The 230686-nt window shown below is 69.8% G+C and carries 190 protein-coding genes, 1 tRNA gene, 6 pseudogenes and 1 riboswitch (2 of these 198 running past the window's edge); of the genes and pseudogenes, 70 read left to right on the top strand and 127 right to left on the bottom strand.

Annotation, left to right across the window (positions count from 1 at the left end; translation table 11 throughout):
* Positions 1–88, top strand: a pseudogene (locus AB0L71_RS07355) (ATP-binding protein) (its annotated part extends 29 nt beyond the left edge of the window); the annotation flags it as partial.
* A gap of 94 nt (positions 89–182) precedes the next feature.
* Here the strand turns inward: AB0L71_RS07355 and AB0L71_RS07350 are convergent.
* From AB0L71_RS07350 to AB0L71_RS07340, 3 genes are all read right to left on the bottom strand, one after another.
* Positions 183–386, bottom strand: coding sequence for an acyl-CoA carboxylase subunit epsilon (locus AB0L71_RS07350; RefSeq protein ID WP_365239074.1), 204 nt, complete (start codon positions 384–386; stop codon positions 183–185).
* 65 nt (positions 387–451) lie between these two features.
* Complete coding sequence (locus AB0L71_RS07345; protein WP_365239071.1) at positions 452–2035, bottom strand: acyl-CoA carboxylase subunit beta; 1584 nt, start codon at positions 2033–2035, stop codon at positions 452–454.
* Positions 2036–2363: 328 nt separating this feature from the next.
* Positions 2364–6239: an endo-alpha-N-acetylgalactosaminidase family protein gene (locus AB0L71_RS07340; protein WP_365239069.1), complete on the bottom strand. Its 3876-nt coding sequence runs from the start codon at positions 6237–6239 to the stop codon at positions 2364–2366.
* A 395-nt stretch (positions 6240–6634) separates the two neighbouring features.
* On the opposite strand from AB0L71_RS07340, the gene AB0L71_RS07335 reads away from it, so the two are divergent.
* Positions 6635–8089 carry a hydrolase gene (locus AB0L71_RS07335; protein ID WP_365239067.1) on the top strand — a complete coding sequence of 485 codons (1455 nt, stop codon included), beginning with the start codon at positions 6635–6637 and terminating at the stop codon, positions 8087–8089.
* Positions 8090–8159: 70 nt separating this feature from the next.
* On the opposite strand, the gene galE is transcribed toward AB0L71_RS07335, so the two are convergent.
* A complete protein-coding gene (galE, locus tag AB0L71_RS07330; protein ID WP_365239064.1) occupies positions 8160–9152 on the bottom strand; it encodes a UDP-glucose 4-epimerase GalE in 993 nt (330 codons plus the stop codon).
* A 233-nt stretch (positions 9153–9385) separates the two neighbouring features.
* Positions 9386–9910 (bottom strand): hypothetical protein, encoded by a 525-nt coding sequence (locus AB0L71_RS07325; RefSeq protein ID WP_365239061.1) that lies wholly within the window; start codon positions 9908–9910, stop codon positions 9386–9388.
* A 213-nt stretch (positions 9911–10123) separates the two neighbouring features.
* On the opposite strand from AB0L71_RS07325, the gene AB0L71_RS07320 reads away from it, so the two are divergent.
* A complete protein-coding gene (locus AB0L71_RS07320) occupies positions 10124–10747 on the top strand; it encodes a YceI family protein (protein WP_365239059.1) in 624 nt (207 codons plus the stop codon).
* Between the two features lie 165 nt (positions 10748–10912).
* On the opposite strand, the gene AB0L71_RS07315 is transcribed toward AB0L71_RS07320, so the two are convergent.
* The 9 genes from AB0L71_RS07315 to AB0L71_RS07275 form a co-directional block, all read right to left on the bottom strand.
* Positions 10913–13591, bottom strand: a complete 2679-nt coding sequence (locus tag AB0L71_RS07315; RefSeq protein ID WP_365239121.1) for a SpoIIE family protein phosphatase — start codon at positions 13589–13591, stop codon at positions 10913–10915.
* 218 nt (positions 13592–13809) lie between these two features.
* Positions 13810–15168 (bottom strand): hypothetical protein, encoded by a 1359-nt coding sequence (locus AB0L71_RS07310; RefSeq protein WP_365239056.1) that lies wholly within the window; start codon positions 15166–15168, stop codon positions 13810–13812.
* 96 nt (positions 15169–15264) lie between these two features.
* Positions 15265–16872 carry a citramalate synthase gene (gene cimA / locus AB0L71_RS07305; RefSeq protein ID WP_365239054.1) on the bottom strand — a complete coding sequence of 536 codons (1608 nt, stop codon included), beginning with the start codon at positions 16870–16872 and terminating at the stop codon, positions 15265–15267.
* Positions 16873–17150: 278 nt separating this feature from the next.
* On the bottom strand, positions 17151–18485 hold the full coding sequence (locus AB0L71_RS07300; protein ID WP_365239052.1) for an MFS transporter: 1335 nt from the start codon (positions 18483–18485) through the stop codon (positions 17151–17153).
* 134 nt (positions 18486–18619) lie between these two features.
* Positions 18620–19708, bottom strand: coding sequence for a branched-chain amino acid aminotransferase (locus tag AB0L71_RS07295; RefSeq protein WP_365239049.1), 1089 nt, complete (start codon positions 19706–19708; stop codon positions 18620–18622).
* 236 nt (positions 19709–19944) lie between these two features.
* Positions 19945–20985 (bottom strand): 3-isopropylmalate dehydrogenase, encoded by a 1041-nt coding sequence (locus AB0L71_RS07290; protein ID WP_365239046.1) that lies wholly within the window; start codon positions 20983–20985, stop codon positions 19945–19947.
* A 195-nt stretch (positions 20986–21180) separates the two neighbouring features.
* Entirely contained in the window at positions 21181–21309 is a 129-nt protein-coding gene (locus AB0L71_RS07285; protein ID WP_365239043.1) for a hypothetical protein, read from the bottom strand.
* A gap of 551 nt (positions 21310–21860) precedes the next feature.
* Positions 21861–23492 carry an L-glutamate gamma-semialdehyde dehydrogenase gene (gene pruA, locus AB0L71_RS07280; protein ID WP_365239041.1) on the bottom strand — a complete coding sequence of 544 codons (1632 nt, stop codon included), beginning with the start codon at positions 23490–23492 and terminating at the stop codon, positions 21861–21863.
* Between the two features lie 47 nt (positions 23493–23539).
* Positions 23540–24466, bottom strand: coding sequence for a proline dehydrogenase family protein (locus AB0L71_RS07275; protein ID WP_365239038.1), 927 nt, complete (start codon positions 24464–24466; stop codon positions 23540–23542).
* 179 nt (positions 24467–24645) lie between these two features.
* Here AB0L71_RS07275 and AB0L71_RS07270 point away from each other — a divergent pair, with 179 nt between their 5' ends.
* On the top strand, positions 24646–25785 hold the full coding sequence (locus AB0L71_RS07270) for a helix-turn-helix domain-containing protein (protein ID WP_365239035.1): 1140 nt from the start codon (positions 24646–24648) through the stop codon (positions 25783–25785).
* Positions 25786–25840: 55 nt separating this feature from the next.
* On the opposite strand, the gene AB0L71_RS07265 is transcribed toward AB0L71_RS07270, so the two are convergent.
* The 9 genes from AB0L71_RS07265 to AB0L71_RS07225 form a co-directional block, all read right to left on the bottom strand.
* Positions 25841–26359 carry a hypothetical protein gene (locus tag AB0L71_RS07265; protein WP_365239033.1) on the bottom strand — a complete coding sequence of 173 codons (519 nt, stop codon included), beginning with the start codon at positions 26357–26359 and terminating at the stop codon, positions 25841–25843.
* Positions 26356–27078, bottom strand: coding sequence for a hypothetical protein (locus tag AB0L71_RS07260; protein ID WP_365239030.1), 723 nt, complete (start codon positions 27076–27078; stop codon positions 26356–26358). The genes AB0L71_RS07265 and AB0L71_RS07260 overlap by 4 nt, the downstream gene beginning before the upstream one ends.
* Positions 27079–27152: 74 nt before the next feature.
* A complete protein-coding gene (locus tag AB0L71_RS07255) occupies positions 27153–29642 on the bottom strand; it encodes a Tox-REase-5 domain-containing protein (RefSeq protein ID WP_365239027.1) in 2490 nt (829 codons plus the stop codon).
* 328 nt (positions 29643–29970) lie between these two features.
* Positions 29971–31563, bottom strand: a complete 1593-nt coding sequence (serA, locus tag AB0L71_RS07250) for a phosphoglycerate dehydrogenase (protein WP_365239024.1) — start codon at positions 31561–31563, stop codon at positions 29971–29973.
* 274 nt (positions 31564–31837) lie between these two features.
* Entirely contained in the window at positions 31838–32839 is a 1002-nt protein-coding gene (gene ilvC / locus AB0L71_RS07245) for a ketol-acid reductoisomerase (RefSeq protein ID WP_365239022.1), read from the bottom strand.
* 113 nt (positions 32840–32952) lie between these two features.
* Positions 32953–33480, bottom strand: coding sequence for an acetolactate synthase small subunit (gene ilvN / locus AB0L71_RS07240; RefSeq protein WP_365239019.1), 528 nt, complete (start codon positions 33478–33480; stop codon positions 32953–32955).
* 22 nt (positions 33481–33502) lie between these two features.
* A complete protein-coding gene (locus AB0L71_RS07235) occupies positions 33503–35359 on the bottom strand; it encodes an acetolactate synthase large subunit (protein WP_365239016.1) in 1857 nt (618 codons plus the stop codon).
* A gap of 217 nt (positions 35360–35576) precedes the next feature.
* A complete protein-coding gene (locus tag AB0L71_RS07230; protein WP_365239013.1) occupies positions 35577–38414 on the bottom strand; it encodes an EAL domain-containing protein in 2838 nt (945 codons plus the stop codon).
* Between the two features lie 371 nt (positions 38415–38785).
* Entirely contained in the window at positions 38786–39736 is a 951-nt protein-coding gene (locus AB0L71_RS07225; protein WP_365239011.1) for a 2-hydroxyacid dehydrogenase, read from the bottom strand.
* Between the two features lie 132 nt (positions 39737–39868).
* Here AB0L71_RS07225 and AB0L71_RS07220 point away from each other — a divergent pair, with 132 nt between their 5' ends.
* From AB0L71_RS07220 to AB0L71_RS07210, 3 genes are all read left to right on the top strand, one after another.
* Positions 39869–40861: an aldo/keto reductase gene (locus AB0L71_RS07220; protein WP_365239008.1), complete on the top strand. Its 993-nt coding sequence runs from the start codon at positions 39869–39871 to the stop codon at positions 40859–40861.
* A gap of 189 nt (positions 40862–41050) precedes the next feature.
* Positions 41051–42223, top strand: a complete 1173-nt coding sequence (locus tag AB0L71_RS07215; protein ID WP_365239006.1) for a PQQ-dependent sugar dehydrogenase — start codon at positions 41051–41053, stop codon at positions 42221–42223.
* Between the two features lie 30 nt (positions 42224–42253).
* Entirely contained in the window at positions 42254–42658 is a 405-nt protein-coding gene (locus AB0L71_RS07210; protein ID WP_365239003.1) for a DUF6191 domain-containing protein, read from the top strand.
* A 73-nt stretch (positions 42659–42731) separates the two neighbouring features.
* Here the strand turns inward: AB0L71_RS07210 and AB0L71_RS07205 are convergent, their stop codons facing one another.
* Positions 42732–43361: a hypothetical protein gene (locus AB0L71_RS07205; protein WP_365239000.1), complete on the bottom strand. Its 630-nt coding sequence runs from the start codon at positions 43359–43361 to the stop codon at positions 42732–42734.
* A 309-nt stretch (positions 43362–43670) separates the two neighbouring features.
* Here AB0L71_RS07205 and AB0L71_RS07200 point away from each other — a divergent pair, with 309 nt between their 5' ends.
* Positions 43671–44831: a DUF2776 family protein gene (locus AB0L71_RS07200; protein ID WP_365238997.1), complete on the top strand. Its 1161-nt coding sequence runs from the start codon at positions 43671–43673 to the stop codon at positions 44829–44831.
* A 42-nt stretch (positions 44832–44873) separates the two neighbouring features.
* Entirely contained in the window at positions 44874–46025 is a 1152-nt protein-coding gene (locus tag AB0L71_RS07195) for an SMI1/KNR4 family protein (RefSeq protein ID WP_365238995.1), read from the top strand.
* Between the two features lie 125 nt (positions 46026–46150).
* Here the strand turns inward: AB0L71_RS07195 and AB0L71_RS07190 are convergent.
* Positions 46151–46357: pseudogene (locus AB0L71_RS07190) on the bottom strand (RimJ/RimL family protein N-acetyltransferase); the annotation flags it as partial.
* A gap of 197 nt (positions 46358–46554) precedes the next feature.
* Here AB0L71_RS07190 and AB0L71_RS07185 point away from each other — a divergent pair.
* Entirely contained in the window at positions 46555–48435 is a 1881-nt protein-coding gene (locus tag AB0L71_RS07185) for a protein kinase (RefSeq protein WP_365238993.1), read from the top strand.
* 109 nt (positions 48436–48544) lie between these two features.
* On the opposite strand, the gene gatB is transcribed toward AB0L71_RS07185, so the two are convergent.
* From gatB to AB0L71_RS07140, 9 genes are all read right to left on the bottom strand, one after another.
* A complete protein-coding gene (gatB, locus tag AB0L71_RS07180; protein ID WP_365238991.1) occupies positions 48545–50053 on the bottom strand; it encodes an Asp-tRNA(Asn)/Glu-tRNA(Gln) amidotransferase subunit GatB in 1509 nt (502 codons plus the stop codon).
* 15 nt (positions 50054–50068) lie between these two features.
* Positions 50069–50308: a hypothetical protein gene (locus AB0L71_RS07175; protein WP_365238989.1), complete on the bottom strand. Its 240-nt coding sequence runs from the start codon at positions 50306–50308 to the stop codon at positions 50069–50071.
* Complete coding sequence (gene gatA, locus AB0L71_RS07170; protein ID WP_365238988.1) at positions 50305–51804, bottom strand: Asp-tRNA(Asn)/Glu-tRNA(Gln) amidotransferase subunit GatA; 1500 nt, start codon at positions 51802–51804, stop codon at positions 50305–50307. The genes AB0L71_RS07175 and gatA overlap by 4 nt, the downstream gene beginning before the upstream one ends.
* A 5-nt stretch (positions 51805–51809) precedes the next feature.
* Complete coding sequence (gatC, locus tag AB0L71_RS07165; protein ID WP_010984178.1) at positions 51810–52106, bottom strand: Asp-tRNA(Asn)/Glu-tRNA(Gln) amidotransferase subunit GatC; 297 nt, start codon at positions 52104–52106, stop codon at positions 51810–51812.
* A 273-nt stretch (positions 52107–52379) separates the two neighbouring features.
* Positions 52380–54506 (bottom strand): bifunctional diguanylate cyclase/phosphodiesterase, encoded by a 2127-nt coding sequence (locus tag AB0L71_RS07160; protein WP_365238985.1) that lies wholly within the window; start codon positions 54504–54506, stop codon positions 52380–52382.
* Positions 54507–54834: 328 nt separating this feature from the next.
* Complete coding sequence (ligA, locus tag AB0L71_RS07155) at positions 54835–57024, bottom strand: NAD-dependent DNA ligase LigA (protein WP_365238982.1); 2190 nt, start codon at positions 57022–57024, stop codon at positions 54835–54837.
* A gap of 30 nt (positions 57025–57054) precedes the next feature.
* Positions 57055–58080, bottom strand: a complete 1026-nt coding sequence (locus tag AB0L71_RS07150; RefSeq protein WP_365238980.1) for a methionine synthase — start codon at positions 58078–58080, stop codon at positions 57055–57057.
* Between the two features lie 106 nt (positions 58081–58186).
* Positions 58187–58876, bottom strand: coding sequence for an SDR family oxidoreductase (locus AB0L71_RS07145; RefSeq protein ID WP_365238977.1), 690 nt, complete (start codon positions 58874–58876; stop codon positions 58187–58189).
* A gap of 27 nt (positions 58877–58903) precedes the next feature.
* Entirely contained in the window at positions 58904–59443 is a 540-nt protein-coding gene (locus AB0L71_RS07140; RefSeq protein WP_365238975.1) for a TIGR00730 family Rossman fold protein, read from the bottom strand.
* 119 nt (positions 59444–59562) lie between these two features.
* Between AB0L71_RS07140 and AB0L71_RS07135 the strand changes: the two genes are divergently transcribed.
* On the top strand, positions 59563–59898 hold the full coding sequence (locus AB0L71_RS07135; protein WP_365238973.1) for a DUF427 domain-containing protein: 336 nt from the start codon (positions 59563–59565) through the stop codon (positions 59896–59898).
* A gap of 89 nt (positions 59899–59987) precedes the next feature.
* On the opposite strand, the gene AB0L71_RS07130 is transcribed toward AB0L71_RS07135, so the two are convergent.
* Entirely contained in the window at positions 59988–60239 is a 252-nt protein-coding gene (locus tag AB0L71_RS07130; RefSeq protein ID WP_365238970.1) for an ATP-binding protein, read from the bottom strand.
* A gap of 134 nt (positions 60240–60373) precedes the next feature.
* Between AB0L71_RS07130 and AB0L71_RS07125 the strand changes: the two genes are divergently transcribed.
* Together AB0L71_RS07125 and AB0L71_RS07120 are read left to right on the top strand one after the other, a co-directional pair.
* Positions 60374–60757, top strand: coding sequence for a DUF397 domain-containing protein (locus tag AB0L71_RS07125; protein ID WP_365238967.1), 384 nt, complete (start codon positions 60374–60376; stop codon positions 60755–60757).
* An 11-nt stretch (positions 60758–60768) separates the two neighbouring features.
* Positions 60769–60972, top strand: coding sequence for a DUF397 domain-containing protein (locus AB0L71_RS07120; RefSeq protein ID WP_365238964.1), 204 nt, complete (start codon positions 60769–60771; stop codon positions 60970–60972).
* 116 nt (positions 60973–61088) lie between these two features.
* Here the strand turns inward: AB0L71_RS07120 and mnmA are convergent, their stop codons facing one another.
* Positions 61089–62216 carry a tRNA 2-thiouridine(34) synthase MnmA gene (mnmA, locus tag AB0L71_RS07115; RefSeq protein WP_365238962.1) on the bottom strand — a complete coding sequence of 376 codons (1128 nt, stop codon included), beginning with the start codon at positions 62214–62216 and terminating at the stop codon, positions 61089–61091.
* Positions 62217–62277: 61 nt separating this feature from the next.
* On the opposite strand from mnmA, the gene AB0L71_RS07110 reads away from it, so the two are divergent.
* On the top strand, positions 62278–62970 hold the full coding sequence (locus tag AB0L71_RS07110; protein ID WP_365238959.1) for an N-acetylmuramoyl-L-alanine amidase: 693 nt from the start codon (positions 62278–62280) through the stop codon (positions 62968–62970).
* A 66-nt stretch (positions 62971–63036) separates the two neighbouring features.
* Here AB0L71_RS07110 and AB0L71_RS07105 read toward each other — a convergent pair whose 3' ends face one another.
* The 12 genes and pseudogenes from AB0L71_RS07105 to AB0L71_RS07050 form a co-directional block, all read right to left on the bottom strand.
* Positions 63037–64206 (bottom strand): cysteine desulfurase family protein, encoded by a 1170-nt coding sequence (locus tag AB0L71_RS07105; protein WP_365238956.1) that lies wholly within the window; start codon positions 64204–64206, stop codon positions 63037–63039.
* Between the two features lie 133 nt (positions 64207–64339).
* Positions 64340–65158, bottom strand: coding sequence for a thioesterase family protein (locus AB0L71_RS07100; protein ID WP_365238954.1), 819 nt, complete (start codon positions 65156–65158; stop codon positions 64340–64342).
* Between the two features lie 272 nt (positions 65159–65430).
* Positions 65431–66297 (bottom strand): thioesterase family protein, encoded by an 867-nt coding sequence (locus AB0L71_RS07095; protein WP_365238952.1) that lies wholly within the window; start codon positions 66295–66297, stop codon positions 65431–65433.
* A 105-nt stretch (positions 66298–66402) separates the two neighbouring features.
* Complete coding sequence (locus AB0L71_RS07090; RefSeq protein WP_365238949.1) at positions 66403–67074, bottom strand: trimeric intracellular cation channel family protein; 672 nt, start codon at positions 67072–67074, stop codon at positions 66403–66405.
* Positions 67075–67092: 18 nt separating this feature from the next.
* Positions 67093–68337, bottom strand: a complete 1245-nt coding sequence (locus AB0L71_RS07085) for a dipeptide ABC transporter ATP-binding protein (protein WP_365238947.1) — start codon at positions 68335–68337, stop codon at positions 67093–67095.
* The gene (locus AB0L71_RS07080; RefSeq protein ID WP_365238944.1) at positions 68334–69443 is read right to left on the bottom strand and encodes an ABC transporter ATP-binding protein; all 1110 of its coding nucleotides are present in this window, start codon (positions 69441–69443) and stop codon (positions 68334–68336) included. The genes AB0L71_RS07085 and AB0L71_RS07080 overlap by 4 nt, the downstream gene beginning before the upstream one ends.
* Positions 69440–70441, bottom strand: coding sequence for an ABC transporter permease (locus tag AB0L71_RS07075; protein WP_365238942.1), 1002 nt, complete (start codon positions 70439–70441; stop codon positions 69440–69442). Before AB0L71_RS07075 ends, AB0L71_RS07080 begins: the two co-directional genes overlap by 4 nt.
* 123 nt (positions 70442–70564) lie before the next feature.
* Positions 70565–72328, bottom strand: coding sequence for an ABC transporter substrate-binding protein (locus AB0L71_RS07070; RefSeq protein WP_365238939.1), 1764 nt, complete (start codon positions 72326–72328; stop codon positions 70565–70567).
* Between the two features lie 104 nt (positions 72329–72432).
* On the bottom strand, positions 72433–73425 hold the full coding sequence (locus AB0L71_RS07065) for an ABC transporter permease (protein ID WP_365238937.1): 993 nt from the start codon (positions 73423–73425) through the stop codon (positions 72433–72435).
* A 391-nt stretch (positions 73426–73816) separates the two neighbouring features.
* On the bottom strand, positions 73817–74593 hold the full coding sequence (locus AB0L71_RS07060) for an enhanced serine sensitivity protein SseB C-terminal domain-containing protein (protein ID WP_365238934.1): 777 nt from the start codon (positions 74591–74593) through the stop codon (positions 73817–73819).
* A 173-nt stretch (positions 74594–74766) separates the two neighbouring features.
* The gene (locus tag AB0L71_RS07055; RefSeq protein WP_365238931.1) at positions 74767–75537 is read right to left on the bottom strand and encodes an enhanced serine sensitivity protein SseB; all 771 of its coding nucleotides are present in this window, start codon (positions 75535–75537) and stop codon (positions 74767–74769) included.
* Positions 75538–75635: 98 nt separating this feature from the next.
* A pseudogene (locus AB0L71_RS07050) lies at positions 75636–76301 on the bottom strand (AAA family ATPase); the annotation flags it as partial.
* 151 nt (positions 76302–76452) lie between these two features.
* Positions 76453–76548: riboswitch (glycine riboswitch) on the top strand.
* Between the two features lie 141 nt (positions 76549–76689).
* Between AB0L71_RS07050 and gcvT the strand changes: the two are divergent.
* From gcvT to AB0L71_RS07020, 6 genes are all read left to right on the top strand, one after another.
* A complete protein-coding gene (gene gcvT, locus AB0L71_RS07045; protein ID WP_365238928.1) occupies positions 76690–77814 on the top strand; it encodes a glycine cleavage system aminomethyltransferase GcvT in 1125 nt (374 codons plus the stop codon).
* 91 nt (positions 77815–77905) lie between these two features.
* The gene (gene gcvH / locus AB0L71_RS07040) at positions 77906–78283 is read left to right on the top strand and encodes a glycine cleavage system protein GcvH (protein WP_365238926.1); all 378 of its coding nucleotides are present in this window, start codon (positions 77906–77908) and stop codon (positions 78281–78283) included.
* Positions 78284–78303: 20 nt separating this feature from the next.
* Positions 78304–79563, top strand: coding sequence for a serine hydroxymethyltransferase (glyA, locus tag AB0L71_RS07035; protein ID WP_365238924.1), 1260 nt, complete (start codon positions 78304–78306; stop codon positions 79561–79563).
* Between the two features lie 207 nt (positions 79564–79770).
* Positions 79771–81153: an L-serine ammonia-lyase gene (locus tag AB0L71_RS07030; protein WP_365238922.1), complete on the top strand. Its 1383-nt coding sequence runs from the start codon at positions 79771–79773 to the stop codon at positions 81151–81153.
* 253 nt (positions 81154–81406) lie between these two features.
* Positions 81407–82021 carry a type IV toxin-antitoxin system AbiEi family antitoxin domain-containing protein gene (locus AB0L71_RS07025; protein WP_365238919.1) on the top strand — a complete coding sequence of 205 codons (615 nt, stop codon included), beginning with the start codon at positions 81407–81409 and terminating at the stop codon, positions 82019–82021.
* Positions 82021–82920, top strand: a complete 900-nt coding sequence (locus tag AB0L71_RS07020; RefSeq protein ID WP_365238917.1) for a nucleotidyl transferase AbiEii/AbiGii toxin family protein — start codon at positions 82021–82023, stop codon at positions 82918–82920. Before AB0L71_RS07025 ends, AB0L71_RS07020 begins: the two co-directional genes overlap by 1 nt.
* A gap of 514 nt (positions 82921–83434) precedes the next feature.
* Here AB0L71_RS07020 and AB0L71_RS07015 read toward each other — a convergent pair.
* From AB0L71_RS07015 to AB0L71_RS06995, 5 genes are all read right to left on the bottom strand, one after another.
* The gene (locus tag AB0L71_RS07015) at positions 83435–83989 is read right to left on the bottom strand and encodes a hypothetical protein (protein ID WP_365238914.1); all 555 of its coding nucleotides are present in this window, start codon (positions 83987–83989) and stop codon (positions 83435–83437) included.
* A 518-nt stretch (positions 83990–84507) separates the two neighbouring features.
* Positions 84508–85680 carry an acyl-CoA dehydrogenase family protein gene (locus tag AB0L71_RS07010; RefSeq protein ID WP_365238912.1) on the bottom strand — a complete coding sequence of 391 codons (1173 nt, stop codon included), beginning with the start codon at positions 85678–85680 and terminating at the stop codon, positions 84508–84510.
* Positions 85681–85738: 58 nt separating this feature from the next.
* Positions 85739–86590, bottom strand: a complete 852-nt coding sequence (locus tag AB0L71_RS07005; protein ID WP_365238909.1) for an alpha/beta hydrolase — start codon at positions 86588–86590, stop codon at positions 85739–85741.
* 53 nt (positions 86591–86643) lie between these two features.
* A complete protein-coding gene (locus AB0L71_RS07000) occupies positions 86644–87138 on the bottom strand; it encodes a flavin reductase family protein (RefSeq protein ID WP_365238906.1) in 495 nt (164 codons plus the stop codon).
* A 66-nt stretch (positions 87139–87204) separates the two neighbouring features.
* Positions 87205–88128 (bottom strand): VOC family protein, encoded by a 924-nt coding sequence (locus AB0L71_RS06995; protein ID WP_365238904.1) that lies wholly within the window; start codon positions 88126–88128, stop codon positions 87205–87207.
* Positions 88129–88294: 166 nt separating this feature from the next.
* Between AB0L71_RS06995 and AB0L71_RS06990 the strand changes: the two genes are divergently transcribed.
* Together AB0L71_RS06990 and AB0L71_RS06985 are read left to right on the top strand one after the other, a co-directional pair.
* Complete coding sequence (locus AB0L71_RS06990) at positions 88295–88936, top strand: TetR/AcrR family transcriptional regulator (RefSeq protein ID WP_365238902.1); 642 nt, start codon at positions 88295–88297, stop codon at positions 88934–88936.
* A 399-nt stretch (positions 88937–89335) separates the two neighbouring features.
* Positions 89336–89458, top strand: coding sequence for a hypothetical protein (locus AB0L71_RS06985; RefSeq protein ID WP_365238899.1), 123 nt, complete (start codon positions 89336–89338; stop codon positions 89456–89458).
* A 29-nt stretch (positions 89459–89487) separates the two neighbouring features.
* Here AB0L71_RS06985 and AB0L71_RS06980 read toward each other — a convergent pair whose 3' ends face one another.
* The gene (locus AB0L71_RS06980) at positions 89488–90252 is read right to left on the bottom strand and encodes an IclR family transcriptional regulator (RefSeq protein ID WP_365239118.1); all 765 of its coding nucleotides are present in this window, start codon (positions 90250–90252) and stop codon (positions 89488–89490) included.
* Between the two features lie 186 nt (positions 90253–90438).
* On the opposite strand from AB0L71_RS06980, the gene AB0L71_RS06975 reads away from it, so the two are divergent.
* The 3 genes from AB0L71_RS06975 to dmpG are packed head-to-tail and all read left to right on the top strand — an operon-like array spanning position 90439 to position 93205.
* Positions 90439–91248 (top strand): fumarylacetoacetate hydrolase family protein, encoded by an 810-nt coding sequence (locus AB0L71_RS06975; RefSeq protein WP_365238897.1) that lies wholly within the window; start codon positions 90439–90441, stop codon positions 91246–91248.
* Positions 91245–92192, top strand: a complete 948-nt coding sequence (locus tag AB0L71_RS06970) for an acetaldehyde dehydrogenase (acetylating) (protein ID WP_365238894.1) — start codon at positions 91245–91247, stop codon at positions 92190–92192. Before AB0L71_RS06975 ends, AB0L71_RS06970 begins: the two co-directional genes overlap by 4 nt.
* On the top strand, positions 92189–93205 hold the full coding sequence (gene dmpG, locus AB0L71_RS06965; RefSeq protein WP_365238892.1) for a 4-hydroxy-2-oxovalerate aldolase: 1017 nt from the start codon (positions 92189–92191) through the stop codon (positions 93203–93205). The genes AB0L71_RS06970 and dmpG overlap by 4 nt, the downstream gene beginning before the upstream one ends.
* 54 nt (positions 93206–93259) lie before the next feature.
* Here dmpG and AB0L71_RS06960 read toward each other — a convergent pair whose 3' ends face one another.
* Positions 93260–93475, bottom strand: coding sequence for an EF-hand domain-containing protein (locus AB0L71_RS06960; protein ID WP_365238889.1), 216 nt, complete (start codon positions 93473–93475; stop codon positions 93260–93262).
* A 204-nt stretch (positions 93476–93679) separates the two neighbouring features.
* On the opposite strand from AB0L71_RS06960, the gene AB0L71_RS06955 reads away from it, so the two are divergent.
* On the top strand, positions 93680–94318 hold the full coding sequence (locus AB0L71_RS06955) for a GNAT family N-acetyltransferase (protein WP_365238886.1): 639 nt from the start codon (positions 93680–93682) through the stop codon (positions 94316–94318).
* A gap of 28 nt (positions 94319–94346) precedes the next feature.
* Here the strand turns inward: AB0L71_RS06955 and AB0L71_RS06950 are convergent, their stop codons facing one another.
* The 8 genes from AB0L71_RS06950 to AB0L71_RS06915 all read right to left on the bottom strand — a co-directional run bounded on the left by AB0L71_RS06950 (position 94347) and on the right by AB0L71_RS06915 (position 102764).
* Complete coding sequence (locus AB0L71_RS06950; protein ID WP_365238883.1) at positions 94347–95540, bottom strand: PQQ-binding-like beta-propeller repeat protein; 1194 nt, start codon at positions 95538–95540, stop codon at positions 94347–94349.
* A 464-nt stretch (positions 95541–96004) separates the two neighbouring features.
* Positions 96005–96520: an ATP-binding protein gene (locus tag AB0L71_RS06945; RefSeq protein WP_365238881.1), complete on the bottom strand. Its 516-nt coding sequence runs from the start codon at positions 96518–96520 to the stop codon at positions 96005–96007.
* 251 nt (positions 96521–96771) lie between these two features.
* Complete coding sequence (locus AB0L71_RS06940) at positions 96772–97539, bottom strand: enoyl-CoA hydratase-related protein (RefSeq protein WP_365238879.1); 768 nt, start codon at positions 97537–97539, stop codon at positions 96772–96774.
* 93 nt (positions 97540–97632) lie between these two features.
* Complete coding sequence (locus tag AB0L71_RS06935; RefSeq protein WP_365238877.1) at positions 97633–98877, bottom strand: Ig-like domain-containing protein; 1245 nt, start codon at positions 98875–98877, stop codon at positions 97633–97635.
* A gap of 219 nt (positions 98878–99096) precedes the next feature.
* A complete protein-coding gene (locus AB0L71_RS06930; protein WP_365238874.1) occupies positions 99097–99747 on the bottom strand; it encodes a response regulator transcription factor in 651 nt (216 codons plus the stop codon).
* 18 nt (positions 99748–99765) lie between these two features.
* Positions 99766–101055, bottom strand: a complete 1290-nt coding sequence (locus AB0L71_RS06925) for a sensor histidine kinase (protein WP_365238871.1) — start codon at positions 101053–101055, stop codon at positions 99766–99768.
* Between the two features lie 22 nt (positions 101056–101077).
* Positions 101078–101854: an ABC transporter permease gene (locus tag AB0L71_RS06920; protein ID WP_365238869.1), complete on the bottom strand. Its 777-nt coding sequence runs from the start codon at positions 101852–101854 to the stop codon at positions 101078–101080.
* 1 nt (position 101855) lies between these two features.
* Positions 101856–102764, bottom strand: coding sequence for an ABC transporter ATP-binding protein (locus AB0L71_RS06915; RefSeq protein ID WP_365238866.1), 909 nt, complete (start codon positions 102762–102764; stop codon positions 101856–101858).
* Positions 102765–102950: 186 nt separating this feature from the next.
* Here AB0L71_RS06915 and AB0L71_RS06910 point away from each other — a divergent pair, with 186 nt between their 5' ends.
* The 5 genes from AB0L71_RS06910 to AB0L71_RS06890 all read left to right on the top strand — a co-directional run bounded on the left by AB0L71_RS06910 (position 102951) and on the right by AB0L71_RS06890 (position 111919).
* Positions 102951–104831, top strand: coding sequence for an ABC transporter ATP-binding protein (locus tag AB0L71_RS06910; protein WP_365238864.1), 1881 nt, complete (start codon positions 102951–102953; stop codon positions 104829–104831).
* Complete coding sequence (locus AB0L71_RS06905) at positions 104828–106699, top strand: ABC transporter ATP-binding protein (RefSeq protein ID WP_365238861.1); 1872 nt, start codon at positions 104828–104830, stop codon at positions 106697–106699. Before AB0L71_RS06910 ends, AB0L71_RS06905 begins: the two co-directional genes overlap by 4 nt.
* Before the next feature lie 235 nt (positions 106700–106934).
* Positions 106935–108059, top strand: a complete 1125-nt coding sequence (locus AB0L71_RS06900) for a hypothetical protein (protein WP_365238858.1) — start codon at positions 106935–106937, stop codon at positions 108057–108059.
* Between the two features lie 159 nt (positions 108060–108218).
* Positions 108219–109241, top strand: coding sequence for an alcohol dehydrogenase (locus AB0L71_RS06895; RefSeq protein WP_365238855.1), 1023 nt, complete (start codon positions 108219–108221; stop codon positions 109239–109241).
* 647 nt (positions 109242–109888) lie between these two features.
* On the top strand, positions 109889–111919 hold the full coding sequence (locus AB0L71_RS06890; protein WP_365238852.1) for a M4 family metallopeptidase: 2031 nt from the start codon (positions 109889–109891) through the stop codon (positions 111917–111919).
* A gap of 101 nt (positions 111920–112020) precedes the next feature.
* On the opposite strand, the gene glgP is transcribed toward AB0L71_RS06890, so the two are convergent.
* Positions 112021–114633, bottom strand: a complete 2613-nt coding sequence (gene glgP / locus AB0L71_RS06885; protein ID WP_365238849.1) for an alpha-glucan family phosphorylase — start codon at positions 114631–114633, stop codon at positions 112021–112023.
* A 426-nt stretch (positions 114634–115059) separates the two neighbouring features.
* Here glgP and AB0L71_RS06880 point away from each other — a divergent pair, with 426 nt between their 5' ends.
* From AB0L71_RS06880 to glgB, 4 genes are all read left to right on the top strand, one after another.
* On the top strand, positions 115060–117105 hold the full coding sequence (locus tag AB0L71_RS06880) for an alpha-1,4-glucan--maltose-1-phosphate maltosyltransferase (RefSeq protein ID WP_365238847.1): 2046 nt from the start codon (positions 115060–115062) through the stop codon (positions 117103–117105).
* On the top strand, positions 117102–118808 hold the full coding sequence (gene treS / locus AB0L71_RS06875) for a maltose alpha-D-glucosyltransferase (RefSeq protein WP_365238844.1): 1707 nt from the start codon (positions 117102–117104) through the stop codon (positions 118806–118808). Before AB0L71_RS06880 ends, treS begins: the two co-directional genes overlap by 4 nt.
* A 252-nt stretch (positions 118809–119060) precedes the next feature.
* A complete protein-coding gene (locus AB0L71_RS06870) occupies positions 119061–120461 on the top strand; it encodes a maltokinase (RefSeq protein WP_365238842.1) in 1401 nt (466 codons plus the stop codon).
* Positions 120462–120589: 128 nt separating this feature from the next.
* Positions 120590–122935, top strand: coding sequence for a 1,4-alpha-glucan branching enzyme (glgB, locus tag AB0L71_RS06865; RefSeq protein WP_365239115.1), 2346 nt, complete (start codon positions 120590–120592; stop codon positions 122933–122935).
* Positions 122936–123039: 104 nt separating this feature from the next.
* Here the strand turns inward: glgB and AB0L71_RS06860 are convergent, their stop codons facing one another.
* The 3 genes from AB0L71_RS06860 to AB0L71_RS06850 form a co-directional block, all read right to left on the bottom strand.
* Entirely contained in the window at positions 123040–124377 is a 1338-nt protein-coding gene (locus AB0L71_RS06860; protein WP_365238840.1) for an MFS transporter, read from the bottom strand.
* Positions 124374–125048, bottom strand: a complete 675-nt coding sequence (locus AB0L71_RS06855) for a winged helix-turn-helix domain-containing protein (protein WP_365238837.1) — start codon at positions 125046–125048, stop codon at positions 124374–124376. The genes AB0L71_RS06860 and AB0L71_RS06855 overlap by 4 nt, the downstream gene beginning before the upstream one ends.
* A 199-nt stretch (positions 125049–125247) precedes the next feature.
* Positions 125248–125874, bottom strand: coding sequence for a helix-turn-helix domain-containing protein (locus tag AB0L71_RS06850; protein ID WP_365238835.1), 627 nt, complete (start codon positions 125872–125874; stop codon positions 125248–125250).
* A 190-nt stretch (positions 125875–126064) separates the two neighbouring features.
* On the opposite strand from AB0L71_RS06850, the gene AB0L71_RS06845 reads away from it, so the two are divergent.
* Positions 126065–127198, top strand: a complete 1134-nt coding sequence (locus AB0L71_RS06845; protein ID WP_365238832.1) for an NAD(P)/FAD-dependent oxidoreductase — start codon at positions 126065–126067, stop codon at positions 127196–127198.
* 209 nt (positions 127199–127407) lie between these two features.
* On the top strand, positions 127408–128370 hold the full coding sequence (locus AB0L71_RS06840; protein WP_365238830.1) for a TIGR04222 domain-containing membrane protein: 963 nt from the start codon (positions 127408–127410) through the stop codon (positions 128368–128370).
* Positions 128371–128425: 55 nt separating this feature from the next.
* Here the strand turns inward: AB0L71_RS06840 and AB0L71_RS06835 are convergent, their stop codons facing one another.
* Together AB0L71_RS06835 and AB0L71_RS06830 are read right to left on the bottom strand one after the other, a co-directional pair.
* Positions 128426–128656: a hypothetical protein gene (locus tag AB0L71_RS06835; protein ID WP_365238828.1), complete on the bottom strand. Its 231-nt coding sequence runs from the start codon at positions 128654–128656 to the stop codon at positions 128426–128428.
* Positions 128657–128750: 94 nt separating this feature from the next.
* A complete protein-coding gene (locus AB0L71_RS06830) occupies positions 128751–129983 on the bottom strand; it encodes a helix-turn-helix transcriptional regulator (RefSeq protein ID WP_365238825.1) in 1233 nt (410 codons plus the stop codon).
* 425 nt (positions 129984–130408) lie between these two features.
* On the opposite strand from AB0L71_RS06830, the gene AB0L71_RS06825 reads away from it, so the two are divergent.
* Positions 130409–131473: a MarR family transcriptional regulator gene (locus AB0L71_RS06825; RefSeq protein ID WP_365238823.1), complete on the top strand. Its 1065-nt coding sequence runs from the start codon at positions 130409–130411 to the stop codon at positions 131471–131473.
* A 46-nt stretch (positions 131474–131519) separates the two neighbouring features.
* On the opposite strand, the gene AB0L71_RS06820 is transcribed toward AB0L71_RS06825, so the two are convergent.
* The 3 genes from AB0L71_RS06820 to AB0L71_RS06810 form a co-directional block, all read right to left on the bottom strand.
* Positions 131520–131864 (bottom strand): thioredoxin domain-containing protein, encoded by a 345-nt coding sequence (locus AB0L71_RS06820; RefSeq protein WP_365238820.1) that lies wholly within the window; start codon positions 131862–131864, stop codon positions 131520–131522.
* 3 nt (positions 131865–131867) lie between these two features.
* Positions 131868–132272, bottom strand: a complete 405-nt coding sequence (locus AB0L71_RS06815; RefSeq protein WP_365238818.1) for a MerR family transcriptional regulator — start codon at positions 132270–132272, stop codon at positions 131868–131870.
* A 101-nt stretch (positions 132273–132373) separates the two neighbouring features.
* Positions 132374–133744 (bottom strand): cation:dicarboxylase symporter family transporter, encoded by a 1371-nt coding sequence (locus AB0L71_RS06810; RefSeq protein ID WP_365238816.1) that lies wholly within the window; start codon positions 133742–133744, stop codon positions 132374–132376.
* Between the two features lie 155 nt (positions 133745–133899).
* Here AB0L71_RS06810 and AB0L71_RS06805 point away from each other — a divergent pair, with 155 nt between their 5' ends.
* The 5 genes from AB0L71_RS06805 (at position 133900) to AB0L71_RS06785 (ending at position 138776) form a co-directional block, all read left to right on the top strand.
* On the top strand, positions 133900–135597 hold the full coding sequence (locus AB0L71_RS06805) for an ATP-binding protein (RefSeq protein ID WP_365238813.1): 1698 nt from the start codon (positions 133900–133902) through the stop codon (positions 135595–135597).
* Positions 135594–136268, top strand: a complete 675-nt coding sequence (locus tag AB0L71_RS06800; protein ID WP_365238812.1) for a response regulator — start codon at positions 135594–135596, stop codon at positions 136266–136268. The genes AB0L71_RS06805 and AB0L71_RS06800 overlap by 4 nt, the downstream gene beginning before the upstream one ends.
* A gap of 184 nt (positions 136269–136452) precedes the next feature.
* Entirely contained in the window at positions 136453–137091 is a 639-nt protein-coding gene (locus tag AB0L71_RS06795) for a helix-turn-helix transcriptional regulator (RefSeq protein ID WP_365239113.1), read from the top strand.
* 229 nt (positions 137092–137320) lie between these two features.
* Positions 137321–137878, top strand: a complete 558-nt coding sequence (locus AB0L71_RS06790) for an SMI1/KNR4 family protein (RefSeq protein ID WP_365238810.1) — start codon at positions 137321–137323, stop codon at positions 137876–137878.
* A gap of 262 nt (positions 137879–138140) precedes the next feature.
* On the top strand, positions 138141–138776 hold the full coding sequence (locus AB0L71_RS06785; protein WP_365238808.1) for a maleylpyruvate isomerase N-terminal domain-containing protein: 636 nt from the start codon (positions 138141–138143) through the stop codon (positions 138774–138776).
* 197 nt (positions 138777–138973) lie between these two features.
* On the opposite strand, the gene AB0L71_RS06780 is transcribed toward AB0L71_RS06785, so the two are convergent.
* Positions 138974–139999, bottom strand: a complete 1026-nt coding sequence (locus tag AB0L71_RS06780; protein ID WP_365238806.1) for an ATP-dependent 6-phosphofructokinase — start codon at positions 139997–139999, stop codon at positions 138974–138976.
* A gap of 299 nt (positions 140000–140298) precedes the next feature.
* Here AB0L71_RS06780 and pta point away from each other — a divergent pair, with 299 nt between their 5' ends.
* From pta to pyk, 3 genes are all read left to right on the top strand, one after another.
* The gene (gene pta, locus AB0L71_RS06775) at positions 140299–142380 is read left to right on the top strand and encodes a phosphate acetyltransferase (protein WP_365238803.1); all 2082 of its coding nucleotides are present in this window, start codon (positions 140299–140301) and stop codon (positions 142378–142380) included.
* A complete protein-coding gene (locus AB0L71_RS06770; RefSeq protein ID WP_365238800.1) occupies positions 142377–143639 on the top strand; it encodes an acetate kinase in 1263 nt (420 codons plus the stop codon). Before pta ends, AB0L71_RS06770 begins: the two co-directional genes overlap by 4 nt.
* A gap of 74 nt (positions 143640–143713) precedes the next feature.
* On the top strand, positions 143714–145144 hold the full coding sequence (gene pyk / locus AB0L71_RS06765) for a pyruvate kinase (protein ID WP_365238798.1): 1431 nt from the start codon (positions 143714–143716) through the stop codon (positions 145142–145144).
* Between the two features lie 110 nt (positions 145145–145254).
* On the opposite strand, the gene AB0L71_RS06760 is transcribed toward pyk, so the two are convergent.
* From AB0L71_RS06760 to AB0L71_RS06740, 5 genes are all read right to left on the bottom strand, one after another.
* Positions 145255–145776 carry a hypothetical protein gene (locus AB0L71_RS06760; RefSeq protein WP_365238796.1) on the bottom strand — a complete coding sequence of 174 codons (522 nt, stop codon included), beginning with the start codon at positions 145774–145776 and terminating at the stop codon, positions 145255–145257.
* 274 nt (positions 145777–146050) lie between these two features.
* On the bottom strand, positions 146051–147316 hold the full coding sequence (locus tag AB0L71_RS06755; RefSeq protein ID WP_365238793.1) for a hypothetical protein: 1266 nt from the start codon (positions 147314–147316) through the stop codon (positions 146051–146053).
* Positions 147306–147863: a DUF6114 domain-containing protein gene (locus AB0L71_RS06750; RefSeq protein ID WP_365238791.1), complete on the bottom strand. Its 558-nt coding sequence runs from the start codon at positions 147861–147863 to the stop codon at positions 147306–147308. Before AB0L71_RS06750 ends, AB0L71_RS06755 begins: the two co-directional genes overlap by 11 nt.
* A gap of 93 nt (positions 147864–147956) precedes the next feature.
* Positions 147957–148616 carry a DUF6230 family protein gene (locus AB0L71_RS06745; protein ID WP_365238789.1) on the bottom strand — a complete coding sequence of 220 codons (660 nt, stop codon included), beginning with the start codon at positions 148614–148616 and terminating at the stop codon, positions 147957–147959.
* 599 nt (positions 148617–149215) lie between these two features.
* Positions 149216–150190, bottom strand: a complete 975-nt coding sequence (locus AB0L71_RS06740) for a tetratricopeptide repeat protein (RefSeq protein ID WP_365238786.1) — start codon at positions 150188–150190, stop codon at positions 149216–149218.
* Positions 150191–150505: 315 nt separating this feature from the next.
* Here AB0L71_RS06740 and AB0L71_RS06735 point away from each other — a divergent pair, with 315 nt between their 5' ends.
* Positions 150506–151135: a TetR/AcrR family transcriptional regulator gene (locus AB0L71_RS06735; protein WP_365238784.1), complete on the top strand. Its 630-nt coding sequence runs from the start codon at positions 150506–150508 to the stop codon at positions 151133–151135.
* 35 nt (positions 151136–151170) lie between these two features.
* Here the strand turns inward: AB0L71_RS06735 and AB0L71_RS06730 are convergent, their stop codons facing one another.
* The 4 genes from AB0L71_RS06730 to AB0L71_RS06715 form a co-directional block, all read right to left on the bottom strand.
* Positions 151171–152871, bottom strand: coding sequence for a methylmalonyl-CoA mutase family protein (locus tag AB0L71_RS06730; RefSeq protein ID WP_365238782.1), 1701 nt, complete (start codon positions 152869–152871; stop codon positions 151171–151173).
* Between the two features lie 106 nt (positions 152872–152977).
* Complete coding sequence (locus AB0L71_RS06725; protein WP_365238779.1) at positions 152978–153310, bottom strand: DUF3817 domain-containing protein; 333 nt, start codon at positions 153308–153310, stop codon at positions 152978–152980.
* A gap of 79 nt (positions 153311–153389) precedes the next feature.
* On the bottom strand, positions 153390–153896 hold the full coding sequence (locus tag AB0L71_RS06720; protein WP_365238777.1) for a MarR family transcriptional regulator: 507 nt from the start codon (positions 153894–153896) through the stop codon (positions 153390–153392).
* Between the two features lie 10 nt (positions 153897–153906).
* Entirely contained in the window at positions 153907–155277 is a 1371-nt protein-coding gene (locus AB0L71_RS06715; protein ID WP_365238775.1) for an MFS transporter, read from the bottom strand.
* Between the two features lie 46 nt (positions 155278–155323).
* On the opposite strand from AB0L71_RS06715, the gene AB0L71_RS06710 reads away from it, so the two are divergent.
* A complete protein-coding gene (locus AB0L71_RS06710) occupies positions 155324–156322 on the top strand; it encodes a DUF5937 family protein (protein ID WP_365238773.1) in 999 nt (332 codons plus the stop codon).
* Between the two features lie 114 nt (positions 156323–156436).
* Here AB0L71_RS06710 and AB0L71_RS06705 read toward each other — a convergent pair whose 3' ends face one another.
* Both AB0L71_RS06705 and AB0L71_RS06700 read right to left on the bottom strand, forming a co-directional pair.
* On the bottom strand, positions 156437–156736 hold the full coding sequence (locus AB0L71_RS06705) for an MTH1187 family thiamine-binding protein (protein ID WP_365238771.1): 300 nt from the start codon (positions 156734–156736) through the stop codon (positions 156437–156439).
* Positions 156733–157083 (bottom strand): DUF3817 domain-containing protein, encoded by a 351-nt coding sequence (locus AB0L71_RS06700; RefSeq protein ID WP_365238768.1) that lies wholly within the window; start codon positions 157081–157083, stop codon positions 156733–156735. Before AB0L71_RS06700 ends, AB0L71_RS06705 begins: the two co-directional genes overlap by 4 nt.
* Before the next feature lie 219 nt (positions 157084–157302).
* Here AB0L71_RS06700 and AB0L71_RS06695 point away from each other — a divergent pair, with 219 nt between their 5' ends.
* The 5 genes from AB0L71_RS06695 (at position 157303) to AB0L71_RS06675 (ending at position 162010) form a co-directional block, all read left to right on the top strand.
* Positions 157303–157935: an AIM24 family protein gene (locus AB0L71_RS06695; RefSeq protein WP_365239111.1), complete on the top strand. Its 633-nt coding sequence runs from the start codon at positions 157303–157305 to the stop codon at positions 157933–157935.
* Positions 157935–158585 (top strand): AIM24 family protein, encoded by a 651-nt coding sequence (locus AB0L71_RS06690; RefSeq protein WP_365238765.1) that lies wholly within the window; start codon positions 157935–157937, stop codon positions 158583–158585. The genes AB0L71_RS06695 and AB0L71_RS06690 overlap by 1 nt, the downstream gene beginning before the upstream one ends.
* Complete coding sequence (locus AB0L71_RS06685; RefSeq protein WP_365238763.1) at positions 158582–159346, top strand: AIM24 family protein; 765 nt, start codon at positions 158582–158584, stop codon at positions 159344–159346. The genes AB0L71_RS06690 and AB0L71_RS06685 overlap by 4 nt, the downstream gene beginning before the upstream one ends.
* Before the next feature lie 126 nt (positions 159347–159472).
* Positions 159473–159949, top strand: coding sequence for a MarR family transcriptional regulator (locus AB0L71_RS06680; RefSeq protein WP_365238761.1), 477 nt, complete (start codon positions 159473–159475; stop codon positions 159947–159949).
* Positions 159950–160513: 564 nt separating this feature from the next.
* Positions 160514–162010 carry an IMP dehydrogenase gene (locus AB0L71_RS06675; protein WP_365238758.1) on the top strand — a complete coding sequence of 499 codons (1497 nt, stop codon included), beginning with the start codon at positions 160514–160516 and terminating at the stop codon, positions 162008–162010.
* An 84-nt stretch (positions 162011–162094) separates the two neighbouring features.
* On the opposite strand, the gene AB0L71_RS06670 is transcribed toward AB0L71_RS06675, so the two are convergent.
* The gene (locus AB0L71_RS06670) at positions 162095–162475 is read right to left on the bottom strand and encodes a MerR family transcriptional regulator (protein ID WP_365238755.1); all 381 of its coding nucleotides are present in this window, start codon (positions 162473–162475) and stop codon (positions 162095–162097) included.
* Between the two features lie 72 nt (positions 162476–162547).
* Between AB0L71_RS06670 and AB0L71_RS06665 the strand changes: the two genes are divergently transcribed.
* A complete protein-coding gene (locus AB0L71_RS06665) occupies positions 162548–163357 on the top strand; it encodes an alpha/beta fold hydrolase (protein ID WP_365238753.1) in 810 nt (269 codons plus the stop codon).
* A gap of 38 nt (positions 163358–163395) precedes the next feature.
* On the opposite strand, the gene AB0L71_RS06660 is transcribed toward AB0L71_RS06665, so the two are convergent.
* From AB0L71_RS06660 to AB0L71_RS06645, 4 genes are all read right to left on the bottom strand, one after another.
* Complete coding sequence (locus tag AB0L71_RS06660; RefSeq protein WP_365238751.1) at positions 163396–165705, bottom strand: serine/threonine-protein kinase; 2310 nt, start codon at positions 165703–165705, stop codon at positions 163396–163398.
* A gap of 31 nt (positions 165706–165736) precedes the next feature.
* The gene (locus AB0L71_RS06655; RefSeq protein WP_365238748.1) at positions 165737–168220 is read right to left on the bottom strand and encodes a protein kinase; all 2484 of its coding nucleotides are present in this window, start codon (positions 168218–168220) and stop codon (positions 165737–165739) included.
* Positions 168221–168458: 238 nt separating this feature from the next.
* Positions 168459–169415 carry a methylmalonyl Co-A mutase-associated GTPase MeaB gene (meaB, locus tag AB0L71_RS06650; protein ID WP_365238746.1) on the bottom strand — a complete coding sequence of 319 codons (957 nt, stop codon included), beginning with the start codon at positions 169413–169415 and terminating at the stop codon, positions 168459–168461.
* A 66-nt stretch (positions 169416–169481) separates the two neighbouring features.
* On the bottom strand, positions 169482–170681 hold the full coding sequence (locus AB0L71_RS06645) for an acetyl-CoA C-acetyltransferase (protein WP_365238743.1): 1200 nt from the start codon (positions 170679–170681) through the stop codon (positions 169482–169484).
* Positions 170682–170816: 135 nt separating this feature from the next.
* On the opposite strand from AB0L71_RS06645, the gene mce reads away from it, so the two are divergent.
* From mce to AB0L71_RS06610, 7 genes are all read left to right on the top strand, one after another.
* Positions 170817–171245 carry a methylmalonyl-CoA epimerase gene (gene mce, locus AB0L71_RS06640; RefSeq protein WP_365238740.1) on the top strand — a complete coding sequence of 143 codons (429 nt, stop codon included), beginning with the start codon at positions 170817–170819 and terminating at the stop codon, positions 171243–171245.
* Between the two features lie 203 nt (positions 171246–171448).
* Entirely contained in the window at positions 171449–175294 is a 3846-nt protein-coding gene (scy, locus tag AB0L71_RS06635) for a polarized growth protein Scy (protein ID WP_365238737.1), read from the top strand.
* Positions 175295–175478: 184 nt separating this feature from the next.
* On the top strand, positions 175479–176417 hold the full coding sequence (locus AB0L71_RS06630; protein ID WP_365238734.1) for a cellulose-binding protein: 939 nt from the start codon (positions 175479–175481) through the stop codon (positions 176415–176417).
* Between the two features lie 87 nt (positions 176418–176504).
* A complete protein-coding gene (locus AB0L71_RS06625) occupies positions 176505–177566 on the top strand; it encodes an ATP-binding cassette domain-containing protein (RefSeq protein WP_365238730.1) in 1062 nt (353 codons plus the stop codon).
* A gap of 5 nt (positions 177567–177571) precedes the next feature.
* Positions 177572–178351 carry an ABC transporter permease gene (locus AB0L71_RS06620; RefSeq protein ID WP_365238727.1) on the top strand — a complete coding sequence of 260 codons (780 nt, stop codon included), beginning with the start codon at positions 177572–177574 and terminating at the stop codon, positions 178349–178351.
* A gap of 149 nt (positions 178352–178500) precedes the next feature.
* On the top strand, positions 178501–179637 hold the full coding sequence (locus AB0L71_RS06615) for an ATP-binding cassette domain-containing protein (RefSeq protein ID WP_365238724.1): 1137 nt from the start codon (positions 178501–178503) through the stop codon (positions 179635–179637).
* Complete coding sequence (locus AB0L71_RS06610; RefSeq protein WP_365238721.1) at positions 179634–180506, top strand: ABC transporter permease subunit; 873 nt, start codon at positions 179634–179636, stop codon at positions 180504–180506. The genes AB0L71_RS06615 and AB0L71_RS06610 overlap by 4 nt, the downstream gene beginning before the upstream one ends.
* 56 nt (positions 180507–180562) lie before the next feature.
* Here AB0L71_RS06610 and AB0L71_RS06605 read toward each other — a convergent pair whose 3' ends face one another.
* Entirely contained in the window at positions 180563–180892 is a 330-nt protein-coding gene (locus tag AB0L71_RS06605; RefSeq protein WP_365238718.1) for an ATP/GTP-binding protein, read from the bottom strand.
* A 207-nt stretch (positions 180893–181099) separates the two neighbouring features.
* Here AB0L71_RS06605 and AB0L71_RS06600 point away from each other — a divergent pair, with 207 nt between their 5' ends.
* A complete protein-coding gene (locus tag AB0L71_RS06600) occupies positions 181100–182143 on the top strand; it encodes an LLM class flavin-dependent oxidoreductase (protein WP_365238716.1) in 1044 nt (347 codons plus the stop codon).
* Positions 182144–182217: 74 nt separating this feature from the next.
* On the opposite strand, the gene AB0L71_RS06595 is transcribed toward AB0L71_RS06600, so the two are convergent.
* Positions 182218–182610 (bottom strand): SCO5389 family protein, encoded by a 393-nt coding sequence (locus AB0L71_RS06595; protein ID WP_365238713.1) that lies wholly within the window; start codon positions 182608–182610, stop codon positions 182218–182220.
* 268 nt (positions 182611–182878) lie between these two features.
* Here AB0L71_RS06595 and nucS point away from each other — a divergent pair, with 268 nt between their 5' ends.
* A complete protein-coding gene (gene nucS / locus AB0L71_RS06590; RefSeq protein ID WP_365238711.1) occupies positions 182879–183550 on the top strand; it encodes an endonuclease NucS in 672 nt (223 codons plus the stop codon).
* A 54-nt stretch (positions 183551–183604) separates the two neighbouring features.
* Here the strand turns inward: nucS and AB0L71_RS06585 are convergent, their stop codons facing one another.
* From AB0L71_RS06585 to AB0L71_RS06570, 4 genes are all read right to left on the bottom strand, one after another.
* Positions 183605–186121 carry an ATP-binding protein gene (locus AB0L71_RS06585; RefSeq protein WP_365238709.1) on the bottom strand — a complete coding sequence of 839 codons (2517 nt, stop codon included), beginning with the start codon at positions 186119–186121 and terminating at the stop codon, positions 183605–183607.
* A gap of 257 nt (positions 186122–186378) precedes the next feature.
* The gene (locus AB0L71_RS06580; protein WP_072486732.1) at positions 186379–186702 is read right to left on the bottom strand and encodes an STAS domain-containing protein; all 324 of its coding nucleotides are present in this window, start codon (positions 186700–186702) and stop codon (positions 186379–186381) included.
* A 235-nt stretch (positions 186703–186937) separates the two neighbouring features.
* The gene (locus tag AB0L71_RS06575; protein ID WP_365238705.1) at positions 186938–187786 is read right to left on the bottom strand and encodes a 3-hydroxyacyl-CoA dehydrogenase family protein; all 849 of its coding nucleotides are present in this window, start codon (positions 187784–187786) and stop codon (positions 186938–186940) included.
* A gap of 161 nt (positions 187787–187947) precedes the next feature.
* On the bottom strand, positions 187948–188133 hold the full coding sequence (locus tag AB0L71_RS06570; protein WP_365238703.1) for a hypothetical protein: 186 nt from the start codon (positions 188131–188133) through the stop codon (positions 187948–187950).
* Between the two features lie 12 nt (positions 188134–188145).
* On the opposite strand from AB0L71_RS06570, the gene AB0L71_RS06565 reads away from it, so the two are divergent.
* Positions 188146–188718: a cob(I)yrinic acid a,c-diamide adenosyltransferase gene (locus AB0L71_RS06565; protein WP_365238700.1), complete on the top strand. Its 573-nt coding sequence runs from the start codon at positions 188146–188148 to the stop codon at positions 188716–188718.
* Positions 188719–188814: 96 nt separating this feature from the next.
* Here AB0L71_RS06565 and AB0L71_RS06560 read toward each other — a convergent pair.
* A pseudogene (locus tag AB0L71_RS06560) lies at positions 188815–189377 on the bottom strand (hypothetical protein).
* 515 nt (positions 189378–189892) lie between these two features.
* On the opposite strand from AB0L71_RS06560, the gene AB0L71_RS06555 reads away from it, so the two are divergent.
* A complete protein-coding gene (locus AB0L71_RS06555; RefSeq protein ID WP_365238698.1) occupies positions 189893–191773 on the top strand; it encodes a glycoside hydrolase family 18 chitinase in 1881 nt (626 codons plus the stop codon).
* Positions 191774–192006: 233 nt separating this feature from the next.
* Here AB0L71_RS06555 and AB0L71_RS06550 read toward each other — a convergent pair whose 3' ends face one another.
* The 25 genes from AB0L71_RS06550 to AB0L71_RS06430 form a co-directional block, all read right to left on the bottom strand.
* A complete protein-coding gene (locus tag AB0L71_RS06550) occupies positions 192007–192453 on the bottom strand; it encodes a DUF2550 domain-containing protein (protein WP_365239109.1) in 447 nt (148 codons plus the stop codon).
* 135 nt (positions 192454–192588) lie between these two features.
* Positions 192589–192963: a F0F1 ATP synthase subunit epsilon gene (locus AB0L71_RS06545; RefSeq protein WP_365238696.1), complete on the bottom strand. Its 375-nt coding sequence runs from the start codon at positions 192961–192963 to the stop codon at positions 192589–192591.
* 110 nt (positions 192964–193073) lie between these two features.
* The gene (gene atpD / locus AB0L71_RS06540) at positions 193074–194516 is read right to left on the bottom strand and encodes a F0F1 ATP synthase subunit beta (protein WP_365238693.1); all 1443 of its coding nucleotides are present in this window, start codon (positions 194514–194516) and stop codon (positions 193074–193076) included.
* Positions 194516–195430: a F0F1 ATP synthase subunit gamma gene (locus AB0L71_RS06535; protein WP_365238691.1), complete on the bottom strand. Its 915-nt coding sequence runs from the start codon at positions 195428–195430 to the stop codon at positions 194516–194518. The genes atpD and AB0L71_RS06535 overlap by 1 nt, the downstream gene beginning before the upstream one ends.
* A 3-nt stretch (positions 195431–195433) precedes the next feature.
* Positions 195434–197005: a F0F1 ATP synthase subunit alpha gene (atpA, locus tag AB0L71_RS06530; protein WP_365238689.1), complete on the bottom strand. Its 1572-nt coding sequence runs from the start codon at positions 197003–197005 to the stop codon at positions 195434–195436.
* A 133-nt stretch (positions 197006–197138) separates the two neighbouring features.
* Positions 197139–197954 carry a F0F1 ATP synthase subunit delta gene (locus AB0L71_RS06525; protein ID WP_365238686.1) on the bottom strand — a complete coding sequence of 272 codons (816 nt, stop codon included), beginning with the start codon at positions 197952–197954 and terminating at the stop codon, positions 197139–197141.
* Positions 197951–198493, bottom strand: a complete 543-nt coding sequence (locus tag AB0L71_RS06520) for a F0F1 ATP synthase subunit B (protein WP_365238683.1) — start codon at positions 198491–198493, stop codon at positions 197951–197953. The genes AB0L71_RS06525 and AB0L71_RS06520 overlap by 4 nt, the downstream gene beginning before the upstream one ends.
* 42 nt (positions 198494–198535) lie before the next feature.
* Positions 198536–198766: an ATP synthase F0 subunit C gene (gene atpE / locus AB0L71_RS06515; protein WP_024884520.1), complete on the bottom strand. Its 231-nt coding sequence runs from the start codon at positions 198764–198766 to the stop codon at positions 198536–198538.
* A 73-nt stretch (positions 198767–198839) separates the two neighbouring features.
* Positions 198840–199676, bottom strand: a complete 837-nt coding sequence (gene atpB / locus AB0L71_RS06510; RefSeq protein ID WP_365239106.1) for a F0F1 ATP synthase subunit A — start codon at positions 199674–199676, stop codon at positions 198840–198842.
* 210 nt (positions 199677–199886) lie between these two features.
* Positions 199887–200324 (bottom strand): hypothetical protein, encoded by a 438-nt coding sequence (locus AB0L71_RS06505; RefSeq protein ID WP_365238680.1) that lies wholly within the window; start codon positions 200322–200324, stop codon positions 199887–199889.
* Between the two features lie 261 nt (positions 200325–200585).
* Positions 200586–201992 (bottom strand): MraY family glycosyltransferase, encoded by a 1407-nt coding sequence (locus AB0L71_RS06500; RefSeq protein WP_365238677.1) that lies wholly within the window; start codon positions 201990–201992, stop codon positions 200586–200588.
* Positions 201993–202084: 92 nt separating this feature from the next.
* Positions 202085–203353 (bottom strand): serine hydroxymethyltransferase, encoded by a 1269-nt coding sequence (locus AB0L71_RS06495; protein ID WP_365238674.1) that lies wholly within the window; start codon positions 203351–203353, stop codon positions 202085–202087.
* A gap of 147 nt (positions 203354–203500) precedes the next feature.
* Positions 203501–204142, bottom strand: a complete 642-nt coding sequence (locus AB0L71_RS06490; protein ID WP_365238671.1) for a protein-tyrosine-phosphatase — start codon at positions 204140–204142, stop codon at positions 203501–203503.
* The gene (locus AB0L71_RS06485; RefSeq protein WP_365238668.1) at positions 204139–204786 is read right to left on the bottom strand and encodes an L-threonylcarbamoyladenylate synthase; all 648 of its coding nucleotides are present in this window, start codon (positions 204784–204786) and stop codon (positions 204139–204141) included. Before AB0L71_RS06485 ends, AB0L71_RS06490 begins: the two co-directional genes overlap by 4 nt.
* Positions 204787–204847: 61 nt before the next feature.
* Positions 204848–205693, bottom strand: coding sequence for a peptide chain release factor N(5)-glutamine methyltransferase (gene prmC / locus AB0L71_RS06480; protein ID WP_365238666.1), 846 nt, complete (start codon positions 205691–205693; stop codon positions 204848–204850).
* A gap of 42 nt (positions 205694–205735) precedes the next feature.
* A complete protein-coding gene (gene prfA / locus AB0L71_RS06475; protein ID WP_365238663.1) occupies positions 205736–206812 on the bottom strand; it encodes a peptide chain release factor 1 in 1077 nt (358 codons plus the stop codon).
* Between the two features lie 153 nt (positions 206813–206965).
* The gene (gene rpmE, locus AB0L71_RS06470; RefSeq protein WP_365238660.1) at positions 206966–207190 is read right to left on the bottom strand and encodes a 50S ribosomal protein L31; all 225 of its coding nucleotides are present in this window, start codon (positions 207188–207190) and stop codon (positions 206966–206968) included.
* Positions 207191–207334: 144 nt separating this feature from the next.
* The gene (locus AB0L71_RS06465; protein WP_365238657.1) at positions 207335–208438 is read right to left on the bottom strand and encodes an LCP family protein; all 1104 of its coding nucleotides are present in this window, start codon (positions 208436–208438) and stop codon (positions 207335–207337) included.
* A 401-nt stretch (positions 208439–208839) separates the two neighbouring features.
* Entirely contained in the window at positions 208840–210846 is a 2007-nt protein-coding gene (rho, locus tag AB0L71_RS06460; protein WP_365238654.1) for a transcription termination factor Rho, read from the bottom strand.
* Positions 210847–211232: 386 nt separating this feature from the next.
* Positions 211233–212150 carry a homoserine kinase gene (thrB, locus tag AB0L71_RS06455; protein WP_365238651.1) on the bottom strand — a complete coding sequence of 306 codons (918 nt, stop codon included), beginning with the start codon at positions 212148–212150 and terminating at the stop codon, positions 211233–211235.
* Positions 212151–212544: 394 nt separating this feature from the next.
* Positions 212545–213615, bottom strand: coding sequence for a threonine synthase (gene thrC / locus AB0L71_RS06450; RefSeq protein ID WP_365238648.1), 1071 nt, complete (start codon positions 213613–213615; stop codon positions 212545–212547).
* Positions 213616–213621: 6 nt separating this feature from the next.
* Positions 213622–214971, bottom strand: coding sequence for a homoserine dehydrogenase (locus AB0L71_RS06445; protein WP_365238645.1), 1350 nt, complete (start codon positions 214969–214971; stop codon positions 213622–213624).
* Between the two features lie 95 nt (positions 214972–215066).
* On the bottom strand, positions 215067–216458 hold the full coding sequence (gene lysA / locus AB0L71_RS06440) for a diaminopimelate decarboxylase (protein ID WP_365238642.1): 1392 nt from the start codon (positions 216456–216458) through the stop codon (positions 215067–215069).
* Between the two features lie 26 nt (positions 216459–216484).
* Positions 216485–217480 carry an ArgS-related anticodon-binding protein NrtL gene (gene nrtL / locus AB0L71_RS06435; RefSeq protein WP_365238639.1) on the bottom strand — a complete coding sequence of 332 codons (996 nt, stop codon included), beginning with the start codon at positions 217478–217480 and terminating at the stop codon, positions 216485–216487.
* Between the two features lie 55 nt (positions 217481–217535).
* Positions 217536–217949: a response regulator gene (locus AB0L71_RS06430; protein WP_365238637.1), complete on the bottom strand. Its 414-nt coding sequence runs from the start codon at positions 217947–217949 to the stop codon at positions 217536–217538.
* 256 nt (positions 217950–218205) lie between these two features.
* On the opposite strand from AB0L71_RS06430, the gene AB0L71_RS06425 reads away from it, so the two are divergent.
* A tRNA-Arg gene (locus AB0L71_RS06425) sits at positions 218206–218277 on the top strand.
* 818 nt (positions 218278–219095) lie between these two features.
* Positions 219096–220027 (top strand): annotated as a pseudogene (locus tag AB0L71_RS06420) (IS5 family transposase).
* 126 nt (positions 220028–220153) lie between these two features.
* Here AB0L71_RS06420 and AB0L71_RS06415 read toward each other — a convergent pair.
* The gene (locus AB0L71_RS06415) at positions 220154–220663 is read right to left on the bottom strand and encodes a hypothetical protein (RefSeq protein WP_365238634.1); all 510 of its coding nucleotides are present in this window, start codon (positions 220661–220663) and stop codon (positions 220154–220156) included.
* 452 nt (positions 220664–221115) lie between these two features.
* On the opposite strand from AB0L71_RS06415, the gene AB0L71_RS06410 reads away from it, so the two are divergent.
* Both AB0L71_RS06410 and AB0L71_RS06405 read left to right on the top strand, forming a co-directional pair.
* Complete coding sequence (locus tag AB0L71_RS06410) at positions 221116–224691, top strand: ALF repeat-containing protein (RefSeq protein ID WP_365238631.1); 3576 nt, start codon at positions 221116–221118, stop codon at positions 224689–224691.
* 89 nt (positions 224692–224780) lie between these two features.
* Positions 224781–225101 (top strand): hypothetical protein, encoded by a 321-nt coding sequence (locus AB0L71_RS06405; protein WP_365238628.1) that lies wholly within the window; start codon positions 224781–224783, stop codon positions 225099–225101.
* A gap of 380 nt (positions 225102–225481) precedes the next feature.
* On the opposite strand, the pseudogene AB0L71_RS06400 reads toward AB0L71_RS06405, so the two are convergent.
* The 3 genes and pseudogenes from AB0L71_RS06400 to fes all read right to left on the bottom strand — a co-directional run.
* A pseudogene (locus AB0L71_RS06400) lies at positions 225482–225730 on the bottom strand (undecaprenyl/decaprenyl-phosphate alpha-N-acetylglucosaminyl 1-phosphate transferase); the annotation flags it as partial.
* A gap of 334 nt (positions 225731–226064) precedes the next feature.
* The gene (locus AB0L71_RS06395) at positions 226065–226427 is read right to left on the bottom strand and encodes a DUF6083 domain-containing protein (protein ID WP_365239104.1); all 363 of its coding nucleotides are present in this window, start codon (positions 226425–226427) and stop codon (positions 226065–226067) included.
* A gap of 406 nt (positions 226428–226833) precedes the next feature.
* Complete coding sequence (gene fes, locus AB0L71_RS06390) at positions 226834–228126, bottom strand: enterochelin esterase (protein ID WP_365238626.1); 1293 nt, start codon at positions 228124–228126, stop codon at positions 226834–226836.
* Between the two features lie 1084 nt (positions 228127–229210).
* Between fes and AB0L71_RS06385 the strand changes: the two genes are divergently transcribed.
* On the top strand, positions 229211–229870 hold the full coding sequence (locus AB0L71_RS06385; protein WP_365238623.1) for an MSMEG_1061 family FMN-dependent PPOX-type flavoprotein: 660 nt from the start codon (positions 229211–229213) through the stop codon (positions 229868–229870).
* 178 nt (positions 229871–230048) lie between these two features.
* Here the strand turns inward: AB0L71_RS06385 and AB0L71_RS06380 are convergent, their stop codons facing one another.
* Together AB0L71_RS06380 and AB0L71_RS06375 are read right to left on the bottom strand one after the other, a co-directional pair.
* A complete protein-coding gene (locus AB0L71_RS06380) occupies positions 230049–230234 on the bottom strand; it encodes a DUF397 domain-containing protein (protein WP_365238620.1) in 186 nt (61 codons plus the stop codon).
* On the bottom strand, positions 230231–230686 hold the 3' portion of the coding sequence (locus AB0L71_RS06375) for a helix-turn-helix transcriptional regulator (RefSeq protein ID WP_365239101.1). The gene runs 417 nt beyond the window's last position; the window shows 456 of its 873 coding nt (coding positions 418–873); its start codon lies off the right edge, out of view — the gene reads right to left on this strand; it ends in the stop codon at positions 230231–230233. Before AB0L71_RS06375 ends, AB0L71_RS06380 begins: the two co-directional genes overlap by 4 nt.

Below are 230686 nucleotides of genomic sequence, written 5' to 3'. Positions count from 1 at the left end.
CCTCACCACGGACGCACGCCACCGCGCGGACGCCAAGAGCGCACTCATCACGCTCGTGGAACACGCGCTGATGGCACGGCTGCGCTAGGGCGTTCCGCCCCCAGGGCCGCATACGCGCAGGGCCCGCACTCCGACGAGGAGTGCGGGCCCTGCGCGTATGTCCTCGGGCGGGCGGTGAAGCCTCAGCCCTGCCAGGAGTGCGGGGCGCGGAAGCCCGGGGTGCGCTCCAGGCGGCGCCAGCCGGCGATGCTGCGGCGGCGGTGTGCGGGGGTCGCTGCGGGCGGGGTGGCGGCGCGGGCGAGCAGGACCGCCGTTATGGCGGCCAGCTCCTCGGGATCGGCCAGCCCCTTCTCGACGCGCAGCACGGAATCGGTGGCAGTGCTCATGGGCGGTTTCTCCGTCTTCTCGGCAGGTCTTCGCGGGCTCGGCAGGGTCGCTGCGGGGCTGCGGACTACTGCGGGGGGTTGCCGTGCTTGCGCGACGGCAGGTCGGCGTGCTTGGTGCGGAGCATGGCGAGCGAGGCGATCAGAACCTCGCGGGTCTCGGCAGGGTCGATGACGTCGTCGACCAGGCCGCGCTCGGCGGCGTAGTACGGGTGCATCAGTTCGGCCTTGTACTCCTTGACCATGCGGGTCCGCATGGCCTCCGGGTCCTCGGCGTCGGCGATCTGCCGGCGGAAGATGACGTTGGCGGCACCTTCGGCGCCCATCACGGCGATCTCGTTGGTCGGCCAGGCATACGTCAGATCCGCACCGATGGACTGGCTGTCCATCACGATGTACGCGCCGCCGTAGGCCTTGCGCAGGATCAGCGAGATCCTCGGCACCGTGGCGTTGCAGTAGGCGTAGAGCAGCTTCGCACCGTGCCGGATGATTCCACCGTGCTCCTGGTCCACGCCGGGCAGGAAGCCGGGTACGTCCAGGAGAGTGACGATGGGGATGTTGAACGCATCACACATCTGGACGAACCGGGCCGCCTTCTCCGACGCCTCGATGTCCAGGACACCGGCGAGGGACTGCGGCTGGTTGGCGACGATGCCGACGACCTGGCCGTCGAGCCGGGCCAGGGCGCAGACGATGTTGCGGGCCCAGCGCTCGTGGATCTCCAGGTAGTCGCCGTCGTCGACGAGCTCCTCGATGACCTTGTGCATGTCGTACGGGCGGTTGCCGTCGGCCGGCACCAGGTCCAGCAGGACGTCGCCGCGCCGGTCGGCCGGGTCGTCGCTCACCACGACGGGCGGGTTCTCCCGGTTGTTGGACGGCAGCATCCCGAGCAGGTAGCGGACCTCCGCGATGCAGGTCTCCTCGTCGTCGTACGCGAAGTGCGCGACGCCCGAGGTCTCGGCGTGCACATCGGCGCCGCCGAGGCCGTTCTGGGTGATCTCCTCACCGGTGACCGCCTTCACGACGTCCGGTCCGGTGATGAACATCTGGGAGGTCTCGCGGACCATGAACACGAAGTCGGTGAGCGCCGGGGAGTAGGCCGCGCCGCCCGCGCACGGGCCGAGCATCACGCTGATCTGCGGGATGACACCGGAGGCCCGGGTGTTGCGCTGGAAGATCCCGCCGTAGCCGGCGAGTGCGCTGACGCCCTCCTGGATACGGGCGCCGGCTCCGTCGTTCAGCGAGACCAGCGGGGCACCGGCCGCGATGGCCATGTCCATGATCTTGTGGATCTTGGTGGCGTGGGCCTCGCCCAGTGCGCCGCCGAAGATCCGGAAGTCGTGTGCGTAGACGAAGACCGTGCGGCCGTCGACCGTGCCCCAGCCGGTGATGACACCGTCGGTGTACGGCTTCTTGGTCTCCAGGCCGAAGCCGGTGGCCCGGTGCCGGCGAAGCTGCTCGACCTCCCTGAACGAACCCGGGTCGACCAGCAACTCGATGCGCTCACGCGCCGTCAGCTTGCCCTTGGCGTGCTGTGCCTCGGTCGCCCGGTCACTCGGTCCGCGCCGCGCCTGCTCGCGCAGCGCCAGCAGTTCGGCCACACGGCCACGGGTGTCGCTCGGCTCTCCCGAGGTTTCGTCCACAACGGTCATGTACCGACACTACGAACCCCGGCAAGTAAATCCTGCCGTCGACTCCGTACAGTCTCCTGCCCTGTTTCCTGGTGGAGCCTGACAGAACCAGGGGGACATGCAGGCGAAGTGCCAGCACTTACCGGTCCGTATTTGTTCGGTCCCGACAAAGCGGGGCTGTGGCCCACAGCACCTGCACATCAGCCTCGCAGTGTGCTCCGGTCGGGCGGTCACCTCCGCGACCGGCCTCTCGACCGCGCTCTCGACCGGGGTCGGCGGAACGGGGCACGGGGTGACTGTCCGCGACAATACCCCGGCCCCGTCCCACCGCGTTCCGCACCCTGCGGGCTCAGCCGCCGCAGTGGAAGCGCGCGTCCCCCCAGTCCGCGTGATCGTTTCCGTTGCCGTCGCCGCCGTCACCGACCACCAGGTCGACGTACCTGGCCCCGGTGAGGTCCACGGTGAGCGACCAGGCCGCGTCCGCCGCCTTCAGCACCGGCGACTTCACCTGCTCGGTGCCGTCGGCCGTGACGCTGAACTGCACGCTGCCGCGCGAGGCCTGTACGTCGTCCACTCCGACCTCGGCGGTGAAGGAGGTGCACCTGCCCCCCAGGTAGTAGCGGATCCTCGCCGGGGCGTGGCTGCCCAGGCCCTTGGTGTAGGTGGTGCCGCCGATCTTCAGCGGGGTGCCGTCGCCGCTGCCCTGCTCACCGTTGGACTGGTCACGTTCGACGGGGCCCCAGCCGTTCTCGGCGGATGTCCAGTCGAGGTCGCTGGCCCAGCTGTCCGTGGTGGGCGCGGGCGGCAGGGTCCGTACCGAGGTCTGCGCACCGAGCGTCCGCCGCGCCCCGCCGACCGTGTACGTGATCTGCGAGCTCAGCTCGTAGGTCCGGTACTCCGCATCGGCGGGCGGGGTGACCTGCCACGTGCCGGTGGCCCGGGCCCCGGAGGCGACCGAGTCGAAGGTGACGGTTCCCACCGGCTCCGCCTGCCAGCCGTCCGGCACGGTCAGGCCCATCGCGGCCCCGGTCGCCGCGTCGGCCTCGTGGTTGGTGAAGTGCACCTCGACGGTGTTGGCCGTGCCCGGCTCCAGGACCTCGGCGGCCGGGTCGACGGTGAGCGTGCCGCAGGCGGCACGCTCGTCCTCCGGGGCCGGGCCGAGGTCGGTCACCGTGAACGAGTCGAGGACGAAGTCGGCTCCGTCGGGTGCGTCCCCCCGCTTGCGCAGTCCGGTCCAGGTGTCGCCGCAGCCCGCGGTGACGGTCTCGCTGAAGTGGCCTGTGGTGCGCTGCTGCCCGAGGGGGGTGGACCGGGTCTCGACCGCGTCGGGCTCGCCGTCGGCGGTGATCCGGTCGTAGCCGTCGACCCACTCGTAGGCGCCGGCGTGGCTGGACTGGTAGTCGTACGCGATCTCGTACCGGTGGCCGTCGGTCATCGGCACGGTCCAGGGTGCGGTGCGGTAGACGAGTCCGCTGTTCTCCTCGTGGGCCTTGAGGGACTCCTGGCCGCCGATCACGTCGTCGATCAGCTTTCCGTTCCAGCCGGCCCGGGTGTACGGGGCGTGCAGCTGGGAGAGGACGGTGCGGGGGTCGGTGGAGCCGCCCGCGTCGCCCTTGAGGAAGGGCCCCCAGCCCTGGGCGACGTCCTCGAAGTCCTCGTACACCACGGTGTTCTCCTTGGTCGCCGGGGCGTTGGCGACGATCCGTACGTCGTCGGCGCGGACGCTCGCCGAGCTGCCCTCGACCGCCTCGATACGGAGGGTGGCGCGGCCGTTCGCGGGGGCGGTGAAGTTCACCGCGGCGCGTTGGAAGTACGTGCCGTGCCAGTCGGACGCGGCGACCTGGTCCTTGGCGGTGGAGCGGTCCACGGCGACGGACGCCCCGCCGATGGAGAGGGTCGTGTGCCGGGACTTCCCGGGCTGGACCTCGATGAGCGCGGAGGCCGTGTACCGCTTGCCGGGCCGGAGTCCGTCGATGCGCTGGGCGAGTGCCGCCGTGCCGGTGCCGGAGAGCCGGGCGCTGTTGCGGCCCCGGTCGTCGGTGTCCCGGGCCACGGTTCCGGTCTTCGACCAGGCGTCGAGCCCGTCGTCGTTGAATCCGGGGTCGTCGACGAGGGTGCCCTCGCCCCACCGGGGGTCGGCGGCCTCGGGCGCCTGGTCGGGGTAGAGGACGTACGGGCGGCCGGCCTCGGCCGTCAGTGTGATCCTTCCGTCGACGGGCTTGACCGTGCCGGTCCTGACCCGACCGTTGTCGGTGAGTGCGTAGACGCTGTACCTGCCGTTCGACGGCACCTCCCAACTGCTCGTGCCGCCGGACCTGCTGTAGTGGTACAGCTTCTTGCCGCCGTCCCACGGCAGCAGGTAGTCGGTGCCGCTGAGCACCTTGCGGCCGTGGTCGTAGAAGGTCCGCCGGTTGTCCTCGACCGTGCCCCGCAGCCCTCCGGTGAAGGTGATGTCGTTGCCGTCCCAGCGGGTGATCTTCTGCTGCTGGAGGTACTTGGCGGGCAGGTCGCGCTGCCAGATGTTGTCGTAGAAGGCGTTCCAGTCGGTCTCACCGGTCCAGCCCTCGAACTCGGAGACGGCGGTCTGACCGAGGACCGGGTCGTTGTTCCAGGTGTCCCGTTCGCTGTTGCGGATGAAGCGGATGATCTTCGAGTTGAGTCCCTTGTTGGTGGCGCCGCCGTAGTCGAGGTCGTTGGCCCAGTGCGACCAGAGCGTGCCCCGCTCGAACTTGTCGGACCACTCGCTGCCGACGTTCCAGCCCTGCTGCTGCACGGTCCGCAGGGTCTTGTCGGCGATCCAGCCGTGCGTGTAGTAGACGTCGATGTAGAGGAAGCTCAGGTTGCCGTCGGTCTCGTCGCGCAACTGCTGGAAGCGCTCGGCCAGGTCGCCGCTGTTGAGGTCGCGGCGCTGGTTGATGTAGTAGCTCTGGCCCAGCCAGTTCCAGCCGGGGCTGTTCTTGTCGACGAGTTGCTCGTCGAAGGCCTTGGCGTCCGGGTACGCCTCGGTGGCGTTGACGTGGACGCCGAAGGTGGCGCCCCACTTCTTGCCGTCCTTGAGGAGTTCGTTGAGGTCCTTGAGCCCGCCGGCGCGCTCGTTGTAGTTGCCGCCGTAGTCGGGGTGCGCGGAGTCGTGGCCCTCGGAGGCGTACCCCTTGAGCAGCGCGAGCTGGCCGAGCCCGTCGGTGGACAGCGAGATCCGCTTGACGTCGTCCAGCGTGCGCAGGAAGGGGTGGGTGGCCTGGCTGGCGAAGTTGAACGGGATGTGGGTGATGACCCGGTCCGGGGTGTCGTCACTGCCGGGGGCCTTGACCCCGATGGTCCGGAACGCGACGGCGCCGTCCTGCCAGTCGACCTTCGCGTCACCGTTGGCGTCGGGGGTGACGACGACCTTCGCCCAGGGGAGGTCGTCGCCGCTCTCCGGCTGCGGCGCACCGTCGCCACGGTAGGTCCACTGCCCGGACCAGACGCCGACCCGGACACTGCCGTCATCGGCCTTGCGGGCCTGGTGCCAGAACCGGGCATCGTCGCCGCCGGTGGCCCCGGAGGGCTTGTCGTACGAGGAGTTGGACTCGATTGCGGCGGCGAGCGAGCCGGTGTTGACGAGGGCGTACGAGGCGCCGACCGGTGCGCTGTCGGCGGCGGTGTCCGCGGTGACCTCCGCGAACACGTCGGCGGTCTTCGTCGAGTCGTTGTCCAGCCGGGTGAAGGCGGTGGCGGCGCCGGTGTCCGTGGAGCCGACGGAGACCAGGTCGTGGCCGGGGATGTCGAGGGTGCCGACACGGAACGCCTCGGTGTCGCGGACGGCCGTCACCCGGAAGGTGGTGGCGCGGCCGGAGACGGAGAGCGAGGCGTCGATCTCGATGCCGGGCAGGTCGGTGAAGGCCAGCGTGTAGCGGGCGGTGGAGGCGGTGATCTCGGGGGCACCCTTGAGCTTCACGGGGTGCGCGGTGCCGTTGAGGGTGACGGTGGTGACCGGCTGCGTGCTGCCGAGCAGTTGGGCACCGCTGGCGCGGTCGGTGTACGCCAGGACGCGCGGGAAGTCGTCGGCGACCGCGACCGCGAGCTGCGCGGACCGGATGACGGCGGCGTCCGCCGGCACGGCCACCGACTCGACTGCAGCGGCTGAGGGGGCGACGGCTGAGGCGGGGAGCGCGGTCCCCACCAGTGCCAGAACGGCGACTGAGGCGGCGGCGACAGCGCCCGCCGAAGTGAATCTTCGCGACATGTGCCCTGGGTAGTCCTCGTGACGGGACACCGTCAACGACGCGCGGGCTCCGGGGACGCGCCAGTCCAACAACCGCGTTGCGTAAGTCCAAGTGGACGCTTTGCGCCCGTGCGCTCCTCGGCCGATACCTCCGTACGGCCCCGCCCGCCCTCTACGCCTCCCGCTGCCTGGACCGCCTTCGTCGATGCCACCACGTGAGGAACTTCCTTACCCTCTGGGGCCATTGAGAAGCGGCTGCGACCGCCCGGAGCTCTCCGGGGGATCTGTTCGGCAACAGACTTGCCATGTACCGTTCAACGGACTGCTGTGTGCGAGAAAGCTCAACTCAACTCTACGCGCGCAGAGTCGGCAGCCGCACCGCCTCTCCCCCCACTCCCCCACGGAGGTACCGCAGGATGCTCGGACTCAGGAAAGCGAGCGGCCTCACCGCCGCACTCGCCGCTTTCGGACTGCTCGCCGCAGGCGCCGCCGCCCAGGCGAACGCCGCGCCGGCCGCCGTATCGGCCACCACGGCGACCACCCCGCACCGTGTTCTGTTCGACAACGCCCATGCCGAGACGGCCGGCAACGCGGACTGGATCATCTCGACCAGCCAGCCCGATCCGCTGGGCCAGAACTCCTCCCCGTCCGTCGAGAAGGACTGGACCGGCGCGCTGTCCGCATGGGGCGTCGCCCTCCAGCAGACCGGCGACTACAGCCTCAAGACGCTGCCCTCGGGATCCAGTCTCGCCTACGGCGGCTCGACGACGACCGACCTGTCGAACTTCGACACCCTGGTCCTCCCCGAACCCAACACGCTGTTCACCACGGCCGAGAAGACGGCCATCATGAACTTCGTGCAGAACGGCGGCGGCCTGTTCATGATCTCCGACCACACCGGAGCGGACCGCAACAACGACGGCGAGGACGCGGTCGAGATCCTCAACGACCTGATGTCGAACAACACCGTCGACTCCACCGACCCGTTCGGTTTCTCGATCGACACACTGAGCATCAGCTCCGACTATCCGGCGGCCGTCAGCGACAGCACCGACCCCGTCCTGCACGGCTCGTTCGGCACGGTCACCAAGAGCCTCATCGCCTCCGGAACCACCGCGACGCTCCACCCTGCCGCCAACTCCACTGTCAAGGGCCTGCTCTACCGCACCGGCTACTCCGGCAACACCGGGGCCTTCTTCGCGACCAGCACCTTCGGCAGCGGCCGCGTCGCCTTCTGGGGCGACAGCTCACCCATCGACGACGGCACCGGCCAGTCGGGCAACACCCTCTACGACGGCTGGAACGACTCCGGCGCCACCAACGCGGCCCTCGCCCTCAACGCCACCGAATGGCTCTCCGGTGCGACCGGCGGCGGGGACGGCGGTGGCGGCACGGACCCCTCCTGCACCGCCGCCCAACTCCTCGGCAACAACGGCTTCGAGTCCGGCGCCACCACCTGGAGCGCAACCAGTGACGTGATCACCAACGACACCGGCGAGTCTCCCCGTACCGGCTCGTACTACGCGTGGCTCGGCGGATACGGCAGCGCCACCACCGACACGCTCGCCCAGTCCGTCACCCTCCCGTCCGGCTGCTCCGCGACCCTGAGCTTCTACCTGCACATCGACACCGCGGAGACCGGCACCACCGCGTACGACACCCTCAAGGTCCAGGTCCTCAACAGCTCCGGGACCGCCCTCGGCACCCTCGCCACCTACTCCAACCTGAACGCGGCCTCCGGGTACACCCTGCGCACCTTCGACCTCGGCGACTACGCCGGGCAGACGGTCACCGTGAAGTTCACCGGAACCGAGGGATCCAAGCTCCAGACCTCGTTCGTCATCGACGACACGGCGGTCGACGTGAGCTGATGCGGCACCGGTGGAGCCGGCCGGCGTCCACCGCGGCGGCCGGGCCCCTCGGCCCGGCCGCGTCCCGGACCTACCGGGTGAGCCGCTGGTCGCGGATCTCGGCCCAGCGCAGCGAGTCGCGAATGCCCTCGGCGACGCTGAACCGCGGGCTCCAGTCGAGCAGTTGCCCGGCCCGGTCGCCGCGAGTGAAGGCGCCGACCACGTCGCCCGGGCGCGGGCCGGTCTCGATCACCGCGACCGGCGAGGGGACCACGCTGTTGAAGGCGGCGACCAGCTCGGTGACGGTGGTGCCCGTGCCGGTACCGAGATTGATCACCGTGGAGCGGGCGCCGTCCAGCGCGGTCTCGAACCGCTGGAGCGCAGCCACATGCGCGGTGGCCAGGTCCCAGACGTGCACGTAGTCACGGATGCCCGAGCCGTCCCGGGTGGCCCAGTCGGTGCCGGTGATCCGGAACGGCACCCCCTCGTCGCTCGCCTCGATCAGTTTGCCGAGCGCATGACTGGGCCGGCGCAGCTGGAGGCCGGTGCGCAGCTCGGGGTCGGCACCGATCGGGTTGAAGTAGCGCAGGGAGAGGATCCGGATCGCCTGGGTTTCGGCGATGTCGGCGAACATGCCCTCGCAGACGGCCTTGGTGCGCGCGTACGGGCTCTGCGGGGAGATCGCCGACTCCTCGTCCACGCTCAAGTCCTCACCCGGCTCGTAGATCGAGGCGGAGGAACTGAAGATCATCCTCTGGCAGCCGTTGCGGAGCAGGTGGCCGACGAAGTCCAGGCTCTTGGCGACGTTCGCCCGGTAGTAGCCGACCGGGTCGCCGACCGAGTCCGGCACCACGATGAGCGCGGCGCAGTGCACGACCGCCTCGATCCCGGGGTGCTCGGTGAAGATCCGGTCCACCAGTGCGCCATCGGCGATGTCGCCCTCGTAGAAGATGCGCCCCTCGGTGAACTCCCGACGCCCCGTCACCAGGCTGTCCAGGATCACCGGAGTGATCCCCGCGTCCAGACAGGCGGAGGCGACGGTGCTGCCGATGTACCCGGCTCCACCCGAGATCAGTACCTTCATGTCCGAGATCAACTCCTTGTTCTCCCCACGCCGATGGCCTCCGTCCGCCGCCCCGGCCGACTCGCGCGGCGAGCCTACTGGTCGCGAGCGATGCGGTCCTCGGAGGGCCGTGAGCGGGACGCGTCTCTCCCCCGCGGGATCACAACAGAAGACCTCCGCCGCACCTCGCGAGAGCGCCCCCGTTCCGGTGGGAAAGGAACGGGGGCGCTCGTGCGGATGGCTACGGCGTGCCGTCAGCAGCCGCCGCAGTTGTAGTAGGTCACGTCCCAGTGGTTGCCCTCGTCCGCGTAGATGTTGCCGGAGCCCGACTGGTACTGGGCGGCGCCGTCGCCGCGCAGGCCGATGTAGGTGAAGGCTCCGTGAACGTAGTTCGTCAGGCAGGTGGTCTTGCCGAAGTCGAGCTTGTACCCGTTCCAGTGCGAGTACGTGCCGCTGGCGTGCCCGGTCTCGGTGCCCCCGGTGATGTTCAGCGCGCAGCCCGTGGCGCTCTTGAGGGTCTGGGCGCCCTGGGCGGTGGCCAGGTTGAGCTGCTCGAACGAGGTGCAGGTGGAGACGTTGCGGTCGGAGCAGCCGCCGGAGGACGACCAGGTGATTCCGGAGGAGCTGAAGCGGGCGGTGGCCTGGGCGTGGGTGAGCTTCGTGACGGCGTGGGCCTGCGTGGCACCACTGCCGAGGACGCCGATTCCGGGGGCGAAGAGGACGCCGAGGACAAGGGCGAGGGCGGTCAGGACGGGGCGCAGCGTCATACGGGACACCATGGGGGGATTCCTCCTGCTCATGACAAACAAAGGCAGAGAGATAGTGCCCGAGTTCCCCACCGTTCCGCCAGAAGGCAGGGCCGACGTCGACGGGGAGGCGAGTCTCCACATCGCGCTGAAGTTGAACTTTTAACAAGACGGGGCTACAGTCATTCTCGTTGAAGGTTAAACAACACCGTCGACCGCCATCCGGTCACGTCCCGAGGAGGAGCCATGGCTCTGTTCAGCCGCAAGAACGACACCACCCCGTCCGCCCCCGCCGCCGCTCCCGCCGTGGACCCGGCCCTGGCCGCCCTCACCGGCGACTACACGATCGACCCGGCGCACAGCAGCATCGGCTTCACCGTGCGGCACGCCATGGTCACCAAGGTGCACGGCGCCTTCCGTGAGCACGAGGGCCACCTGAAGCTCGACGGCAGCACCCCCGCCAACTCGACCGCCACGATCGACGTGAAGATCGCCAGCATCGGCACGGGCATCGCCGACCGCGACGGCCACCTGCTCAGCGGCGACTTCTTCGACGCCGAGAAGTTCCCCCTCATGACCTTCCGCTCCACGCAGGCCGAGCAGCTCGGCGGCGACCTGTACCGCATCACCGGCGACCTCACCATCAAGGACGTCACGCGCCCGCTCGCCATCGACCTGGAGTTCAACGGCTCCGCCACCGACGTCTACGGCAACGAGCGGGTCGGCTTCGAGGGCAGCGCGGACATCCTGCGCTCCGACTGGGGCCTGACCTGGAACGCCGCGCTGGAGACCGGCGGTGTGATGGTCAGCGACAAGGTCCGGCTCACCTTCGACATCTCCGCGATCAAGGCCGCCGCACCGCAGGCCTGACGTGCCCGCCGCCTCGGGCCGGGACCTGAGCGCGCCCGCCTTCCTCCTCTCCGCCGGGGACGGAAGGCGGGCGCTCGGCGGTTCAGGGGTCCGCGCACGGCCGGGTCCGACCGGGCCGCGCCCCTCGCGCTCAGACTTCCTTGCTGAAGTGGCACATCGCCGCGGCTACTGGCCTTCCTCCTCGTTCCCCTCGTTCCCCGCGTTCCCCTTGTCCTCCTCGTTCTCCTCGTCCGCCTCCTTCCCCTCCGACTCGCCGACCGTCTGCTCCGACCAGATCACCTTGCCCGTATCGGTGTAGCGGGTGCCCCAGCGCTCGGCGAACTGCGCGACGAGGAACAGGCCGCGACCGCCCTCGTCCGTCGTCGCCGCGTAGCGCAGATGCGGCGAGGTGTTGCTGGTGTCGGACACCTCGCAGATCAGGTTGCGGTCGTACAGCAGGCGGACCTCGATCGGACCGGCGCCGTAGCGCACCGCATTGGTGACCAGCTCGCTCAGAATCAGCTCGGTGGTGAACGCCTCCTCGTCCAGGCCGCGTTCCGAGAGCCACTGGGCGACGTTCTTGCGGACCTCGGCGACGGCCGCCGGGTCAGTGTCCACGTCCCAGTGCGCGACCTGTTCGGGGGCGAGGGTGCGGGTGCGTGCCACGAGGAGCACGACGTCGTCGATCGGCTGCCCGTTCAGCATCACGTCGAGCACGTCGTCGCAGGTCTCCTCCGGCGTCCGGTCGCGACCGGCGAGAGTGTCGCGCAGCAGCTCCAGGCCGGTGCCGATGTCCCGGTCGCGACGCTCGACGAGGCCGTCCGTGTAAAGAACCAGACGGCTCCCTTCGGGTACGTGGAACTCGGCCGCCTCGAAGGGCATGCCGCCGACCCCGAGGGGCAGGCCGGCCGGGATGTCGGGGACCTCCACGGCGCCGTCCGGGAGGACCAGCAGGGGCCCGAGATGGCCGGCGCGGGCCACGGAACAGTTCCCGGAGACCGTGTCGTAGATCAGGTACAGACAGGCCGCCCCGGTGATTTCGGCCGCGTCGACCGCCTCGTCCTCGTCGATCCGGCTGACCATCACGTCGAGATGCCCGAGGAGCTCGTCGGGCGCGAAGTCCAGCGCGGAGAAGTTGTGGATGCTGGTGCGCAGCCGCCCCATGGTGGCGGCGGCGTGCAGTCCGTGGCCGACCACGTCCCCGACGACCAGCGCGATCCGGGCACCGGACAGCGGGATCACGTCGAACCAGTCGCCGCCCACCTCGGCCCGCGCCGGCAGATAGCGGTGGGCGAGTTCGAGGGCGTTCTGCTCGGGCAGGTCGCGGGGCAGCAGACTCCGTTGCAGCGTCACCGCCAGCTCGTGCTCGCGCGTGTAGCGGCGGGCGTTGTCCACACTGACGGCCGCCCGAGCCGCCAGCTCCTCGGCGAAGGACTGGTCGTCGTCGTCGAACGGCTGGGGAGTGGGCCCGCGCCAGAAGTTGACCAGACCGAGGACGACACCCCGTGCGTGCAGCGGCACGGACAGCACCGAGTGAAATCCGTAGCCGATGATCTCCGCCGCCTTCTTGAGCTCCCGATGCCGCCAGCCCAGCTGCGCCATCAGATCGCTGCCGATCCCGGTCTCGCTGATGTTCACCCGCAGAACCCCGGTCCTGTCGGGAACGGGGCCGACCAGCGAGCCGGGCGGATACAGCGCTTGGTACGGGTCCACGGTGGCGGTCGCGGTGCGGTGCATGTGCGGCTGCTCCACCGTCTCCGGATCCTTCTCCGGATCCGTGCCGTCGGCCAGGTCGACCGTCGTGACGTCGGCGAACCCGGGCGTCGCCACATCCGCCAGTTCCTGGGCCGTCCGGGTCACGTCGAGGGTGGTTCCGATCCGAGCGCCGGCCTCGTAGAGGAGCAGCAGACGTTCGTGGACCAGTTCGGCCCGGCCGGTGACCTTGCGGAGCTCGGTGGTGTCGCGCAGCGTGGCCACGGTGCCGGGCGGCCCGCCGTGCTCGCCCGTCGGCCGGAGGTTGACGGCCAGCAAGCGGTTGCCGACACGCAGCACCTCGTCCGTGACGGTACGGCCGGAGGCGAGCAGCTCCGCGGCCTCGGGAGCGAGCCCGAGGTCCGTCACCGCGCGGCCCTCGGCCTCCGGCGGGAGGGCGAGCAGCCTGCGGGCCTCGTCGTTGGCCATCATCAGCCGGTGGTCGGGCCCGAGGATGAGGACGGCCTCGCGGACCGCGTGCAGGACCGCGTCGTGGTGTTCGTACATGCGGGTCATCTCTGCGGGCCCGAGACCGTGCGTCTGGCGGCGCAGCCGTCTGCTCACCAGCGCCGCGCCGCCCGTGGTGAGTGCGGCGGCAGCCACCGCGACGGCGATGCTGAGCGGAATGGACCGGTTCGCCACGCTGCTGACCGACCGGTCGGTCAGACCGACGGACACCACGCCGGCGACCGAGCCGTCGGGCCGGGTGATGGGGGTCACCGAGTTGACGGAGATCCCCAGACTGCCGGAGACGGTCCGGGTGACGCTCTTGCCGCTCAGCGCCTCCTTGTACGGGACGGTGGACTGCGTGCCGATCAGCTTGTGGAGGGGGTGGGTGTACAGAGTGCCCTGGGGGCCGGCCACGATGACGTAATCGACCTGTGTCTCCCGACGGATCTGCTCCGCGCGCGTTTGCAGGACGGCGGTGGGGTCCTTGCTGTCCAGCGCGGCCACGATCCCCGGCGCGTGGGCGAAGGTCTCGGCCACGCCCGAGGTACGCAGTCGGGCTTCACGCATGCTGTCCTGGCGGCTTTGCAGCACCAGGGCGACGGTGGCGCCCGCGATGAGCAGGAGGATCAGCGCGAGCACGAAGCAGAAGACCTGCCCGGCCACGGTGCGCAGCGTGAAGAGGGACAACAGTTCGCGGCCCGGGGAGCGACGGGGCACGTTCTGTCCGGGTGGTGCAGGAGTCGCCGGGCCCGAGCGTCCTCCACCCCGCCGATGTGGCCGCCGGGCGAAGCGTCGTAGCCGCGCCTGAAATCGGCCGATACCAGACATAACTCCAGGTCTAGCATGAATCGCGGGAGCCCGAAGGTTCGCCGGTCAGTGGCTCAGAACCCTCCTCCGTCAAAGCCGCCGCCCCCGAAGCCCCCACCGTCGAAGCCGGAGGAATCGAAGTCGGAACCGGAGAAGTCCCCGCCACTTCCGTCGCCACCGGGTCCGAAGTCGCCTCCGCCGTACTCGGCCGCGTATGCCGGGCTCGACAGTGCCGAGCCGAGCAGCGTGCCGACCAGCAGGCCGGGGAGCAGTCCGCCGCCGAAGTAGCCGCCCGCCCATGGGCCGTACGCGGGACCCGCCTCCCAGTACGGGCGGCGTCGGCCCTCCCCCGCGTCGACCGTGCGACTCAGCGGCTTCTCCCCCTCGCGCAGCCGGATCTCGTCCGCCGCGCAGACCGGGACCTCGCGGGCCGTGCCACCGGACGGGGACCAACGCAGCTCGGTCACCGCAGGGCCGTGCCGCGGGTCGAAGAAGCACGGCGGGCGGCGGGCGGGCAGTTCACCGCCCGTGCGACGGGCCTCCAGGACGGCCAGTGCGTAGCGCCCGTCCTCCAGGGCCTGGGTGACCCCGCGCACCTCGGACGGGTGTCTGGCCCTGGCCATACGGGATTTCGCGGTCTCGTAGGAGTCGAGCGCCCGCTCGTAGTCGGCGCGCATGTGGTCGTCCGCGCCCGGCTCGGCGGGGTGGAAGTCGAGCCGGTCCAGGGTCTCGCCATAGGCGGTGATGTCCTCGTCCACGACGACCCTCAGTTGGTTGAGCGCTGCCCGCTCCTCGGCCTCCCTGCGCTTCCGATTGCGCCGCAGGAGTGCGCAGGCCGTGCCGGCGCCCAGCACCAGGAACGCGCCGACCGTGACCAGCCCGACGACGGACGACGATCCCCCGGCGGCGGAACCGTCCCAGGAGGCGGGCGCGCTGCCCCTGGCCTGCTCGACGGCCCGGTCGACGAAGAGGTTCAGCTGGGTCACGGCGTCGGGGTCCGCACCGGGGGTCTTCACGGCGGCGGTAAGGTTCCGGACCGCCCGGGTGGACATCACCTGCGGGTCGGCGCCCGCGGCGAACCCGTTTCCGAGGCGGACGGCGTAGACGCCGGTGATTCCGGTGTCCGAGCGCAGGGTGGCCAGCAGGCCCTGCTCGGGGAAGGCCGGGGTGCGCGGCAGCACCGCCACGAACACGGGCTTGTCGGCGTCCTTGATCTTCCTGGTCAGGGCGGCAGCCTGCGCAGGCGGGAGCTGGTCCGCGGCAGCAGGGTCGACGTACACCGGGTCCTTGCGCAGGGCCTGCGCGACGTCGTCGACGGTCGAGGCGCGGACTGCCGCAGGCGCAGCGGGCGCAGCCGGCGCCAAAAAGAGGACGACCGCCGGTAGAAGCAGCAGGACGACGGCCGACACGATGAGGAACATTCTGTTCCGCATATCTCGACGCTACCCCTGGCGGGCGGCTTCCGCGCCGCCGCCCGCCAGGGCCGGCCTTGCATCCGCGGGCCGGCCGACCACCGAGGACGGGCCGCGCTACTCCGTCGGCTCGATCCCGGCGCGCAGCAGCCCGTACGTGTAGGCGTCCTCCAGCGCCTGCCAGGACGCCGCGATGACGTTCTCCGCGACGCCGACCGTCGCCCACTCGCCGCTGCCGTCCCCCGTGGTGATGAGGACTCGGGTGGTGGACTCGGTGCCGGTGCGGCCTTCGAGGATGCGGACCTTGTAGTCGACCAGTTCCAGCTTGGCGAGCTGCGGGTAGATCCGCTCCAGGGCGACGCGCAGCGCCCGGTCGAGTGCGTTGACCGGGCCGTTGCCCTCGGCGGTGGCGACGATGCGCTCGCCCTTGGCCCAGAGCTTCACGGTCGCTTCGTTGGCGTGCGTGCCGTCGGGGCGGTCCTCGACGATGGCGCGCCAGGACTCGGTGCGGAAGTAGCGGCGGGCCCGGCCCTCGGCCTCGGCGCGCAGCAACAGCTCGAAGGAGGCGTCGGCGGCCTCGTACGTGTAGCCCTTGAGCTCGCGCTCCTTGACGCGCTCGACGACCCGGCCGACGAGTTCGCGGTTGCCGCCGAGGTCGATGCCGAGCTCCTTGCTCTTGAGCTCGATGGAGGCGCGGCCCGCCATGTCCGAGACCAGCATCCGCATGGTGTTGCCGACCAGGGCGGGGTCGATGTGCTGGTACAGGTCCGGGTCGACCTTGATCGCGGAGGCGTGCAGTCCGGCCTTGTGGGCGAAGGCGGAGACACCTACATAGGGCTGGTGCGTGGAGGGCGTCAGATTGACGACCTCGGCGATCGCGTGCGAGGTGCGGGTCATGTCGGCGAGTGCGCCCTCGGGCAGGACCTTCTTGCCGTACTTCAGTTCCAGGGCGGCGACGACGGGGAAGAGGTTGGCGTTGCCGACCCGCTCGCCGTAGCCGTTGGCGGTGCACTGGACGTGGGTGGCGCCCGCGTCGACGGCGGCGAGGGTGTTGGCGACGGCGCAGCCGGTGTCGTCCTGGGCGTGGATACCGAGCCGGGCACCGGTCTCGGCGAGAACGGTGGAGACGATGTCCTGGACCTGGGCGGGGAGCATGCCGCCGTTGGTGTCGCAGAGGATCACGACGTCGGCACCGGCCTCGGCGGCGGCGCGGACGACGGCCTTGGCGTACTCCGGGTTGGCGCGGTAGCCGTCGAAGAAGTGCTCGCAGTCCACGAAGACCCGGCGGCCCTGCTCGCGCAGATGGGAGACGGTGTCGCGGACCATCTCCAGGTTCTCGTCGAGCGTCGTGCGCAGCGCGAGCTCCACATGACGGTCGTGGGACTTGGCGACCAGCGTGATCACGGAGGCCCCGGAGTCCAGCAGCGCCTTGACCTGGGGGTCCTCAGCCGCCTTGGCACCGGCCCGGCGGGTCGCGCCGAAGGCGACCAGCTCGGCGTTCTTGAACTCGATCTCCTGCCGGGCACGGGCGAAGAACTCGGTGTCGCGGGGATTGGCGCCGGGCCAGCCACCCTCGATGAAGCCCACGCCGAAGTTGTCCAGGTGCCGCGCGATGGTCAGCTTGTCCGCAACCGTCAGGTTGATGCCTTCACGCTGGGCCCCGTCGCGCAGTGTGGTGTCGAAGACATGGAAACTGTCGTCGCTGGCCTTGGCCTTGGTGGTCATGCTGATCTGACTCCTGTCGGATGAGTGGATCCGGGCGAAATGGCTCCACTTGCCCCCATCATCCCGCGTACCTCGCCCCGGCCGAGGTGGGGACCGGAAAACGAAAAAACCTCTCGCCGGTGCGAGAGGTCTGCGCGCGGGTCTGGAGCACGGTGACTGTGCCGTACGGGGTGGTACGGGACGCTCACTGCGGACCGGCGCGCCTGCTGCCAATAATCATGACGAACGAGGACACGGGGGCAGTCTTGCACAAGGCCACCCCCGTGCCATGGCCCGTCTCAGGATGCGGGCGTGATGCTCGTCGCTCCGGAGGGCCGGGCCTGCCCGGCCCTCCGGCCGTCCGCACCGACCCTGCCCAGGTCGATGTCGCGGGTCTCGCGCATGGTCAGGTAGACGATCAAGGAGACCGCGGCGCAGCCCGCCACGTACCAGTAGAAGCCGGACTCGACGCCCGCCTTCTTGAACCAGAGCGCCACGTATTCGGCGGTGCCGCCGAAGAGCGCGTTGGCGAGGGCGTACGGGAGAGCGACGCCCAGGGCGCGGATACGGGTCGGGAAGAGCTCGGCCTTCACACAGGCGTTGATCGACGTGTATCCGGTGACGACGACCAGGGCGAGGAGCGCCAGGCCGAACGCGGGCCAGAAGGTGCCCGCGTGCGTGAGCATCGTCATGATCGGCACGGTCAGGAAGGTGGAGCCGAGGGCGAAAGTGATCAGCAGCGGACGGCGGCCGATCCGGTCGGAGAGCAGTCCGGCCGCCGGCTGGATGCACAGGAAGACGAACAGGGCGCAGAAGCTGACGAGCGAGGCGGTGGACTTCTCCATACCGGCGCTCCGGGAGAGGAACTTGGTGAGATAGGTCGTGTACGTGTAGTACGCGACGGTCCCGCCCATGGTCAGCGCCATCACCAGGAACGCCTCGCGCTTGTGCTGCCACAGCGCCTTCAGCGTGCCGCGGTCCTCCTGTTCGGCGGCGCCGGACTCCGCGTACACCTCGGTCTCCAGCATGGAGCGGCGCAGATGGAAGACGATCCCGGCACCGAGCGCGCCGACGAGGAACGGGATGCGCCAGCCCCAGCTGTGCAGGGCCGCGTCGGACATGGTGCGCTGCAGGACGATCTGGAGACCGAGGCCGATGAGCTGTCCCGCGGTCATGGACACGTACTGGAAGCTGGAGGCGAAGCCGCGCCGGTGGGGCGCGGACGCCTCGGTCAGATAGGTGGCACTGGCGGCGTACTCGCCCCCGACGCTGAGGCCCTGGAGCAGCCGGGCCACCAGCAGGACGGCGACCCCGCCGTACCCCGCGACGTCGTACGTCGGCGCGATGGCGATGAGGACCGCGGAGGCTGACATGAGGGTGACGGTGAGGGTGAGTGCGGCCTTGCGTCCTTGCCGGTCACCGATCCGGCCGAGCATCCAGCCACCGACCGGTCTCATGAAGAAGCCGACGGCGAAGATGCCCATGGTGTTCATGAGGTTGGCGGTCTCGTTGCCTTCAGGGAAGAACGAATCCGCGAAGTAGACCGCGAAGGTCGCGTACACGAACCAGTCGAACCACTCGACCATGTTGCCGGCGGAGCCGACCCAGATCTTCTTCCACTGCTCTCGTCCCATGGTCCGTCACCGTGCCGGAACAGCAGGCGACGGACCAAGGGCGCAACGGGCCACGACCACGCGTACGTGCGTACGGTCTCGTCGGGCAGACCCCGCCCGTGCGACGTCCTGCGGGCGGACGGGCGGGAAACGGCCTAGCCGAGGGGGTGCATCCAGCCGTGGGTGTCCTCGGCGACGCCGCGCTGGATGTCCAGCAGGCGGTCGCGCAGCTTCAGCGTGACTTCACCGGGCGCTCCCTCGCCCTGGGTCCACTCGCCGCCCGCGTGCTTGACGGTGCCGACGGGCGTGATGACGGCGGCGGTGCCGCAGGCGAAGACCTCCGTGAGGGTGCCGTTCTCGGTGTCGGCCCGCCACTGGTCGATGGAGACGCGGCCCTCCTCGGACTCGTACCCCAGGTCGCGGGCGACCGTGAGCAGCGAGTCACGGGTGACGCCGGCGAGCAGGGAACCGGTCAGGGTGGGCGTGACGATCTTGTTCCCGTACACGAAGTACAGGTTCATCCCGCCGAGCTCCTCGACCCACTTGTGCTCGACCGCGTCGAGGTAGGCGACCTGGTCACAGCCCTTCGCCGAGGCCTCCGCCTGGGCGAGGAGGGACGCGGCGTAGTTGCCGCCGGTCTTGGCGTCACCCATGCCGCCGGGCACGGCGCGGACGCGGTCCTCGGAGAGCCAGATGGAGACCGGCTTGACGCCACCGGCGAAGTAGGCACCGGCGGGCGAGGCGATGACGACGAAGAGATACTCGTTGGCGGGCTTCACACCGAGGCCGACCTCGGTCGCGATCATGAACGGACGCAGGTAGAGCGATTCCTCACCGCCGTGCGCCGGAACCCATGCCTTGTCCTGCTGCACCAGCACGTCGCACGCCTCGATGAAGGTCTCGACAGGCACCTCCGGCATGGCGAGCCGACGCGCCGAGGCCTGGAACCGCTTGGCGTTCGCCTCGGGCCGGAAGGTGGCGACGCTGCCGTCGGGGCTGCGGTAGGCCTTGAGTCCCTCGAAGATCTCCTGCGCGTAGTGCAGGACGGTGGTCGCCGGGTCGAGGGACAGCGGGCCGTAGGGAACGAGCTGACCGTCGTGCCAGCCGCGGCCCTCGGTCCACCGGATCGTCACCATGTGGTCGGTGAAGTAGCGGCCGAATCCCGGCTTGGCCAGGATCGCCTCGCGCTCCGCGTCGGACAGCGGAGTCGAGGTGGGCTTGAGCTCGATCGTGGGCGTCGTCATGTGCGTGTCCTTCACCGGTTGTATGGGGTGGACCGCGCTCACGCCGCTCCTGTCAGGTACGTACGAGGACGTTCTGGCTTCAACGCGGGCCACGGCCCCGTTCGATTATCTCTCCCGGGTGACCGTGCACGAAATGACGCGAATGCGGTCCATTGGTCGATGGTGGCACCCGGGACCGCAGAGGAGAAGCCGCCGGGTGCTGTTGCGCCCGGCGGCTTCGATAGGGAGTCGTCGGGTCAGCTCGCTACACGTACCGCGAGCGCGTCGCCGATTTCTTCGGTCGTACGCGTCGAGCCGTCGCGCTCCGCGAGGTCGGCGGAGACGGCATCCTCGATGCGCGTGGCCTCGGAGTCGTAGCCGAGGTGACGCAGCAGGAGGGCGACGGAGAGGACGGTGGCGGTCGGGTCGGCCTTGCCCTGGCCCGCGATGTCGGGGGCAGAGCCGTGGACCGGCTCGAACATGGAGGGGTACTCGCCGCTCGGGTTGATGTTGCCCGAGGCGGCGACGCCGATGCCGCCGGAGACGGCCGCGGCGAGGTCGGTGATGATGTCGCCGAAGAGGTTGTCGGTGACGATCACGTCGAAACGCTCGGGCTGCGTGACGAGGAAGATCGTCGCAGCGTCCACGTGCAGATAGTCGGTGGCGACGTCCGGGAACTCGGCCGCGACCTTGTTGAAGGTGTTGGTCCACAGGTGCCCGGCATGGGTCAGCACGTTGTTCTTGTGGACCAGCGTCAGCTTCTTGCGCGGGCGGGCCTGGGCGCGGGCGAAGGCGTCACGGACGACGCGCTCGACACCGAAGGCCGTGTTGACCGACACCTCGGTGGCGACCTCCTGCGGGGTACCGGTGCGGATCGAGCCGCCGTTGCCGGTGTACGGGCCCTCGGTGCCCTCGCGGACCACGATGAAGTCGATCTCCGGCTGGCCCTTGAGCGGCGTGGCGACACCCGGGAGGAGCTTCGACGGCCGCAGGTTGACGTAGTGGTCGAAGAGGAACCGGAGCTTCAGCAGGAAGCCCCGCTCCAGGACGCCGGACGGCACGGAGGGGTCACCGATCGCACCGAGCAGGATCGCGTCGTGCTGCTTGAGCGCCTGGACGTCCGCGTCGGTGAGGGTCTCACCGGTCGCGTGGTAACGCTTCGCGCCGAAGTCGAACTCCTGAGTCTCCAGCTTCACATCCTGCGGGAGAACAGCGTTGAGGACCTTGAGGCCCTGAGCCACGACCTCCTGGCCGATACCGTCACCAGGGATCACTGCGAGATTGATGCTGCGAGACATATTCGCACCCTACTGCGCGTCCCATCCCGTGACACATGACGTCCACCATCCGGACATGCGGGGCGCTGTACCCGCACCGGCCCGGACGACGGCCGCCGTACTCACCGAGCCGGGCAGGCGCTTCGTCCACTTCGACATCAGCCACGGTCGGACAGGCCGGGCACGACCCGGAGAGCCGCAGTCGGGTGACCAGCCTCAGTGGCCCGTGGCGCCACCGTTGTCCCTGCGGTCGAGGGCGCGCTGCAGAGCGGCGGCGGCGTTCCGGCGCTCCGACTCGGTCGGGCGGTGGGTGCGGCGGACGCGGCGGACAGTCGTCTCGGTCATGGTGGATCGACTCCTTGAGATCGCGAGGATTTCGAGATCGAAGAACGTGAAGGTGATGTCGAGATCGGGATTTCGAGGCGCCGGAAGGGGCGGGGAGCGGGCGCCGCAGGGGTTGCCTGCACGGGGCGCGTACTCACGACCGCCAGTCGCTTGATCGAGCGAGACGTTCGGCTTCTACAAAGTTAGGGCAGCCCGGCCGTTCTGTCTCCACAATTACTCGGACTTCCTACTATCTGAGACGGACGTGTACGGGCGCCCGCTCCGGGTTCCGCCACCACGGCCCGGACACCACGTCGTCATGCCTGATCAGAGGGGGTGGGACGACAGGCACGGCGTCTGGGACGGCACGTGTCCGCGGACCGTGACCTCGGTCATATCCGGCACTCCACTCCGCGACGCCCCCGACTCACCTGCCGACGACGTGGCGCCCCCTGTGCAAGAAGCGGCCGCTGCGCAGGGAGCGCATAGAAAAACCGCCTCCCGGCCGGTAGGGGGACCGGCCGGGAGGCGGACATCGGGGTGGGGCGCCGGCAGGGCGGCGCCCCTGGGCGTCAGCCCTGGTGGGGGTAGGTGTACTCGGTCGGCGGGACCAGCGTCTCCTTGATGGCGCGGGTCAGGACCCAGCGCTGCAGGTTCTGCGGGGCGCCGGCCTTGTCGTTCGTACCCGAGGCACGGCCGCCACCGAAGGGCTGCTGGCCGACGACGGCACCGGTCGACTTGTCGTTGATGTAGAAGTTGCCCGCGGCGTACCGCAGCTTCTCCATCGTGTACGCGGCCGCGGCGCGGTCGTTCGCGATGACGGAACCGGTCAGCGCGTAGTCGGAGACCGACTCCATCTGCTCCAGCATCGCGTCGTACTTGTCGTCCTCGTAGACGTGCACGGCGAGGATCGGGCCGAAGTACTCGGTCGTGAAGACCTCGTTCGCCGGGTCGTCGCACTCGATGACGGTCGGGCGGACGAAGTAGCCCACCGAGTCGTCGTACGTGCCGCCCGCGACGATCGTGCAGGACGGGTCGGCCTGGGCGCGGTCGATCGCGGCCTTGTTCTTGGCGAACGAGCGCTCGTCGATGACGGCACCGATGAAGTTCGACAGGTCGGTGACATCACCCACGGTGATGGACTCGACCTCGGCCACGAACTTCTCCTTGAAACCGGAGTTCCAGATGGAGGCCGGGACGTACGCACGCGAGGAGGCCGAGCACTTCTGGCCCTGGTACTCGAAGGAGCCACGGGTCAGCGCGGTCTTCAGGACGGCCTGGTCGGCCGACGGGTGGGCGACGACGAAGTCCTTGCCGCCGGTCTCGCCGACGAGCCGCGGGTAGGTGCGGTAGTTGGCGATGTTGTTGCCGACCGTCTTCCACAGGTGCTGGAAGGTGGGGGTGGAACCGGTGAAGTGGATGCCGGCCAGGTCGGGGTGGTTCAGCGCCACCTCGGAGACGGCGATGCCGTCACCGGTCACCAGGTTGATGACACCCTTGGGCAGACCGGCCTCTTCGAGGAGCTGCATCAGCAGCACGGCGGAGTGGGTCTGCGTCGGGGACGGCTTCCACACCACGACGTTGCCCATGAGAGCGGGGGCGGTGGGCAGGTTGCCCGCGATGGCCGTGAAGTTGAACGGCGTGATCGCGTAGACGAAGCCCTCCAGCGGACGGTGGTCCATGCGGTTCCACACACCCGCCGAGTTGGCCGGGGGCTGCTCGGCCAGGATCTGGCGCGCGTAGTGCACGTTGAAGCGCCAGAAGTCGACGAGCTCGCAGGGGGTGTCGATCTCGGCCTGCTGGGCGGTCTTGGACTGGCCGAGCATCGTGGACGCGGCCATCGTCTCGCGCCACGGGCCGGACAGCAGCTCGGCGGCGCGCAGGATGATCGCGGCGCGGTCGTCGAAGGACATCGCGCGCCAGGCCGGGGCGGCGGCCAGTGCGGCGTCGATCGCGTCCTGGGCGTCGGCCTGCGTGGCGGCGGCGAACGTACCGATGACGGCCTTGTGGTTGTGCGGCTGGACGACGTCGAAGCGCTCGCCGCCACCCATCCGCTTCTCCCCGCCGATGGTCATCGGAAGGTCGATCGGGTTCTCGGCGAGCTCCTTGAGCTTCGCCTCCAGGCGGGCGCGCTCGGGGGAACCCGGGGCGTAGGAGTGGACCGGCTCGTTGACCGGCGCGGGGACCTGAGTGACAGCGTCCATGAGTGCCTTGTCTCCTTGTGTCGGGGGGTGGGGGTCAGCCGGGCAGGTCAGCCCTTGGTGAGGATGGAGCGGGCGAAGAACAGCAGGTTCGCCGGCTTCTCCGCGAGACGGCGCATGAAGTAGCCGTACCAGTCGGTGCCGTACGCCGTGTAGACGCGCATCCGGTGACCCTCGGCAGCGAGCCGGAGGTGCTCGTCGCTGCGGATGCCGTACAGCATCTGGAATTCGTACTCATCCAGTTTGCGCCCGGCCTTGCGGCCCAGCTCCTGGGCGATGGCGATCAGACGCGGGTCGTGGGACCCGATCATCGGGTAGCCCTCGCCCTCCATCAGGGTCTTCAGGATGCGGACGTACGCCTTGTCGATCTCGGCCTTGTCCTGGTAGGCGACGGAGGCGGGCTCCTTGTAGGCGCCCTTCACGATGCGGACGCGGCTGCCGGCGGCGGCCAGGCGGCGGGCGTCCTCCTCGGTGCGGAACAGGTACGCCTGGATCACGCAGCCGGTCTGCGGGAAGTCCTTCCGCAGTTCCTCGTGGATGGCGAACATCGAGTCGAGAGTGGTGTGGTCCTCGGCGTCCAGCGTGACCGTGGTGCCGATCGCGGCGGCGGCCTCGACGACCGGGCGGACGTTGGCGTACGCCAGGTCGTGGCCGCCCTCCAGGGACTGGCCGAACATGGAGAGCTTGACGGACATCTCGGCCTTGGTGCCCAGGCCCAGGTCCTTGAGGCGCTCGATGAGCTCCAGGTAGGCGTCGCGGGCGGCGGCGGCCTGCTCGGGGGTGGTGATGTCCTCGCCCACCACGTCGAGGGTCACTTCGAGACCCTTGTCGGCGGCGTCCTTGATGATCGGGACGACCTGGTCGACGGTCTCACCGGCGATGAACCGGTCGACGACCTGCTTGGTGCCAGGTGCGGCCGAGACGAAACGGCGCATCTTGTCGCTGCGGGACGCGGCGAGAATCACGGGACCCAGCACGGGGCACCTCCACGGAAAGTGACGAACGAAGGCTGCACCGGCGGAAAAGGGAAGTTCGGTACAGCACGGAGAACCACCGTGAAATCTAAGGATCTCCCCGTCGCTGTGCCATCGACAGCTGTCACGCATCCGCTCCCGGGATCTCAGACATATGTCTGAAAGGATGCGAGAATGGCCGGATGAAGGGTGACTACCAGGAGCTGGTCGACGAGATCTCCGGACTGCTCGGAGCCCTCGCGACGCTGGAGAACCGGGATTTCGGCCTGATCGCCTTCGGCGCCCACGACAGCGACGACGACACGGCGATGGACCCGGTCCGCACCCGCTCGATCCTGACCAGGCGTTCCACCCCCGCGGTCCGTGCCTGGTTCGAGGGCTTCGGCATCACCCGCGCCACCGGCCCGGTCCGCATACCGGCCGCGCCGGAGGTCGGAGTCATCCGCGACCGCATCTGTCTGCCGGTACGCCATCGGGGTGTCGTGCTCGGTTACGTCTGGCTGCTCGACGCCGACCCCGGGCCGACCGACGCGCAGCTCACGGCGGCCATGGAGGTGGCGGCACGGATCGGCGGACTGCTCTTCGACGAGGCACGGGCCGGCACGGATCTCTCCCGGGAGTTCGGTGCGGCGCTCACCGCCGGGCGGGGCTGGCAGCGCGACATGGCGGTGGCCGCGCTGCACGAGGTGCTGGGCAGGGACGCGGAGGGCCTGCACACGGTGGTGTGCGTGACGCCGTGGACCGGCGATCTGCCGTCGGCCCGTGCGGTGCCGGCGGCAGCGGCCCTGGCCTCGGTCCCGGCCCCGGGGGGCTCAGGCCCCTCGCTGGCGTCGCTGGTCCGGCTGCGTTCCACCGATGCCCTCGACCCGGCGCTCGGTGCGGCGACCCGGCTGCGTGCCACCGCGGGCCCGGACGCCACGGCCGGGGTCGCGGCGCCGCGTCGGGGCCTGGCGGACCTGGCCGGGGCGTGGCACGAGGCGTCGGCCGCGGCCCGGGCCGCGGCGGCCGAGCCCCGGTTCGGTCCGGTCACCGAGTGGTCGGCGATCGGGCCGTACCGGATGCTGGCCGCACTCCCCCCGAACGCGGCGGAGGACCCCGCGGTGAGGGCCCTGCTGGCCCCGTCGCACAAGGATCTGGCCCGCACCGCCGAGGTGTTCCTCGACTGCGCCGGCCAGGCATCCCGGACGGCCACCGCACTCGGCATCCACCGCCAGACGCTCTACTACCGGCTCTCCCGGGTCCAGCAGCTCACCGGCCTCGACCTCAACGACGGCGAGGACCGGCTGCTGCTGCACATGGCGCTCAAGGGCACCCGGCTCTGATCCCGGGCGCCGGTGCCGGGGCGCGGGGCAGTCCGGCCCGCACGGGAAGCCCGGCTCAGGGGCCGTCCGGGACGGTCACCGGCCGGCCGCTGACAAGCGCCGCCAGCACCAGCGGGGCATCGCCGTCGCTGTGCCCGACACTCACGCCGACCCAGCGGTCCGTATCCCCCACCGGGCCCCATACGGCCAGGTCCCCGTAGAGATCCTGGTCGAGCAGCGCGTCGAACAGCGGCTCGACGGGAACCCGCTCCTGCCTGCGGAGCAGCGGCACGTGGAGGGGCACCGCGCGGTGCGGGCCCCATCGGTGGTCCAGTTCCCCGACGAGGGCGGCGAGATGGGCCTCTGCCGCCTCCTCGGCGTCGTTCCACTCGGGGGCGTACACGCCGGTCAGCGGCTCCCCCTCCCAGAGCGGGATGACGCGGAACCCCTCGCCGCGGGTCGCGGTCCACTCCCCCGTCCCGGGATCGCCCTCGGCCGCGGTGGGCCCGCTCGTCGGCAGGGGCGACCCGAGCAGTCCGTCGATGTCGGCCAGGGCGCGGGCGGTGGTGAAGGTCTCCCCCGCGCGGGAGCTCACAGGACGGCCCGGTCCATCGGGCGGGGCAGCGGTTCGAGCGCCCCGGCGTCGCGGAGCTGCTCGTAGGCCGTCACCGCCTCGGCGACGGCGCCGGGGTCCGCGATGCGCAGGAGCACGCCTCCGCCCGGCAGTTCCTCCCGGGCCGCCTTCAGGCTGTCGGGGACGAGGGCCGCGCGGCGCGGCGAGAGGTATCCGACCCGGCCCACGAGGGGATCGCCGAGCGCGAATCCGGCCTCGTCCTCCAGCGCGTCGAGCACGTCGTCGTCACTCATGTCACCGAAGTCCGGCTCCCACACCCGGGCGAGGACGGCGAGGAGCCCGGCCTCCGGGACCTCGGCGCCGTCCGGCGCGTGGAGGGTCACGACGAGCGACTGGAGCAGGAACTCCGGCACCCCTCCCGCCGTTCCGCTGATCTCGGCCTGCCAGCCGGGCGCGCCGGTGCGGGTCAGCCGCAGCGCGGTGCCCGTGCGGTCGGACCAGTCCTCGGCCGCCTGTGCTGCGCGCAGGGCGCCGAGCAGTGCGCCCTCGTCCGCCGGCAGGCCGGTCTCCGGGTCCGAGCGGTGGACCTGCTGCCAGGTGTCCGCTCCGGCCGCGCCGCCCGGTGCCGTCGCCTCGGGGAGCAGTGCCGTGAGACCGTCCAGCGTCCGCTTCCAGCGTCCGGCGAGCGCTTCGACCGGCTCAGGCCGGGGGCCCCAGAAGGCCCGCACCACACGTCGCATGCACTTTCCTCCGTCGAGCTTTGTCCGTCGGGCCTGCGTGGCCCGCACACCGCCGGGCAACTGTGGGGTGCACGCTACTCGTCGAAGGCGCCCGGTTTCCTGACACTGTCGTTGGGCTTCGGCTTGGTGTAGATCACCTTGATCGGCAGGTTCTCGTCGCGGAACGCCTTGCGGGCCGCCTTCGCCACGTCCGGGTCGGAGAAGTGCCACTCCACGGGCCTGCCGCCGGCCGCCTCCACCTGGGCCTTGGCCTCGGTGACGAACTTGTCCTTGCCGGACTTGGTCAGCGCGCCCTGTTCGGTCTGGGAGAGATAGCTGCGGTAGCCGTTCTTGGCCTCCAGGAAGGTCTGCCTCCCGGAGTCCCAGCCGTCGTACTCCACGGCCGGCTTGCCTTCCGTGGGGTGCGGTACGACGTACTCCTGGCCCCGGTTGGTGCCGGTGATCTGCTCCTGGTAGCGCAGCCAGGACTCGTTCTTCCAGTTGGGTGCGGGGTTGCGGTCGCGGCTCGCCCAGTAGCCGTCGCCCAGGTCCGCGTCGCCGAGCGTGTGGTCCTTGAGGTCCTTGGCCCAGGACGGCGGGTTGTAGTTGCGCGGGTCGGAGGTGTCGTTGCGCTGCGGCTCGGGGTACTGCTTCTTCTCCAGCTCGGCCTTGCGGGCGCGCTCGGGCTCCTCCAGCCGCTTCTGCTCCAGGTGGGCCGCCCGTTCCTGGGCACGCGCCTCCGCGGCCTCGGCCTTGGCCGCCTCGTCGCACCCGCCGTCCGCGAGCACGACCCGGCCGACGGAACCGGCGGCGAGCACCCCGGTGCCGGAGCCGCCGACTCCCGCGGTTGTGCCGCCGTGACGCACCAGGAGCGGTCCGGACGCGATGACACAGCCGGTCCGGCGCGCCGCGTCCTCCGCCGCGTCGGCGGCTTCGTCGGCCTCCTTGGCGGCCTTGCGGACGCCGTCGAGGTCTCCGAGTTCGGCGGCCTTGCGCGCGCGGCGGGCCGCGCTTCCGGCGTCGTCGGCGGCCTTCGCCACCTTCTCGGCGATCTTGCCCAGCTTGCCGAGTTTGCCGACCTTGCCGACGACCTTCGCCACGTCGTAGCCGGGGATGAAGAAGGAACCGACGTTCCAGATGACATCGGTGACGGCCCGGGTCTTCTCGCCGTTGTTCCAGCGGTCGCGGACCTCGTCGCCGACGAAGATGTCGTCGCCCACCTTCACGACGGTGTTGACCGACGCCTTGCCCCAGTCCCACACGGCACCCAGGTAGTCGCCGTCGCCCCACTTGTCCCGGGCGCTCTCGGAGTCCTGCATCCACTGGCTGCCGAGCTGCTTGCCGTATTCGGCGATGCCGGACCACGTCTCCGGCTTGAACAGGTCGATGATCCCGGTGATGTCACCCCAGACCCCGTCGACGGCGAGACCCTTGACGACCTGGGTCGTGCGGTCCCAGGCGCAGCCGAAGAAGCCCCAGCCGCTGCAGTCCTCCTCGTCGGCCTTCGCGCCGTCGTCGCCCTGGTCGTCCGCGTCGGGCATGGGGGTGTCGTAGGCGGCCTCGGGCTCCTGGCTGTCCTCGGGGTAGGTGTCCACGCCGCTGCCCGGGCGGCTGCCGTCGGGGGCCCCGGTGCCACCGCCGGTACCCGTGCCGTCGGTACCCGTGCCGTCGGACGACCCCTCGGTGGCGTTCCCTCCGCTCGCGGTCCCGTTGCCGCCGGTCCCGTCGCCACCGCTCGCGTTCGGGCCGCCGTCGGTGCCGTCGCCGTCGGTGCCGTCGCCGTCGGTGCCGCCCGCCGAGCCGGCACCGCCCGTGACCGTCGAGCCTCCAGCCGCATCACCGGTGCTTCCCTCGTCGGCCCCTCCGTTCGCGGCGCCGCCGGCCGGTCCGTCGCCCGCCTCGACGCTGTCCGAGCCGTCACCGGACGCCGGGCACGAGTAGCCGCTCAGTGAGCAGACCGCCGAGTGGAGTTCCGCGGTGATCCGGCCTCCGAGACCGGTCAGCACCATGGCCGCGATCAGCGCGACGACGATCAGCACGAGGCCCAGGTACTCCAGGGCGGTCTGGCCCCGGTCCCGCCGCCAGGTGATCATGTGCGGGAGCGAGAACCTGCGCGGGCCGGCCCGTTCCCCCTCGGGTTTCCCACCCCGCTCGACCGGTGGCAGCAGGAACCACGCACGGCTCTGCGGCCGGGTGAGCAGGACCAGGATCCATACCGGCAGGAGCACCTGGGTGAAGCCGTGCGCCGATCCGTCCCCGATGTTGGCCACGCCGCCGAGGACCAGCCACACCTGGACGGCGATCAGGCCCCACCAGAGCCGTGTGCCACCCGTCTGCACATGTCGCGCCAACAGCAGGCCGAGGACTCCCGGCGCGGAGGCGTACAGCAGGATGCCGAGGACCCGGGCACCCATCGCGTCCACCGCGAAGGCCGATCCCGTCAGACCGAGCGCGCCCAGGAGTGTCGCGCCGAACAGCACGAGCAGCAGCACCCGCACCGTGTTGAGCGGCCGCGGCAGCCGGCGTCGCTCCGCGCTGAAGGGAGCCGGTCCCCCTGGAACCGGTATGCCACCGATCGCAGACATACGTGCCCCGCCCCCCGGTGCCAGTACGTGACATGACAGGCACTCAACCTAGGGGCGGGGCATCTCCCGCGTCATGGGTCTCAGGGCCCAATCCAGGTCCTACAGGGCGGCCCTGACGTATCGTCACCACGTTTCCCGAGCCAGGCCGGACCGGTAGCAGGAGCCGCAGCGGTAGCGGATGGGGGCGCGGGATCCGTACCGGAGACAGCCACGGTGTCGCACGCCCTTGTCAGCGCGGTACCTCCCCCTCCCCCGAAACGCACGCACCCGGCCCCGGACGCTCGTACGAAACGTGCGTCCGGGGCCGGGTGCGCGAGGCGGTGCCTCGTCAGTCGCTGAGGTTCACCGTACGGGCCGAAGCGGCACCGATCTCCGTGGAGATCTCCGCGAGCACCGACGCCGGGACGTCGTCGTCGACGGTGAGCACGACCAGGGCCTCGCCGCCCGCGTCGGTCCGCGAGACCTGCATGCCCGCGATGTTCAGACCGGCCTCGCCGAGGATCCGGCCGACGGTGCCGACGACACCCGGGCGGTCCTCGTAGCGGAGCACCACCATGTGGTCGGCCAGCGCCAGGTCCACGTCGTACTCGCCGACGGCCACGATCTTCTGGAGGTGCTTGGGGCCGGCCAGGGTGCCGGAGACCGAGACCTCCTCGCCGCCCGAGAGCGTCCCGCGTACGGTGACGACATTGCGGTGCTCCGGCGACTCGGAGCTGGTGGTGAGGCGGACCTCGACACCGCGTTCCTGTGCGAAGAGCGGGGCGTTCACATACGACACCGTCTCGTCGACGACGTCCTCGAAGACGCCCTTGAGCGCGGAGAGTTCGAGCACCTTGACATCGTGCTGGGTGATCTCGCCGTACACCTCGACGTCGAGGCGGACCGCGACCTCGCCCGCGAGCGCGGTGAAGATCCGGCCGAGCTTCTCGGCGAGCGGCAGGCCCGGACGCACGTCCTCGGCGATCACACCTCCCTGGACGTTGACCGCGTCCGGCACGAGCTCACCGGCGAGGGCGAGACGCACGGACTTGGCGACCGCGATACCCGCCTTCTCCTGGGCCTCGTCCGTGGAGGCGCCGAGGTGCGGGGTGCAGACGACCTGGTCGAACTCGAACAGCGGGGAGTCCGTGCAGGGCTCCTTCGCGTAGACGTCGAGCCCGGCGCCGGCGACCCGGCCCTCCTTGAGCGCGGAGGCCAGCGCGGCCTCGTCGACGATGCCACCGCGCGCGGCGTTGACGATGCGCACCGAGGGCTTCACCTTGTGCAGCGCCTCGTCGCCGATCAGGCCGATCGTCTCGGGGGTCTTGGGCAGGTGCACGGTGATGAAGTCGGCGGCTTCGAGCAGCTCGTCCAGGGCGAGGAGCTTGACGCCCATCTGGGCGGCGCGCGCGGGCTGCACATAGGGGTCGTACGCGACGATCTTCATCCCGAAGGCCGACATGCGCTGCGCGACCAGGACGCCGATGCGGCCGAGACCGACGACACCGAGGGTCTTCTCGCTCAGCTCGACGCCGGTGTACTTGGAGCGCTTCCACTCACCGTTCTTGAGGGCGGCGTTGGCCTGCGGGATGTTGCGCGCGGTGGCGATCAGGAGACCGCAGGCCAGCTCGGCGGCGGTCACGATGTTGGACGTCGGCGCGTTGACGACCATCACGCCGGCCTTGGTGGCGGCGGAGACGTCGACGTTGTCCAGACCGACACCGGCCCGGGCGACGACCTTCAGCTTCTTCGCGGCGGCCACGGCCTCGGCGTCGACCTTGGTCGCGGAGCGCACCAGGATGGCGTCGACGTCGGCGATCGCGGGAATGAGCTCGGCGCGGTCCGCGCCGTTGCAGTGCCGGATCTCGAAGTCCGGCCCCAGGGCGTCGACCGTGGCGGGCGACAGCTCTTCAGCGATGAGTACGACAGGTTTCGAGCTCACGTGAGTCCTCACAAGTCCAAAGCGGACGGCCGTCCCGACGGCCGCAGGCGGTGGAGGGGCTTGCCGCGTGGAAGACGCACGACACTGTGGGCCTGACGCGTGTATGTGTGGAGAAGTGTAGTCATGCGCCAGGACGCATTCTGCGCCCCGATGGAAGGATCACCCACACGGGGCTGGACGACTTGTACACACGTACGGCGCCGCCTCTTCCAGCGGTGGAACAGGGGATGCCGTCGGGGGCGGACCAACAGGCCCGCCCCCGACAGCGTACGACTTACGCGTCCTCGTCGTTGACCCAGCTCATGAGCTTGCGCAGCTCGCGGCCGGTGGTCTCCAGGAGGTGGTCGCTGTCCGCCTTCTTGTACTCGTTGTACTTGGGCAGACCGTTGTGGTACTCGGCCATCCAGTTCTTGGCGAAGGTGCCGTCCTGGATCTCGGCGAGAACCTTCTTCATCTCGGCCTTGGTGGCGTCCGTGATGATCCGCGGGCCGGTGACGTAGTCGCCCCACTCGGCGGTCTCCGAGATGGACCAGCGCATCTTCTCCAGGCCGCCCTCGTACATGAGGTCCACGATGAGCTTCAGCTCGTGCAGGCACTCGAAGTACGCGATCTCCGGCTGGTAGCCGGCCTCGGTCAGGGTCTCGAAACCGGCCTTGACCAGGGCGGCGGTGCCACCGCAGAGGACGGCCTGCTCACCGAACAGGTCGGTCTCGGTCTCCTCGGTGAAGGTCGTCTTGATGACGCCGGCGCGGGTGCCGCCGATGGCCTTCGCGTACGACAGGGCGAGGGCCAGTCCGTTGCCCGAGGGGTCCTGCTCGACGGCCACGATGCACGGGACGCCGCGGCCCTCCTCGTACTGGCGGCGGACCAGGTGGCCCGGACCCTTGGGGGCGACCATGCAGACGTCGACATCGGCCGGCGGCTTGATGAAGCCGAAGCGGATGTTCAGGCCGTGACCGAAGAACAGGGCGTCGCCGGCCTTGAGGTTGTCCTTGATGGACTCCTCGTAGACCTGGGCCTGGATCGGGTCCGGGACGAGGATCATGATGACGTCGGCCTCGGCGGCGGCCTCGGACGGGCTCACCACGCGCAGGCCCTGCTCCTCGGCCTTGGCCTTGGACTTGGAGCCCTCGTGCAGACCGACACGGACGTCGACACCCGAGTCACGCAGCGACAGCGCGTGGGCGTGGCCCTGGCTGCCGTAGCCGATGACCGCGACCTTGCGGCCCTGGATGATGGACAGGTCGGCATCGTCGTCGTAGAACAGCTCGGCCACTGGGTCTCTCCTTGGTGTGCAGGTGTTGCGTCCCACCGTACGGCGGGGTGCGTCAGATACGTTTTCGAGTCTCGCCATACGAGCGGCGAGCAGGCGGTGCCCGGCGTGTCGGATCAGGCCGAACGGTCGAGGGCGCGCAGCGAACGGTCGGTGATCGAGCGTGCGCCGCGCCCTATCGCGATGGTGCCGGACTGGACCAGCTCCTTGATGCCGTACTGCTCCAGCATCTTGAGCATGGCCTCCAGCTTGTCGGCGCCGCCGGTCGCCTCGATCGTGACGGCCTCCGGGGAGACGTCCACGGTCTTGGCGCGGAAGAGCTTGACGATTTCGACGATCTGGGAGCGGGTCTCGTTGTCGGCGCGGACCTTCACCAGGACGAGCTCACGCTGGATCGCAGCGGACGGCTCCAGTTCGACGATCTTCAGGACGTTGACCAGCTTGTTGAGCTGCTTGGTCACCTGCTCGAGCGGCAGGTCCTCGACACTGACGACGATGGTGATGCGCGAGATGTCGGGGTGTTCGGTGGTACCGACCGCGAGCGAGTCGATGTTGAAGCCGCGGCGGGAGAACAGCGCGGTGATCCGGGCGAGGACACCGGGCTTGTTCTCGACCAGGACGGAGAGCGTGTGCTTGGTGGACATGGAGTCGGTCTCTCTCTGTCTCTCAGTCGTCTTCGTTGTCGCCGAAGTCGGGGCGGACCCCGCGGGCGGCCATGACCTCGTCGTTGGAGGTGCCGGCGGCGACCATCGGCCACACCATGGCGTCCTCGTGGACGATGAAGTCGATCACGACGGGCCGGTCGTTGATGGAGTTGGCCTCCTCGATGACCTTGTCCAGATCGGCCGGGTCCTCGCAGCGGATCGCGTAGCAGCCCATGGCCTCGGACAGCTTGACGAAGTCCGGGACGCGGGTGCCCTTCGCCGGGATTCCCTCGGTGTCCGCACCGGACTGCAGCACGGTGTTGGAGTACCGCTGGTTGTAGAACAGGGTCTGCCACTGGCGGACCATCCCGAGGGCGCCGTTGTTGATGATGGCGACCTTGATCGGGATGTTGTTGAGCGCGCAGGTGGTCAGTTCCTGGTTGGTCATCTGGAAGCAGCCGTCGCCGTCGATGGCCCAGACGGTACGGTCCGGCGCGCCGGCCTTGGCTCCCATCGCGGCCGGAACCGCGTACCCCATCGTTCCGGCGCCGCCGGAATTCAGCCAGGTGGCGGGCTGCTCGTAGTTGATGAAGTGGGCGGCCCACATCTGGTGCTGGCCGACGCCCGCCGCGAAGATCGTGCCCTCGGGGGCGAGCTGACCGATGCGCTGGATGACCTGCTGCGGGGAGAGGCTGCCGTCCTCGGGCAGTTCGTAGCCGAGCGGGTACGTGTCGCGCCAGCGGTTGAGGTCCTTCCACCAGGCGCTGTAGTCGCCGACGTGCCCCTCGGTGTGCTCGGCCTGGACGGCCTGAACCAGGTCGGCCAGGACCTCGCGCGCGTCGCCCACGATCGGGACGTCGGCGGCGCGGTTCTTGCCGATCTCGGCCGGGTCGATGTCGGCGTGGACGATCTTGGCGTACGGGGCGAAGCTGTCCAGCTTGCCGGTGACGCGGTCGTCGAATCGGGCTCCGAGGGCGACGATCAGGTCGGCCTTCTGCAGCGCGGTGACGGCGGTGACCGCACCGTGCATGCCCGGCATTCCGACGTGCAGCGGGTGGCTGTCGGGGAATGCGCCGAGCGCCATCAGGGTGGTGGTGACGGGCGCTCCGGTGAGTTCCGCGAGGACCTTCAGTTCGGCGGTGGCCCCCGCCTTGATGACGCCGCCGCCGACGTAGAGCACCGGGCGCTTGGCCTGGGTGATCATCTTGGCGGCTTCGCGGATCTGCTTGGCGTGCGGCTTGGTGACCGGGCGGTAGCCGGGCAGGTCCTGGGTGGGCGGCCAGCTGAACGTGGTCTGCGCCTGCAGGGCGTCCTTGGCGATGTCGACGAGGACGGGGCCCGGACGGCCGGTGGAGGCGATGTGGAAGGCCTCAGCGATGGTGTGCGGGATGTCCTCGGCCCTGGTGACCAGGAAGTTGTGCTTGGTGACGGGCATCGTGATGCCGCAGATGTCGGCTTCCTGGAAGGCGTCGGTGCCGATGGCCTTGGAGGCGACCTGGCCGGTGATCGCGACCAGCGGGACGGAGTCCATGTTGGCGTCGGCGATCGGAGTGACCAGGTTCGTGGCACCCGGTCCGGAGGTGGCCATGCAGACGCCGACCTTGCCGGTGGCCTGCGCGTAGCCGGTGGCGGCATGCCCGGCCCCCTGCTCGTGGCGGACCAGCACGTGGCGGACCCGGGTGGAGTCCATCATCGGGTCGTACGCGGGAAGGATGGCACCGCCGGGAATGCCGAATACCGTGTCGGCCCCCACCTCCTCGAGGGAGCGGATGAGGGACTGCGCGCCCGTGACGTGCTCAACGGTGGCGGAGGACGATCCGCCGTTACGGGCCCGCGGCTGGGGATGGTGGGCCCCGGTGGCCTGCTCGGTCATCGGCATTCTCTTCTCGAAGCTGAGGTTCTTGCGGGTTTTTTACGAGGGTTTGCCTGGTACCAGTGCAACAAAAAACCCCTCGTGCCGTGAGGCAAGCGAGGGGAGCGCGCCGGGTGTGGTCTGCAGAGTGTCGAGGAGGGACTCTGCTTCAGCCGACGCGCTTTCCAAGTACGAGGATTCGGGTGCGCATGGCAATGACCCTCTCTCCGGCGCATGCGCCATGTCAAGTAGGTGGGACAGCCGTCTCAACATGTGAGCCGCCGAGCAGAGGGATCGAGCCACTGGACAGGGCCGGCTGGGCGGGGGTGCCGCCGGGGACCGGGAACGCGCCGTGGGCCAGGACGCGGCGCAGCCGGTACTCGTCGAGCGGCCCGGAGAAGGCCAGTCCCTGACCGTGGGTGCAGCCCATGGCGCGCAGCGCGAGGGCCTGCTCGGGTCCGTCGACCCCGTCGGCCACGGACTGCATGCCGAGGTCGCAGGCGATACGCAGCAGGCCGCTGGTGATCTTGTGCACCCGGGCGGACTCGGCGACTCCCTCCACGAGTCCGCGGTCGAGTTTCAGTACGTCGATCGGCAGCCGCCGCAGGGCGTTGATCGCGGCATGGCCGCTGCCGAAACCGTCGAGCGCGATCCGGACGCCGAGCCGGCGCAGTGCGACGAGACGCGGTTCGAGTTCGTCGACGGAGGTCCGCGGGTCGCTGTCGGCGACCTCGATCATCAGAGCGCCGGAGGGCAGCCCGTGCCGGGTGAGCAGCGCCTCGACCGAGTCGAACGGCGTCCCCTTTTCGAGGAGCCTGCGGGCCGGGAGCCGCACGGAGACCGAGACGGTGTGACCGGACCTGGACCGGTCGGCGGCCTGCTCGACGGCCTCCTCCAGGACCCAGCGGCCGAGTTCGGCGGTGCGGTCGCCGTCCTCGGAGATGCGGAGGAACTCGGCCGGGGTGAACAGGAGGCCCTGGGCGGAGCGCCAGCGGACCTGGGCGGCGACAGCGGCGACGGCGCCGCTGTCCAGATGCACCACGGGCTGGTGGAGCAGGGCGAACTCGCCGTCCCGCAGGGCTGTGCGCAGCCGGGTCGCGAGTTCGGAGCGGCGCACGACCTCGGCCTGCATCTGCGGGGCGTACAGCACGACGCGGTCCTTGCCGGCCGCCTTCGCCCGGTACATGGCGAGATCGGCGTTGCGCATGAGGTCGCTCGGGGTGATGCCGGGTTCGGCGAAGGCGACCCCGATGGAGGCCGCGACCCGGACCTCGCCGGCGCCGACGGGGTACGGCTGGGAGAGGGTGAGACGCAGCCGGTCGGCGATCTCGTGGATCCGGTACTCCTGGGCCGACTGGTCGCGGATGCCGTCGCCGAGGATGATGGCGGCGAATTCGTCACCGCCGAGGCGGGCGGCGGTGTCACCGGACCGTACGGACTCGTGGAGGCGGCGGGCCACCTGGACGAGGAGTTCGTCGCCGGCCTGGTGGCCGAGGCGGTCGTTGACCGCCTTGAAACCGTCGAGGTCGATGAAGAGCACGGCGGTACCGGGGTCGCCGGAACGACGGCCGCCGAGGGCCTGGCGTACCCGCTCGGTGAACAGGGCACGGTTGGGCAGGCCGGTGAGTGGATCGTGCTCGGCGTTGTGCCGCAACTGGGCCTGGAGCCGGACCCGTTCGGTCACATCACGGCTGTTGAGGATCAGCCCGCCCTGATGGCGGTTGACCGTGGATTCGACATTGAGCCAGTCGCCCCTGCCGGATCTGAAGCGGCACTCGATCCGGGTGGTGGGTTCGTCGGACGGCGAGGCGGCGAGGAACCGGCGCAGCTCATGGACCACCCGGCCCAGGTCGTCGGGGTGGATGATCGAGGCGAGCTCGGCACCGACCAGTTCCTCGGCCTCGCGTCCGTACACCCCCGCGGCTGCGGGGCTGACATAGCGCAGGACCCCGGTGGGGGCGGCGATCATGATGACGTCGCTGGAGCCCTGCACCAGGGAACGGAAGTGATTCTCCTTCTGTGCCAGCTCCTGGGTGAGGGCGATGTTGTCGACGAGCATGATGCCCTGCCGGACGACCAGGGCGAGCACCACCGTGCAGCCGGTGAGGACCACGACGCGGTCCACCCGGCGGCCCTCGATGACGTTGTACAGAATGCCGAGGGTGCACACGGCGGCGGCGAGATACGGCGTCAGCGCGGCCAGCGACCCCGCGATGGGCCGGCTGGTCGAACGCGGCGGACCCGGTGGCGGGAGGGATTCGTCCGCCGCACCGTTCGCACCCCAGGGCGCGTAGGCGAGGAGCAGCGAACCGGCGAACCAGCCCGCATCCAGCAACTGGCCCGAGTGGTAGCTCTGGCGCAGCAGCGGGGAGGCGAACAGGGTGTCGCACAGGACCGTCAGCGCGAGTGCGGCGACGGCGGTGTTCACCGCGGGGCGGTGGGCGCTGGACCGTCGGAAGTGCAGGGCCAGCACCATGGAGACCAGCACGATGTCGAGCAGCGGGTAGGCCAGCGCGAGCGCCGCCCGGGCCACGCTCGCCCCCTCGGCGTCCACCAGCTGCGCGGTGTGGGCGAGCGCGAGACTCCAGGAGAGCGTGAGGAGAGATCCGCCGATCAGCCAGGAATCCAGCACGAGACAGACCCATCCGGCCCGGGTGACGGGGCGTTTGGCGAGGACGAGCAGCCCGACGATGGCGGGTGGTGCGAAGCAGAGGTAGAAGGCGTCGGCGAGGGAGGAGCTGGGCATCTGGCGGCCGAGCACGACCTCGTACCAGCCCCAGACCGCGTTACCCGCCGCGGCCATGAGGGAGGAGAGCGAGAACAGCAGCCAGGCAGGCCGGAACCGGCCCTCGCCGGACCGCGCGTAGCGGAAGCAGGAGACGGCCGCGATCAGCGCGGCGGCACTGAGACCGAAATCTCCCATGACGAGCGCCAGTTGGGTGGATCCCCAGCCCAGGGCCGCCCCCACCGCGTACCCGGCACAGACGAGGCCGAGCAGGATCTGGGTGATCAGTGCGGATGCGCCACCGGCGGTCGGCCGCCGGGCGACGGACGCCCTGTTGGAACCTGCCGACGCGCTCACCGGAACGTTCCTCGCCCGGCGGTCTCGGGGCGTGGCTGCCGCCGGTGGTTCACGGGGCTCCGCTCCGGGTGTCCCGGCCGTGCCCCGGCGCCCGCCCTGCGGGCAGGGGTCGGAAAGCCCGGAACGGGACCCGGCCGCCGCCGGCCGCCTTGCCGGTCCGGTTCGTTCGACCACCTGCCGTGCATCGCCCGTCGCCCCCTCGCGTATCGCGTCCTCCCCGGCGCAGTCCCCTCCTCGGCGCAGCGCCCCTTGCGGGACGATACACCAAACCGGTCACACAGGGACATAGCTTATCTACGCTCAGTGACGACGCAGAGCGCTTCGGCGACAGTGCGCAGTCATATGGTCCCGAAGTGTGACCCGCGCTGCGGTCAGCCGGTGGTCCGTACAACGTTCTGCATCGGCTCCCCCGCGGCGAAACGGCTGAGCTGTCCGGCCACCAGACGTTTGGCGCGCGGCAGGAACGCCGACGTGCTGCCCCCGACATGCGGGGTGATCAGGACGTTCGGAGCATGCCAGAGGCGGTGGCCGGCGGGCAGCGGTTCCGGGTCGGTGACATCGAGGGCCGCGCGCAGTCGGCCGGACTCGAGCTCGCGCAGAAGCGCCGTGGTGTCGACGACCGGGCCCCGCGCGACGTTCACGAGCAGCGCCCCGTCCGGCATCGCGGCGAGGAAATCCGCGTCCACCAGCCCTTTCGTGGAAGGGTTCAGCGGGGTGGACAGGACGACGACATCGGCCTCGGGCAGGAGTGCGGGCAGGTCGTCGAGTGGGTGCACCGGTCCGCGTGCTGTGGTCCGTGCCGAGCGCGCGACGCGCGCCACCCGCGCGCACTCGAAGGGCGCGAGCCGGTCCTCGATGGCGGAACCGATCGACCCGTACCCCACGATCAGCACGGACTTGTCGGCGAGCGCGGGATAGAAGCCGGCCTTCCACTCCTCCTCGTCCTGGCCGCGGACGAACCCGGGGAAGCCCCGCAGCGATGCCAGGATCAGGGCCAGCGCGAGCTCCGCGGTGGACGCCTCGTGGACCCCTTGGGCATTGCACAGCCGTACCCCGGCGGGCAGCCGGTCCAGCACCGGCTCGACATGGTCGATGCCGGCGGTGAGCGTCTGCACGACCCGTACACGTGTCATGTCCATCAGTGGCCGGCTCACGATCGTTGCGGCCTTCATGTACGGCACGACATAGAAGGCGCAGTCGGCCGGGTCGGCCGGGTAGTCCTGCTCGCCGTCCCAGACGTGGTAGTCGAAACCCTCGGGAAGTCCGTCGAAACCCTCGGCGGGAAACGGCATCCATACAGCGGGCGTCCTGGTCGAAGTCATGGCCAGGAGGCTAACCCTCCGGAGGCTGCGCGAGGGGCGGTGGGCGGCAGAGGTTACTTTGGGGTCGGTGCGGTCCCGTGAGGGCGGGGCCGGGGTCCTGTCGTCACGGGACCTGAGGGAGGGTTCGGGGAGTTGGAGCGCAGGAGTCTCGGTGCGGCGGCGCTCGCCGTGGGTGCGGTCGGTCTTGGGTGCATGCCGATGAACTGGGCGTACAGCACGTCGCAGCAACGCGGTGACCGTGCGTCGCGTGCGCTGCACGCCGCGCTCGACGCGGGCGTCCAACTGCTCGACACGGCCGACATGTACGGCCCCTTCACCAATGAGCTGCTGGTGGGGCGGGCGCTGAAGGGGCGCCGTTCCGATGCCTTCGTCTCCACCAAGTGCGGTCTGCTGGTGGGCGATCAGCACATCGTCGCCAACGGCCGGCCCGGCTATGTGCGGCGGGCCTGCGATGCCTCGCTGCGGCGGCTGCAGACCGATGTGATCGATCTCTACCAGCTCCACCGGGCCGATCCCGAGGTGCCCGTCGAGGAGACCTGGGGCGCGATGGCCGAGCTGGTGACCGCGGGGAAGGTGCGAGCGCTGGGACTCTGTGCGGTCGGTGCGCGGGCTTCACGCCGTCCGGGTACCCGGATGTATGACGAGACGATCCGTCAGCTGGAACGGGTCCAGCAGGTCTTTCCGGTGAGCGCGGTCCAGGCGGAACTCTCGGTCTGGTCACGGGAGGCACTGGAGTCGTTGCTCCCGTGGTGTTCGGCGCGGGGCGTGGGCCTGGTGGCGGCGATGCCGCTGGGGAACGGCTATCTGACGGGCACGCTGACCCCGGGACAGGGCTTCGAGCCGGACGATCTGCGGGCCAGGCATCCGCGTTTCACGGCCGAGATGATGGCGGCGAACCAGCCGTTGGTGGCCGGGCTGCGCCGGATCGCCGAGCGGCACGGGGCGACCGCCGCGCAGGTGGCACTCGCCTGGGTGCTGCGGCAGGGGCCGCATGTGGTGCCGGTGCCGGGGACCAAGCGGGAGCGGTGGGCGGTGGAGAACGCGGGGGCGGCCGACCTGGTCCTGACCGCCCAGGACCTGATGGAGATCGCCCGGCTGCCCGCGGCACAGGGGTCGTGGGACTGAACTCCGGCCCCGCCTCCGTGATCACCGGTCGAGAAATGTGGCGGACATCCGCAACCCGGGGCGGGGCTGCGGTGTAAGAACAGGGGTCGGGTGGTCGTCGAAGGGACCGGTGTCGTGCGCGGTGTTCTGTTCGGATCTGTACAAGGCCCCGCGGATCGTCGCGGGCGGCGGGGCGTCCGCTCCGGAGCGGTGGCCGCTCTGGCCGCGGGCGCGCTGCTGCTGACCGCGGGATGTTCCCCGGGGGACGGCTCCGGCGGTACCCGGGGTGTGGGGCAGCTGCCGTCGCCGTCCCTGCCCACCCCCGCCTCCTCGGGCCCGTCGGCCTCGCCGTCCGCTTCGGTCTCCCTGCCGCCGGCGAAGGGCGCGGTGACGGTGGTCTCCACGCTCACCGAGGGCCTCGACTCCCCATGGGGGCTGGCGGAGCTGCCCGGCGGCGACCTGCTGGTCTCCTCCCGGGACCGGGGCACGATCACCCGGGTCGACGGGAAGAACGGCAAGAAGACCCTGCTGGGCACCGTGCCCGGGGTGGCGCCCGGCGGTGAGGGCGGGCTGCTGGGCATCGCGGTCTCCCCCACCTTCGGTTCGGACCACCTGGTGTACGCGTACTTCACCACCGCGTCCGACAACCGCATCGCGCGCATGCTGTACGACGAGGACGGCACGACGCCAGGACACCTGCTGGGCGCCCCGGACACGATTCTGCGGGGCATCCCGAAGGGCTCGATCCACAACGGCGGGCGGATCGCCTTCGGCCCGGACCACATGCTGTACGCGACCACAGGCGACACGGGGGACGGCGGTCTCGCCCAGGACAAGAAGTCGCTGGCCGGCAAGATCCTGCGGATGACCCCGGACGGCCTCCCGCTGCACGGGAATCCCGAGGCCGACTCCGTGGTGTATTCGTACGGTCACCGCAATGTCGAGGGGCTGGCCTGGGACGAGCACAAGCAACTGTGGGCGTCCGAATTCGGCCAGGACACCTGGGACGAGCTCAACCGGATCGTGCCGGGCGGGAACTACGGCTGGCCCGAGGCCGAGGGCAAGGCGGGGAAGCCGGGGTTCATCGACCCCGTCGCCCAGTGGAAGACCTCCGAGGCGTCCCCGAGCGGAATCGCGTTCGCCGAGGGTTCGATCTGGATGGCGGCCTTGCGCGGCGAACGGCTGTGGCGCGTTCCGCTGTCCGGCAAGGCCGACGGGGAACCTCTGGCCGCCCCGCAGTCGTTCCTCAAGGACAAGTACGGTCGGCTGCGCACGGTACTCGCCGCAGGCGGCGACCGGCTCTGGCTGGTCACGAGCAATACGGACACCCGCGGCACCCCCAAGCCGGGAGACGACCGGATCCTGGTGCTGAAGGTGCGGTAGCGGCGACAGCAGGTGAAGGGGCGTGCGGCGGTGTTCAACTTCTTCGAGGAACTCTTCGCGCCGGGCCGCAAGCACGCAGCCGAGGAGCAGAAGCGGCTGGAGCTGACCCGGGTGGACCTGGGTGTGGGCGACCCGGGGCGCGGACCGATCGACCTGGCCTCCGGAAAGGTGGTCGTCAGGGCGCCCGGCACCGGAGACGGTCCCGTTCCCGGGCAGGCCCCTGGAGCCGCGCCGGACCGGGTGGCGGCACCGGGGGCGGACCGCGCCGCGGCGCCGGAACCGGACGCGGTCGACGACGGCCTCGGGGAGATCCGGGGCGTCCCCGAGGACATCCCGGAGGAGCCTGCCGGGCCGGAGGCCGGGGACGCGTCCCCGAGCGGTCCGGAGGCCGGGCCGGACCCCTTTGCCGAGGCCGGGCCGGACGCCCGGCCCTGAGCAGGCCCGGGAGAGACGGGGGACGGAGGGGCGGGAAACGGCCCGGCGCGTCAGACGGTGTCCCGAGCCGGACTCACCCGCTGGTGGTCGGCAGAGCCACGATGAGGTCGAAGTACATGCCCACGGAGAGCAGCACGCCGAGGACGCCGAGCGCAATGCCGGCACTCGCCACGGCACGCACCCAGCCGGGCTGCGGGTCCGGAGACGGCGGGCCGAAGGCCGGGCGGACCAGGGCGAAGATGCCGACGAGGAGCGCGAGCAGTGCGAAGAGGCCGTTGACCAGCGCCGTGGCGTGCCAGGCGTCGCCGTAGATCTCGGAGATCTGCTGGGCCGCGGAGCTGCTGCTGGAGGTCTTGATCTGTCCGATCAGGGTCTCGCGCTCGGCGGCGACCTTGCCGGTCCAGGACCCGGTGAGCGCAACGACACCGAGGCCTGCGGCGGCCACGGCAGCGGCTGCGGAAGCCAGACCGGACGGCCTCCTACCGGAGTCCTCGGCGTCCGAGTCCGTGAGGTCGGAGTCCTCGGCGTCCAGGTCCGTGGGGTCGGACTCCTCGACGTCGCCGCCGGCCGCCACCTGCTCCCTTTCGGTATCGGCCTCTCCCGTGCCGGGGCCGTCCGCCACGTCCTTGGCGGGGTTCTCCTCGGCCTCGACTGCGGCGGGAGCGGTGGGGGTGGTGGGTTTCTTGGGCGTTCCGGTGTTCATGCACGGCACGCTAGACCGCCTGGATGAGAACCCTCTTAAGTACGGCAGTCACCGTGACGGGCTCGGGTGTGACGACAGCGCTGAGGGCTGTCCCGTTCCTCGCTGGTGGATCGGCCTCCGGTGCTGGATGCGTGGGATGTGACGCGTCACAAGATGGGAAGAAAAGCCCGCATATTGGCAGCATTCAGACGTTCCGGCAACACGGCGAAGTGCCGTGGCTGCATCGTGCGCCCGCCGGCGAACTCCGGTGGCAGCTCGACGGGGCCGGCATGAAGATGGTGTGAAACGCCATCCCCCTCAGGGGGTCTGATGAACTACAAGATCAGCGTCCTGTTCCGGGCCATACCCGTGCTCATGGGTGCCATATCGGCCGCACTGGGCGGATACGTACTGGCACACGCATCCGGGCCGAGCGCGCGCGTCGCAGGTCTGGTACTCATCTTCCTGGCGGCCATCTGCCTCTGTCTGTTCGCCACCGCGGCGACGATCATCAGGCAGCTCATCGGCCGTTACACCACCCTGGACCGTTTCCTCTACCCGGTCTTCGGCTTCGCCGTCAGCGGCGTCACCATGGGTTACGGGCTCTCGCTGCTCACCGAATCCCCACGACCGCCGCCCGATTTCATCGCGGGGCATGTGATCTTCGGCGTCGCCATGGTCTGCGTGTGCGTCTCGTGCGTGGCCACGGCCTCCACCCAATTCGTTCTGATCACCGAGAACTCGGCGCTGCCCGAGGGGTCGCCACCGCGCTCGCCGGCACCGTTCGGCCCCCTCGCCGTACGCATCCTGGTGACGCTTCCGGTCCTCGCGGCCCTGGCCACCTGGGCATGGGCCTTCACCCTGCTGGCAGGCGGGGGCGGTGGAATCGCGGCGGGGCGTTTCACCTCCGGACACGTGATGATCGGTCTGGCGCTCGTCTGCACCTGCCTGATCGGGCTGGTGGTCAGCATTCTGCGGCAGATCCAGAACACCTACACCCCGCAGGACCGCACCCTCTGGCCCGGTTCGGCTGCCGTCCTGGGGGCCATCGGCATCGTGTGGGGTCTGATCGTGATCTCCGTGCACACCCGGCCCACCCAACTGTCCGCCGCATTCGTGCTGATCGGGCTGGGGCTCATCTGCTGGAGCATCCTCAGCAAGGTGCTGCTGCTGGCACTTGTCTGGCGGCGGGAGGCGCCGCTGGCGAACCGGGTTCCGCTGATTCCGGTCGGTACCGCCCTGCTCTGTCTGTTCCTCGCGTCCTTCCTCTTCGAGTCGGCCGATTCCGCGGTGCTAGTCGCGGCCCGTGTCCTGATCGGTCTCGGCTGCATCTGCTTCTCGCTGTTCTCCATCGTCTCCATCCTGGAGGCCGGCACCAGTGGCGACGGAGACGACGGGAACGGTGGGACCACATCGACGACCGGGGCCGGGACGCAGGCGCCCGGAACCGGCAGCACCGGCTCCGCCGGCGGTGGACAGAAGTCCACATGAGCGACGATCAAGCTGTCAGTGTCCGACTCTAGGGTCGGCCCTATGACAGCAGACCTGGTCCAGGATTCATGGAACCGCATCGACGCGTGGCTGCGCGAGCACGCGCCTCACACGTTCGCCACGCTCCGACCGCCCGCGGGAGACAAGGAGATTGCGGCAGCACAAGAGGAACTGGGTGTCACGTTTCCTCCGGACCTGGTCGCTTCGCTGCTCCGGCACAACGGGGCCCTGGACGGACCAGAGGCTTTCCTGTTCAGCACGCACGACCGACTACTCGGAGTGAGTGGGATCCTCCGGGATACCGGGTTCATGCGCGCCATCGCCGAAGACCTTGACGAGGAGGAGGCCAAGAGCTACTGGCACCACGGCTACGTGAAGTTCGGTTCCTATGGGGCGACATCGGACGGTCTCATGATCGATTGCCGCACTGGGCGGGACTCCTTCGGTGCGATCGGACGCTTCTTCGACGAGACCGGCACCAGTTTCGGGCAGGCCGACTCACTGGGTGGCTATCTGGCAGAGCTGGCCGACCAGCTCGAGGTCGGCCAGGGCGCTGGTGCCGTTACGTTCAACGGTCGGCTGTTCTGGGAGTGCGCTATGCCGGCCCGCCCGGAGTGGGGCAGTGCCGACGAGTCTCTTCCCGCACCGGATGAGCAGCTACCGGAACTGGACCTTTCCTGCAGTCCCACCGACCTCCTGCACGTGAGCTATCTGGACGGATTTGAGGAACTCGGTGCACTGCTCGCGGTCTTGCCGCGTGAACAAGTGGCTGAGGCCGCTCGGAAGCAGCTGCGCAGACTGGCGGTCGAAACGGGCCTGAACAAGTACCCGGAGGTCAAGTCAGCCCTGGACGCGTTGGATCGGGGGGAAGCCCCACCACGGCCGGACCAGACCGACCCGCTGGCCCTGCGACTACGCAAGGTGCTTGTGCAGGCGAACACCCACCGAGACATCACTCGCAGGTGGGCCGCGGAGAAGATGGCCAGCGGGATCTGGGGCTCGCCTTACAGGTCCGTGTACGAGAGCGCGGGGATCCGGAGTCGTCTCACTGTCGACTGGCGTGCGGATCTGCATGCGGACCTGGGCAATCCGCCACTGCCACCGATACCTGACGATCGATTCTGGGGGACCCTGCGCAACCCCGCCATCGACTCCAGCTGGTACGCCGCTCAGTACACCCGAGATCAGGACTGATCCCTGGGGCGTCGGTTTCCGCGTGAGCGCTCCCTATGGCGAGTCTCGCCATAGGGAGCGCTCAGTCACACCAGTACCGTCCTGCCGAGGGTCGTGTGACGTACCACTGGCCCGAGGAGAGCTGGGAGCAGTCCCTCGTCGGCCGCCTGCTTCTCCGCGTACCGCCGCAGCAGGGCGCACGCCGATTCCAGGTCGGTGGCGAAGGAGGCGAACGGGACCCACGGATCGACGAGGTCACGGGCCCGGTCCATGGGCGCGAGGAACTCCTCCACGTGCCGGATCTCCAGCGGGCGCAGCTCCGCTCCGTCGCCCCCCAGGGGCACCGCGAACATCATGCTCCTTCTCGTATCGCCGTACGGAGAACGGGGGCAACCGTTCTCCTGACCAACAGGATCACCGTGCTGTGACAGATCCGGGCAGCAGCCCGCCCGCGCCGCCCCCGAATCGCCCCCGGTCCTGCGGACGTTGACCGGTGCGGCTCTCACCCGGCAACCTTAATGACCGTCAATTATCGTTTCTGGGGGAACAGTTGAACAGCGCTTCGCACCACATCGGACCGGACTCCGCACCGGACAGATACCGCCTGCTCAATTCGATCGGCCGCGGCGGGGAGGCCGTCCTCTACCGTGCGGAGATCGAGCTCGACGGGGCGCCCGAGACCGTCGTGGTGAAGGTCCTGGACTCGAAGACCACGATCACCATCGAGCAGTTCCAGCGGCTCAGCGCGAAATGGCAGGAGCAGGCGGAGCTGCTGAGGTTCGTGAACCGTCCCGGTGTGGTGGGTGTACGCGAGCACTTCGAAGGGTCTCCCATCCACGGCCGCGGCGATGCCTCGACCGCGCCGGGTCGCGCACTCGTCCTGGTCATGAACCATGTGGAGGGTCTCGATCTGCGTGACTGGCGGGCCGAGCGGACCCTCTCCACCCCTGCGGAACGCCGTGAGGCGCTGCGGGCGCTCGAACAGATCGCGGACGTCCTGGACTGGCTCCACTCGGGCCGGGCCACGCCTTCCGGCCGTACCGTCGTGCACGGCGACCTGTCTCCCGGCAATGTGATGGTCGACGAGCACGGCCAGGCCACTCTGGTCGACTTCGGGCTGAGCAAACTGACCGCGGACCACCAGACGGCCGAGGTCTGGTTCACTCCGGGATACGCCGCGCCGGAGGTCTTCGAGGGAAAGCGGACGCCGAACACCGACCGGTACGCGTTCGGTGCGATCGCTTACTTCCTGCTCAGCGGCCAGTCCCCGCCCGCCACCCCCGAGCAGCTTCGGGCGGCTCTGCTCGCGCTTCCGCAGGTCACGGCCGCCACCCCGGACCGGATCGAGCGCATCCTTCGGGTCTGCGCGGCCGAACCCGACCGGCGGCCGGAGAGTCTCTCGGCCTGGGTGAAGGACATCCGCTCGGCAGTCGTGTCGACGACGGTCAGCGGTCCGTCGGCCCGCGACGCCGCGCCGGGAGCCCCGGTGCGGGACGCGGTGCCGGGTGCCGTGCCGATGGCCGCGCCCCCGCCGCCGCTCCTGCCGCCCGGCACTCCGCCCGGTGGGTCGCCCGCGGCGGCGGACGCGGGCGCTCAGCCCGGGTTCCCGCCGCCGATCACGGCCTCCGGTGACCCTGGTGTGCCGTTGCCCACGACGGTGAACCCCGGGCCGGTGACCGCTTCGTACACGGCGTCGGGCCACGCGCCCGAGCAGTCGGTCGCCGGGCACGCATACGCGGCGCAGCCACCGCTGACCCCGCAGGGGCCGTCGCAGCCCCCTGCTCCGCAGAAGAAGAAGCGGAAGACGCTGAGGGTGGTGCTCCCGGTGGTGGCCGTGCTGCTCGCCGCCGCGCTGGGCGCCCTGGGCGCACAGGCCATGCTGAACAACGACGACACGAACACCGACGGAGCCCACGGAACCGGCTCCTCCGCCGCCTCCACCCCGTCGGACACCGACGCCGGGGCGTCCTCCGAGGAGCCGGGAGACGGCAGTGGCGCCTCCTCCCCGTCGGGGGACCAGACCACGCCCGGCACCGTCGAGGAGGCCTCGGAGGTCTCCCTGACCACGATGACTCCCGTGGCCGAACCCGACGCGTTCGAAGTGGGATCCACCACCCTGAACACCCAGGTGCACAACGACGCGTTCGTGGCATCGCCGAGCTGCAACACCGAGCCCTATATGGAGTTCAATCTCAACCGGGCCTGGACCGACTTCGATCTGACCGCCGGGATCGACGACAACTCGAACTACGAGTCGGGGCGGCTCACCATCAAGGTGGACGACAAGACCGCCTGGACCGGAGAACTCACCCTGGGCAAGCCGCAGAAGCTGACACTGCCCGTGCAGGGCGGTCTGCGACTGCGCATCCATGTCGATTCCAACTGCGACGGTGCGGTGCTCACACTCGGCACTCCCCTCCTGAAGCGGTGACGGACGTCAGCGGACTCGGACTCTCCGCATGACTGAAGGGGCGGCGCACCCGGATCACAGGTGCACCGCCCCTTCAGGGACGTACGGGAACCCCCAGCAGGGGGCGGGATCAGCCCTCGACGCCGAGCTTCTCCAGGATCAGCTCACGGACCCGGGCCGCGTCCGCCTGGCCGCGGGTGGCCTTCATGACCGCGCCGACGAGCGCACCGGCCGCCGCGATCTTGCCGCCGCGGATCTTGTCCGCGATGGCCGCGTTGCCCGCGATGGCCTCGTCCACGGCCGCGCCCAGAGCGCCCTCGTCGGAGACGACCTTCAGGCCGCGCTTCTCGACGACGGTGTCCGGGTCGCCCTCGCCCGCGAGGACCGCCTCGATGACCTGGCGGGCCAGCTTGTCGTTGAGGTCGCCCGAGGTGACGAGCTCGGCCACCCTGGCGACCTGCGCCGGGGTGATGGGCAGCTCGTCGAGGTCGCGGCCGGTCTCGTTGGCGTTGCGGGCCAGCTCGCCCATCCACCACTTGCGGGCCTGGTCCGAGGGGGCGCCCGCGTCGGTCGTGGCGACGATCAGGTCGACCGCGCCGGCGTTGAGGATGGACTGCATGTCGTGCTCGGAGACGCCCCACTCCTCCTTCAGCCGGTTGCGACGCACCCGTGGCATCTCGGGGAGGCCCTTGCGGAGCTCCTCGACCCATGCGCGGGCCGGGGCGACCGGCACCAGGTCGGGCTCGGGGAAGTAGCGGTAGTCCTCGGCGTTGTCCTTGATGCGGCCGGCCGTGGTCGAGCCGTCCTCCTCGTGGAAGTGCCGGGTCTCCTGCACGATCGTGCCGCCCGTGCTCAGCACCGCGGCGTGGCGCTGGATCTCGAAGCGGGCGGCGCGCTCGACGGAACGCAGCGAGTTCACGTTCTTCGTCTCGGAGCGCGTACCGAAGGTCTCGGTGCCGTTGGGGCGCAGCGACAGGTTGACGTCGCAGCGCATCTGGCCCATTTCCATCCGGGCGTCCGAAACGCCGAGCGCCTTGATGAGCTCGCGGAGCTCGGCGACGTACGCCTTGGCGACCTCGGGGGCGCGTGCGCCGGCGCCCTCGATCGGCTTGGTGACGATCTCGATGAGCGGGATGCCGGCGCGGTTGTAGTCGAGCAGGGAGTGGGACGCGCCCTGGATGCGGCCGGTGGCACCGCCGACGTGGGTCGACTTGCCGGTGTCCTCCTCCATGTGGGCGCGCTCGATCTGCACCCGGAAGACCTCGCCGTCCTCCAGCTGGACGTCCAGATAGCCGTTGTAGGCGATCGGCTCGTCGTACTGCGAGGTCTGGAAGTTCTTCGGCATGTCCGGATAGAAGTAGTTCTTCCGGGCGAAGCGGCACCACTCGGCGATCTCGCAGTTCAGCGCGAGACCGATCTTGATGGCGGACTCGACGCCGATCTCGTTGACGACCGGCAGTGCGCCGGGCAGACCGAGACAGACCGGGCAGGTCTGGGAGTTGGCGTCCTGCTTGAGTTCGGTCGAGCAGCCGCAGAACATCTTGGTCTTGGTGCCGAGCTCGACATGGACCTCCAGGCCCATGACGGGGTCGTAGGACGCGAGCGCGTCCTCGTACGACACCAGGTCGGTGACAGTCACGGTGAAACTTCCCTCTCAGCCCAGCAGGACGTCGTCGTCGCCGAGGCGCTTCAGCTCGCGCAGCAGCAGGGCGATACCGGTGGCGATGGCGGCGGCGGAGACAACGGCGTCGACCAGACGGAGCGTGTCGTGTTCGAAGCGGGCCTTCCTGACCTGCTTGACGATGCCGAGTGCCCCGTAGGCGGTGGTGCCGATGGACATGTACGTACCGGTCTTGGACTTCTTGAAGCCCTTGGCCTTGGTCAGTGCGCTCACAACGAGGGAGCCTCCTCCAGCAGCGGGTGTCCCCACTTTTCCACGAAGGCGGCCTCGACGGCGGCTCCGACCTTGTACAGCCGGTCGTCCTTCATGGCGGGGGCGATGATCTGCAGTCCGACCGGCAGGCCGTCCTCCGGGGCCAGGCCGCAGGGCAGCGACATGGCGGCGTTTCCGGCGAGGTTGGTCGGGATGGTGCACAGGTCCGCGAGGTACATCGCCATCGGGTCGTCGGCGCGCTCGCCGATCGGGAAGGCGGTGGTGGGCGTCGTCGGGGAGACGATGACGTCGACCTGCTCGAAGGCCTTCGCGAAGTCCTGGGTGATGAGGGTGCGGACCTTCTGCGCCGAGCCGTAGTACGCGTCGTAGTAGCCGGAGCTGAGCGCGTACGTGCCGAGGATGACGCGGCGCTTGACCTCGTCGCCGAAGCCGGCCTCGCGGGTGAGCGCGGTGACCTCCTCGGCGGACCTCGTGCCGTCGTCGCCGACCCGCAGGCCGTACCGCATGGCGTCGAAGCGGGCCAGGTTGGAGGAGCACTCGGACGGTGCGATCAGGTAGTACGCCGACAGCGCGAGGTCGAAGGACGGGCAGTCCAGCTCGACGATCGTGGCACCGAGCGACTTCAGCAGCTCGACCGACTCGTTGAAACGCTGGACGACACCGGCCTGGTAGCCCTCACCGGAGAACTGCTTGACGACGCCGACGCGCATGCCCTCGACGCTGCCGTTGCGGGCGGCCTCGACGACCGGCGGGACCGGGGCGTCGATGGACGTGGAGTCGAGCGGGTCGTGCCCGCCGATCACCTCGTGCAGCAGGGCCGCGTCCAGGACCGTACGGGCGCAGGGGCCGCCCTGGTCCAGGGAGCTGGAGAACGCCACCATGCCGTAGCGGGAGACGCCGCCGTAGGTGGGCTTGACGCCGACGGTGCCGGTCACGGCAGCGGGCTGGCGGACGGAACCGCCGGTGTCCGTGCCGATGGCGAGCGGGGCCTCGTACGCCGCGAGCGCTGCCGAGGAGCCACCGCCGGAGCCGCCCGGCACCCGGGTGAGGTCCCACGGGTTGCCGGTCGGGCCGTAGGCGCTGTTCTCGGTGGAGGACCCCATGGCGAACTCGTCCATGTTGGTCTTGCCGAGGATGACGACGTCGGCGGCCTTCAGCTTCCTGGTGACGGTCGCGTCGTACGGCGGGATCCAGCCTTCGAGGATCTTGGAACCGACCGTGGTCGGGACGCCCTCGGTGGTGAAGAGGTCCTTCAGCGCGAGCGGGACACCGGCCAGCGGGCCCAGCTTCTCACCGGCCGCCTTCTTCGCGTCGACGGCGCGGGCCTGCGCGAGCGCACCCTCACGGTCGACGTGGAGGAAGGCGTTGACCTTCTCGTCGACCGCTGCGATCCGGGCCAGGTGCGCCTCGGTGACCTCGACGGCCGTCAGCTCTCCGGCCGCGATCTTCGCGGCGATCTCGGAGGCGGTGAGCTTGATGATGCTGTTGTCCGTCATGGCTGTCAGTCCTCCCCCAGGATCTGCGGCACCTTGAAACGCTGCTGCTCCTGGGCCGGGGCGCCGGAGAGCGCCTGCTCGGGGGTGAGCGACGGACGGACCTCGTCCGCGCGCATGACGTTGGTCAGCGGCAGCGGGTGGGAGGTCGGCGGTACGTCTTGGTCGGCGACCTCGGAGACGCGGGCGACCGCGCCGATGATGTCGTCCAGCTGTCCGGCGAAGTGGTCGAGCTCTTCGGCCTTCAGCTCCAGACGCGCCAGCCGGGCGAGGTGGGCGACCTCCTCGCGCGTGATGCCAGGCATGCAGCGATCCTCAGGGGTTGGTGTGCGTGCGGTTTTAGCCCAATCCTATGGGGTCGCCCGCATGCGCTTCCGCCACCTGGTCGAACGCCCTGGTCAGCAGCCGGTCCGAGCCCTGCCCGTCCGGTCCGGACAGCGGGGGCACCGGACCCCGGTCCCGCCCGGCGGCGGGGGCCGCCCCACGAACCGGGATGACGGAGGGTCGTGATGCGGCCACCCGGAGGAGTCGACAGAGGGGGCTGTCCCCTCTGCCGGCTCACGTCGTCGCGGGCCGGTTCAGGTCGTAGCGGGCCGCGACTCGACCGGCCGCTGGGGCGGCCGCTGCTCCAGCGCGGGCGTGGTGCCGGCGGGGCCCGGCCGCTGCCATCCGTGCTCCCCGCGCGCCCGCAGCCAGGCCGTCGCCTCCAGCGGCGGCATCGCGGCGGCGACCAGCCAGCCCTGCACCGCGTCGCAGCGCAGGTCCCGCAGCCGTTCCCAGGTCTCGTCGTCCTCGACCCCTTCCGCGACCACCAGCAGGCCCAGCGAGTGGGCCAGGTCGATGGTGCAGCGGACGATCTCCGCGTCCTCGTTGTCGACGGCCAGCCGCGCCACGAACGACCGGTCGATCTTGAGCTCGCTGACCGGCAGTCGGCGCAGATGGACCAGCGAGGAGTACCCCGTACCGAAGTCGTCGAGGGACATCTTCACGCCGTGCCCGGTGAGTCCGGCGAGGGTGTCGGCGGCGCGCTGCGGGTCCTCCAGCAGCACATGCTCCGTTATCTCCAGCTGCAGCGCCCCGGCCGGTACGCCGTGCCGGGCCAGTCGGGCCGCGACACCTCCCGCGAACCCGGGGGTGTGGACGTCGCGCGGGGAGACGTTCACCGCGACCGGGACGCACAGTCCCTGCGCCCGCCACCGGGCGACCTGGGCCAGGGCCGTCTCCAGGACGTACTCGGTGAGGTGCGGCATCAGGCCGGACGACTCGGCGATGGCGATGAACTCGTCCGGCGGGACCCGGCCCCGCTCCGGATGCACCCAGCGCACCAGCGCCTCCAGGCCGGCCACCTTGCCGTCGAAGCGGACCTTCGGCTGGTAGTGGAGCTCCACCTCGCCGGCGTCCAGCGCGCGCCGCAGGTCGCCCAGGAGTCCGAGCCGGTCCGGGGTGTTGCTGTCCCGCTTCGACTCGTACACCTCGACGCCCGTGCGGTCGCGCTTGGCCTGGTACATCGCCACGTCCGCGCGCCGGAGCAGCCCTTCGGCGTCCAGCGCGTGGTCCGGGTAGACGGAGACGCCGGCGCTCGCCTCCAGCACCAGGGTCAGGCCGTCGAGGTCCAGCGGGGACGACAGCTCGGCGACCAGATGGCGGGCGACCCGCTGGGCGCTGGTGGTGGAGTCCGCGGTCGGCAGGAGCACGGCGAACTCGTCACCGCCGAGCCGTGCGGCCTCCGCTCCCCGCGGGAGTGCGAGCTTGAGGCGGTCCGCTATCTGCAGCAGCAGCCGGTCGCCCGCCAGATGTCCGAGGGTGTCGTTGACCGCACGGAAACGGTCGAGGTCGATCAGGACGAGAGCGGATCGGGCACCGATGGATTCGGCGTCCTCCAGAGCCGCCCAGGCGCGTTCCAGCAGCCACTGCCGGTTGGGCAGTCCGGTCAGCGGGTCGCGCAGCTGCTCCTCGGCCCGCGCCCGGGCGATCCAGAGAGTCGAGTCAAGGGCGAACAGCGGGACCGCGAACAGCGGCAGGAGTATGGGTTTGGCCGTCGCGACGACGCAGATCAACGGTGCGATGGCGAGCAGGGCGACCGCGAAGAGGCCCTGGCGCAGCAGGGCGGTCCGGGCGACGGTCGGCAGCCCGCCGCCCTGGGGGGCCCGCGCGTACCACAGCAGGACCCGGGTCACCAGGAGGTAGGTGGAGGCGGCCAGGAGGACCTCCGGGACGGCACCGAAGCTCCAGCAGGACGGATGCCAGGGCTCCTCGACGGTCTGCCCCTCGCCGAACGCGGCGAGCACCAGGGCCGCCGCGCCGATCCCCAGGATGTCCACCGCGCCGTGCACCAGCCCCTGCCGCCAGCAGTGTCTGCGGGCCGCCCCGACGAGCACGACGACCACCAGGCTGACCAGACCGGCGGGCACCCAGCCGTAGAGGAGCAGCACGGCGAGGGTGAGTGCCGCCCCGGAACCGGTACCGCCCCACCAGCGGTCGCGTCCGAGCGCGACCAGGTGACCGACGACCATCCCGGTGAGGAGGGCGAGGGACCAACCGACCGTGCCGTCGGGGAAGAGCGCGTGTCCCTCGCTCACGGTCCGGTAGAAACCGGTCGCGAGCTGGACGGCGGCGATGGCCACGATACCGGCGCCCATGGTGGGCGTGAGGCCGAAGAAACCCTGCAGCCGCGACACCGGTGCGGCGCTCTCGGTCGGTTCCATCCCGTCCCTCTCACAGCCGGCGGTGCCGATGTCACCCGATGGTTCGACCCCGTGCCGACACCACGCGAATCTCCACCCGTGGCCGGGCACGGCAGGTGCACCTCTCAACAGTAGGCCGCACAGGGCTTCCACGGGCAGCGCTCGGCAGCTCTTGCCCACATGCGGCCTGATCGCTCATCAGTATCTGCTATGCGCCGATCAGGCGAACCCACCACCCAACAGCATCTCTTGCCCCTCCCGCCTCGTACACCCCTTCTACACCTATTTGTTGCCCCTCCGACAGCCCCAGTCCCACAATTTTCGCGCCCCTTCGCAGCGGTCTGTCCCGTTACGCCGGTTCTTCGGCGGGTACGGCCGCTTCGCGTGCGGCGTCGGCCCCCTCTTCGAGCAGCACGGCGAAGCCGTCCTCGTCCAGCACGGGCACCTTCAACTGCATCGCCTTGTCGTACTTGGAGCCGGGGTTGTCGCCGACGACCACGAAGGAGGTCTTCTTCGAGACGGAGCCCGTGACCTTCGCTCCCCGGCTCTGGAGTGCCTCTTTCGCACCGTCCCTGGTGTGTCCGGTCAGCGTGCCGGTGACGACGACCGTGAGGCCTTCGAGCGGGCGCGGGCCCGCTTCCTCCCCCGCCCCCTCGTCCTCCATCCGGACCCCGGCCTCACGCCACTTGCGCAGGATCTCCCGGTGCCAGTCCTCGGCGAACCACTGCTTCACCGAGGCGGCGATGATGGGACCGACCCCTTCGGTGTCGGCGAGCTCCTGTTCGCTCGCCGCGTCGATCCGGTCGATGGAACGGAACTGACGGGCCAGCGCCTCGGCCGCGACCGGGCCGACATGACGGATGGAGAGCCCGGTGAGGATGCGGGCCAGCGGGGCCTCCTTCGCCGCGGCGATGGCGTCGAGCATGGCCAGGGCGTTCTTCTTCGGCTCGCCCTGCTGGTTGGCGAAGACCCAGGCGGTCTTCTCCTCGCCGGTCTTCGGGTCGCGCTTGGGCAGTCCGCTGTCCTGGTCCAGGACATGGGCCCGGATCGGCAACAGCTGATCGACGGTCAGCCCGAAGAGGTCGCCCTCGTCGCGCAGCGGCGGCTCGGCCGGCTCCAGCGGCCTGGTCAGGGCCGCGGCCGCGACATAGCCGAAGTGATCGATGTCGAGGCACTTGCGGCCCGCGAGATAGGCGAGGCGCTCCCGCAACTGGGCGGGGCAGGAGCGCGCGTTGGGGCAGCGGACATCGACGTCGGCCTCCTTCATGGGCCGCAGCTCCGTCCCGCATTCCGGGCAGTGCGACGGCATCACGAACGCCTGCTCGGTGCCGTCGCGCAGATCGACGACCGGGCCGAGGATCTCCGGGATCACGTCGCCCGCCTTGCGGAGCACCACGGTGTCCCCGATGAGGACGCCCTTCGCCTTCACCACGTTCTGGTTGTGGAGGGTGGCGAACTCGACCTCGGAGCCCGCCACCACGACCGGCTCGACCTGGGCGTACGGGGTGACCCGGCCGGTGCGCCCGACACCGACCCGGATGTTGACCAGCTTGGTGTTGACCTCCTCCGGCGGGTACTTCCAGGCGATCGCCCAGCGCGGGGCGCGCGAGGTGGAGCCGAGGCGCCCCTGGAGCGGGATCTCGTCGATCTTGACGACCACGCCGTCGATCTCGTGCTCCACGGAGTGGCGGTTCTCACCGAAGTACGCGATGAACTCCCGCACGGCACCGAGGGAGTCCACCACCCTGTTGTGCCTGGCGGTGGGCAGACCCCACTCGTGCAGCAGCTCGTAGGCGTGCGAGAGGCAGTCGATGTCGAAGCCCTCCCGGGCGCCGATGCCGTGCACCACCATGTGCAGCGGGCGGGTGGCGGTGACCTTCGGGTCCTTCTGGCGCAGTGAACCGGCTGCCGCGTTGCGCGGGTTGGCGAAGGGTTTGTCGTCGGCCTCGACGAGGCGGGCGTTGAGCTCCTCGAAGGCCTCCATCGGGAAGAAGACCTCGCCGCGGATCTCGACCAGCGCCGGAACCCGGTCGCCCTTCAGCCGGTGCGGGATCTCGGCGATCGTACGGATGTTGGGGGTGATGTCCTCGCCGGTGCGGCCGTCGCCGCGGGTCGCCGCCCGGGTCAGCCGCCCGTGCTCGTAGGTGAGGTTGACGGCCAGTCCGTCGACCTTCAGCTCACACAGGAAGTGGTGGTCGGTGGTGCCGATCTCCCGGGCGATCCGCTCGCCCCAGGCGGCCAGCTCCAGGTCGTCGAAGGCGTTGTCCAGCGAGAGCATCCGCTCGCGGTGCTCGACCGAGGTGAAGGCCGTCTGGTACGGGCCGGCGACCTTCTGCGTCGGCGAATCCGGCGTGCGCAGCTGGGGATACGTCTCCTCCAGCGCCTCCAGCGTGCGCATCAGCTGGTCGAACTCGGCGTCGCTGACGACCGGCTGGTCGTTCACGTAGTACCGGAAGCGGTGCTCCTCGATCTGCTCGGCGAGGAGTGCGTGCTGCTCCTGAGCCTGTGCGGGCACTGCCGTCTGCTGGTCGCCGGCCATGGTGTCGTCCTCCCGTTACCCGTTGCCCCGTTACTCAGGGTTGTCTGCGAGCGATCTCGCGGCCCGGGCGCAGTGGGCGAGCGCGGCACGGGCGTACGCGGGCGAGGCACCCGCGAGCCCGCACGACGGGGTGATCACCACGGACTCCGTCAGAGTCCCCGGGTTCAGCCCCAGCCTGCGCCAAAGCGTCCTGACACCCATGACGCTACCGCCCGGGTCGGACAATCGGCCCGAGGCGGGGTCGGTGCCCGGCACCACTCCGAGGAAGAGCTGGGTGCCGCCCTCGACCGCCTCCCCGATCGCGTCCTCCTCACGCTCGGTGAGCAGCGAGAAATCGACCGAGATGCCGTCGACCCCGGCGCGGCGAAGAAGCGCGAACGGTACGTCGGGGGCGCAGGAGTGCACGACGGTCGCCCCGTCCCCGGCCGCCGCCAGCACGTCGCGCAGGGCGCCCTCGACGATCTGACGGTCCACGGCCCGGTAGGTGCGGTAGCCGCTGGCCGTCCTGATCCGCCCCTGCAGTACGCCGGTCAGCGAGGGTTCGTCGAGCTGGAGGACCACCTCGGCTCCGGGCACCCTGCGCCGCACCTCGGCGAGATGGGTGCGCAGCCCCTCCGCCAGGGACTCCGCCAGGTCGCGGCAGGCCCCGAGGTCACCGAGCGCCGCCTCGCCGCCCCGACGTTCCAGTGCGGCGGCCAGCGTCCAGGGGCCCACGGCCTGGACCTTGAGCGGACCCTCGTACCCCTGGGTGAACTCCTCCAGCGCGTCGAGGTCCTCGCCGAGCCAGGACCTGGCGCGCCGGGTGTCGCGTCCGGGCCGGTCGCTGATCCGCCAGCCGCTGGGCTCGACATGGCCGTACAGGTCGACCAGCAGCCCGATGGTCCGCCCGATCATGTCGGCGCCGGGCCCGCGGGCCGGGAGTTCGGCCAGGTACGGCAGGCCCTCGCCTCCCGCGAAGGAGCCGGTGACGGTCTTGGCCGCCTCCCGTGCGTCGCCCCCGGGCATGGATCCGATTCCGGTGGCCGGGCACCGGCTGAACTCGCTCTTCTCGCTCACCCGGGAAGCCTATAAGGGCGGTCCGGCCCGCCCGGTCGGCGGCGGCCACGGGCTGGCGAGCGGGTCGGCGGACGGCCCCGGCCGGGGAGCGGCCGGGCAGAGGCGGTCAGCGCCCCGGGCGCACCGTGAGGTCGTTGACCTCCGCGTCACGCGGCAGGTCGAGGGCCATCAGGATCGTGGTGGCCACCGACTCGGGGTCGATCCAGCGCGCGGGGTCGTACTCCTTGCCCTCCTGCTGGTGGACCTTGGCCTGCATGGGGCTGGCGGTGCGCCCCGGGTAGACGGAGGTCACCCTGACCCCGTTGCCGTGCTCCTCCTGGCGCAGGGAGTCGGCGAGCGCCTTCAGACCGTGCTTGCTCGCGGCGTACGCGCCCCACTCGGCATGCGCGGCGAGGCCGGCGCCGGAGTTCACGAAGAGCACATGGCCCTGCGCGACCCGCAGTTGCGGCAGGAGGAGCCGGGTCAGCTCGGCGGGCGCGACCAGGTTGGTGTTGAGCTGGAAGTGCCACGCCTTGGGCGTGAGGTCACCGACATTGCCGAGTTCGACGACGCCCGCGATGTGCAGGAGCGAGTCGATCCGCTCCGGCATCGGCTGCTGGGCGAAGGCCCAGGAGAGCCGGTCCGGGTTGGAGAGGTCGCCGACGAGCGTACGGGCTCCGGGGTACCGTCCGGCGAGCTCCTTCGCCCGGCCGGCATCACGGGCCAGCAGCACGATCTCGTCACCGCGCTCCAGCAGACGACGGGCGACAGCTGCGCCGATACCGGAGCCGGCGCCGGTGATGACATGAGTGGACATCCCGCCATGATCTCACCCGTGACCACGTCACTGCAGGCCGGACCACTCCTCCAGGTAGGCCAGGGCGCCCACGCCGTCCTTCGCGAAGAACACCAGGTCGGCCAGCGGGACCGGCAGGAAACCCTCGTCCTCCATCCGCTGGAACTGCTGGCGCAGCCCGTCGTAGAAGCCTGCCGTGTTGAGCAGGACCACCGGCTTGTCGTGCTTGCCGTGCTTCTTCAGCTCCAGGATCTCGGTCGCCTCGTCGAGCGTCCCGGTGCCCCCCACCATGATCACGACTGCGTCGGCCTTCTCCAGGAGGAGAGCCTTGCGCTCGGCGAGATCACGCGCGATCACCATCTCGTCGGCGTTGGTACGGGCCTTCGCGGCCAGGAAGTCGACCGACACCCCCACCAGCCGCCCGCCCGCTTCCTGCACCCCGTCGGCGACGACCTTCATCAGGCCGCTCTCCGACCCGCCCCAGACCAGGGTGTGGCCGCCCCGGCCGAGCAGCTCGGCGAATTCGCGGGCGGGCACGGTGTAGCGGTCGTCGAGGTCGGCGGCGGAGAGGAAGACGCAGATGTTCATGGCGCAACCGTACGGGCCACCACTGACACACCGGGACGCCCGGTTCGAAAATCGGCCAGGCACCGGGACGTGCGCGCGGGCGGGGGAAGAAATCGGTGCGCGGGAGGGCTGAACCAGACATGACTTCCACACGAGGACACGTCATCACCGTGGAACCCGGTACCGAGCATGTGCGTGTGGTGCACGACGGGCAGGTGCTGGCCGAGAGCCGGCGCCCGCTCGTCCTGCGGGAGACCGGCTGTCCGGCCCGGTACTACCTGCCTCCCGAGGACGTCCGTACGGAGCTGCTCACGGCCTCGGACACCCACACCCACTGCCCGTTCAAGGGCGACGCCTCCTACTGGTCGCTGCCGGACGCCGCAGATCTCGTCTGGGCGTATCCGGACCCCAAGCCCGACGTCGCCGCGATCAAGGACCACTTCTGCTTCTACGACACCGAGAAGGTCTCTGACTGATTGTCACCTGACGTTGGGCCTGCGCCAGTTGCCGCCACCTCGCTCCGGGGTGCGTGTCAGGGCTGCCCAGCAGGACCGGTTTCCGGTGGTCAGGTGCCGAGAACCAGCTCGAACCAGACGGTCTTGCCGCCCGACCCCAACTCCCCTTTGCCTATGGCACATCCGCCCCACCGGTCGGCGAAGAGTTCGACGATGGCCAGCCCCCGTCCGGCTTCGGCCCCCGACCCGACGGCCTGCCTGTAGGGCTTGGGCAGGTCCGGGATGAGGTCCCAGACACTGACCCTCAGCACCGGGTGCCGCCACTGGAGCCGCACACCGGCCGGACCTTGTATGTGCCGCACGGAGTTGGTGGTCAGCTCGGCAACTGGCCAACTTCCGTACGCGGCTGGACTTGGTCGAGAAGGTGGCGTTGACTCCCACCCGGTCCAGAGATCTCATCCACTCCATCGCCAGGGAGCTGTAAGAGGTGCCTCACGTGTCCGGCCTGCATTGGGTGAAGTCATCATTCTCCGACGCAGGGGGGAACAACTGCCTGGAGCTTGCCTCGCCGGCCGATGAGGGTGGCGTCGCGCTGCGCGAGAGCGATAGCCCGGGAAACGTTCTGGTGACGGACCGAGACGCCATTCGAGCGCTGCTGCTCAGTATCAAGTCGCGTTGCGATCAGGGGCCCCAAGAGCCGTTGACACGCCCGGTCGCACAGCTCGATACCGTTCAGCTCGACACATCGTTCGGCGGTCATTTCATCGATGCGCCGACGCCGCTGGGGAACTATCGTTCTCTTCTTGACCTGATGGAGGAATCCGCCCTCCCTCCCGATGAGTCGCGTGATCTCATCCGGTCAATCGCCCGCGAGTTGTGAGGGGTCGTGACGTGTCCGAACGTGACTGGCAACGTTCGTCGTTCTGCGGAGGGGGCGGCAACAACTGCGTCGAAGTAGCCTCGTTGTCCGCCGAAGGCGGCATCGCGCTTCGCGAGAGCGAGAGCCCGGACGCCGTTCTGGTAGTGAGCCGGGATGCTCTGCGGGGGCTGCTGCTCCGCGTAAAGGCGAGCGATACCGGACAGCGCTACTCGTGAGGGACACGGCCGCTGAGTAAGCGCATGGACCTCAGTGGCGCCCGGCCGGTCCGTGGCCGCGATCCAGACCTGGTCGGGGCCGAGCAGTCGGCCCCGACCGTGTCGACCCCGTACCCTCAGCCCGCCGCGGCCCGCTCGCGCCGTACCGTCGTCGCGATCGTCGCCGAGCCGACCACGCGGGTGCCGTCGTACAGCACGACCGCCTGGCCGGGGGCCACGCCCCGCACCGGCTCGGTGAAGGTGACGTGCAGAGTGCCGTCCACCAGCTCCGCCGTCGCCTCGGTCTCGCCCCCGTGGGCGCGGAGCTGGGCGGTGTACGTACCGGGGCCGGACGGGGGCGTGCCGCACCAGCGGGGCCGGATGGCGGTGAGCGCGGTGACGTCGAGGGCCTCGACCGGGCCGACCGTCACCGTGTTGTTCACCGGGGAGATGTCCAGGACGTAGCGCGGCTTGCCGTCGGGGGCGGGGTGGCCGATGCGCAGGCCCTTGCGCTGGCCGATGGTGAAGCCGAAGGCGCCTTCGTGGGTGCCGACCTTCGTGCCCGACTCGTCGACGATGTCGCCCTCGGCGGTGCCGAGCCGGCTCGCCAGGAAGCCCTGGGTGTCGCCGTCGGCGATGAAGCAGATGTCGTGGCTGTCGGGCTTCTTCGCGACGGCGAGGCCCCGGCGCTCGGCCTCGGCCCGGATCTCGTCCTTGGTGGTGAGGGTGTCGCCGAGCGGGAACATCGCGTGGGCGAGCTGCTTCTCGTCCAGGACGCCGAGGACGTACGACTGGTCCTTGGCCATGTCGGAGGCGCGGTGGAGCTCCCGGCTGCCGTCCTCGTTCAGGACGACGGTGGCGTAGTGGCCGGTGCACACGGCGTCGAAGCCGAGCGCGAGGGCCTTGTCGAGCAGCGCGGCGAACTTGATCTTCTCGTTGCAGCGCAGGCACGGGTTGGGGGTGCGCCCGGCCTCGTACTCGGCGATGAAGTCGTCCACGACGTCCTCGCGGAAGCGTTCCGCCAGGTCCCAGACATAGAACGGGATGCCGATGACGTCCGCGGCACGGCGGGCGTCACGGGAGTCCTCGATCGTGCAACAGCCACGTGCTCCGGTCCGGAAGGACTGCGGATTGGCGGAGAGGGCGAGGTGCACACCGGTCACGTCGTGGCCCGCCTCGGCGGCGCGGGCCGCGGCGACGGCGGAGTCGACACCGCCGGACATCGCGGCAAGCACACGGAGGGGGCGCTGGGGAGTCTGAGTCATAGCCCCACCAGGGTACGTGGCCCCGGGAACCGAACGCGCTCGGATATGCGTTCTGGATCACATGGGGACCAAGGGGACGGCGGGCGCCAAGGGCTCCGCGGGGGCGAAGTCCGGGAGCGGCGTCAGCCGCCGCGGACTGTTGATCGGCGCTGCCGCCACGGCCGTGGGCACGGCGGTGCTGGCGCGGGAGAAGCTGGAGCGCGCCTGGTGGCGGCTGCCCGGGGTGGACAAGCCCCGGACGCCGGGCGCGGTGGACTACGCGCGGGCGGAGTGGATAGCGGCGTCCCCGGCGAACTGGAGGCAGGCCGACCGCCCCGCGGACTACCCGATCGACCGGGTCGTCATCCATGTCACCCAGGGCAGTTACCGAGGCGCGGTGAAGGTCTTCCAGGACCCGGGCCACCAGGCGGCTGCCCACTATGTGGTGCGCAAGGACGGCCATGTGGCGCAGATGATCCGTGAACTGGATGTGGCGTTCCACGCGGGGAACCGGTCGTACAACGAACGCAGCGTCGGCATCGAGCACGAGGGCTTCGTCGACCGTCCGCAGGACTTCACCGCGGCGATGTACGCGTCGTCGGCGCGGCTCACGGCGGAGATATGCGGGCGGTACGGAATACCGGTGGACCGCGAGCACATCGTCGGGCATGTGGAGGTGCCGGGTACGGACCACACCGATCCGGGGAAGCACTGGGACTGGGACCGGTATCTGAAGCTGGTCCGGGCGGCGGACGCGCATCCGCCCGCCGCGTGAGGCACCTGCCGGGCGTATCCGGCCCGCCGCGCCGCCCCGCCGTCCGTCCGCCCGTCCGGCCTGCTCTCAGGTGAGTCCCGCCGTGCGGGCCCGCTCCACCGCCGGGCCGATCGCGCGGGCGACCTCGTCGATGTCCTGCTGGGTGGAGGTGTGGCCGAGCGAGAAGCGCAGGGTGCCGCGGGCCAGGTCCGGGTCGGTGCCGGTGGCCAGCAGGACGTGGCTGGGCTGCGCGATCCCCGCGGTGCACGCGGAGCCGGTGGAGCATTCGATGCCCTGCGCGTCGAGCAGCAGGAGCAGGGAGTCGCCCTCGCAGCCCGGGAAGGTGAAGTGGGCGTTGGCGGGGAGCCGCCCGCCCGGGGCCGGGTCCCCGCCGAGAAGGGCGTCGGGGACGGCCGCGAGCACGGCCGCCACCAGCTCGTCGCGGAGGCCGCCGATCTCGCGGACGAAGTCCTCGCGTCCGTCGGCGGCCATCCGTCCCGCGACGGCGAAGGCGGCGATGGCGGGCACGTCGAGGGTGCCCGAGCGGACGTGCCGTTCCTGACCGCCGCCGTGGAGCACCGGCACGGGGGTGTACTCCCGGCCGAGCAGCAGCGCTCCGATGCCGCCCGGTCCGCCGATCTTGTGCCCGCTGACCGTCATCGCGGCCAGTCCGGACCGGGCGAAGTCGACGTCCAGCTGGCCGACCGCCTGGACCGCGTCGGCATGCATCGGCACATCGAACTCGCTTGCCACGTCGACCAGTTCGCGGATCGGCATGATCGTGCCGATCTCGTTGTTGGCCCACATCACGGTGACCAGCGCGACATCGTCGGGATCCCGGAGGATCGCCTCGCGCAGCACGTCCGGATGCACCCGTCCGTACGGGTCGACGGGGAGGTATTCGACGTTCGCGCCCTCGTGCTCGGCGAGCCAGTCGACGACGTCCAGCACCGCGTGGTGCTCGACGGGGCTGGCGAGCACCCGGGTGCGCCGGGGGTCGGCGGCGCGGCGGGCCCAGTACAGGCCCTTCACCGCGAGGTTGTCGGCCTCGGTGCCGCCGGAGGTGAAGACCACCTCGCTGGGGCGTGCGCCGAGGGCGTCGGCGAGGGTCTCTCTCGACTCCTCGACGGTGCGGCGGGCCCGGCGCCCGGCGGCGTGCAGTGAGGACGCGTTGCCGGTGACGGCGAGCTGGGCGGTCATCGCCGCGATCGCCTCCGGAAGCATCGGCGTGGTCGCGGCGTGGTCGAGGTAAGCCATGGTGGGTTCGATTCTACGAGCCCCCGACGGGGCGTATGCCGGGCGCATCGCGACCCGGACCCCGCGCACCGGGGTACGCCCCCCACAGCCGTCGGCGTGCGGCACACTCGGCCGACGAGGTTCCCGGCAGGCCCTACCGGTCGGAGCCCTGGCCGGGCGGCATCGGGCGGACGGTGAGGATCTGTTCGGCGTGACCGACCGGGCCGTCGATGTCGTGGAGAACGCTGCTGGTGAGCCCGTGTCCGGAAGGGCCGAAGGTCACCGTGGTGTCCAGCCCGGTCCAGGGCCCGCGGGGCCGGCGGTGGAGGTGGATCGTCAGGTCGAGGTTGGGGAACATCCACTCGGTGGGGTCCTGCTGCACGGCGACGCCATTGGCGGTGTCCACGAGGGTGATGTAGGAGGCGAGCGGGCTGCTGGGCTCCCCGGCGACCAGGTCGAGGCGGCTGGAGATCCAGGCCGTGCCGCGGCCCCTGCGGAGCGGCGTCATCCGCCGGGCGTCGATGGACGCGATGTAGCCGCCGCCCCACGCGTTGCTCATCACCCACGGCTCCAGGGTCTCGGGGGCGGGGAGGCGTTCATGGGGGCTGTCCGCCACGGCCGAGGTGTCGTAGGAAGCGGCGAGCCAGGCGCGGGCGCGCACGATCGCGCGGTCGTCGATGAGCAGGACGGCTTCGATGAGTTCGATGGTCCGGCCGGGGCGGATCGTGGCCACCTGGATCTCGCACTCGCCCAGCGGGATGCGTCCGAGGATGTCGAAGCTGATCCGGACCGGCGTCAGGGTGTTTTCGGGCCGCCCGGCCAGGTGCTGGTCCATCGCGTGGACGATGAGGCCGGCGACCGGGCTGAAGTGCTGCTCGTCGAGGTTCCACGCACCCCCTGCGTGGGCCGTGGGCTTGTAGCGGTGCTCACCCGTGCGCTCGTAGTAGCTCTCGCGCGCCGCATGGTCGGTCACGGGACGGTTCTCCTCGGCAGGTACAGGGAGTTGAGCGAAGAGGGAACGGCCGTGCCCATGCTCGTGATCAGGATCGTAGGGGGCCGGAGAGCGTGCGAAGCGCGTCCGTGACGCATCCCACAACGGGTCGGTGTGCGTTACACCGGAAATTCCGCGGCGCCGGGTCGCGCCGGAGACCTCGGGGCACCCGGAGCCGCGCCACCCACCGCCACGGCGTCCGCCCGCCGATGCCCGCGCCGCGCATCCGGGCACGTCATCGGCGGGCCACGGCCTCAGCCGCGCGGTGCGCGGGCGAGCTGCCGGGACTGGGCCACCAGCCGGTCCGCGCTGTCCCAGACGTCCGCGTCCTCCTCCAGGAAGCCGCCCGCGAGGTTGCGGGTGGTGATGGAGACGCGCAGCGGACCGGGGGCCGGGCGGCAGCGGATGTGGGCGGTGAGTTCGATCGTCGGGGTCCAGCCCTTGAGGCCCAGTTCGAACGAGGTGGGCGGCAGTGCGTCGACGGCGAGCAGCAGCGAGAGCGGGTCGGCGTCCCGGCCGTCCGCGAGGCCGAACCAGCCGCGCATCTCGCCCTTGCCGGAGGGGGCACCGACGGCCCAGCCGACCGTCGCCGGGTCGATCCTGATGTCGAGCCGTTCGGTGATGGCGGAGCCGCCGGCGAGCGGGACCGGGCCGTCGCTCGGTCCGAGGCAGCGCTCCAGCGGCGGGATGGCCGGCGGCCTCGCCGAGGTGCGGACCTCGTCGGACAGTCCGTCCAGGTCGCCGTAGGTGCCGACGACACGGATGCGCTCGATCTCGGTGCCGTCCGGCGCGAACTGGAAGAGGGACGCCTGGCCGGTGGAGAGGGTCCGGCCCACCCGGGCGACCTGGGTCCGGATCACCGCGGGGCCGGGGACGGAGGCGGTGAGGTAGTGCGCGGAGACCGAAAAGGGGTCCGGGTGCGGGAGCGCCTCGCCCAGCGCACGGCCGAGCATGGCCAGCAGATAACCGCCGTTGACGGCTTCGAGGATGGTCCATCCCGCGGAGAGCTCGGCGTCGTAGACGCCGTCCTCGCGAAGGGTGACCGCGGTGTCGCGATCGAACTCGCTGTCCCCGATGGTCACCCGCGCGCGCTGCGCTGCCTGCTCTGCTGTCTGTGCCATGAGTCGCACCGTACACCGATTGTATTACTGAGCGGTAGCTTTGCGGGTAGGGAGATGTGGAAGCGGGTCTTCCGTCGGTGCACCGGCCGGTTCACCCGAACCGCCTCAGGAGGCCGCCCGGCCCTCCTCGGCCGTCGCCGACCGGCGGTTGTAGGCACGCGGGGCCCGTAGGTGGTAGCGCATCGAGAGCAGCCTCAGCGCGAAGGCCAGGATCACCGCGGTGCCGCTGGTGAAGGCGTTGAGCGCGTGGAAGCGGATGCAGACCGCGACCACGGCGGCACCGACGATCGCGGGCACCGCGTACAGGTCGCGGTCCCAGCGCAGCAGCGAGGGCACCTCATTGGCCAGGACGTCGCGCAGCACACCGCCGCCGACGGCGGTGGCCAGCCCCAGGGCCGCCGAGGCCGTGAGGCCCAGTCCGTAGTCGTACGCCTTGACCGTGCCCGTCACGCAGAACAGCCCGAGCCCCGCCGCGTCGAAGACGTTGACGCCCACCTGGATCCGCTCGACCTGCGGGTGCAGGAAGAACACCAGGCCCGCGGCGAGGAGCGGGGTGGTGAAGTAGCCGAGATCCGTGAACGCCGCGGGCGGGACCGCCCCGATGACGATGTCACGGAACAGCCCTCCGCCCAGCGCTGTGACCTCGGCGAGTACCGCGATGCCGAAGACATCGAAGTTCTTGCGTACGGCGAGCAGAGCGCCGGAGATCGCGAAGACGAAGATCCCGACGATGTCGAGCGCATGCTGGACGGAGGGCGTGAACAGTTCGTTGAGCACCGGGCAATTGTGCCGGTACTACTCCTTCGGGCGGTCCTCCGGCGTATCGGACGAAGCGGCGCCGTCGTCCGCGGTGCTCCCGTCGGCCTCCGGCTGCCCCACCGCGTCGGTCTCCCGCTCCTCCTCCGCACCGGCCTCCGGCTTCCCCACCGCGACGATCTCGATCGCCTCGCGCGCCGCCGCCGTCACCGTCTCGCCTGGCGCCTGGTCGGGCGCGTTCTCCGGGTGGTGGCACGCCACCTGGTGCCCGGTCTTCAGCGCGACCAGCGGCGGTTCCTGCGTCTTGCAGGTCTCCGTCGCCTTCCAGCACCGGGTATGGAAGCGGCAGCCGCTGGGCGGCGAGATCGGCGACGGGACGTCGCCCTTCAGCAGGATGCGCTCGCTCTTGACCCCGCGACGACGCGGATCGGGCACCGGCACGGCCGACATGAGCGCCTTGGTGTACGGGTGCATCGGCGCCGAGTACAGCGACTTGCGGTCCGCCAACTCGACGATCTTTCCCAGGTACATCACCGCGATACGGTCCGAGACATGGCGGATGACCGAGAGGTCGTGCGCGATGATCACGTAGGTGAGCCCGAGCTCGTCCTGGAGGTCGTCGAGCAGGTTCACCACCTGTGCCTGGATCGACACGTCCAGCGCCGAGACCGGCTCGTCGGCGACGACCAGCTTCGGCCGCAGGGCAAGCGCACGGGCGATGCCGATGCGCTGACGCTGCCCGCCGGAGAACTCGTGCGGATACCGGTTGTAGTGCTCGGGGTTGAGGCCCACCAGCGAGAGCAGGTCCTGGACCGTTTTCTTGACCCCGCCCTCGGGCGTGACACCCTGGAGCTTGAAGGGCGCACTGACGATCGTGCCGACCGTGTGCCGCGGGTTCAGTGAGGAATACGGGTCCTGGAAGATCATCTGCACGTCGCGGCGCATCGGCCGCATCGCCGAGACGCCCAGGTGCGTGATGTCCTTGCCCTCGAACTCCACCGTGCCACTGGTCGGTTCGAGCAGCCGGGTGATCAGTCGGCCCATGGTCGACTTGCCGCAGCCGGACTCACCCACGACACCCAGGGTCTCCCCCGCGCGCACGTCGAAGGAGATGCCGTCGACAGCCTTCACCGCGGCGACCTGGCGCTGCAGCAGCCCCTTCTTGATGGGGAAGTGCTTGACCAGGTTGTCGACCTTGAGCAGCGGCTCGGGCGAGCTCGCCGGCTGCGTCGGGATCGCCGTCGCGGCGGCGCTCTTCTCGGTCTTCTCGCTCTTGTCGCTCACAGCTTCGGCGCAATCTCTTCGGTCCAGATCCGGGTCCGATCCTCCGGCGACATGTGGCAGGCCGCGAAGTGGTCGCCCTCGACCTGCTGCAGCTCCGGGCGCGTGGTCCGGGTGATGCCGCCCTTGGGCACATCCGCGTACGGGCAGCGCGGGTTGAAGGCGCAGCCAGACGGGATGTTGATCAGGCTGGGTGGGGAACCCTTGACCGGGACGAGCCGGTCGGTCTCCTCCTTGTCGATGCGCGGCATCGACGTGAGCAGACCCCAGGTGTACGGGTGCCGGGGCTCGTAGAAGACCTGCTCGGCGGTGCCGCGCTCGACGCAGCGACCGCCGTACATGACCAGGATGTCGTCGGCCATCTCGGCGACGACGCCCAGGTCGTGAGTGATCATGATGACCGCGGATCCGAACTCCTTCTGCAGATCGCGGATCAGGTCGAGGATCTGCGCCTGGACGGTGACGTCCAGGGCGGTCGTCGGCTCATCGGCGATGAGCAGTTCGGGGTTGTTGACCAGCGACATCGCGATCATCGCTCGCTGGCGCATACCGCCGGAGAACTCGTGCGGATAGGCGTCGACGCGCTTGGCGGGCTCCGGGATACCGACCCGGTCGAGCATCTCGACCGCGCGCGCACGGGCCGCCTTCTTGCTGACGTCGTGGTGGTTGCGGTACGCCTCGACGATCTGCGAACCCACCGTGTAGTACGGGTGCATCGCCGACAGCGGGTCCTGGAAGATCATGGACATCTGCCGGCCGCGCAGCTTGCGCACGTGTTCGTCGCCGGCGCCGATCAGCTCTTCGCCGTCCAGCCAGATCTCACCGCTGATGTCGGGGCGGCTGCGCGCGTGACCGGATCGGTGCAGGCCCATGATGGCCAGCGAGGTGACCGACTTGCCGGAGCCGGACTCGCCCACGATGCCGAGGGTCTTGCCCTTCTCCAGTTGGAAGGAGAGCCCGTCGACGGACTTGACGATGCCGTCGTCGGTCGGGAAGTGCACCTTCAGGTCGCGTACGGAGAGGAAGGCCTCGGGCCGTGTGCCGCCCTGCTCGGGAACACCGACCGGACCGGCCGGCTGCTTGTCCTGGGTGGGGGTGTTGTCGGTCACGTCAGCCTCACACGCGGGTCGACGACCGCGTACAGCAGGTCGACTATCAGGTTGGCCATGACGACGAAGAACGCCGCGATGGTGGTGACGCCCATGATGACCGGCAGGTCACCGGAATTGATGGCGTCGACGGCGGCCTTGCCGAGTCCGGGAAGGTTGAAGGTCGACTCGGTCAGCACCGCGCCGCCGAGCAGGGCGCCCAGGTCCAGGCCGAAGATCGTGATGATCGGAGTCAGAGTGGACCGCAACGCGTGCTTGCGGATGACCACGCGCTCCTTGAGGCCCTTGGCGCGGGCCGTACGGATGTAGTCCTCGCCCAGGATCTCCAGCATGGTCGCGCGGGTGAGCCGGGCGTAGGTGGCCGCGAAGAGGAAGGCCAGGGTGATCCAGGGCAGGAGCATGCTGTTGAACCAGGCCCCGGGATCGTCGGTGAACGGCGCGTAGTCGATCGTCTCCATCCATTCCAGGCTGTAGATGAAGACCGCCGAACAGACCAGCCCGGTGAAGTAGATGGGTAGCGATACACCCGCCAACGCGGTGATCATGGTGACCCGGTCGAGCAGTGTGCGTCTGCGTAGTGCGGAGATCACGCCGGTGGCGACACCGCCGATCAGCCAGAGCACCGAGGCTCCCGCCGCCAGCGACAGCGTGACGGGCACCCGCTGCTTCAGGTCCTCCCACACCGGCTGCTCGTTCTTGAACGAGTAACCGAAGCAGGGCGCCGGGCAGTGGGTGATCTCCGCGCCCGTGTCGTAGTCGCGGCCGGCGACTATGCCCTTGACGAAGAGCCCGTACTGGGTGGTGAGGGGCTTGTCGAGGCCCATCTTCTTACGGATGCCCTCGATGGCCGTCTTGTTGGTCTCACGGCCGGCATAGAGGAGTGCGGGATCGCTTCCGGTGATCTTCGGCACCATGAAGAAGATGCCGAAGGTGACCATGGAGACGATCACCAGCATGACGACGACATTGACGAGTCGCCGGAGGAGGTAGACGAGCACTGCAGTCGGCCTGGTCAGCGGGCGGCTGCCGTCCCCTTGTGAGGACGACAGCCGCCCGCCCGCGGCCTTCACCTGCCCTTCGAACTAGCGCATGCGAGGGTGAAGGACCCGCATGTCCAACTGCTACTTGACGACGCCCATGACCGCGAGGTCGAGACGGCCCATGGACTCGTTGTAGAAGACGTTGGTCAGCCGCGGGTTGCGGTAGACAAGCGCCTTGTCGAAGTTGATCGGGAGATAGAGAGCCTTCTCCATGATCGCCTTGTTGATCTCGGTGTAGAACGGCGCGGCAGCCTCGGGCGACTCCGCGGCAGAGGCCTGGTCGAAGAGACCGTTGACCGTCTTGTCGTTCAGCATCGTGTAGTTGTTGTTGCCGTTCTTCAGGATGAAGGAGCCGTCAACCAGCGGCTGCAGGAAGCCCGCACCCGAGTTGTAGTCGGCGCCCCAGCCCATCACGATGATGCCGTAGCCCTTCTTCTTCACGTTGTCGGGGGCGCCGATCACGGAAGCAGAGTTCTTGCCGTCGTACTGGTCGATGGAGGCTTCGATACCCACGGCCTTCAGCGAAGCCTGCAGCGACTCGGCGGTGGCCACCTCGGGCTTGCGGTTGTTGCGGACCGCGATGGTGGTCTTGAAGCCGTTCGGCTTGCCGCAGGCCTTCAGGGCCTCCTTGGCCTTCTCGATCTGCGGCTTGCCCTGGGTCAGGCCCCACGGGTCGTAGGACTTGTCCGAGCCCGGGACACCCGGGGGCAGCATGTTCGCGCCGAGGTCACCGCTGGTCGGGCCGCCACGGGCGGTCTGCAGCGACTTCGGGTCGGCGGCGTAGATGACCGCCTTGCGGCACTCGATGTTGTCGAACGGCGCGACCGTCTGCGGGAACGCGAAGTACCGGATGTAGCCGGTGAACGGGTCGTCGGCGTTGGCCTTGTACTTGTCGCTCTGCAGGATCTTGATCTTGGCGGCCTGCTGGACACCGGTGCCGTCGACCGCGTAGTCCACGTCGCCCGAGAGCAGACGCGCGTCCATGTCGTCCGGGTTCGAGGTCACGGTGAACGTGACCTTGTCCGGCAGACCCTTGCGGATCGGGTCCGTCTTCGGGTCCCAGTTGGGGTTCCGTACGAAGACCGTCTCCTTGCCGGCGACGAAGGACTGGACCTTGTACGGGCCGGTCGCGACCGGGTGGTTGGTGTACTTCGCGCCGTCGTCCTTGGCAGCCGGAACCGGCGAGGAGTCGCCCATGGCCATCAGGTACGAGAAGTCCGAGTTCGCCTTCTTCAGGTTGAAGACGATCGTCTGGTCGTCCGGCGTCTGGACCGACTTCAGACCCAGCTTGTCGGGGTCCTTGTCCTTGTAGGGGCCGGGGTAGTTCTGGCCCTGGTCGAGGAGGTCGATCAGGTAGGTCGGGCCGCCGGAGAGGACGTCCTGCGCGAAGACGCGCTCGATGCCGTACTTGATGTCCTTCGAGGTGATCGGCGTGCCGTCCTCGAACTTGACACCGGACTTCAGCTTGAAGGTGTACGTCTTGCCGCCGTTGCTCAGCGTCGGCAGCGCCTCGGCGAGGTCGGGGACCAGCTTGGTGCCGGCCTCACCGGGCTTCGAGTCGTACGCGAGCAGCTGGCGGACGTACAGCCGCTGCATGTTCCAGACGAAGCCGTAGTAGGCACGGGCCGGGTCGAGGAAGTCGACGTCCTGAGGGGACATCAGCTTCAGCGTGCCACCCTTCTTGTCGGACGCGTTGATGACCTTGCCCTTGGTGGCCGCGTCGTAACCGGCGCCCTGGCTCGAGGAGTCCTTCTTGTCGTCGTCACCTCCGCCACAAGCGGTTGCGGTCAGCGCAACCGCGGCCGCGAGGGCCGTGAGGGCAACTGCCTTCCGTGAGCGATTCACTGTCTTGCAACCTCCGTGATGTGGTGTAGCCCGTGGGTGCGCAGTCCGCCCCCGACGGTCGATCGTGTGCCAACCGGCTCGCGCCGGATACCTTGTGGTTCGGTTCAGCTTCCCTTCGGGTCGAGGGCGTCACGCAGCCCGTCACCGAAGAGATTGAATGCCAGAACGGTGATGAAGATCGCGAGTCCGGGGACCACCATGTATGTCGGGTCCGCCTGGTAGGTGTTGATCGCGTCGGAGAGCATCTTTCCCCACGAGGCGGTCGGCGGCTTCACACCCGCACCCAGGTAACTGAGCGCGGCCTCACTGAGGATGTTGGTCGGGATGATCAGTGTGGAGTAGACGAGAATCGGCGCGACCAGGTTGGGCAGCAGCTCCTTGAAGAGGATGTAACCCCGTCCGGCGCCCAGGCTGCGCGCCGCCTCGACGTACTCGCGCTCGCGCAGGGACATCGTCTGCCCCCGGACGATACGTCCGATGTACGGCCACCCGAAGAAGCCGATCACCACGATCAGGACGCCCATCCTGACGCCCGAACCGGTGAGACCCCAGAGGGAGTTGGGCACGACCGAGACGAGAGCGATGGTGAACAGCAGCTGCGGGAAGGCGAGCAGCAGGTCCATCAGCCGGCTGATGAGCGCGTCGACCCAGCCACCGAAGAAGCCGGCCACCGCGCCGAGGATGCTGCCGATGACCACGGAGACCATCGCGGCGAGGAAGGCGACCAGCAGCGAGATGCGCGCGCCGTAGACGATGCGGCTGAACACGTCGCGGCCGTTGGTGGGTTCGACACCCAGCAGGTAGTCCGAACTCATGCCGCCGAAGGAGCCCTTGGGGATACCGAGGTCCGGGTCGAGCAGGTCCTCGTGGAATTCGTTCGGCGGGTGGCCGAGGAGATTCACGATCAGGGGTGCGAACACCGCGACCAAAATCAACAGGAGTACGACCACACCGCCGGCGAGCGCCACCTTGTCGCGCTTCAGCCGCATCCAGGCAATACGCCCTGGCGAACGGCCTTCGATGTCCTTGGCCGAGGCATCGGTCGTGACATCGACGGTCGCAGTCTCGGCCGCGCTGTCGTGCAGTGGTGCCGTCATCGTTGTGGGGACCCCTCTCGGCTCGACCGACTGTGGCCGGCCCGTGCCCGCCGCGGTAGCGGCTTGTTCACTTCACAGGTGCACGTCGCACGTTGGTTCGGGTGGTGCGGAAGAAGCAGGTGGTGCGAGTGGAGCAGTTCAACTGTCCAACCAGAAGCCGCAGGTCGCACAGGGCGCCGCACACTTCTCGTTGCGGGGAGTCTTCAACGCGTCACGGATCACCCGCCAGCCCTGACGGGGAATGGATGCGCAACCGTGATGTGGTCAGCCAGGTTCCGTTATCCGGACCCCGTGGTCGCCCCAGCGAACCAAGTCGACACTCTTCGCCCAGATCGGACAGGTGCCCCAACAGGGGTCATCCCGGCGCCAATTGACAGTGCGTCCAGGTCGGTCAGCCGTGGACCGGGGGGTAGCCGTAACCCGTGGCGGGAGCGGGCGCCATGTGCGCCTCGCGGTCGTAGAACGGACGGGAGTTGGCGCGCAGCCACATCGCGACCGGGTCGTACTCGTCGGACATCGCGACGGTGGAGACGGGAAGTCCGTCCGGGACCGCGCCGATCGACTGCTGCATCATCGCGCGCACCGCGTCGACCGAGGTCTGGCTCGTGTCGTAGAGGTCGAGCCCGATGGCGAGATACGGAACGCCGAGCGCGGGCTGCACCCAGGCGCGGCGCAGCGAGCGGATCACCGGGGTGTGATGGGCGTTCTGCGTCAGCAGGGCGTAGAACTGCGGGGTCTCGACGGCCGGTTCGGTGAGCCGGAGCGGGCCCGCGGGCATCCGGTCGAGGCCGGTGGCGATCCGGCGCAGATCCAGCCAGGGGATGCCGACACCGCCGCCGGGGGCATGCGGGTTGAGCCAGATGCCCCAGCGGTCCGGGAAGAGGGTGCGGGCGATGTCACGACCGGTGACGAGTTCGTGGGCCCGGTTCCAGCCGCTGGCCGAGAGCTCCTGGGCAGAGGTGACACAGGGGGCGTAGCCGAGGCCGTCGACCTCCATGTTCCCGTACTGGGCGTCGGGCGAACCCGCCTGGCCGTGCCAGAGGAGCATCCAGATGTGGCCGTTCGCGAGAGCGTGCAGCAGCGCCTCGTACGCGTCGTAGCGCCCGGGCGTCACTTGGCGCAGCATGTGCTCGACCTGCCCGGCCGCCGCGGTGCCTGACGCAGTCACCTGGTTCCGCCCCTCTCGATCCACTGTTCGGCCCACCGCTCCCGGGGCACACGGGTGCGGCACGGTGCCGAGGCACCAGCCATCAAACCAGCTTATGCGCCGGTCCTGACACCGACTTGACGCCTCGGACCGGTGCGGTGGCCCGCCCGGAGGCCGTCGGGCGGCACCGGCCGCTACGCGGTCTCGCGACGGTAGAACGGCCGGACCTTCTCCCGCATCCAGTCGCCGACCGGGTCCTGTGTCATGTCGAGCAGGACGAGGTTGACCGGCCAGGGCACCTCGACCCGGCCGAGCGCACGGCCGAGGGCGTCCATCGGGACGTTGCGCACGCTTTCCTCCCAGGAGGAGAGCTCGACGCCGACGAAGAGCACGGGTTCGTCGCCCTCGATGCTGGCCAGCGTCCGGCGGGCGGTGAGCACGACACCGCTCTGCTCGAATTCACCGGCCGCCGCGGAGAGGAAGTCGACGGGTTCCTCCTGCCAGGACGGTTCGTAGAGCCGGACCCTGCCTCCGGTGGCCGGACCGTCCAGCGGGGTACGCCCGACGCGGCAGAGCTCGGCCACGGCGGGCGGCGGCAGCGGCAGGCCGACGGCCCCGCCCGGGTTGACCGCGATGCCGAGCTGCGGGGGCAGGCCGCGGGCGAAATCGCGAGCGGGCGCGACGGTGAACGGCATGGAAGTGCCGACACAGCTGACGAACTGCTGTTCGGAGCTGAACACGGGCACGTACGCGGCACCCTCGATCTCCAGCGTGGGCAGATCCAGGGCGACGGAGTCGGGTCCGCCGCCCTTGGGCAGGGGTACCCAGACCTGGCTCCGTCCGAGCACCTCGACGAGCCGTCCGCCCGCCCCCGGGACGCCCATCGAGGCCGTCAGGACTTCTTCGAGCTCGTTGGCCGGCCATCCGCTCTGCGGATGGGACGGGACCTGTGCCGGAATGTCCACTGCTTCCCCTTCTTGCCCGAGTCTTCCGCCAGAAGGTTAGCGTTCCGGGCCCGATCCTCTCGGTCTTTCGCCCGCCCCGGACCGCTCCGTAAGGGCTCGAAAGCAATCAGGCCCAGCTCCGCCGCCGCCTCCCGGTCCAGCAGGATGGCCGAGGCACACCCGGGCGGCAGCAGGCCGGCCTCGACGCCCCGCAGCAGCCTCCGCACCGCCCGGCGGTGCCGGGCGAACGCGTATCCGGAGACGCCGCGCCCGCGGTCGCGCTGGCCCTCCTTCGCCGTCCGCGGCGTGACGTCGAGCAGGACGAGGTGGAGATCACGACCCCGACGCCGCACGTCACGGGCCAGCCAGCCGCGTACCCACGCCTGGGTTCCGCAGTCGTGGACGACGACGGACTCGCCGGAGCGCAGCACCCGCCACAGGCCCCAGTAGTGGTCGGCACGGACGAGCGGGCGATAGAGGGCGTAAGGAAATAATCGGGGCATCTTGTGCGCCCAGCGGTCCCGGGTGTCCTGGGAGTCGATGGCGCGGGCCGTGGTGACCGCTCTGCGGATGAGCGTCGACTTGCCGCTTCCGGGCAGCCCGGAGACCACCACCACGTCACCGGCCGCGAAGTGCAGGCTGCGCGGACTGTGTCCGGCCCGCTCCCGCAGATCCCGCAGGACCGGCGCGCGCGGACCGGGCGTGGTGGTGGCCGGAGCCCCCGGCTGTGCGGGCACCGACTCGTGCGCGGCTCCCACGGTCGCCGCGGAGTGCTGCGACGTCATCACGTCCCCCTCACCTCACGTATGCCCATGGAGTGTAAAGAAAAGGCAATGTGGCACAACCGTCCACGCCGCCGGAAGCCCGTGCGGGACCGGGGCGTCACTCCATCGCGATGCGTGCGATGATGAGCCCGCCAACTGCATAAAGGCCGCTTGAATCCGCGCGGGAGAGCTCCGGTCACTGTGTGCCGGGCGCCGAAGGAGCAAGTTCCTCCCTTGAATCTCTCAGGCCCCGTACCGCGTGGATGAGGCAGATCTGAAAAGCGGGCCGCCCGGCGGCCCCACCCAAGGTGCAAGCCGCGACCCCTCCAGGGCTCTCGGCGAACCTCTCAGGTTCCGATGACAGATGGGGAGGGATCGTCCTCCTCGTCATGCCCTGGGAGCCACACTCATGAGCACCGCCCCCCGTCTCACCGCCCTCGATGCACTGCACCGTTCGCTGGGCGCGACCATGACCGACTTCGCGGGCTGGGACATGCCCCTGCGGTACGGCAGCGAGCGCGACGAGCACCACGCGGTCCGCACCCGGGCCGGTCTCTTCGACCTGTCGCACATGGGCGAGATCACCGTCACCGGCCCCGAGGCCGCGGCCTTCCTGGACTTCGCGCTGGTCGGCAACATCGGCACCGTCGCCGCGGGCCGCGCCCGCTACACCATGATCTGCGCCGAGGACGGCGGCATCCTCGACGACCTGATCGTCTACCGCCTCGGCGAGGCCGAGGCCCCCGAGTACCTGGTCGTCGCCAACGCGGGCAACGCCCAGGTCGTGCTGGACGCGCTGACCGCGCGGGCCGAGGGATTCGACGCCGAGGTGCGCGACGACCGTGACGCGTACGCGCTGCTCGCCGTCCAGGGCCCCGAGTCCCCCGCCATCCTGGCCGCCGTCACCGACGCGGACCTGGACGGCCTGAAGTACTACGCCGGTCTGCCCGGCACGGTCGCCGGTGTCCCCGCGCTGATCGCACGTACCGGCTACACCGGCGAGGACGGCTTCGAACTGTTCGTCGCCCCCGAGCACGCCGAGCAGCTCTGGAAGGCCCTCACCGAGGCGGGTGCCTCCCACGGCCTGGTCCCGTGCGGGCTCTCCTGCCGCGACACGCTGCGCCTGGAGGCCGGCATGCCGCTCTACGGACATGAGCTGACCACCGAGCTGACCCCGTTCGACGCCGGCCTGGGCCGGGTCGTGAAGTTCGAGAAGGAGGGCGACTTCGTCGGCCGCGAGGCCCTGAGGGCCGCCGCCGAGCGCGCCGAGACCGCCCCGCCCCGCAAGCTGGTCGGACTGGTCGCCGAGGGCCGCCGGGTACCGCGCGCCGGCTTCTCCGTGGTCGCCGGCGGCGAGGTCGTCGGTCACGTCACCTCGGGCGCCCCGTCGCCCACCCTGGGCAAGCCGATCGCCCTCGCGTACGTGGACGCCGCGCACGCCACGCCCGGCACCACGGGCGTCGGAGTGGACATCCGGGGCAGCCACGAGCCGTACGAGGTCGTGGCGCTCCCGTTCTACAAGCGTCAGAAGTGACGTCCGAACCCCTCCGAAGTGACGCAATCGCGTCTCACACCGTAAGACCACCGTTCACCAGCACTCCCCCGCGTACAGGAGAATTCAGGTCATGAGCAACCCCCAGCAGCTGCGTTACAGCAAGGAGCACGAGTGGCTGTCGGCCGTCGAGGACGGTGTGGCCACGGTCGGCATCACCGAATTCGCCGCCAACGCGCTCGGCGATGTCGTCTTCGCCCAGCTCCCGGAGGTCGGTGACACGGTGACCGCGGGCGAGACCTGCGGCGAGCTGGAGTCGACCAAGTCGGTGAGCGACCTGTACTCGCCGGTGACCGGCGAGGTGACCGCCGCGAACCAGGACGTGGTGGACGACCCGTCGCTGGTGAACTCCGCTCCTTTCGAGGGCGGCTGGCTGTTCAAGGTACGCGTGGCGGAGGAGCCGGAGGACCTGCTCTCCGCCGACGAGTACACCGAGTTCTCCGGCAACTAAAGACCCCAAGGGACCACCTGATGTCGCTTCTCAACTCCTCCCTCCACGAGCTGGACCCGGATGTCGCCGCCGCTGTCGACGCCGAGCTCCACCGTCAGCAGTCCACCCTCGAGATGATCGCGTCGGAGAACTTCGCTCCGGTCGCCGTCATGGAGGCCCAGGGCTCCGTCCTCACCAACAAGTACGCCGAGGGCTACCCGGGCCGCCGCTACTACGGCGGCTGTGAGCACGTCGACGTCGTCGAGCAGATCGCCATCGACCGCATCAAGGCGCTGTTCGGCGCCGAGGCCGCGAACGTCCAGCCGCACTCCGGTGCGCAGGCCAACGCCGCCGCGATGTTCGCGCTGCTGAAGCCGGGCGACACGATCATGGGTCTGAACCTCGCCCACGGCGGGCACCTGACCCACGGCATGAAGATCAACTTCTCCGGCAAGCTCTACAACGTGGTCCCGTACCACGTCGATGACACCGGTGTCGTCGACATGGCCGAGGTCGAGCGCCTGGCCAAGGAGTCCAAGCCGAAGCTGATCGTCGCCGGCTGGTCCGCGTACCCCCGTCAGCTGGACTTCGCCGCCTTCCGCCGCATCGCGGACGAGGTCGGCGCGTACCTGATGGTCGACATGGCGCACTTCGCCGGCCTGGTGGCCGCGGGTCTGCACCCCAACCCGGTGCCGCACGCCCATGTCGTCACGACCACCACGCACAAGACCCTCGGTGGTCCGCGCGGTGGTGTCATCCTGTCGACGCAGGAGCTCGCCAAGAAGATCAACTCCGCGGTCTTCCCGGGTCAGCAGGGCGGCCCGCTGGAGCACGTGATCGCGGCCAAGGCGGTCTCGTTCAAGGTCGCGGCGAGCGAGGAGTTCAAGGAGCGCCAGCAGCGCACCCTGGAAGGCGCCCGCATCATCGCCGAGCGCCTGGTCCAGCCGGACGTCACCGAGGCCGGTGTCTCCGTGCTCTCCGGCGGTACGGACGTCCACCTGGTCCTCGTCGACCTGCGCAACTCCGAGCTGGACGGCCAGCAGGCCGAGGACCGCCTCCACGAGATCGGCATCACGGTCAACCGGAACGCCGTCCCGAACGACCCGCGGCCGCCGATGGTCACCTCCGGTCTGCGAATCGGTACGCCGGCCCTGGCCACCCGTGGTTTCCAGGCCGAGGACTTCACCGAGGTCGCGGAGATCATCGCCTCGGCGCTCAAGCCCTCCTACGACGCGGCCGACCTGAAGGCCCGCGTCTCCGCGCTGGCCGAGAAGTTCCCGCTGTACGCCGGCCTGAAGTAACCCGGCGCACTCCGGCCTGAAGCAACCCGGGCACAGGCCGTCCCGGCACCGTCCGGGACACGGTTCAGCACCTTCCGGGCGGGGCACCGCGCACACTGGTCAGTGGGCGCGGTGCCCCATCCCATGTCCCGCTGCTCTCCGGGCCGACCGGCCCGTACCGCACCACCCGGCAGACAACGGCGTCTACCAACCCTGAGGAGTTCCCCCGTGGCCATCTCGGTCTTCGACCTGTTCTCGATCGGCATAGGCCCGTCCAGCTCCCATACGGTCGGCCCGATGCGCGCCGCCCGCATGTTCGCGCGCCGGCTGAAGAACGAGGGCCTGATCGCCCACACGGCCTCGATACGCGCCGAGCTCTACGGCTCCCTCGGCGCGACCGGCCACGGCCACGGCACCCCCAAGGCCGTCCTGCTCGGCCTGGAGGGCGAGTCGCCGCGCACCGTCGACGTGGAGTCCGCCGACGAGCGGGTCGAGAAGATCCGCGCCACCGGCCGGATCAACCTCCTCGGCATGCACGAGATCGACTTCGACGCCGACGAGCAGCTGGTCCTGCACCGCCGCAAGACCCTGCCGTACCACGCCAACGGCATGACGATCTTCGCGTACGACCACGAGGGCGCCCCCCTCCTGGAGAAGACGTACTACTCCGTGGGCGGCGGCTTCGTCGTGGACGAGGACGCGGTCGGCGAGGACCGGATCGTGCTCGACGACACCGTCCTCAAGCACCCCTTCCGCACCGGGGACGAACTGCTGCGGCTCGCGAAGGACACCGGTCTGTCGATCTCCTCGCTGATGCTGGAGAACGAGAAGGCCTGGCGCACCGAGGACGAGATCCGCTCGGGTCTGCTGGACATCTGGCGCGTCATGCAGGCCTGCGTCTCGCGCGGCATGTCCCGCGAGGGCATCCTGCCCGGCGGCCTCAAGGTCCGCCGCCGCGCCGCGACCACAGCGCGTCAGCTGCGTGCCGAGGGCGACCCGCAGACCCACGCGATGGAGTGGATCACCCTCTACGCGATGGCGGTCAACGAGGAGAACGCCGCGGGCGGACGCGTGGTCACCGCGCCCACCAACGGCGCGGCGGGCATCATCCCGGCCGTGCTGCACTACTACATGAACTTCGCGGCCGGCGGCGCCACCGAGGCGGAGAAGGAGGACGGTGTCGTCCGCTTCCTGCTGGCCGCCGGAGCCATCGGCATGCTCTTCAAGGAGAACGCCTCCATCTCCGGCGCGGAGGTCGGCTGCCAGGGCGAGGTCGGCTCCGCCTGCTCCATGGCCGCCGGCGCCCTCGCCGAGGTCCTGGGCGGCACCCCGGAACAGGTCGAGAACGCCGCCGAGATCGGCATGGAACACAACCTCGGCCTGACCTGCGACCCGGTCGGCGGTCTCGTCCAGATCCCGTGCATCGAGCGCAACGGCATGGCCGCGGTCAAGGCCGTCACGGCGGCGAAGATGGCGCTGCGCGGCGACGGAAGCCACATGGTCTCCCTGGACAAGGTCATCAAGACCATGAAGGAGACGGGCGCGGACATGAGCGTGAAGTACAAGGAGACGGCGCGGGGCGGGCTCGCGGTGAACATCATCGAGTGCTGACACCGTAGGCCCTGACCAGCGCGTTCGTATCTTTCAGCGCTGTCAGGGCCTTCCCTGTTTACGCGGCGGAAGGTCCCTGGAACCTCACGGGGACAGATGTGAAAGTCCCTGCAAAGCCCCTGGGAAATCCCCACGGGATGGGCGTCTGACCTGCAGGTTCGTGGCGCATAGTCAACGACGGGAACTCCACCCCCCACTCTCTGGATGTATCAAATCGATCCCCCATCCCCATCGGAGGGGTATCATTCGATACATGAGTGCTGCGGAAATCTCGCGCCTGGAGCAGCGGCTGGCCGGCCTCTCTCCGACGTTCACGACCGCGCAGGCGCGTCAAGCCCTGCTCTCCGCTCGTGATCTGGCGCACCTGGTCACCGAAGGGGAGATAGACGAACTGTCCCGTGGCGTGTACCGGCGGGCAGACGCACCGGAGACCGCATACGCAGATCTACTGGCCGTGTGCACGCGGGCGCCTCGCGCTGTCCTGTGCGGGGAGTCCGCCCTGGCTCTGCACGAGCTGATCGACGACATTCCCAGCGCCGTACACATCGCCGTACCACGCGGATCACGCCGTCCCACGATCTCTTATCCCCCGACCGTGGTGGCGCAGTACGCGGCCAAGACCTTCAACCTCGGCGTCGAACAGTTCGAGGCCGCACCGGGAGAGACCGTTCCCGCATACAACGCCGCCCGCAGCGTCGTCGACGCGATGCGCCACCGTGGCAGAATCGGCGAGACCATGGCTCTGTCCGCGCTCGGCCGCTACCTGCGTCGCAGCGGACGAAGCGGGGTCGGTGAACTCCAACTCATCGCGCGCGAGCTGGGTGCGCTCTCCGTCATCCGCCCCGCCGTAGAGGCGGTGCTTGCCTGATGGTCAACCCCACTCGCGCTACCACCGCAGGCCGCGTCTACAACGATCTGCGCAATCTGGCTCGTCGCAACGGCCGTTCAACGGACGAGGTCATGGTCGAGTACGTGCTCGAACGCTTCCTCTACCGCCTGGGAGCGTCCGCCCTCGGCCGCGAGCACTTCATCCTCAAAGGCGGCCTGCTGCTCGCCCAGTTCGGCGCCCGCCGGATGACCCGTGACATCGACATCCTCGGCCACGCGTTCTCCGGCGAGGAAGCCGAGATCATCCGCAGAATCGCCGCGATCGCCACCACTGAAGTCGACGACGGTGTGGCATTCGACTCCGCCACGCTCAGAACCGTACCCATCCGAGAGGAGGACGAGTATCACGGCCTACGGCTGTCGATGGCCGCATCGATCGCCCGGGCCCGTCTCAAGCTCCAACTGGACATCAGCTTCGGCGATCCCGTCACTCCCGGACCTCAGACCATCAACTACCCGCAGCAGCTCACCACGGACAGCTTCCAACTCTTCGGTTACCCGCTCGCCACTGTCATCGCCGAGAAGCTCTCCACCGCCATCTCGCTCGGCGATCTCAACACCCGCGACCGGGATTACGCGGACCTCTACCGCCTGCTGACACTCAACAATCTCAACGGCGAAGAGCTGGCCGCAGCGCTGACCGCCACCGCCACACACCGCGGGATAGCGCTGAAGCCCCTCAGCGCCGCGATCACCGACCTCGCCGAGCGACGCCAATCCTCCTACGCCGCCTGGCGCCGCCGACAGGGACCTTCCTCGGCCGGCTATCCGCATCTCTTCACTGACGTGGTCGGCCTAGTCATCGCATTCGCAGACCCACTGCTCGCAGGCACCGCCGCCACACGTAGTTGGAGCAGCTCAGCCAGTACGTGGACATGATCCGACTCCCTCACAAACCGCAGGAGATGCCCCACACCCCGAAGCGGCAATGACATACCGTCACTGACCGTCGGAGGCGCGCCCGACGCACGGAGTGGTGAATGCCCGGTCGTTCGTGACGCCAGGGAATGCGGGGGCTTTCCAGCCGTAGGCCCACGTTACGAACCGGGGCTACGTGGGTTCGGAAGAATGCGCCCGGAGCCCGGCGGCCAAGGCAAGGAGGGTGCGGGCGCAAGCAGGAACCAAGGAGCACTCATTCGGCCCGGCGGTCCGGCCGTCCCGCCCACCCACAACTTGTCAACTGGAGCGCGAGCGAGGGCTGAATCCGGCCCCGTGGGACGCAGCGAAGCTCCGGTGATTCAGGGTGACTTGGGAAGGTCATCCCGTTCAACCGGAGCTTCGTTGCGTCCGCGACGGGCCGGTCCCGAACACCTGCATCACGATGATCTACGGACTCGCGCGCTCACCGGGACTTCGAAACAGCCCCGCGGCCGACGCAGGAAGGCCGGGCGACTCAGGAGAACTTGATCGTGTCGAGCTGACCACCGGACGGGGACGGGCAGGTGATGGGCGAACCCGGGGAGGATTCGCACCTCCAGATGATGTCCTGCGGGTTTCTCACGTCGAATGTGAGGGACACGTTCCCCCGAAAAGCATTGACGCTGTCGGTGACCGTGTAGATGGCTCCGGTGAGGCCGATGGTGGGCCAGAACAATTGCCCGTTGTCGTTCAGGATCGTTTGGTTGTCCGGAGCCGGGTCGAAGAATCCGATCTTCTCGGTGAGCGTCATCCGGTACGTGGTGTTCGTGCTGCCCACACGGAAAAACGGCAATGAAGGGTCGGGCAGGCCGACGTTCCCGTTCGTGGTGCCCACGGTGTGGCCGCTGCCGGCCACGTGCCCGCTTCCGTTCTGCGCGTCGTGGCAGGCGTTGACTGCGTTGTCGCCCGTGTTGTAGATGAAGCACGGCCCGCCGTTGTCCCGCCCCTCCGCATGAGCAGAAGCCACTCCGACCGTCGCCATGAGCACCGCCGCGAGAGCCGTCACGCCGGTTTTGATCAGTTTATTCATCGCCCTGAAACTCCCTGGTTGTTCGAACCTGCCATTCACCCTAAATTTCCCGTGCCAGTAAATGCACCGAATAGGCCGACTGACGGCGCGGCACGTCTTGGGCGGTCGCTGCAGCGTTTCAGGCGGCGTAATTTTCCGATGAGCTTACGCTCTCGATCCCGAGGTAACCGCACCTCATTTTCCGGAAACTCGACGGCCGCGTCGACGCTATGGCCGGAATGCTGCAACGCAGGATTTTCGGAGAATTCGACGGTTGCCTTACAGAGCTGTTTCGGAGTCCCGGTGGGGCCACGCGGAACGAGGGCGCACGCGCTCGCCGCCCTGCGGAAACGAACCTGCCACGACCGCTCACTGCACTGGATCCGGCAGTTCCGGCGCCAGCAGGAAGCCGACTTCCCCTCGGGACATGCGGAGAAGTGGTGCGGCAGTGAATCGCGAAAGGGCCTGGCATCGGGCCTGCGTCCGTGGCGCGGCCCGGTGCCAGGGGCCTTCAGAGCATCAGGTGGGCCTTCAGGACATCAGTGGAAGATGCCCGGCGCGATCTGGCCGCCGTACAGGTCGGTGCCGTAGGCGACGTAGATGGTGGGAGCCACGTTGCAGAGGTGGTTCAGTGCGGCGTGGGCATCGCGCCAGTAGCGCTGCTGGGGCTGGTCGAGGTGGAGGGAGTGACCGCCCGCGTGGATGAACAGTTTCTCCACCGCTTCCACGGCGCGACGGGAGGCGCGCACCTGGTTGCGGCGCAGTTCGAGCCGCAGGTGCCGGTCGATCTCGCCGCCGGCCATGACGATGTCGTAGGCGCGACGCATGTCGGACAGGAGGTGATGGCGACTGGCAGCGATGTCGGCACCGGCTTCACCGAGGGCGACGAGCTGGGCGGGGTCGGAGAAGACCCTGTCCCCCAGAACGTTGACCCGGTTGCGGGTGTATTCGACGGAAGCCTGGAGCGCTCCCTGGGCCATGCCGATGGTGGCGGCGGCAATGGCGGTGCTGAACATGACGCCGAAGGGGAGGTGGTAGTAGGGGTCGTCCGGGCGTCCGGCCCTGGCGGCCTGGCCTTCGAAAACCTCGTACTGGTTCAGGACACGGTGGTCGGGGACGAACACGTCGGTGACGCTGATGTCCTTGCTGCCGGTGCCGCGGAGTCCGACCACGTTCCAGCTGTCGTGGTGGATCTCGTAGTCCTCGCGCTCGACCACGAAGTGCCGTACGTCGGGAGGGGATGCGATGGCCCCGGAGGAGTCGGTGACGATACCGCCGATGATCACCCAGGAAGCGTGGTCGGTGCCGGAGGAGAACGGCCAGCGGCCGGTGAGACGGTAGCCGCCCCCGACGCGGACGGCACGCCCCATCGGGGCGTAGGGCGACGCGGTCCAGGTGTCGGGGTCCTCACCCCAGAGTTCCTGCTGCATCTGTCGGCTGCTGTAGCCGAATTCGTAGGCGTGGACGCCGACGACGCCTACGACCCAACCGGCGGAGGGAGAGGCGGCAGCGACCTCGATGACAGCTTCGTAGAAGTCGGCCGGGTGGGACTGCAGGCCGCCGAAGTCGCGGGGCTGAAGCATGCGTACGACGCCGATCTCCCGGAGGCGTCGGACCGTCTCGTCGGGCAGGCGGCCGAGGTCGTCGGCCTCGGCCGAGTGGTCCTTCAGGTACTGCGCATGCTCGTGGATGTGCTTGAGGATCTCGTCCACGTCATTCTCCTCATTGAGCCGTGGACCGGCGTCGTCCGGCGCCGGTGGTGCGGGGTGACTAGTTGTTCGACACGAAGTCGGTGACCAGACGGTTGAATTCGGCGGCGTGCTCCAGCTGGGCCCAGTGGCCACAGCGGTTGAACAGCACGAGCCGGGAGTCGGGGATGAGGGAGACCAGTTCGAGGCTGGCCTCGAAGTGCACGACCCGGTCGTCGCGGCCGTGGATCAGAAGGCTGGGGGCGGTGATGCCCATGAGCTCCTGCGGGGTGGCCCACCGGGTGATCGGGGTGGAGCCAGTAGCCAGGCCCTCCAGGAAGTGCTTCAGGTGATCGGGGCGGCCCTGAGCGGCTGCGGCGCGTTCGGCTGCGATGCCGTCGGCGGCGTCACCGGAGCTGTAGCTCATGATGTCGACGAGGCGGCGCATCGTCTCCTGGGACGGGTCCTGGTATCCGGCGAAGAGGATTTTCATGCCTTCGCTCGGTCCGCCTCCGGGGCCGAACAACCCCGGGCGGGGCTTGGACGCCGGGCCCATGGTGATCAGGTGCGAGACCCGGTCCGGGTGGAGGGCGGCGACGGCGAGGGAGACGACTCCGCCCATGGAATTGCCGACGAGCGCGGCCTTCTCGATGCCGAGGGCGTCGAGGAATTCGACCACCGTGCGCGGATGGTCGCGCTCGGCCATCGGCACGGCCTGCGAGCCGCCCCAACCGGGCAGATCGAGGGCCAACACGCGGAATCGGCAGGCCAGTTCGGGGATGTTCGGGCGGAAGTTGCTCCACGCGGTCGCACCGGGACCGCTGCCGTGCAGCAGGACGATCGGGTGGCCTTCGCCCAGGTCGTGGTAGCGGACGGTGGCACTGGCGAGTGCGACTTCGCGGCTGGTGCCGGACTCGGTCGGATCGTTGCTCATGAAGGACTGCTCCTGCGGGTGCAAGGTGTCGGGGGTGTCGGGGGTGTCGGGGTTCAGGCGTCGAGGCAGGTCCCGTATCCACCACGGTGGAAGACCAGAGGGCGGGCCTCCCGGCTGCCGAGTTCGTGCTGGACCACGGTGCCGACGGCGAGGTCGTGGTCGCCGATGCTGTGCACGCTGCTGAGCGTGCAGTGCACCCAGGCCACCGCGTCGGCGAGGACGGGTGCTCCGGTGGGGCCCTCCGACCAGCTGACGCCGGCGAACTTGTCGGCGCCGGAGGTGGCGAACGCGCGGCACACGTCGAGCTGGTCCGCACCCAGCACGTTGACCGTGAACGCCCCGGACTTGCGGATGCGGGCCCAGGAACGGGAGGCCGACGCGGGGAAGAAGCCGACCAGCGGCGGGTCGAGAGAGATGGAGGTGAAGGTGCCCACCGCCATGCCGACCGGTTCGTCCTCCTCGATCGCGGTCACCACGGCGACACCGGTGGGGTAGTGGCCCAGGGTCCTGCGGAACTCAGCGGAATCGATGGCTACGCCCTGGCTCATGCCGGGTCCTTTCGTGCGGTCGGGACCGCGTGCGGCCCCCTGGGGGAAGGTTCCGGTGCGACGGGATCACCGCGCCTCGGCCGCGTCGGGGCCAGGGGCCCCTTCGGGCACGCGGGTGATGAGCGCGGGCGGGATCGGGCCTTCGGCGCGGTGATGGCCCCAAATGCTCTGGCGGTCGAACATCTTGGGCACCCACATGTCGTCGACCGCGAGTCCGCCGGTGCCGTACTCGATGTGCATGTCGGATGGCGACACCAGGTAGAACGACGTCATCAGGTCGTTGACGTGGCGCCCCAGTGTCATCGAGATCGGAATCCCGCGCTTCTCGCACTCGTCGAGGGCCAGGCCGACATCGTCGATGGAGTTGACCTCCAGCATCAGGTGCTGGAGCCCCACGACCGGGGCCTGGGCAACGGCGAGGGAGTGGTGGCGGCCGTTGATGTGGTAGAAGCGGGCGTTGAGAGGTCCCTGGACGATGCGGTCGGACAGCTTGAACCCGAGCACGTCGGCGTAGAAGGCATCGGCGGCGACCAGGTCCGGGACCAGGAACACCACGTGGCCCATTCCCTGTTCGCCGGTCCGGAAGCCGGACAGGGCGCGGCCGGGGTGGAACGAGGCCGGCACGACGCTGCGGCCCCAGCTGAGCTCGTGGCGCAACCCGAAGGGGTCCTCGAACCAGATCAGCCCCTCAACAGCCCGCTCCTGGCTCAGGTCCGCGTCACCGTGGTGGACCTCGCAGCCGAACGCGGCGACCTTCTTGGCCAGTTCGTCGGCCTCGGCCGCCTCGGCGACGCTCCACCCGATGTAGGCGACGTCGTTGCGCTCGCCCGGATGCAGGGCCAGGCGCCACACGGCGTCGTCCATCTTCAGCCGGACGGCGCCGTCGGGGCCCGGCTCGACGAGTTGGAGGCCGAGCACCTCCGGGCCGAAGGTCTTCCACTCCTCGGTCTGCGGGGTGGCCAGGCCCAGGTAGGCCAGGGAACGAATCATGACTCCTCCTGTGCGAGTACGGCTGACATCAGGCAGCCCGGCGGGCCGGCCCGCACCCGTGCGGGGAGGGGCGACCCACGAGCACAGCCCTAGAATCCGCCATCTAGATTACTCATTCTAGAACGTCTGTGGAACGTAACAGGGGGACGCTGTGGTAGCAAGAGGCATGAGCGAAACGACCAGCCGAAACCAGCGGAGCGATGAGTCACGCCACCGCATCCTGAAAGCGACGTTGGAGCTGGCAGCCGAAAAGGGTTACGAGGGCACGACCATCGCCCAGGTCAGCAAGCGGTCGGGCCTGCCTTCGGGCTCCGTGTACTGGCACTTCGAGAACAAGGACAAACTGTTCGCCTCACTCCTGGAGCACTCGGTCGAGGCCTGGGAAAGGCGGCAGGACTGGCAGTTTCGGCCGGGCGAGCTGCCGCAGGACCGGGTCCGCGCCGCAGTGGCCGTGCGCGCACAGGAGGCCACCGAGGACACGAGCTTCTGGCGACTGGGCCTGCTGCTCACCCTGGAGCGCAGGTTGAGCGGCACGGCAGCCCGGGAGATGTTCCTGCAGATCCGCTCGACCCGCCTGGCCACCATGATCGACTGGTGGAATCAGGTACTGCCCGAGCAGGTCCAGGACCGCGACCCACTGCTGGCCCGGCGACTGTCACAGTTCACCATGGCCGCCGCCGACGGCATGTACATCGCCATCAGCGCAGGCGACGACTGGGACACCGCCGCGCTCGCGGACATGCTGACGGACTCACTCACCCACCTCGTCGAAGCAGCCGGCGCCTCCCTCGCCGAACTTCCCTCCTGATCAACGCCCTTCCTCATCCGCGCAGCACACACGAACACACCACCAGCAGGCGCCCCCCGGCCCTCCCCCGCCCATCCACCCATCGGGCTGAGCGCCCCGGAGACCGGAACGGCCGCCCCAGGGGGCGGCCGAACAGCCCGTACACCGCCGTCCGGGAAACCCGGGCACCATGACCGATTCCGCGGCGGGGATGCCAGCGCACGGGCTCACCGTCCGCCATCATCCCGGCGACGCGGGGGCGAGCCGGGCCGCATCGAGGGCGGGCGGGTCAGCGGCGAGCGGTGGGGCAGTCCGGCGCGGGGCCGATGGCGTCGTTGATGCGGCGACTGATCTCACGCAGGTGCGTGGCGTGGGCCTTGGTCAGCGGGGCGAGCATCAGTCGCCGGACTCGCCGTGGTCATGCTCGGCGCCATCGGGGTCCACCTGCGGCGAGGCGAGGCCAAGGCGGTTCCGGCCAATGTGGTCCTGCTCGTTCTCGCCGCCCTGGTGGCGTGGGGCCGATTCGGCCCCCACGCCTTCTGAGCCGCCCCACACATCCCGCCCCGGCCCCCTCACCGCGAGGCGTCGGGGCGTGTGAGAGAACCGCTCATCGCCGCGGGCATCCGCAACGCCCGGGTCAGCCCCAGGGCCGCCGTGCGGACCGCCGTGGCGAGCTGGGCGGGGTGCCAGCGGGTCACCGGGACGGCCACCGAGATGGCGGCGACGGCTGTGCCGTCGGGGGCGAAGACAGGGGATGCCACGCAGCTGATGCCGGTCACCGCTTCCTGCTCCTCGTAGGCCAGGCCCGCCACCCGGACCTGTTCCAGGATGGGGCGCAGTCGGGCAGGGTCGGTCACCGAGTGCGGGGTCAGGCGGGGAAGCGGGCCGGCCAGGATTTCCTCGGTGAAGTCCTGCGGGGAGAAGGCGAGCAGCACCTTTCCGACGCCTGTGCAGGTCAGCGGGAGCGCGCCGCCCACGCGGGAGGGCAGGGGAAGTCTCTCGTGGCCGTGGATGCGTTCCACGTAGATCACGGACCGGTCCTCACGGATGCCGAGGTGCACCGTCTCCCGGGTGGCTTCGTACAGGTCCTGGAGGAACGGCAGCGCCGTCTCCCGCAGGTCCTGGCGGCGCGGCACCAGGGTGCCGAACTCGAAGAGCAGCCCGCCCAGCTGGTACTCGTCACCGGACCGTTCCAGCAACCCCAGGCGGACGAGGTCGGCAGCAAGGCGGTGCACGGTGCTCCTGGCCAGGCCGGTGCGTGCCGAGAGGTCGGCGAGGCGCAGCCGGCCGCCTGCGGGGCGGAAGCAGTCGAGCAGGCTCATGGCCTTGTCCAGCATGTTGCCGTGCACTGCATTGTTCCGTGTCACGGGTCTCATCCTGGCCCCTGAGCGGGGTGCAGGACACGTTTTGTTCCATGTCGCGGAACAAACCTTGGTCCGGTGGCCGCTCGGCCTCTATACCTGCCGTTGTCGAGCCGCATTTCCCTGTTGGCCGCATTTCCCTGTTGACGGAGGTTGTCCGCCATGAGTTCCCCCGCGGTCCGCGAGACCGCCGACCTGCTGGCCGAGGCCGAGCGCACGGGCAAGCCGGTGGCCCCCGTGCGTGACCGGTTCGCCGCCGGTGACATCGCCACCGCGTACGCCGTGCAGCGCGTCAACGTGGAGCGGAAGCTGGCCGCGGGCCGTCGTGTGGTCGGGCGCAAGATCGGCCTGACCTCGCCCGCCGTCCAGGCCCAGCTGGGCGTCGATCGGCCGGACTTCGGTGCCCTGCTGTCCGACATGGCGGTACCGGACGGCGGCACCGTGCCGGCCGGACGGCTGCTGCAGCCGAAGGTGGAGGCGGAGGTCGCGCTCGTCCTCGGCACCGACCTCGATGTGGCGGAGCCGAACGTCGCGGACATCATCCGCGCCACCGACTTCGCGCTGCCCGCGCTGGAGATCGTCGACAGCCGGATCGCCGGCTGGGACATCACCATCACCGACACCGTCGCCGACAACGCCTCCTCCGGCCTGTTCGTCCTCGGCACCGCACCGGTTCCGCTGACCTCCGTCGATCTGCGCGGCGTCACCATGACGCTGCTGCGCGGCGAGGAGAAGGTGTCCGCGGGCAGTGGCGCCGACTGCCTGGACGGCCCGCTCAACGCCGCCGTGTGGCTGGCGGGCGCCCTCGCGGAGATGGGCGAGCCGCTGAAGGCCGGGGACATCATCCTCACCGGCGCCCTCGGACCGATGGTTCCGGCCGCGCCCGGTGACCGGTTCGAAGCCCGCATCTCCGGACTCGGCTCCGTCCGCGTCCGATTCGCACCCGAAGAAATCGAAGGAGCAGCCCAGTGACCACCAAGGTCGCCGTCATCGGCTCCGGCAACATCGGCACCGACCTCATGATCAAGGTGCTGCGGCTGTCGGAGACCCTGGAAATCGTTGCCATGGCCGGTATCGACGCCGCGTCGGACGGTCTCGCCCGCGCCCGTCGTCTCAAGGTCGCCACCACCCACGAGGGCATCGACGGGCTGGTGAAGATGCCCGAGTTCGAGGACGTCGAGATCGTCTTCGACGCCACCTCGGCCGGCGCGCACAAGCGCCACGAGGAGGTTCTGCGCCCGCTCGGCCGCGTCCTGGTGGACCTCACCCCGGCCGCGATCGGCCCGTACGTGGTGCCGCCGGTCAACGGCGAGGAGCACATCGGCTCGCCCAACGTCAACATGGTGACCTGCGGTGGCCAGGCCACCATCCCGATGGTCGCCGCCGTGAACTCCGTGACCCCGGTCCACTACGGCGAGATCGTCGCGTCGATCTCCTCCCGCTCGGCCGGCCCCGGCACACGCGCCAACATCGACGAGTTCACCGAGACCACCTCCGCCGCCATCGAGAAGGTCGGCGGCGCGGCCCGGGGCAAGGCGATCATCGTCCTCAACCCGGCCGAGCCCCCGCTGATCATGCGGGACACCGTCCACTGCCTGGTCTCCGACTGCGACACCGACAAGGTGAACCAGGCGATCAAGGACATGGAGCAGAAGGTCCAGGCCTACGTGCCGGGCTACCGCCTCAAGCAGGACGTCCAGTTCGACGAGGTCACGGGCGACGACCCGCTGCGCACCCTGCTGCCCGAGAACGACCGTGCCGGCAAGGCGTGGAAGGTCTCCGTCTTCCTCGAGGTCGAGGGCGCCGCCCACTACCTGCCCGCCTACGCCGGCAACCTCGACATCATGACCTCCGCCGCCCTGCGCACCGCCGAGCGCATCGCGGCCCACCGCAACCAGGAGGGGGCGGCCAAGTGACCACCAACATCTATGTCCAGGACGTGACCCTGCGGGACGGTATGCACGCCGTCCGCCACCGCTACACGGTCGAGCAGGCCCGCGCCATCGCCACCGTGCTCGACTCCGCCGGGGTCTCCGCCATCGAGATCGCCCACGGAGACGGCCTGTCCGGCTCGTCCATCACCTACGGCGTGGGCGCCCACACCGACTGGGAGTGGATCGAGGCGGTCGCCGACGCGGCGAAGCAGGCCGTCCCGACCACCCTGATCCTGCCCGGCATCGGCACCCTGCACGACCTCAGGCAGGCACACCGGCTCGGCATCCGCTCGGTGCGCGTCGCCACCCACTGCACCGAGGCCGACATCTCCGCCCAGCACATCGCCGCCGCCCGCGAACTGGGCATGGACGTCTCGGGATTCCTGATGATGTCCCACATGACCGAGCCCGCCGAACTGGCCCGGCAGGCCAAGCTGATGGAGTCCTACGGCGCCCAGTGCGTCTACGTCACCGACTCCGGCGGCCGGCTCACCATGGACGGCGTCCGGGAGCGGTTCCAGGCGTACCGGGACGTCCTCGACCCCGCGACCGAGATGGGCATCCACGCCCACCACAACCTCGCCCTCGGCGTCGCCAACAGCGTCGTCGCCGTCGAGAGCGGCGCCGTGCGTGTCGACGCCTCCCTCGCCGGGCAGGGCGCGGGCGCCGGTAACTGCCCGCTGGAGGCGTTCATCGCCGTCGCCGACCTCCAGGAGTGGAAGCACGGCTGCGACCTCTTCCCGCTGATGGACGCGGCCGACGACCTCGTCCGCCCGCTCCAGGACCGCGAGGTGCGCGTCGACCGCGAGACCCTCACCCTCGGCTACGCGGGTGTGTACTCCAGTTTCCTGCGCCACGCCGAAATCGCTGCGAAGCGGTACGGGCTCGACACCCGGTCCATCCTCGTCGAGGTCGGCCGTCGCAAGCTGGTCGGCGGCCAGGAGGACATGATCATCGACATCGCCCTCGACCTGAAGGCCCAGGCCGCCGCCTGAGGCTGCGGCCGAACCGAGGCCCCCCGGCCCCATGGCCGGGGGGCCTCACGGCTGTCAGCCCTTGTTCTGCGCCGCCCAGAACTCCTCGAACGTCAGGAGCCCGTCGCCGTTGACGTCATGCGCGTTGATGACGGCCTGGGCCACCGGCTCCGTGACGTGGGGGTCACCGAGCTGAGCCATCACGCTCTTGTACTCGGCGGCCGAAATCAGTCCGTCGCCGTTCAGATCGAACCGCTCGAATGCCTTGCGCGCCGACTCGATGTCCGCCACAGTTCCACCCCTTCGCCACGCCCGACCCGGGCCGGGCCAACTCCCGGGCCAGGAATGCTTCCTGACCCGTTCCGGACCCATGTCCGGCTGACGGTGGCCAGATTAACGGGCGCGCGGGATGGCGGTCCCGTCGGCCGGTGACCGATCATGAACGGGCGTCCGCCGTCCCGGCGGATCGCGGTCCGGACGGGGAGCGGGAGAACGATGAGTGACGCACTGGCAGAGATTCTGAACGCCGCGGCGCTCGGACGGTTTCCCCCGCCGGACGGATCCACGACGGTGGTGCGGCAGCCCGACGCCCGGGATGCGGGAGTACTGGCACTCACCGCGCATTCGGTGGTGTTCACCGACGAGGATCCGCAGTGGGTACGGGCCGTGCTGGCCGCCACCCCCGGTGATCCGCTCTGCACGACGATGAATCCGTACTTCCTGAACGCCCTGCTGGCCCGGAGCGGACGGCACATGAACACCATCGATCTCCTGACGGTCGCCGACGCGCTGCCGGGCGAGCCCGACATCGCGCTGCGGGAGATCGAGGACCCGGAACATCCGCGGGTGGCACGGGCGATGAAGTACCGCGACGAGGTACGGGTGTGGTCCGCCGGCAACGGCGTGGTGATCCTCGGCCGGGGAGTCGCGGGGCGCTGGGAGACCGCGATCGAGGTGGACGAGGAGGCGCGCGGCCGAGGGGTAGGGGTTCAACTGGCCCGCGCGGCCCGGCATCTGGTGCCGGACTCGGTGGTGTGGGCGCAGCAGTCGCCGGGGAACGCCCGCAGTGTGCGGACGTTCCAGAAGGCGGGGTTCCGGCCGGTGGGCTCGGAGGCCCTGATGATCGCGGGGTGACCGGGCCCCGCGGTCGGCGCCCGGCCCCTCAGCGGAAGACGCCGGTGTGACCGAGGGAGTAACGGCCCGGCTGCGGGTAGACGGCGAGTCCGTGCGGACCGCTGCCCACCGGGATCCGGGCGCGCAGCTTGCCGGTGGCCGTGTCGATCGCGTACACCTCGGAGTCGTAGCGCCCGCTCAGCCAGAGGGTCTTGCCGTCCGCCGAGACACCTCCCATGTCGGGGCTGCCGCCGTCCGGCAGACGCCATTTCTTCACCGGCGCGCGCTCGGCGAAACCGAGGACGGAGATGGTGCCCTCGCCCCGGTTGGAGACGTACAACTCCTTGGAGTCGCGGCTCACGTAGAGGCCGTGGGCGCCCTCGCCGGTGGGCGTCAGCTTCGGGGTGGTGAACCGCTTCCCGTCCAGCACCCACACCCCGTTCGCGACCATGTCCGCGATGTAGAACGTGCCGCCGTCGGGTGAGAGCTTCACGTCCTGCGGCATCGCGCCCTTGAACGGGAGCTTCTGCTGGCCGACCACCTTCATCCCCGCGGTGTCGACCTTGAGGAGTTCGCCGGAGAACTCGCAGGAGACGATGAAGTACCGTCCGTCCATGGAGAAGTCGGCGTGGTTGACGCCCGCGCAGCCGACCGGAACGGTCCTGGCCGTCTTCATGGTGTGGGCGTCGCGGAAGACCAGTTGGCGCTCCTGGGAGGCCATCACCACGGCGTACTTGCCGTCGGGCGTGAAGTAGAGGTTGTACGGGTCGGAGACGGGTACTGGGCGGCCCGCCCTGCCGGTCCGGGGGTCGATCGGGGTGAGGCTGTCACCGAGGTCGTTGTTGACCCAGAGGGTCTTCAGGTCCCAGGAGGGGACGACGTGCTGCGGCTGGCGGCCGACCTCGATGGTCCTGATGACCTTGTACGTCGCGGGGTCGATCACCGACACCGTGTCGGAGTTCGTGTTGGGGACGTAGATCCGGGACGGGAAGCCCTTGACGGCCGGGGAGAGTTTTCCCGGCCGGTCGGCCGCGTACACGTCCCGGGGGTCGAGCACCGGCGGCATGCCGGGCAGCCCCGGCGCCACGGACGGGATGGCCGGCTCCGTCCCGACGGGCGATGCGGCGGCCTCGCTGCCGACGGGCTCGGCGCTCCGCGTCCCGCCGGAGGTGCCGCAGGCGGTGAGTACGGCCAGCAGGACACCGCCGAGCAGGGCCGCGGCGTGCGGGGAGGAGGGAAGCATCAGGTCACCCGTTCCGTGGTCGTCGCCGCGCGCGGACGGCGGCGGTCGATGCGGCGGCCCGGCTGTGCACCGGAGTGCCTGGGGCGTTCATGAGTAGTCACGGTACGGGTGAAATGCGTAAAAAATCACATATGCCCCACCGGTGGCACCCCGTGAATCATTCGCCGAACCCCATAACCATTCACTGCTTGCCAGGCCAGTGACACATCACACCTTCGATCCATATGGAAAATGTCGCTATATAGCGACGAATGTACCTTTTGAGGCTTTGGCGAAGAGGTCGCCCGTCTGCCATAGTCGGTAACACGACCGCAGAGACCCGAGCAGTCGTCACAAGCGGCCGCGAATACACCCCCACGTCGCGGCCTACCGCACAGCAGCCCCCCGAAGTGCCCCACCAGGACCGACCGGGGGCTTCTGTGTATCCGGAGCCGGGACGTATCCGGAGCCGGGACCCGCCGGTCTCAGCGGTCGGAGATCCGCATCTCGAACCAGGTGGTCTTGCCGCGCGGCAGCAGATCCACGCCCCACCGGTCGGAGAGCTTGTCGACGAGGAAGAGCCCGCGCCCGCTGACGTCCATCTCCCGGACCGGCATCAGGCACGGCAGTCCGCGCGAGGGGTCGCGCACCTCGATCCTGATCCAGCCGCGACGGCGCAGCATCCGCAGACCGAAGACCCGGGCCCCGGTGTGCCGCACCGCGTTGCCGACGAGTTCCGAGACGAGCAGCACGGCATGCTCGGCGGTCTGCGGCGAGAGCGACCACTGCCGGAGCACCACGCACGAGGTGAGCCTCCGGGCGGTGGCCGCGGACTCCGGGCGGGACGGCAGCCGGACCTCGCCCTCTGCCGGACTGCCGAACAACTCCAGCGCCTTGAACGCCCGTTCGTCCTGGATGGCCGGCATCCTGCGTTCCGCCGTCGCGCCGCCTTGCGGTCGCGGCTGTTCCACACCCTCCAGGCCCGCCATGCCCACCATCATGGCCGCACGACGGACGCTTCGGAGCCGTTCCAAAGGAAAACACACACCGGAATGCCTGCTTCCGTACCAGGCACGAGACATATGCCAGTGGCAGGTAACACCTCATCAGGACCGGTTTGACCTGCACGGATACTGGTTCCGGGCAGGGATGTCGCTCGCCTCGGGCGGATGGACCTTAAGGTTCCCTTAAGGTCCATCTCATCCGCCCGCACGGATGAACCTGCGTCATCCTGTGCCCAACGTGCGTTCGATCAGAGGAACTTGGCCTTGCCCGGCCCCTCCTCCACAAAGCTGCGCATGCCGCGCTCGCGGTCCTCGGTGGCGAACAGTCCGGCGAACCAGTTCCGCTCGATCGTGAGCCCGGTGTCGATGTCCGTCTCCAGACCCGCATCGACGGATTCCTTGGCCGCGCGCAGCGCGAGAGCGGGCCCCTTCGCCAGTGCGGCGGCCCAGGCGTGCGCCTGCTCGTACACCTCGGCGGCGGGCACCACGCGGTCCACCAGACCGAGCGCCAGGGCCTCCTCCGCCTTCACATGACGGCCCGTGAAGATCAGGTCCTTGGCACGGGAGGGGCCGATCAGCCGCGCGAGACGCTGGGTGCCGCCCGCTCCGGGGATCAGCCCGAGCAGGATCTCGGGCTGGCCCAGCCTGGCGTTGTCGGCGGCGATCCGGAAGTCGGCACAGAGCGCCAGCTCACAGCCGCCGCCCAGCGCGTAGCCGGTGACTGCGGCGACGACCGGCTTGGGGATCCGCGCCACCGCGGTGAAGGCGTCCTGCAGCGCCTTGGACCGTACGACCATCGCCGTGTGGTCCATCGCCTGCATCTCCTTGATGTCCGCGCCCGCCGCGAACACCTTCTCGCCCCCGTAGAGGACCACCGCACGCACGTCGTCGCGCCTGGTGGCCTCCTCGGCCAGTTCGCGCAGCCGGTCCTGGGTGGCGACGTCCAGGGCGTTCATGGGCGGGCGGTCCAGCCGGATCGTGCCGACACCGTCGCTTGCTTCGAGAGTCACGGTCATGGGAGGCAGGTTAACCGGCGCTAACGACGGCGGACCCGGTGCCGTTGGTCACAGCACCGGGCCCGCCCGTTCTCCGTACCTCTGCGACGGGTGCTACGCGGTCCACTCCGACCAGGACATGTTCCAGCCGTTGAGGCCGTTGTCCGGCTGGATCGTCTTGTCCTTGGAGTTCTTGACGACCACGACGTCGCCGATGATCGAGTTGTCGAAGAACCAGGCCGCCGGCGTCTTCTTGCTCCAGGCACCGCGCACGTCCTGCAGACCGACGCAGCCATGGCTGGTGTTGGTCGACCCGAAGACGCTGGAGGCGCCCCAGTAGTTGCCGTGGATGAACGTCCCCGAGGTGGACAGACGCATCGCGTGCGGTACGTCCTTGATGTCGTACTCGCCGCCGAAGCCGACGGTGTCACCGTTCATCCGGGTCACCTTGAGCTTCTCACTGATGACCATCTGGCCGTTGTACGTGGTGGTCGCCGGGGCACCCGCGGAGATCGGGATGTCCCTGATCTGCTTGCCGTCGCGGACGACCTTCATCCGGTGCGTACTCGCGTCGACAGTGCTGACCTGACTGCGGCCGATCGTGAAGGAGATCGTCTTGGCCTGCTTGCCGTAGACGCCCGGACGGCCCTCGACCCCGTCGAGGTCGAGATTCAGGGTCACCTTGGTGCCCGGCGCCCAGTACTGCTCGGGGCGGAAGTCGAGACGGTCGTTGCCGAACCAGTGCCCCTCGATCGGTACGGACGGCTCGGCCGTCACCTCGATGGCCTTCTCGACCGCGGCAGGGTCGGTGATGCCGCGGGTGAAGCGGATCGAGACGGGCATGCCGACGCCGACCGTGGAACCGTCCTCCGGGGTGTACTGCCCGATGAAGGTGTTCTCCGGGACCAGCGTGGTGAAACTGGTGTCCTTCGCCGACTCACGGCCCTTCGTGTCCTCGGCGATCGCATGGACCCGGTACGTGGTCGCGAGAGCCAGATGCTGGTCCGGCGCCCAGCTGGCACCGTCGGCCGCGATCTTCCCGCTGACCTCCTTGCCCTTGGGGTCGGAGACCTTCACCGTGGTCAGCTTCCCCTGCGCTGCCGAGATCTTCAGCGCCCCGCTGGTCGCGACGGAGTCCGCCCCGTCCTTCGGCGTGATGGTCACCACGGCCTGCGAGGCGGCGGTCTCCTCGGCCTTCGCGCCCTTGCCGTCCCTGTCCGCGCCGCCGCTTCCCCCTCCGCACGCCGTCACCAGCATCAGCAACGCGCCCAGCGCCAGAGCCGTCAGTCCGCCGGCTCCCCGTCCGCGTCGCCCGGTGTTCACCCCGGCCGATGCCCCCGATATCGGCTGCCCGTTCACAAGTGCTCGTCTCCCCTCACACGGCCTGGCCCCGCCAAGACCCCTCGGAAGCCCGCAGGCCCCCGCCCCCGCGCGCGGCACGTGCGCGCTCCTCGAAAGAAAACCACACGGACCGTGCGGTTGCGCCCCTCGGGATGTCACCGTTCAGTCCCAAGTTCCCCCAGGTCCAGGCGAGATGACGGGCAGTCCGGCCGAGGTCGCCGTCCGGGGAGGGAGAGATCAGCCGAGGATGCCGCGGTCGTAGCCGACCGCGACGGCGGCGGCCCGGTCCTTGGCCCCCAGCTTCGCGAAGATATGGGTGAGATGGGTCTTCACGGTGGCCTCGCTGATGAACAGCTCGGCGGCTATCGCACGGTTCGAGGTCCCCTTGGCGACGAGTTCGAGCACCTCGCGCTCCCGGCCCGACAGCGATTCGCCGCCCGGGGCCGCCGGAGTACGCACCCGTGAGACGAGCCGGGAGGCGACGGCGGGCGAGAGCACGGTGCGGCCGTCGGCGGCGGCGCGGACGGCGTTGAACAGCTCGTCACGGGGCGCGTCCTTGAGCAGATAGCCGGTCGCACCGGCCTCGATCGCGGGCAGGGTGTCGGCTTCGGTGTCGTACGTGGTCAGGACGAGCACCTTGGACCGGGCGCGGCGTCCGGTCAGTTCGGCGATGGCGGCGACTCCGCCGCCGCCGGGCATCCGCAGGTCCATCAGGACCACATCGGGGTCGAGCCGGGTCACGAGGTCGACGCCCTCCACCCCGTTCGACGCCTCGCCGAGCACCCGGAAACCGGGATCCGAGTCGAACATGCCGCGCAGACCGTCCCGTACGACGGGGTGGTCGTCCACGACGACGAGGGTGATGACGGGTGCGGAAATCTCAGTCATGGCAGGACAACGTACTGGTCAACGGTGGTGCCGGACCAGTGGCACGCGTGCGCTGACGGCCGTCCCGTGGCCCGGTTCGGTCTCCACCTCGACGGTGCCCGCGACACGTTCGGCGCGGGCCCGCATGCCGCCGAGCCCGAACCCGCCCGCGCCGTCGTACGACGGCGGCGCGGCCGGGTCGAAGCCGCGGCCGTCGTCCCGTACGTCCAGGACGAGTTCATCGCCCATGAAGGACAGGGTGATCCCGACCCGCGAGGCCCCGGCGTGGCGGCCGACGTTGGCGAGGGCCTCCTCCGCGATACGGAGCAGGGTGGCGGCTATCTCGTCGTGGACCGGCTCGGCGGTGCCGGTGACGGTGAACGCGGTCCGCGTCCCGTGGCGTTCCGCCCAGCCCGCGATCGTCTTCTTCAGCGCGCCCGGCAGGTCGTCGTGCTCCAGGGCGGCGGGGACCAGGTCGTGCACCGAGCGGCGCGCCTCGCCCAGGCTGTGCCGGGCGAGGGCCGCGGCGCGGTCGAGGTGCTGCCGGGCCAGTTCCGGGTCGGTGTCGGAGATCGATGTCGCCGCCTGGAGCTGGGCGATGATGCCGGTCAGGCCCTGCGCGAGCGTGTCGTGGATCTCGGCGGCGAGCCGGCGGCGCTCGTCCGCGATGCCCGCCTCACGGGCCTGGAGGAGGAGCTGGGCGTGCAGGCCCGCGTTCTCCGCGAGGGCCTGTTCGAGGCGGGCGTTGGCGGATTCCAGTTCGGTGATGGTGTCGACCTGGGTGCGGGCGTGCTCGGCCTCCCGGTCGCCGATCTGGGCGAACACCAGGGTGAGGGTCGCGTGCAGGACGAGGAGGATGCCGAAGGCGACCCAGTTCATGAGGCCGGCCGGCGGGAGGCCGCTGCCGGACTGCGAGCCCGCCATGATGACGGCGGTGGCCAGCAGCCCGGCGCGCATGGCACGTCGCGGAAGCAGCCGACCGGCGTCGAAGTAGCCGAGTACCGCGAACATCGAGAAGAACGGGTTGCACCAGGTCAGCCCGAGGGCCAGCAGGGTGCGGGCGACGAAGTAGGCCTGGGCGGCCCGCGACTGCGGGACGTTCTTCGGTCCGGCCCACCCCCACCAGAGCTGGAGGACGAGCGCCGCCGGGACCAGCACCGCGGCGGCGTACAGGTCCGAGCGGGACATGATGAGGTCCGCCGTCACGGCCGAGACCACGGTGGCGAGGCCGAGCAGCCCGTACGGCCCGTACCGGTAGAAGCGTTCCCACCACTGCGCCGCCGTCGTCGCCGCGGTCGCGCCCGTCTCCGCCATGTCTCCCGCCTTCATGCATCCACCACCCCGAAGCCCGTCACTCCCACCGGAACAGGCGTGTCGCCGACACCGTCACCAGGGCCGCCCACAGTGCCATCACGCCCAACTGGACCCAGCCGGGCCAACTGCCGGTCGCCGCGCGGTCCAGCGCCTGGGAGGCCGCACCGAACGGGGTGACCTCGACGATGCGCCGGAGGGTGTCGGGCATGCTCTGCACCGGGAGCCAGACCCCGGCAGTGAACATCATCGCAAGATAGACGACCGATCCGATGGCGGAGGACGCCTTGGTGGTGCGGGAGATCGCGCAGAGCAGCGCGCCGAGGGCGAGCACGCTCGCCGTCGCCAGGAGCAGCGCCAGGAGGTAGCCGAAGGGCTGTTCGGGCAGCGTGACGTCGAAGACGATCCGGCCGACGGCCATCACCAGTGCGGCGGAGCCGAGGGCCGCGGCGCCGTGCAGCGCGATCTGCGCGACGAGCAGGGCGGACGGCCGTACCGGAGTGGTCGACATACGGCGCAGGATCCCGCGCTCGCGGTAGCCGGTGAGGACGGGCGGCATGGCCTGCAGCCCGGCCATGATCATGGCGAGCAGCACCGCCACCGGCACGTAGAGGTCGATCACGCGGCGGCCGTCGAGCCCTTCCTCGGGGTGCCGGAAGGACGGGATCAGGCCGAGGATCGTCAGCAGCACGGCCGGGAAGACGAGGATCCAGAACACGCTGCCGGGTTCGCGGAGGAAGAGCCGCGTCTCGGTCCTGAGCACCGCTGCCCAGGGAGTGGTCGTGGCCGGGGGGCCGGCCGGGTGCGCCGTGGTCATCTCAGGCCGCCCCTTCTGTTTCCGTGAGGTCGAGGTAGGCGTCGTCCAGGGTCGACTCGGTGACGCGCAGCTGGTGTGCGGTGATGCGGTGACGGGCCAGCAGCGAGATCACCGCGTTGACGGTCTCGTCGGTGCCGTTGATGACGATCCGGCCGTCCTGCTGCTCGACGAGGACCGCGCCGGGCAGCCGGCCCAGCTCGGTGTCGTCGATCGGACGTGACGGGGTGAAGGAGATGACCGTGGCGCTGCCCGTACCGTGGGCCAGACCGGACGGGGTGTCGAGGGCGACGACCTTTCCCTTGTCGATGACGGCGACGCGGTCGCAGAGCCGACTGGCCTCTTCCATGAAGTGGGTGACCAGAAGGACCGTCACGCCGCTGTCGCGTACGTCCTCGATCAGCTGCCAGGTGTCCCGGCGGGCCCGCGGGTCCAGACCGGTGGTCAGCTCGTCGAGAATCACCACCTTCGGATTGCCGACCAGGGCGAGCGCGATGGACAGCCGCTGCTTCTGACCGCCGGACAGTGCGGCGTACCGGGTCGCGTACGTGGTCTGCAGTCCGAGGCGCTCGGCCAGGGCGCGCCAGTCGGCGGGCTCCGGGTAGAAGGCGCTGTACAGCTCCAGGGCCTCGGCCACGGTGAGCTTGGGCTGGAGCTCGCTCTCCTGGAGCTGGACGCCGAGCAGCCGGGTCACCCGCTCGTGGTCGGCGACCGGGTCGAGACCGGCGACGCGGACCGTACCGGCGTCGGGGATCCGCAGCCCCGCGACGCACTCGACGGTGGTGGTCTTGCCCGCGCCGTTGGGCCCGAGGATTCCGAAGATCTCCCCCTCGTCGACGGTGAAGCTCACTCCGTCGACGACGGGGCGCCCGGCGTAGGCCTTGTGCACCCCGTTCACTTCGATGATTGCCATGGCTACCAGAATCGTGTCGCGGCGCCCGGCGCACCATCGTCCATCGCGCTCGAAGCGGCATCGGCCGATCGGTTGATACGGGCTACGACCTGCGGGGACCGAGTGGCGCGGTGCCGGACCCCGGCACCCGTGAAGGGCCGAAAACCGGGTGAGCAATGTCAGGGGTGAACCGTAGGCTCGCCTGTGATGCCGAAAAAACGTGTAGAGCCCGAGGGCCGGTCCACCGTGCGTTCTCTGCTGCGGTTGTGGCCCTATGTCAGGCCGGTACGCAAGCGCCTGTTCGGTGCCGCGCTGATCGCGATCGTCGCGTCCTGCATCGGTCTGGTGATCCCGCTCGTACTGAAGTGGATCGTCGACGGACCGATCGCGGACCACGCCCCGGGCGGGGTCGCGCTCGGCGCGCTGTACCTCCTGCTGCTGGGCATCGCGGAGGCCCTGCTCTTCGGTGTGCGGCGGTGGCTGGTGGCGCGGCCGCTGGCGGGGGTCGAAGCGGCGATGCGGGCCGATCTGTACCGGCATCTGCAGCGGCTGCCGGTGGCGTTCCACGACCGCTGGCCCTCGGGGCAGTTGCTCTCGCGCGGGACCACGGACCTGATGCTGATCCGGATGTTCCTGGCGTTCCCGCTGACCTTCCTGCTGGTCAACGGTGTGACGGTGCTGGTCGGTTTCGTCATTCTGCTGATGCAGCAGTGGGTGCTGGGGCTGGTGCTGCTCGTCCCTGTGGTGCCGCTGGTGCTGCTCTGCTCGGTCTTCGAGACGAAGTACTCCGTCGTGGCGCGCACGGCGCAGGACCAGGTCGGTGATCTGACGACGGTGGTCGAGGAGAGCGTGCTCGGCATCCGCATCGTCAAGGGGTTCGGCCGGCACCGCAGCCAGTCCCTCGCCTTCCGCGCCCTGGCGCGGCGGCTGCGCACCACGGAGTTGGGCAAGGCCCGTCTCCTCGCGGGCATCTGGGCCCTCATCACCACGATTCCGGAGCTGGCCATCGGCGCGGCCCTGGTCCTCGGTGCGGTTCAGGTCGCGGACGGCGGGCTCTCGGCGGGCACCCTGGTCGCCTTCCTCTCCACGGCGCTCGCGCTGCGGTGGCCGGTGGAGTCGATCGGCTTCCTGCTGGCGATGAGCCAGGAGTCGGCGACGGCGGCCGAACGGTTCTTCGAAGTGATGGATGTCCCCGAGGAGACCGACGCGCCCGACGCGGCCGACGCGGGAGCGCCCGCGCCGAAGGGCCCGTCCGGTCACGGCGAAATGGTCTTCGAGGGGGTGGAGTTCCGCTATCCGGATGCGGCGGCCGGTTCCGCCCCCGTGCTGTCCCGGATCGATCTGCGGATCCGCCCCGGCGAGACGATGGCCCTGGTCGGGGCCACGGGGTGCGGGAAGACGACGCTGACCGCGCTGGTGCCGCGGCTGCACGAGGCCACCGCGGGACGGATCACGCTGGACGGGCGGGACATCGCCACCATGCCGCGGGAGGAACTGCGCGCCCTGGTGTCCGTGGCCTTCGAGGAGCCCACGCTCTTCTCGGCGAGCGTCGGGGAGAACGTGCTGATGGGCGCCGAGGGTGCCGGGGAGGACGAGCTGCGCCGGGCGCTCGCGGTCGCGCAGGCCGACTTCGTGCACGACCTGCCGGAGGGCACCGGCACCCAGGTCGGTGAGCAGGGGCTCAGCCTCTCCGGCGGGCAGCGGCAGCGTCTCGCGCTCGCCCGCGCCGTGGTGGGCCGTCCGCGCTTCCTGGTGCTCGACGATCCGCTCTCCGCTCTGGACGTGCACACCGAGACGCTGGTGGAGGCCGCCCTGCGGCAGGTGCTCCGGGACACCACGGCGATCGTGGTCGCGCACCGCCCCTCCACGGTGATGCTCGCGGACCGGGTGGCGCTGCTCTCCGAGGGCCGCATCACCGCTGTCGGCACCCATCAGGAACTGCTGCGCAGCAGCCCGGAGTACGCCTGGCTGATGTCGGGCGCCGGAAGCACGCCGGAAGAGGTCCTCGCCGAGGACGCCTTCCCCGAACCGCCCGGCGAGGGCCGTCCGGTGCCGGACGTCCCCGCCGAGAAGGGCCGCATCCGATGACCGGTACGACGACCACACCCGCCGAACGGCGCGCTGCGCGCGAGAAGTCCGAGGACCGGTCCCCCGCCGACGGTGCCGGGGACCGCTTCGACCGCGACGATCTGCCGACGCCCCGCGGCGCGACCCGCACCCTGCTGATGTCGCTGCTGCGGCCGCACCGGCGCCGGTTGACCGTGGCCGCGCTGTTGCTGCTGGTCCAGCAGGCGGCGGTGCAGACGGGACCGCTGCTCGTCGCGTACGCCATCGACAGCGGCGTTCCTGCCTTCCGGGACGAGAAGTACGGGCCGCTGATCGCGGTGGCCATCGGGTACGCACTGTGCTCGGCCGTCGCGGGTGGGATGCAGTACGCGTTCATCCGGGCCTCCGCCCGGATCAACCAGGATGTACTGCTCGATCTGCGCGGGCGGATCTTCCGGCACGCGCAGGCCCTGAGCGTCGACTTCCACGAGCGCTACACGTCGGGTCGGCTGATCTCCCGTTCCACCACGGACGTGGAGTCGCTGCGGGAGCTGCTGAGCGAGGGGCTCCAGGAGCTGATCGGCGTCGTCCTGTCGTTCGTCTCCATCTGCCTGGTGCTGCTCTGGCTGGACCTCGGTCTGGGCGCGGCGGCGGTGCTGTCCTTCGTACCGCTGTATCTGCTGGTCCGGCTGTACCAGCGGCGGGCCCGGGTGCTCTACGCGGAGCGGTCGACGGCGATCGCCGCGGTCATCGTGAAGTTCGCCGAGTCGATGAACGGCATCCGGCCGGTCCAGGCCTTCCGCCGCGAGCGCGTCAACGACGAGCACTTCGAGGGGCTCAACGCCACGCACCGGTGGGCCAACGGCGGGGCGCTGCTGGAGATGGCGCGCTATGTCGTCGGCTCCCGACTGGTCGCGAACACGGCGGTCGCCGGGATCGTGCTGTGGGGCGCCTACCGCGTGGCGTCGGGCACGCTGGCACTCGGGGTGCTGGCCGCGGCCGTACTGTACCTGCGCCGGCTGTACGACCCGATCGACCGGCTCGGCATGTTCCTCAACTCCTACGAGTCGGCCGCCGCGTCGCTGGCGAAGATCGCCGGCCTGCTGGCCCAGGTCCCGTCCGTCCCCGAGCCGTCCGATCCGCGGGCGCTTCCCCCGCTCACGGGCGAGCACCCGGGCCGCGAGGTCGTCTTCGACTCGGTGCGGTTCGCGTACCGGACGGGGGGCGAGGTGCTGCCCCGCTTCGATCTGACGGTCCCGGCCGGTCAGACCGTGGCCGTGGTCGGTTCGACCGGCGCGGGCAAGTCGACGCTCGCCAAGCTGCTGGCCCGTTTCTACGACCCGACCGACGGCCGGGTGCTGCTGGATGGAACCGATCTGCGGGACCTGGCCCTGCCGGAGCTGCGCAGAGGTGTGGTGATGGTGACCCAGGAGGCGTTCCTCTTCTCCGGAACGGTCGCCGACAACATCGCGATCGGCAGCCCGGACGCCACCCGTGAGGAGATCGAGCAGGCCGCCAAGGCCATCGGCGCGCACGATTTCATCGCCGGACTGCCCGAGGGGTACGACACGGACGTCCGCAAGCGGGGCGGCCGGATCTCGGCCGGTCAGCGCCAGTTGGTCGCGTTCGCCCGCGCGCTGCTGGCCAATCCGGCGGTGCTGATCCTCGACGAGGCGACGAGTTCCCTGGACATCCCCGGCGAGCGGGCGGTGCAGCAGGCCATGGACACGGTGCTGCACGGCCGCACCGCGATCGTGATCGCCCACCGCCTGTCGACGGTGGAGATCGCGGACCGGGTCCTGGTGATGGAGCACGGCCGCATCGTGGAAGACGGAGCCCCGTCCGAACTCATCGGCGGCACGGGCCGGTTCGCGGGGCTGCACCGGGCTTGGCGGGAGAGCCTGGCCTGACCGGGAGGGCTTGTAGGGTCCGCAACTTCGTTGGCAGTGACGGCGGTTCGTCCCCATGACGGAATGTCCGGTCGGTGCACGGCGTGACCCACTACGTGGGCACGTATGCGTCTACCACGACGGGTGGACACGTGGCCAACGGAGCCGCTGGAACTGGCCATGCTGTTGCCGACGTACGTTGATCCAGGGCCAGCTGGCGTTTGGGTGCTCGATCAAGGTCGAGGATGATGCGGGCATGACTGATCAGGTTCCCGTCGTGACTCCGGCGGCAGTGTTCGACGCGAAGTATGCGCCCGCACTCGTCGGCGGCTCGGCCGTAGCCGAGCGCTTCACGGTAGGTGGTGCTGATGTCGTCATTGGCCCGACCGGGATGGTGATCACCACCGACGCGAGTGACGACCCCACCAGGAGTGGTGTGTGGAGCGCGAAGGAGGTCCGTCTGCTTGGGCCCGCCCCGGCACCGGTCACGGAACGGCTCATAGGGTCGCCCTCGGGCGCGGAAACCTCGTTGCCGATCCACATTGCGGTCCGCGTAGAGGCAGAAGTCCTGTATCTGGGAACCGCCCGTGTGAGCCAAGGCGGAACATCCAACGGTGTTCTCACCGACTGTCAACTACGCCTTGAATCCTGCTTGAGCAGAAGCCTCCTCGACCGGGTGCGTCCAACAACTCCCCCGGTGAATCTTCCGGGCTCGGGTTGGCTCAGGCATGTGAACAGCGACCGCGCGGCGGCGCTGGAGGAGTTCGTCACTGACTGGTATCCGGCCGTCGGTGACGCGCCCGGATCACCCTCCATTGGCCCTGTGTCACCTCTGCCTGATGGGCTGAGACAGCTGTATCGACTTGCGGAGCAGCGACCAGGCGTCCTCGGTGTGCAAAACAGGATCCGGCCCGAGTCGCGCCTGCATGTCGACCAGCAAGGTGAGATGATCGTCTTCGGCGAGGAAAATCAGGGTGGCTTCTGCTGGTCGCTCCTATGGGCGTTCGATGACCCCGGTTCCGATCCGACTGTCTGGTTCTGCGTAGACGGCGGAGCTCCGATTGCGGAGCAGGAACCACTCAGCGGCTTCCTCATCCAGTTCTCCCTCTTCGAGGCGGCCATGAGTGCCGATTACCTTGCTCTGCCCCGCCGACTTCTCGCGTCATGGCAGGTCGACCAGCTCACCCAAACACTGCGCGCAGTGCCACTTCGCCCATTCTGGCCCTGGGCACCCACCCGCTTCTTCGTCGGTCCCGGCCTCGTCATGTACGTCAGCCGCGAGGGCAACGAAGAGTTCGGCGTTTGGGCCGGGGCGACCCACCGAAGCGCCCTGGACCCGCTCGCTGAATTCCCCATCGAGTGGACCCGCTTCGACGGCTGACATGCTGACGAAGCTGAGGTACCTACGGGCCCCGGCCCGGCGGCTGCGCCGGGCGGGTGTCCGCGGGCACGCCCGGGTCACCCGGCGCGCGGGATCGGGCCGCAGCTGGTGTGCTGACTGATACGGGGGCCGCACACCCGCTACGCCGGAGAGATCCAGATGAGTGTCTATCGAGCCGCGCAGGTCGCCACCGCCAGTGGTCCGTTCGAGATCGTCGAGCGCGACGTGCCGGAGCCGGGCCCCTGTCACGTACGGGTGGCCGTGGAGGCCTGCGGGGTCTGTCACAGTGACTCCTTCTTCGTGGACGGCGCACTTCCCGGTGTGCGGTTTCCGGTGGTCGCCGGGCATGAGATCGCCGGGCGGATCGAGGCGCTGGGCGAGGGAACACAGAACGCCTGGCAGGTGGGCGACCGGGTGGCGGTCGGCTGGTTCGGTGGCAGTTGCGGCCACTGCACCCCGTGCAGGCAGGGCGACTTCGTGGTGTGCCCGAACCTGAAGGTCCCCGGCTGGACGTACGACGGGGGTTTCGCCGAGTCGGTGATCGCACCGGTGGACGCCCTGGCCCGGATCCCGGACGCGCTGGCGGCGACCGACGCGGCACCCATGGCCTGCGCGGGCGTGACCACGTACAACGGGTTGCGACGCAGCTCCGCACGGCCGGGTGACCTGGTCGCGGTGCTCGGCATCGGCGGACTCGGTCATCTGGGCGTGCAGTACGCGGCCGCTATGGGCTTCGAGACCGTGGCGATCGCCCGCGGCGGGGCCAAGGCCGAGTTCGCCAAGAAGCTCGGCGCGCACCACTACGTCGACAGCACGGCCGGCACCTCAGTCGCGGACGCGCTGCAGGCCCTCGGCGGGGCGAAGGCCGTACTGGCCACCGCCGCCAATTCCGAGGCGATCACATCGACCGTGGACGGACTCGCCCCCCGGGGTGAGCTGGTGGTCATCGGGGCGGACCCCGAGCCGCTGGGAATCAGCCCGACCCAGCTGCTCATGAGCGGCAGGATCGTCCGGGGCCACCCGTCGGGCACCGCTCAGGACGTCCAGGACACCCTGGCGTTCAGCGTCCTGCAGGGAATCCGCCCGATGACCGAGGTCGTGCCGCTGGACGAGGTCGCCGAGGCGTACCGGAAGATGATGTCGGGTGCGGCCCGCTTCCGGATGGTGCTCACCACCCGCTGACCCGCCCGCCCCCGCCCCGACGCGGCGACCCCTTCGTCAGGGCGCCGTACCTCGGACACGCGGCGCACCTCCCTGACGGCGCGTCAGGCATGCGACGGTCGCGCCGTGTACGCCGCGAGGACGGCCGCAGTACCACCCCCGCCGCCTCCGCGCCGACCTTGGCATCGCCGGAGTCGACCGGCGCAGGCCCTCGGTGAACCTTCACCGGGGGCCGTTTCCCATGTCCCGGCGGGCGTGAGCTGTCGCCGTACGCACGCGTTCCCGCCCCTCTCTCCGCCCCCTCTCCTCCGCACCGTCCTACCCCGAACGGGCGATGCAAAATGAGCCACAGTTCGAATCCATCTCGGTTGGTGAGGCCCAGCCGGTCCTCCAGTCGCCGTTCGAACACGTCGCGTTCGAGCCCGGCTCGGACCCGCTCTTCGAACGCGGGATGCGTCGCACGCCGGGCGGCGTCGCGGCGGTGATCGGCGAAACGTCCGCTTAACGAACATGACCTTCACGGCAACGGACGACTTCCGGCCAACATGTTGACGCGGTCCTGACAGGATCATCCTTCGGCTGACACTCTTCACCCCGTTCTGCGCACTACTCGTTCTCCGCCGTCGGCTCGACTCGCCGCCGGTTCCCCCCTCGCAGAAGGAGTCCGCGTGAGATCCACGCCCAGCCGTCGCGCCACCGCGACCGGTGCTCTGATAGCCGCCGCAGCCCTCCTCGCCGTCGGAGTCCAGACCGGCACGGCCACCGCCACGCCCGGCGGCGACCCCGCCGCCGCAGGTGCCCGGCACGGCGCCCTGACCAAGCAGCTCACCCCGTCCAAGCGCGCCGAGCTGATCCGCGAGGCGGACGCGACCAAGGCGGCCACGGCCAAGGACCTCGGTCTCGGCTCCCAGGAGAAGCTCGTCGTCAAGGACGTCGTCCAGGACAACGACGGCACCACGCACACGCGTTACGAGCGCACCTTCGCCGGACTTCCGGTGCTCGGTGGCGACATGGTCGTCCAGCAGTCCGCGAGCGGCGCGACCGAGGGCGTGACCAAGGCGTCCAAGGTGACCACCGGCCAGCTGAAGGCCGTGGACACGACGGCCGATGTCGCGTCCGCCACCGCCGAGAAGCAGGCACTCGGCCTCGCCAAGGCCGACGGCTCCAAGAAGACCGAGGCCGACCAGGCGCCCCGCAAGGTGGTCTGGATGGCCCAGGGCAAGCCGCAGCTCGCCTACGAGACCGTCGTCGGCGGACTCCAGGCGGACGGCACCCCGAACGAGCTGCACGTCATCACCGACGCCTCCACCGGCGCGAAGCTGTACGAGTGGCAGGGCATCGAGACCGGCACCGGCAACACCGAGTACAGCGGCACGGTCACCCTCGGCACCTCGGGTTCCTACACGCTGACCGACACCGGGCGCGGCAGCCACAAGACGTACAACCTGAACCACGGCACGTCCGGCACCGGGACGCTCTTCTCCAACACCACCGACATCTGGGGAGACGGCACCGCGTCGAACGCCGAGACCGCCGCCGCGGACGCGCACTACGGTGCGGCCGAGACGTGGGACTACTACAAGAACGTGCACGGCCGCACCGGCATCAAGGGCGACGGCGTCGGCGCGTACTCCCGCGTCCACTACGGCAACAGCTACGTCAACGCCTTCTGGAGCGACAGCTGCTTCTGCATGACGTACGGCGACGGCAGCGGCAACGCGGCCCCGCTGACCGCCCTCGACGTCGCCGCGCACGAGATGACGCACGGCGTCACCTCCAACACGGCCGGTCTGAACTACAGCGGCGAGTCCGGTGGCCTCAACGAGGCGACCAGCGACATCTTCGCCAGCGCGGTCGAGTTCTACGCGAACAACTCCTCCGACCCGGGCGACTACCTCATCGGCGAGAAGATCGACATCAACGGCGACGGCACCCCGCTGCGCTACCAGGACAAGCCGAGCAAGGACGGCGCGTCCAAGGACTCGTGGTACTCGGGCCTCGGCAACCTCGACGTCCACTACTCCTCGGGCCCGGCGAACCACTTCTTCTACCTGCTCGCCGAGGGCAGCGGCGCGAAGACCATCAACGGCGTCGACTACGACTCGCCGACCTCCGACGGCCTGCCGGTGACCGGCATCGGCATCGACAAGGCCGCGCAGATCTGGTTCAAGGCGCTCTCCACCCAGTTCACCTCCACGACGAACTACGCGTCGGCCCGTACCGGCACCCTCGCCGTGGCCGGTGACCTGTACGGCACCACCAGCGACGAGTACAACGCCGTCGCCAACGCCTGGGCCGCCATCAACGTGGGCTCGCGCCCCGGTGACGGCACCGACCCGACCGACCCCAGCGGCACGGTCTTCGAGAACGCCACCGCGGTCTCCATCCCGGACAAGGGCTCGGCCGTCACCAGCTCGGTCACCGTCACCGGTGTCACGGGCAACGCGCCCAGCAGCCTCCAGGTCGGCGTGGACATCACCCACACCTACCGCGGTGACCTGGTCATCGACCTCGTCGCCCCGGACGGTACGACCTACCGGCTGAAGAACTCCTCGATCTCCGACTCGGCGGACAACGTGCAGGAGACGTACACCGTGGACGCCTCGTCCGAGGTGGCCAACGGCACCTGGTCGCTGAAGGTCCAGGACGTCTACTCGGGCGACACCGGCACCATCAACAGCTTCAAGCTGACCTTCTGAACCCTGGGCCGGACCCGTTTTGGACACCACCGCCCGGGAGGAGCGCACGCTCCTCCCGGGCGGTTCCCTGTCCGCGTCCGGCTGACCCGCGGCGCGACGGGTCAGCGCATCAGCGGGGCGGCGTTGCCGCTGCCCTCGCCCACCGACTCCGTGGGCAGGGCCACCAGACCCAGTTCCGCGCCGGTCGTCAGCAGCGGATGGGCGGGGAGCACCCGCACCGTGTAGCCGTACGGGCCGGTGCGGTCGAGCGTCAGCGGGCCCTCGTAGAGCCAACGCCCCTCCAGGTCCTGACCTCCGACGGGCTTCAGTGGGAAGACCTGGGCGTCCGAGATCCCGTCGGCCGTGTCCACCCGGCCGGCCACCGCCTGCACCTCCACCTCGTCCGGCTCCAGCACCCCGAGGGCGATCCTGACCCGCAGCAGCAGCGTCGACCCGAGCTCGGCCGAACCGCCCGGGGTGCCGGTCTCCACGGCCTCCACATGGTCGACGGCCACCCGGGGCCAGCCGGCCCGGACCCTGGCCTTCCAGTCGGCGAGCCGGCGCGCCGTGCCGGGGTCCATCGCACGCTGGGCGGCCGCGGCCGGCGCGTAGAGCCGCTCCACGTACTCGGACACCATCCGGTCCGCCAGGACCTTGGGGCCGAGGGTGCTCAGGGTGCGGCGGACCATTTCGATCCAGCGCTCCGGAAGCCCCTCGTCGCCCCGGTCGTAGAAGCGCGGCGCGATCCGGTCCTCGATCAGTTCGTAGAGGGCGCCCGCCTCCAGATCGTCACGGCGGTCCTCGTCGACGGCCAGTCCGTCGGCGGTCGGGATCGCCCATCCGAAGTCCGGCTCGAACCACTCGTCCCACCAGCCGTCGAGGACCGAGAGGTTGAGGCAGCCGTTGAGGGCGGCCTTCATCCCGCTGGTGCCACAGGCCTCCAGGGGACGCAGCGGGTTGTTGAGCCAGACGTCGCAGCCCGGGTAGAGCTTCTGCGCCATGGCCATGCCGTAGTCCGGCAGGAACACGATGCGGTGGCGCACCCGGGGGTCGTCGGAGAACCGCACCAGCTCCCGCACCAGCCGCTTCCCGCTGTCGTCGGCCGGGTGGGCCTTGCCGGCGACGACGATCTGGATGGGGCGGGTCGGGTGGAGCAGCAGGTCCCGCAGCCGGTCGCGGTCCCGCAGCATCAGCGTCAGCCGCTTGTACGAGGGCACCCGCCGGGCGAAGCCGATCGTCAGCACGTCCGGGTCGAGCACGCTGTCGATCCAGCCGAGTTCGGCCGCCTCCGCGCCGCGGGTACGCCAGGAGGCGTGCAGCCGCGCCCGTACCTCGGTGACCAACTGGCCGCGCAGGGCCCGCCGCAGGTCCCAGAGTTCGCGGTCCGGGACGTCGACGGCGGAGTCCCAGCGGCCGGGGACGGCGCCGTACCGGTTGCGCAGCCGGAGGATCTCGGGCGCGACCCAGGTGGGTGCGTGCACCCCGTTGGTCACCGAGGTGATCGGCACCTCCGCGGCGTCGAAGCCCGGCCACAGACCGGCGAACATCTCGCGGCTGACCGCCCCGTGGAGGGTGGAGACCCCGTTGGCCCGCTGGGCGAGCCGCAGCCCCATCACCGCCATGTTGAAGAGCTCGGGCTCACCGCCGGGGAAGGTCTCCATGCCCAGTTGCAGGATGCGTTCGACGCCCACGCCCGGGAGTTCACCGTCGTCCCCGAAGTACCGGGCGACGAGTTCGCGGTCGAAGCGGTCGATCCCGGCGGGCACCGGGGTGTGCGTGGTGAAGACCGTTCCCGCCCGTACGGACTCCACCGCGGAGTCGAAGTCGAGCCCGGTGCCGGAGAGTTCGCGGATGCGTTCCAGTCCGAGGAAGCCGGCGTGCCCCTCGTTGGTGTGGAACACCTCGGGTGCCGGATGGCCGGTGCGGTGGCAGTACGCCCGTACGGCCCGGACGCCACCGATGCCGAGGAGCATCTCCTGGAGCAGCCGGTGCTCGCTGCCGCCGCCGTACAGCCGGTCGGTCACCTCGCGTTCGCCCGGTGCGTTCTCCTCCACGTCGGAGTCGAGCATCAGCAGCGGTACGCGTCCCACCCGGGCCTGCCAGATGTGGGCGTGCAGCGCGCGGCCGCCGGGCAGGGCGAGCACCACCTGGCTCGGGGTGCCGTCGGCCTCGCGCATCAGGGTGAGCGGCAGCTCGTTCGGATCGAGCACCGGGTAGTGCTCCTGCTGCCAGCCGTCCCGGGACAGGGTCTGGCGGAAGTAGCCGTGCCGGTAGAGCAGGCCGACCGCGACGAGCGGGACACCCAGGTCGCTTGCGGCCTTGAGGTGGTCGCCGGCGAGGATGCCGAGCCCCCCGGAGTACTGCGGCAGGGCGGCGGTCACCCCGAACTCGGGTGAGAAGTAGGCGATGGCGGCCGGCAGCTCCGCCCCTTGGGCCAGCTGCTCCTGGTACCACCGCGGACCGTCCAGATAGTCCCGGAGCTCCGCGGACGCCTCGGCCAGCCGGAGCAGGAACGGCTCGTCGCGGGCCAGCTCGGCGAGGCGCCCGGCGGACACGGCGCCGAGCAGCCGCACGGGGTCGCACTCCGCCGTCGGCCGGATCTCCGGGTCGACGGCCTGGAAGAGCTCACGGGTCTCGGTGTGCCAGGACCAGCGCAGGTTGCGGGCGAGGTCGCTGAGCGGTTGGAGGGGATCGGGGAGTACGGGATGCACGGTGAATCGACGAATGGCCTTCACGTGTTCCACCTTGGCAGGGGACGCACGGATCCGAGGGGACGCACCACGGGATGTGCCTCCGCGTCACCCCTCGGCGCGCGAACGGCTCACGCAAAGCACCGCCGGCCTTTTTCTTGCCCCATTCGGTCCTGTGGCGCCGCGCATTGGAGGGAAAACCGCGCGGCGGGATCCGAAGAATTCAGCACGCATACGAGGCGTTCTTCGGACCGGTGTCCAGCCGGTTTACCTCCGCGCAACACATCCGCGCCCCGGCAGTTCGAGTGCCATTTGAGTGAATACGAACCCGAGCGGCCCTGCCCACACCCCATCAGCCGTCAACGGAGCAGTTAGAAAGGACACACCCCCATCGGTTGCGGTGCGCGCATTTCGCCCTCCGCGGTGGCGGCGCGCCCTGTGCAGCCCGGCCCCCAGTCCCCAGGTGATCCCATGATCGGTCGCATTCCCGTCCTCGACGTCCGTCCCCTCGTCGACTGCGGCAGAAGGCCCGCCAAGGCCGTTGCCCAGGAGACCTTCCAGGTCACCGCGACCGTCTTCCGGGAGGGCCATGAGGCCGTCGCCGCGAATGTGGTCCTGCGGGACCCGAACGGACACCCCGGTCCCTGGACGCCGATGCGCGAGCTCGCGCCCGGCACCGACCGCTGGGGCGCCGACGTCACCCCGGTCTCCGAGGGCCGTTGGACGTATACGGTCGAGGCCTGGAGCGACCCGGTCATCACCTGGCGGCAGCAGGCCCGGATCAAGATCCCGGCCGGGATCGACACCGCGCTCGTGCTGGCCGAGGGCGCCGAGCTGTACCGGCGTGCCGCCTCGGGCGTACCCGACCGGGACGGCCGCAGGGCGGTGCTGGACGCGGCCGAGGCCCTGCGCGACTCGTCCCGGCCGGCCGCCGCCCGGTTCGCCGCGGCGCTCTCCCCCGCGGTCCAGGAGGCGCTCACCCGGCACCCGTTGCGCGAACTGGTCACCACGTCCCGCCCGTTCCCTCTGGTGGTCGAGCGCCGACGGGCCCTGTTCGGTTCGTGGTACGAGCTGTTCCCGCGCTCGGAGGGCGCCCGGCTCGAACCGGCCGAGCCGAGGCGGAAGGGCGGTGCGGGGAAGGCTGCGGGGAAGGCGGCGCGGCAGCCGGCGAGGATCGTCGGCGGCACCTTCCGGACCGCGGCCGAACGGCTTCCCGCGGTCGCCGCCATGGGTTTCGACGTCGTCTATCTCCCGCCGGTCCACCCCATCGGAACCACCCACCGCAAGGGCCCCAACAACTCGCTGTCCCCCGCCCCGCACGACGTGGGGGTGCCCTGGGCGATCGGCTCGGCGGAGGGCGGTCACGACGCCGTCCATCCCGGGCTGGGCACCCTGGAGGACTTCGACCATTTCGTCGCGACCGCCCGCGCGCTGCACATGGAGATCGCACTGGATTTCGCGCTCCAGTGCTCTCCGGACCATCCCTGGGTCGAGAAACACCCGGAGTGGTTCCACCATCGCGCGGACGGCACCATCACCCATGCCGAGAATCCACCGAAGAAATATCAGGACATCTATCCCGTCGCCTTCGACAAGGACTTTGCCGGCCTGGTCGACGAGACATTGCACATTCTTCGGTTCTGGATGGACCACGGGGTCCGGATCTTCCGGGTCGACAATCCGCACACCAAACCGGTGATCTTCTGGGAGCAGGTGATCGCGGAAATCAACCGGACCGATCCGGACGTGATCTTCCTGGCCGAGGCATTCACCCGGCCCGCCATGATGAAAACGCTCGCCGCCATCGGGTTCCAGCAGTCGTACACGTATTTCACCTGGCGCAACACCCGGCAGGAAATCACCGATTACGTCACGGAGTTGTCGGGTGAGACCGCGTCCTACATGCGGCCCAATTTCTTCGTGAACACCCCGGACATCCTGCCGGGGTATCTCCAGGACGGGGGCCGTCCGGCGTTCGAGGCGCGGGCCGTCCTGGCCGCGACGCTCTCCCCGAGCTGGGGTGTCTACGCGGGGTACGAGCTGTGCGAGAACACCCCGGTGGAGCCCGGCAGCGAGGAGTACCTCGACTCGGAGAAGTACCAGATCCGGATCAGGGACTGGGCGGCGGCCGAGCGCGAGGGCCGGTCGCTGGCTCCGCTCATCACCGCGCTGAACCGGATCAGACGCTGCCATCCGGCGTTGCAGCAACTGCGCGATGTGCACTTCCACTCCGCCGACAACGACGCGTTGATCGCGTACAGCAAGCGTTCCGGTTCGAACACCGTTCTGGTGGTCGTCAACCTCGACCCGCACCACACCCAGGAGGCCACGGTCTCGTTGGACATGCCGCGACTCGGCCTCGACTGGCACGAGAGCGTGCCGGTGCGCGATGAGCTCACCGGCGACACCTATCACTGGGGCAGGACCTTCTATGTGCGCCTAGAGCCGGGCGTCACGCCTGCGCACATCGTCGTCCTGCGACCGTCCCCGCCGACCGGAGGGTCACCCACACCATGATCGTCAATGAGCCCGTCCACGACACGTTCGAGGACACCCCGGCCAAGGACCGCGATCCCGACTGGTTCAAGCGTGCCGTCTTCTACGAGGTCCTCGTCCGGTCCTTCCAGGACTCCAACGGCGACGGCATCGGCGACCTCAAGGGCATCACCGCCAAGCTGGACTATCTCCAGTGGCTCGGCGTCGACTGCCTCTGGCTCCCGCCGTTCTTCAAGTCGCCGCTGCGCGACGGAGGTTACGACGTCTCCGACTACACGGCCGTGCTGCCGGAGTTCGGTGATCTGGCCGACTTCGTGGAGTTCGTGGACGCCGCGCACCAGCGCGGCATGCGCGTGATCATCGACTTCGTCATGAACCACACGAGCGATCAGCACGACTGGTTCCAGCAGTCCCGCACCGATCCGGCAGGACCGTACGGCGACTACTACGTCTGGGCCGACGACGACAAGCAGTTCCCCGACGCCCGGATCATCTTCGTCGACACGGAGACGTCCAACTGGACCTTCGATCCGGTGCGCAAGCAGTACTACTGGCACCGCTTCTTCTCCCACCAGCCCGATCTCAACTACGAGAACCCGGCGGTGCAGGAGGAGATCCTCGCCGCGCTGCGCTTCTGGCTGGACCTGGGGATCGACGGCTTCCGCGTGGACGCGGTGCCGTATCTCTACCAGCGGGAGGGCACCAACTGCGAGAACCTCCCGGAGACGCACGACTTCCTCAAGCGGGTCCGCAGGGAGATCGACGCACACTACCCGGACACCGTGCTGCTGGCCGAGGCCAATCAGTGGCCGGAGGACGTCGTCGACTACTTCGGCGAGTTCGCCGGCGGCGGCGACGAGTGCCACATGGCGTTCCACTTCCCCGTGATGCCACGGATCTTCATGGCCGTCCGGCGCGAGAGCCGCTACCCGGTCTCCGAAATCCTGGCGAAGACCCCGGCGATCCCGAAGAACTGCCAGTGGGGCATCTTCCTGCGCAACCACGACGAGCTCACCCTCGAAATGGTCACGGACGAAGAACGCGACTACATGTACGCGGAGTACGCCAAGGATCCACGGATGCGGGCCAACATCGGCATCCGGCGGCGGCTGGCGCCCCTGCTGGACAACGACCGCAACCAGATCGAGCTGTTCACCGCGCTGCTGCTGTCCCTGCCCGGCTCCCCGATCCTCTACTACGGGGACGAGATCGGGATGGGCGACAACATCTGGCTGGGCGACCGGGACGCCGTACGCACCCCGATGCAGTGGACGCCCGACCGCAACGCCGGGTTCTCCTCCAGCGATCCGGGGCGGCTCTATCTGCCCACGATCATGGATCCGGTCTACGGCTATCAGGTCACCAATGTCGAGGCCTCGATGGCCTCCCCGTCGTCGCTGCTGCACTGGACACGGCGGATGATCGAGATCCGCAAGCAGAATCCGGCCTTCGGCCTCGGCTCGTACAGCGAACTGCCGTCGTCGAACCCCGCGGTGCTCGCCTTCACCCGGGAGCACGGTGACGACCTGGTGCTGTGCGTGCACAACTTCTCGCGGTTCGCGCAGCCGACGGAGCTGGATCTGCGGGCGTTCAGCGGGCGTCATCCGGTGGAGCTGATCGGTGGGGTGCGCTTCCCCGCCATCGGCCAGTGGCCCTATCTGCTGACACTCGCCGGACACGGGTTCTACTGGTTCCGGTTGCGCAAGGACGCACCGATGGTCTGACCGGGCGCGAACCCCCTGACCGCGGGGCGGTTTTCGCCGCCCCGCACGGGGGTGCACCGTCCCCCGTCGAGCACTTCGGGGACCTTCCTGGACCATCCGGTGCCTTCTGCCCCCTCAGACGTTTCGATCCCTGCGGGTCGAGTCCGTACGGACCATCCTGACCCGACACGTCCCGCACAGCCGGACAGCTATTGCCGCAATCCGGGACACTCTTCGCATCCTGTGGTGTGCCCGGGGAAAGGACGCGTTGCCATGTCGGAGGCTGCATCCACTCGGGTCGCCCTGACCGACAGCACAGCCCTGCTCCCGTCACTCGCTCCCCTGCTGCACGAATGGCTGCCGCGGCAGCGGTGGTTCGCGGGCAAGGGGCGGCCGATCACCGCGTTCTCCCTGGTGTCGGCGACCGAGATGCTGCCGATGCACACCGGCCACGCCGGCACCCGGACCGGGATCGGACTGCTCCATCTGCTGGTCCGGGTCCACCAGCCCTCACTGCCCGCACAGTCGCCGGACGACTGCTACCAACTCCTGCTCGGCGTACGGTCCGTGCTGCCGCCGCTGCTGGCCCCCGCACTCATCGGCCGGGCGCCCGCGGGCCGGCTCGCCGGCCGCTACGTCTACGAGGGAATGCACGACCCGCGGGTGGCCCGACTCCTGCTGGAGCGGTTCCGCATCCCGGGCAGCATCGGCGCCCTGCGGTTCGACCGGGGCGACGCCCCCATCACCGCGGGAATGGCACCGCGGTTACTCGACACCGACCAGTCCAACACCTCACTGGTCTACGGCGACTCCTACATCCTCAAAATCTTCCGCCGGGTCTTCCCGGGCACCAACCCCGATCTGGAACTCCCACTCGCGCTCGCGCGCGAGGGCTGCGGACGGGTGCCCGCCCCCGTCGCCTGGTTCGAGGCCACCGCCCCCCAGCCGCTCACCCTCGGCGTCCTGCAGCCGTTCCTGCGCGGCGCACAGGACGGCTGGCAACTCGCCCTGCGCGCACTGGCCTCCGGTCTCGACTTCACCGCCGAGGCGCACGCCCTCGGCAGGGCCACCGCGGAGGTGCACACCGCGCTGGCCACCGCCCTGCCCACGCCCGCCCTGCGCCGCTCCCAGACCGAGCATCTCGCCGCCGCGATGGTGCGGCGGCTGGAGGACGCCGCACAGGCGGTACCGGCGCTGGTGCCCTACGTCCCCGGGCTGCGCACCGCCTTCGACGCGGTGGCCGCCCTGGGCCACCGGGGCCGCAACTGGGCGGCCCAGCGGATCCACGGCGATCTCCATCTCGGCCAGACCCTGCGCGCCGCCGACGGATTCTGGTCCCTGATCGACTTCGAGGGAGAGCCGGCCAGACCCCTGCCCGAGCGCCGCCGCCCGCAGCCTCCGGTACGCGACATCGCCGGCATGCTCCGCTCCTTCGACTACGCGGCCCGCTCGCACCGCCCGTGGAACGACGAGTGGGCGGCACGGTGCCGGAACGCCTACTGCGAGGGGTACGCCAAGGCCTCGGGCGTCGACCCGCGCAGCGAACCGGAGCTGTTGCGCGCCCACGAGACGGACAAGGCGGTGTACGAGGTGCTGTACGAGGCGCGTCACCGGCCCGACTGGCTTCCGGTCCCGATGGCGGCGATCCACCGCCTGGCGACAGCCGCCGACTGAGGACCGGGGGCCCTTCCGCCCCGTCCGCCGCTCCTCCCCCACCCCCGTTCCGTACCGACCACACCTCCGAGGAGGCAGTCCCCGTGACCGCCCACAAGCCGTCCCGCACCACCCCCGCCGCCACCGAGATCCCCCACATCCCGCTGCTGACCCCGGCCGGGACGGCATCCCCCGCGGCCCCGCCGGAACCGGCCGCGCCGACCGGACGGACGAGGTCCTCGGGCGAGCGGGGCGCGCCGCCGCGCCTCCACGGAGGCGCCGGCAGCCAGGGCGTACGGCCTGCGCGCCCGCTCGACGACCACGACCGGGCCCGGCTGCTGCACGGTGAGCACCACGCCCCGCACGACCTGCTCGGCGCCCATCCCGCCCGCGGCGGCGTGACGATCCGGGTGCTGCGCCCGACCGCACGGTCCGTGACCGTGCTCGCCAAGGGGCTGCGGGCGCGGTTGCACGACGACGGCGACGGTCTCTTCTCCGGGCTGCTGCCGATGCCCTCGCTCCCCGAGTACCGGCTGCTGGTCGCCTACGAGGGCGACGAGATCGAGGTGCACGATCCGTACCGGTTCCTGCCGGCACTCGGCGAATTCGATCTGCATCTGATCGGCGAGGGGCGCCACGAGGAGCTGTGGACCGCGCTCGGTGCGCATCCCCTGGAGCACCAGGGCGTCGCGGGCACCCGGTTCACCGTCTGGGCCCCCGACGCCCGTGGGGTGCGGGTCACCGGGGACTTCAACTACTGGGACGGCACCGGCTTCCCGATGCGTTCGCTCGGAGCCAGCGGGGTGTGGGAGCTGTTCCTGCCCGCGATCGGCGAGGGCACGCTCTACAAGTTCGACATCTGCCGCCCGGACGGTTCGCACACCACGCGCGCCGACCCGATGGCCCGCCGTACCGAGGTCCCGCCCGCCACCGCCTCGATCGTGACGGCCTCACACCACGCGTGGCAGGACCAGGAGTGGATGGCGCACCGCGGCGATGTACCGGTGCACCGGGCGCCGTTCTCGGTGTACGAGGTGCATCTGCCGTCCTGGCGTCCGGGGCTCGGCTACCGCGAGCTGGCTGCCCAACTCCCCGCGTACGTGAAGGAACTGGGCTTCACCCACGTGGAGATGATGCCGGTCGCCGAGCATCCCTTCGGCGGATCGTGGGGCTATCAGGTCACCGGTTTCTACGCCCCGACGTCCCGCCTGGGCACACCGGACGACTTCCGGTTCCTCGTCGACGCACTGCACCGGGCCGGGATCGGGGTCATCGTCGACTGGGTGCCCGCGCACTTCCCGCGCGACGACTGGGCGCTCGCGGAGTTCGACGGCCGCCCGATGTACGAGCACTCGGACCCGTCGCGTGCGGCGCATCCGGACTGGGGCACGCTGGAGTTCGACTACGGACGCAAGGAGGTGCGCAACTTCCTCGTCGCCAACGCCACGTACTGGTGCGAGGAGTTCCACATCGACGGGCTGCGGGTCGACGCGGTGGCCTCGATGCTCTACCTCGACTACTCGCGCGAGGACGGGCAGTGGTCGCCGAACGAACACGGCGGCCGGGAGAACCTGGACGCCGTCGCCTTCCTCCAGGAGATGAACGCCACCGTCTACCGGCGCAATCCGGGGGTCGTCACCATCGCCGAGGAGTCCACCGCCTGGAACGGTGTCACCCGCGCCACCCACCATGTCGGGCCCGACGGTTTCGGCGGTCTCGGCTTCGGGCTGAAGTGGAACATGGGCTGGATGCACGACTCCCTCCAGTACGTCTCGAAGGAGCCGGTGCACCGCAAGTACCACCACAACGAGATGACCTTCTCGATGGTGTACGCGTACAGCGAGAACTACATCCTGCCGATCTCGCACGACGAGGTGGTGCACGGAAAGCAGGCGCTGGTCAGCAAGATGCCCGGCGACTGGTGGCAGCGGCGGGCCAACCACCGGGCCTACCTGGGCTTCATGTGGGCGCACCCGGGCAAGCAACTCCTCTTCATGGGCCAGGAGTTCGCCCAGGGTGCGGAGTGGTCGGTCGAGGACGGCCCGGAGTGGTGGCTGCTCGACCCCGCATACGAGTGGGAGGGCGACCACCGGGGCGTACGCACCCTGGTCGGCGACCTGAACGCGGTGTACACCGCCACCCCCGCGCTCTGGCAGCTCGACACCGACCCGGAGGGCTTCGACTGGGTGGACGGGGGCGCGACCGAGGACAACGCCTTCGCCTTCCTGCGCTACGACGCGCACGGCTCGCCACTGCTCGCCGTCAGCAACTTCTCCCCGGTGGTGCGGCACGACTACCGCATCGGCGTCCCGAACGTCCTCGGCGACCGGGCCGCGTGGGCGGAGGTCCTCAACACCGACGCCGCCCGGTACGGCGGCAGCGACGTACACCACCCCGAACCGCTGAAGGCCGAACGCGTCTCCGCGCACGGCCGGCCCGGCAGCATCGTGATGACGCTGCCGCCGCTGGCGACGGTCTGGCTGAAGCCGGTGTGAGCCAGGGGCGGGGCCTGCGGCGGCGGGCCCCGCCGGAGCTCCGGCCGCCGCACCCCTCGACCGGCTCTCTCAGCAACCAGCTGGTCACCCCACTCCCGTCAACGTCACATGGCTGCATTCGCACTGTCTTGTGAGGCGTCTTCCTTGGATTGCGGCTTCAGGACGCCCCGCCCACGCGTACGGTCCATCTCGCGCCATTCCGGCCGCAGTCCGGACAGATTCGTGGTGAGGAAGTACGCGGCACCGCAGGCGAGCAGCACCGGCACGAGTCCGACAGCGGTCACCGCCGCCCCGGCGATCAGCCCGCCGAGAGGGATACCGGCCCAGGCCAGCGAGTCACCGAGCGCGTTGACCCGGCCCAGCATCCGGCGCGGTACCCGCTCGACGAGGACGGCCCCCAGCACCGGGTTGACGAAGCCGGCTCCGAACCCACTGACCGCGAAGACGGCCAGCACCACTCCCAGTGGGGCATCGAAGGCGAGGGCCAGGAACCGCGGTGCCCCGGCCAGCAGGAACCCGGCGAGAACCACCACCCGCCGCCCCAACCGGTGCGCGACCGCCGCAGCGATCAGGCTTCCGCCGACCGCCGCGGCCCCCATCACACTGCCCATCAGGCCGATCGCGGTCGGCCCGTTGCCGGACTCCCTGGCCCAGACGGGTACGAGCACCGAGGTGCACGCCGCGTCCAGGAGGTTGGTGATGCCGACCATGACGATGACGGTGAGCAGCAACGGCTCGCCGCGCAGGAAGGTGAAGCCCTCACCGAACCGCCGCCAGTAACCCGGTTCTGTTCCGTCGGCCTGCGAGGGGGCTTCCTCGACCGCGTATCCCATGCCACGAGGCAGCACGAGTCTGATCAGCACCGATCCGAGGGCGAAGCAGCCCGCGTTGACGGCGAGCCCCGTCAGGGGACCGAGCAGCGCCACCAGGGATCCACCGACCGCCAGACCGACGGTGGAGGCGAGCCGCTCGGTCACCCCGGACAGACCGGTGGCCCGCTCCAGCGGCACCCGGCCGCGCTCGGCCGCCTCCGGGACCATCACCTCCTTGGCCAGGTCGCCGGGTCCCCGGGCCGCGCCGATCAGCGCGACCAGGGCCAGCAGGAGCGGAAAGGACAGCAGGTCCAGGGTGTGGAGCAGGGGAACCATGGCAGCGGCGATCGCGCTGGTCAGATCGGCGGTCCAGGAAACGGACCGCGGGCCGATCCGGTCCACCAGTGGTCCGGTGAACGCCTTGACCACCACGTAGGGGGTCATCTCGCAGAAGGCGACCAGACCGGTCTGGGTGGCGCTGCCGGTGGTGACGAGGACGAACCAGGGCAGTGCCACCACGGAGATCCGAGTGCCGGTCAGTGACACGGCCATGGCCGCCAGCACCCCGCCCAGCGGCCGTAAGGACCTCTTGCCGGGTATGCCGCCGGCCTCCGAGGTGTCGTCGGTCATGACGTCGGGCTCCCTTCCGCTTCCTGAGGGCCGGTAGGAAGCGATGACGCGGCAGGCGCGTCCAGTTCGGGCAGGATCTGCGTGATCACGGCGACCCGTTCGGCTCCCTCGGGGGCACGTGCCGCGGACTCCGGCTCGTCTCGCCGGTAGCGTGCGACGACTTCCGTCAACTCCCGTGACAGGGAGGCGGCTTCCTCGGGCGTGAGCCGCAGGGACCAGTCGCTCATGTCGAAGGTGTTCCGCCATGCGCGGGGCATCGTCTGAAGCGCGTTCAGGGTCTGTTGCGTACGCAGGCCATAGATGGCGGCGAGGGACTGCTGGTAGGCCAGTGCGGCCTCGGGTTCCTGCTCGGCCAGCTCCGGATCGTTGAACCAGGTCGTCCGGTGCACCGAACGCCACCAGCGTTCTCGCGCGTTGCCGCGTTCGGTGTCCTCCTCGACGAACCCGGCTGCGCCGAGCTGCCGGAGGTGGTAGCTGGCCGTCCCGGAATTCACGCCCAGCCGCTCCGCGAGGCGGGTGGCCGTCGACGGGCCGTACTTGCGCAGCAGCCCGACCAACTGCACCCGCACGGGATGCGCCAGCGCCCGCAGCCCCTTGGCGTCCAGCACCACCGAGTTCTCGGAGTTCTCTACAACGTTCGGGCCATCCGGCCTCTCCACTGCATCAGCCATGCGACACACGATAGACCGCAAAGAGCTCTTCGCAAAGGGTTCTTCGCAAAGAAATCTTCGCGAAGAACCCTTTGGCAGTTCAGCTCGCTCACGAAGTCCCACGGCTCATGTCCCGACCGCCCCTTGGACACCGGAGCCCCGGCATTCGATCAACACCGGGCCGCCCGGACCGCACGTCGTTCCCCGGCAGGACGCTTGCTCACACCTCGCTCTGGGCGAGTGCACTCCAGCCGTGTTCCAGGAGGTCGAAGGCCCGGGTGATGACCTGGCGGGGGTTGTCGTGGGTGTGGGCCGCGTGTGGGGCTTCGAGGGCGAAGTGGGCCAGGGCGGTGCACGCGGGGTCGCCCGCGGCGAGGCCGCTCTCCTCGGCGATGACCTGGGCGAGCGCAGCGGTGTGGCGCAGCCACATGTTCTGGGCGTAGTCGCGCAGTGCGGGGGTGCTGGTCACCAGGTTGGCGAAGGCGATGAAGCGGGCGTCGCCGTCAGCGGCGGCCAGCCGGGTGGCGAGGGTGTGCTCCCGCAGCGCGGCGGGGATGGACTGACCCTTGGGGCGCTCGCGGACGGCGGCGAGCAGGCGGGTCTCCTGGTCGGCTTCCTCGTCGAGGACGAGGGCCTCCTTGACCGGGAAGTGCTTGAACAGCGTGGTGGTGGACACGTCGGCGGCGTCCGCGATCTCGCGAATGCCGACCTCGTCGTATCCGCGCTCCAGGAACAGGCGCAGGGCGGCGTCGGCGATGGCCTGACGGGTGGCGGCCTTCTTGCGCTCGCGGCGACCCATCGGCGCAGGAGAGGAACCAGTCGCGGTGTCGGTCGTAGTGCTGGGCATACCGACACCCTACCCTCTTCGGTTAATCAACTCTAAAAGTTGAGTCGTTGCACTTATTGAGTCGGTGTGTTTTTCTGGTGCGACGGTCGCGAGGCGCTGCCCGGCCCCCTCTACGCTCGGCAAGACCTGCCCTCCCCCGTCAGCCGCAGATAGTCGCGGCACCACCACACGGAACGAACGGAGCACCACCATGAACACCACTCCCGCACCCCGCATCGCCATCATCGGCGCCGGCCCCGGTGGCCTGACATGCGCCCGCATCCTCCAGCGGCACGGCATCACCGCCACCGTCTACGACCGCGACGCCGGCCCCGACGCCCGCAACCAGGGCGGCACCCTCGACCTGCACGCGGACAACGGCCAGATCGCTCTGCGAGAAGCCGGCCTCCTGGAGGAGTTCTTTCAACTGGCCCGCCCCGAGGGCCAGGAGATGCGCCAGCTGGACCCGGCCGGCACGGTCCTCTTCCACCACGTCCCCGAGATGGGCGAGCGGTTCAAGCCGGAAATCGACCGCGGCCAGTTGCGCGATCTGCTGCTCAACTCGCTTCAGCCCGGCACCGTACGCTGGGGCCATACCCTGCAGGCCATCAGCGGCCCCGACGAAGGTCCCCGGCAGCTGCACTTCGCCAACGGCTCTACCGTCGAAGCGGACCTCGTGGTCGGCGCCGACGGCGCCTGGTCCAAGGTCCGCCGCGTCATTTCCCCGGCCATCCCCCAGTACAGCGGCGTGAGTTTCCTCGAAGCCTGGTTCCACGACGTCGAGGCCCAGCACCCCGACATCGCCGAACTGGTCGGCCAGGGCGGCGCGGCAGCAGCCGATGGCGACCGCGGCCTGTTCGCCCAGCGCAACAGCGGCGACCACATCCGCGTCTACCTCATCCAGCGGGCCCCGGCCGACTGGATCACCGCCGGCGGCCTCACCCCCCAGAACACCGACGGCATCCGCGCCGTCCTTCTGGAGCGCTACCGCAACTGGTCACCCAGCATGCGCCGGCCGATCAGCGACAACGACGGCCTCTACGTCGACCGCCCGATCTTCGCCCTGCCCGTCCCGCACTCCTGGGAGCACAGCTCCACGGTGACACTGCTGGGTGACGCCGCCCACCTCATGCCCCCACTCGGTGTCGGGGTCAACCTGGCCATGCTGGATGCGTGCGAACTCGCCCTCGCCCTCGCACGCCACGACACCGTCGACGACGCCATCCACGCCTACGAAAAGACCATGCTGCCCCGCTCCACGGAGATGGCCCAGCTCCTCGACGGTGCCGCCGAGCATCTGCTGTCCACCCAGCTGCCCGACTTCTCCGCCCAAGGCAACCACTGACCACTGCTCAGAACGGTCTCGGAGCCCCGCTTCACAGCAAGCCCCGACCGGCGAGCCGGGCGACTGACCGCGACACAGACAAGTCCCGACGGAGCAAAGCTCAGAACAACCTCTGAAAAAGGACCTGTTCGGATTAGCCATGCTTCACGCGGAGATATCCCCCGCATACGCACATTCATCCGAAGCACAGCCGGATCGGGGCGGTTGCCATGTGGACCACTCTTGCCCTCATCGATGTCACGGTCGCGTTGACCGTCTGCGTCTCCTCCCTCCTCCTGTCCGGTCGGCGCCTGGGCCGGATGCACCGAAAGCACGCCCCTGTCCTGGGCCCGTACGAGGCCGCTCTCCTCGCAGGGGGCCCGAACCGGGTGGTGGAGGCCGCCCTGCACACCCTGTGGGGCGACGGCACGGCCGTCGAGCTCCGCCCGGGCGGGCGACTCCGGCTGCTCGAACCCGGGACAGAACCGGCCCATCCGGTGGAGCACGCACTGGTCGAGCAGTGGCGGGCATCCAGAAGTGCGTCCCCGACCCTGCTGCGTCCACGAACCGCGCGGACACGGGCGGTGAGCGAGATCGGCGAGCGGCTCGTCTCGCACGGCCTGATGCTGAGCCCGGCGCGTGCACGAGCCCGGCTGTTCGCCGCGCGGGCCCTGCTCACCGTGGCACTCGGCACCGTCGTCCTGGCAGCCTTCGCCCTCCCGCGGGGGTTGGAGCAGTCCCTCCCGTTCCTCGCGGCGGGCGCCTGTTGTCTCGCCGTGCACGTCCTCTGTCCGGCGCGTGACCTGCTGACTCCGGTGGGCCGTCGCCGCCTCGCAGCGTTACGCAGGAGCGAACCGTGGGCCGCGACGGCACTCGGGGCGGTGGTGTTCGACGGCCGGGGCGGGTTGCCGGGCGAGCGACGCCCCCGGCAGTGGCGGGACGAGGACGGGGGCCGACTGCCGTCGGTGGGGCGGATGCTGGTCAGGTACGGCAAGGCGCTCGACTCGGACCAGGACGACCGGGGCACGGACTACGGCAGCGGGGGCCATGGCGCCCACGGAGCCCATGGCTCCGACAGCTACGGCAGTTCCCACGGCTCGCACGGCTCCTGGTACGACGGGGGAGGCCACCATCACAGCTGCGGTGGCGGCAGCAGCTGCGGCAGTAGTTGCGGTGGCGGCGGCAACTACTGAACATTTGAAGGACTGTTGCACTGCGGCGCAGGGCCCACGACGGCGCGTAGTCCGCTCACGTTCCCCGCCTGGATTCGGCGTTGAGAGCTGCGAGGCGGACGGTCAGCTCCTGGCGCGAGGAGAGCACCTCGATACCGTCCGGCTCGGCATCCCACGACATGCCGCCGCTGACCGGGCGGAGTTGAACACGCCCGCCGATGGTGGCCAACACGACGCCGAAGCGGTCGGTCCGCACGTCCTTGACTACCGCCCCGATCCGGGGGACGGCCTGCTGGTTGTTCTCCATGCCGAAGACGGTACGTACGAACAAAAGACCAGGCCAGACACGGAGTGTGGGACTCTCACAGTCACCCAACGGGAGGCACCACGTTCCGTGGTTGCTACCCGGCGACGCCCAGGTGGACCGCCATGTCACGCATGTCCTCTGTGAGGGTTCGCTTCCGCTTGGCCAGGATGTCGCTCATGATGTGGCGGGCCATGCGCTGGTGCCTGATCCACTCGGGCGAGGACCGCCTGATGGCGTTCAGCTCGTCCATCGCATCCTGGTGGGAGCCGAGCATCGCATGGGCTCTGGCGACGTCGAGGCGGTGCCGGTCCCAGTTGTTCGCGCTCGGTCGACCGAACTTCTTCAGCGCCTTGCGGCTCAGTGTTCCTTCGTCGGCCCGGCTGAGCACTCCGCGGGCGTCACCGATGAGGGAGAGATCTTCAATTGCCTTCATCTCGGCCGTGACAGGCCCGAAGGTGGTCCAGTGCTCCCGGAAATCGACGTGCTCGACATCCAGGGCAGAGGCCGCGGTGACAGCCATGCGCCGGGCCTCTTTGGCGATCTCGGGGCGGTTGTTCCGCATGGCCGCGGCGGCTGCACGCTGACACAGCTCGCCCCAGACGGCGAGTTGCCCCGGGGTGGCGTGGGACATGCGCGGCTCCATCTCGTCAGCCGTGACGGTGGCCAGGTGCTCAGCTTCATCGAACCTGTCCTCCCGCAGAAGGAGCCACCCCATACCGACGACTCCGGTCGCGGCGAGGAGCGTCTGTCCGGCCTCGCGGGCATCCCTGATACCGAGCGAGAGAGCGTGGTACGCCATGTCGTAGCGCCGGATCTGAGTGAGGTACTTACCTGCCAGGAGGTACGCACCGGCCCTGACGACGGTGGCCCTCCGCCGTGATTCCCCCGCATCGCTCAGCGCGACGGCGGCTTCGGCGCCGCGCAGGATGCCGGGCAGGCGCTTCGCGACGGAGTCGTAGTGATCGGCTTGGTAGAGGGCATGGGAGTCGTCGATGTCACGCTGGACGGACGCCAGGCTGATCCCTTGCTCCGGTTCCGCGAGGAGTTCAGCGAGGCCGATCGGAGGCATGAGTGCGCGGCGCAGTTCCATGAGGCGGACGCTGTCGCCTTCGTCCCCACGGACAGGCTCGGGAGCCGCGGTCTCGAAGAGACTGGATGTGGTGGTGCCGAGCGTCCTGGCCAGTGTGTGGAGTGTTTCGACCCGCACACTTCCGCCTTGCTCCGCCTTCCGTACGACGCCCAGAGAAAGGCCCGCCTGCTCGGCGAGCTGTTCCTGACTCAGGCCGAGGCAGCGCCGGAAGTTGCGAATGTTCTCGGACAGCGACATCGGATCACCTCCCTTTCAGCGTACGTCCGTTGGAGGCCACCGAAGTACGACATGCGTGACACGTCACGCCCGAGGGTGCCGCGTTCGGTCCCGCAGCCCGGAACCCGAGCTCCGAGCTCCGGGACCGACCCACTCACTCTTTCGTGGGTATGAAAACGCCCCGTTCTCGGCGCTTGAGCGCCGAGATCCGAGCGCCGAGATCCGAGCTGCGTGATTCGAGCGCTGTTGGTCAACCGGTGCGGGAAATAAGGGGTTTGGGGAAACCCTCCCTACCTCCCTGCCCCGTCACGAACAGCAAGTACGACTAATCCGGACCAGCTTGCGGCGCGCTGTCGCGGCTGCTTACGGTGCCCAAAGAAACGACCCCGACACGGTGTTCGCTCACCGGGCCGGGGCCTCACCCCAAGATCGAATGAGGCGATCTCGTGGCTACCCAGAACCTTAGCCCCGCTCCACGCATCCCCGCACCCTCCGGCCCGTACGCAAAGGCCAACCCCGGCTACGGCAAGCGATCCGTTCCGGACAAACAGCCGCCGCGCGCCGACGACTTCATGCTGCTGCCCGAGCGTGAGCGCTACATCGCCGGATACCTGGATCACCTCCCCGACGGTTCGGCCATGGACATCAAGTCACTGGCCCGGGACCTCCCCCTGTACGGACAGATGGGCGTCGGCAGCGCCCTGCGGGCACTGGGCGTGGCCGGTCATCTGCGGCAGGTCCAGTGCCAGGTCAAGAGCCCCGGCAAGGTCCGCTGGGTCACCCGCACCTACTGGTCCCGCACCGCCCACGACAACGAATGGTGGAGCGCCTTCCTGGACACCGAAAACCACCGAGCCGGAAGAGAACCCCAGGTCCTGGCCCCCGCTGCGGAGGCACCGGTCGAGCCCGCCGCCCAGCCGACCCCGGCTGCTCCCGTTGCCGCTGTCGCCCCCGCTGCCCCAGCCGTAGCCGCCGTACCCGCTCCTGTTCCCGCCGTACCGCAGCAGCGGACCCCCGAACCACCCTCGGCGCACCCCTCCCCCGCCTACCTCGCCCTGGCCCAACTGGGCCGAACCGAACCGCGCCTGGCCCTCTCCGCCGCCGACTGCACCACCCTGGAACCCCTGGCATCCCGATGGTTCACCAGAGGCGTCGACGCCACCTACCTCACCCACGCCCTCACCGCCGGCCTACCCACCCACATCAACTCCCCCGTCGGCTTCGTACGCCGCCGCCTCGACGACAAGATCCCGCCGCAGCTGCCCACCGCCCCGACACCGGCCGCACCAGGCGGCCCAGCCCCACGCCGCCTGATGATCGAGTGCACCGAATGCGGCACCCCCGGCCCGCCCCAAGCCCTCCCCGACGGCCTCTGCCGCACCTGCCGCACACCCGCCCCGGACCACGCGAGCGATCCGGCCACCGGCGCCGATGCGGATACGGACACGGATGCCGAACGGGACGTACGCGGGCTGGTCGCCGGGCTGCGGGGCATGCTCAAGCGCCCCTGACACGCCCGCACGCCCCTCGCGCCCACACGCCCGGACCGTCGGCGCCTCACCCCGTCCCGATCACGTCCTCCAGCTCCTGGAGCAGTCGGCGCTTCGGCCGGGTGCCCACCATCGACTTCACGGGTTCGCCCGCGCGGAACACCATCAGGGTCGGCGCCGAAAGCACCGCGTAACGGCCTGCGATGACCGGGTTGGTGTCGACGTCCAGCTGGACGACCTCCATGCGTCCGGCCAGCTCGGCGGCGACGGCGGTGAGCACGGGGGCGAGTTGGCGGCACGGGCCGCACCAGTCGGCGGTGAACTCGACCAGCACGGGAAGGCGGGCCCCGAGCACCTGCGTGTCGAAGGTGGCGTCGGTGACCTCGGCCACTCCCTCTGCTGCATGGATCATCTGTCATCCTCCCAGTTCACAACGTGGTTCCGGACCGTGTGGAAGCTCCGCCCCGGCCATCAGCTCGGCCCTCGCGAGCTGCTCGCCCACCTGGGCGCGTACCGCCTGGAGCCGTTCGATGAGCATGTCCAGTTCGCCGAGCTTGCGTCGGTAGACGGCGAGCGAGGCGGGGCAGGCGTCGCCCGCCGGGTGGCCTGCGCGCAGGCACTCGACGAACGGCCGGGTCTCCTCCAGTTCGAACCCGAAGTCCTGGAGGGTTCGGATCTGTTGGACGAGAAGCAGATCGTCCTCGTCGTACGCGCGGTACCCGTTGCCGGCCCGCCGCGCGGGCAGCAGTCCGCGTGACTCGTAGTACCGCAGAGTCCGTGTGGTCGTCCCCGCCCGCTCGGCCAGCTCCCCGATTCGCATACCGGCGACGGTAGACCTTGACGCGGACGTCAAGGCAACAAGCGAAAAGGGCCGCCGCGGGAAATCTCCCGCGGCGGCCCTCGTCTCTGCTGCGCGCGTGGTTACGCCTTCGCCTCGACGGGCTTCTCGTCCCCGCCGCGCTGCTCCGGCACGGGGCCGGTGCCGTCGGCGTGGTCGCCGCCCTGGTTGAGCATCGAGTCGTTCCAGGGGAGCGCACCGGAGAGGACCTGGCCGACCCGCTCCTTGTCGATCTCCTTGGTCCAGGTGCCGACCAGGACGGTGGCCACGGCGTTGCCCGCGAAGTTCGTCAGAGCGCGGGCCTCGCTCATGAACCGGTCGATGCCGACGATCAGGCCGACGCCGTCGACGAGTCCGGGGCGGTGCGACTGGAGGCCGCCCGCGAGGGTGGCGAGGCCTGCACCGGTGACGCCGGCCGCGCCCTTCGAGGCGACGATCATGAAGAGCAGGAGCGAGATCTGCTCGCCCGCGCTCAGCGGGTCGCCCATCGCGTTGGCGATGAAGAGCGAGGACATCGTGAGGTAGATCGCGGTGCCGTCGAGGTTGAACGAGTAGCCGGTCGGCACGGTGATACCGACGACCGGGCGGCTCACCCCGAGGTGCTCCATCTTGGCGATGAGCCGCGGCAGGGCGGACTCCGACGAGGAGGTGGAGAGGATCAGCAGGAACTCACGGCCCAGGTACTTCAGCAGGAGCCACAGGTTGACGCCGGCGACCAGCCGCAGGATGGTGCCGAGCACCACGAAGACGAAGATCGCGCAGGTGATGTAGAAGCCGATCATGATGACAGCGAGGGACTTCAGGGCGTCGACGCCGGTCTCACCGACGACCGCGGCCATCGCACCGAACGCGCCGACCGGAGCCGCCCACATGATCATGGCGAGGATGCGGAAGACGAGGCGCTGGATGTGGCCGATGCCACGCAGGACCGGTTCACCGGCCGAGCCCATGGCCTGGAGCGCGAAGCCCGCGAGCAGGGCGATCAGCAGGGTCTGCAGCACCTCACCCTCGGTGAAGGCGGAGACCATCGTCGTCGGGATGATGCCGAGCAGGAAGTCCGTGGTGGACTCGCTGGCACCCGCCGCCTGCTTCTCACCCGCCGAGCGCACGGCTTCGGTGAGGTGGAGGCCCTGGCCGGGCTCCAGGAGGTTGCCTACGAGCAGACCGATGGCGAGCGCCACGGTCGACATCACCAGGAAGTAGCCGAGGGCGAGGCCGCCGACCGCGCCGACCTTGGCGGCCTTGCGCACCGAACCGACGCCCAGCACGATCGTGCAGAAGATGATGGGCGAGATCATCATCTTGATGAGGTTGACGAAGCCGGTGCCGATCGGCTTGAGCTCAACGGCGAAATCCGGGGCCACAAAGCCCACGAGAATGCCGAGACCGACCGCCGCGATCACGGCGATGTACAGATAATGTGTGCGGTCCCGCTTGGCGGCTGCCACTCCCACGGGCTTCTCCTCGATTCGTCCGGGTCGCTCCCCGTCCCTGGGGGGCAAGGGCCTGTCCGGTGGTACAGGGCCCCGGCGAATATCCCGCTCCGCTTGCGGGCGGTCACGGTTACGTTCATTTCGTTCATATGTTTTCGGCCAGGCAGACTGGTGGCATGCGTCTTCCCCGCCCCCGCAGCCTGGCCGGCCAGCTCTTCGTCATGCAGGTGGTTCTGGTGGCGGCCGTGGTGGCCGGGTGTGCGCTCTTCGCCTACGTCTCCGGCAGCAGGCAGGCGGAGGACACCGCGACGCGGCAGGTCAGGGCGGCCGCGCTGGCGATCGCCGACTCGCCGTCCGTACGGGAGGCGATCCGTACCCCGAACCCGTCCACCGTGCTCCAGCCGTACGCGGAGAAGGTCCGCAGGGACACCGGGATCGCCTTCGTCACGATCATGTCCCCGGACCGGATCCGCTGGACGCACCCGAACACCGGCCGGATCGGTGAGGAGTTTCTCGGACACACCGCGCAGGCGCTGCGCGGTGAGACGTTCACGGAGACGTTCACCGGCACGCTCGGGCCCTCGATCCGGGTCGTCACCCCGATCCGGGACGGCGGCAGGATCACCGGGCTGGTCAGCGCCGGGATCACGGTCGACCGGATCTCCTCGCAGGTACGGGCGGAACTCCGGGCGTTGGGCCTGGCGGCGGGCGCGGCGCTGGTGCTCGGTGGCGCCGGTACGTATGTGATCAACGCCCGGCTCCGGCGGCACACCCACGGGATGAACGCCGCCGAGCTGAGCCGGATGCACGACTATCACCAGGCCGCACTGCACGCGGTGCACGAGGGACTGTTGATGCTCGACGGGCAGCGTCGGATCGCACTGATCAATGACGCGGGGCGCGAACTGCTCGGCCTCGGCCCCGATGCGGTCGGGCGCCGGGTCGCCGATCTCGATCTGCCGGTGCCACTGACCGGTGCGCTGCTCGCCTCGGAGGTACGGGTCGACGAGCTGCATCTCACGGCGGAGCGGGTGATCGTGATCAACACCCGTCCGGTGGTCGGCGGGGAGCAGCGCGGCACGGTCGTGACACTGCGCGACCATACGGAACTCCAGGCGCTTTCCGGCGAGTTGGACTCCGAGCGCGGGTTCACCCAGGCCCTGCGCTCGCAGGCGCACGAGGCCGCGAACCGGCTGCACACGGTCGTCTCGCTGATCGAACTGGGCCGGGCCGAGGAGGCGGTGGGTTTCGCCACGGCCGAACTGGAGCTCGCCCAGACCCTCACCGACCAAGTGGTGGGCGCCGTCGCCGAGCCGGTCCTGGCGGCACTTCTGCTCGGCAAGGCGGCGCAGGCGAACGAACGGGGCGTGGACCTGGTGCTCGCCGACGACAGCCTGATCGACGACGGCGCACTGCCCGAGGCACTGCCGCCGCGGGACCTGGTGACGATCCTCGGCAACCTGATCGACAACGCGGTGGACGCGGCATCGGAGGCGGCGACGGGTGAGCCCGGCGCCCCTGCCATCCCGGCCCAACGCGGGGCGGGACCCGGCCGGGCCGCCCGCGCCCGGGTCACCGTCACCGCGCTCGCCGAGGAGGGGGAGCTGTTGCTGCAGGTCGCGGACACCGGGGCCGGAATCGATCCGGACGACGCCGACGAGGTGTTCGGCCGCGGCTGGTCGACGCACGGCGCGGGCCGCGGCATCGGGCTGGCCCTCGTGCAGCAGGCGGTGCACCGCAACGGCGGCACGGTGGTACTGGGCCACGGGCCGGACGGCGGCGCGCAGTTCACGGTGCGGCTGCCGCTGACCGCGACCGGCCCCGCATCGGCTGCCCGTACCCGGTCCCGCGCCCCGAAGGAGCACCTCGCATGATCCAGGTGCTGGTCGTCGAGGACGATCCCGTTGCCGCGGACGCCCATCGGCTGTACGTGGGACGCGTCCCCGGGTTCGTGGTGGCCGCGGTCGCGCACTCGCGCGCGGAGGCGGTCCGGGCGCTGGACCGTACGCCGGTCGATCTGCTGCTCCTGGACCTCTATCTGCCCGACGGGCACGGCCTGCACCTGCTGCGCTCACTGCGGGCGGCCGGGCACACCGCGGATGTCATCGCGGTGACCTCGGCGCGCGATCTGGCGGTGGTCCGGGAAGGCGTCTCGCTCGGGGTCGTCCAGTACGTACTCAAGCCGTTCACCTTCGCCACCCTGCGCGACCGACTCGTCCGCTACGCCGAGTTCCGCGCGGCGGCCGGTGAGGCGAGCGGCCAGGACGAGGTCGACCGAGCGCTCGGCGTCCTGCGCGCGCCGCAGCCCACGCGGCTGCCGAAGGGCCTGAGCGGGCCGACGCTGGAGGCCGTCACCCGCGTCCTGCGCGCCGCCCCGGACGGGGTGACCGCGAGTGCGGCCGGGACGGAGCTGGGCATCTCGCGGATCACCGCGCGCCGGTATCTGGAACATCTGGTGACGGTGGGGCGCGCGGTGCGCACTCCGGTGTACGGCCACGTCGGGCGTCCGGAGCTGTACTACCGGTGGGTGTCCCAGGCCCACTGACCACGTCCCGCACCGGGCCGGCCCGGTGGATCAGGGCCGAACCGGTACTGGACGTTCCTACGAGCCCTGCTGCCGGACGGGCTGCCCCGTAGTCAGACCACGCGGCGGCCCCTACGGTGGGGCCGTGCATTCGTCGCCGCCCTTCAACGCCCCCGCCGCGCGCCGACTCCGTGAGGCCCTGGGGATGCTGCCCGGCCATGTCGCCTACGGCCTGGGCGCCCAGTACGGCCTCCGGGTCAGCGCGGAGACCGTAGTCGCCTGGGAGGGCGGGGCCGCCGTCCCGACCGAGTACGAACTGACCGCACTGGCAGGGGTGTTGTGGTGTTCGCCGATCGATCTGCTCACTGCCCCGCAGACCCTGCGGGAGCACCGGATGGCCAGGCAGCTGGGTGCCGATGAGCTGGCGCGGCTGCTGGGGATGGCCCCCTCCGCGTATCTGCGGATGGAGGAGACGGGGCGCTGGCGCGGCAATGAGCGCCAGTCCGCGCTGCTCTGCGAGGCGCTGGGTCTGACACCGGCCGGCTTCGTGACGGTGTCGGGCCGGGACGAGGAGCTGGCGGAGCTGTTGCGCGGTGCGGTGACGACGCGCTGGCAGTCCCACGTCCGGCCGGTGGCGAAGCTGGTGCCGCTGGAGCGCGGCGTTCTGCAGGCAGTGCTGGAGAAACTGCACACCGACTACCAGAAGCTCATCGTGTCCACGCTGAACTGGAGCAGCTCGGGCAGGGAGCAGGCCGGGGCCACGGGCAAGGCGGGACGGGAGTACCTGGACCGGATCGAGGAACGGTTCTGGCAGACGGCGGGGGTGGACGGGACGGCCGTCTGAGCGGCGCCGTCCTCGGGAGGCTGTTCATCACAGACGCGATCACGAAGGGTATGCCGCCCCATAGCGTCCAAGTCGTAGTTGACCACCAAGACATCTACAACCACCATGGGTTACAAGGCGGTCTATCCCGAGGAGGGCTTCAACGGCCACCGCGCCTTCGTCACCCGTCGCCGGTCGCCCGCCCGCCTTGGCCGTCGGCATGTCGGAGGGCTCTGACAGCATCACGGTCATGACCGACATCGATGACCTCGTGCAACGCGTTGCCGTCCGGGCCGCATCGGACAACGAAGACCTTCCCGCGCCTGTCGGCGATGCCCAGATCGCGGATGCCGAAGCGCAACTGGGCTTCGCGCTGCATCCTCTCCTGGCACGCCTGTATCGCGAGGTCTCTGACGGCGGCTTCGGCCCTGACTACCGACTGCTGCCACTGCTTGGTCCGGGCTCCAGCGTCGCCGGCGAGTACCTGACGCGACGTGAGGCGTCCGTTGGAGTGGAGCACCCGGAGTGGCCCGAAGGCGTCGTACCGATCCTGACCTGGGGCTGTGCCATGTACGCGGGCGTTGATTGTCTCAGTGAGGACGGTCAGGTCCTGCTCTTCGAGCCGAACCCGTACAGCGGCGGGTCGTGGGATCAGTGTTGGTTCCTTGACTCCGCCAGCCTGGAAGTGTGGCTGGAGACCTGGCTTGCGGGAACAGGCTGGTTCGAGGAGGACGCCTTCGACAGGGAGGACCTGGCCGAGCCTCAGCCATGGGAGCAGGCCGCGAGCCGACTGTCCTCCGGCGTATAGCGGAAACACCAGCGCTTCGTCCCGTCGGCGCAGCCTCCGTCATCCCGGGCATGCTCACGGCTTCCTTTGGAGCGTCGGCATCGGGAGAGCGGCCAACGCGCACTGGCTGCGCGCCTGGTGAGCTTGGCGAGCGGGAACGCGGGGCCACCACCATCGGCCTCCTCTGCATGCCCACCTCCTGCCACATCGCCGGGCGGCAGGCTGCAGCCCGGGCGCCTCCCAAGGCTCATAATGTCGGGGATCTCGGATCACGGAGGACTTCATGAGCGTCGTGGACGCCTACCTGAGCACCGCGAGCCAAGCAGCAGCACTGCTGGCGAAATCGGAAGTCGACGCCACGTGGGAGAGGCCCAGCGCACTGGCCAGGATGACGGTCGGTGGCCTGGCCGGCCATCTCGCCTACCAGATCTTCAGTGTCAGCTCGGCCCTGGAAGAGCCCGAGTCACCACAGGCCCCGATCCCACTGCTGGAACATTACGCGCGAGCTGCCTGGATCGCCGCACCACTCGACGGGGAGGTCAACGCCGGCATTCGAGCAAAGGGTGAGGGCATCGCATCCGAAGGTGCGCTGTCACTGGCCGAACGCGCCCACACCGTGCTCGCTGGGCAGCAGACCGATCTCGCCGGGCGTTCAGGCGACGAGGTTGTGTTCATGCCGCAGACGGGATGGGCGCTGCTCCTCGACGATTTTCTGGTCACCCGGATGTTGGAGCTCGCCGTGCACATGGACGATCTCGCTGTCAGCGTGGGAATCGCCTCACAGGAGCTTCCAGACGCCGTCTTCGACCCCGTTCTCGTGCTACTCACCCGACTCGCCGCCCGACGGCACGGTCAAGGAGCGTTACTGCGAGCGTTGACTCGTACGGAGCGAGCACCCACGGCGATCAACGCCATCTGACCGACCGCGACACACCACGCCCATCCTGCGCGGCTCGGGAAGCGTTGGGCCCGCCCTGGGTGGAGCGCCGCAGGCGCACCGCACCGCCCCCTCCGGAACGACCCCAGGGCCGCACCGGAACAGCAAGCGGCCCCGACCGTCCAGGGGGTCGGTCGGGGCCGTCGGCCGGCTGTGGGGCCGGCCCGGTTCGTGCGGGGTCAGAAGACCGACTCGGCCTCGTCCATCCGGTCCGCGGGCACCGTCTTGAGCTGGGTGATGGCGTCGGCGAGCGGAACCATCTCGATGCGGTTGCCCCGCAGCGCCGTCATCTGGCCGAAGTCGCCCCGGTGTGCGGCCTCCACCGCGTGCCAGCCGAAGCGGGTGGCGAGCACCCGGTCGTACGCGGTCGGCGTGCCGCCGCGCTGGACATGGCCGAGAATGACCGGCCGGGCCTCCTTGCCGAGCCGGGCCTCCAGCTCGATGGCCAGCCGGTTGCCGATGCCCTGGAAGCGCTCGTGGCCGTACTGGTCGATCTCGCCCTTGGCGTACGGCATGGAGCCCTCGGCCGGGTGCGCGCCCTCGGCGACGCAGATGACCGCGAACTTCTTGCCGCGGGCGAACCGCTCCTCGACCATCTTGACCAGGTCCTCGACACGGAAGCGGCGCTCGGGGAGGCAGATGCCGTGCGCGCCGCCCGCCATTCCGGATTCCAGCGCGATCCAGCCGGCGTGGCGGCCCATCACCTCGACGACCATGACCCGCTGGTGCGATTCGGCGGTGGTCTTGAGCCGGTCTATGGCTTCGGTGGCGACACCCACGGCGGTGTCGAAGCCGAAGGTGCGGTCGGTGGCGGAGATGTCGTTGTCGATGGTCTTGGGGACGCCGACGACGGGCATCCCGGCGTCCGAGAGCATGCGTGCGGCGGTGAGGGTGCCCTCGCCACCGATGGGGATGAGTGCGTCCATGCCGTAACGGCGACTCAGCTCGGCGCAGTTCTCGGCGGCCTCGCGCAGCCGGTCGCGCTCCAGTCGGGCCGAGCCGAGGATGGTACCGCCGTGGGCGAGGATGCCGCTGACCGCATTGAGATCGAGGGGGCGGAAGTGGCCGTCGAGGAGTCCCTTGAACCCGTCCTCGAAGCCGATGACTTCATCGCCGTGACCCACGACGGCGCGGTGCACGACCGACCGGATCACTGCGTTCAGGCCTGGGCAGTCACCGCCTGCGGTGAGAACTCCGATGCGCATCGTGCTGAATCTCCTGCTCGTTAGTGTCGTGCATTGTCGGGGGCGACCGAGGACTCCCCCGTACCGTGAGCCACGACGATTCTCCCACGCCAGGGCCGGATCGTGCTCTGTCAACCGCTCACGGCCGGACTGACCGGTGTTCCACCGGAGACGTCGGCCGGGCCCGGGGGTGGCCAGGTCAGAAGCCCGAGCGCCCCTCCCTGGAGGCTCCTTCTCCCAGCAGGCGACGTCTCCGCCCCCGCAGGTATCGTCAGCTTGGCAATACGTCCCAAACCGCAAATATGCACGGGAGGGCACGCGTGACGCGCAGCGTGTACGTGACCGGGATCGACCGGGGAGACGGCCGTCAGGTCGTCGATCTGGGAGTCATGGAGCTCCTGACGCGTCAGGTGGACCGGGTGGGGGTGTTCCGGCCGCTCGTCCACGAGGGGCCCGACCGGTTGTTCGAACTGCTGCGGGCCCGCTACCGCCTCCCCCAGGACCCCGAGTCCGCCTACGGCCTCAGCTATCAGGAGGCCTCCACGATCCAGGCGGAGCAGGGTACGGACGAGCTGGTCTCCCAGCTCGTCGAGCGCTTCCACCAGGTGGCCCGGACGTACGAGGTGGTGCTGGTGCTCGGCACCGACTTCTCCGACACCCAGCTTCCCGACGAGCTGGCGCTCAACGCCCGCCTCGCCAACGAGTTCGGCGCCTCGGTCATCGCGGTGGTCGGCGGACGGGGCCAGACCGCGGAGTCGGTGCGGTCCGAGACCCGCAACGCCTACCGGGCGTACGCGGGCCTGGGCTGCGACGTCGTCGCGATGATCGTGAACCGGGTGGCGGCCGAGGACCGCGATGCCGTCGCGGAGCGGCTGGCGGCCCGGTTGCCCGTCCCCTGTTCCGTGCTGCCGGACGATGCGGCGCTCTCCGCTCCGACGGTCGCCCAGATCACCACGGCGCTCGACGGCACGGTACTGCTCGGCGACGACTCCGGGCTGGCCAGGGACGCGCTGGACTTCGTCTTCGGCGGTGCGATGCTGCCGACCCTGCTGAAGGCGCTGACGCCGGGCTGCCTGGTGGTCACCCCGGGCGACCGGGCGGATCTGGTGGTCGGCTCGCTGGCCGCGCACAGTGCCGGCACCCCGCCCATAGCCGGTGTGCTGCTGACCCTGGACGAACGCCCCGGCGAGGAGATACTCCGGCTGGCCGCGCGACTCGCCCCGGGCACCCCGGTGGTCTCCGTGGCCGGCGGCTCCTTCCCCACCGCGGGGGAACTCTTCGCCATGGAAGGCAAGTTGAACGCGGCGACGCCGCGCAAGGCGGAGACCGCACTGGGCCTCTTCGAGCGCCATGTGGACACCGGTGCCCTGCTGGAGCGGATCTCGGTGGCCCGCAGCGGCCGCGTCACCCCGATGATGTTCGAGCACGCGCTGCTGGAGCAGGCCCGCGCCGACCGGCGCCGGGTCGTCCTGCCGGAGGGCACCGAGGAACGCGTGCTGCGCGCCGCCGACGTACTGATGCGCCGCGACGTCTGCGACCTCACCCTGCTCGGCGATCCCGACGCCATCCGGAAGAAGGCCGCGGACCTCGGCATCGACCTCGCCGATGCGCAGCTCATCGACCCGCACACCTCCGAGCTGCGCCAGGGCTTCGCCGAACGGTACGCGGAGCTGCGCGCACACCGCGGGGTCACGGTGGAGCTGGCCTACGACGTCGTCGCGGACGTCAACTACTTCGGCACCCTGATGGTCCAGGAGGGGCTCGCGGACGGCATGGTGTCCGGGGCCGTGCACTCCACCGCGGCGACGATCCGCCCCGCGTTCGAGATCATCCGGACCCGGCCGGATGCCGCGATCGTCTCCTCCGTCTTCTTCATGTGCCTCGCCGACAAGGTCCTGGTGTACGGCGACTGCGCGGTCAACCCCGACCCGGACGCGGAGCAGCTGGCGGACATCGCGATCCAGTCGGCGGCCACCGCCGCGCGTTTCGGTGTGGAGCCACGGATCGCGATGCTGTCGTACTCGACGGGCACCTCGGGATCGGGGGCCGATGTCGACAAGGTGCGCGGGGCGACGGAGCGGGTGCGCGAGAGCCGGCCGGATCTCAGGATCGAGGGCCCGATCCAGTACGACGCCGCGGTGGAGCCGAGCGTCGCCGCGACGAAGCTGCCCGGCTCCGAGGTGGCCGGACAGGCGACGGTGCTGATCTTCCCGGACCTGAACACCGGCAACAACACCTACAAGGCCGTGCAGCGCTCGGCGGGCGCCGTGGCCGTCGGCCCGGTGCTCCAGGGGCTGCGCAAGCCCGTCAACGACCTGTCCCGGGGCGCGCTCGTCCAGGACATCGTCAATACCGTGGCGATCACGGCGATCCAGGCCCAGGGCGAGGAGCGAACCCCATGACCACCCCGACCGCACAGGAATCCTCCGACCAGGCCCCGGACCAGGCCCCGAACCGTGTGCTCGTGCTCAACTCCGGCTCCTCGTCGGTGAAGTACCAGCTCCTGGACATGAGCGACCACTCCCGGCTGGCGTCCGGGCTGGTCGAACGGATCGGTGAGCGCACCTCCCGGCTGGTGCACATCCCGTTGGCCGGCCAAGGCGCCGAGCCGCGTGAGCGCACCGGCCCGATCGCCGACCACGAGACCGCGCTGAAGGCGGTGGCCGAGGAACTGGCGGCCGACGGTCTCGGCCTGGACTCCCCCGCCCTGGCGGCGATAGGCCACCGGGTGGTGCACGGCGGACTGCGGTTCACCGAGCCCGTGGTGATCGACGACGAGGTACTGAAGGAGATCGAACGCCTGATCCCGGTCGCCCCGCTGCACAATCCGGCGAACGTCATCGGCATCCGTACGGCGCAGGCCCTGCGCCCCGACCTGCCGCAGGTCGCCGTCTTCGACACCGCCTTCCACACGACGATGCCGGAGCACGCGGCGCGGTACGCGATCGACCGGGAGGTCGCCGACGCGCACCGGATCCGGCGGTACGGCTTCCACGGCACCTCCCACGCGCACGTCTCCCGCAAGGCCGCCGAGCTGCTGGGACATGCGCCCGAGGAGGTCAATCTGATCGTGCTGCACCTGGGCAACGGCGCCTCGGCATCTGCGGTGGCGGGCGGCCGGTGCGTGGAGACCTCGATGGGGCTGACCCCGCTGGAGGGCCTGGTGATGGGCACGCGGTCCGGCGACATCGATCCGGCCGTCACCTTCCACCTCAGGCGGGTCGCGGGAATGTCGGTGGACGAGATCGACGACCTGCTCAACAAGAGGAGCGGCCTGGTCGGCCTCTGCGGCGACAACGACATGCGGGAGATCTGGCGCCGGGTCGGGGAGGGCGACGAGCACGCGACGCTGGCGTTCGACATCTATGTGCACCGCCTGAAGAAGTACATCGGCGCCTATTCGGCGGTCCTCGGGCGGGTGGACGCCGTGGTGTTCACGGCGGGGGTCGGGGAGAACTCCGCACCCGTACGGAAGGCTGCGATCGACGGGCTGGAGGAACTCGGCCTCGCGGTGGACGCGGATCTGAACACCGTGCGGTCCGACGCACCCCGGCTGATCTCGCCCGACTACGCACGGGTCAAGGTCGCCGTGGTGCCCACGGACGAGGAGTTGGAGATAGCCGTCCAGACCTTCGCGCTCGTCGGACAGGCCCACAACTGAGCACCCCAGCGCCCCTTTGTACCTTCCCCCAGACCGAATATTCCGCAGTGAAACAAACCGATAGGATCCGCCTCATGCGCCGTTCCAAAATCGTCTGCACACTCGGTCCCGCCGTCGACTCGCACGAGCAGCTCGTCGCTCTGATCGAGGCCGGCATGAGCGTGGCCCGTTTCAACTTCAGTCACGGCAGCCACGAGGAGCACCAGGGTCGTTACGACCGGGTCCGCAAGGCCGCCGCCGAGACCGGGCATGCGGTCGGCGTGCTCGCCGACCTCCAGGGCCCGAAGATCCGCCTGGCGAAGTTCGCCGAGGGCCCCGTCGAGCTGGTACGCGGGGACGAGTTCACCATCACCGCGGAGGACGTACCCGGCGACAAGTCGATCTGTGGCACGACCTACAAGGGCCTGCCCGGCGACGTCACCAAGGGCGACCCGATCCTGATCAACGACGGCAACGTCGAACTGAAGGTCGTCGCGGTCGAAGGTCCCCGGGTGCGGACCATCGTGATCGAGGGCGGTGTCATCTCCGACCACAAGGGCATCAACCTGCCCGGCGCGGCGGTCAACGTCCCGGCCCTGTCCGAGAAGGACGTCGACGACCTGCGGTTCGCCCTGCGGATGGGCTGCGACCTGGTGGCGCTGTCCTTCGTACGGGACGCCAACGACATCAAGGACGTCCACAAGGTGATGGACGAGGAGGGCCGCCGGGTCCCCGTCATCGCCAAGGTCGAGAAGCCGCAGGCCGTCGAGCACATGGAGGGCGTCGTCATGGCGTTCGACGGTGTGATGGTGGCCCGTGGCGACCTGGCCGTCGAATACCCCCTGGAGAAGGTCCCGATGGTGCAGAAGCGCCTGGTGGAGCTCTGCCGGCGGAACGCCAAGCCGGTGATCGTGGCGACCCAGATGATGGAGTCGATGATCACCAACTCGCGGCCGACCCGCGCCGAGGCGTCCGACGTCGCCAACGCGATCCTGGACGGCGCGGACGCCGTCATGCTCTCGGCCGAGTCCAGCGTGGGCGCGTACCCGATCGAGACGGTCAAGACGATGTCGAAGATCGTCGTCGCCGCCGAGCAGGAGCTGCTCTCCCGGGGCCTCCAGCCGCTGGTACCGGGCAAGAAGCCCCGTACCCAGGGCGGTTCGGTGGCCCGGGCCGCCTGCGAGATCGCGGACTTCCTGAACGGCAAGGCGCTGGTCGCCTTCACCAAGTCCGGGGACACGGCCCGCCGCCTCTCCCGCTACCGCGCCGCGCAGCCCGTCCTGGCCTTCACCACGGACGAGTCGACGCGCAATCAGCTCACCCTGAGCTGGGGCGTCGAGGCCCACGTCGTGCCCCACGCGGACAACACGGACGCGATGGTCGAGCTGGTCGACGCGGAGATCCTGAAGATGGAGCGCTACAACGAGGGCGACACCGTGGTCATCACGGCCGGCTCGCCCCCCGGCGTCCCGGGCACGACCAACATGGTGCGGGTGCACCACGTCGGCGGCGGGGCGCGCGACTGACGCACGGCACAAGCACCACGAAGGGCGTCCCCCGCGGTCATGCGACCGCGGCGGGACGCCCTTCGCTTGGGTGACCGCGGATGAGCCGTCCCAAGACAGGGGCCCGACGTCTACGGCAGGTCTGGCGCCACCTCCCGCCAGGCTTCGCACCCGGCCCACCGGGGGTGGTCTTCCACCATGGCGCCGAGCCGCCCCGCCAGAACGACGAGCCTGCGGGCGGTACGGAGGACGAGCATCTTGTCCCGGGGCAGGGTGCGCCAGACCGGGGCGAGCTCTGCCGCCTCCGCGCGGCTCAACGGAATTGCGCCCAGGGCCCGTTCGAGTACCGTTGCGGGATCCAGGAGAGGCATGTCGGGCCGCGGGCCCATCTTCTTGAGCAGGTACGTCCGCAGCCGCAGATCACTCATCAGCCACTCGATACCCTGAGGTCCGGTGGCGCGTTCCGCGGCCGACAGCAGATTCGCCCAGGCGGACGCGGCCGCCCGCCACTGTTCGCGACTGAATTCGGCGTGCTCCGCGTGGAACCAGTTGCTGAACTTCTCGACCGCGAGCCCCCAGTCGCTCGCATACCCGCTGGTCGGCAGGGTCGCCGCCGAACGCGACCAGCGTTCCACATGGTCGGCGAAACCCATGTGGCCGTCCCCCGAGAAAAACTCATGCCAGGACTCCGGCACCAGAACATCCCTCCCACCGAGGCGAAGGCCTCACGTCCACTGATCCCGAAAAGCTCTGAACAGCCTGTCCCCCCGGACGAATTCCGCCGTGCCCGACAGACCCTCCTCGTTCTTGTTCGCAGACACGGGGAATTTCAGGGGCCGTTGGGGCGAACGCATGTGGACCGAACCCCCCGGGGGAGGTCCGGCCCACATGGTGAATGGTCTGCGGTCTGCGGTCTGCCTGACGACGTCAGCCGGTGGTACCACCGGTGAAGTAGTTTTGCAGACCGGGCACCTTGAGCGAGCCGCCGAACTGGCCCGCCTGGGTCACCGTGACATCGGTGAAGAAGGCGACCGGAACGTTCAGCGGCGGCGGTGCCTCAGGGCTGAACGTGATCGGGATGAGGCCGAAGAGATTGCCCTTGAGCTCCTCCGTGTACATCGTCACCGTGCCCTCGCGGATGGTGGATGTGGAGCCCTTGCGCGCCTCGACATGGGCCGTGGTGCCGTTCGGACCCTTCGTCAACTGGTGGAGGTTCTTGATGTCGACGGAGCTCGCGGTGAACTTCAGCACCTTCTTGACGGTGCCGTCCTGCGTCTTCACCTCGACGATGCCCTTGTAGTCGAGCCCGTTGAGGGTGAGCATCGAGCTCTTCAGGATCCACGGGTCGGTCGGGAGCAGCGGGATGCCCGTCTCCAGATCGGCCGCGGCCAGCGCTGCGGGGTCGGCGGTCGGACACGGGAAGGACTCCTTGGCGCCGTCCGGGATGTCCTCGTCCTGCTTGGCGTCGAGCCCCTTGGCGTTCTCGTCGAGCTCCTCGACCGTCTGGCCGGCCTTGTCGGCCGCGGCACGGATGGCGGCGGCCGTCTTCGCGGACGCCTTCTCGGACGTCTTCTCCGCTGCGCCCTCGGCCGCAGCCTCGGTCGAGGCGTCCTCGGTCGTGGCGTCGGCCGTGGGCGTCTCGGACGCGGTGCTCTCGCCCGGGGACGGGGTCGCCGTGTCCGTGCCCGCACCCTCGAAGAGCTTCTTCAGCGCGTCGCCGACGCCCAGCGGGTCGAGCGGGTTCGTCGACTTCGTGGCAGTGGGCGAGGCGCTCGCCGAGGCGGTGGGTGCGGCTGCGGCAACGGACTTCGCCTCCGCCTTCGCCGCGTCGCTCGCCGACGGGGTCGCCGAGGGCTCCGGGGTCGCCTCGTCGGCCTTGTCACCGGAGTCGGTGGCGGACGACGACGTGGACTGCGATGCGGACGGGGTGAGCGACTCGCTCGGCTCGTCGGAGCGGGTCACGCAGGGGCCGGGCGCGAACGGGATGTCCGTACTGTCGTCGGCGAGTGCGAGCTTGGGGGTGAGCCCCATGCCCACGAAGACGGCCGTCGGCATCGCGGCGAGCGCGAAGGCCTTGCCCGCGGGTATGTGCAGCTTCGTCAGCAACGACTTCCTGGGGGCCGCGTGACGCGGTCCGCTCCTCGGCCGGGGATCCTCCCCGGTCGAGTTCCGCTGCGTCTCGTCACCCCGCACGGTTCCTCCCGCCGTCGACCTCAAGTGCCTTGCCGTACTGCTCGGGCTCCGCCGGCGCATCGGGGAACCCGGGTACGAGCTCCGTCGTCCCGGGACCGCCGTCCTCGGCGACCGGGCCCTGTGCGCCGTCGGCCTCTGCCTCGGGCTCCGGCTCGCCCGGGGCCCAGGAGACGGAGAGCGCTCCGCCGAGCATGGCGAACAGGAAGCCGATCAGGAACCCGCCGATGTTGGCGACGGGTATGGATATCAGCGCCAGCAGGATCGCGGCGACACCGGCGAAGACGCGCACGATGTGGTGGAACCACATCGTCAGACCCAGCGTGACCAGCAGGACGCCGATGATCAGCGATCCGGCGCCGGCGGTCGTGGACATCGCCAGTGTGACGTTGCCGAGGTGCATGTTGGCGTACGGGAAGTACGCGATGGGTAGACCACCCACCATGGTGAACAGGCCCGCCCAGAACGGCCGGTTACCCCGCCAGGTGCGGAATCCCCGCCGGAAGACGCGGAGGTAGTGCTCGTTCTGCCCTGTGGACTCGGGGCTCATGGAAAACAGCTCCCTGGAACCGGTACTGCTGTGAGAAGAGAAAGGTGGGTGACCGGAGACCCGCAGGGGCACTCCGGCCACCCAAGCGGGTGCTTAGTAGCACTCCGCGTCTGTGCCCTTGGAGAGCCGCAGCTTCAGACCGCTGAGGTTGAAGGTGCCTGCCGTCGTGGCCCACGCCTTCTGCTTGACGTTCTTCAGCACGGCCTCCTCGGCGCGCTGGGAGAACCCGTTGGGGTTGGCCTGGGTGCCAGGCTGGATGCCTATGCTCCCGGCCTTGTCCGTCTTCAGCGAACCGGCAGCAACACCGATGTCGATGTTCTTGAACTCGGCGTCGGCGTCGAGCTGCGACACATCAAGGTAGAGGTCCTTGGCGTAGACACGCTCGTGGCCCTTGCCACCCGCCTCCAGCCTCAGGGTGACGCTACCGAGGCCGAAGGGCAGGTCGGGTGTGACGACCGACTGGCACATGTTCGTGATGTAGGCCTCGCTGAAGCCTGACACGGCCACGGCGTGCGCCTTGCCCGAGACCTTGGGGTCGGCGCCGGATTCGGTGGCAACACTGCCGTACTGCACGAAGTCGTAGCCTTCGAGCTCAGCAGCCTTGACCTTGAACTCCTGGCCGGACACGCTGAACGACGCGGCGAGCGCGCCCTGCGCCAGACCCACACCCACCGCGGCGGTGGCTATGACGCTCGGCACCATGACGACAGCAAAACGCTTCCATCTGGTGCCACCACGAACCTGGGAACTCATACTTTTCCTCCTTCTCGGACGTACATCTCCGGTCCGGGCAGGGCCCGGCCTGGGATGGGAGAAGTGCTACGTCCTCGGATGGGAGAGCGCCCGCGTACGGAGGCAGGAAACCGCGTCCGAAACCACCGGCGATCACCCCCGAGCGACAACCACTGGCCACGCATGCGCGCAGCCTTGTTCGGACAGGCCCTGCCGGACGGCAGGAACCCCCCTGTCCGGAGCCGACGGCACTTCCACCGGCCCACTCGGCGGGGACCCAACAGGGCCGCCGCTCCGACTGGCGGTCGGGCTGGCGTTATTGGACCGAGCCTGGCCGATCGTGGTGCATTCCGGTCCGTGGCACAAGGGGTTCGTTACTCACTAGTAACGGCCCGATAACCGCCACGCGACCGGGTGACACCACCCGGCCACACACGGTGTCACCGAACGAAGGAAGGAAAAGGGAAAATGAGCCCATACCGGGATGAAACCCCTAGGGCGATTTACTACGAGTAACAGGCGTCGCCTTTATCAAGATTTGGTAAAGCCACGCCGCCTCTTAGCGCCTGGGCGCGAAAACGGCCGCGACACCTCAGGGATGCCGCGGCCGCGTTGTCACATCAGAACAAGACCCGCGCCAGCGCCGTGCGCGCGGCGACGACCCGCGGGTCATCGGGGCCGATCACCTCGAAGAGCTCCAGCAGCCGCAGCCGCGCCGTGTCCCGCTCGTCACCGAAGGTCCGGCGTACCGTCTCGACGAGCCGCCCGAAGGCGTCCTCGACATGGCCGCCGACCAGATCGAGATCGGCCGCCGCGAGCTGTGCCGCGACATCCGCCGGACGGTCCGCGGCGTCCTTGCGGACCTGCTGCGGATCCATGTCCTTGACCCGGCCGAGCAGTTCGGCCTGGGCGAGGCCGAGCTTGGCCTCCGTGTTGGACGGGTCGTCGGACAGGACGTTCCGGTAGGCCTGGACGGCACCGTCGAAGTCGCTGGCGTCCAGGGCCTGCACGGCCGCTTCGAGCTGGGCGTCGTACGGTCCGGCCGGCGCCTCGGCGGGAGCCTGGACGGCCCCCTCGGCGGCGTCCTGGTCGACCTGGATCCCGGTGAGCCCGAAGCGCTCCTCGCCGACCTGGATCAGCTGGTCCAGCGTCTGCCGGATCTGGGCCTCGGGGGCCGCGCCCTGGAAGAGCGGGAGGGCCTGCCCGGCGACGACGGCGAAGACCGCCGGGATGCCCTGGATGCCGAACTGCTGCATCAGCATCTGATTGGCGTCGACATCGACCTTGGCCAGCACGAAGCGGCCGTTGTACTCACGGGCCAAACGCTCCAGGAGCGGGCCGAGTTGCTTGCAGGGCTCGCACCACTCGGCCCAGAAGTCGATGACGACCGGGACCTCGGTGGAGCGCTGCAAAACGGCGCTCTCGAAGCCCGCCTCATCGACATCGATCACCAGGGCGGACGGCGACACGGCGCCGCCACCCCCCTGTCGGGCGGCCTCTGCACGGGCCTGCTCCGCCTTCAGCTTGGCTTCGCCGGCCGCCTTCACCGCGGCGAGGTCGACGACGCCGCTCATGGACATGTTCCTAGGCTGCATACGTACATCCTCCCCCCTTGGCGCGCCCATACGGAAAGCGCTGTCGGAACCGCACCCGTCCGTGGTCCCCGCCGGCATGCGGGGGTACGGGCAGATACGGCCCGAGGGCCCCTGAAAGGCCCGCTTCGGCACCGGGTCCCCACCCGGTTCCTGTGGTGTCGTTCGGTCGTGGCGTCAGGACGGAATGACCATCATCCTTTCGCTACGACCTGTAGCGTAACTGCCCGAAGCCCCTCCCGCACAGGCACATTCGGTGATCTGTCTCACTGAGGCCGGAACCATTCGGTCCTCCCTACTCACCGGTATGGTCACGGCATGCTGAGCCACAGCCACCCCAAACCCGCGCGAACGGGGCGTCCGCGCAGTGCCGCGGCCGACGAAGCGATCCTGGAGGCAACCAGGGCCTCACTGGTCGATCTCGGTTGGTCGAAGCTCACGATGGGCGATGTGGCAACGCGGGCCGGGGTCGCCAAGACGACCCTGTACCGGCGGTGGGCGGGCAAGAACGAGCTGGTCGTGGACGCCGTGGCGGTTCTCTTCGACGAGCTGGAACTGCCGGACCTGGGCAGCCTGTCCGCCGATGTGCAGGCGGTGGTACTGCAGTTCGCGGCCCTGCTGGAGCGCCCGGAGACCCAGACGGCGCTGATGGCCGTGGTCGCGGAGTCGACCCGTGACGAGGCGCTGCGGGCCCGGATACGCGACTCGATCGTGGACCGACAGAAGCGGCTGGTACTCCAGGGCCGCCAACGGGCCCAGGAGCGGGGCGAGTTGCCCACTCCGAAGGACGACGCCATGGCGGCGGCGACCGCCGACCTGATCTTCGACGTGATCGCCGGCGCGGTGGTGCACCGGTCCCTGGTGAGCGCCGAGCCCGTCGACGAGGACTGGGCGCGGCGCTTCACCGTACTGCTGCTCATGGGGCTGGGAGTAGCGTCCTCCGCTTAGGGCCTCTTGTGTGGATCAGGCCCGGAACCAACGGGTCAGAAGCCGGGCGGCTCCGTGTAGGTGCCCCACTCCTCGCGCAGGGCCCCGCAGATCTCCCCGAGCGTCGCCTCGGCCCGGACCGCTTCGAGCATCGGCGCGATCATGTTGGAGCCGTCGCGGGCGGCGGCCAGCATCGCGTCCAGCGCCGAGGCGACCCGTGCGTCGTCGCGGGCGTCCTTGCGGCCGGCGAGCACCCGGACCTGCTCGCGCTCGACCTCGTGGCTGACCCGCAGGATCTCCAGGTCGCCGGTGACGGAGCCGTGGTGGACGTTGACGCCGACGACGTGCTTGTCGCCCTTCTCCAGCGCCTGCTGGTACCGGAAGGCGGACTCGGCGATCTCGCCGGTGAACCACCCGTCCTCGATACCGCGCAGAATGCCGGAGGTCATGGGCCCGATGGGGTGCTGCCCGTCCGGGTGGGCCCGGGTGCCGCGCTCCTTGATCTGGTCGAAGATCTTCTCGGCGTCGGCCTCGATCCGGTCGGTGAGCTGCTCGACGTACCAGGAACCGCCCAGTGGGTCGGCCACGTTGGCGACGCCGGTCTCCTCCATCAGCACCTGCTGCGTACGCAGCGCGATCTCCGCGGCCTGCTCGGAAGGGAGCGCCAGGGTCTCGTCGAGGGCGTTGGTGTGCAGCGAGTTGGTGCCGCCGAGGACCGCGGAGAGGGCCTCGATCGCCGTCCGTACGACGTTGTTGTACGGCTGCTGGGCGGTGAGCGAGACACCGGCGGTCTGGGTGTGGAAGCGGAGCCACTGCGCCTTCTCGGTCTTCGCGCCGTACGTCTCCTTCATCCAGCGGGCCCAGATCCTGCGGGCCGCGCGGAACTTGGCGATCTCCTCGAAGAAGTCGAGGTGCGCGTCGAAGAAGAAGGAGAGTCCGGGCGCGAAGGTGTCGACGTCCAGCCCGCGGGAGAGGCCGAGCTCCACGTAGCCGAAGCCGTCCGCGAGGGTGTAGGCGAGCTCCTGCGCCGCCGTCGCCCCGGCCTCCCGGATGTGGTAGCCGGAGACGGAGAGCGGCTTGTAGGCGGGGATGTCGCGTGCGCAGTGCTCCATCAGGTCGCCGATCAGGCGCAGATGCGGCTCGGGCTGGAAGAGCCACTCCTTCTGTGCGATGTACTCCTTGAAGATGTCGGTCTGGAGCGTGCCGTTGAGCACCCCCGGGTCGACGCCCTGGCGCTCGGCGGCGACCAGGTACATGCAGAAGACGGGGACGGCGGGTCCGCTGATCGTCATGGACGTGGTGACGTCGCCGAGCGGGATGTCCTTGAAGAGGACCTCCATGTCGGCGGCCGAGTCGATGGCCACGCCGCAGTGCCCGACCTCGCCGAGCGAACGGGGGTCGTCGGAGTCGCGGCCCATCAGCGTCGGCATGTCGAAGGCGACGCTGAGCCCGCCGCCGCCCGCGGCGAGGATCATCTTGTAGCGCTCGTTGGTCTGCTCGGCGTTGCCGAAGCCGGCGAACTGGCGGATGGTCCAGGTCCGGCCGCGGTAGCCGGTCGGGTGGAGTCCCCGGGTGAAGGGGTACTCGCCGGGCCAGCCGATCCGCTCGAATCCCTCGTACGTGTCCCCGGGGCGGGGGCCGTACACGGGTTCCACCGGGTCTCCGGAGAGCGTGGAGAAGTCCGCGTCCCGCTTGCGGGCCTGGTCGTAACGGGCCTGCCAGCGGCGGCGGCCTTCCTCGATCGCTTCAGCGTCCATACCTTCGAATTTACTAGGACGTCCTACTAAATGTCGATGGGAAACCGCCCGGTGCTTCGCACGGGGCGGTTCGGACGGTGCGCTGCGGGCCGGGCCCGCGACCGGTTCAGGCCTTGACGGTGACCGGCGAAGCGCCCGCGACCAGCGGCTCGACCTCGCGGACGACCTTGCGCTCGACGAAGAACGCGGCCGTCGGGATGGTGCCGGAGATCAGCACCCACAGCAGCTTGCCCATCGGCCACTTCGCCTTGGAGCCGAGATCGAAGGCGAAGATGAGATAGATGATGTAGAGCACGCCGTGGATCTGGGAGACCACGAGCGTCAGACCCTCGCCCTTGTCGAAGCCGTACTTGAAGATCATGCACAGGCAGAGGATGAGCAACATGACGGCGGTGACATAGGCCATCACCCGATAGCGGGTCAGCACGCTGGATTTCATGGCATCGAGCGTAACCGGACGCCGGGGGCGATCTTGCAGCGGGCCGCACCCCCGGAAGGGTGCGCGGGCCCCGTTCCCGCTACTCCTCGAAATCCTGTGCCGCTATGCGCAGCGGCCGCAGTATGGCGAAGATCTCGGCGCACTCCTCGGCGTCGTACACGCCGAGCCCGAACTCCATGCCGACCAGGTCCTTGGTCGCCGCCTCGACGACCTCGCGGCCCTTCTCCGTGATGGAAGCGAGTGTTCCGCGGCCGTCGTTCGGGTTGGGGCGCTTGGCGACCAGGCCGGAGCGCACCAGTCGGTCCACGGTGTTCGTGACGGAGGTGGGGTGGACCATGAGCCGCTCACCGATCTTGGACATCGGCAGCTCACCGGCCTTGGAGAAGGTGAGCAGCACCAGTGCCTCGTACCGCGCGAAGGTCAGTCCGTACGGCTTGACGACCGCGTCGACCTCGGCCAGCAGGATCTGCTGCGCGCGCATGATCGAGGTGATCGCCGCCATGGCGGGAACCGGGCCCCAGCGCTGCTGCCAGAGTTCGTCGGCGCGGGCGATGGGATCGAACGGGAGACTGAGCGGCTTCGGCACGCCATCGACCTTACCCACTGGTCATATGCCGGTCAGCCCCGTCTCGAACTTCGGTCCGTATGCGTCCGGTGTCCGCGGTGTTCCTGACTTCCCGTACGAGCAGCAGCAGACAGAGGGTGCCGATCGCTCCCGCCGCGGCGATCACCTGATGCACGGGGAGGAATTCGGCCGCAAGCCCGGCCAGGGCCATGCCGACGCCCTGGAGCGTCATCATCCCGGCGGTGAGCAAGGTCATGGCCCGGCCGCGCAGCGTCTCGGGCACAGCGGCGACGAACCACTGGTCGAGGCCGATGACGTAGGCCGAGGCGGCCCCGGTCAGCACCAGCACAGCCACGGTCACGGCCATGCCGGGGCGCAGCCCGTACACCACCAGCGGCAGCAGTCCCACGGCGGCGGCGGGCAGCACGATCAGGGCGCGCAGACGCGGGGACAGCGCAGTCCCCACATACAGTTCGGCGACGATCTGGCCGACCGGCATCGCGCACAGCAGCAGCCCCAGCGCGACCGTTCCCACACCGATCTCGTCCGCGTACGGTGCGGCAAGCGCCTCCGGCGCGACGACGAACATCGGGGGCACCCAGAACAGCAGCATCAGGGCGCGGAGCCTGCGGTCGGCGAGGACCGTCCGGGCTCCGGCGAGCGACTCCTTCATCAGGGCGCCGCCGCCCCCGCCGGACCTGGCCGGCCGGTCACGGGTACCGAAGCGGAGCAGGACCGCCGAGCAGAGGAAGGTCACCGCGGTGACCGTGATCGCTCCGCGCGGGGACAGGGCGGCCAGCAGCACACCGCCCGCCCCGTAGCCGGCGAGCAGCGCGCCCTGCGAGACGATCCGGATCAGCGAGCGTCCGAGGACGAAGAGATCGCCCTCGCCCAGGATGTCGGCGAGCGTGGCCGTCCTGGTCCCGGTGAAGACGGGCGACACGGCGGCGACCACGCAGCGCAGCGCGAGCAGTCCGCCGACCGGCGTGCCCGGCAGCACCATCACCGCGACGCAGCCCGCGCAGATCAGGTCGCAGACGACGAGGACCCGGCGGGCGGGGTACCGGTCGGCGACCCCGGCGAAGAGGGTGCCGCCGACGAGGTACGGAAGAAAGCCGAGCGCGAAGGTCAGGGCGCTGAGCAGCGGCGATCCGGTGAGGCCGTACACGAGGACGGTGAGGGCGAGCTCACTGACGACGACGCCCAGCAGGGAGAGCAGATGGGCGACGAAGACCCACCGGAACTCCGGCACGGCGAAGAGGGAGCCATAGCCGCGGGAGGCGGGCGGGGTGGGCAGGGACGGTGCGTCCGTGGCGTCGCGGGGATCGTCCGCGACGTCGCGGTCCGCGGTGCTCTCGGGGTCGGTCGGCATGGGAGCAGCCTGCTGGGTCGCGGCGGCCATCGGTAGACTTTCGGCCCACACCGAAACTTGACGGCGGGATCCGCGCATGCCGTTCCAGCTGCATCTCGACGAGAGCGATCTGCTGCGCTGCCGGTTCGCGCTCTCGCCGCTCTGGGAGACCCAGGCGGCCGTGCGGGTGCTGGCCGAGCCCGAACGGCACGGGTATCACCTGCCGTGGCTCCGGCTGATCCGGGATGCGGCCGCCGGGCTCGACCTCCGGCCGCTGTGGCTGCTCCTGGCCCGGCACGGACACAGCCCGGACTTCCTCAGCCCGCCGCCGACCGGGCCGGTCACCTCGTTCGAGGAGGAGCTCGCGGGCGTGCGGTCCGTCGATCCCGAGCTCGCCCGCCAGGACCTCGCACGGGCGCTGGAGAACCGGCCGGAGGCGCTGCGCTCCCCCACCGGGCAGGCGATGCTCGCCGATCCCGCCCGAGCCGCCCGGGAGCTGGCCGCTCTGCTGGAGCAGGCCTGGCGGCTGCTGGTCGAACCGCACTGGCCGCGGCTGCGCGCCCTGCTGGAGGCGGACATCGCCTACCACTCGCGGCGGCTCGCCGCCGTCGGCTTCGAGCGGTTGCTGGGTGAGCTGAGTCCCCAGCTGAGCTGGTCCGGGTCGACGGTCACCGTCTCCGGGGCGCGCGGCCGGCACACCCGGGTACTCGGCGGGCAGGGGCTCGTCCTGATGCCCAGCGTGTTCTCCTGGCCGGGCACGGCCACCGGCTTCGCGCCGCCGTGGCAGCCGGCCGTCGTCTATCCGGCGCGCGGGATCGGCGGGCTGTGGAGCACGTCCGCCGATCGCACCCCGCAGGCCCTCGCCCGGCTGCTCGGCCGCGGGCGGGCCGATGTGCTGTGCGCGCTCGACGAACCGGCCGGCCCGAGCGTGCTCGCGCACCGACTGGGCCTCGCGGTCTCGTCCGTGTCGGAGCATCTGTCGGTGCTGCGCGCGGCGGGCCTGCTCACCTCACGCCGGTCCGGGCATCAGGTGCTGTACGAGCGCACACCGCTCGGGATCGCCCTGGCCGCCCCGGAGGGTCGCCCACAGGAGTGACGGTAGGAGTGACGGAAGCCGGACGAGCCCCCCGGCCGGGTGGACGCTGTGGGTCGACACCAGCAGCGTCGGGTGGGGCCGGGGGCTCGTCGGGTCACGCGGACGTACGCGGCGTCAGTCCGTCTCGGCGAGATACCGCTCGACGGTCGCGACCTTGGCGGTCAGGCCGTCGGTGACACCGGGCCGGATGTCGGCCTTCAGCACGAGGGAGACCCGTCCGGCACGGGCCTCGACGGCGGCGACGGCCCGCTTGACGACGTCCATGACCTCGTCCCACTCACCTTCGATCGAGGTGAACATGGCGTCCGTACGGTTGGGCAGCCCGGACTCCCGGACGACCCGGACGGCGTCGGCGACGTACTCGCCGACGTCCTCACCGACACCCAGCGGACTGACCGAGAACGCGACGATCATGCGCTGACCACACCCTCCCGGCGGGCACGGGCCGCGATGACACCGTCGGCCTCGTAGCGCTTGAGGACCTTGTCACCGTAGAGCCCGCCGAACGGCACCACCGAGAGCAGGAAGAAGAACGCCACCCGCTTCAGCGGCCACTTGGCCTTGATCCAGACGTCGAGCAGCATGACGGCGTAGATCACGAAGAAGGCGCCGTGGAGAGCGCCGAGCGGCATCATCAGGAAGTCGATGTCGGAGACCCGGCTGAGGACCGAGCCGAAGAGGATCAGCGCGGGGAAGGACAGCGCCTCGGGAATCGAGATGAGGCGCAGCCGGTGCAGGGCGGTAGCGGTCTTGATGTCCACGAGGGCACCTTCGCGTGGGAGGAACGTGACAGTTTGTGAATACAGGCACAAGCGCTCCCATTGTGGCATCGGTTCCTGCGGCGTCCGCGCGGGGGGCGGTGTGCGTCCGGTTACGTACGGGTCCTGTCCCGGATGCGTATCAGGGTCGGTTCAGGGGGACCATCCCTCCTCCGGTCCCTGTCCCGGCCGCCTTCCTGCGGCTACCGTCACCCCGTGGCAATGTTCCGACTCCAAGGCAGCAGAACGCTCGCCGTCGACCTGGCCGGTGACGCCGTCAAGGCGAAGAACGGCTCGATGGTCGCGTACGACGGCCGGATGACGTTCAAGAAGTTGACCGGCGGCGGCGACGGCCTGCGCGGCATGGTGACCCGCCGGCTGACCGGCGAACAGATGACCGTGATGGAGGTGACCGGGCAGGGCACCTGCTACTTCGCCGACCGGGCGAGCGAGATCAGTCTCGTCTCGCTGCACAACGACAAGCTCTACGTCGAGTCGAGCAACCTGCTCTGCACCGACGCCGGGCTGCGCACCGGCACCACCTTCACCGGCCTGCGTGGCGGGGCGACGGGCAACGGCCTGTTCACCACCACCGTCGAGGGCACCGGCCAGGTGGCGATCATGTCGGACGGTTCGGCGGTGGCGCTGCGGGTCTCGGCCTCGTACCCGCTGTTCGTCGACCCCGGCGCCTACATCGCCCATCAGGGAAACGTGCAACAGCACTTCCAGACCGGGGTGAACTTCCGGACGCTGATCGGCGAGGGCTCGGGCGAGTCCTTCCAGATCCGGTTCGAGGGCGAGGGACTGGTCTACGTCCAGCCGAGCGAGCGGAACACCATCGGGGGCGATGTCTGATGCCGTTCCGGGAGATCAACTCGAAGATGGTCGAGGCGACGGTCCTGCCCGGCCAGAAGATGTACAGCCAGCGCGGTGCGATGCTCGCCTACCGCGGCGAGGTGGCGTTCACGCCGAACATCCAGGGCGGCCAGGGCGGCGTGATGTCGATGATCGGCCGCCGGATGGCGGGCGAGGCGACCCCGCTGATGACGGTGGAGGGCAACGGCACGGTGATGTTCGGCCACGGCGGCCACCACATCCAGGTGATCAACCTGTCCGGCGACACCCTGTATGTGGAGGCCGACCGGTTGCTGGCCTTCGACGGCACGCTCCAGCAGGGCACGATGTTCATGGGGTCGCAGGGCGGGGTGATGGGCATGGTGCGCGGCCAGGTGACCGGGCAGGGTCTGTTCACCACCACCCTCAAGGGTCATGGCGCGGTCGCGGTGATGGCACACGGAGGGGTGATCGAGCTGCCGATCACCCCGGGCCGGGCGGTGCATGTGGACCCGCAGGCCTATGTGGCGCACCACGGCGACGTGCGCAACAAACTCTCCACCGCGCTCGGCTGGCGGGACATGGTGGGGCGTGGCTCCGGCGAGGCGTTCCAACTGGAGCTGAGCGGCAGCGGCGCGGTGTACGTCCAGGCCTCGGAGGAGAAGCTGTGAGCACACCCGTGGTCTTCGACCCGATGACACTGCCGTCCGACGACAACGTCAACGCGTACACCTTCTGTGTGGAACTCAAGGGAGGTCAGTGGTTCCTGCAGAAGGGCAAGATGATCGCCTACTACGGGCGGATCGACTTCAACGGCATCGGCCACGGCCGCTTCGAGCGGCTGATCCGTACGAGCTTCCACTCGCCGCTGCACGCGAGCGACTGGGTGGTGGCCGAGGGCAGCGGCAAGATGCTCCTCGCCGACCGCGCCTTCGACGTCAACTCGTACGACCTGGAGGACGGCAATCTGACGATCAGGTCCGGCAATCTCCTCGCCTACCAGCCGACGCTGGCACTCAAGCAGTCGATCGTGCCGGGCTTCCTGACCCTGATCGGTACGGGGAAGTTCGTCGCCGCGTCGAACGGCCCGGTGGTCTTCATGGAGCCGCCGCTGCGGGTCGATCCGCAGGCTCTGGTGGGCTGGGCAGACTGCCCCTCGCCCTGTCACCACTACGATCACGGCTACCTGACGGGCGTACTGGGCGGCCTCAGGTCGTTCACCGGGATCGGTGGGACATCGGGCGAGGAGCACCAGTTCGAGTTCGTCGGCGCGGGCACGGTGCTGCTCCAGTCGACCGAGGTACTGATGCCCGAGCAGCCGACCGGGGCGACGCCCGCGCAGGCAGGGGTTCCGGGCGGCGCGGGTCAACCCGGCGCCGCACCCCGTCTGCCCGGTCAGCTCGGTGACCTCCAGCGCCGTTTCGGTTGGTGAAAGGTACTCTGCGGAGTGTGACGCCGTATGTCCCCACCACGCGTCCGGACCCACCCCCGAGCGGGTATCGAGCGTCACACTCCACCCACTTCGTCCGTCTTTCAACTTCTTAGGTAGAATCCATACATGGAGACCGAGACGGCCACTCGCTGGCTGACCGAAGCGGAGCAGTGCGCCTGGCGCACCCACCTGGACGTCAGCAGGCTGCTGATGCACCAACTGGAGAAGGATCTCCAGCCGTTCGGCCTGACCAACAACGACTACGAGATCCTGGTCAACCTCTCGGAGTCGGACGACCAGCGCATGCGGATGAGCGATCTCGCCGCCGCGACACTGCAGTCCAAGAGCAGACTCTCGCACCAGATCACCCGCATGGAGAACGCGGGCCTGGTCCGCCGGGAGAACTGCGAGTCCGACCGGCGCGGACTGTACGCGGTCCTCACCGAGGAGGGCGCGGAGATGATGCGGAAGGTGGCGCCGCACCATGTGGCGTCGGTGCGCAAGCACTTCATGGACCTGTTGACACCGGAGGCGCTGGCGAACCTGCACGCGGCACTGGCGCCGGTCGCGGAACACCTGCGGGGGCGCCGCGGCAGGGTGTGAGCCCGGGGGCGGGCGGGGGTGACGTACTCGTCCGGCCTCCGCAGCAGGAGCGGTGACCTTCAGTTGGCGCCCGGGGGCAGGGAGCGCTGCGCCGGCGCCCGCACCAGGGGTGACGTACACCGGGCGCCCGGCAGCCGCAGCTCGAATCGTGCCCCGTCCGCCATCCCCGTACGGCGACCGAGCAGCGCCGTCCGGCTCAGTTCGCACGCTGGGCGATGAGCAGGCCCAGACCGTCCAGGATGCGCTGCAGGCCGAACTCGAATCCCTGGTCCTGGCCGCGTCTCCCCGGCCCGATCCTCGTCGCCCGCTCCGACGACCTGAAGCAACCACCCGAGGGGACGGCTTCCGGCGTGGGACACGATTCGTGCACCGGCCGAGTTGATCGATAAGGTGCCAGATCTCGACCGCACCCCGTTCGATTCAAGGGGCCGGTCAGGGCTCTGCCGCAGTGTGTGGCACCTCCACGGCTGCCGTGCCGATCTCTGCCTGTCCGGCCCCGCGGGACACGAGGGCGGTCGTCGCGGCGGGGCAGCCGGGCCCCGGCCAACGGGTCAGGAGGAACGAGTGGCACAGATCATCGCCGAGGTCTCACGGACGTTCAACGAGTTTCTGCTCTTGCCGAACCGGACTCGAACCGGCTGCTCGACTACGACAGTTGACCTGCGCGCACCCCTGGCGCGCCACGCCACGGGCGAGGCATCGGCGATCGAACTGCGGTCGCCGTTCACGTCCGCGATCATGCAGGCCGTCAGCACACCTGATCTCGCGATCGCGCTCGCGCGCAACGGCGGTCTGAGCTTCCTGCACCACAACCAGCCGATCCATGACCAGGCTGCAGCGGTCCGCCAGGTGAAGAACTTCAAGGCCGGATTCGTCACCAGCGACACCAACGTCCGCGCTGACGACAGCCTGAGCCTCCTGGTCGACGTCATGCGCCGCACCGGTCACAGCACCGCCGCGGTCACCCACGACGGGACCGCCACCGGCCGCCTGCTCGGGCTGGTGACCTCCCGCGACTTCCACCCTCAGCGCCACGACCTGGACGGTCCGGTCAGCGGCCGGATGACCGCTCTCGCCGAACTGGCCCATGCCGGACCCGACACCACGCTTTCCGGAGCCAACGCGCGGCTGTGGGACGAACGGCTGGACTGCCTCCCGGTCGTGGATGCCGAGGGTCACCTGCAGCACCTGGTGTTCCGTTCGGACTACGCGGACAACAAGCGCTACCCGCATCAGGTCGTGGACACCGCCAAGCGCCTGCGCGTGGGCGCGGGTGTCAACACCCACGACTATCAGGAGCGCGTCCCGGCCCTGTTGGAAGCGGGCGTGGACGCGTTGTGCTTCGACTCGTCCGACGGTTACAGCGACTGGCAGGCGCAAGCGCTGACCTGGGTGAAGAAGCACTATCCGGAGATCCCGGTCGGGGGTGGCAACGTGGTCGACGGCGAGGCGTTCACCTTCCTCGCCGAGGCGGGGGCCGACTTCGTCAAGGTCGGGGTGGGCGGCGGCTCCATCTGCATCACTCGCGACCAGAAGGGCATCGGCCGCGGCCAGGCGAGCGCTGTGCTGGACGTCGCGGCGGCCCGGGACGCCTTCCGTGAACGCACCGGCGAGTATGTGCCGATCTGCTCCGACGGCGGGCTGGTGCACGACTACCACGTGGCCCTTGCGCTGGCGATGGGAGCCGACTTCGTGATGATGGGACGTTACTTCGCACGCTTCGACCAGGCCGCCGGCGCGAAGCTGCCCACCCGTGACGGCTTCGTCAAGGAGTACTGGGGCGAGGGCTCGAACCGGGCCCGCAACTGGCAGCGCTACGGCCAGGGAGGCCAGGAACTGGTCTTCGAGGAAGGCGTGGACGGCTACGTCCCCTATGCGGGCGACCTCAACGAAGGGCTCGCCCTGACCACCGCCAAGCTCAAGACCACGATGGTCTCCTGCGGCTCCACCACCCTGCCGGAGTTCCGGTCCACGGCCCGGCTGACTCTCGTTTCGGACCAGAGCTTCCAGGAGAGCCACGCCAACGTCAGCCTGCGGGACAGCCCGGCGACAGCCTCCTGACAAGCAGCCGAGTACCGACCACAGGAACACTGGTCGGAGGGGAACAGTGCACGGTCGGAACACCCCCTCCCTCCAGTAGCCCCCTCAGCCAGTCCTCCCGGGCGGAGGCACGCTCGTGGGCGCGGCGGCGATGACGACGTCGAGCATCGTGCGGGATGCCCGCAACTCCTCGATGGCACGGGTGATCCGCTCGCTCTCCTGCCGTAGCTGGGCGACCAGATCCGGGCAGGTGGGCACGAGGCGGTCGTCGTCTGCACGGATACAGGGGAGAACCTGAGCGATCAGAGAGGTCGGGAGACCGGCTGCCAGCAGGCAGCGGATGCGGCGCACTGTCTCTACGTCGGACTCGCTGTAGATGCGATAGCCGCTCGGCAGCCGTTCCGGTGCCAGCAGTCCTTGCTGCTCGTAGTAGCGCAGCAGGCGCTCGTGGACTTTTGTGCGCCGGACCATCTCCTTCATACGCATGCGGCTCGCGTCTCCCCGTGCGCAACGCGCGACTTGACTCTGACACCGATGTCGGAGTTTAGCGTCGGCCACATGAACACCCCACACTCGCTTGCCACTTCCGATCTCGACGTCATCGTGCAGGGCAGTGGCCCCGCGCTGTTGCTTGCCCATGGCGCCGGCGGAGGCATCCAGGGCAACTTCGGCCTCGTCCTTGACGACCTCGCCCAGGACCACACCCTCGTCGGCCCGCACTACCCAGGAGCAGGCGGCTCCCCCGTGGCCACCGAACCCCTGGACCTGGACAACCTCGCCGACCAACTGGTCGCCGCCGCCGTCGCGGCGGGCCAGGAGTCGTTCGCCGTGCTCGGGGAGTCGCTCGGCAGCGCCGTTGCCGTCCGGATGGCCGCCCGGCATCCCGAGCGGGTCCGGGCACTCGTCCTCACCGCCGGCTTCGCGGTCGCGGACCCCGTCCTGGCTCTCGCCACCCGGCTCATCAAGTCCTTGGCGGACGCGGGCCAGTGGGATGACGTGGCACGGCTGGCCCACCTATCGTGCCTGGCATCGACGGACCTGGCTGACATCGATCCGGCCGGCCTCGACGCAGCGGTCGCCCGGACGCTGGCCGGGATGCCTCCGGGCACGCTGGACCACTTCGACCTGGTATCCCGAGTGGACGTCCGGGCCGACCTGGCGGGACTGTCCGCACCCACCCTGGTGGTGGTGCCCACCGGCGACCGGCTGGTGCTGCCGGAGAGCTCGTACCGGCTGGCGAAGGGCATCCCGGGCGCCCAGCTGATCGAGCTGCCCGGCGCGGCGCACATCCTCAACGAGGCCGACCGCGCGACGTGGCTGCGCCACGTCCGCGAGTTCCTCGGCACTTTTCCCGCGGTGTCGGCGTGACTGCTCCGACCAGGCCCGCCCGGCAACTCCTCGGCACGTCAGGGCGCGTAGACGGACAGCACGGTCCCGTCGCCGAACCCCAGGAAGAGCGCGTCGCCCCGGGCGAGGAGCGAGACGGACGCCGGGTCGAGCGGAGCACCCGGCTTCCCCGGCCAGTCGGTCAACAGATCTCCTGTCTCGTCCGCGTCCTGCCCGGCGGCGGACAGTGCTACGGCGGACACCCCGTACCCCTCCACGACCAGCGCCTGGTCGCCGGCGACGAACGTGCTGCCCATCGTCTGCAGCCCCTCGCCGCCGTCGTACGTCGCCCAGTACTGCCGCCCGTCGGCCAGACCGAACGCGTACACCCGCGTCCTGCCGCTCACCACGACCTTGCCGTCCCGCGAGAGCGCGGGGCGGTGGGCGATGTCGACCCCGGCGGCGATCGTCCTGCGGTTCTGTGGCGCCGTCACATCGACGACGGTCAGGCCGTTCGAGCCGGAGCAGAGGAGTTGCTTTCCCTTCAGGACCGGCATGCGGCAGGCGAGTTCGTCGGCGCCGATGCCTCCCAGCCGGGCCCCGTCGGCGCCCTTCAGCACCGTGGCGCCGTCGCCGGCCACGACGAGCCGGCCGTCGGCGAAGGCGAGTTCGGCGTCGGTGGCCGGGTCCTCCCACTCCTTGTCCCACATGCGGCCGTGTGTACCGGTGAGCCGGTGGGCGACGATCCGGCCGGAACCTGCGCCGCTGGTGGGGTTCGTCGCGTAGTAGAGGACGCCGCCGGACTGGACCGAGTCGGCCACCTGGGCGCCGTCCGGCAGCGGCTCCCGCCACTGCTCGGCGCCGTCGACCAGGTTGTGCGCCACCAGGGCGCCGTCCTCGAAGGCGTACACGGTGGTATCGATGACCGCGGCCACCGCGGCGGGACCCGTGCCCGCCTTCAGCTGAGGGGTCTGCCAGCGCTGCTTCCCGTTCGCGGCGTCCAGCACCGTGATGCGCCGCGGACCGCCGCACACCAGGGACGTGCCGGCCAGGACGCACTCCACCGGTCCGTCGGCGATCTTGGCCTTCCATGCCTTCCAGCCCGCGGGTCTGGTGGACACGTCCGCGGCGGCCGTCCCGAAATCGCCGGTGCGACCCGCGTCCGCGCCCGGAACGACGGCGGGCCCGGCCTCGGTCCGTACGGCACCCGAGGCGGATGCGGTCGGATGCACCGCGCCGCCCGCCCCGCCCGTGCCACCGTTGCCGCCCTCCCCCTCGAAGAGCCCCGGCAGCAGGACCGTCCCCAGCACCGCACACACCACCGCGGCCGCCGCCAGCGCGATCCACCGCCCCCTGTTCCCCTGCCGGACCCCGGACACGGACGCCGGCACCACGGGCGTCGGGGCGAGAGCGGGCCCGCCGTGGTCCGGGGCGTGGAACGGGACCGGCGGTGCGGCAGCGGCAGGCCCGGTCGCCTCCGCGACGGCGCGCGCCCCGGCCGCGTGCGCGGCCAGTAGTCCCTGAATCGGCTCCGGCCAGGGAAACGACCCACCGACCGCACCGCCCGCCCGCTCCCCCAGCAGCATCTCCACCAGCTGCCGCGGAGTCGGCCGGGCCCCGGCGTCACTGCGCAGGCACTCCTCGATCACGGCTCGCAACTGCGGTGGTACGCGGGACAGTTCGGCATCGCCCTGGGAGATGCGGAAGATCACCGCCGCCATGTCCGAGTCGTCGAACGGCCCCCGTCCGGTCGCGGCGAAGGCGAGCACCGCTCCGAGGCAGAACACGTCCGAGGCCGGTACGAGCGCGCGTGAACCGTTGACGTGCTCGGGCGAGATGTAGCCGGGGCTGCCCACCACGACGCCGGTCCGGGTCAGTTGAGTGGCGTCGAAGGCCTGGGCGATCCCGAAGTCGATCACCTTCGGACCGTCGGCGCCCAGCAGCACGTTGCCGGGTTTGAGGTCGCGGTGGAGTACGCGTACGGCGTGCATGTCGGCGAGTGCGCGGGCCAGGGCGGCCCCCATCTCCCGGACCGCCGGCTCGGGCAGCGGCCCGGTGCGGATCACCGCTTCGGCGAGCGAGGGGCCGGGGACGTACTCGGTCGCCAGCCAGGGCAGCCGGCCGTTCGCGTCGCCGCCGACGAGAGCCGCGGTGTGCGGACTGCGCACGGCACCCGCCGCGTCGATCTCACGGCGGAAGCGGATCCGGAAACCGTCGTCGAGGTCGAGATCGGGACGTACGGTCTTCAGCGCGACCAGCCCCGCGAGAGGATCTCGCGCGCCGGCGGAGCGGGCCAGGTACACCTCGCCCATGCCACCCGCACCGAGCAGGCCCAGGAGCTGGTAGGGGCCGACCAGCCGGGCCCGTCCCGCGGGTAGCGGCTCGATCACTGCGCGGCTCCTTCGCCGGTCGTCGGACGGTTCACTCGGGCAGCGGCAGGGAGACGACGGTGCCGTCGCCGTAGACGACATGGACGACACCGCCGACCGGCAGCACCTGCGGGTCGAGGAGTTCCTTGTCCAGCATCACGCCGTCCGTGACGCGGTCGTACGTGGGTGTCCTGCTCGGCCCCGGGGCGCCCGGAATGCGGGTCCTGGTGAGTGGGCCGAGGGTGCCGTCCGGGCGGATCGGGACCGTGTACAGCGTCGTGCTGTCCGCCCAGACCACCGTGTCCGCGACGATCAGGGGGTCGGAGACCGGGTTGCTCATGCCCGCCGCCGCGTTCCCGCCGATCGGGTACCGCCCGAGCGGCCGGCCGCCGGCGATGCCCACGACGACGATCTCGTCGGGCACGCTCTCGACGTACTCGTCGCCCCGGCGGAGCGTGACCACCCGGTCGTCGAGCGCGGTCAGCGTCGCCCCGGCGACGAGCGAGGAGTCCACCGACACATGCCCCTGCCCCCGGAGCGTCCCCGCCGCGAACCGCAGCAGGACCATGTCGTCGCCGAAGCCGGAGGGATCGTCGTTGGTGACGTACGTCGTGCAGAAGGCGAAGGAGCCCCGCACCCGGAGCGATCCACACCCCGAGTTCGTCCTGTCCCCGGTCCCCTGCACGGCCTCGCCGTCGGCCGTGCCCAGCACCGTGCCGTCCTTCGGCCGGAACGCCTTCGGTGCGTCCTCTCCGACGGCGTACAGCACCGTGCCGTCGGTGGCGACCGGCCAGAAGTTGCTCTTCTGGGCGTTGGAGATGTTCTGCGGGGCGAGTTCCTTCTGCCACGTGAGGGCGCCGGTCGCGAGGTCGTAGGCGGCGAGCGCGGCACCCTCGGGCGCCGCCGTGGTGGCGGCGAAGACCAGCCCGTCGACGACGACCGGGGCGCTGTCCAGATCGTGCGCACCGCCCGACCGGGTCTCCCACCGGACCTTCCCGGTCCGGGCGTCCAGCGACTGCAGCCGGTCGCCCGCGGCAAGCAGGACGATGTCGTCGTACACGGTGGGGCGGGTGGCTCCGGCCGGCATGAAGAACTGCCCGCGGGGCCCCCAGCCAGCCGATCGGGATTTCTGCCCCGTGTCCAGCGTCCACATCCGGTGCCCGTCGGCCGCCGACAGGGCCTCGTAGGTGCCGTCCGTCTTCCGGCACACCACGACGTCGCGGCCCGCGGAACAGCCGATCGGACGCCCGGAGAGCTTCCCCTGCCAGGACTTCTTCCAGCCGGTCGGCCGGACGTCGCGGCCGTACGGGATCGTGCCCGAGGCGTCCGGACCGCCGTTCTCGTCCACTCCGGCCATGATTCTGGGGGCGGCCGGTGAACTCCCCCCGCGCGACGCCTCCTCGGGGGTGGTGTGGTTGTTGCGCCAGACCAGCAGGCCCCCGGTGGCGGCTCCCAGCACGACCAGCGCCGCGAGGGCCGCGGCCAGGGTGCGGCGGGAGCGGCGCGGGGGCTGCGCGAGACCCGGCCCCTGGGTGGGCGCGACATGCAGGCCCGGGATGAAGTCGGTGCCCTGTGTGGGGAGTTGGTGGAGCGAGGCGGGGTTCTGTGGGGTTACTTCGGTGGGCGTGTAGCCGGGCAGCAGCGGACCGTTGAGCGCCATGACCCGGGCCAGTTCGCGCTCGTACTCGGCGATGTGCTGCCCCACGGACTCGGGCCATCGCCCGGCCGCCCCGGGTGCGAGCCGCCGGGCGAGTTCCTCGGCGGTGGGACGGGCGGCCGGGTCGGCGGCCAGGCAGTCCTCCAGGACGGTACGGAGCGCCTCGGGCACCTCGCCGAGATCGGCCTCGACGCACTTGACCCGGTAGAGCACGGCGGCGAGCGGCCCGTCGCCGAACGGGTCGCGCCCGGTGGCGGCGAAGCAGAGCACGGAGGCGAGGCAGAAGACGTCGGAGGCGGCGACGACCCGGCCGCTGCCCGCCACATGCTCCGGCGACATGAACGCGGGGCTGCCGACCATGCGGCCGGTGGTGGTGAGCGGGGTCGCGCCGGTGTCCCGGGCAATACCGAAGTCGATGAGACGCGGACCGCCGGCCGCGAGCATCACGTTGCCCGGCTTCACATCGCGGTGGACGATCCCTGCCGCGTGAACGGCCGCCAGGGCGCGGGCGAGCCCGGCACCGAGCATCCGCACCTCGGCCTCGTCCATCGCGCCCGCCCTGCGGACGGCGGCGGACAGGGTCGGGCCCGCCACGTATCCGGTGGCCAGCCAGGGCACTTCGGCGTCGGCGTCCCCGTCGAGCAGCAGCGCGAGATGGGGGCCGGTGACGGACCGGGCCACGGTGATCTCACGTCGGAAGCGGCTGCGGAAGCCGGGGTCCTGGGCCACGTCGCGCCGGACCGTCTTGACGGCGACCGGTGCACCGTCACCGTCCCGGATACCGAGGAACACCTCCCCCATGCCACCCGCGCCGAGCCGGGCCCGTATCCCGTACGGGCCGATCCGTCCGGGCGAGTTCTCCCGCAGCGGACCCAGCATGCGTCGCTCCCCCCGTAGGTTCGCATGGCCGGTGGATGCCCTGGTGCCCGCATCCGGCCGCCATCCTGCCACGGACGCATCAGCGACCGCAGCTCCGGCCCCACCCCAGCTGACGCACCGTCAACCATGCGGGGCGGCAGCCGTGTCGGGGAGGATCCCGGGTGCCGCACACAGACACACGGACGGGACCCGAAGGCGGCCCGCACGCCGCCCCGGATCCCGTCCGGTTCGTCCGAGGTCAGGCCCCGGTGAGTCCTGCCACGAGCTCGTCCGCCGCCGCGTACGGGTCGAGGCTCCCGGTCACGATGCGTTCGGCGAGCGCGCCGAGATGGCGGTCGCCGTGCAGATCGCCGATGCGCTCCCGCAGCCGGGTGACGGCGATGGTCTCGACCTCGCGGGCCGCGCGGGCCGTGCGCCGCTCGGCGAGCACTCCGTGCTCCTCCATCCACGCCCGGTGCTTCTCCAGCGCCTCGACGACCTCGTCGATGCCCTCGCCCCGGGCGGCGACCGTCTTCACGATCGGCGGCCGCCAGTCGCCAGGGCCGCGGGCCTCACCGAGACCCAGCATGTGGTTGAGCTCGCGCGCGGTGGCGTCCGCACCGTCCCGGTCGGCCTTGTTGACGACGTACACATCGCCGATCTCCAGGATTCCGGCCTTCGCCGCCTGGATGCCGTCGCCCATGCCGGGCGCCAGCAGGACGACGGAGGTGTCCGCCTGCGAGGCGATCTCCACCTCGGACTGGCCGACGCCGACCGTCTCCACCAGGATCACGTCGCAGCCCGCCGCGTCCAGCACCCGGATCGCCTGCGGTGCCGACCAGGCGAGGCCGCCGAGATGCCCGCGGGTGGCCATGGAGCGGATGTACACGCCCGGGTCGGAGGCGTGCTCCGACATCCGGACCCGGTCGCCGAGGAGCGCGCCGCCGGAGAACGGCGAGGACGGGTCGACGGCCAGGACGCCGACCCGCTTGCCCGCCCGGCGGTACGCCGAGACCAGCGCCGACGTCGAGGTCGACTTGCCGACGCCGGGCGAACCGGTGAGGCCGACGACGTAGGCGTTTCCGGTCAGCGGCGCCAGGGCCGCCATCACCTCACGCAGCTGCGGCGAGGCCCCCTCCACCAGGGAGATGAGGCGGGCCACGGCCCGCGGCCGGCCCGCACGGGCCTGCTCCACCAGGGTGGGGACGTCCACCATCACCGCTCCGTTCACTGCGTGCGTGCTTGCTCTACGTGTACTACGGACCAGCGGCCCGGGACGTTCCTACCTGGGGACGCGAATGATCAGCGCGTCGCCCTGGCCGCCGCCGCCGCACAGCGCCGCCGCTCCGGTGCCGCCGCCGCGCCGCTTCAGCTCCAGCGCCAGGTGCAGCACCACCCGGGCGCCGGACATGCCGATCGGGTGACCCAGCGCGATGGCGCCGCCGTTCACGTTCACCTTGTCGGAGGTGATGCCGAGGTCCTTCATCGACTGGACGGCGACCGCCGCGAACGCCTCGTTGATCTCGATGAGGTCGAGGTCCGCGACCTCCAGGCCCTCCTTCTTCAGGGCGTGCCTGATGGCGTTGGACGGCTGCGACTGGAGCGAGTTGTCCGGGCCCGCCACATTGCCGTGGGCGCCGATCTCGGCGATCCAGTCCAGGCCCAGCTCCTCGGCCTTGGCCTTGCTCATGACGACGACCGCGGCGGCGCCGTCGGAGATCTGGGAGGAGGTGCCCGCGGTGATCGTGCCGTCCTTGGCGAAGGCCGGGCGCAGCTTGCCGAGGGACTCCACGGTCGTCTCCGGGCGGATGCCCTCGTCCTTGGAGAAGAGGACCGGGTCGCCCTTGCGCTGCGGGATCTCGACCGGGGTGATCTCGGCCTCGAAGATGCCGTTCTTCTGGGCGGCGGCGGCGCGCTGGTGGGACAGGGCGCCGATCTCGTCCTGCTCGGCGCGGTTCAGCCCGAGGCGGGTGTTGTGCTTCTCGGTGGACTCACCCATCGCGACGTTCTCGTAGGCGTCGGTCAGACCGTCGTACGCCATGGAGTCGAGCATCTCGATCGCGCCGTACTTGAAGCCCTCGCGGGACTTCGGGAGCAGGTGCGGGGCGTTGGTCATGGACTCCTGGCCACCGGCGACGACGACGTCGAACTCACCCGCACGGATCAGCTGGTCGGCGAGCGCGATCGCGTCGAGCCCGGACAGACACACCTTGTTGATGGTCAGGGCGGGGACGTTCATCGGGATGCCCGCCTTGACCGCGGCCTGGCGGGCCGGGATCTGGCCCGCACCGGCCTGCAGCACCTGGCCCATGATCACGTACTCGACCTGGTCACCGCCGATGCCGGCCCGGTCCAGCGCGGCCTTGATCGCGACGCCCCCCAGATCGGCCCCGGAGAAGCTCTTCAGCGAGCCGAGGAGGCGGCCCATGGGCGTGCGTGCGCCCGCGACAATCACTGAGGTCGTACCAGTCGTTCCTGACATGAGCCGCAGCCCCTTGGGAATAGGAGTGAACGAGGGTTTACCTGAATGTACTGAGCGGTTCCGCGCCCGTCATCCGGCAGCGGGTGTGACGGCGCGCACGTTGCGTAACCATCGGTGGGACGCTGCACTGGTTCCATGCTGACGCGAATCGACCACATCGGGATCGCCTGTTTCGACCTCGACAGGACTGTCGAGTTCTACCGCTCCACCTACGGGTTCGAGGTGTTCCACTCCGAGGTCAACGAGGAGCAGGGCGTCCGGGAGGCCATGCTCAAGATCAACGATACGTCCGACGGAGGTGCCTCCTACCTCCAGCTCCTGGAGCCGACCCGGGAGGACTCCGCCGTGGGCAAGTGGCTGGCGAAGAACGGGGAGGGTGTCCACCACATCGCCTTCGGAACCGCGGACGTCGACGCCGATGCGGCGGACATCCGGGAGAAGGGCGTCAGGGTGCTGTACGACGAGCCCAGGACCGGTTCGATGGGGTCCCGGATCACCTTCCTGCATCCCAAGGACTGCCACGGCGTCCTCACAGAACTGGTCACCTCATCAGCGGAGCACTGACCTCCGGATACCTGGCCCGGTAGAGTGGGCGGTTCCGGGCCGGGGCCGGGTCGGGGGCGCGCCGCGTTCCCAGCCGTTGATCTGCCACCATTCCCCGGGGGACCGTTCACCGGTGAACGGTACTCGTTGGAGAGGTGCGACCAGGGTTGGGGTCTCCCCTGCTCGAACGAAGTTGAGAGCTCGGGGAAGGATGGGACCGCGCAGTGCGGGGCTACGAACGCCAGGAGAGCCACCGAGCTGAAGACGACCATCTCTCACGGTTCGAAGCCAAGATGGACCGGCTGAGGACCGACCGGGAGAAGGCCGTCCAGCACGCCGAGGATCTCGGTTACCAGGTCGAGGTCTTGCGCGCCAAGCTGCACGAGGCCCGGCGCAATCTCGCGACCCGTCCCGCCTACGACAGCGCGGACCTCGGCTATCAGGCCGAGCAGATGCTGCGGAACGCCCAGATCCAGGCCGATCAGCTGCGCACCGACGCCGAACGTGAGCTGCGGGACGCCCGCGCGCAGACCCAGCGGATCCTCCAGGAACACGCCGAGCACCAGGCCCGGCTCCAGGCCGAGCTGCACAACGAGGCCGTGCAGCGGCGCCAGCAGCTCGACCAGGAGCTTGCGGAGCGCCGCCAGACCGTCGAGTCCCACGTCAACGAGAACGTCGCCTGGGCCGAGCAGCTCAGGGCCCGGACGGAGTCCCAGGCGCGCCGGCTGATGGCGGAGGCCCGTGCTGAGGCAGAGCAGTCCCTGGCGGCCGCGCGCGCCGAGGCGGGGCGGGTCACGGAGGAGACCAGGCAACGGGTCGGTTCGGAGGCCGAGGCGGCCCGTGCCGAGGCCGAGGCGATCCTGCTGCGCGCCCGCAAGGACGCCGAGCGACTGCTGAGTGCCGCCTCCGCCCAGGCGCAGGAAGCCACCAGCCACGCCGAGCAGTTGCGTACGTCCACGACGGCCGAGACCGAGCAGGCGCGGCAGCAGACCACCGAGCTGACCCGGGCCGCCGAGCAGCACATGCAGGAGGCCGAGACCCGGCTGCGCGAGGCCCGTCTGGCCGCCGAGAAGGTCACCGCCGAGGCGAAGGAGACCGCGGCCAAGCAGCTGGCCGCCGTCGAGTCGCAGAACGAGCAGCGCACGCGTACGGCCAAGTCGGAGATCGCCCGGCTGGTCGGCGAGGCCACCACGGAGGCCGAGGCGCTCCGGACGGAGGCCGAGCAGGCGCTCGCCGACGCCCGTGCCGAGGCCGACCGGGTGAAGTCCGAGGCCACCGAGAAGGCCCGCACGGCAGCCGCCGAGGACGCCGCGGCCCAGCTCGCCAAGGCCGCCAGGACCGCCGAGGAAGTACTGACCAAGGCGTCCGAGAACGCCCAGTCCACCACCCGGGCGGCGAGCGAGGAGGCCGACCGGATCCGCCGGGAGGCGGAGGCCGAGGCGGACCGGCTGCGCGGCGAGGCCGCCGAGCAGGCCGATCAGCTCAAGGGCGCGGCGAAGGACGACACCGAGGAGTACCGGGCCAGGACGGTCGAGCTGCAGGAGGAGGCGCGCCGGCTGCGCGGCGAGGCCGAGCAACTGCGCTCCGAGGCGGTCGCGGAGGGTGAGCGGATCCGCGGCGAGGCCCGCCGTGAGGCCGTCCAGCAGATCGAGGAGGGCGCGAAGACCGCCGAGGAGCTGCTGGCCAAGGCGAAGGCGGACGCGGAGGAGCTGCGGACCACCGCGGGTACGGAGAGCGAGCGGGTCCGCGGCGAGGCCGCCGAGCGCGCCGCCGCGGTGCGCAAGCAGGCCGAGGAGGCCCTGGAGCGCGCCCGGACCGAGGCCGAGCAACTGCGCACCGACTCCGAGGAGCAGGCCCGGTCCACCACCGCCGCGGCCGAACAGGCGGCGGCGGAGCTGCGCGGGGAGACCGAGCGCGCGGTCGCGGCCCGGAAGACCGAGGCGTCCGAGGAGCTGGCCCGGCTGCACGCCGAGGCCGACAGCAGGGTCACCACCGCCGAGCAGGCGCTCACCGAGGCGCGCGCCGAGGCGGAACGCATCCGGCGCGAGACCAACGAGGAGTCCGAGCGGCTGCGCGCGGAGTCCGCCGAGCGGCTGCGCACGCTGCAGGAGCAGGCGGAGGCCGAGGCGGAGCGGCTGCGTGACGAGGCCGCGGCGGATGCCTCGCAGTCCCGTGCGGAGGGCGAGTCCACCGCCGTGCGGCTGCGCGGCGAGGCGGCCGCCGAGGCGGAGCGGCTCAAGTCGGAGGCGCAGGAGAGCGCCGACCGGGTGCGGGCCGAGGCCACGGCCGCGGCGGAACGCGTGGGCACGGAGGCCGCCGAGGCGCTGGCCGCCGCGCAGGAGGAGGCCAACCGGCGCCGCCGGGAGGCGGAGGAGACCCTCGACGCGGCGCGTTCCGAGGCGAACCAGGAGCGCGAGCGGGCCCGCGAGCAGAGCGAGGAGCTCCTCGCCTCCGCGCGCAAGCGGGTCGAGGAGGCACAGACCGAGGCGCAGCGCCTGGTCGAGGAGGCGGACAGCCGGGCCACCGAGCTGGTCTCGGCCGCCGAGCAGACCGCCCAGCAGGTACGGGATTCGGTCAGCGGGCTGCAGGAGCAGGCCGAGGCGGAGATCGCCGGGCTGCGCTCCACCGCCGAGCATGTCGCGGAGCGGACGAAGTCCGAGGCGCAGGAGGAGGCGGATCGGGTCCGCGCCGACGCGTACGCGGAGCGGGAGCGGGCCGGCGAGGACGCGAGCCGGATCCGCCAGGAGGCGAAGGAGGAGTCCGAGGCCGCGAAGGCGATGGCCGAGCGGACCGTCTCCGAGGCGATCAGCGAGTCGGACCGGCTGCGCGCGGACACCGCGGAGTACAGCCAGCGGATGCGCACCGAGGCCTCCGACGCGCTGGCCTCCGCCGAGCAGGACGCGGCGCGCAGCCGGGCCGAGGCGCGCGAGGACGCCAACCGGATGCGTTCCGAGGCCGCGGCCCAGGTCGACCGGCTGGTGGGCGAGGCGACGAGCGAGGCCGAGCGGATCCGTACGGAATCCACGCAGCAGGCCACCCAGCTCGTCGAGGAAGCCACCCAGCAGGCCACCCAGCTCGTCGAGGAGGCCACCCAGCAGGCGGCCCGGATCACGGGCGAGGCCACGGACGAGGCCGAGCGGCTGCGTGCGGAGGCCGCGGCCACCGTGGGCTCCGCGCAGGAGCACGCCGCCCGCGTCGGGGAGGAGTCGGAGCGGGTGCGGGCCGAGGCGGAGGCCGAGGCCGAGCGGATGCGCTCGGAGGCCCGCCAGGAGGCGGACCGACTGCTGGACGAGGCGCGGGAGGCCGCGGCGAAGCGCCGAACCGATGCCGCCGAGCAGGCGGACCAGCTCATCGAGAAGGCCCAGGAGGAGGCGCTGCGCGCCGCCACCGAGGCCGAGGAGCAGGCCGACACGATGGTGGGCGTGGCCCGCAAGGAGGCCGTGCGGATCACCTCGGAGGCGACCGTCGAGGGCAACTCCCTGGTGGAGCGGGCCCGTACGGACGCGGACGAGCTGCTGGTCGGCGCGCGTCGGGACGCCACCGCCATCCGGGAGCGTGCAGAGGAGCTCAGGACCCGGATCGAGAGCGAGATCGAGGAGCTGCACGACCGGGCCCGCCGGGAGACCTCAGAGCAGATGAAGACCGCGGGCGAGCGCGTCGACAACCTCATGAAGGCGGCGACGGAGCAGCGCGACGAGGCGGCGGCCAAGGCCAAGGAGCTGCTGGCGGAGGCCAATTCGGAGGCGAGCAAGGTCCGGATCGCGGCGGTGAAGCGGGCCGAGACGCTGCTGAAGGAGGCCGAGCAGAAGAAGGCCGCGGCGGTCCGTGAGGCGGAGAAGCTGCGGGCCGACGCCGAGGCCGAGGCGAAGCGTACGGTGGACGACGGCAAGCGCGAACTCGATCTGCTGATGCGTCGGCGCGAGGACATCAACACCGAGATCTCCCGGGTGCAGGACGTCCTGGAGGCGCTGGAGTCGTTCGAGGCGCCGCCGAGCAACAAGGGCTCCGACGGCGTCAAGGCCGGCGCCTCGGCGGGCACCCGATCGAGTGGCAAGTCGTCTGAGGGGTAGCCGCCCTGACATCTCTCATGCTTCGTCAAGGACCTTCAGCCCTCCGAGCAGCAAGAGTTACCCGGGCCCGCCACTCAAAAGGGGTGTCATTCTCCAGATCAAAAGGGCATCCACTCGATGACACGCCGTCCGGGCCCCTAGGATTCCCTCTAACACCTCACCGGTCTCATTCGACAGGAACCTCATGAGCGACCCTTCCTCCCCCTTCGGCTTCGAGCTCGTGCGACGTGGATACGACCGCGGTCAGGTGGACGACCGCATTACCAAGCTCGTCGCCGACCGTGACAGCGCACTCACCCGCATCACGTCTCTGGAAAAGCGCATCGAGGAGCTCCACCTCGAAACGCAGAACGCCCAGGTCCAGGTGGACGACGCGGAGCCGTCGTACGCCGGTCTCGGTGCCCGCGTCGAGAAGATCCTCCGCCTGGCCGAGGAGGAGGCGAAGGACCTGCGTGAGGAGGCCCGCCGGGCCGCCGAGCAGCACCGCGAGCTCGCCGAGTCTGCCGCCCAGCAGGTGCGCAACGACGCCGAGTCGTTCGCCGCCGACCGCAAGGCGAAGGCCGAGGACGAGGGCGTCCGTATCGTCGACAAGGCCAAGGGTGAGGCTTCCTCGCTCCGCGCGGACGCCCAGAAGGACGCCGCGCAGAAGCGCGAGGAGGCGGACGCCCTCTTCGAGGAGACCCGCGCCAAGGCCGCCCAGGCCGCCGCGGACTTCGAGACCAACCTGGCCAAGCGCCGCGACCAGTCGGAGCGTGACCTCGCGTCCCGTCAGGCCAAGGCCGAGAAGCGCCTCGCCGAGATCGAGCACCGCGCCGAGCAGCTCCGCCTGGAGGCCGAGAAGCTCCGTACGGACGCCGAGCGCCGGGCCCGTCAGACGGTGGAGACCGCGCAGCGCCAGTCCGAGGACATCGTGGCCGACGCGAACGCGAAGGCCGACCGGATCCGCAGCGAATCGGAGCGCGAGCTGGCGGCGCTCACCAACCGCCGCGACTCGATCAACGCCCAGCTGACCAACGTCCGCGAGATGCTGGCGACGCTGACGGGGGCCGCCGTTGCCGCCGCCGGCGCGCCCGCCGAGGACGAGCCGGTCACCCGCGGCGTTCCGGCTCAGCAGACCCGCTGACCCCGGAGAACCACAGCTGTACCTCTTGCGCGCCCGGTTCCGCCCTGTGTGGTGGCGCCGGGCGCGCGGCCGTTCTAGCGTGAGCGCATGATCGAGCTCGAGGACCTCACCAAGCACTTCGGCAGCAAGGTGGCCGTCGACCGGCTCTCGTTCCGGGTCAAGCCCGGAATGGTGACGGGCTTTCTGGGGCCCAACGGGTCGGGCAAGTCCACGACGATGCGGATGATGCTCGATCTCGACCACCCGACCAGTGGCTCGGTGCGCATCGATGGCAAGCGCTACCGCGACCTGGAAGATCCCCTCACGTACATCGGGGCGCTGCTGGACGCGAAATCGATGCATGGCGGGCGCAGCGCGTACAACAATCTGCTCTGTCTCGCGCAGAGCAACCGCATCCCGGAGAGCCGGGTCGCCCAGGTGCTGGACACCGTCGGTCTGAGTGCGGTGGCGAAGAAGAAGTCGAAAGGTTTCTCCCTGGGCATGGGGCAGCGGCTCGGCATCGCGGCGGCGCTGCTCGGCGACCCGCAGGTGCTGCTCTTCGACGAGCCCGTCAACGGCCTCGACCCCGAGGGCATCCACTGGATCCGCAACCTGATGAAGACGCTCGCCGCGGAAGGCCGGACGATCTTCGTCTCCTCGCACCTGATGAGCGAGATGGCCCTCACCGCCGACCATCTGATCGTGATCGGCCAGGGCCGGCTGCTCGCCGACACCTCGATGGCGGACTTCATCCACCAGAACTCCCGCAGTTACGTACGACTGCGCTCGCCGGAGCAGGAGCGGCTGCGCGACGTCCTGCACGCGGAGGGCCTGATCGTGGTGGAGACGGGCAGCGGCACCCTGGAGATCGACGGCGCCACCACCGAGGCGCTGGGCGAGCTCGCCGCCCGGCATCAGCTCGTGCTGCACGAGCTGAGTTCCCAGCGGGCCTCTCTGGAGGAGGCGTTCATGCAGATGACGGCGGATTCCGTGGAGTACCACGCGCATTCGGAACTCGGTGAGCAACCACCGCCGGCCGGTGCACGCTGGGGTGACGAGTGGGACCGCCGGAACGCCGTCGACCCGGCCGGGAACGGCGCACCGGGCCTCCCGGACGCCCCCGGCGTCTCGGGACCGTCCAGCACCTCCGGCACGGGCAAGGGGGCGTGACGGCAATGGCCTCGGCAACAGCGGTCCTGACCTCGGAGTGGACCAAGATCCGTACGGTCTCGTCGACCGTGTGGACCCTGGTCTGCGCGTTCGTCGTCACCGTCGCGATGAGCGCGGCGCTCTCGGCCCTGATGAACGCCCAGTTCGACGACCTCCCCGCACCGGAGAGGGCCACCTTCGACCCGACCCTCATCAGCTTCTCCGGCATGATGCTCGGCCAGTTGGCCATGGTCGTCTTCGGGGTGCTGGTGGTCGGTACGGAGTACAGCTCGGGCATGATCCGCACCTCGCTGGCGGCCGTGCCCCGGCGTGGTTCGTTCCTCTTCAGCAAGATCGCGGTGGCCGGTCCGCTGGCCCTGGTGGTTGGCATCGCCACCAGCTTCGTCTCGTTCTTCCTCGGGCAGGCCCTCCTCGGCGACCACGGCACCGGCATCGGCGCCGAGAACGTCCTGCGCGCGGTCATCGGCGGCGGCCTCTACATGGGTCTGATCGGGATCTTCTCCATGGGCGTGGCGACGATGCTGCGCAGCTCCATGCTGTCGCTCGGCATCCTGATGCCGTTCTTCTTCCTGATCTCGCAGATCCTGTCGGTGGTCCCGGGGGCGAAGAAGGTCGCCCGGTACTTTCCCGACCAGGCCGGATCCAAGATCATGCAGGTGGTTCCCGACGCCATGAACAGCAACCCGGCGCCGTACGGGCCATGGGGCGGGCTCGGCATTCTGGTCGCATGGGTGGCGGCCGCGCTCCTCGGCGGCTACCTCGTCCTGAAGAAGCGGGACGCCTGAGCCGAGAGCCGGACACCGGACCGGCGGGAGCTAGTGCCGCAACTCCTTGGTCGGAACCGTCAAGCCCTGGATATCCTCCTAACTCCGACGGGGGGTGTACGGCCGCACGGCCTGGGCCCCGACGACCGAGAAGTCGATGGGGCTGGAGCATGATCGAGGCAGTCGGCCTGACCAAGCGCTATGGCGCGAAGACGGCCGTGTACAACCTTTCCTTCCAGGTCCGGCCGGGGGCCGTCACCGGGTTCCTCGGTCCCAACGGGTCGGGCAAGTCCACCACCATGCGCATGATGCTGGGCCTGGACCGACCGACTTCCGGCCATGTCACGATCGGCGGGCACCCCTACCGCAGCCTGCCGAACGCACCGCGCCTGGTGGGCGCGCTGCTGGACGCGAAGGCGGTGCACGGCGGGCGGAGCGCCCGCAACCACCTTCTCTCGCTGGCCCAGCTCGCCGGCATCCCGGCCGCCCGGGTCGACGAGGTGCTCGGTGTCGTCGGTCTCCACGAGGTGGCACGCAAGCGCTCCAACGGCTTCTCGCTCGGCATGGGCCAGCGGCTCGGCATCGCGGCGGCGCTGCTCGGCGACCCGCAGGTGCTGCTCTTCGACGAACCCGTCAACGGCCTCGACCCCGAGGGCATCCTCTGGGTCCGCAACCTGATGAAGACACTCGCCGCGGAAGGCCGCACGGTCTTCGTCTCCTCGCACCTGATGAGCGAGATGGCACTCACCGCCGACCATCTGATCGTGATCGGCCGCGGACAACTGCTCGCCGACATGAGCATCAAGGACTTCATCTCCGCCAACTCGGCTGATTTCGCCCGGATTCGGGTCGCGGACGGCGCGCAGGAACAGCGGGAGAAGCTGACCGCCGCCCTCTCCGAGGCAGGTGGCCAGGTCATGCCGGAGCCGGACGGGGCCCTGCGGATCACCGGTCTGCCCCTGCCTCGGATCAGCGATCTGGCGCACGGGGCGGACGTCCGGCTGTGGGAGCTCTCGCCGCACCAGGCCTCGCTGGAGGAGGCGTACATGCGGATGACCCAGAGCGCGGTGGACTACCGCTCGACGACGGACCAGAAGACCGGTCTGCGGCTGCCCGTACCCGGCGGGTACGGGCAGCCGCCGGTCCCGGACATGCCGCAGCAGGGCTGGTACGCGCCACCGCCGCCCGGACAGAACCCGTACGCGACGGCCCCGGCGGCGCCCTTCGCGCCGACGGCTCCCCCGGCGGCCCCTGCCGCAGCCCCCGCAGACCCGACCGAGCACGAGACCAGCGAGGACGCCCGATGACCACACCGCCGCCCCCGCAGGCGCCGTACCAGCAGCAGGCCCCGGTGCCGCGGCAGTACGGACCGAACGCATTCGCCGGGCCCTACGCCTCGTCGATCCCGGTGCGCCAGGCCACCCTCGGTGACGCGCTCGCCTCCGAGTGGACCAAGATCCGTTCGGTGCGCTCCACGATGTGGACGCTCGGCATCATGATCGTGCTGCTTCTGGGCATCGGCCTGCTCACGGCGGTAGCGGTCAGTGCCGCGACTGCCGACACCAGCGGCACCCCGGTGCTCAGCTTCGGTTTCTTCGGGGTGCTCCTCGGTTCGATCTGCGTAATCACGCTCGGCGTGCTGACCATCACCTCCGAGTACGGCACCGGCATGATCCGTACGACGCTGACGGCCTGCCCCAGCCGGGCACGGGTGCTGACAGCGAAGGCGATCGTCTTCTTCCTGCTCACCTTCGTCATCACGACCGTGACGACCACCCTGGTCGGCGTCCTGCAGACGGCCCTCATCGGCGGTCCTGCGCCCACCGGCGGCGACTGGTTGCGTGCCACGGTCGGCGTCGGGCTCTACATCGCGACGCTGGGACTGCTCTCGCTCGCCGTCGGGGCCCTCATCCGGCACTCCGCCGGTGCGATCACGATCATGATCGGGGTCGTACTGCTGCCGATCGTCCTGGCCCTGTTCATGGTCGCGGAGATGCTCAGCGATCTGCAGCGGGTCCTTCTCGAGTACTCCGTCCCCAGCCAGCTCAGCGCGCTCTACGACACCTCGGTCACCGGGTCGGGGCCGAGCGGCTGGGATTCGCTGTGGATCATGCTCGGCATCACGGCCGTGGCGATGGCCGGCGCCTTCCTGTCCCTGGAGAAGCGCGACGTCTGACCGGCCGCGCGCCCTCGGCCACCGGCGGGCGCTCGCCGTCCGCCGTCCGTCGCGGCTCAGTAGCGAGGCGCGTTCCTGGACCGCTGCACCTGCGTGGTGCGGCGGTCCTTCGCGTTCCAGCAGGCCTTGTGCCAGTGCCTGCGGTCGTCGATCCCGCCGTACTCGGACCAGGCCACCAGGTGCGGGACACCGGACGGGATCTCCTGATCACAGCCGGGGCAGCGATACCGCTTGCCCGCCGCGCTCGCGCCGCTCACCGGGCGGACCGACCACTCCTCGCCCCGCCACTCCTCCGTGCGCCCGCCCCCGCCGTACCGGGCGAACGGCTCCACCCTGCTGTCGTCGGGACTGTCGCCGCCTCGGGGGCGGTTACGGCGCGGGGACACGTGACACCTCACAGGGCAGACCGGGCATGAGGTTTCCAGCGTAGGGCCAATCAGCCCAACGCCAAGCCCGCGCCGCCCGGGAGAACGCCCCGGACCGGGTGAGTTACCGGAAAATCGCAACAGCTCGCCGACCAGCCGTGCCTTTGGCACGTGTCAGGCGTTGTTGCCTTGGGGAGAGCCGCGTCGGCCGCAAGGAGGCAATTGGCGATGCGTGTGGGAACGTTCGTACTGGCAGCCCAGTTCCCGGGGCAAGGGCCGGGCGAAGCGCTGCATCGAGCGGTCCGGTCCACCGAGGTCGCGGAGGAGTCCGGACTCGATTCGGTCTGGCTGGCAGAACATCACTTCGTGCCGTACGGGGTCTGCCCGTCCGCCGTCACGCTGGCCGCGCTGCTGCTCGGCCGCACCCGGAGGATCCGGGTGGGCACGGCGGTGAGCGTGCTGTCGACCCAGCATCCGGTCACGCTCGGCGAACAGGCCGCCCTGCTGCATCTCACCAGCGGAGGAAGATTCACCCTGGGCGTCGGCAGGGGCGGCCCCTGGGTGGACCTGGAGGTGTTCGGCGAGGGTCTGGAGGCGTACGAGAAGGGCTTCCCCGAGTCCCTGGAGCTGCTGCTCGACTGGCTGACCAAGCCCAGGGTGGCGGGCAGCGGGCCGCGCTACGGCTTCCGCGAGGTGGCCGTGGTCCCCCGGGCCGACGAACCCCTGGGCGCGGACGACAGCGAGAGCCCGGGCGGTCCCGAAGTCGTCGTCGCGTGCACCTCGCCGAAGACGGTGAGGCTCGCCGCACAGCACGGTCTGCCGATGCTGCTCGGTATGCACTGCGGCGACGAGGAGAAGGCCGAGATGGTCTCCCTGTGGCGCTCCGCCGCCCTCGCCGCGGGCCGCTCGCCCGAGAGCGTCCGGGACGTCGGACATGTGTCCGCGGGGGTGGCCCAGATCGCCGACCGTGCCGAGGACGCCGTGGAGACGCTCGTGAAGGCGATGCCCGGCTGGCTGCGCCAGGGGCTGGACGCCCATGTGACGGTCGACGGCCGGCACCGCGTGATGCGCGACCCGGTCGCCTATACGGAGCTGCTGTGCGGCCTTCATCCCGTCGGCCCGCCGCGGCTCGCGGCCGACCGGCTCGCCGCCACCGCCGAGCGGACCGGGATCACCCGCTTCGCGCTCCTGGCGGAGGGTTCGGGAGACCTGGCGACCACCGAGGAGAACGTGGCCCGCCTGGGCACGGACGTACTGCCGCTCCTCACCTGAGCACACACCCGGGGTACGGGGCTGCCGTCCCGGAGCCCGTCACCTCCCCCGGCCCGGAACGGCAGCAGAAGCGTTTAGCAGTCCCGTAGTTCGGGCGACTGGTTGAGCAACTGGCCCCTCACCGAGGTGAAGCGGGCCAGCCGCTCGTCGGACGAGGCGTCCAGCGGGAACACCGCGACGCGGTGGCAGTTCTGGAATGCGAGACGCACCCCGAAGTGCCGCTGCAGTGCACCGCGTATCGCATCGCTCGCGAGCGCGCGCAGCAACTGACCACGTGCCTGCTCGTCCGGCGGGGGCGTCTGGTTGTCGGCGAACTCTCCGCCGTCGACCTTCAGCTGAGCCACCAGAGAGCTGATCATCTCCCATGCGTAGGGCAGGGAGGTCCGGACGCAGTCGACGAAGTCGGCTTCGTCGACCTCGCCTCGCTCGGCCTGTTCCAACAGGGCCGGTGAGACGTCGAGCGACATGGGTTCTCCTCTCGCGACCCCGACGCCGGGCCGGGGCCTTACGGGCAGGGAAGAGGGCGGCGACGCAGCGTACGCGGACGACGACCTCCTGCTTCCACGGTAAGGGTGCAGTCCTGGCCGCACCAGGAGATTGGGAACACAACCGGCCAATAACGAAGAGGAGCAAAGAGGGGCAAGCGTCTTGGGTACCCCCCTGGACCTCCGGGCCTCCCGGCCCGGTGGGGGGAGAATCGCGTGCACCCCCCGTCGTCGAGTAGCGTTGCGCACCATGCGTCTCGTCATCGCCCGTTGTTCCGTGGACTACGCCGGCCGGCTCACGGCCCACCTGCCCTCCGCTCCCCGCCTGATCCTGGTGAAGGCGGACGGGAGCGTATCGATCCACGCCGACGACCGGGCGTACAAACCCCTCAACTGGATGTCGCCGCCCTGCACCCTCAAGGAAGGCTCCGGCGACTCCGCCGGTGTCTGGACCGTGGTCAACAAAGCGGGCGAGAAACTGATCATCACGATGGAGGAAATCCTCCATGACTCGTCCCATGAGCTGGGCATCGACCCTGGCCTCATCAAGGACGGCGTCGAAGCACATCTCCAGGAACTGCTCGCCGACCGGATCGAAACACTCGGCGAGGGCTACACCCTGATACGCCGCGAGTACTTCACCGCCATCGGCCCGGTCGACATCCTGTGCCGGGACGGCGACGGGCAGACCGTGGCCGTGGAGCTGAAGCGGCGGGGCGACATCGACGGTGTCGAGCAGCTGACCCGCTATCTGGAACTGCTCAACCGCGATCCCCACCTCGCCCCCGTGAAGGGCATCTTCGCCGCGCAGGAGATCAAGCCGCAGGCGCGGGTGCTGGCGACGGACCGCGGGATCGGCTGTGTGGTGCTCGACTACGACGCACTGCGCGGCATCGAGGACGACAAGCTGCGTCTGTTCTGACACGTCTCCCGGGGGCCGGAGGGGGCTGCCCCTCCGGCCCCCGGGGCGTTGTGCTCAGGTCACCGCCGGGCCGCTGTCCGCATCGGACGCCGTCGGAGAGGTAAGGCCGCTCGCCGAGTCGGAGGTGTCCGGCACCGTCGGCGCGGTCTCGGTCGCCGAGTCCGTCGGGTCCGGGGAACCGGTATCCGTTTCGGTCGGAGTCGGGGTCGGACTGCTCGGCCTGGGCGGCGTGGACGACTTCGTCGGCCGGGGCGATCCGCTCGGTGTGCCCGACGACGGCTTGCCGCTGGACGTCTGGCCCGTGGACGGACTGCCGGTCGGACTCGTGGTTTCCGACGGCGTACCACTGGTGCTCGGTGCGGCCTGGCTGCCCGAGGGGCTCGGCGTCACCGCACCGCTGCTGGAGGCCGCTGCCCCGGGTGTCCTGCCGCCCGTCGGCTCGTCGGCCGGCGCTTCCTCCCGGGTGTCGTCCTGGCCGGCCGGCTCCTCGGTGATCACCCCCGGGTTCCCCTGGGCGTCGCCGTCGCCCGACGGCAGCCCCAGTGCCACCACCGTGCCGATCACACCGGCCAGCAGGACGCCCGCACCCGCGACCAGACCGCGCCTGCCCACACGCGTCGACATCCCGGAACGGCCGCCTCGCGCGCCCGGGACCGCGACGGGGGCGCTGCGCCGGAACATCACCGCGGCGGCGTCCTCGTCCTGCCGCGGCAGCGTCTGGGTCACGGCAGTCGCCGTACCGAGGGGCAGCGGCGCCGTCTCCGCCGTGTCGTCCCGGCGGACGGGCCCGCCGCCCGACGGGCCACCGGCTCGGTCCTCGACCAGGGCCAGCGCGCGCCGTCCGGCCACGGCGCCGGACCTGTCGGCGAGCGCCCCGCGCATGCCGATCGAGGTCTCCAGCTCCACCCTGGCCCGTTCCGGGTCACCGGCGCAGAGTGCGAGAACACCCAACTCATGGTGGAAATAAGCCTCTTCGGCGACCTCGCCGGTGATCCTGGCAGCCTCCTGGCCGATCCGCAGGGCCTTCTCCCAGGCGCCCCAGTGCAGCCCCGCCGCGAAGGCCGGGGAGGCGCTGCGGGCCAGCAGCACGGCAGCGTCGGCCTGCTCCGCACCGTCGCCCGGGACGAGCTGGGCCAGCGCCGCGAGGGCGGCGTCGGCCTCGGCCGAGGCGCGTGCGGGGGTGACCGAGGGGTGCCCGGTCCACCAGGCGTAGTGCTGGGCCGCGGTCCGGGCCCGGTCCGCGCTGTCCCGGCCGTATCCGGCGGCCTCCAGCTGGGCGAGGACTCCGGCGGCCAGCCGGTAGCGGGGGCCGACCGGGGAGAGCAGCCCACAGCCGGCCAGTTCGCCGAGCGCGGCGTCGGCGTGGGTGTCCCCCACGAGTGCCGGCAGATGTGCCTGGTGGGGCACCTCGCCGCCGAGCGCGACCGCGAAATGCAGGGTGTCGCGGGCGGCGGTGCTGAGCCGCGAGGCGAGCAGTGCGGCGGGTGCCGCGGCCTCGCCGAGGCCGGGCAGCGGTATGCGGACGCCGCCGACGGTTCCGTCGTTCCGGAGGGGTGCGACGGAGAGCTGTCCGTCGGGGGCGCCGTACGCGTCGGGATCGGTGCCCAGCAGGTCACGCCGGAGCACCAGGTCGCGCTGGCGCAGCAGGGCCCCCGCCTGGACGAGGCGCAGCGGCAGCCCCTCGGACTCGAACCAGAGGTCTCCCGCCCAGTTCGCCTCCTCCTCGGTGAGCCTGCGCTCGACGACCCGCTCCAGCAGTTCGGCCGAGGAGTCGCGGCCGAGGCCCGCGAGGAGGACCTCGTCGAGATACGAGTCAGGGCTGGGTGCGGGGGCGTCCGGAACCGTCGCGAACAGGAAAGCGCACTCCGGTGTGGCGTCGAGCAGTTCGTCCAGGGCCGCCCCGCCGAATTCCAGGTCGTCGAGGACGACGACGGCGCCGATGCCGCGGATCTTTTCGAGGAGACCTGCGCGGTCGGGCCGGTGCAGCGGTGCGTCGTACACGGCCTCGAAGAGCGCGTACAGCAGATCGGTGGAGGTCCTCCCGTGGCCGCAGAGCCGGACGATTCCGTCCGGCGCGAGGTCCGCGCAGTCGGCGGCGACGGCGTTCAGCAGGGTCGTACGGCCGGATCCGGCCGGTCCGACGAGCCGCACCGAGCGACCGCGGGCCAGCAGGCGGGCCAGCCGCTCGCGCTCCTCGGCCCGCTCCAGGAGGGGCAGCCGAGGGGCCGGCGGACCGGGTGGCGCGGGCGGAGTGGTGGCACGTTCGCGGTCGGCGCGCTCGGCGACGCCGCGCTTGACCGGCGCACCCGGATGCTGCCCCGGCGGGCACTGCTCGACCTCACTGCCGTCGACCGTGTTGACGGTGAGCAGGAGGTCGCCCGATACGAGCTGCACCATGCGCGCCCGTTGCGGCGACTGCTGCCCAAGTTCCGGGGTGTTGGGGCCTCCCCTGCCCGGACGGAGCTGAGAGCCCGAAGACGGTTCGCGGGACGGTCGGCGTCGGCCGGTTCCCGTACCGAAGCGGTCGTTGTCCCGGCCGGATCCCTCCGGCCCCCGGTGTGTCGGGTCCATCGCCCATGCCCCCAGACGCGTCGCACGCGATTGCTCTGCCCTTCCCGGCCTCGCACGCCCCGCGGTCGCTCCCGGTCCGGTGTCCGCCCGGTGGGTTCCTCAATCGGCGGACGGGCGAACCCTAGACCGTCGCACCGCGTCGGCCTGCAGCCGGGGGCCCACGCCGTCCGAAGCACACGTTCTCGTGAGGAATGCGCGCTTTCGGGCGCTTCGCACCACGGCCGGGACCACCCCGCGCGGCAGGCGCCGGGCAGGGCCTACACGCGCGGCAGGGAGTCCGCGGCGATCCCGCCTTCGATGGCGAGGATGCGGTGCAGCCGGGTCGCCACCAACAGGCGCTGCATCTGCGGTGGCACACCGCGGAGCACCAGCCGTCGTCCGGCCCGGCCGGCCCGGCGATGCGCACCCATGATGACTCCGAGTCCGGTGGCGTCCCAGGAGTCCAGCTCGGTCAGGTCGAGCACCAGGTCACCGACTCCGTCGTCGAGAGCCGAATGCAGGGCCGTACGGGCGTCCGCCGCGCTTCGGACGTCGAGGCGGCCCCCGACGACCAGCTCGGCGTGGTCGCCCCTGATGTGCATATGCGCTCCCCGTTTTCGCTCCGTAGCAAGGTTCGTCTGTCTGTTCTGTCTCTCCCACAACTGACTGCAGCCGAGACAGGGAAGTTGCCGTCTGTAAGCGAACCGATGCCGAATTCACCCCGTGGAGTGACCAAGGCCCGGCGAGGACCCCTGTGGGTCCACGATTCCGGGAGACTCCCCCCGGACCACTGGGCCTGACCGACGGCAGATCAGGCAACCAGCGGACCGAAAACGATCAGTACGTGTAAAAGCCCTGCCCGCTCTTGCGGCCGATGTCACCTGCATCCACCATCCGGCGCATCAGCTCCGGCGCAGCGAACTTCTCGTCCTGGCACTCGGTGTAGATGTTGCTCGTGGCGTGCAGCAGGATGTCGACGCCGGTCAGGTCCGCCGTGGCCAGCGGGCCCATGGCATGTCCGAAGCCCAGCTTGCAGGCGATGTCGATGTCCTCGGCCGAGGCGACGCCCGACTCGTACAGCTTGGCGGCCTCGACGACGAGTGCGGAGATCAGCCGGGTGGTGACGAAGCCGGCCACGTCACGGTTGACGACGATGCAGGTCTTGCCGACGGACTCGGCGAACTCCCTTGCGGTGGCGAGGGTTTCGTCGCTGGTCTTGTAACCGCGTACGAGTTCGCAGAGCTGCATCATCGGGACCGGCGAGAAGAAGTGCACGCCGACGACGCGCTCGGGGTGCTCCGTCGCTGCCGCGATCTTCGTGATCGGGATGGCTGAGGTGTTGGAGGCGAGGACGGCGTCGTCCCGGACGATCTTGTCGAGCGACCGGAAGATCTCGTGCTTGACCTCCAGCTTCTCGAAGACGGCCTCGACGACGACATCCGCGTCGGCGACCGCGTCGAGGTCGGTGGTGGTGGTGATGCGTCCGAGCGCGGCTTCCGCGTCGGCCGCCGCCAGCTTCCCCTTGGAGACGAACTTGTCGTAGGAGGCCTTGATGCCGTCGCGCCCACGCGCCAGGGCCTCATCGGTGACATCGCGCAGCACGACGTCCCAGCCCGCCTGGGCCGAGACCTGCGCGATGCCGGACCCCATGAGTCCGGCCCCGATGACGGCAAGCTTCCTGGCCACGTTTGCACCCCTTGGTCTGTGGTCCGGCCCCTGCAACTGGTCCTGCACGGCCTCACGACTGTTCACATGCTCTCCGGCGGAGATTAGTACCCGCGGGCGGCTCTGGGGCCGTGAAGAGATGCGCGTCACGTCTCACATGACGGACATCACACCGGGACACGTCATTCGGCGGCGATCCGGGCGCAGTTGAGGCCCTTCTCGCTCAGAAGTCCCTCGATCGCGTCGAGCCGGGCGAGCTCCCGGCGCCATGTCGGCCCCCTCGTGGACCGTGCGCCTTGCGCGATGCCGCCCAGGGCGCCGATCCGCTGGACGTCCGCTCCCCCACCGGCGGTACGGGCGACCGACACTAGGCTGGCCCCATGGTCAATCTGACACGTATCTACACCCGTACCGGCGACCAGGGCACCACCGCCCTCGGCGACATGAGCCGGACCGCCAAGACCGATCTGCGGATCTCGGCGTACGCCGACACCAATGAGGCCAACGCCGTCATCGGTACGGCGATCGCGCTCGGGCAGCTCCCCGAGGACGTCGTCAAGGTCCTCGTCCGCGTGCAGAACGACCTGTTCGACGTGGGCGCGGATCTGTCGACCCCTGTGGTCGAGGACCCGAAGTACCCGCCGCTGCGGGTCGAGCAGAGCTATGTCGACAAGCTGGAGGCGGACTGCGACCACTTCCTGGAGCAGCTGGAGAAGCTGCGGAGCTTCATCCTGCCGGGCGGTACGCCGGGGGCTGCGCTGCTGCATCAGGCGTGCACGGTGGTCCGGCGTGCGGAGCGGTCCACCTGGGCGGCGCTGGAGGTACACGGTGAGGTGATGAACGCGCTGACGGCGACGTACCTCAACCGCCTCTCCGACCTGCTGTTCATCCTCGCGCGGACGGCGAACAAGGAGGTCGGCGACGTGTTGTGGGTGCCGGGCGGCGAGCGCTAGGGCCTTTCGTTTGGATCAGGGCGGGCTCGCGTGCCCCGGCACCGCACCTCGCCGCGTTGTCGTCGGGCGGGCTCGGGGCCGGGCCCACCCGACGGTTCAGTGGCCCGCGCGCTCCCTCTTCGGGAACAGGGTGTAGCTCGCGGCGATGACCACGTTGATCCCGATCACGAACAGCATCGTCTGCTGCCACGACCGCAGCGACGTCACGTCCCCATCCTGGCCCACGTACCAGACCGCCGCCTGCAGCGGCGCCAGCGCCGTCACGGCCGCGGCCGACCAGCGCGCCGCGACCCTCCACTCGTGCGCCGCACGCTCCCTGCCGTACTTCGGCGGCTTCACCGGCGGCGGGCCCCCGGCGGAGCGATGCGCGAACCGGGCGTCGGCCCAGCGGATCGTGGCGGGGCAAACGTTGCCTGTTGCGGCACCAGTCCCACCGTGAAGCCGATGTAGACCGCGGCGAGACCGTGCTTCCAGTCCGGTTCGGCCCCGTTCTTCAGGTCGACCGCCGTTACCACCAGCAAGGCGACCTCCAGCAGCGGCTCGCACAGCAGCATCGCCGCCCCCAGCCGCCGCTTCCTCGCCGGGTAGCGCAGCACGAGCCCTGCGGCCAGCAGCACCCAGAAGGCGACGTCGCAGAGCACGACCAGCGTGACGATCACGGCACTTCTCCTTCCCGTTCCCACCAGGCTTCCGGCCGAGGTGTCCGGAAACTTCGTCGCCGGTGACGAGCCCCGACCGCATCCTCCGACACAGCCGTGCCGTACGGGACACCGTTCGCCGCCCGTCGGCTCCCGGTGACGCATGGCGAGGCGGTGCCTCCATCCGCCTGACATGCCGTCTCATCCCCATGCCCGACGCGCCCTTACCCGTGCGGAAGCGGGACGCAGTCACTCGGGCGCACCCGACGGACTCGACGAATTCCCACGTCAACAGGGCGCCGGGGAAGGCCGAAACGGAGCATCCGGGTTCAAACGACGTTTTGCATGCAGCAGTTGGCCATTCAAGGTTTAGTTCCGATCTTTGGTCTGGACCTCTTGACGATTGGTCCAGACCTTCCTAATCTCACCGAGCACACTGCGGTGAGTGAGCCATGACAAAGGCGCGCTCAGGGCGACGCAGGGTCTGCCGTTCACGGACCACCCCCGTATGTCCGGACCTCACTCGAGGAGCACCGTTGAACATGGAAACCCCCCAGCGCCGGGCCCGATTCAGAATCGGGACCGGCAGAGCCACCAGATCCCGAGCGGTCGCGGGCCTCACCGCGCTGTTCCTTCCCCTGGCCGCGATGGTCGGCCTGGCCTCCCCCGCCGAAGCCGCCACCTCGGCAACCGCCACGTACCTCAAGAAGTCCGACTGGGGCACCGGCTTCGAGGGCCAGTGGACGGTGAAGAACACCGGCACCACCGCCCTCTCCTCCTGGACCATCGAGTGGGACTTCCCATCGGGCACCGCCGTCAGCTCCGCCTGGGACGCCACCGTCACCAGCTCGGGCACCCACTGGACCGCCAAGAACGTCAGCTGGAACGGCACGGTCGCACCGGGCGCCAGCATCTCCTTCGGCTTCAACGGCACCGGTTCCGGCTCGCCCAGCGGCTGCACGGTGAACGGCGCCTCCTGTGACGGCGGCAGCGTCCCCGGCGACGCCGCGCCTTCGGCGCCCGGCACCCCCACCGCGAGCGACATCACCGACACCTCGGTCAAGCTCAGCTGGACCGCGGCGACCGACGACAACGGCATCAAGAACTACGACGTCCTGCGCGACGGCGTCGTCGTCTCCACGGTCACCAGCACCTCGTACACCAACACCGGCCTCACCGCGGGCACGGACTACTCGTACACCGTGCAGGCCCGTGACACCGCCGACCAGACCGGCCCGGTCAGCGGTGCGGTCAAGGTCCACACCACCGGCGGCGGCAGCACCGACCCGGACCCCGGCACCAGCGGCAAGGTCAACCTCGGTTACTTCACCGACTGGGGCGTCTACGGCCGGAACTACCACGTGAAGAACCTCGACACCTCGGGTTCGGCCGCGAAGATCACGCACATCAACTACGCCTTCGGCAACGTGACCGGCGGCAAGTGCGCGATCGGTGACGCCTACGCCGACTACGACATGGCGTACACCGCCGACAAGTCCGTCGACGGCGTCGCCGACACCTGGGACCAGCCGCTGCGCGGCAGCTTCAACCAGCTGCGCAAGCTCAAGGCGAAGTACCCGAACATCAAGGTTCTCTGGTCCTTCGGCGGCTGGACCTGGTCCGGCGGCTTCGGTGAGGCCGCGAAGAACCCGACCGCGTTCGCCCAGTCCTGCTACGACCTGGTCGAGGACCCCCGCTGGGCCGATGTCTTCGACGGCATCGACATCGACTGGGAGTACCCGAACGCCTGTGGTCTGACCTGTGACACCAGCGGCCCGGCCGCGCTGAAGGGCATCACCTCCGCGCTGCGTGCGAAGTTCGGCAGCAACAACCTGGTGACGGCAGCGATCACCGCCGACGCCTCCAGCGGCGGCAAGATCGACGCCACCGACTACGCGGGCGCCGCCCAGTCCCTGGACTGGTACAACGTGATGACGTACGACTTCTTCGGCGCCTGGGAGGCGAAGGGCCCGACCGCCCCGCACTCTCCGCTCACCTCCTACGACGGCATCCCGCAGGCCGGCTTCAACTCCGCTGAGGCCATCGCCAAGCTGAAGGCCCAGGGCATCCCCTCCTCGAAGCTGCTGCTCGGCATCGGCTTCTACGGCCGCGGCTGGACCGGTGTCACCCAGGACGCGCCCGGCGGCACCGCCACCGGTGCGGCCTCCGGCACCTACGAGGCCGGCATCGAGGACTACAAGGTCCTGAAGACCAGCTGCCCGGCCACCGGCACGGTCGCCGGCACGGCGTACGCGCACTGCGGCACCAACTGGTGGAGCTACGACACCCCGGCCACCATCGCGTCCAAGATGACCTGGGCGAAGGGCCAGGGCCTGGGAGGAGCGTTCTTCTGGGAGTTCAGTGGTGACACGACCAACGGTGAACTCGTCAGCGCGATCAGCAACGGTCTGAAGTAACCCCTCGGCACCGCGCACGAGCCCCGCAAAACAACCGGGGAGACAGGTACGCCCCCTGTCTCCCCGGTTCTTCGTATGTCCACTGCCGCACCGACACGGTCCTGGCCCGATCGCTACCGCGTCGGCGCCGTTTCTCGTTCGTTCGCCGACGCACCAGCACGGTCCTTCGCCCGATCGCTACCGCACCCGCGCCCGCACCGGATCACGTCGTACGGTCCGGCTCTCCGGTCCGCTCAGGCCACATTGACGCGCTGGCCGGGCGGGGCCGCCTCGAGCCAGGCGAGAAAGCCGGTCAGCGCGTCCTCGCTCATGGCGAGCTCCAGGCGGGTCCCCTGGTGGAGACAGCCGAGCACCACGGCGTCGGACAGGAGCGCCAGCTCCTCCTCGCCCTCGGGCAGCCGGCGGCCGACCACCTCGATCGCGGAGCGGTCCAGGCCCCGGCGCGGACGCAACGCGTACGAGAAGACCCGGAACCAGTCGATCCGGTCGCCGCTGTAGCGCGCGACCCCGTACACCCAGCCCTTGCCCGAGAGATCGGGCTCCTCCGGAACGTTCCAGCGCAGGCTGCAGTCGAAGGTCCCACCGGAACGCTGGATCAGCCGCCGGCGCAGACCGAAGAGGAAGAGCCCCACCACAACCAGTGCGACGACCAGACCGCCCACCCACAGCGCGAGGACCATCTCCACCGACCTCCTCGCGTCGTCGAGTAACGGATTCGCCAAAACTGCCACCTGCATCGCCTCAGCCGCGGCCCGGTCTGGAGACTTCTCCAGCACGGGCCGCGGCTGAGGGTAAAGCTACGTTGTCGCGGTGCGCTAGCGCACCGCCACCGCGCGCAGTCGCACTTCGGCGCGCCGCTCGGAAGCAGCGTCCGTAGCCGACTTCGCACGCTCCAGCGCACGCTCGGCGCGCTGGACATCGATCTCGTCCGCCAGCTCAGCAATCTCGGCCAGCAGGGAGAGCTTGTCGTCCGCGAACGAGATGAAACCGCCGTGCACAGCGGCGACCACGGTCCCGCCGTCGCTCGTGCGGATCGTCACCGGGCCCGACTCCAGCACACCCAGAAGCGGCTGGTGACCGGGCATGACGCCGATGTCGCCGGACGTGGTGCGCGCGACGACCAGGGTGGCCTCGCCGGACCAGACACTGCGGTCCGCGGCGACCAGCTCGACGTGCAGCTCAGCAGCCAAGGGTGGCTCCTCGGGTCACCACCCGGCCGTTGATGCCGGGTGTTGGGTCAATTCTACGGGGCGTGGTGAGGGGGACGGGACGCACCCGTCCCCCTCGGTGAGCCATGGGCTCAGGAGACGCCGAGCTCCTTGGCGTTGGCCTTGAGGTCCTCCAGGCCACCGCACATGAAGAACGCCTGCTCGGGGAAGTGGTCGTACTCACCGTCGCAGATCGCGTTGAACGCGGCGATCGACTCGTCGAGCGGAACGTCCGAACCGTCCACGCCGGTGAACTGCTTGGCGACGTGGGTGTTCTGCGACAGGAAGCGCTCGACACGACGGGCACGGTGGACAACGAGCTTGTCCTCCTCGCCCAGCTCGTCGATACCGAGGATCGCGATGATGTCCTGGAGGTCCTTGTACTTCTGGAGGATCCCCTTGACACGCATGGCGGCCTGGTAGTGGTCCTGCGCGATGTAGCGCGGGTCCAGGATGCGGGACGTGGAGTCCAGCGGGTCCACGGCCGGGTAGATGCCCTTCTCGGAGATCGGACGGGAGAGAACCGTCGTCGCGTCGAGATGGGCGAAGGTGGTGGCCGGGGCCGGGTCGGTCAGGTCGTCCGCGGGGACGTAGATCGCCTGCATCGAGGTGATCGAGTGACCACGGGTCGAGGTGATGCGCTCCTGGAGCAGACCCATCTCGTCGGCCAGGTTCGGCTGGTAACCCACCGCGGACGGCATGCGGCCGAGCAGGGTGGACACCTCGGAGCCGGCCTGGGTGTACCGGAAGATGTTGTCGATGAAGAAGAGCACGTCCTGCTTCTGCACATCGCGGAAGTACTCCGCCATGGTCAGACCGGCCAGCGCCACACGGAGACGCGTGCCCGGCGGCTCGTCCATCTGGCCGAAGACCAGGGCGGTCTTGTCGATGACGCCCGAGTCGGTCATTTCCTCGATGAGGTCGTTGCCCTCACGGGTACGCTCGCCGACGCCCGCGAACACCGACACACCGTCGTGGTTGTTGGCGACGCGGTAGATCATTTCCTGGATCAGAACGGTCTTGCCGACACCGGCACCACCGAACAGACCGATCTTTCCACCCTTGACGTACGGGGTGAGCAGGTCGATGACCTTGACGCCGGTCTCGAACATCTCGGTCTTGGACTCGAGCTGGTCGAAGTTGGGCGCCTTGCGGTGGATCGGCCAGCGCTCGGTGACCTCGGCCTCGGCCTCGGGCTTGTTCAGGATCTCACCCAGGGTGTTGAACACCTTGCCCTTGGTGATCTCGCCGACCGGCACCGTGATGCCGGTGCCCGTGTCGGTCACCGGGGCCTGGCGGACCAGACCGTCGGTGGGCTGCATCGAGATCGCGCGGACCATGCCGTCGCCCAGGTGCTGGGCGACCTCGAGGGTCAGCTTCTTGAGCTTGCCCTCCTCGGCCGGGTCGGCGACCTCAACGGTCAGCGCGTTGTAGATGTCCGGCATCGCGTCGACGGGGAACTCCACGTCGACGACCGGGCCGATGACCCGGGCGACGCGGCCCGTGGCAACGGCCGTCTCAACTGTGGTCGTCATTACTTGTCACTCCCCGCGGTCGCGTCGGCCAGCGCACTGGCACCACCGACGATCTCGCTGATTTCCTGGGTGATTTCGGCCTGGCGGGCCGCGTTGGCAAGCCGGGAGAGGCTCTTGATGAGCTCACCGGCGTTGTCGGTCGCCGACTTCATCGCGCGGCGGCGGGCGGCGTGCTCGGAAGCAGCCGACTGCAACAGCGCGTTGTAGATCCGGCTCTCGACGTACCGCGGAAGCAGGGCGTCGAGGACGTCCTCCGCCGACGGCTCGAAGTCGAACAGCGGCAGGATCTCGCCCTTGCCGTCCTCGTCCTTCGCAGCGCCGAGGCTGAGCGGCAGCATCCGGTCTTCCACCGGGTTCTGCGTCATCATCGACACGAACTCCGTGAAGACGATGTGGAGCTCGTCCACGCCGCCCTCGGCGGTGTCCTTGCTGACCGACTCGATCAGCGGGGCCGCGGCCCGCTTGGCATCGGCATACGTCGGGCTGTCGGTGAAGCCCGTCCACGATTCCTCGATCTTGCGCTCGCGGAATCCGTAGTAGGCGACACCCTTGCGGCCGATCACATACGTGACGACCTCCTTGCCCTCACCGCGAAGCCGCTCGGTCAGTCGCTCCGCGGCCTTGATGGCGTTGGAGGAGTAACCGCCGGCCAGACCGCGGTCGCTCGTGATGAGCAGGATCGCGGCCCGTGCCGGAGTCTCGGCCTCGGTGGTCAGCGGGTGCTTGGTGGTGGAGCCGGTCGCCACCGCGGTCACCGCGCGGGTGAGCTCGCTGGCGTACGGCGTCGACGCCGCCACCTGGCGCTGCGCCTTGACGATGCGCGAAGCGGCGATCATCTCCATCGCCTTGGTGATCTTCTTCGTGGCGGTGACGGAGCGGATGCGGCGCTTGTAAACGCGAAGCTGAGCGCCCATCGATCAGCCCTCGCCCAGCAGCTTGCCGTCCGAGGTCTCGAACTGCTGCTTGAAGGTGGCGATGGAGTCAGCGATCGCCTGCAGCGTGTCGTCGGACATCTTGCCGCCCTCGACGATGCTGGTCAGGAGCTCCTTGCGCTCACGGCGCAGGTACTCCAGCAGCTCGCTCTCGAAGCGGCGGATGTCCTGGACCGGGACGTCGTCCATCTTGCCGGTGGTGCCGGCCCAGATGGAGACGACCTGCTCCTCGACGGGCATCGGCTGGTACTGGCCCTGCTTCAGCAGCTCGACCATGCGCTTACCGCGCTCCAGCGACGCCTTCGACGCAGCGTCCAGGTCGGAACCGAAGGCAGCGAACGCCTCCAGCTCGCGGTACTGGGCGAGGTCGACACGGAGTCGGCCGGAGACCTGCTTCATGGCCTTGTGCTGGGCGGAGCCACCGACACGGGAGACCGAGATACCGACGTTCAGGGCCGGACGCTGGCCGGCGTTGAACAGGTCGGACTCCAGGAAGCACTGGCCGTCGGTGATGGAGATGACGTTGGTCGGGATGAACGCCGACACGTCGTTCGCCTTGGTCTCGACGATCGGGAGGCCCGTCATCGAACCGGCGCCCATGTCGTCGGAGAGCTTCGCGCAGCGCTCCAGCAGACGCGAGTGCAGGTAGAAGACGTCGCCCGGGTAGGCCTCACGGCCCGGCGGACGGCGCAGCAGAAGCGACACGGCGCGGTAGGCGTCGGCCTGCTTCGAGAGGTCGTCGAAGATGATCAGGACGTGCTTGCCCTGGTACATCCAGTGCTGGCCGATGGCCGAACCGGTGTACGGCGCCAGGTACTTGAAGCCGGCCGGGTCGGACGCCGGGGCGGCGACGATGGTCGTGTACTCGAGCGCACCGGCCTCTTCCAGGGCACCGCGCACGGAGGCGATGGTGGAGCCCTTCTGACCGACGGCGACGTAGATGCAGCGCACCTGCTTGTTCACGTCGCCCGAGCGCCAGTTGTCGCGCTGGTTGATGATCGTGTCGACGGCCAGAGCGGTCTTACCCGTCTGACGGTCACCAATGATCAGCTGACGCTGGCCACGGCCGATCGGCACCATGGCGTCGACGGCCTTGTAGCCGGTCTGCATCGGCTCGTGCACCGACTTACGGACCATGACGCCAGGGGCCTGCAGCTCGAGGGCGCGGCGGCTGTCGGTCGCGATCTCGCCGAGACCGTCGATCGGGTTGCCGAGCGGGTCGACGACGCGGCCGAGGTAACCCTCGCCGACGCCGACGGAGAGAACCTCACCGGTGCGCTGCACCGGCTGGCCCTCTTCGATACCGCTGAACTCGCCGAGGACGATCGCACCGATCTCGCGCTCCTCGAGGTTGAGGGCGAGACCGAGGGTGCCGTCCTCGAACTTCAGCAGCTCGTTCGCCATGGCCGAGGGAAGACCCTCGACCTTCGCGATGCCGTCGCCGGCAACGCTGACCGTACCGACCTCCTCGCGCGAGGCCGCGTCCGGCTTGTACGACTGGACAAAGTTCTCCAGCGCGTCCCGGATCTCCTCCGGCCGGATCGTGAGCTCCGCCATCTGGGTTCCCTGCTCTCCTTGTTGGGCCCGAAGTTTCTTAAGGGGGTCTGGGGGCCGACCCCCAGGAATCTTCTGCAATTTCTGCACGGCCCAACCGGGCCGCTGGTCTTGCTCTGTTCTGTTGCTGCGCTCGTCAGCCGGCCACGCGACGGGTCGCCTCGTCGAGGCGCTCCGCGATGGTGCCGTTGATGACCTCGTCACCGACCCGCACCGCGATCCCGCCGAGGACCGCAGGGTCCACATCGAGATTCAGGTGCATCGGCCGGCCGTAGATCTTCGTCAGCGCGGCGCCGAGACGCTGCTTCTGCCGATCGTTCAGCGGCACTGCCGAGGTGACCACGGCGACCATCCGGTCCCGACGCTCCGCGGCAAGCTTGGAGAGGGACTCGAGTCCCGCTTCAAGGCTACGTCCACGCGGCTGGGTGACAAGCCGTACGATGACGCGCTCGGTGGCGGGCCGCGTCTTGCCGCCGAGCAGGCTGCGTACCAGCTGCCCCTTGGCGGTGGCGGACGCGGACCGGTCGGTGAGCGCGGCGCGCAGCTCCTTGTCGGAGGCCACGATCCGGCCGAACCGGAACAGCTCGTCCTCGACGTCGTCGAGGTCTCCGCTGCGCTGGGCGGCGGTGAGGTCTGCGATGTTCGCCAGTTCCTCGACCGCGTCGACCAGGTCGCGCGACTGCGACCAGCGGGAGCGGACCATGCCGGAGACCAGGTCGACGGTCTCGCCGCCCACCTGACCGCGCAGCAGTCGTCCGGCCAGCTCGGCCTTGGCCTCGCCGGCCTGCGACGGGTCGGTCAGGACCCGTCGCAGCGATACCTCGCGCTGGAGCAGCGCCGTGACGGCGGCCAGCTCCTCGGCGAGCTTCGCCGCGTCGACCGACGTGCTGTCGGTCAGCGCGTCGAGACGCTCACGTGCGGCAGCCAGTGCCTCGCGGCTCGCGCCGTTCATCGGACAGCCTCGGCCTTCGCCTCGAGCTCGTCGAGGAACCGGTCGACGGTGCCACTCTGCCGGGCGTGGTCCTCGAGGGACTCGCCGACGAGCTTGCCGGCCAGGTCGGTGGCGAGCTTGCCCACGTCCTGGCGCAGCGCGGCGGCCGCGGCCTTGCGGTCGGCCTCGATCTGGGCGTGACCGGCAGCGATGATCTCCTCACGCTGCCGCTGGCCTTCCGCCCGCATCTCCTGCAGGATCACGGCACCCTGCTCCTGCGCCTCCTGGCGCAGGCGCGCGGCCTCGTGACGGGCCTCGGCGAGCTGAGCCTTGTACTGCTCAAGCACGCTCTGGGCCTCGGTCTGGGCCGCATCGGCCTTTTCGATACCGCCTTCGATGGCCTCGCGGCGCTCTTCCAGAACCTTGTTGATGTTCGGGAGGAGCTTCTTGGCAAGGAAGCCGAAGACGATGAGGAAGGCGATGAGGCCGATGACGAGCTCGGGAATCGGCGGGACGAGGGGGTTTTCCGTCTCGGCCGCGATCGTAAGCAACTGGCTCACGTCATTGCCTTTCGTCTAGTGGGCTGGTCGTGGATCCGAAGATCACTTGCCGTAGACGAACGGCATGACCAGACCGATGAGGGCGAGCGCCTCACAGAAGGCGAAGCCGAGGATCTGGTTGGCGCGGATGAGACCGGCAGCCTCGGGCTGACGGGCGAGAGCCTGGGTGCCGTTACCGAAGATGATGCCGACGCCGACGCCGGGGCCGATGGCGGCGAGGCCGTAACCGATGGAGCCGAGGGAGCCGCTGACGGCAGCAAGGGTCTGGGACATGCCAGTTCTTCCTTCTCTTTCACGGACCGGTGGGGGTTGGCCACCGGACGAATAAGGGTCGGGTGCGGGATGCTCAGTGGTGCTCGGCGAGCGCGCCCTGGATGTAGGTGCAGGTCAGGAGTACGAAGACGTACGCCTGCAGCGCCTGGATGAAGAGCTCGAAGGCGGTCATCACGATGGTCATCACGAAGGAGACGCCCGCGTAGGCGATCCCGATGCCGTTGAGCAGGTACCAGCTGGCGATCGTGAACAGCAGCAGCAGCGTGTGCCCTGCGAACATGTTCGCGAAGAGTCGCACCGCGTGGGTGAAGGGCCGGACCAGCAGGTTCGAGAAGAACTCGATGAGCATGGCCAGCGGGAGCACCGGGCCGAGGGACTTGTCGTACCCGGTGAAGTTCTTGAAGGCACCCACGAAGCCGTGGCGCTTGAAGGTCAGGCTGACCCACAGGATGTAGACGATGATCGCCAACACCGCCGGGTAGGCGATGATCGACGTCACCGGGAACTGTGCGACCGGGATGATCGACCAGAGGTTCATCATCCAGACGAAGAAGAACAGCGAGACGATGAGCGGGACGTACTTCTCGCCCTCGCGCTTGCCCATCGTCTCGTAGACGATGCCGCGACGGATGAAGTCGTAGCCCGCCTCGGCGACCATCTGCAGCTTGCCCGGGACGACCTTCGGCTTACGGAAGGCGGCCCAGAAGAAACCGACGATGATGATCGAGCCGAGCAGGGCCAGCAGCATCGGCTTGTTGAAGTACAGGTTGCTGTCCGCGTCGCCCCAGAGGGGCTCGAACAGGAACGAGTGCAAGCCGGGTGCCGGGAAACCACAACCGTCGAAGATGTGGCAATCGGTCTCGAAGGCGAGCACCTGTGTTGGGTCAGCACTCACCGCGGGCTCCTTCAGCGTGGCGCATAGGTACGGCAACCTCGTTGTGTCGGCGCGGCGCGCAGCCGCGGTTCGGCACTGGACTGGTGTTACGGATGTGTGAGCGGCAGTCAGGCATTGAGCCTCGCGATCGAGCAGGCGTCAGCTCACATGCCCGCGCCCGCAATGCCGCAGTTGGAACCGGACGATAGCAGGGTCTTGAACCCGCACTTATTCCGCCCCTACCCTTCACGACTTCGCCCTGGTGTTCGTGGGCTTTTCGTCCTTGTCGGACTCGGGCTCGACGTAAAGGATCTTGGCCTTCATGTGCGCACGCGCCTGTGCACCGATCCATACGAGGGTCGCCGCGACCAGTGTGATCGCGAAGGCCTTCGGGTTGAACACCGTGGTGTTCTTGAATGCGGCGACGAAAATGAACAGCAGGAGGAGCTGCGCCGTATACAGCAGCAGCCCCATCGCCTGGAAGAGATGTGGCAGGGACCGCGCGGTCCGTTGCAGGACCACGAGCCCGATCCCCATGAAGAGGATCACCACGATCGTCGCAACGACCGCGCCCAGGGCACCCTTGCCGCCGGCCACACCAGCACTGACCGCGGCGGCGACAGCGCCGGCGACAGCGGTGGGTACGGCGACTTGGAGGAGACTCCGGGCGTCGTTGGACGGCATGGCGGCAGCTCCGCTGGCAGGGGATGGGCAGTGTGTCGTCGTGGACGAGCGTAGGCCCGGTCCGGGTCGATGCCTCGGGCCGATGAACCGTGGTCCTCAGGTTCCTCGACCCCGTCACCGGGCTTAGTGAACGGTATCACAAACTATTTGATGAGGTCTTTACCCAGAACGCGTGCTTGCCGTCACACACAAGGGTGAACATCCGCGTGTGAGCAAGACAACCCTTCGATTGTCTGGTATTGCCCCATGATGACCGAATCGTCAACGTGACGAATCAGCCTTGCCTCTGTCCGAAAAACGCGATCGAGGGCTGATCCCAGTCGCCCCGTTGACGCCGGAGACTCCCACGACCACCCGGGTCCCCTCCTGGAGCTCGTGCCCCTCCTGCCCCATCTGGGCTTCCGGCGACCGCTGTTGAGCCTCGGAACCGGACGAGGGCTCCGCCCCGGACGCCACGGGTTCCTCCTCGGGAACCTCACCCTTGCTGCGGCGACGGCGGTAGCGCGGCGGCACGAAGCGCTCCGCCCAGATCGGCGCACGCGGGGTGAAACGGGGCATCAGCAGCAGGACGAGGCCCAGCGCACTCAGCCCCATGATCACCAGCACGATCCACAGGGACGCCGAGTGCACGGAGTAGCCGACCGCGCCGAAGGCGATCAGGGCCGACCAGAAGTACATGATCAGCACGGCCCTGCTGTGCGAGTGGCCGATCTCCAGCAGCCGGTGGTGCAGATGGCCGCGGTCCGCGGCGAACGGCGACTGGCCGTTCCAGGTACGGCGCACGATCGCCAGCACCAGGTCGGCGGCCGGGATCGCGATGATGGTGAGCGGCAGCAGCAGCGGGATGAAGACCGGCAGCATCGCGTGGGTGGCCTCGCGCTCGCTGCCGGCGAAGAGCTTCATCGTGTCCGGGTCGACCTGCCCCGTGACCGAGATCGCTCCGGCCGCCAGCACCAGACCGATCAGCATCGAACCGGAGTCGCCCATGAAGATCCGGGCCGGGTGCATGTTGTGCGGCAGGAAGCCGAGGCACATGCCCATCAGGATCGCCGTGAAGAGCGTCGCGGGGGCCGCCGCCTCGATCATGTGCCCGTACCAGAGCCGGTACGTGTACAGGAAGAACGCGGCCGATGCGATGCACACCATGCCCGCCGCGAGGCCGTCCAGGCCGTCGACGAAGTTGACCGCGTTGATGGTGACGACGACCAGGGCGACCGTGAGCAGCGTGCCCTGCCACTGGGTCAGCGCGACGGTGCCCACGCCGGGGATCGGCAGCCACAGGATCGTCAGGCCCTGGATCACCATGACCGCGGCGGCGATCATCTGACCGCCGAGCTTGATCAACGCGTCGATCTCGAACTTGTCGTCCAGGACGCCGATCAGCCAGATCAGCGCGGCCCCGGACAGCAGGGCCCGCGGCTCGTCGGAGAGCTGGAAGACGCCGTCGAGGTTGTAGAGATGGGCCGCGACGATCAGTCCGGCACAGAGGCCGCCGAACATGGCGATGCCACCGAGCCTCGGTGTCGGTTCCTTGTGGACGTCACGTGCACGGATCGCGGGCATCGCGCCGACCGCGATCGCGAACTTGCGCACCGGACCGGTCAGCAGATAGGTAACCGCAGCCGTGACACAGAGCGTCAGCAGGTAATCACGCACGGGCTGCCCCACAGATTTCGCCGGCCATCTCAGCCCACACCTTAACCAGGACGGGCTCATGGTTGATGACACGGAGGCCGGGCCGATGGTTGTACAGGACACGTCTACCCCGGATAGGGCGGATATTTCCGGGCCAGTTCCTCGACCTCCGCGCGGATGTCGCCCTCGTCACGGACCGCCGTCCCGAAGAGCACGGCCAGCCGTGCCATGTCGGTCTCGTCCATGCCCTGAGTGGTGACCGCCGCGGTGCCGAGCCGGATGCCCCGGGCGTCCCCGTACGGGAGCGCGCAGGTGTCCAGCACCAGGCCCGCCGCCACCAGCCGAGCCCGGGCGGTGGGCCCGTCGACACCCAGCGGGGCCGGGTCCGCGACGATCAGGTGGGTGTCCGTGCCGCCCGTGGTGACCTCGAACCCCTCGGCCTCCAGGCCCGCGGCCAGCACCCGGGCGTGGGCCACCACCCGGTGGGCGTACGCCGCGAACGCCGGAGTGGCCGCCTCCGCGAACGCCACGGCCTTCGCCGCGACCGCGTGCATGTGGGCGCCGCCCTGGGTGAACGGGAAGACCGCCCGGTCGATCCGCTCGCCCAGCTCCGCACCGCACAGGATCATCCCGCCGCGCGGGCCGCGCAGCACCTTGTGCGTGGTCGCGCAGACCACATCGGCGTACGGGACGGGGTTCGGCGCCGCTCCCCCGGCGATCAGTCCCATCGGGTGCGCGGCATCGGCGATGTGGTACGCGCCCACCTCGTCGGCGATGTCCCGGAACAGCTCGTAGTCGGGGTGGCGGGGGTAGGAGATCGAACCGCTGACGATCGCCTTGGGCCGGTGCGCACGGGCCAGGGCGCGCACCTGCTCGTAGTCGATCAGGCCGCTCTCGGAGTCCACCCCGTAGCCGACGAACTCGAACCAGCGGCCGGAGAAGTTGCCGGGCGAGCCATGGGTGAGGTGTCCGCCGTACGCGAGACCCATCGCCAGCACCGTGTCCCCGGGACGGAGCAGGGCCGCGTACGCGGCGAGGACGGCGGAGGAGCCGGAGTGTGCCTGGACGTTGGCGTGCTCGGCGCCGAAGAGCGCGGTGGCCCGTCGGCAGGCGATGCGTTCGGCGGCGTCGGCCTGTTCGCAGCCGCCGTGGTGGCGGGCGTCGGGGTAGCCCTCGGCGTACTTGTTGGCGAGCGGTGAGCCGAGGGCCGCGAGGACGGCGGGCGAGGTGAAGTTCTCCGCCGCGATCAGTTGCAGGGTGGTCGACTGCCGGTGCAGCTCCGCCAGCAGCACGGCGGCGATCTCCGGGTCCTCCCTCCGCAGGGCGTCGAAGTCCTGGGGCAGGTCCGCCCGCGCGGCGGAGGAGGGTGCGGCGGCAGGAGTGGTGACCGGCATGTCGGCTCCGGGCCTGGGGAGGGGTGCGCTGGGGTCAGCTCCAATGTAGGCCCGGGAAGGGCCTCCTGCCCGCTGTGCGGCGACGCGGTCCACCCGCCCGGCCCTCCGGTCGCGGGCCCCGCGCGCGGCCGTCAGAGTGGCGCAGGGTCAGTGCGGGGCGGGAACCCCGGTCAGTGCGGTGACCACCGGGTCGAGGGCCTGGTTGATCTCGTCGCCGATGGACCGGAAGAACGTGATCGGCGCGCCGTACGGGTCGTGCACCTCGTCCGCCTCGGCGGTCGGGGCCAGCAGCCAGCCGCGCAGCGCGGCGGCGGCGCGGACCAGGGCGCGGGCGCGCTCGACCACGCCCTCGTCGCGCGGGTCGGGAAGCGTCGCGGGGTCTATGGCCCGGACCAGCCGGGTGAATTCCTTCAGGGTGAAGGTCCGCAGCCCTGCCGAGTGGCCCATCGAGATCACCTGGGCCCGGTGGTCACGGGTGGCGGTGAGCACCAGGTCGGCGCGGATCACGTGTTCGTCGAGGAGCTCCCGGCCGACGAAACCGGTGGAGTCGGCGCCGAAGTCGGCGAGGACGATCTCGGCGTTGGCCTCCATGGGGGCGCCCTCGTGGCCCCAGGTGCCCGCGCTCTCCACGATCAGTCCGCCCTGGCGCGGGTCGCCGAGGCGGTCCGCCAGGGCGTGGCGGGTCAGCCGCTCGGTGATCGGTGAGCGGCAGACGTTGCCGGTGCTGACGTGGAGGATGCGGAAAGTGTCGGCCTGCCCCGCTATGCCACGCCCCTCAGGGGCGGTCAATTGGCCACCTCGAGGTCGGGTACAACCTCGCGGAGCTGCTCGACGGAGAGCGCACCGGCGCGCAGCAGCAGGGGGACCTTGCCGGTCACGTCGACGATCGAGGACGGCACGATGCCGGGGGTCGGGCCGCCGTCGAGGTAGACGGAGACGGAGTCGCCGAGCATGTCCTGGGCGGCGTCGCAGGTCTCGGGCGACGGGTGTCCGGTGAGGTTGGCGCTGGAGACGGCCATCGGTCCGACCTCGGTGAGCAGCTCGATGGCGACGGGGTGCAGCGGCATCCGCACGGCGACGGTGCCGCGGGTGTCGCCGAGGTCCCATTGCAGGGACGGCTGGTGCCGGGCGACGAGCGTGAGGGCGCCGGGCCAGAAGGCGTCGACGAGTTCCCAGGCCTGCTCGGAGAAGTCGGTGACCAGGCCGTGCAGGGTGTTCGGGGAGCCGATCAGTACCGGCGAGGGCATGTTGCGGCCGCGGCCCTTGGCCGCCAGCAGGTCGCCGACGCCCTCGGAGCTGAAGGCGTCCGCGCCGATCCCGTACACGGTGTCGGTGGGCAGCACGACCAGTTCGCCGCGGCGTACGGCCGAAGCGGCCTCACGCAGACCCGTCGTACGGTCGGTCGCGTCGTTGCAGTCGTATCGCCGTGCCATCAGCCGGCCTCCTCAAGCGTGTACGGATATGACGGATACGGGGCGTGCGGATGGTGGCCGGTCACGGCAGGGCCTTGCGGGCCGTGGCGAAGCGCGGCCGGTTGTTCAGGTCCGGGTGATCGGCGGCGTCCGCCCAGCCGCGTTCCTCGGTGAAGATCCACGGCACCTGGCCGCCCTGGGTGTCGGCGTGCTCGATGACGACCAGGCCGCCGGGGCGCAGCAGGCGGTGCGCGGTGCGTTCGATGCCTCGGATGGTGTCGAGGCCGTCCTCGCCGGAGAAGAGGGCCATCTCCGGGTCGTGGTCGCGGGCCTCGGGTGCCACGTACTCCCACTCGGTGAGCGGGATGTACGGCGGGTTGGAGATGACCAGGTCGACCTGGCCGTCGAGTTCGGGAAGGGCCGTGAGCGCGTCGTCGTGGTGGACGGTGACCCTGGATCCTTCGGCGTTCTTCCTGGTCCACTTCACGGCGTCGTCGGAGAGCTCGACGGCGTGCACGCGTGAGCGCGGCACCTCCTGGGCCATGGCCAGGGCGATGGCGCCGGAGCCGCTGCACAGGTCGACGACGGTCGGCTCGACGACGTCCATCGCGCGGACGGCGTCTATCGCCCAGCCGACGACCGATTCGGTCTCCGGGCGTGGGACGAAGACACCGGGTCCGACCTGGAGTTCCAGGTACCGGAAGAAGGCGCGTCCGGTGATGTGCTGGAGCGGTTCGCGGGCCTCCCGGCGGGCGATCGCCTCCCAGTAGCGGGCGTCGAAGTCGGCGTCCGGTACCCGGTGCAGCTCGCCCCGCTTGACGCCGTGCACGAACGCGGCGAGTTCCTCGGCGTCGAATCGCGGTGACGGCACACCGGCATCGGCCAGCCGCTGGGTGGCCTGGGCCACCTCGGCGAGCAGCAGGTTCATCGCGGTTCTCCGTACGGGTTTACGGGTGGGGCGGGTTCGGGCTCATGCGGCGGCGAGCTTGGCTGCGGAGTCGGCGTCGACACAGGCCTGGATCACGGAATCCAGATCGCCGTCGAGCACCTGGTCCAAGTTGTACGCCTTGAAGCCGACGCGGTGGTCCGAGATCCGGTTTTCCGGGAAGTTGTACGTACGGATCTTCTCGGAACGGTCGACCGTACGCACCTGGCTGCGCCGTACGTCCGAAGCCTCCTGCTCGGCGGCCTCCTGGGCGGCCGCGAGCAGGCGTGAACGCAGGATACGCATGGCCTGCTCCTTGTTCTGGAGCTGGCTCTTCTCGTTCTGGCAGGAGGCGACGACACCGGTCGGCAGATGGGTGATGCGGACCGCCGAGTCCGTGGTGTTCACGGACTGGCCACCAGGGCCGGAGGAACGGTAGACGTCGATCCGGAGATCGTTGGCGTGGATCTCGACGTCGACCTCCTCGGCCTCGGGCGTGACGAGCACACCGGCGGCGGAGGTGTGGATGCGGCCCTGGGACTCGGTGGACGGCACGCGCTGCACGCGGTGCACCCCGCCCTCGTACTTCAGCCGGGCCCACACGCCCTGGCCGGGCTCGATGGCGCCGTTGCCGCCCTTGGTCTTCACGGCGACCTGGACGTCCTTGTAGCCGCCGAGCTCGGACTCGGTGGAGTCGATGATCTCGGTCTTCCAGCCGACGCGCTCGGCGTAGCGCAGATACATGCGCAGCAGGTCGCCGGCGAACAGGGCGGACTCGTCGCCGCCCGCGCCCGCCTTGATCTCCAGGAGCACGTCCTTGTCGTCGCTGGGGTCCCGCGGGACCAGCAGGAGACGGAGCTTCTCGGTGAGCGCTTCGCGCTGCTGCTCCAGGTCCTTGACCTCGGCGGCGAAGTCGGGGTCGTCGGCGGCGAGCTCCCGTGCCGTCTCGATGTCGTCCCCGGCCTGCTTCCAGGAGCGGTACGTCGCGACGATCGGGGTCAGCTCTGCGTAGCGCTTGTTGAGCCTGCGCGCGTTGGCCTGGTCGGCGTGGACCGCGGGGTCCGCGAGCTTCTTCTCAAGATCGGCCTGTTCACCGATCAGTTCCTCGACCGCCTCGAACATCTTCGGGCTCCTGGTTCCTTCTTTTTCAGACGTGCCTGCTGGACGGCGTGACGCTGTCCGGACGGGGGGCGGGCCGCCCGCGCCCCGGGCCGGAAAAAACGCCGGCCTCGGCGCCCCCGGAACGAGGGCGTCGAGAACCGGCGCAGTGGCTCGCTACTTCTTGGCGGAGCCGGCAGCCTTGCCGAAGCGGGCCTCGAAGCGGGCCACACGGCCACCGGTGTCGAGGATCTTCTGCTTGCCCGTGTAGAACGGGTGGCACTCGGAGCAGACGTCGGCGCGGATGGTGCCGCCGTCGATGGTGCTCCGGGTCGTGAACGACGCGCCACAGGTGCAGCTGACCTGCGTCTCGACGTACTCGGGGTGAATGTCGCGCTTCAAGGGTCTCTCCTAGGTTCGGGAGGGCACCGGGTCGCACGCGCGGATTGCGCGTCCGTGAACCGGGGCCGACGTACCAGTCTGCCAGGACCGGACCGTATCTCCCAAAACCGGGGGCGGACCCCGGCTATTCCCGCCCCTGGCCGGTCACTCGACGACGGTGCCGGCGACGCCCTTGTCACCCGCCGACTTCTCGGTGGCGGAAGCGGGGATGGCCTGGTCGTTCTTGAGCGCCGTCCACACCTGCTGCGCGGCCTCCTCCAGCGGTACGACTCGGTTCGGGTCGACCGGGTCGTACTGCACGGGCAGGGTGATCATGTCGACGTTCTTCGCACTGAGCCCCTTGAGGCCGTTGGCGAAGGAGGCGAGCTGCTTGACCGAACCCAGGTCGGAGTCGGTGGTGACGGCCTTCGTCGCCGCGTCCGCGAGGTCGAAGAGCGTCTTCGGGTTGGAGAACACCCCGACGCTCCTGACCTGTTCCATCAGCGCCTTGATGAACGCCTGCTGGAGCTGGATGCGGCCGAGGTCACTGCCGTCGCCGACGCTCTTGCGGGTGCGTACGAGGCCCAGCGCCTGTTCGCCGTCGAGGGTGTGGGTGCCGGGTTCGAGGTTCAGATGGCTCTTGGAGTCGTTGATCGCCTCGGTGGTGGTGATCTTCACACCGCCCAGCTCGTCGATGAGCTTCTTGAAGCCGGTGAAGTCGACTTCGAGGTAGTGGTCCATGCGGATACCCGACATGGACTCGATGGTCTTGACCGCGCAGGCCGGTCCGCCGACCTCGTACGCCGTGTTGAACATCGCGCGCTCCTGGCCCGCGACCACCTTCCCCGTGGTGTCGCTGGTGCAGTCGGGGCGGGTGATGAGGGTGTCGCGCGGTATGGAGACGACGGAGGCCGTCTTGTGGCCCTTGTCGATGTGCACGACCATCGCGGTGTCGGACCGCGCCGTGCCCTCGTCGGTGCCGTAATCGGCGTTCGCGCCGGAGCGGGAGTCCGAGCCGAGCACCAGGATGTCCTGGGAGCCGTTGTCGACGTTCTCGGGCCGGTTCTTGCCGAGCGCCGCGTCGATGTCGACGGCCGTGAGGTTGCCGTTGATCCTGAAGTACGCGTATCCGAGCCCGCCACCGCCGACGACCACGACGCCGACCAGGGTCCAGGCTGCCGCCACCATCGCCCGGTGGCGCCGGGAAGGCTTTTTCCGGCGTCTGCCGGAGGGGCGTATTCGGCCGCCCTTCCCACTGTGCTCGGTCATGCTGCTCCTTCGGTCGTCGGCGTCTCCCGGCTGACCCCCGCAGCGGCGTTCGGGCACGAATGGTGTTGTTTCGGTGACATGCCGCCACTTTTTTGGACGTGGCAACACCTCAAAGGGTTGCACAACGACCTGTCACTTCCATGTGAGGACGCAGCGGGCACGCCGGCCTGATGCACCGTCGGTGACCCCGCACTCACCTGCGGTTTCCTTCACACCGGAGATCGCTTGTGGTCTGCCTCGTCACGGCTGCCGTGTGAGGAAGGTCTCGGATCGCCCGAAAGAACGCGAAAGCACCGGATCGATTACGTCGGATCCGCGGGCCGTGCGGGCCCCACGACACAGGGCCGCCCCCGTCACCGTGGGGTGACGGGGGCGGCCCTGTGATCGGTCCGGGCAGGGCGTCAGTCGTTGCCCGGCGCCGGCGTCGTCTTCTGGATCTGGAGCAGGAACTCCGCGTTGGACTGGGTCTTCTTCATCCGGTCCAGCAGGAGCTCGATCGCCTGCTGCTGGTCGAGCGCGTGCAGCACCCGGCGCAGCTTCCAGACGATGGCCAACTCCTCGCCACCGAGCAGGATTTCCTCCTTGCGGGTGCTGGACGCGTCGACGTCCACCGCCGGGAAGATGCGCTTGTCCGAGAGCTTCCGGTCGAGCTTGAGCTCCATGTTGCCGGTGCCCTTGAACTCCTCGAAGATCACCTCGTCCATGCGCGAGCCGGTCTCGACGAGCGCGGTGGCCAGGATGGTCAGCGAACCGCCGTCCTCGATGTTGCGCGCGGCACCGAAGAAGCGCTTCGGCGGGTAGAGCGCGGTCGAGTCGACACCACCGGACAGGATGCGGCCGGAGGCGGGGGCCGCGAGGTTGTACGCACGGCCGAGGCGGGTGATGGAGTCCAGCAGGACGACCACGTCGTGTCCCAGCTCCACGAGACGCTTGGCGCGCTCGATGGCCAGCTCGGCGACGGTGGTGTGGTCCTCCGCGGGGCGGTCGAAGGTCGAGGAGATGACCTCGCCCTTCACCGACCGCTGCATGTCGGTGACCTCTTCCGGACGCTCGTCGACCAGGACGACCATCAGGTGGCACTCGGGGCTGTTGACCGTGATCGCGTTGGCGATCGCCTGCAGGATCATGGTCTTGCCGGTCTTCGGCGGGGCCACGATCAGGCCTCGCTGCCCCTTGCCGATCGGCGCGACCAGGTCGATGATCCGCGTCGTCAGAACGTTGGAGTCGGTCTCCAGGCGGAGCCGGTCCTGCGGGTAGAGCGGGGTCAGCTTCTGGAACTCCGGACGGCCGCGGCCGGTTTCGGGCGCCATGCCGTTGACCGAGTCGAGGCGGACCAGCGCGTTGAACTTCTCGCGGCGCTCGCCGTCCTTGGGCTGGCGCACCGCACCCGTGACGTGGTCACCCTTGCGCAGGCCGTTCTTGCGGACCTGGGCGAGCGAGACGTACACGTCGTTCGGGCCGGGCAGGTAGCCGGAGGTCCGGATGAACGCGTAGTTGTCGAGGATGTCCAGGATGCCCGCGACGGGGATCAGGACGTCGTCCTCGGAGACCGCGACCTCGCTGGCGAAGTCGTCGCGGCCACGGCGGCCACGGCGGTCGCGGTAGCGGCCCCGGCGACCGCGACGGCCGCCCGCCTCGTCGTCGTAACCGTCGTCCTGCTGGCTCTGACGCTGCTGGCGCTGACCGCCCTGCTGGCTCTGGCCGCCCTGCTGGCCCTGGCCGCCCTGCTCGTCGCCCTTGCCACGGCGGTCGCGCTGACGGTCGCGGCGCTCCCCGCGCTCCCCGCGGTCCTGCCGGTCGCCGCGCTGACCGCGGTCCTGGCGGTCGCCGCGACGACCCTCGGCCGTGTCGGCGGCGGCTTCGGCCTTGGCCTCGGCGCGCTCCTCGCTCTTCGGCTCGGCCTGCGTCCGGCCCTTGACCTCGGCGGCCGGCTTGCTCTCCGCCTTGGTCTCCGGGCTGCCCGCCTGAGCGGTCGCACGGCGGCGACGGCGCTCACCCGTGGGCTGGTCGTCGCTGGCCGGCTGGCCGGGGATGTCGATCTGCTGCTGGGCCACGGCCTTCTCGGCGGGCGCGGCGGCGGAGTCGTCCCCGGTACGCGCCTTGGAGGTGGCGCGGCGCTTCGGCTTGGCCTCGGCATCCGCGGCGGGCGCGGCGGCCTTGGGCGCGGCGGAGTGACCGGCCTGCGCCTCCTTGATGACCTCGATCAGCTGGCCCTTGCGCATCCGCGCAGTGCCCTTGATGCCGAGGCCGGACGCGACCTGCTGCAGCTCGGCCAGGACCATGCCGTCAAGGCCGGTGCCGGAGCGGCGGCGCCGTGCGGTGGTGCCAGTGGCAGCACCTTCGGCGGGCGCGGAGCTGTCGACGGTCTTGTCGGCAGTCACGCCCATCAGATCGGTGGTGTCGCTCACGAAGGGTCCTTCCCTGGAGCGGACGTCGGCCTTCTGGCTCGGCGACCGGTTGTGCTGTCCGACTGCGGTCTTCTTTGTTGCGGACCGTGCCGGGGCGGTGGTCCGCCGGGTACGGCGGAGAGATAAAGGTGTGCGGGGGTCCGGCGCGCGCATCCCTCTGCTCGGCCCACTCTTGGATGAGCGAGGGGTGTCGTGCCGGTTCCGGAGCGTGCACGAAACTGCTCAGGCAGGCTGCTCAGGCAGTTGAGGAGGCTCCCGGAAGAAATGGTGGTCCCGGAAAGGGACACGAAGCAACACGCCACTGAGACGTCTGTTGCTGACTTGAGGTTAACACTACCGGCTCCAACAAACATTCCCCCTCTCACTCACCGGCAATCACTTCTCCGCTACGAGGCCAGCGGCAGCACACTCGCGCCGGGGGCGTCGAAGGCGAGCCGGTTGGCCGCCCATCCCTCGCCCGCCAGCTGCGCGACCTTGTCGGCCGCACCCTCCTCGGCCAGTGCCAGCACCGTCGGCCCGGCACCGGAGATGACCGCGGGAACGCCGTCTGCGCGCAGTCGGTTCACGAGTTCCACGCTCTGGGGCATCGCCGGGGCGCGGTACTCCTGGTGCAGCCGGTCCTCGGTGGCGGTGAGCAGCAGCTCGGGGCGCCTGGTCAGGGCCTCGACGAGGAGGGCGGCGCGGCCGGCGTTGAAGGCGGCGTCGACGTGCGGGACCGTGCGCGGCAGCAGGCCACGGGCGGTCTCGGTCAGGACCGGCTTGCCGGGGACGAAAACCACCGGAACGATGGAATCTGCGGGATCCATTCTGATCGCGCGGCCCGATCCGCCGTCCATCCAGGCCAGGGTGAAGCCGCCGAGCAGGCACGCCGCGACATTGTCGGGGTGTCCCTCGATCTCGGTGGCGAGTTCCAGCAGTGCGGTGTCGTCGAGGCGGGCGTCCCCGCCGGTCGTGACGGCGCGGGCCGCGACGATGCCCGCACAGATGGCGGCGGAGGAGGATCCGAGGCCGCGCCCGTGCGGAATGCGGTTGGCGCAGACGATCTCCAGGCCACGGGGCTGTCCGCCGAGCACCTCGAAGGCGGTGCGCAGGGAGCGCACGAGGAGGTGGCGTTCGTCGCGGGGCAGCGTGTCCGCGCCCTCACCCGCGATGTCGATGTGCAGTCCGGAGTCGGCCACGCGGACGACGACGTCGTCGTACAGCCCCAGCGACAGGCCGAAGGCATCGAAGCCCGGGCCCAGGTTGGCGCTGGACGCGGGAACGCGCACCCGGACGGCGGCGGCTCGGAAGGCGGGACCGGCCATCGGTTGGACGACTCTCCTTGTGAGACAGCGGGGGGGTTGAACGGATTCTCCGGGCAGGAGGTCGTGGCGACGGGGAGTGGGATTCCGGGGGGACCGACGGCCACAACGGCCCTTGCACCGCGGCAGATGCGGCGGGGCGGGTTGGGCACAGCTTATCGAAGGAAGGTTCTGTAGCGACATAGGGCGCACAGGAGGCGCACGATGCGTGTCGCCCGCCTCCTCTGCGCTCTCCGCCCCGATAAGGGGTGGTTGAGCTGGGTTCCTACCGACCCCCGGCGGCCCCTTGCCAGAGTTTCTGCCGGCGGTGCGCCGGGCTCCCGCCGGCGGGTGGAACCGGCTGCCGACGGGAGCGGTGGGGTGTCGTCGACCGACCCGAGGGGCTGGTCGCCGAACCCTAGACGAGGCCCAGCTTCTCGGCGGCGGTGGTCGCGTCGACCGGGACCGTGACCGGCTGCGGGGCGCCCGCCACGGCCCAGTCGGGGTCCTTGAGCCCGTTGCCGGTGACCGTGCAGACGATCTTCTGGCCCGGGTCGACCTTGCCCTCGTCGGCGGCCTTCAGCAGACCGGCGACGGAAGCGGCCGACGCGGGCTCGACGAAGACGCCCTCCTGGGAGGCCAACAGCCGGTACGCGGCCAGAATCTGACGGTCTGTCACCTCATCGATGAAACCGCCCGATTCATCCCTCGCGGCCAGGGCGTACTGCCAGGAGGCCGGGTTGCCGATCCGGATCGCGGTGGCGATGGTCGTCGGGTCCTTGACGACCTCGCCGCGGACGATGGGCGCGGAACCGGCGGCCTGGAAGCCCCACATGCGCGGGGTGTGCGTGGACATGCCGTCGCCCGCGTACTCCTTGTACCCCTTCCAGTACGCGGTGATGTTGCCCGCGTTGCCGACCGGGAGGACATGGATGTCGGGGGCGTCGCCGAGCGCGTCGACGATCTCGAACGCGGCGGTCTTCTGGCCCTCGATACGGACCGGATTGACCGAATTGACCAGCGCCACCGGGTAGTTGTCCGAGAGCGAGCGGGCCAGCGTCAGGCAGTCGTCGAAGTTGCCGTCGACCTGGAGGATCCTGGCGCCGTGCACGAGCGCCTGACCCATCTTGCCGAGCGCGATCTTGCCCTGCGGCACGAGGACGGCGCAGACCATGCCGGCCCGGACCGCGTACGCGGCGGCGGAGGCCGAGGTGTTGCCGGTGGAGGCACAGATGACGGCCCGTGCGCCCTCCTCCTTGGCCCGGGTGATGGCCATCGTCATACCGCGGTCCTTGAAGGACCCGGTGGGATTGGCGCCCTCGACCTTGAGGTGCACCTCGCAGCCCGTGCGCTCGGAGAGGACCTGAGCGGGGACGAGCGGCGTACCGCCCTCACGAAGCGTGACGATCTCCGTCGTGCTCGTGACCGGAAGGCGGTCCCGGTACTCCTCGATGATGCCGCGCCACTGGTGGGTGCCCTTGCTGGTCATGGGTCCTTACTCCCCTTCAACACGCATGATGCTGGCGACACCGCGTACGGTGTCGAGCTCGCGCAGCGCTTCGACGGTCGCCGAGAGAGCGGCGTCGAGCGCGCGGTGGGTGACGACGACGAGAGAGGCCTCGCCGCCCGCCCGTCGTCCGCCGCCGCCCTGCTCGATGGCGGCGTCGTCGCCGGTGCTCGGATTTCTTCCCTGCTGGCGGACGGTGTCGATGGACACGCCCTGTTCGGCGAAGACCGTCGCGACCTGGGCGAGTACGCCAGGCTTGTCGGCCACGTCGAGACTGATGTGGTACCGCGTGACGACCTCGCCCATGGGGCTGACCGGCAGACGCGTGTACGCGGACTCCCCGGGGCCGGTGGCCTCGTTGAGCTTGTTGCGGCAGACCGCGACCAGGTCGCCGAGGACCGCGGAGGCGGTCGGCGAGCCACCGGCACCGGGGCCGTAGAACATGAGCTGCCCGGCCGCCTCGGCCTCGACGAAGACCGCGTTGTACGCCTCGCGGACGGAGGCCAGCGGGTGGCTCAGCGGGATCATCGCGGGGTGCACGCGGGCGGTGACGGACTGCCCGTCGGCGGCGCGCTCGCAGATGGCGAGGAGCTTGACGGTGCAGCCCATGCGCCGGGCGGAGGCGATGTCGGCGGCGGTGACCTCGGTGATGCCCTCGCGGTGCACGTCACCGATCCTGACCCGGGTGTGGAAGGCGATACCGGCGAGGATCGCGGCCTTGGCCGCGGCGTCGAACCCTTCCACGTCGGCGGTCGGGTCGGCCTCGGCGTAACCGAGGGCGGTGGCCTCGTCGAGCGCCTCGGAGTAGCCGGCCCCGCTCGTGTCCATCCGGTCGAGGATGAAGTTGGTGGTGCCGTTCACGATGCCGAGGACCCGGTTGACCTTGTCACCGGCCAGGGACTCGCGCAGCGGACGCACCAGCGGGATGGCGCCGGCCACGGCGGCCTCGTAGTAGAGGTCCCGGCCCTGCTCCTCGGCGGCGGCGTGCAGCGCCGCGCCGTCCTCGGCGAGCAGCGCCTTGTTGGCGGAGACCACGCTCGCGCCGTGCTCGAAGGCGGTGGTGATCAGCGTACGGGCGGGCTCGATGCCGCCGATGACCTCGATGACGACGTCGATGTCGCCCCGTTTGACCAGGGCCGTCGCATCGGTGGTGATCAGGGCGGGGTCGATGCCCTCCCGCACCTTGGAGGGCCGGCGCACGGCGACGCCGGCGAGCTCGACCGGCGCGCCGATGCGCGCGGCGAGGTCGTCGGCGTGCGTCGTCATGATGCGCGCCACCTCTGAGCCGACCACACCACAGCCCAGCAGCGCCACCTTCAGCGGACGCGTACGCATCATCCGACCTCGTTTCCTCTACACCTGATGTGTGAACCAGTCTCACTCACTGGACGGGAGTTTCTGCCACTCGTCCGGATCCTGAGACATCAATTTCATCAGCCGACGTCCAGACGCAGGAGATCTTCCTCCGTCTCACGCCTGACGATCACACGCGCCTGGCCGTCGCGCACGGCGACGACGGGCGGGCGCAGAGCATGGTTGTAGTTGCTCGCCATGGAGCGGCAGTACGCGCCGGTGGCAGGCACGGCGATCAGGTCGCCGGGCGCCAGGTCGGACGGCAGGAACGCGTCCTTGACCACGATGTCGCCGCTCTCGCAGTGCTTGCCGACGACGCGGACCAGCATCGGTTCGGCGTCGGAGGTCCGCGAGACGAGCGCGACGCTGTACTCGGCGTCGTACAGCGCGGTGCGGATGTTGTCCGACATGCCGCCGTCGACACTGACGTACGTACGCAGCCCCTCCAGGGGCTTGATCGTGCCGACCTCGTACAGCGTGAACGCGGTCGGGCCGACGATGGCGCGCCCCGGCTCGACGGAGATCCGCGGGGTGGTCAGCCCGGCCGCCTCGCATTCGCGGCTGACGATGTCGCCGAGCGCCTTGGCGATCTCGTGCGGCTCGCGCGGGTCGTCCTCGGAGGTGTAGGCGATGCCCAGGCCGCCGCCGAGGTCGATCTCGGGCAGCTCGACGCCGTGCTCGTCGCGCACCTCCGCGAGCAGCTGCACCACGCGCCGGGCGGAGACCTCGAAGCCGGCCATGTCGAAGATCTGCGAGCCGATGTGCGAGTGGATGCCGGTGAGTTCGAGCCCGTCGAGAGTGAGGGCCCGGCGCACCGCCTCCGCGGCCTGGCCGCCGGCCAGCGCGATCCCGAACTTCTGGTCCTCGTGCGCGGTGGCGATGAACTCGTGGGTGTGCGCCTCGACGCCGACGGTCACCCGGATCTGTACGCGCTGCCGCTTGCCGAGCCGCTGCGCGATGTGCGCGACGCGGACGATCTCCTGGAAGGAGTCGAGCACGATGCGTCCGACGCCCGCGGTGACCGCACGCTCGATCTCCGCGGCGGTCTTGTTGTTGCCGTGGAAGGCGATGCGCTCGGCGGGCATCCCGGCGTCCAGTGCGCAGGTCAGCTCTCCGCCGGAGCAGACGTCGAGGTTGAGCCCTTCCTCCTGGAGCCAGCGCACGACGGCCCGCGACAGGAACGCCTTGCCGGCGTAGTAGACGTCGGCGTCCTGCCCGAAGGAATCGGCCCAGGCCCGGCAGCGGGCCCGGAAGTCGCTCTCGTCGAGGAAGTAGGCGGGGGTGCCGAACTCCTCGGCCAGTCGCGTCACTTCGATCCCGCCGACGGTGACCACACCGTCCTCGTCGCGGGCGACGGTACGGGACCAGACCTTCTCGTCCAGGACGTTGAGGTCGGTGGGCGGGGCCGTGTAGTGCCCCTCCGTCATGACATCGGCGTGACGGGGCCCGGCGGGGTGTGCGGATCGGCTCATCGTGTTGCTCTGCTCTCTCGGGTGTCTCAGAGGACGTCGGGTGCGCTGATGCCGAGCAGGGACAGGCCGCCGGCCAGCACCGTCCCGGCGGCTTCGGCAAGGGCGAGCCGGGAGCGGTGGGCGGCCGAGGGTTTCTCGTCACCGACGGGGAGCGGCCGGGCACGGTCATGGAAGTCGAAGAAGGCCTGCGCGACCGCTTCCAGCTGCCGGGCGAGCCGGTCGGGCTCGCGGTGACGGGCGGCGGCGGCGAGGACGGCGGGGTGATCGGCGAGGAGCTGTGCGAGCTCGGGCGCGTCCACGCGCTCCTGGTACGCGCCGCGAAACCCGAGCTCCTCGGCGTTCCGGCTCAGCGCACGAGTCCGGGAGTACGCGTAGCGCACCCGGAACAGCGGGTTGCTCTCCTGCTGCGCGAGGAGCGCGTCGCTCCCGGTGCACCGGGGCAGGTCGTGCGGGGCGGCCCGCAGCAGCGCCCAGCGCGCGGCGTCGCTGCCGAGCCGCACGAAGAGGTCACGGTCCGCCGCGGGCAGCGGCCACACATGCAGCGCCTCGCCGCCACCGGTCCTCTCCCCCACGTCCGCGCCCTGAGCCCGGAGCAGCCGCTCGACGGTCTCGGTGACGACCCGGGCGCGCGGTTCGTCGACGGGTACGAAGGAGACGGTGGTGCCGGCGAGGGCGTCGCCGTACCCGTACTCCGTACCGCGCTCGCCGACGGCCCGGACCAGCGCTTCGAGGGGGTCGGAGGCGTCGAGGGTGAAGTTCAGGAACCCGGGCCCGGTGACCTCGACGCCACCGATCCCCGGCACCTCCCGCATCCGGTCCCGGAGGATCTCGGCCACTTCCCTGGCCGGCAGCGCGGCGGGCCCGGCCAGCTGGAGGGCGACGGCACAGGCGTAGTCCCCGCGCCCGCCGGGACGTGTCCGTTCCACCCGCACACGCGCGGGCACGGGCGCGCGCAAGGCATCCTCGTCGACCGCGCGGCGCACGGCGTGCAGCACGGTCGTGGAGAGATCGGCGGGGGTCACAGGGCAAGCGTAGGCGAGGAAGGGGGGCACCCCGCCAACCCGTTTCGCCATGCGGTCATCCGGCTGCGCTCTCCGCCCGTCCGGCGTCGCGCATGCTGTCGTGGGGTGGCTGCTCGCCCCGCTCCATCAGCTGCCGCACGAGCCGCACCAGCTCGCTCGGCTCGAAGGGCTTCGCCAGGAAAGCATCGACCCCTGCGGCGACCCCGCTGTCCACCTCGTAGGGGGTGCAGCCGCTGATGACCGCCACGGGCAGGTGTCGGGTCCGCGGATCCGCGCGCAGTCTGGTGGCGGTCTGCAGACCGTCCAGGTGGGGCATGACGACATCAAGTGTGATCACATCGGGACGAATCCGGTGCACCAGATCCAGACACTCGACACCATCTGCCGCGGTCACGACCTCGAAGCCCTCAACCTCGAGATTGACCCTGATCAACTGCCGGATGACCTCGTTGTCGTCGACAACAAGCACGCGACCACATGCCCCTGACACACTCCGAGGGTAGGCGGCAGGTAGGGGCTGCGTCCGGGTTTTGCCCATTTCCGACCCCGGACGAGTGGCACGGAGCATGGCCGGATGTACGCAGAACCGCCCCGCCCGTCCTCCCCGGCCCGGCGCCGCGGCCTCCGACAGTCCCCGACAGCCTCCGACCGCCGGAAATACCTGTTCACGGAGACCCCGCGGAAGCTGGTAGTGTTTCACCCGTCGCCGAGCAAGACAGCGATACGCCCCCGTAGCTCAGGGGATAGAGCATCGGCCTCCGGAGCCGTGTGCGCAGGTTCGAATCCTGCCGGGGGCACTCAAAAGATGGGAACGGTTCTGCCGGTTTTGACTGGTTCGTTCCCCGCGAGTGCCACAGTCGGGCATCAGCACTTCGGTGCGGGTGCCCGACTTTTTTGTTCCACGCCCCCATCTCCCGAGTGGCGGCCACCCATGCGTCAATCATGCGCCCCGGGATCGTCACCCGTAGGATCACTTCTTCCCTGGGGCGGCTGTAGCGGACTTCCAGCCCGAACGCCCTGTAGAGCCGCCGCCGCATTTCTTCCGGGACGCGGGACAGGTCCATGCCCAACAGCGGCAGGGCGTCCAACAGAGCCGCGTTGTCGGCGACGGCCACCGAAGCCGCGGTGGGTTCGGTCAGCCGGGCCAACTGATCGGCGAGCGCCTTCCGCTGCGCGCTCAGCGTGCCGTGTTCCTTCCGGACCGCGTCGCGGAACACTCGCTCATGTTCAGGGTCACCGCCCGCCACCCCCTCCCCGCCGATCTCCACCCCTTCAGCCAGCGCCCGGATCAGCCGAGTCTGCCGCGCCTCGATGGCACGGATAGCCTGCTCCAGCGCCTCTCGCTCCTTCGCCCGGCGGGCACCGGCCTCGTCCGGGGCGGGCTGGTCGGCCTTCGGTAATGCCTCCAGACAGTCTCGGCGGTGAGGGCCGAAGACACGCGTGGCGAAGAACCGTGAGATCACCCCCACGAGGACCTCCTCCCTCACCCACAAGCTCTTCGGATACTCGGAGAACCAGGGGCGCTCCTGGTGCTCGTTCGGATCCAACTGGCAGACGTAGGCACTGTTTCTCGGATCGCCTGACGTGGGTTGGGTGTTGGGTCCGGGCTGGTCGTATGGGCTGTGGGGATCTGACGAATGCGGAGTGGGAACGGCTGGAGTCGTTTCTGCCGCGAGGTGGTGCGCGTGGGGGGCGGTGGAGTGATCACCGAAGGGTGATCAACGGGGTGCTGTACCGGGTGCGGACGGGTGTGCAGGGGCGGGATCTGCCGGAGCGGTTCGGGCCGTGGGAGACGGTCTACAAGCGCCATCGTCGCTGGTCGGCGGATGGGACGTGGGAGATGTTGCTCTCGAAGGTCCAGGCCGCCGAGGATGCCGCGGGCCGGATCGACTGGGACGTGTCGGTGGACTCGACAGCCGTGCGGGCTCACCAGCACGCCGCCGGCGCGAGGAAAGATCCCCCGTCCGCGGTTCTTCACAAGGGGGCCGCACGGGGGACGAACCAGGTCGATCCGGCGCTGCGGAAACTGATCGTCCGGCTGGAGGAGGTGGTCAGATCGGCGAATGCCTGGAGCGGTCCCGAGGCGGCTTCACCACCAAGATCCACCTCGCAGCCGAAGGACGGTGCCGGCCTCTCGCCCTCGCCCTGACACCCGGACACTACGGGGACGGCCCTCAACTCGAGCGTGTGCTGGAGCTGATTTCCGTGCCCCGGAGCGGAGTCGGACGACCTCGGACCCGGCCCGACCGTGTCTTGACGGACAAGGCTTACACGTCGCGGAAGAACCGCCGCTACCTGCGACGACGCGGAATCCGACACACCATCCCCGAACGCCTCGACCAGCAGAGACACCGCAGGAACCAAGGCTCCCGAGGCGGCCGGCCCACCGGATTCGACAGCGAAAGCTACAAGAAACGCAACACCGTCGAACGAGCCATCAACCGCCTCAAAGGCTTCAGCGCCGTCGCCACCCGCTACGAGAAACACGCCTACATCTACCTCGGCACCGTCACCCTCGCGGCCCTCCCGATCTGGCTCCGAACATGATCCGAGAAACAATGCCTAGTACTGCAACTGCCCCGCACTTTGCGAGTAGGTCTGACAGGAATGTGAAGGGCCTTCAGGTGGTTGCGTACCGGGAGATGTCGGAGGACAGGGAGGGGTGACGCCGGGTCAGCCGGTGACGCGGATCTCGACCAGTACGGAGCGGGCGCCGCCGGCGGTGCCTTCACCGACGGACTTGAAGCCGTCCTGGGCGACGTCGACCGTCGTCGTCTCACCATTGGCGGTGAGGTCGGCGCTGAAGGGGTGGTCCGCGGCTTCCAGTGCGAAGACCCGGGGGAGCGAGAGGGTGATGTACCCCGTCTCGCCGGTGGCCTGGAAGCAGTAGGTACCGGCGCGGCCGACAGTTTCGTCCTCGACGGTCAGGACCCTGATCTGCTCGGCTGCCGGGTCGCAGTCGGCGAGAAGGATGTGGCCGTCGCCCTTCTTCAGCTCGATGCCCTTGGTTGCCAGGATGTCGGCGGCACCGGGGTAGGAGAAGTCCTCGACCGCATACGGTGGGGCCTCTTCACTCGCTGCGGACGTGGCGGTCTCGGAGGCGAAAGCGAGCGGAACCCCGATCAGTGCCGCCAGGGCACCTATCGCTCCTGAAATAAACAATGCACGCGTGCGGAAAGCCACCGGTCTCCCTTTCAGGCGTGACGGCCTGCGAATCCGGAGGCCCCCGCCCAGACGTGTATAGAAAGAGTAAAGATACAAGCGCAACCTAGCTGCCTGATGATGGACCGTCAAGCAGTCGAGTTTGGTGCAAAATGGCGGTTCTGGGGCGCGATCTTCGCGTTTGCCTGTCTGGTTGTGCATCCATAATCGAACCCAATGTTGCATTTTCTCCTTCTTGTGCGCCTGCCCATGCAGGGTTTCCTGCCGTGTTGTGGCGGCGTCCGCGGTGAAGGTTTGTAAACGTTTCAAGCCAATAAACAGGCCGAAAGTTGCCGATTCTCCTCACTCTGATGCGTGTTGCTTTCCTTTACGATCGCCGGGCCGATATTCGGCGATCGGTAACGAGAGTTGCCGAGATCAGAGACGGAATATCCGTGAAACGAAGATTCACCAGATCTGACCACAGGAGGGGCATGCGCCGCGCGATACGTGCCCTTGTCCTGTGCCTGCTGCCCTTGGCCCTCACCTCCGGCTTCCTGGGCTCCCCGCCTGTGACAGCGGCCGGCCTCGCGTCCGACACGGCACAGGTCGCGGCCCTGGCGGAGGTGACGCCAACCGACCGCGGCCGTGCGGTCGACTACTGGAAGGAAGGCGGTCCTGGGGTCAGGGCGGCGGCGGAAGCAGCGTTGACCGGAAGTGACGCTGAGCTTGAGGCGTTCCTGACGGCCGTGGACGACCTGTCCTTTCAGGACGAGCGTGTCAGCGCCGCCCAGATCGCATCAGTAGGCGGCCCCGAGCTGTTGACTGCCGCCCGGACGGCCCTCGCAGGGTCGCAAGAGGACCTCGAGATCTTCCTCAGTTGGGGCTGGGAAGCTCCGATGCAGCAGGATCAGCGGGTTCGGGTGGCGCAGGTCATTGATGCGGGCGGGCCGATTGTGCAGGACGCGGGGCGGGCTGCACTGGCGGGTTCGTCGGAGGATGTTGCCGCGTTCCTGAAGGAGGGGCAGTACGTTCAGCGTGAGCAGGACGAGCGGGTGCAGCTCGTCCAGGTCATCAGTGTGGGCGGCACCAACGTCCAGGCTGCGGGTCGGCTGGCGTTGGCCGGTGGGGCCGAGGACATCCGGGAGTTCTTGGAGGTCGGGCAGTTCGTCGCTCGGGCCAAGGACCAAGAGCATGCCACGGTCGCTCAGCTTGCCGCGCTGGCGCAGGAGGCGGGACGGCAGGCCGCTGCCGAGACTGTGGCTGCCAAGGCGGAGTCGGCCAAGGCTGTGGAGGCCGCGAAGCTGGCGAAGGAAGCCGCGCTGAGGGCGGCGTCCGAGGCGGAGGCTGCGAAGGACGACACGGAAAAGGCGGCCCGTGCCGCCAGCCGCGCGGCCAAGGCCGCGTCTCAGGCCGCCAGCGCTGCGCAGACGGCGATCGACGCTTCGCGTGCTGCGAACAATTCTGCTCGTGTCGCGGCGAACGCCGCGTCTCAGGCTGCGGCTGCGGCGGCAGGCGCGTCGCAGGCGGCGTCGCGAGCACGGAACGCGGCCGCTGACGCCGCGGTGGACGCGGGCAACGCGGCCGCCGCCCGTACGGCCGCGGAGAACGCCCGTAACGCCGGCAAGGGGGCCGCCTTGGCCGCCGATGCCGCCGAGGATGCCGCGATTGCCGCCGACGCGGCCGGTGACGCCGCAAACTCGGCCGTCAGCGCGGGCGCCAATGCCAACCTTGCGGCCGATGCCGCGATCGAGGCGAGCAGTTACGCAGATCAGTCCAGCGCGGCTGCCGCCGAGGCGCGCGCCGCGGCTGCGGCCACCAAGCGCCACGCTGCGGAGGCCAACCGTGCCGCGGCTGCCGCCGAGGCGCTGGCCCGCAAGGCCGCTACCGCCGCACGCGAAGCCCGCGACGCGGCCAGATCGGCGGCCACGCACGCGAATAACGCGGCCGACGCGGCCGACGACGCGGCCGACCACGCCGGCGACGCAGCCCAGGCTGCAGCCAGATCCACGACGCACGCCAACGCGGCCACCGACGCTGCGAACGCCGCGACCGCCGCGGTGGCTACGGCCCAGAAGGTCTACACGCTCGCGCGTGAGGTGGAGACAGAGGAACTGCTCGGCCGTACCAACGAGGGCATTGAGCTTGCCAGGGACCACAAAGCGGCCGACGACGCCCGGATCGCCGAACTGGCGGAGTTTCAGAAGGCAGTGAAGGAGCGGGATACCGAGCGGGACCGGCTGGTCGCTGTGGCAGCCGAGCCCGGAGCCGACCTGACGGCTGTTGCCGGCCAGGGGCGCGAGCTGGCCGTGCTCGCGATGAAGAGCGGCACGGCGTGGGGCCGGGCCGCGGCCGAGGCCGCACTCGGCGGTCCCGACGAGGTAGTCATCGACTACCTGCGCAACGGCTGGACCACGGCCAAGGAGCAGGACGACCGCTCCTACGTCGAGCGGCTCGCCGAGGAGAGCTCGGCCAGGGAAGTACGGGAGGCAGCCGAAACCGCATTGGACGGCGACGCCGCCGCCATCACCGAGTTCATCGACAACGGCCAGTACCAGGCCGCCGCCCAGGGCATGCGCGTTGCCATCGCCCAGACCGTCGACGGTGCCGGACCGATTCTTACCGAAGCCGGCCAGAAGGCTCTCGCCACAGGTGACCCGAAGAAGTACAGCGCCTTCCTGACCGACGCCCAGCACACCGCCCGGACCCAGGACGAGCGGGTACGGGCAGCGCAGCTGGTCTCCTCCGGCGGACCGGAGGTGAAATCCGCGGCCCGTGTCGCGCTGGAGGGGTCCCCGCAGACCCTCCACGCCTTCATCGCCACCGGCCAGTACAAGGCCCAGCGCCAGGACCTCCTCAACGCCACCCACGTGGCGCAGGTCCAGAAGCTGATCGCGGACGCGGCGAAGATCGCGGCCACCGCCCAGCAGAACGCCGCGACCGCCCAGAAAGTCGCCGCCCTCGCCCGCACGGCGGCCGCCGAAGCCAACGAATGGGCAGCGAAGGCCAGCGCCTCCGCGGCCACGGCACAGGGCTACGCCGACGAGGCAGCACAGCACGCCAAGGACGCTGAAGCCTCCGCAGCCAGCGCGGCCGCATCCGCCAAGACGGCCCGCGACGCCGCGAACAGTGCCGACACTGCCGCGTCCGACGCAGCGAAGTCGGCAGCCGACGCCACGCTCTCCTCGGAGACGGCTCAGGTCCACGCGTCCAGCGCTTGGTACTCGGCCGACCAGGCCCGGAACTCGGCGATCGCCGCCGGCAAGGACGCGGAAGCCGCACTCACCGCGGCCACCGAAGCGTTCACCATCGCAGTCACCAAGAAGCGGGAGGAGGAGGAAGCCCGGCGCAAGGCCGCCGTCGAAGACAAGGAGAAGAACGAAGCCGGCCAGCGGGCCGCAGAGCTGTACCGCTGCGGGCAGGCGATCGTTCCCTGCGATCCGCAGAGCTACGTCCGCTGGTGCACGCAAAACCCGATCGATTGCCAAATCCTCGAAAACGGCAAAGAAATCGGCGACGCCCTGGAAACGTCCCTGGAGGTCGCCAAGGAACTCGCCGGCCTCGGCGATCTCGAAGCGTGCATGCAAAAAAAGGACTTCGAACACTGCTGGTCACTCGCGGCAGATGCCCTCGTCGGCGCCAAACTCAAGGCACTGGAAAAGGCATTCGATGCCCTGAAATTGCTGAAGCGTGGCTGCAAGGTCGTCAATAAGTCCACTCTGGCCACTGCTTCTTTCGCCACGCTCTCAGATCTCCCTTGCGGGGTGCATAGCGTTCCCGGACTGCCTCGCGACAAGTCGATGATCACGAATGGTCCCGGCGACTGTGATGTATGTGCTGAGAGGATCCGCGATAGTCTCGGCGACGGAAAGATCGTCCGGATTCCCGCTCCTGGCCCATACTTCGGCAAGTACCGCGACCAGGATACCGACAACTGGAATAACAGCTATCATGTCGTAGTGGTACTCAATGAGCGGGTCTACGACGCGTTCACCCCGAAGGGCGGGGAGTCGATCGCAGAGTACAAGTCCCGGTGGGATTTCGGCGACATCATCAATTTCGGGTTTTAGGGACATGCGTGAACGATAGGAAGTTCTTCGAATGTGTTAGATCCCGGCCGGGACTCTACGGCCTCAACGGTTCATACAACGGTGCGGTCATGTTTCTCATCGGATACAATGAAGCCTGCTCTGGTGGGCTGATGCGTGGTTTCACCGAGTGGCTGGTCGTGCGCAAGGGGGAACGCTCCAGCTTCGGATGGCAGGCGCTCGTCCTTGATGAGGCACTGCCCGACGTCGAGTCGTGGGGCTGGAGCAAGCTGAACAAAGCGACCTCAAAGCAAGAACAAGAGGCCGTAGAGCTGCTGCTCTCTCTCCTGGTCGAATTCCTGGCGGTACGAGATGACGTGATAGCGCTCGCTCGCATGTATTCGCAGTATTGCTCCCTCCATTCGCGGGCCGATGGCTCTGGAGAAGAGTAGGCAAGGTCACGGCCCCGGCGTAGTTGATCTTTGATTCGGTTCGGTCGGCTTTGCCTGGGTGATGAGAGTGCTGGTTGCAGCGCAAGCGCGACTCCTGACGATCTTTCAGGTCTCTAGGTCAAAGATCGTCACAGGAGTCGCGCTCGTGTCCGCATCTACCCCGATCAGCCCCGCCCTTGACCAGCTGAACGACCTGCCGCTGTGGGAGAGGGAGCTGGCTGTCGAACCCATCACAATGGAGTCTTCACCGGCCAGCAGGCTGTCGCCGGTCCCGGACCGTCGGAAGCGGCGTGGCCGACGCAATGAGGTGGATCGGTTCTGGTGGCCGTGTCCGCGTCAGAAGTTCAGCGTTGTCTGGGCATGGGGGCTTCGCCCAAGGCCCTCATCGTGTCCGGATCGACCTGCCCCGTGACCGAGATCGCACCGGCCGCCAGCACCAGACCGATCAGCATCGAACCCGAGTCACCCATGAAGATCCGGGCCGGGTGCATGTTGTGCGGCAGGAAGCCGAGGCACATGCCCATCAGGATCGCCGTGAAGAGCGTCGCGGGGGCCGCCGCCTCGATCATGTGCCCGTACCAGAGCCGGTACGTGTACAGGAAGAACGCGGCCGAGGCGATGCACACCATGCACACCATGCCCGCCGTCGACCAGAGATTCTGCCCGCCCCCATGCTCCGAGTGCCCCGCCGGGAGCACCTTGCAGGAGGTGCCCAAAGATCCCGTCACCAGTGGAAACGCTGGGGCCGGGGTATTCGCGTACGCGCAGGCGTATGCGGCCCTGGGCGGCCCGGTCACGAGCACTGTGGACTACCGGTGGACAGCATCTTGGATGCGTCGCCTCAGGTCAGACCAGTAATACAGCCGATGCCCGTCATCAGGCGTCCGGCCGCTCCTCGGGGGGCGGCTCGGGCTCGTTCAGCGGCTCGGCCTGCCGCGCGTTCTCCTCTCGCCGACACGTCAACTACGGCCACAGGTCCGGCAAGGCTTGCTCGGGACAGGCCAGACGATGTTCGATGCGGCATCGCTGGAACGGATCGGGAGGCCAGACGCCATACACCGCCACCCGGCCGTCGGACGTCTCGATCCACCGATACTCCGCCGGCACCACGTGGGCGAGCGGAGCCGTGTTCCGGCTCCAACAGGACCCAGTCGTGTTCGATCGTCGCCACCCGTTCCTGCGGCAGACCGCAGTACGGACACAACAGCCGGGCCCCGCCCAGCCTGCGCATCGACTTCTTCGAAGCCCCCATATAGCGAGGGTCAGCACTCCGCCCGTCCGTGCGTAGAGGGCAAACCGGACGGATCTCCTGTGGCGCCCGTACATCAGGGAGAGGGAAAACGAAGCGACAGGTGCATCCAGTAACCAGCGGCTTAGAAAGTGCGGCCAGTACACGCCGAAGCCCCCAGCCCGTGAAGGCTGGGGGCTGTTCGCCGAGCGGCCCAGTTCCCTTATGTTCGCAGGATATCTTCAATCTTCCGGTTGGCGATCTCCTGACGCCCGTCGATGCATTGCGCACAGTGGCCGAGTAGGACCTCAACGCTGCTTCCAGCCCGCTCGGCCACCTCCGTGACGGCTCCGAGCATGGGCGGGCGGGAGGTGATGCGCACCTTTGCCACGAAGGCACCGTAATACTCGTATGGCGACAGTCCGAATGCGGTTGAGAGCAGCCGGGCACGACGCCTCGCCGTGAAACTTCCTCTTTGACCGAACCCGCCGCCCCGTGGCCCGGTCACGGCATGGCGCCCGCTACTCCCGGCCCGGTCGCGGCCGGGGACAGCAGGTCCACCAGGCCGTCGGCGAGTTCGGTGCGCCAGCACAGGTAGTCGTGGCCGCCGTTGAACTCACGGTAGGAGGCGTCGTCGTAGCCGGCTGCCGCGAGGGTGTCCCGGAGTCGGCGGGCGGCCGGGAGGGCCACCCATTCCTGCTTGCCGAAGGAGAGCCGGAAGCGGACCGGGAGGCGCGGGCCGCGCGCGATCTGGTCGGTGAGCCACTCGGCCCCGGGACCGTCGGGCCACCAGAAGGAACCCGACTGCGCGAGGACGTTGCCGAAGCGTCTTGGGGCGGAGAGGGCCGCGTGGGCGGCGGCCAGTCCGCCGAGGCTCTGCCCGGCGACGACGGTGCGCGCGGGGTCGTCCGTGATCGGAATCCGGGCGGCCGCCCAGGGCAGCAGCTCGTTCGCGAGGAAGGCGGCGAACTCCGGACGGCACGTCATCTCCGCCCACCGGGTTTCGGCGTCCACGGAATCCGGGAGCAGGGCAACGAGGGGCGGGATGCGCCCGTCCGCGATCAGGTTGTCCAGCAGGTGCGCCAGGCCCAGGTTCTGCTGCCAGTGCTCGCCGTCGAGGAGAACGAGCACCGGCAGTCCGGCGGAATGCCCTGCCGGCAGGGGAGGTTCGTACAGCCCTATGCGACGACGGCCGCCGAGGCTCTCGGTGGGCACGTCGTGGACGACGACCCGGCCCCGGGCCGTATCCGGCCTCGGCTGCCAGTCCCGGGCGTCGGGGGCAGCCGGGAGTTCGGCACTGGAGACCGGGTCCCCGCTCCAACGGCGAGGCAGCGTGAGGGGGTTGAGCGGGTCGGAGCGGCGTTGGGTACGCAGCCACTGCCAGTACGCGGGGGTACCGTGCTGAGGGCCGTCCCCCTCGTCGACGTAGAAGTCGTAGGTGCCGCGCCAGTCGTGGCGCAGGCGCAGCGACCAGTGCCAGACGTCCGTGCCGGGTACCTGCTCCATCAGGTTGCCCTCGGGTGCCCCAGGGTCACCGAGCTTGTTCGGGAGGACCTGGACCGCACGGGTGGCGGGGGTGCCACGCCACAGAAAGGTCACCGCCCGATGCTCCTCGCTGCCTTCGGGGTCCGGCGAGATGACCGGGGTGCCGCTGGAGCCCACGGCGGCCCAGAACTCCTCGGTCCCGCCCGGGCCGGGCAGCCGGAACCCGGGCGCGGCAAGCCTCGGCAGCCGGTCCGGGCGCGCGATCCTCGGCGGTCGGCGCGGGGCGTCCTGAGGCGGCGCGGACGTGATCACGAGAGGGACTCCGAACGACGGGGCAGGTAACTTAGGGTCACCTTACCTCCCGCTCGGCACCTCGCTCGGAGGGCCCCGTGGCGCACACCGCTGCCGCCACTGTCGCCCCTGTGAGTAGCGGGACGTGAGGCCGTAATTTCCCCCTCCTATTCAATAATGGAGCCGATAAGCACCGCCATTCAAACCGCTACGTTAGCCACAGAAGAGGGAAAACCATGCATTTTCCATGCGCTCGCGTAGTTCCCGTCGCGGCCACCCTCGGACTGGGCGCAACACTTGGCACAATTGGCCCACTTGCGGACAAATTCAGCAACCCGATGTGCCATGTGGTGGCGCTGATATTTTCCGGAGGCTGGTCGTGGGCCTGTTTTGCTTTCCTTGTCGGTTATTCCCGCCGATCCAAGATCGAGTCGACGCTGTTGGCATCCTCGGGGTTGGCCATCGGCGTGGTCGTCTACTACCTCTTCAAGTTCTTGAGCCCTGCCATACCGGCTGGAGCCGTGGTCATCTCCCGCGGCCCCGTAGACGAACTCGCTTCCAGGATCCTGGCCTGGGGAATAGCGGCTTTCATCTTCGGCGCCCCGTTGGGGCTTATGGGGAACGTGGCAAGAACGCCCAGCATCAGTGGCCTACCGTTCAGGTTGCTTGTCCCGTTGATCGCGTTCTTTGAGACTTCTCAGCGCTTGAGCACGGAAGCAGATTCACAGGGGGCGATTGTCGCCATGACCTGGAATTCGATTCGCGTTGCCGCAGTCATGGTCGCCGCAGCTCTCGTGGGACACACGGTATGGAGCCGGCGAGCCCGGCGCATCCGGCCCGAGGTTCGGGCGGAAGCCGGGACATCTGCGAACAGGGCCCAGTGAAGGGCGGGCACCCGTGCCGGACGCATCCGGCACGGGCGTCCGCCGTGAAGGTCAGCTTTGGGTGGCGTAGGCGATGAAGTCACTCCCCGCGCTGGTCGCCAAGGGCCTGCCCTTCACTCCCCGACAGGCTGGGCCGCCGACCGCGCGGGTGTCTCTACGTCCCCATGTCCGTGCACTCAGCGACCACGATCAACCGCAGGTCGGCCCATTAGGGTCGGGACATGACACCTCTCCTTGCCGGCAGTGCCTTCGACTCGCTCCGCCTCGACGCCGTGCGCGACGAGGAGGGGCTGCGCCGGGCCTACGCACTCCCCAACAACGCGGCCGTGCGCAAGCAGATGACCGAACTCACCGAGCAGACCCGGCGGTTGATCGGATGCTCATCGCTGGTCCTGGTCGCCAGCGCGGACACCGAGGGCAACTGTGACGTTTCCCCGCGCGGCGGCCCCGCCGGGTTCGTCACCGTCCTGGACTCGCGGACGGTGGCGATACCGGATGCGACCGGCAACAAGCGTCTGGACACCCTGCAGAACGTCGTCGCCACCGGGCGGGCCGGGCTGCTGTTCGTCATACCGGGGCGTACCACGACGCTCAGAGTGAACGGCCGGGCCTGCGTCTCCACCCGCCCGGAACTGCTGTCGCAGCTGACTGCCGTGGGCAAGCCGCCGGCCAGTGCGCTGGTGGTGGGGATCGAGGAGGTCTACCCGCACTGTCCCAAGTCTCTCCTGCGCAGCGGGGCCTGGAAGCCGGAGCAGTGGCTGCCGGCGGACGCCCAGCCGACCTCGGCCGAGGTGACGCTGGCCCAGCTGCGGATGCCGGAGCTGACCATCGCCGACATCGAGCAGACGGAGGCGGATTCGCTGAAGTACCGGTATGAGTAGCGGGCCGACCTGCGATTGCGTAACCACGCGCCAGCCAAACCCCCAGGCCGGCACGCCCCGAGATCACCTGGCACCCCTCATCGAGGAGATTGCGAAGATCGGCTCTCCGTACGCTGCCCGCCCGGTGAACAGCAGTGCCCCGCACCCGAGCTCCGGCGCGGGGCGGCTGTCGTGAGGGTCAGCCCTGCGCGGTGTAGGTGATGAAGTCGCTCCACGCGGTGAGGGAGAGGGCGAGTTCGGGGCTCCGCTGGTCCTTGGAGTCCCGGACGTGGATCGCCTGTACACCCTTCGCCACCTCAACGCAGTCGTCGCCCTGCGAGCCGCTGTAACTGCTCTTGAACCAGGTCAGTTCGGACGTGCTCATAGCGCTCCTCGCATTCGCTTCAGCAGGCCCAGGGAGTCCTCAGGGGTCAAGGCCTGCGAGCGCAGTTTCGCATACCGCTGCTGGAGCAGGCTGATCTCTTTTGGGCTGGCGATCAGCCGCCCGTTCTGCTGCCCTTCGGAGTACGCGAACCACTGATTGTCCGGAGTCTCGGCCAGACGCATCGGCCCGTCCATCCCCGCGTGCGACGGCTGCCGCGTCGGCATCACCTGAAACTCCACGTTCCAGTTCCGCTCGATCAACTCCAGTAGTCGATCGAGCTGTTCACGCGTCACCGCCTCTCCGCCCGTCCACCGCTCCAGCACCGCCTGCTCCACGATGAAGCTGAACGCAGTCGGCGGTTTCCGGGTGACCGCCAGGAGTTCCTGTCGCGCTAGTCGCGCCGCGATCCGCTGCTCCAGCTCCTCCGGGTCGGGCAGCGGCGGGACGTTCAG

Origin of the sequence: Streptomyces sp. NPDC052052 (genome assembly GCF_040680455.1) — a bacterium.
Classification (GTDB): domain Bacteria; phylum Actinomycetota; class Actinomycetes; order Streptomycetales; family Streptomycetaceae; genus Streptomyces.
Note: the sequence above shows the minus strand (reverse complement) of the source record. Positions and strands in the feature narration are given on the sequence as shown.

Excerpts from the sequence above, each read along its gene's own strand:
- AB0L71_RS07340 (WP_365239069.1), bottom strand. The coding sequence starts at position 6,239 with ATGTCGCGAAGATTCACTTCGGCGGGCGCTGTCGCCGCCGCCTCAGTC.
- AB0L71_RS06525 (WP_365238686.1), bottom strand. The coding sequence starts at position 197,954 with ATGAACGGCGCGAGCCGCGAGGCACTGGCTGCCGCACGTGAGCGTCTC.
- lysA (WP_365238642.1), bottom strand. The coding sequence starts at position 216,458 with ATGAGCCGATCCGCACACCCCGCCGGGCCCCGTCACGCCGATGTCATG.
- atpE (WP_024884520.1), bottom strand. The coding sequence starts at position 198,766 with ATGTCCCAGACCCTTGCTGCCGTCAGCGGCTCCCTCGGCTCCATCGGT.
- gatC (WP_010984178.1), bottom strand. The coding sequence starts at position 52,106 with ATGCCTGGCATCACGCGCGAGGAGGTCGCCCACCTCGCCCGGCTGGCG.
- atpA (WP_365238689.1), bottom strand. The coding sequence starts at position 197,005 with ATGGCGGAGCTCACGATCCGGCCGGAGGAGATCCGGGACGCGCTGGAG.
- AB0L71_RS06750 (WP_365238791.1), bottom strand. The coding sequence starts at position 147,863 with ATGAGCCCCGAGTCCACAGGGCAGAACGAGCACTACCTCCGCGTCTTC.
- AB0L71_RS07300 (WP_365239052.1), bottom strand. The coding sequence starts at position 18,485 with ATGGGACGAGAGCAGTGGAAGAAGATCTGGGTCGGCTCCGCCGGCAAC.
- AB0L71_RS06805 (WP_365238813.1), top strand. The coding sequence starts at position 133,900 with ATGCGTCTTCCCCGCCCCCGCAGCCTGGCCGGCCAGCTCTTCGTCATG.
- AB0L71_RS06565 (WP_365238700.1), top strand. The coding sequence starts at position 188,146 with ATGGTCAATCTGACACGTATCTACACCCGTACCGGCGACCAGGGCACC.
- meaB (WP_365238746.1), bottom strand. The coding sequence starts at position 169,415 with ATGGTGGACGTCCCCACCCTGGTGGAGCAGGCCCGTGCGGGCCGGCCG.
- AB0L71_RS06840 (WP_365238830.1), top strand. The coding sequence starts at position 127,408 with ATGTGGACCACTCTTGCCCTCATCGATGTCACGGTCGCGTTGACCGTC.
- mce (WP_365238740.1), top strand. The coding sequence starts at position 170,817 with ATGCTGACGCGAATCGACCACATCGGGATCGCCTGTTTCGACCTCGAC.
- AB0L71_RS07285 (WP_365239043.1), bottom strand. The coding sequence starts at position 21,309 with ATGACCGAGACGACTGTCCGCCGCGTCCGCCGCACCCACCGCCCGACC.
- AB0L71_RS07005 (WP_365238909.1), bottom strand. The coding sequence starts at position 86,590 with ATGAGCAACGATCCGACCGAGTCCGGCACCAGCCGCGAAGTCGCACTC.
- AB0L71_RS07065 (WP_365238937.1), bottom strand. The coding sequence starts at position 73,425 with ATGACGGCACCACTGCACGACAGCGCGGCCGAGACTGCGACCGTCGAT.
- AB0L71_RS06790 (WP_365238810.1), top strand. The coding sequence starts at position 137,321 with ATGACCGACATCGATGACCTCGTGCAACGCGTTGCCGTCCGGGCCGCA.
- AB0L71_RS07140 (WP_365238975.1), bottom strand. The coding sequence starts at position 59,443 with ATGAACATCTGCGTCTTCCTCTCCGCCGCCGACCTCGACGACCGCTAC.
- AB0L71_RS06445 (WP_365238645.1), bottom strand. The coding sequence starts at position 214,971 with ATGATGCGTACGCGTCCGCTGAAGGTGGCGCTGCTGGGCTGTGGTGTG.
- treS (WP_365238844.1), top strand. The coding sequence starts at position 117,102 with ATGATCGTCAATGAGCCCGTCCACGACACGTTCGAGGACACCCCGGCC.
- AB0L71_RS06615 (WP_365238724.1), top strand. The coding sequence starts at position 178,501 with ATGATCGAGGCAGTCGGCCTGACCAAGCGCTATGGCGCGAAGACGGCC.
- AB0L71_RS06915 (WP_365238866.1), bottom strand. The coding sequence starts at position 102,764 with ATGGCAATCATCGAAGTGAACGGGGTGCACAAGGCCTACGCCGGGCGC.
- AB0L71_RS06760 (WP_365238796.1), bottom strand. The coding sequence starts at position 145,776 with ATGGGTTTCGCCGACCATGTGGAACGCTGGTCGCGTTCGGCGGCGACC.
- AB0L71_RS07000 (WP_365238906.1), bottom strand. The coding sequence starts at position 87,138 with ATGAGCCAGGGCGTAGCCATCGATTCCGCTGAGTTCCGCAGGACCCTG.
- AB0L71_RS07205 (WP_365239000.1), bottom strand. The coding sequence starts at position 43,361 with ATGAACACCGGAACGCCCAAGAAACCCACCACCCCCACCGCTCCCGCC.
- AB0L71_RS07225 (WP_365239011.1), bottom strand. The coding sequence starts at position 39,736 with ATGACTTCGACCAGGACGCCCGCTGTATGGATGCCGTTTCCCGCCGAG.
- AB0L71_RS06870 (WP_365238842.1), top strand. The coding sequence starts at position 119,061 with ATGTCGGAGGCTGCATCCACTCGGGTCGCCCTGACCGACAGCACAGCC.
- AB0L71_RS06730 (WP_365238782.1), bottom strand. The coding sequence starts at position 152,871 with ATGGACGCTGAAGCGATCGAGGAAGGCCGCCGCCGCTGGCAGGCCCGT.
- AB0L71_RS06835 (WP_365238828.1), bottom strand. The coding sequence starts at position 128,656 with ATGGAGAACAACCAGCAGGCCGTCCCCCGGATCGGGGCGGTAGTCAAG.
- AB0L71_RS06850 (WP_365238835.1), bottom strand. The coding sequence starts at position 125,874 with ATGCCCAGCACTACGACCGACACCGCGACTGGTTCCTCTCCTGCGCCG.
- AB0L71_RS06655 (WP_365238748.1), bottom strand. The coding sequence starts at position 168,220 with ATGCTGGGTCCGCTGCGGGAGAACTCGCCCGGACGGATCGGCCCGTAC.
- AB0L71_RS07350 (WP_365239074.1), bottom strand. The coding sequence starts at position 386 with ATGAGCACTGCCACCGATTCCGTGCTGCGCGTCGAGAAGGGGCTGGCC.
- cimA (WP_365239054.1), bottom strand. The coding sequence starts at position 16,872 with ATGACCACCAAGGCCAAGGCCAGCGACGACAGTTTCCATGTCTTCGAC.
- AB0L71_RS06900 (WP_365238858.1), top strand. The coding sequence starts at position 106,935 with ATGACTGATCAGGTTCCCGTCGTGACTCCGGCGGCAGTGTTCGACGCG.
- AB0L71_RS06785 (WP_365238808.1), top strand. The coding sequence starts at position 138,141 with ATGAGCGTCGTGGACGCCTACCTGAGCACCGCGAGCCAAGCAGCAGCA.
- AB0L71_RS06795 (WP_365239113.1), top strand. The coding sequence starts at position 136,453 with ATGCTGCCCGGCCATGTCGCCTACGGCCTGGGCGCCCAGTACGGCCTC.
- prfA (WP_365238663.1), bottom strand. The coding sequence starts at position 206,812 with ATGTTCGAGGCGGTCGAGGAACTGATCGGTGAACAGGCCGATCTTGAG.
- AB0L71_RS06920 (WP_365238869.1), bottom strand. The coding sequence starts at position 101,854 with ATGACCACGGCGCACCCGGCCGGCCCCCCGGCCACGACCACTCCCTGG.
- AB0L71_RS07110 (WP_365238959.1), top strand. The coding sequence starts at position 62,278 with ATGGGGACCAAGGGGACGGCGGGCGCCAAGGGCTCCGCGGGGGCGAAG.
- AB0L71_RS07325 (WP_365239061.1), bottom strand. The coding sequence starts at position 9,910 with ATGGTGTCCCGTATGACGCTGCGCCCCGTCCTGACCGCCCTCGCCCTT.
- AB0L71_RS06860 (WP_365238840.1), bottom strand. The coding sequence starts at position 124,377 with ATGACCGACGACACCTCGGAGGCCGGCGGCATACCCGGCAAGAGGTCC.
- AB0L71_RS06485 (WP_365238668.1), bottom strand. The coding sequence starts at position 204,786 with ATGGCACGGCGATACGACTGCAACGACGCGACCGACCGTACGACGGGT.
- AB0L71_RS06770 (WP_365238800.1), top strand. The coding sequence starts at position 142,377 with ATGACCACCCCGACCGCACAGGAATCCTCCGACCAGGCCCCGGACCAG.
- AB0L71_RS06830 (WP_365238825.1), bottom strand. The coding sequence starts at position 129,983 with ATGTCGCTGTCCGAGAACATTCGCAACTTCCGGCGCTGCCTCGGCCTG.
- AB0L71_RS06740 (WP_365238786.1), bottom strand. The coding sequence starts at position 150,190 with ATGCAGCCTAGGAACATGTCCATGAGCGGCGTCGTCGACCTCGCCGCG.
- AB0L71_RS06705 (WP_365238771.1), bottom strand. The coding sequence starts at position 156,736 with ATGATCGTCGCGTTCTCGGTCAGTCCGCTGGGTGTCGGTGAGGACGTC.
- AB0L71_RS06580 (WP_072486732.1), bottom strand. The coding sequence starts at position 186,702 with ATGCACATCAGGGGCGACCACGCCGAGCTGGTCGTCGGGGGCCGCCTC.
- galE (WP_365239064.1), bottom strand. The coding sequence starts at position 9,152 with ATGAAGGTACTGATCTCGGGTGGAGCCGGGTACATCGGCAGCACCGTC.
- AB0L71_RS07310 (WP_365239056.1), bottom strand. The coding sequence starts at position 15,168 with ATGCGGAACAGAATGTTCCTCATCGTGTCGGCCGTCGTCCTGCTGCTT.
- AB0L71_RS07255 (WP_365239027.1), bottom strand. The coding sequence starts at position 29,642 with ATGTCTGCGATCGGTGGCATACCGGTTCCAGGGGGACCGGCTCCCTTC.
- pruA (WP_365239041.1), bottom strand. The coding sequence starts at position 23,492 with ATGGACGCTGTCACTCAGGTCCCCGCGCCGGTCAACGAGCCGGTCCAC.
- thrC (WP_365238648.1), bottom strand. The coding sequence starts at position 213,615 with ATGACCAGCAAGGGCACCCACCAGTGGCGCGGCATCATCGAGGAGTAC.
- AB0L71_RS06925 (WP_365238871.1), bottom strand. The coding sequence starts at position 101,055 with ATGAAGGCGGGAGACATGGCGGAGACGGGCGCGACCGCGGCGACGACG.
- AB0L71_RS06815 (WP_365238818.1), bottom strand. The coding sequence starts at position 132,272 with ATGCGAATCGGGGAGCTGGCCGAGCGGGCGGGGACGACCACACGGACT.
- AB0L71_RS07345 (WP_365239071.1), bottom strand. The coding sequence starts at position 2,035 with ATGACCGTTGTGGACGAAACCTCGGGAGAGCCGAGCGACACCCGTGGC.
- prmC (WP_365238666.1), bottom strand. The coding sequence starts at position 205,693 with ATGAACCTGCTGCTCGCCGAGGTGGCCCAGGCCACCCAGCGGCTGGCC.
- AB0L71_RS06535 (WP_365238691.1), bottom strand. The coding sequence starts at position 195,430 with ATGGGCGCTCAGCTTCGCGTTTACAAGCGCCGCATCCGCTCCGTCACC.
- AB0L71_RS06610 (WP_365238721.1), top strand. The coding sequence starts at position 179,634 with ATGACCACACCGCCGCCCCCGCAGGCGCCGTACCAGCAGCAGGCCCCG.
- AB0L71_RS06990 (WP_365238902.1), top strand. The coding sequence starts at position 88,295 with ATGAGCGAAACGACCAGCCGAAACCAGCGGAGCGATGAGTCACGCCAC.
- AB0L71_RS06800 (WP_365238812.1), top strand. The coding sequence starts at position 135,594 with ATGATCCAGGTGCTGGTCGTCGAGGACGATCCCGTTGCCGCGGACGCC.
- AB0L71_RS06905 (WP_365238861.1), top strand. The coding sequence starts at position 104,828 with ATGACCGGTACGACGACCACACCCGCCGAACGGCGCGCTGCGCGCGAG.
- AB0L71_RS06940 (WP_365238879.1), bottom strand. The coding sequence starts at position 97,539 with ATGACCGTGACTCTCGAAGCAAGCGACGGTGTCGGCACGATCCGGCTG.
- AB0L71_RS06725 (WP_365238779.1), bottom strand. The coding sequence starts at position 153,310 with ATGAAATCCAGCGTGCTGACCCGCTATCGGGTGATGGCCTATGTCACC.
- AB0L71_RS06975 (WP_365238897.1), top strand. The coding sequence starts at position 90,439 with ATGAGTTCCCCCGCGGTCCGCGAGACCGCCGACCTGCTGGCCGAGGCC.
- AB0L71_RS06715 (WP_365238775.1), bottom strand. The coding sequence starts at position 155,277 with ATGGCCGCCGCGACCCAGCAGGCTGCTCCCATGCCGACCGACCCCGAG.
- AB0L71_RS07025 (WP_365238919.1), top strand. The coding sequence starts at position 81,407 with ATGAGTGCTGCGGAAATCTCGCGCCTGGAGCAGCGGCTGGCCGGCCTC.
- AB0L71_RS06895 (WP_365238855.1), top strand. The coding sequence starts at position 108,219 with ATGAGTGTCTATCGAGCCGCGCAGGTCGCCACCGCCAGTGGTCCGTTC.
- AB0L71_RS07260 (WP_365239030.1), bottom strand. The coding sequence starts at position 27,078 with ATGCGACGTGTGGTGCGGGCCTTCTGGGGCCCCCGGCCTGAGCCGGTC.
- atpD (WP_365238693.1), bottom strand. The coding sequence starts at position 194,516 with ATGACGACCACAGTTGAGACGGCCGTTGCCACGGGCCGCGTCGCCCGG.
- nucS (WP_365238711.1), top strand. The coding sequence starts at position 182,879 with ATGCGTCTCGTCATCGCCCGTTGTTCCGTGGACTACGCCGGCCGGCTC.
- AB0L71_RS06495 (WP_365238674.1), bottom strand. The coding sequence starts at position 203,353 with ATGCCGGTCACCACTCCTGCCGCCGCACCCTCCTCCGCCGCGCGGGCG.
- AB0L71_RS06950 (WP_365238883.1), bottom strand. The coding sequence starts at position 95,540 with ATGCTTCCCTCCTCCCCGCACGCCGCGGCCCTGCTCGGCGGTGTCCTG.
- pyk (WP_365238798.1), top strand. The coding sequence starts at position 143,714 with ATGCGCCGTTCCAAAATCGTCTGCACACTCGGTCCCGCCGTCGACTCG.
- AB0L71_RS06405 (WP_365238628.1), top strand. The coding sequence starts at position 224,781 with ATGTTTCTCATCGGATACAATGAAGCCTGCTCTGGTGGGCTGATGCGT.
- AB0L71_RS07135 (WP_365238973.1), top strand. The coding sequence starts at position 59,563 with ATGACTTCCACACGAGGACACGTCATCACCGTGGAACCCGGTACCGAG.
- AB0L71_RS06600 (WP_365238716.1), top strand. The coding sequence starts at position 181,100 with ATGCGTGTGGGAACGTTCGTACTGGCAGCCCAGTTCCCGGGGCAAGGG.
- AB0L71_RS07320 (WP_365239059.1), top strand. The coding sequence starts at position 10,124 with ATGGCTCTGTTCAGCCGCAAGAACGACACCACCCCGTCCGCCCCCGCC.
- AB0L71_RS06625 (WP_365238730.1), top strand. The coding sequence starts at position 176,505 with ATGATCGAGCTCGAGGACCTCACCAAGCACTTCGGCAGCAAGGTGGCC.
- AB0L71_RS06695 (WP_365239111.1), top strand. The coding sequence starts at position 157,303 with ATGTTCCGACTCCAAGGCAGCAGAACGCTCGCCGTCGACCTGGCCGGT.
- AB0L71_RS06465 (WP_365238657.1), bottom strand. The coding sequence starts at position 208,438 with ATGACCGAGCACAGTGGGAAGGGCGGCCGAATACGCCCCTCCGGCAGA.
- glyA (WP_365238924.1), top strand. The coding sequence starts at position 78,304 with ATGTCGCTTCTCAACTCCTCCCTCCACGAGCTGGACCCGGATGTCGCC.
- AB0L71_RS06630 (WP_365238734.1), top strand. The coding sequence starts at position 175,479 with ATGAGCGACCCTTCCTCCCCCTTCGGCTTCGAGCTCGTGCGACGTGGA.
- AB0L71_RS06910 (WP_365238864.1), top strand. The coding sequence starts at position 102,951 with ATGCCGAAAAAACGTGTAGAGCCCGAGGGCCGGTCCACCGTGCGTTCT.
- AB0L71_RS06585 (WP_365238709.1), bottom strand. The coding sequence starts at position 186,121 with ATGGACCCGACACACCGGGGGCCGGAGGGATCCGGCCGGGACAACGAC.
- AB0L71_RS07295 (WP_365239049.1), bottom strand. The coding sequence starts at position 19,708 with ATGACGACGCCCACGATCGAGCTCAAGCCCACCTCGACTCCGCTGTCC.
- mnmA (WP_365238962.1), bottom strand. The coding sequence starts at position 62,216 with ATGACTCAGACTCCCCAGCGCCCCCTCCGTGTGCTTGCCGCGATGTCC.
- AB0L71_RS06395 (WP_365239104.1), bottom strand. The coding sequence starts at position 226,427 with ATGTACGGGCGCCACAGGAGATCCGTCCGGTTTGCCCTCTACGCACGG.
- AB0L71_RS06380 (WP_365238620.1), bottom strand. The coding sequence starts at position 230,234 with ATGAGCACGTCCGAACTGACCTGGTTCAAGAGCAGTTACAGCGGCTCG.
- AB0L71_RS06410 (WP_365238631.1), top strand. The coding sequence starts at position 221,116 with ATGCGCCGCGCGATACGTGCCCTTGTCCTGTGCCTGCTGCCCTTGGCC.
- AB0L71_RS07235 (WP_365239016.1), bottom strand. The coding sequence starts at position 35,359 with ATGCCGATGACCGAGCAGGCCACCGGGGCCCACCATCCCCAGCCGCGG.
- gcvH (WP_365238926.1), top strand. The coding sequence starts at position 77,906 with ATGAGCAACCCCCAGCAGCTGCGTTACAGCAAGGAGCACGAGTGGCTG.
- AB0L71_RS07195 (WP_365238995.1), top strand. The coding sequence starts at position 44,874 with ATGACAGCAGACCTGGTCCAGGATTCATGGAACCGCATCGACGCGTGG.
- AB0L71_RS07270 (WP_365239035.1), top strand. The coding sequence starts at position 24,646 with ATGAAGGGTGACTACCAGGAGCTGGTCGACGAGATCTCCGGACTGCTC.
- AB0L71_RS06955 (WP_365238886.1), top strand. The coding sequence starts at position 93,680 with ATGAGTGACGCACTGGCAGAGATTCTGAACGCCGCGGCGCTCGGACGG.
- AB0L71_RS06595 (WP_365238713.1), bottom strand. The coding sequence starts at position 182,610 with ATGTCGCTCGACGTCTCACCGGCCCTGTTGGAACAGGCCGAGCGAGGC.
- AB0L71_RS06550 (WP_365239109.1), bottom strand. The coding sequence starts at position 192,453 with ATGGTCCTCGCGCTGTGGGTGGGCGGTCTGGTCGTCGCACTGGTTGTG.
- AB0L71_RS06820 (WP_365238820.1), bottom strand. The coding sequence starts at position 131,864 with ATGATCCATGCAGCAGAGGGAGTGGCCGAGGTCACCGACGCCACCTTC.
- AB0L71_RS07095 (WP_365238952.1), bottom strand. The coding sequence starts at position 66,297 with ATGGCACAGACAGCAGAGCAGGCAGCGCAGCGCGCGCGGGTGACCATC.
- AB0L71_RS06930 (WP_365238874.1), bottom strand. The coding sequence starts at position 99,747 with ATGACTGAGATTTCCGCACCCGTCATCACCCTCGTCGTCGTGGACGAC.
- AB0L71_RS06735 (WP_365238784.1), top strand. The coding sequence starts at position 150,506 with ATGCTGAGCCACAGCCACCCCAAACCCGCGCGAACGGGGCGTCCGCGC.
- AB0L71_RS06880 (WP_365238847.1), top strand. The coding sequence starts at position 115,060 with ATGATCGGTCGCATTCCCGTCCTCGACGTCCGTCCCCTCGTCGACTGC.
- gcvT (WP_365238928.1), top strand. The coding sequence starts at position 76,690 with ATGAGCACCGCCCCCCGTCTCACCGCCCTCGATGCACTGCACCGTTCG.
- AB0L71_RS06505 (WP_365238680.1), bottom strand. The coding sequence starts at position 200,324 with ATGCCGTCCAACGACGCCCGGAGTCTCCTCCAAGTCGCCGTACCCACC.
- AB0L71_RS06985 (WP_365238899.1), top strand. The coding sequence starts at position 89,336 with ATGCTCGGCGCCATCGGGGTCCACCTGCGGCGAGGCGAGGCCAAGGCG.
- AB0L71_RS07020 (WP_365238917.1), top strand. The coding sequence starts at position 82,021 with ATGGTCAACCCCACTCGCGCTACCACCGCAGGCCGCGTCTACAACGAT.
- thrB (WP_365238651.1), bottom strand. The coding sequence starts at position 212,150 with ATGGCCGGTCCCGCCTTCCGAGCCGCCGCCGTCCGGGTGCGCGTTCCC.
- AB0L71_RS07290 (WP_365239046.1), bottom strand. The coding sequence starts at position 20,985 with ATGTCTCGCAGCATCAATCTCGCAGTGATCCCTGGTGACGGTATCGGC.
- AB0L71_RS07335 (WP_365239067.1), top strand. The coding sequence starts at position 6,635 with ATGCTCGGACTCAGGAAAGCGAGCGGCCTCACCGCCGCACTCGCCGCT.
- AB0L71_RS06690 (WP_365238765.1), top strand. The coding sequence starts at position 157,935 with ATGCCGTTCCGGGAGATCAACTCGAAGATGGTCGAGGCGACGGTCCTG.
- AB0L71_RS07015 (WP_365238914.1), bottom strand. The coding sequence starts at position 83,989 with ATGAATAAACTGATCAAAACCGGCGTGACGGCTCTCGCGGCGGTGCTC.
- ligA (WP_365238982.1), bottom strand. The coding sequence starts at position 57,024 with ATGGCCGGCGACCAGCAGACGGCAGTGCCCGCACAGGCTCAGGAGCAG.
- AB0L71_RS06645 (WP_365238743.1), bottom strand. The coding sequence starts at position 170,681 with ATGTCAGGAACGACTGGTACGACCTCAGTGATTGTCGCGGGCGCACGC.
- AB0L71_RS07160 (WP_365238985.1), bottom strand. The coding sequence starts at position 54,506 with ATGGAACCGACCGAGAGCGCCGCACCGGTGTCGCGGCTGCAGGGTTTC.
- AB0L71_RS06980 (WP_365239118.1), bottom strand. The coding sequence starts at position 90,252 with ATGCTGGACAAGGCCATGAGCCTGCTCGACTGCTTCCGCCCCGCAGGC.
- AB0L71_RS06745 (WP_365238789.1), bottom strand. The coding sequence starts at position 148,616 with ATGAGTTCCCAGGTTCGTGGTGGCACCAGATGGAAGCGTTTTGCTGTC.
- AB0L71_RS06680 (WP_365238761.1), top strand. The coding sequence starts at position 159,473 with ATGGAGACCGAGACGGCCACTCGCTGGCTGACCGAAGCGGAGCAGTGC.
- ilvN (WP_365239019.1), bottom strand. The coding sequence starts at position 33,480 with ATGTCCACCAAGCACACGCTCTCCGTCCTGGTCGAGAACAAGCCCGGT.
- gatA (WP_365238988.1), bottom strand. The coding sequence starts at position 51,804 with ATGACGGACAACAGCATCATCAAGCTCACCGCCTCCGAGATCGCCGCG.
- AB0L71_RS06845 (WP_365238832.1), top strand. The coding sequence starts at position 126,065 with ATGAACACCACTCCCGCACCCCGCATCGCCATCATCGGCGCCGGCCCC.
- AB0L71_RS07105 (WP_365238956.1), bottom strand. The coding sequence starts at position 64,206 with ATGGCTTACCTCGACCACGCCGCGACCACGCCGATGCTTCCGGAGGCG.
- AB0L71_RS06385 (WP_365238623.1), top strand. The coding sequence starts at position 229,211 with ATGACACCTCTCCTTGCCGGCAGTGCCTTCGACTCGCTCCGCCTCGAC.
- AB0L71_RS06670 (WP_365238755.1), bottom strand. The coding sequence starts at position 162,475 with ATGCGTATGAAGGAGATGGTCCGGCGCACAAAAGTCCACGAGCGCCTG.
- AB0L71_RS06945 (WP_365238881.1), bottom strand. The coding sequence starts at position 96,520 with ATGATGGTGGGCATGGCGGGCCTGGAGGGTGTGGAACAGCCGCGACCG.
- AB0L71_RS07145 (WP_365238977.1), bottom strand. The coding sequence starts at position 58,876 with ATGTCCACTCATGTCATCACCGGCGCCGGCTCCGGTATCGGCGCAGCT.
- AB0L71_RS06855 (WP_365238837.1), bottom strand. The coding sequence starts at position 125,048 with ATGGCTGATGCAGTGGAGAGGCCGGATGGCCCGAACGTTGTAGAGAAC.
- AB0L71_RS06995 (WP_365238904.1), bottom strand. The coding sequence starts at position 88,128 with ATGATTCGTTCCCTGGCCTACCTGGGCCTGGCCACCCCGCAGACCGAG.
- AB0L71_RS07200 (WP_365238997.1), top strand. The coding sequence starts at position 43,671 with ATGAACTACAAGATCAGCGTCCTGTTCCGGGCCATACCCGTGCTCATG.
- AB0L71_RS06620 (WP_365238727.1), top strand. The coding sequence starts at position 177,572 with ATGGCCTCGGCAACAGCGGTCCTGACCTCGGAGTGGACCAAGATCCGT.
- AB0L71_RS06665 (WP_365238753.1), top strand. The coding sequence starts at position 162,548 with ATGAACACCCCACACTCGCTTGCCACTTCCGATCTCGACGTCATCGTG.
- AB0L71_RS06780 (WP_365238806.1), bottom strand. The coding sequence starts at position 139,999 with ATGCGCATCGGAGTTCTCACCGCAGGCGGTGACTGCCCAGGCCTGAAC.
- AB0L71_RS06710 (WP_365238773.1), top strand. The coding sequence starts at position 155,324 with ATGCCGTTCCAGCTGCATCTCGACGAGAGCGATCTGCTGCGCTGCCGG.